Genomic DNA, 230686 nt, shown 5'->3' on the forward strand with positions numbered 1-230686 from the left:
TCTATCCCGCAGGCTCCCACCACGCTGGAAGCTTCGTTGGAGGCACTCGCTGAGGATAATGAATTCCTGACTGAAGGCGACGTGTTTACCGAAGACCTCATTGACACTTATGTGCAGCTGAAGTGGGATAACGAAATCATGCCGAATCGCTTGCGCCCCACCCCGCAGGAATTCGAAATGTACTTCGACTGCTAAGCCTTCCGCCTAGACCCGCTTGACCCCACCTTCTCTCCTCAGCTCAGAGGCTAAGGTGGGGTTAATTGTTATCCCTAAAAGATTGTGTAGAAGCATGGACATCCCAGAACAGTGGTCCCCTCTTATCAGCCCAGATGATGTAGCCTCACTCATCGGTCACCCTCGGCTGGTGATTTTAGATGCCAGCGTGGGAGATTATCGTCATTCCCCGGAAAGAATTCCAGGCGCCCTTGCCATGGATATTGATGGAGAATTTTCAGATAACTCTTCAGACATCCCACACACCATGGTCTCAGCGGAGAAGTTTCAGCAAGCAGCGAGGAATCTCGGCATCAATAATGACTCACTTATTGTCATTTATGACGCGCAGGGAATATTCTCCTCCGCCCGTGGTTGGTGGATGTTTAGGTCCATGGGATTAGACACCGTAGCTGTTCTTGATGGCGGTTTGCCTGGGTGGAAAGCAGCCGGATTGAGCACCGAGATCTCGTCTCAAAAACCAGAAGATAACCACGTCGAACCCCAACCTCGGGGCAATTTTCAAGCACACTACCACCCGGAGTTTTTCGTCGACGCCGCTACAGTTGCCCAGGCGCTTCGAGAAGAAAAAATAACTGTTACCGATGCTCGATCAACAGATCGATTTTTAGGAAGGATTCCCGAACCCCGGCCTGGACTGCGCCGCGGGCATATGCCGGGGGCTGTCAATATCCCCTTCCTTGATCTTCAAGATGACAACGCCATGCGACCGTCAACGGAACTAGCCAAAATTCTTGCCCCCTATATGGAAGGTCAAGACCAACTCATCGCTAGTTGCGGGTCCGGAGTCACCGCGTGTGTCATCGCCTTGGGAGCTACTCTCGCCGAGTGTGACAATATTGCGGTTTATGACGGTTCCTGGAGTGAGTGGGGCCGACCAGGGGATCTCCCTGTAAGCACCGAGGAAAGCCACTAGCCCGACGGCGCCTAGGTGGGCGTGTTCTTAGCGCAACATGCCCGGTAAACCACTATCTTGTCCTGTTGGCCTTAGCCATTATGACGAGCCGAGACAACCTGGACGTTAGCGTTTGGTTCGTTGAAAGAGAGCAAGACTTATGAACAGGAAAATGAGTGTTTCCATGAAACCTACAGCAAAGGCATGCACTAGTACGGAAGCTAGGGACATCTCCATTGAAGAGATGGCTGAAGAGTTAAACGTCAATAGAGAAAAGACTAGGGCCTGAGGGAAAAGACCTGCGATAGCCCCGATGATGCCGGATTTCAGGGATGCCAAGGCTGAAAAGCACAGCACGAGGCATATTCCGACTGGGATACTAAAGGAACGAAACCACATGGAGAGAAAACCCTGAAATAGAACGAGGGAAAATGATAGCGGGATAACTAGAAAGTTGACTCCTAGAAAGGCTAGGACCTGGGTGGGTTCTAGGCCTAGCACCAGATGGGCTGATAGGTAGGCTGAGACAACGAAGACTAGCTGCATGAAGGCAACGACGCTGGTGGCGGCTAGAGCTTTAGCCAGGAACAGCCGGAGTGGTGAATCGCTAAGCGCCTGAAGATGATGGAAATTGGATCCTTGGTGTTCATAGCGCCAGGATGTGGCGACAATCAGCGCTACACCCAGGCCAAAGAAGAATATGCCATAGAATAAGTTCATCTGCGAAATTGCCGAAGCCCAGGCATGGTCAAGTATCTGTTGGTTGGCATAGAAATTAACGCTTCCGGTGATTACCGCTAAAACTGGTAAGGGGATCGCTATTATCCAGGTAGCTGAACGTCGTAATTTGAGGAACTCAGCAAGAAACATCTTATTTGGCTTTCTCTTGAGAAGTGAGATAACTGCCCCAATAAAATAAAGCGATACTAGCTACGAAGTAGCCGAATATCCAGAGGTAGGGCGGATAAAGATAGACAGCGTCGAATGTATTTCCTTGCTCGGTGAAGATCACATGACTGGACACTGCAAAATATCCCCAGGGAATGAAACGGGCTAGTACATCCGGCAAGAGGAAGCCATAAATCCCCAGTAGTCCACCTAGCACTCCGATAGCCATGGAAATCAATTGATTTTCCCACCGAGACGCGCAAAGTATATGGAATCCAATAAAGGTCGTAGATACGAGGCAAATACAGACAATATTAGATAGCCAGAAAATGAGATTGAAGGACGACGTTACCCCTAATAACCTTCCCAGGAATAAAGCTGATAGATAATTAAAGATAACGAAACAACATATCACTATGGAATCGACCAGGAATTTAGACCACAGCAACCTCACGGTGCTTACTCCTGAGGTGACATTAAAAATCCAGCCATGACCTCGATGTTCCATGTCGATGGAGAGATTAGAGACAACCGCCGCGGTGATGGGTACGAGGAGAGCCAACACAAAATTAACGCTTTGAAGAAGCATAGCGTATTGGCCTTTTCCTGATGATCCGGAGAAATTAGCGCCGATCATGAGCCCCGTTAGTAGCGACATACCGAGCAGAATATAGGGGATTTTTAGCCGCTTTAGTTTTCTAAATTCTCTGACCATATTCACTGTAGAACCGCCTCCCCCGTCAAAGAAATAAATACGTCTTCTAGACTCTGAGTGGCCCGACGGAGCTCATAAACATCAACGCACTCTGATAGTCGACGGTTAATGACCGCAGCGTTTTCTAGGCTCACTCCCGATAACCGCAAGACGTCCTGATGGATTTCCCCGCCTACTATTGCTTGTGCCGTGGCTGGATCTGAACAACTGATGAGGAGATCGGGAGTAGAAGCTCCAAAAAGTTGTTTCTTGGTTCCTTCGAAAAGGAGTTTCCCGCCAGCAATGATCCCTAGATGAGTAGCCATTTTATTGATTTCATCAAGGAGGTGACTCGAAACCATAATGGAGATTCCTTGAGTACTGAGCTCAATAAGCAATTGGCGGATTTCTTCAATACCCGCTGGATCAAGGCCGTTTGTTGGTTCATCAAGAATAAGCACTTCAGGGTTTCGGGCCAACGCATACGCTATTCCCAACCGTTGTTTCATCCCCAAGGAATATTCTTTAACAAGTTTATCTCTCTGATTATTCAGTCGCACTAAACTGAGAGCTCGTTGAATATCTTTCTCTTTAAGATCTAACATATGCTGCAGAATTTTCAGATTTTCCCATCCCGTCAGATGGGCATATCCAGGAGGGGACTCAATCATCGACCCAATTGCCCGGTAATTACAACCCAGAAAAACTTTTCCTGAGGTTGGTCGGGTTAAACCCAAAATCATTTTCATCGTTGTTGACTTGCCGGAACCATTAGGCCCGATAAAGCCATAGATTGAACCTCGAGGAATATGCAAAGATAATGAATCCACTACCTTTGTTTTTCCGTACACCTTAGAAAGGTCTTCAGTGTAAATAACGTCTTCCATACCCCCTATTCTGTCCACACATAGGAGAAATAACCTCAGCCCTAGGGTTGATATTTCAATAAGTCATCAAGACTTATTCTTCCGCTTTTATACGCATATAACACCGCATGGACTCGATCCCGTGACTGTGTTTTCATAAGAATATGCCGAACATGAGTTTTGACCGTCGCTAAAGAAACACATTCATGGTCTGCGATTTCTTGATTATTAAAGCCTAAAGCTATGAGTCTTAAGATCTCTTCTTCGCGAGGCGTTAACTCCTCCGCCTGTGGGATGTCATGATAAACCTCCGGGGCAGTGGAATCCTTAATTTTGCGTAACAGCTTTGCGGTGATTTTGGGCGATAACACCGCGTGCCCGTCATGGACCGTGCGAATAGCAGTGAGCAGCTCCTCAGGTGGCGCGTCTTTTAAGAGATAACCGCTAGCTCCAGCTTCAATGGAACCCAGAATATAGTGCTGGTCAGCAAATGTCGTCAGCATAATTACCCGACACGTGGTAGGCAGAAACGAGATAGCTCGAATCCCATCGATATGCGGCATCTGAACGTCCATCAACACCACGTCAGCATGACGACAATGACAGGCTTGGTCCCCGTCGGCAGCTTGGAACACCACCTTCATATCTGGTTGGGAATCAATAAGGAGAGATATCCCGGCTCGTACTAGAGGTTGATCTTCAAAAAGAGCGACCCTAATCACCGAGTTCAACCTCCACGCGAAAAATTCCCTGAGTACTATCGATGTTCATCGTTCCACCTATTGCAGTTATGCGTTCAGATATTCCTTGAAGACCTAATCCCGGAGAGCTGTGGGCGTCGGATAGATAAGGATTAGAGGCGATGATTGTTATATTTTCCGCGCCGACGAATTCTAACGTTCCGCGCGGAGGGTTGCTATATCTCAGCATGTTAGTGATGAGTTCTTGAGTGACTCGATAGGCGGTAAAGCTTTTGACTGAGCTCAAGGAGCGCTCCTGCGATAAGCCAGTGACTATTATCTCAAGTCCCTGTTTTTCCGCCTCGCTAATCAGTTCTGGGATCTGCTCAAAACCAGGCGGGGCAGAAATCTCGCGAGGTGTATCCTCTCTGAGCGTATGTAACACCCCTCTCATATCGGCCAATGATTCGCGGGAAGTTTCCGAAATGGTTTCCAAGGCTTTCACAGCGACTTGCGAATCATGTTCAGCTGCGTACCTGGCACCATCTGCCAAGGCAATAACTCCAGTGAGATTGTGAGCGATAATATCGTGAAGCTCCCTGGCAATTCGCGTCCTCTCTTGAAGGGCGGCAGTAGCTAGTTGGGCTTCAAGAAGCTCAATGCGTTGATCTTGGCGCCAACGGATGACCCCTAGGAGATAAAAGAATCCGAGAATGATCATTGTTATCCCACAGAGAACAAGATCAACAATCCAATCCGTTCTTTCAATGGGACTATGCCCGCTGAGAATAGCGAAACTAACCCCAACCACTGACCAGATCAAAAAGAATATCCTCCGCTGCGAGGATGCAGCGGCAAGATAAATGGCATAGCAAGGAATAGGAGCAATAATGATTGTTTGATAATACGTAGGATCACATAAACCAGCGGTGATACTCAGTGCTATTAGCCCCAGGGCCCAATCTCGATAACGAGAATTTATCCACGGAAATGCCAGAAATAGTAATGCGGCTGAAAGAATCAGGAATCGGGTCAGGAGGGAATTGAGGGTCAAGAGATAGGTAATAGTAAACCAGAGGAGAATCCCTACTCGGACTACTTCTTTTACCCACATGGTTTCGAGGCTAACAAGAACGCTGCGGGTTATCCTCATCCCTGGGGATGATTGAAACCACGTTCTTCCGATCACCTCTTAGAGGTTTCTTTTGTGATAGCCCATCCGTGGCCGAAAACCCTGGGGGTGTTTCATCTGCGCGACGGCGTCAGCAATGACTAGACGAAAACGAGGCTTCATTGGAGGAAGTTGTGAGATCTTAAACCACCCAACATCAATGTTTTCGTCATCATGCACGCAAGGTTGTTCTTCCCCAACTTGGCTAAGACGAATCGCCGTATCAAGAAATAACGCCTGATCCCCGTTGGGATAGGTCACCGGCCCAACCTCTCCTACTCCTAAGAGGGCCTCGACCTGAGCTTCAATACCTGTTTCTTCCCATACCTCTCGTCGCGCTGTGTCGTCGGGTTCATGACCCGGTTCAATAATGCCAGTAATAGGCGTCCATTCCTCGGTGTCTTTTCGCTTCACCAGAAGCACCTCGGGTACTTCCCACACTGGGGAGCCAGGGGCGACGTCGCGAATCACTAGAGCAGTCACCCCACCCATATAGAGGAGATCGTGCCCTACTTTTTCCCGAAGCTCCACAACAAAATCTGGGGTCGGCATAATCCTTTATTTTCCCTTCTCACGCCTGCAATCAGATTCAGTTGGCGTTTCTTCTCCGCGCCTGGATTTTTGCTCCTCCGCCTCCCTGCGAATCTGCGCAGCAAATTCAGCCGGATCAAATTCGCTGGAATATTGAAACGGAGCAAATCTTTCCTGAGCCACGTATTATCTCCTCATCTCTACTGCTTACCTAGACCGCAGTGGTGTTATCGAACATCAGTTGCGGCAATGGAATCGCGGATAAACTTCTTGACCACTTCTGCATCATTCGGTAACTCCGTGACGTGACGAGGCCCGTCTAAAATCCCGGTAAATCGTTCCGGAACCACAGGTTCTTGAGAGGTAGCTTCAATAATCGTGTCCGCAAATTTCACCGGCAACGCGGTTTCTAAGCAAACTACCGGAGTATCAATGTCATCTATCCAGTCACGGGCGGCTTTAATCCCGTCAGCGGTATGAGGATCAACCACCACGTTATATCGTTTCACTACATCAGCGATGGTGGAGAGTCGATCAGCATGGGTGGACCGTGCAGATAGAAAACCGAATTTCTCGGTGATCTGCGGAAAAACCGGGTCATCGGCCAGTGAAAAACCTTGGTCTTTTAGCTGGGTTCCAAAAAGATCGGCGGTTCGATGTGCGTCGCGCGAAAGGACGTCGAAAATGAATCTTTCGAAATTCGAGGCCCGGGATATGTCCATCGATGGACTCGAGGTGGCCTGGGTTTCCGCACTGGACCTGGGGCGATAATGTCCAGTTTTGAAGAACTCATCTAAAACGTCATTTTCGTTGGTGGCGACGATGAGTCGGTCAATGGGCAAACCCATGCAACGAGCAATATGCCCTGCACAAATGTCACCGAAATTGCCTGTTGGAACTGAGAAACTGACTTGTTGTTCATTATTCTCAGTCACCTTTAACCAACAGACGATGTAATAAACAACCTGAGCCAGGAGACGCGCCCAGTTAATGGAATTAACTGCTCCGATCCGGTAGGTAGCTTTAAATTCGGCGTCAGAAGATACGGCTTTCACCACGTCTTGGCAGTCGTCAAAAACACCGTCAAGAGCGATATTAAAAATATTGGGATCATCAAGGCCGAACATTTGGGCTTGCTGGAAGGGTGTCATCCGGCCAGCAGGGGTAAGCATAAAAACCCTAATTCCGGTGCGTCCCCTCATGGCATATTCGGCCGACGACCCCGTATCACCGCTCGTGGCACCTAAAATATTCATAGTTGTTTGGCGACGGTTTAATTCATATTCGAATAATTCGCCCAGTAATTGCATAGCCATATCTTTGAAAGCCGCCGTGGGGCCTTCTGAAAGATGACCGATATAAATACCTTCGCCTAATTCCGTCACCGGAACAATTTCAGAATTGGCGAATTTGGGGCTGTGATATGCCCGGGCAGTCATCGCTTTAAGGTCAGATGCCGGAATATCATCAATAAAAAGACTAAGAACCTCTGCGGCCAAAGCGGCATAACCCTCCTGGCGGAGTAGATTACGCCAAGAGCTTAAGGTGGCATCGTCTAATTGAGGGTAGGTTTCAGGGAGGAAAAGTCCGCCGTCGGGGGCTAAACCGCCTAGCAAAATATCGCTAAATGTGTAAGGGGTCCGGGAGCTGTCACGAGTTGAAAAATAACGCACGCACCTAGCCTACAAGTGGGACGGGGTGTGGGGGTAAGTGCGTGCTTTTAGTGAGGACGTTGTGAAGCTCGATCCCCAGCGGCACGGCGGAAGAAAACCATCATCGTTATAATGACGAGGTAATAAAAATTTGAGAATAATTGAAGAAAGCTATTATAGTTCGGCTTTGTGTCCGCGGCATCTTCCCATTCCTCTTCAGAAAACAGCAATCATCTATCCCAGCCCTCCCCGCAAACAGCAGTGACCGGAAAAGCACTCATGGTGTGGGCTGCAGCCGTATTGCTCTACGTCATCGCCATTACTGGCCGAACCTCGTTCGGCGTGGCAGGAGTAGAAGCTATTCAGCGTTTTCATGTCGATGCCTCGCGGACTGCTGTGTTTACTGCTGTGCAAGTAGGGGTCTACGCCCTAGCGCAAATCCCCACTGGAATACTCATTGACCGTTTCGGGCCCCGCCGATTGCTCCTCTTTGGTGCTCTTTGCATGGGATTTGGCCAAATCGTGCTAGGTTTCAGCTCGTCCTATGGAGTAGCGCTTATCGCGCGAGTCCTCATCGGAGCCGGAGACGCCACCGCGTTTCTTTCAGTTATGCGCCTCTTACCGCTGTGGTTCCCCCTGAGAAAGACACCCATTTTTTCACAACTGTCGGCATCTATCGGCCAGCTAGGGCAATTTATTTCAGCCGTTCCTTTTCTTGCTCTTTTGCATACAGCTGGATGGACATGGTCTTTTCTTAGTCTCGGCGCAGTCGGAATTCTGGTAGCCATGGCAGCTGCGATTTTGGTTGATGATGCTCCGGATTCCGCCGACAACCGCGGAAAAAGACCGCTTCTCCAGCACACCTCTTCTCAAGCTCACTCCACTACGTCGCACCCAACGAAAAAACTGAGGGTCAAGGTGGGCCTGAGAAGCCAAATGAAGAAGGTGACCTCCCAAGCTGTCTGTTGGCAAGCTTTTTTCACCCACTACACCGGTATTTTGCCGCAGCTTATTTTCACGATGCTCTGGGGTATGCCGCTGATGACCATGGGTATGGGATTAAGTTCCGCCCAAGCCGGATTAATCCTCACCATTAACACTATCGGCTCCATTATTTTCGGACCTGTTATGGGTTTTGTCTCTGCACGCCTTGGTCAACACCGAGACATTGCCGGAATCATTGCCGCCTCTGGAATGACTGTAGCGTGGTTGTTTTTCTTTTACCCCACAACTCCTCGAGGTTTCTTCGGCGTCTTTCTCATCAGCATCGTGACCGCCGCCTGCACCCCCGTATCTAATTTCGGCTTTGACTATGTTCGAGAAGAGTTATCACCGACGATCGTCGCCACCGGCACCGGCCTGGGGAATATGGGCGGCTTTCTTGCCGGCATGATCACCACTCAACTCTTCGGTTTCCTTCTTGATGCCGCCGCCACACACACCACCTACACCTGGCATGATTTTCGCTTCGCCTGGCTATCTGTCACTGGGATGTGGTTCATCGGAATGATGGGATTAATAATTGCCCGACGTCGGCGTCGTGCCTCTGCTCCCTGTGCTGTCCGCTATATCGAGCGCTCTGAGGGCTGACCTCTTCTCTTACCCCAGGTAACACCATCACTTCTACCTCAGTAACTCGCCGAGTGTTTCTTCTGGGGTAGCCATAAAATCCCTCATTGCTTGCACGTTTTCGCTCTCATTCCAGGTTATTTCTCGCCACCCTTGGTCATGGAATTCAATAATTTGAGCACCAGGGATAGCCATCATGATCGGAGAATGAGTAATTAGGAAAAATTGGTTTCCAGCAGCGATTGAGTGATAGACCTCTGCGAGGAACACCATTTGCCGAATGGTCGATAAACCTGATTCCGGCTCGTCGCACAGAATTAATCCACGCCCAGCGGTGAAATCTTGGATGAGAGACAGTACCGATTCTCCATGAGACAAAGCACGGACACTGTTAGACAGTGAGTGTAGCTGTGGCTCCGTCTTGTCAAGCATTACCTCATATGACTCAGCTCGGAGATAGAAGCCATTTTGTGGTTGTTGGTTCCTAAGGATAAGAAGATGCGGTGCTAAATCATTACCCGCATAGACTTGTTGCGGATAGTCTGCATCCCGCGCCCCACCGTGGTGATCAAAGCGATAGCGCTCAGCTAAAGCTGACAAGAGGGTTGACTTTCCAGTCCCGTTTTCCCCCGTGAGAATGACCACCGGCGATGTGATTTCAATAGGGTGAGCTCTCAGCGCCTTAATTGCGGGAATAGCAGTGACATAGGGTGCCGGTGGCGGGCGATGAGAATCTTCCAGGAACCCAATGCGGTGAATAAATGGAGGAATCACGGTGGGCCTTTAATGCCTCTGAGGATCATTGACGAAATGAACCATAGCCACCCTCTGGGGGTTTACGGTGTCCGGTCAAGAAATCAATGACACCATTAACTACCTGTTCTCCTACGTCTTTAGGAATGGGCCATTCGCCTTGTGGCGGACGAGGTGAGGGCGTCGGATCCTTGGCTATATCTGTCTCATCTTGGGTACCGAGGTTATCGCTTTCCAGGCTGAGGGTGTGATGGTCTGGGTCATAAGAGATGATGGTGTCCGGGTCCGCTCCGTTGCGGTAGGCAGCCTCTGAAAAAGCACTGAGCTCAGCTAGAGTGAGGTCGTTGAGGCTTAGGGTCATGGAGATTTTCATAGTTCCAAGTCTAAGAAGAAAAACCGGGTTTCACTAGCAAAGCTAAGAAAGATCAGGGAGAAAATCAGGGTTCCATACTTGGTTCTCCCCAAAACACTTCGTCAACAACTCGGCGAGCTCGACGAGTCAACCGGAGATAGTTTTCTAAAAAGTCCTGGTAATCGAGCGGTTTCCAGCCTGCCGCGGCAGCAACTTGCATGAGGTACAGCCCTGCTCCGGGGAGTTGATCAGTTCTTCTCCCACGTACCAAGACGAGGGCATTGCGCGCTTGAGTTGCAGCTAACCACGCGTCCTTTAAAGTCTTGACTTTTTCTGTTTCCAGGATCTCTAACTCAGCAAAGATATCAAGTAACTCCAGTGTCGAGGTATTCTTCAACTCCGGATATTTATGAACATTCTCAAGAGTCAGTAATTGCACGGTCCACTCGATGTCAGTCAAGGCTCCACGCCCCAACTTGGTGTGGGTGTTACGGTCGGCACCCCTCGGGAGCCGTTCATTATCCACCCGTGCTTTCATTCTCCGAACATCCCGGATAGTAGCTGGGCCAACTCCTTCTTCAGGGTATCGCCACGGATCAACCGCGTGCAGGAATTTTTCACCAACGTTATGATCTCCAGCAATAACAGTCGCCCTTAGTAGAGCTTGCTTTTCCCAGGTTTCACCCCACCGCTGATAATAGTTCTGATACGAGCCGACGGTTCGGACGCTAGCTCCACTTCTTCCCTCCGGGCGCAACCCCAGGTCAACTTCCAAAGGTGGATCTCCTGAGGGCTTATTGAGGCGTTGACGCATGTCATCGCAGATTTTTATGGCCCATTTCAGAGCATCATTTTCCGCTACCCCATCGCTAGGCTCGGCCACTAACATAACATCCGCATCTGATCCATAGCCTAGCTCAGCTCCGCCTAATCGCCCCATCCCGATCACCGCGATGCGAGCCGGCGGTTGCTCAAAGCCATCATTGTTCAAGCTATAGCGAATCTCTGCTCTGAGTGCGGCCTCTAAAACAGCATCCCATACTGTTGACAGCGCCAAGCATACTTCCGGCACGCTGAGCATTCCCAATAAATCAGCCGAGGCGATCCGGGCTAATTCCGTCCTCCTTAAGGAACGCGCCACAGCAATCGCCTTATTTGGGTCTTCATGGCGCCCCGCTGCCGCAACCAATGACGTACTCACCGTTTCCGGGCCCGTGGACAACAGCTTTGGTCCGGTTGCTCCATCCCCGAATTGCCGCACAATATCTGGAGCGGAAATGATGAGATCCGAGGTGTAGGGGGATGTCCCTAGGATATGCATGAGACGTTGACCGACTATGCCTTCATCCCGGAGCATCCTTAAAAACCAGGTTCTATCATGCGCGGCTTCGGATAGTTTCCGATAATTCAATAATCCAGCATCGGGATCTGCGGTGGCCGATAACCAGTCCATTAAACTGGGCAGCAGCATCGCCTGGATTTTAGCTTTCCGCGATACTCCCGAAGCTAATGCACTTAAGTGCTCAAAAGCACGCTCCGGGAATTTATAGCCTAAGGCGCTCAATTGTAATTTCGCAGCCTCGGGAGTGAGCTTTAAGGTATCAACACTCTTATTCACTACAGAGTGCAACAGCGGACGATAAAACAGCCTCCGATGCAAAGTAGAAACTTGTAATCTAATCCTTTTCAACTCTGCATTCAAAAGTTCCGTCGCTGACTTCTTCCCCACCCCAGTAAAACCAGCAGTCCTAGCAAGCCATTGATAATTGTGCTCCTCTTTTTCTGCCGGCAACGCATGAGTCCGACGTAATCTTTGCAGTTGTAAGCGATGTTCCAAAAGCCTCAAGAAAGCATAGGCATCAATGAGTCCATGTCCATCTTCACGGCCTACATACCCGCCCTCCACGAGGGCGTGAAGAGCGTCGACGGTGGCTAATTGCCTTAAACTCTCGTCTGAGCGCCCGTGAACAAGTTGTAAAAGTTGCACCGCAAATTCAACATCTCGAAGCCCACCTTCTCCGAGTTTTAATTCTCGCTCCCGTAATTCTTGAGGAACATTCTCTATAACTCGGCGTCGCATTGCTTGGACATCGTCAACGAAAGAATCTCGCTGGCTCGCAGTCCACACCATAGGCCTTAAGCGCGCAATATAGTCCTCCCCCAAAGCAATATTCCCCGTCATCGGCCGTGCTTTTAATAACGCCTGAAACTCCCATGTTTCTGCCCACCGTTGGTAATAAGCCACATGGCTATCCAAGGTGCGCACTAGTGCGCCATTTTTCCCTTCGGGTCTTAAAGCTGCGTCGACTTCGAAGAAACAACGGGAACCGATCCGGTTTAATTCACCGGCTAGCCGAGTTGCTTTGGTATTTGCCGGTTCGGCGACAAAAATAACGTCAACGTCGGAGATATAGTTTAATTCTCGAGCTCCGCACTTCCCCATCGCCAATACGGCTAGCGTGGTATCAACCGGTTTATCCCCATACACTTCTTTAACCGCTACAGCTAGCGCAGCAGTTAGTGCCGCATCTGCTAAATCAGTCAGTAAACCGGTAACAACGCTAAATTCCACCCGTGGTTGCTCGGGTCTACGCTTGTTCCCCGGATAGGTGCCGGCGAAATCATGCGCAGCGATACGCAAGACAAAAGTACGGTAGGTCTCCCGAAGATTTTTCGCTGCCTCCTGCCCCCCAATACCGGCACAATAGGTGCCAGGGCTCGTTAAATCTGGTTTCGCACCATCGGGGTAGCTGTGCGTATTCCCATCCTCGGGATCAGCTATCTGTGCTGGTTGCGCAGCAACTGCATCCAGCAAAGTACTCATCACTTCTTCAGTGGTAGGAAGCGGTTTTTGCAGTTCCCGCCACAACTCCGGATGTGCCACCAGATGATCTCCAAGCGCGGTAGAACCGCCAAGGAGAGCAAAAAGCCGAACTCTGAGAGCTGGATCGGAGATTAGTTGTTCGGTCAGTTCAGCACGCCCGGAAGGGCCGAAGTGTTCGTCGAGAGCAGCAACCAGACGATGAACAGTGTTCAGCGCTAAATCTGGATCCCCAGCTCCAGATAAGGCCCACAAAATGTCGATAGTTTCCGGGGTATTCCACCCCAACCATTCCACGTCTTCGGCTGACCTAGCGCCTTTGAGGCCGAGCACCGCTGGAGAAGGAATTTTTGCCGGAGTGTTCACGATGTTTTCTGCTCCTTAGTAATCCAAAATGGTGCGCAGTTCCCAGGGGGTAATTTGTTGCTGATATTTATGCCACTCTTCCCATTTACTTTGAAGGAAGAATTCAAAAACGTGCTCTCCTAGAATTTCGGCCATTAATTCAGAGCGTTCTAATTCCCTCACGGCCTGATCTAAGCTATGCGGAAGGTCAACATATCCCATAGCTCGTCGCTCTCGACGAGATAGCAACGATACATCGTCTTCTGCTGGATCATCTAATTCATAGCCTTCTCGAATACCTTTAAGACCAGCACCCAAGAGTACTGAGAAAGCTAAATATGGATTACAGGCGGAATCAATACTTCGAACCTCTACTCGACGAGATTCCTCTTTTCCTAATCGGTAAGTAGGTACCCGAATGAGAGCCGAACGATTGGATACTCCCCACGTCACCGCAGTTGGGGCCTCATTTCCAAACATTATTCTTTTGTATGAGTTCACCCATTGATTGGTCACAGCAGATAGCTCCGAAGCGTGGTGCAACACTCCGGCGATGAATTGGCGAGCGGTTTTAGACAGACTGAACTCATCATCTGAATCATGAAAAGCATTAGATTCCCCTTCAAATAAGGAGAAATGCGTGTGCATGGCAGAGCCAGCATAATTCTGAAATGGTTTTGGCATGAAAGAGGCGGTGATCCCATTGCGTTGAGCAACTTGTTTAATCACATAGCGGAACGTCATGATGGAGTCTGCCATGGTTAAAACATCGGCATGTCGGAGATCAATTTCTTGTTGGCCCGGCGCAGTTTCATGATGAGAAAACTCAACCGGTATTCCCATGGCCTCCAGGGCTAACATTGCCTCCCGACGGAAAGATGCCGCCTCATTATGCGTTGCCTGGTCAAAATAACCACCATTATCGGTCGGAATTGGACGTCGCCCCTCAGTGAGAACAGATTGAAGTAAATAGAACTCAATCTCGGGAGACACCATGCATTCGAAACCATCGGCGGCGGCCGATTGCACCTGACGTCGCAAGACTTGGCGGGGATCCGACCACGATGGTTGCCCGTCGGGCATGGAAATATCGCAGAACATCCGAGCAGCTTGGAGCGGAGAATCCTCCCCATCAAAAGGAACGATCTGGAAAGTGGAGGGGTCAGGTAGCGCTATGGTGTCTGCCTCTGAGACTCGGGAAAAACCTTCAATAGCTGATCCGTCAAAACCTACCCCCTCTTCAAAGGCGGATTCCAGCTCGCTTGGCGCCATAACCACAGACTTGAGATAGCCGAGAATGTCGGTAAACCAGAGTCGGATAAACCGGATATCTCGTTCTTCTACAGTTCTGAGCACAAATTCCTGCTGACTATCCATGCACCCATGCTAGCGAACGGGGGTAAAAAGATCAGAGGAAAAACGCAGGTTGATCTGATGTTGACAATTGATGGGGGTGGCTATGTCCATAGGCGATGATGAACTAAGGGCAGACATTCGAAAACATATTCGCATTAGGGGGTTGAGATGTCGAATAAGAATAATCAAAACACCACGAATAACACTTCGGGTGAGGGACTCATTATAGAAGCTATCTACCGGACTGGATCTCTGGGATGGACCCCCACTGACCTGCTCCATATTTTCGGCTATGAGATTGCGTATTACCTGAACAGAATCGATGGCAAGCGTGTCCCTTCACCGATGGCACAACACTGGAACCACCAATTACGCCAGCTCCTCTTGACACCGCATAGCTGGAATCCGAGCAAAAACGTAGCTCAATTATGCAGTCAGATTCTCCGCCTTCCTGAGATCCCCGGGGCTGAACTTCTTTATGATCCCACCCTGTACCCCGAGACAGATCCACAGTCCTTGTCCGGAAATACCGAATCTCAACGGCAACGCAGCAAAGTATCAAAGCTGCTGGCCAAAGCGGAATCAACCACTTTTCCTGCAGAAGCCGAGTCACTCATCCTAAAGGCTCAACACTTACAACAGCTTTACCGGATGTGCACCCTAGAGCTCCGTTGCTCTGTAACCAACCCTCAGCCTGACATAGTTATTCAGCGGGTTTACCTGAAACCGCCCTGGGTCAAACACCAACATCTTCTCTTAAATTCCGTCGCTAGGCATAACTCTTGCCGATCATTACTCATTCATCCCAAAGGTATCGCGTGTCTCTTTGGTTCTAGTGAGGATATAGCCCAGGTGGTTGACCTATTCAGTTGCTTGAATAACCTCCGTGACTATTTCATGAGAAACTCTCACGAAGCCCGACGCAGACACACCCCCGGAGAAACTAACTCCTTTCGCAGAAGCTTTTCTATCGCTTTCGCTTATCGAATCCATGAACTACTCACGCAGGCATCTCAACAGGCCATAGACGACGGTCCTTGGCGAAAAGATTCACTGATACTGCTACGCAAACAGGACCAACAAGTAGTCGATAAAGTCAGCGAAATCTTTCCTCACACCCGCCAGATCCAGTTATCAGGACATAATTTCAAGGGCTATCAGGCCGGAAGAGAGGCAGCCGACATTTCCTATCGACGACGCTTTCTTAACCAGATTGATCATGCAGCTTGACGCTCTCCTGCCCCACCGTCGGGAACTCGGTAGGGTTAAGACCAGGGAGCATCAGCAGCTAATCACAACATGCGCACAGAGGAGCACGCGGTGAGCACTCGTCCTTTTCTTGAAGTCGAATCAAAGTTTGCAGTCGAGGAAACTATCGACATACCGGATCTAACCAGCATCCAACACGTCGATCATCTCAAAGAGACTGTTTCACACAGCTTATCCGCTATCTATTATGACACTGCAGATCTGCGCTTAACTCGAGCAAAGATTACTCTTCGCCGGCGTAGCGGGGGTAAAGACGACGGCTGGCATATCAAGTTTCCTTCAGCCGAAGGACGCCTAGAAATTCACGCTGAACTAGGTGAGCCAGTAGACGGGGTGTACCAGGTGCCTCAAGAAATTAAAGAACAAGTGCTTTCCCTTATTCGGCGCGAACCTCTCACACCAATCGCTCAAGTAGATAATGAAAGAACTGAATACCTCCTCGCTGATTCAGCAGACCACGCTATCGCTGAATTCTGTGACGATAAAGTGACTGCTTTTTCTTTTCTTCCTGGGGGAAAGCAACGCTCCTGGCGTGAATGGGAAATCGAACTCAGCGATGCCCAAGCTAGCGATATTGATAATCAAGCTCTCTTGCGCTCAGCTACCGCTCTATTTATTGGTGCTGGGGCAAAGGCTTCACATAGCCCCTCTAAATTGCTCTTCGCACTTGGCGAAAGCATCAATAATGTGCAACCAGCACACGCATCGCGTCAGCTTGATCAGTCCTCCCCAGCAGCCGGAGTTATTCAGGCCTTGAGCGCAAATCGTGACAAGCTCATTTCCTATGATCCCAAGGTCCGTAGAGACGAATGGGATTCCATTCACCAGATGAGAGTTGCTACCAGAGAGCTGCGAAGTCACCTTCAAACATTTGAAGGAATTTTGGTGGGAGAACGCATCCACTATTTAGAAGAAGAACTCAAGCTTCTCGCTAGTTTATTGGGCGTAGCACGAGATGCCGAGGTAGTAGAGAAACGTTTCCATACCCTGTTAGAGCAGGAGGACTCTGATGCTATCGACGACAATGTTAGACGCCATGTTCGCGAAGATATGTCCCGAGAGTATCGACGCGCCCATCGCCGAGTGGTCGCCGTTCTCAATTCTGATCGCTATCTAGACATGCTAGATGCCTTAGATGAGCTCGTGCACTGTCCTCCTTTAGCGGAGGACTCTCCGGCCTCATCAGCAGAAGAATCACCAGGTGATTCCTCTGAAAACTCGGAAGAAGTAGGCGATCACCAAGAGGACACTCTCACCGCGGAAGAGACTCTACTGCTTCACCTCGATAAGGCCTATCGCAAGCTCCGTCGCCGGCATGAGTTGGTGACCGCAACCCGAAACGACCATTCAATTCCGCTCAAGGAAAGAGAAGTTCATCTTCATGACATGCGGAAAGCGGCGAAACGGCTGCGTTACTCTGCTGAGGCTGTCGGCGCGGCCACTGGCCTAAAAACCAAGAAATTAAGCCAAGCGTGCAAGCGTATGCAGTCTCTTCTCGGCGATTTCCAAGATGCAGTTACTGCGCGGGAAATTCTGCTGAAGAAAGCACATCGCGCTCGAAAGAAAGGGGAAGACACCTTTGGATATGGTCTGTTATATCAGCGGGAAAGATATAACGGCCTTGAGGCGCTGAAAGACTATGACAAGGTGGCTGAGGATATTCGCCAGGCGCATCAAAAGTTGTCTAGGAACACGAAGAAGAAGAGGAAGAAGCAAACAAGAAAAGGCGGGAAAAAGTAGCGGAGAAAGCGCCTCACACGGGTTAAAGTGGGGCGCAAAAACTAAATGTAAGTACTGTTTTAGTTTTCCCAGGATGGGGGTTGTCCCCAATTGTCATCTGAATCAGCGTCGGCGGCTTTGTTTCGCTCAGCCGCTATGCTGAGCGCCTGGCGAGCTTCTGCTTCAGATGAATAGGGGCCCATTCTATTGTCCCAACCCTTTTCTTTCCCCTGGGATACTTCTCCCGTGGAAGGGTCATAAAACCACTGAGTATCGTCATTGCACATGTGATCACGTCCTTGCAGCATTAATCATGAACTCGGGAAACGCACATTCCACCGCGTTTGCGTGGCTCTTTATAGTATGGCACCAGGCTACCGGGTTTGCTGTTAAGAACAGCTATTAAAGTAAAAACAGTTCAATACCAGCGTTTGCCCGCTGCCCCAATGATGAGGAGTCACCATGCCCCAGTGGAATAACACTGAATTCCAGGGTGAAGACCTACCCTGCAAGCTCGCGGCTACCCACCATGAGATTTTTCATCAACGACCTCAGCTCGTAGCCCAAGCTCCAGGGTCGTGGCCCCTTATTGGAGAACACACCGACTATTTCGGAGGAATCGCACTCTATGGTTTAGTCAACCGGAATCTCTATCTGGCGTTGACACCCAACAAGAAGTCAACGATCGATCTCCGAATTCTTGACTCAGAGAGTTTCGAGGCATGCCTAGAACGCTCGGGTTGTGTGGAACTGAATGATTTTTTGTCGAAGACCTCGTCAGAAGAAAAATCTCCACACACCTATGCACAGAATTCCAGCGATGTGGTGAGGCTACTGGCCGCCACCACATCTGCATTGATGCAACGTCAGCTCTTAAGTCGCCATCACCTTGGGTGGGACATCACCGTCGTCACTAATATCCCGAGGGATATTGGACTAGGTGAAGAAACCGCACTACAAGCAGCTTTTGCCCTGGCGTTGTTATCACATAATCATCAGGTTGATGTACCAACCCGAGCCCGGTTGAGCGAACTGGGGGCCCAAGCCTCTGAACTCATCCACCCAGGTTTAGCCACCAAATCCCGACTCACCGCCGTGCTTCGCGGCGCCGATTCCGGATTCTGCGCTGTCGATCATGCTGACGGTGCAGTGACCCGAAGCCCTGGCATCGATTCCTCCCGATATCACACCCTCGGTATCTATCCTCACGCGCATCACACCCAAGCATCTGTCGTGGAGAACCAGGTCGATGCTCAGCAAATTGCCCATGACCTTGAGCAACGTAAAGCCTTGTGCGAAAATGCTGCTCACGGATTCGGCGTCGGTTTGTTGCGATTATTACCTCAAGCAACCACCCGCGTCCCGGAGTGGTTGCGCGCCTATCACCAAGTTCACGATGATTCTTCTCAACCAGCAGTGAGCGACGCCGAGAAATGGCTGAACTTTTGGGAAGCAGAAATCCAGCGAGCCAAAGATATAACCAACGCCTTGCACTCACATCGCTACGCTGAAGTGTGGGCAGTGATAAACCAATCTCGGCACGATATAACCGCACACTATGGCCTCAATGGCCCCGAAGACGCCCTTTGTTCATTAGCACTTCAACAAGGAGCCCTATCTGCCCGCCCGCTTGTGGCCGGGATTCATTCTTCCGCAGTAGCGTTCGTGGAACGCAACCATAGCCAAGATTTTTGCACCCACCTGCACAATGTAGGCATTCACACTACCGATTTGCCAGAGGGAAATCCGGCCAGAGTTATCCCTGTCTAGGGGCAAATGAGCCAACCTATAAGCCGGATTCTGTACCCCGTGGGGTGGCGACCATCCATCTAGGGTAATCATTGCTGATTACCTCAAGCAGCTACCTCCGGATTAAGGCGAGCAGCCCTTCACCATCCGTGCGGCTGCACAGGCACTATCGCGTCGTGCAGCGTCTTGCCTTGCTCCCGGTGGGGTTTACCTAGCCGAGTTGGTCACCCAACTCGCTGGTGCGCTCTTACCGCACCCTTTCACCCTTACTCATGGTTACCCATCAGCGGTTTCTTTTCTGTGGCACTATCCCGCGGGTCGCCCCGGGTTGCCGTTAGCAACCACCGTGCTCTCTGGAGTCCGGACTTTCCTCGACTTCTGCCCACATCGATCTCGATGCAGTTCACAAGCCGCGACCGCCCAGTTGGCTCATTTGCGGACATCAGTGTAGCACCAGGCTAGTTCCCCTAGAAGCAACAGTGGAGGCGCTGAACAGTCCAAGCAGGACTAGCTTTTCTTCTTGTCGACTCAACCAGCTAAGCCGTGCCCATTTTTTAAAGCTGTGATTGTTCTAAGGCTGCTTGAGCTCGGTCCCGGTTATTCCGCAACGCATGAACTTCATTATGGGCTTCTTGAAGTTCGCTAGCTAAATCTGCGATTCGGCATTTTAGGAGATACCGCTGATCACGAGCTTCTTGACGTTGTGTGTCGCTGATATTCGGGGAGTTAAGTTGTTCCCGCAACTGACGCTCCTGGCGTCGATACTCTCTTTCCTCATCCTGAATCCGCACAATATCATCTTCAATATCGTGAAGCGCTTGTTCCGCCGCACGATAAGCCCGCTCCAGTCGTAAATATTCGGGGTTATCGCTATCATCCATCCTGGCCATTACGCTCCTTCCTGGTGTCCATTTTTTCGTGGATGCGCCGACAGCGTCCACGGGTCGGTCCGAAGAGAAATTATTTCGGTGGTTACATCTGCCTCGCGCGAAATTATCTCTTCGGCTTGGCTGGTCCACGGAAATTCGCTAGCCCAGTGTGCGGTATCAATAACCGCCGGCCCGCCAGCACGCAAATACTCATCTACCGGGTGGTGCCGTAAATCACTGGTTAGGTACACATCCACTCCCAGTCCTCGCACAACATCCAGGAAGCTATCCCCTGCGCCTGAAGAAACCGCTACCTTTTTGACAATTTGTTCTGGATCGCCGGCGCATCGGATCCCCCACGCGGTTTCCGGAAGCGCATCAGCAACTTGCTGGCAAAACTCCTTCAACGTCATCGGTTCTGGGAGCTCCCCAATCCGCCCCAGTCCCGGAGCCTCTCGGGGGTCTAAATCATCGGCGAGCGGCACAATATCGAAAGCGGGTTCCTCATAGGGGTGGGCATAGCGCAGAGCCGACAAAATAGCTGCTCGTTTTGCCTTTGGTGCCACAAATTCCACGCGTATTTCCTGATCCCGGTACAGCTTCCCTACTTCTCCGAGCGTCGGGTGTGCTCCCTCTTGTGGACGGAACTGACCGGTTCCTTCCAAATCAAAACTGCAGCAATCGTAGTCCCCTATTTCCCCCGCCCCGGCTGAAAAGAGCGCTGTTTTTAGGTTCGACGCATACTCGGCAGGAACATGCACCCCCCATCGGTCTTTCGCAGCTCCCGGTTTGGGCGCGATGGGTGCACCGGGGTGTATGCCTACCAACTCAGCTAAACGATCATTTACTCCTGGGCGGGCGGAATCAGCATTGGTGTGCGCAGCAAAGAGGGCTACCCCATGTCGAATCAGCAAGTGCAGTACTTTTCCCTTCGGGGTATCCGCAGCAACACTATGTACTCCGCGCAAGAGGAGCGGATGATGAACCACTAACATGTCCGCGCCAACTTCGATAGCTTGTTCTGCCACCTCAAGGGTGCAATCCAACGCAAAAGCTACTTTTTCTACCTTATCTTCCGGGTCGCCACACACTAACCCCACTTTGTCCCAGCTTTCAGCCAAACTCGGCGGGTAGGCCTTATCCAAAATCTCTCGGATTTCCCTAACAGTACTGCTCATTTACCCTTTATTCCTTCCACCCAGTTCCTCCAGCTCTACGGCGAGGCGTCGCCAACGTACTCAGCAGTTTTTCCTGACCCTAGCGAGGTTCTCCACCGTCACCACTGAGCCATATTTTTTCTGGGCCCCAAGTCTAGCGAGTAACCACCAACCCTCTCCAACTTTCTGTCATCATCCTCGGCCATTAATCTGGGTCCTATGCCTGATACTCATTCTTCGCATTCCGATCCTGCCGCTCAGCGCCCCTTACATATCGATGTAGTATGCACCGGCAATATTTGTCGGTCCCCCATGGGGGAAGTCATTATTCGACACTTCATTGAAGACGCTGGTCTCAGCAAGGCCGCTACGGTAACATCCTGCGGTCTCGGCGGATGGCATGTTGGTGATTCCGCTGATGAACGCGCACTTCGGGAACTATCTTTGCACGGCTATGACGGGTCTCAGCATCGTGCTAGCCAGTTTGGTCAGTTTGATGCCGACGCGGATCTTCTTATTGCTATGGACACTGGGCACGTGTCACGGTTAATAGCCAGCGGAGTTCCTGAATCGAAAATCCGTTTACTGCGTAGTTTTGATCCAGACAGTCCGGAACAGGCAAGCGTCGAGGATCCTTACTATGGCGGAGCCGAAGGATTTAGTATCACACGGCAACAAATTGAAGCAGCCGTTCCCGGGATTCTGGACTGGATCCGCACCCATCCAGCCTTCGTGGAGTAAACGATAAGGCTAGGTGACCACGCTTCGTTGTCTCATCCCGAGACATCCCCTGGTTTTCTTAGCCCTAGGGTTTATGCTGAGAAACTGTGAGCAGCATGGAGCAGAATTCTCGACAATCACCCACCTGGCGATCTTTCCTCACCCCTGGATGGATTATGTCGTTGATCGCCATTGTTGCTTTTTCTTATTTTGCGTTTACCGTCCTCGCCCCCTGGCAGCTCCATAAAAACACCGCCATCGGTCAGCGCAATGAGCAAATTGATCAGGCTTTTAAGAAAGACCCTGTTCCCTTTACCACGGTCTTTGCCCTACCTGAGGGAACAATCAACGCGGATCAAGAATGGACGCGAGTAAGCATGAGCGGCCAATTTTTGCCGGATCATGAAGTTCTGTTGCGCTTACGCTCGGTCAATGACAACCCGGCCTACCAAGTCCTTACTCCTTTCCGTACAGATAATGGCGAGGTTTTTCTCATCAATCGCGGCTATGTTCCCTCTGGAGAGGGAATCCCTCCTATTGATCCTGCCCCCACCAACCCCACCCACATCGAGGGCGTGGCTCGTCTGGATGAAGCTCTGCCTAACTCTCAGCCACTTGATGAAGGCGGGTATCACCAGGTCTATGGGATCAATACTGAACAGGTCTCCCAGATAACTCGCCTGCCCTTAGCCCATGACTATGTTCAGCTAACGTCTGGGTCGGTAGGAGAACTGACTGCTATTCCGGTACCTAAACTTGATCGCGGCTCCCATCTTTCTTATGGGTTGCAGTGGATTGGTTTTGGGATCATGGCCCCCGCCGGCTTAATTTATTTCGTGTATGCCGAGCTCAAGGAACGCCGTCGTGAACGAAAAGAAAGTGAAGAACTCGAGGCCGCCGAGGGGAAGAGCGACGACTCTCTGCCGACAACATCTATCGTGCCGGCAGAAGAAACTGAACTGGTTTCTCGACAAAGTGTCCAAGATCGCTACGGCGGGCAGCATCGCAATTACTGGCAGAAACGTCAAGCGAAAAAATCCCGCGAACGGTTTTAACTCAATGGTGAGCTTTGACCGTTAACGGGATTATAGTGGTGCGCTCCGACGGGCTCGAACCGCCGACCTGCTGGGTGTAAACCAGCTGCTCTTCCAGCTGAGCTAGGAGCGCTTGGCACGATCACATACCCTAGCATGAGTTGTGCCAAAACAATAATCCTAGCGTCGATTTCCGCGTTGTACCAGGCAGGAGCCCTGCCACTGGCCTAGACGCTCAGCGCTTGTCTGGACCAATCCTGCCAATTGTGCGGCTTCGTTGATCTCCCCTGGAGCAATAGTTCCAGGTTTGCCCGCGCCAGGGGTAAGTAACCAAATGGAGCCGTTGTCGGCAAGATTTCGGAGCACATCTACCAAACCGTCAACGAGGTCCCCGTCCTCGGAACGCCACCACATCAGCACAATATCGCAGATTTCATCGGTGTCTTCATCAAGAAGTTCTTCCCCAATGACATCTTCGATAGCCTCAGAAATGGAGCTGTCGCAATCCGTATCCCACCCTACTTCCTGGACAGTTTGTCCTGGTTTTAGGCCTAGAAGCTGCGCATATTCTTGCGCGTGCTCACTCACGGCCCCCAGAGCCTCGTCCACTGTGATGTTCCTCCTCGGAAGTCGATGTACCCGTTATGGGTCACAAATTTTTTCACTGTATGTCCGTAGGATACAAGGTCACTCCCCGAAGGTCTCGTTACCTACCACTTTTCTTTTCCATTCGGGGGGAGGAAAGTTTTAGTTCTCCTGGTGCTCACTTCATCCACTTTGGGACGTATTGTTGATGGAGTATGACCCACTGCAGTTTTTCAAGGAGGTTTTTTCATGGCTGACTCCCCGTCTGCCGGCCGGTCCCCTGAGGACAGCAACTTCCCACTCATTCGCGACGGCGTCGCTTCCTATCTCAATGACACAGATCCGGAAGAGACTCGCGAGTGGATGGATTCGCTGGATGGGTTATTAGAGGAATCCTCCAATGATCGTGCTCGTTATTTAATGCTGCGACTACTAGAGCGCGCATCAGCAAAACGGGTTTCCCTTCCCCCTCTCCTTTCCACTGACTATGTCAACACCATCCCCACCTCCATGGAGCCGGAGTTCCCAGGGGATGAAGAAATCGAGAAGCGCTACCGCCGGTGGATGCGCTGGAATGCAGCCATCATGGTGCACCGCGCCCAGCGCCCCGGCATCGGTGTGGGTGGCCATATCTCTACCTATGCGGGTGCCGCCCCTCTCTACGAAGTCGGTTTCAATCACTTCTTCCGCGGTAAAGACCACCCAGGTGGAGGGGATCAAATTTTCTTCCAGGGACATGCCTCCCCGGGTATCTACGCCCGCGCTTTTCTGGAGGGTCGCCTGACCGAGGATGACCTCGACGGGTTCCGTCAAGAAGTGTCCCGAAAACAGGGTGGTCTACCGTCTTATCCCCACCCGCATGGGATGCGAGATTTTTGGGAGTTCCCCACCGTCTCCATGGGTCTTGGCCCGATGGATGCCATCTACCAGGCACGTTTTAACCGCTATCTCCACAACCGAGGAATTAAAGACACCTCCCAACAACACGTGTGGGCCTTCCTTGGCGATGGCGAAATGGATGAGCCGGAATCTCGCGGTGTTATACACCAAGCAGCGCTCAACAACCTAGATAACTTAACTTTCGTCATCAACTGCAACCTTCAGCGTCTCGACGGCCCAGTCCGTGGTAACACCCAGATTATTCAGGAGTTAGAATCCTTCTTCCGGGGTGCCGGCTGGTCCGTTATCAAAGTGGTGTGGGGCCGCGAATGGGATGAGCTCCTGGAAAAGGATCAAGATGGCGCTCTGGTGCACATCATGAACACCACTCCGGACGGTGACTACCAAACTTTTAAAGCTAATGATGGCGCTTATGTGCGGGAGCACTTCTTCGGACGCGACGAACGCACCCTCAAACTGGTTGAGGACATGACTGATGAAGAAATTTGGCACCTGCGCCGTGGCGGTCATGATTATCGGAAGATTTATGCGGCCTACCAACGAGCCATGCAAACCAAAGACCGCCCGACAGTCATCTTGGCTCACACCATCAAAGGCTATGGCTTAGGGCATAATTTTGAGGGACGCAATGCCACTCACCAGATGAAGAAACTCACTCTGGATGATTTGAAGCTGTTCCGCGATAAGCAGGGTATCCCTATTTCTGATGAAGAACTAGAAAAGGACCCCAGCCTGCCGCCTTATTATCACCCTGGCGAGGATTCTGAAGAAATCAAATATCTTCAAGAACGTCGCAAGGAACTTGGTGGCTATCTGCCCGAGCGTCGGGAACAATACACCCCCTTGGATGTGCCCCCGATTGAGAAGTTAAAGACAATTCTTAAAGGCTCAGGCAAGCAAGAGGTTGCTACCACTATGGCGCTGGTGCGGACCTTCAAGGAATTGATGCGGGATAAGGAGCTCGGGAAACGAATTGTTCCTATCATTCCGGATGAGGCGAGAACCTTCGGTATGGATTCTTGGTTCCCGACCTTGAAGATTTACAACCCGCACGGACAAAACTACGTGCCGGTGGATCATGATCTCATGTTGTCCTACCGGGAAGCTACTGATGGCCAGATCCTGCACGAAGGAATCAGCGAAGCAGGTTCCATGGGGTCCTTTATTGCCGCAGGAACTAGCTACGCTACTCACGGCGAAGCTATGATTCCGTTGTACATCTTCTATTCGATGTTTGGTTTCCAGCGCACCGGCGATTCGGTATGGGCAGCCGGTGACCAGATGGCCCGAGGTTTCCTCATCGGTGCCACGGCAGGCAGAACTACCCTTACCGGTGAAGGTTTGCAGCATATGGACGGACATTCCCTTGCTTTGTCCGCCACCAATCCCGCTGTGATTTCTTATGACCCCGCTTTCGCCTACGAAGTAGCTCACCTGGTCCGCGAAGGCATTGATCGGATGTACGGCAAGGATCGTGGGGAAGATGTCATCTACTATCTGACTGTGTATAACCAGCCAACACACCAGCCCAAAGCCCCAGATAATTTGGATGTTGAGGGTCTTCACAAGGGAATCTATCTCTACGATGAAGGTTCCGAGGGCAGCCATGAGGCGTCGATCCTAGCCTCCGGCATCGGGATGCAAGCCGCACTGGAAGCTCAACAAATCCTGGCTGACGACTACGATGTCAAGGCACATATTTTCTCGGTCACTTCGTGGTCTGAGCTGGCTCGTGAAGGTGCAGCACGGAACTTAGCTCAGCTCCGGGATCCGGCGAAGAAACAGCCGGAATCTTTCGCTACCCAGCAGCTCAAGAAGGCCTCCGGCCCCTATGTTGCGGTATCTGATTTTGCGACGGAAATACCGGAGTCTATCCGTGGTCTTGTCCCTGGTGACTACACCACCTTAGGCGCAGATGGTTTCGGATTCTCCGATACCCGTAAGGCCGCCCGCCGTTTCTTCAATATTGATGGCGTGTCTGTGGTGGTTGCCGTGCTATCTGCATTGGCCCGAGCCGGAGAGATCGATATTGAGATTGCTGCCGAGGCTGCCAAGAAGTATCAGATCACTGATCCCACCGAGGCCTAGGCGCTTCTTACCCCCTACCCCGTGGTTCGCTTCCCTTAGCGACCACGGGGTTTTTCATCTTTCTGCCAAGGAATAAGGTCCACCAACTGATCAATAGCTTTGTTCAGCAGCTCCGGGGCTTCAAGATTCACCATGTGCCCTGCTCCCTTGGCTACCTGATACCACGCTTTAGGCCAGACCTCGCAAATTCGGTCAGCCTGTTCCTCGGGGGTCACGTCATCTTTATCCCCGACTAGAACAAATCCGGGTTTCGTTGCTAAGGCTTCGGCGGCAGCTAACTCGTCGTGATTTTGAAGGTCGCCAAAAAAGCCGACAAAAGATTCCAAGGGGGTTTCATTAATCATCGCGGCGTGGAATTCCACGAGCTCATAATCAGTAGGGCGTCTAAAAACTCCAACAGCTAGCGACGGAGCTAACAGTGACGCTGCCATTTCTCGTAATTTTCGAACTTCTTTGGGGGAAGCTTCCACTGCTTGATATACGTTATCGGCTGCTGGTAGTGCTAAAACCTGGGGTATTCCCTGATCAGATAAGGCCTCAATAGACGTAGAAACCAAAATGATTCCCTGGATTCGCTGATACAGTTGTGGCTCGTCTTCATAGCATCGACGCAACAAGTCCAACACACACAACCCACCCATAGAATGCCCTACCAGAATGAGAGGTCCAGTGGGGGCACAGTGGTGGATGACGGCCCGGACGTCGTCAGCTATTCCATCCATCACACAGCGATCCGGACTCACCTTGCCGGTTTTCCCATGTCCTCTCAAATCCAACAGCACGTTTCGGACTTCAGGATGAGTCGCTCGTAAATGCTTGACCTGAAGGAAGTAGGCCTCAGCTGCCAGGGTGAAACCATGAACATAGACAACGGTGGCGCGCGGTTCGACACCATCGTGATCCGGACCCGCCACATAATAGTGAACGTCAATGCCGTCGCTATTGACGGTTCCGGTTTCATCAAGGTCTGTTAACCCTGGTTCCCGAGATTGTGAGTGTAATGCCCCATGTTCGAGGGCTAATCGTCGACGGCCAGACGGCGTTAACCGCAGAAAGAGGGCGCGGGCTGCGTGTTTCATGTTTGTCGATGCTAGTCGAGGGCCCCGGCGCGCGGATAGATCGACCTAGACGTTTATGCTTTTGCTTATGACGAGCATTGATTCTCCCGACTCTGGTATTGAGCGTCGCACCGCTGATCTAAAGACTTTAGCGGGAATTCTGCAAGATACCACAGGTGTCGACGCTTCAGAGATCACTCCTGATACCAACCTCGTCGAGGACCTCCATATCTCATCTCTTTCTTTGATCGAAACCACCGTCCGCGCGGAAGAAGCTCTCGGCGTTCAACTTGAAGACGAACATGTTTTAAGTTTCAACACGGTGGGTGACTTTTTGGATTATGTTGATGGTCTTCGGGTTCTCAGCGCTCGAGAAAAGACTGGAGCACAATAGAAGCTATGACTGCTTCGATTTCCTACCTCACCGATATGGATGGGGTTTTAATCCGTGAGGGAGAGATGATCCCCGGGGCGGATCGTTTTCTCCATGCCTTAGCCGCCCATGACATTGAGTTCATGGTTTTGACGAATAATTCCATTCACACCCCGAGAGATTTATCTGCTCGACTGAAATCCCAGGGTTTGTTGATTCCGCCAGAAAGAATTTGGACCTCTGCTACCGCAACTGCACATTTTCTTTCCTCACAGCTCAAAGAGGGAACTGCCTATGTCGTTGGCGAGTCAGGATTAACTACCGGCTTGCATGAGGCTGGATGGGTGCTCAATGATAATGATCCGGATTTTGTGGTGTTGGGGGAAACTCGTACCTATTCTTTTGAGGCCATCACCCGGGCCATTAATTTAATTAATGCTGGGGCTCGTTTTATTGCGACGAATCCGGATGTCACCGGCCCGGCACCTCAGGGAATTTTGCCGGCTACCGGGGCAGTCGCCTCGCTTATCAGCGCCGCTACCGGTAAGAAACCCTATTACATCGGGAAACCTAATCCGGTGATGATGCGTTCTGCCTTAAATACAATTGGGGCGCATTCGGAGCGCACCGTCATGATTGGGGACCGGATGGATACCGACGTGAAATCGGGCCTGGAAGCAGGTATGCGCACTATTTTGGTCTCGACCGGGATCAGTGATGATGCTGAGGTTGCTAAGTATCCTTATCGCCCAACCCGGAAAGTCGACTCCATTGCCGATGTTGCCGACCGTATTCTCGACCCCTTTGATGATGGCTACTACGCCAACTAAAGCCTGACTAGTCCTCATTATTGAGGTCTACCTGGACGGTGAAACCGTGTTCCCTAGCCATCGCTCCCAAAACCTCGGCTAAGTCCTCCAATTGTTCGCCAGTACCATTAATAACCTCGCAGCATGATAGCCGTCCTTCGTGGTGGTGCCACCGGGTAAACCACCGGCAATCCCATAAAGGAGTGCCAGGCAAAGGCACCAACTTTGACGGTTCCGGCAAACAAAGGCATAGCGTGGACTCCACTGCTAAACGCAGCCGACGGGGTAGGTCCTCAATCGTGAGTACCGCCATATCGGTTCCGACAGTCCCTGCTCGGTGAGCACGCGAGGACGCTAAGGATCCCATGTGTGGCATACCAAAACCCTTCACTCTGCAACTAACCATCCTTCAGCGTGCGAAGCTCAAGAATGCAAGACGAGGCTCGTCTTCCCCTACGACCCACGTGCGAGTGAACCATGACATCACTTTGATCTCATCTGTCTCACATGATTGTCTTGTACCATCTCCCCCAGGAGCAACCCTCAACCCCTACTTCAACCCCCCGTTTATTCAGCCTGCAGTTGAACTTGAGAGTTCAGCCCAGATTGCGTCATTGATCTCAGACCACAGTGGCTTAGCCCAATCCCCAAATGGTTCATCGCTGAGCATTACCATGCCGCGCTGAGTTTCTGGATGAACCCACACATAGGTTCCTGCCATTCCGAAATGTCCGACGCACTGAGCAGGCATGGATTCTCCCATCCAGTGTGGATGCTTTTCTCCCTTGATCTCTGGCCCCAACCCCCACGGGCATGGCTTGTGCATACCGTAACCGGGGACCACCCCCACTAACTCCGGAAACTGAGGCGTGAAGGCCTCAAGGACAGTATCTGGATGGAGAAGTGTGGGAGATAACAGTTCGCGAATGAAAAGTCCTAAGTCCGCCACGGTGGAGCGCGCTTCATGTCCAGCTGATCCATAAAGCTGGGTGTCATTCATCTCTAGGGGGTCAAAAATCCCCTCTCTCAGATAATCAGGGAATTCAATGCCGGTGAGTAGAGTCAGTTCTTCTGCCAAGATTTCATATCCGGCAGAAGAATAGATTCGACGAGTACCAACCGGCTTGCTTAGGCGTCGGGAATCAAAACCTACACCAGACGCGTGAGCAAGAAGGTGACGAACAGTTGACCCGGGCGGCCCCATTGGTTGATCTAGTTCTAAGGCGCCTTCTTCGACCGCTAGGAGAACACCATAGGAGGTCAATAACTTTGTCACACTTGCAAGTTCGAAACTGCGGTTGATATCGCCGATCTGCCAATGCTGATCGGCATGGACGAGCGCAGCTGAAACATGCGCAGCTGGAAAATCTTTAACCCTATCCAAAGCTTTCATGCTGACCCATCCTACCGGGTATGACCTGCTGATTTGCGAAGTATTCACCTATCTCGATATAGTAACGTCTCGTTGCACCACAATCATGTGAGTGGTGAAAGTAGTCCCCTATAGCTCAGTTGGCAGAGCATTCGACTGTTAATCGAAGGGTCGCTGGTTCGAGCCCAGCTGGGGGAGCACCGATAGCCCGGAGGACAGTCCTCCGGGTTTTTGTTATACTCCGGTGAAGATTATCTAAAAGATTTTCTTTAATGCATAAGGATATCAGTGAATATCGATAATAGTTCGACTAGCGCCCCTTTGATTGCCGAGTTAACATATGGACACAATCAACCTTTAGGGAAATTTAAGAAAGAATTTCACATCGGAAAACTTTATAGTTTTCGGGGACCAAATGGCTGTGGGAAAACCACCCTGTTGGAGACATTATCGGGAAAGCGAGACCCCATCCACGGCCAGGCTCTTTTTAACAATGAAGACGTAAGACACTTATCCCAGGTTTCACATATAACAGAGATTAGTGAACCCGTCTTTTATCCCGATATGTCGGTAGGGGAACATTTCAAATTACTATCCCAGCATTCGGGCGTCGACTATGACAAAATCATCGCCGAATGGGAATGTGAGGATTTCCTCAATCTTCCACCATCATGGTTATCAAGTGGACAACGTCAGCGCCTCATATTAGCAGCTCATTTGGCATTCCCCTATCGCGTGTACCTGGCGGATGAACCAGAACGCCACCTAGATGAGTACTGGGTGAATTTCCTAATCCAGAAATTCCGGGAGGTTACCCAAGCAGACAGCATTGTCATTTGCGCCTCCCACTCTCCCAAAATTATCGCAGCCAGCGATGAGGTCATCGAATTATGCGATTGTTAAAATTCCTAGGTAGTTACGGTTTCTCACTTTACTTCATCATAGCTGCGGCAACAGCAATACCAATCTGGGGATATAATCGCTCACAAGAATCAATGCTGAGCCCACTCGACATTATTGCTGGACTAATCGCTGTTATTAGTACAGCAATAATAATGGAAAAAATTTTCCCGCTTCAATCTATAAACAGCGCTGATCTCATCTGGAAAATGCGACCACGCTTGACTATCCCTCGTTTTCGTAGCGACATTCTCATCCAGATTCTAATTTTTGGTGCTCTCGGCGCGGTTATTGGAGCTGGTCTCAGACATCCATTCTTCGGCTTCATAGGCGCCGCGCTCATACGTTGCTATCCGCTTTTGGTCCACCGCCGGACTCTATCAACACTATTTAGTTCCGACCACGCCCGAATTACTAATTCTTCGATCCTCGGCGCGCTCGACACCGCAGCTGTGCACTACGCTTTGGTCGCGACCACGCTCAGATGGAGGTTCCCCACCCCTACCAGCTCTAAATTCATCATCATCCTTCGGCGCTTAACGCGCTACCCCATCATCGCCTTGGGGTATCTCAGCCTTAGTACTCTGGCCATCGCCTGCCACACCCCCTACTCCATCGCCCTGTCGGTGCCCTTCTATCTGGCGTGGATACTTTTTGGCTCCACCGTAGCCAAAGCAGGAGACTTCCAACTCTTACACTCTTCGCCTCGCCCCCGACAGATCTTAGCCGCCCTTCACGCACTCCTCGGTGCCGCTCTCACCACCGCTTTATGGTCTAGTCCCCTAATTCTCACCGCTCTTCTCTTCCTCATCGGAGGTCTAGCACTAGAAAAGGCTCGACGAACACCCGTCTCTATTACTGGTCTCACCGATGTTGATGTCGGTTATGGAATAACAGCCCCGACGGAATTACTCCACCTCTATGGCCGTGGACTCACCATCCCGTTCATCCTCGCCTTCGGGCTGTATTTCTTAATTCGGCACGCCAGCTAGAAGAATAGCGATAGCCAACGCAACGGTGGGAGGGATTTCCGCTTTCCCCACCTGCTTAGGTGTCCAGGTCCGGCCTCGCAGCGCGGATCGGGGAATAGCCACAGCCCGGACCACACACACGGCCATGACTAGCACCATCACCGCACCGGGTATCGGGGGGATCCACCACCACACCACGATGATGCTTAAAATCAAGGCCAAAACTTGAAAAGCCACCGAGCCGATCCAGTAACGATGATTGCCTTTTTCTCGAATCATCGACTTCACATAAGGAACTGTTCCCGTGAAATATAGGGCGATGATGACTGCTGAGGCGATAGCCACCGAACTAGCATCAAAGGGTGCTCCTCCGCCGCGTCCGAGAGCATCGGTCACCGCTAACATGGTGCCAGATGCGCAGGTGGTAACTACTCCTGACAACGTAGAACGTGGATTTTCACGAATCATCTCCATCATGGCTACTCCCACCAGCGGCACGAAAATCACCGCCCACCATGCCACAGCTGGTTGGAGCAAAAGAGCAATAACGGCACAGACTCCGGAGACGACGCCATAGCACAGGGTGGGGTACAGATATTTTTCGCGGCGCTTCCGACGTCGCGCCTTATAAAGAAGACCACTCGCAAAGAAACAGAAATACCCGCTAAACCAGGACACTAGTACCAACAGCAACGTGAAGAGGGATCCAGTTGTCCTGGCCCCTGGACCTAGATAACCCAAGAAGCTTCCGGCCAAAGCTGGGATCATAACCATTGGCCACGCTCCGTGTTGGTTAGGAACCCAGGGATTAATGCCATGACGGCGGGCCATCATCCATCTCCTTAGCAATAAAAGTGAGGTCTTACTAAGCAAGAGTATAAAACTTTCGATGGATTTGGCCGTGAGTTTGACCACGTCGTTTTCATCGGCGGGGAACTCCGGTAGGGTTGACGTGAACCTACCAGCGTGGAAGGACGATTAATTAAGCTATGATCCAGTTCGTTATCGGTGCCGCCGCAGGTTATGTCTTTGGAACTAAGGCTGGCCGGCGTCGCTATGAACAGATCAAAAAGGGGTATCAGACGGCGGTCAATTCCCCCGTGACGCAAAAAGCTGTGAAAGCAACTCGGAAAGCGATCGCTGAAAAATTAGATCCACAACCTCGGATGAAGGAAGTTCGTAATCTCCGCACTCAAGACGGAGACCGGATCTACGAACCAGATCAGGACTAGGCTTTAGCGGCCAAAAGCTCGGTCATGGAGATTTCTCCGAGCCTGTTCTAAGGCAATGATGTCGCTGAAAGCTGAATTATAGGCGTCGGGGTCATCGCCCGGGCGCATTCTTTGCAATTGAAGCTTTAGCTCAGCTATCTGATTGCCCACCTGTACCTCCTGAAGTCGGCACAAGACAGAGTCAATATATCCCTCAAGAGAGGAATTACTGACATGGATGGGCTCAACCACCAGTTCACTAATTAATTCTTGAGCGGTAGGGTCTTGCACTTCTTTTGCCACTGCCACCGGAAAATTTACGCCCTGCTGTGCACCTTCACACCCTCCCACTGCTGCGATAGCCCGAGCAATAGCGCAATATGTGGGATGGCTAAAAGCATTCTCCGAAATACCATCAAAATAGGTCCCCGCAGATTCCGGATATTGCAATGCAGCTTTTAGGCTTTCTCGTTGCGGCCACAAATGAGGTTCTTTAGGGTCTGGCACAGGAAGATGCGCGGACGGTGATTGCTTCATCGATTCCGGGGCGGGCTGTCGACGGACAGCTTTCTTTAATTCTTGTTTCCCTTGGGGGTTGCGCAACTCTCGCTGGACTTGCTGTATAACTTCTCGAGGATCGGACCACCCCACCCATCCGGAAAGCATCCGCGCGTATTCATTGCGCAAAGCGCGGTCACGAATTCCGGCGACAACGGGAACAGTGCGACGAAGAGCTTGGAGGCGGCCTTCTACGGTATCGAGGGAAAAATCCTTCAGCATAGAGCGGATAACGAATTCGAACATCGGGTGGCGGTCAGCCACCAGATCACGAACTGCGGCGTTTCCTCTAGCCAAGCGAAGATCACACGGATCCATACCTTCCGGCGCCACTGCCACAAAGGACTGCCCGGTAAATTTCTGCTCACCAGCAAAAGCTCGCATTGCCGCCTTTTGACCGGCTTCATCCCCATCAAAAGTGTAAATAAGTTCCCCGCGGAAGAAATTGTCATCGAGCATGAGGCGTCGCAGAATTTGTAAGTGATCATCACCAAAAGCCGTGCCACAGGCCGCAACTGCGGTAGTTACTCCCGCAGCGTGCATTGCCATAACATCGGTATACCCCTCAACAACCACGGCTTGGTGCTGCTCAGCGATATTCTTCTTCGCAAGATCAATGCCAAAAAGAACGTGAGATTTCTTATATAGCAAGGTCTCTCGGGTATTAAGGTATTTCCCTAATTTGTCATCCTCATAGAGTTTTCGCGCCCCAAAACCTATAACGTCGCCGGCGAGATTTTTAATAGGCCACAAAAGACGCCGATGAAACTGGTCAATGGGACCACGTTTACCCATCCGCACTAATCCGGCTGCTTCGAGTTCTTTAGGCTCAAACCCTTTACGTACCAGGTGCTTTAATAAGGTATCCCAACCTTGAGGGGCATAGCCGCACTGAAATTGGTGCGCGTGATCTGAGGAAAACCCTCGCTCCATAAGAAATTCTCGCGCCAGGTGGGCTTCGGGGGTTTCCAATTGTTCTTGATAAAACTCATGAGCGGCACGGTTAGCTGCAATAAGGCGTTGCCGAGTTCCGGGTTCTTCTCGTCGCCCTGGACTCCCACCTTCGTAATTGATCTGATACCCAATTTTTTGGGCGCACATTTCTACCGCTTCCGGGAAAGAAACATGCTCCATCTTCATCAAGAAGTCAAAGACATCTCCCCCCTGGTTCGTCGAAAAGCACCGGTAGTAACCATGATTAGGGCGCACATGGAAAGACGGGGTTCGTTCCTCCTTGAATGGGGAAAGCCCCTTCAGCGAGTCTGCACCACCCGGTTTGAGCTGCACATATTCACCCACAATCTCCTCGATAAGAGTTCTTTCGCGAATTTCTTGAATATCGCTCTCGGGTATTCTTCCCTTGGCCATGGGCACTACTGTAACGCGCCAAGTACCTTCCGTGGGACAATCCCCCTATGACTCGACCCTCTTCTTCACGCCTGGGGCTGGCTTCAGCAGCTGCAGCAATCCTTACTCTTGCCGGCGGTTGGATTGGTTTTGATGTCTTGCACCAAGACTCTCCTGACCCCACAACCAACTCCTCGACCTGCCCTTTAGCTTCTTTACCTCGGGAAGCTCAGGACACGGTCAACAAGGTTCACAGCGGGGGTCCGTTTCCGCACCCGGATAATGATGGGGTACGCTTCGGCAATTACGAGGGTCATCTCCCGAAGCAAGCGAAGAACTATTACCGCGAGTACACGGTTTCTACCCCTGGGGTCAACCATCGTGGAGCTCGACGCATTGTTACGGGCGGTGACCCGGCCACTGCCCCTCAGCACTGGTATTACACTGATAATCACTATGAGTCTTTCTGCGAGATTCCCGATGCTAACCATTAATCCGATATTGATTACTTCTCCTGTTTGTACCCGTAGCGACTTTTATTCAGCGGTGGGCGACGCCCTCTGCCACGATCAGCGCCCGGCTCCCCGCAACCTCGACGGGCTTGCAGACCTGTTAAGAGAATTTCGGGTAGAGCAAATTATTTGTGCTCATTGGTGTTTAGAAGAATCCGAGGAAAAAGCTCTGCATAGAATTTTTGAGGACCTCAACATCACGCTTCATCGCTAACGTCTGAGGCTAAATAATATTGAGATATTTAGCGGCAATCCGATCAAGTCTTTCTAATCGGGACTCTGTCATGGAGGCAATGTTGTCAATGACTACTCGATGCGCAGCTGACTCCGATTCCGCTGCCCTCCACCATTGCGCGAACATGGGGTCTAAAGCGCCAGGGGCCCCGGCCATGAGGTAGTCAAAAACCCGGAAGATCCGGTCTCGTTGGCGATCTTGCTTTCCCAGATGAGAAGGTTCATCCATCACGTACAGCACCGCGATGGTTTTCAGGAGTTTAACCTCAGCTGCGGCTTGGTCGGGAATAATGAGATTCCCCCGGTGCCTTCCTAAATCCTCGGGATAGCGGTGCCGGGTAGCGGAGAGCGTCGCGCCGATAAATCGTCCCACCAATTCCGAAGTCATCTTTTTCAGAGCGACAAAACCACCTAAGCTGCCGTCGAACTGTGCCGCTGCACTGACCACCGGCAGCGCCCATAGATTAGCCGCTGCATCCACTAACTCCTCGGGCCTACCGCCAAAAATCCGAGCCCCTTTTTCTGCTAGTGCGGCAAGTTCAACTAGATCTTCAAGAACAGCAAGATGGACTCGCCCAGAAACAATCCCGTCCTCCACATCGTGCACCGAGTAGGCGATATCATCCGCCCAGTCCATCACCTGAGCTTCCATTGATCGACGCCCGCTGTCATTTCCTCCCAGTGGTTTTCGGATCCACTCTAGGATTGATCGATCCTCGTCATAACATCCGTATTTCTTGCGGAGCGAAAGATCAGGAGCAGTCCTAAGCACCGGATATTTACATGCTGCATCTAATGCGGCCCGTGAGAGGTTTAACCCCATAGATTCGCCATGCTGATCCACCACCTTTGGCTCCAGGCGAACAAGGATCCTCAACGTTTGGGCGTTGCCTTCAAAACCACCACAGTCTTCGGCTACCTCATTAAGCGCTGTTTCACCATTGTGACCATAGGGTGGATGCCCAATGTCATGGCATAGACCTGCTAATTCGCAGAGGTCTGGATCCATGCCTAGACCTGCACCTAAACTCCGGGCAATCTGAGCTACCTCAAGGGAATGGGTGAGGCGAGTCCGGGGATTATCTCCGTCGCGCGGCCCTACGACCTGGGTTTTATCAGCTAATCTCCGCAGTGCACCGGAATGCAGCACCCGAGCACGATCCCGCGCAAAAGTCCCCCGACGTTCAACATCCGCACCGGGCCAAGCACTGCCTTTCGCCCCTTCGGCGAAACGGCGTTCAACATCGCCGGGCTGATATGAGTACATAATCTTAGTATTTTAGCCTTGGCCTCGGCTATTCCCAGTAGCTTTTAATTGGGCGTGGCGGGTTTTGTGAGAGGGTCTCAGCCAACCATCGAGGCGTCGTAAAGCGTCCTCACATACCCGAGCAGTGGAGCGTCCAAACACTCTGGCGCAATCCACCACAACCATTCCCCCGATCTCATGAATTAACGTACGAAACCACGATTTATTGGGAAATGTACTTGGGCAGTATGGAGTAGGGTCGGCAACAACCTTAAGACCGCATTCGCGGGCCAGGAGACAAGCTCGCAAACTGTGGTGGGGATCAGTAATAACCGCCAGTTTTTGTTCTTTTAAGTCAGGATGCTCAGCTACCAGATGTTGATAGGACCCTAAGGTATTAAAACCATGCGGGCAGGGCCGCAGCCGCGTGAGCGGAACACCGCTGCGCCGAATATGCTCGACGCCTGCCTCAGCTTCACTAAACCGATCCCCCGGCAATTGTCCACCAATAACCCAAATTTCAAGTTGCGGGTTATCCAATCCCCGTTGGGCCGCGTGATCAAGTCTCGCCGCAAAATACCGCCCCGGAACTCCGTCATACTGAGCTGTGCCCGGAACAATGACCGCATCAACCTCTGGAGCATGGGAACGACAGCGCGAGTGCCATAGAACCCTGGCAGCATTCATCACGAAAACTGCCGGAATAAGACTCAGCACCCCGAGGCTAATAGGTAATCTTTTTGCGGCCACCTTGTCGAGTCTGCCACACTTGTCGTTCTGCGGTGTCTACTGCAGGCACTATCCTGGTTCCCATGACGGCTTTATTCTCCCGGTTTTCTTCAACTCTGCTGCCGCTGTGGGGTCTTAGTTTTAGTTTATGTGCGCTGAGTGCAGTGCTATTAGGCCCTACAACAGCGAGCGCCTTGGAAATCCAGGGCACTGGGCAACCTATCATCATGGCTGAAGCCCCCGCGCGCCTAACTTCACCGCTTACTGACAACGCGGGGGTACTCACTCCAGATCAAAAACAAGAACTTTCCCAGCGTCTCAGTGCCGTCGCTAAGGACACCCAGCGCCCCCTGTATGTGATTTTCCTGTCTTCTCTCGATGGGAAAAGCGCGCAGGAGTGGGTTGAGCAGGCCGGACAGATCAATCGCAGCTCAGACCTCGGAATTCTCGCCATCGCCCCGAAGGAACGCGATGGTGCGGTGTGGGTAGGGAGCAATTGGCCGCACGGTTCGGAGCAAAAAATCTGGGATGCTGCGTACCCGTACCTCGTTGATGAAAACTGGGCGGAGGCAGCCCAGGCGGCAGCTGAAGAAGCAACCCACTCTGGAGAATTATCAGGTGCTTCTCTTGCGTGGTTGGGTGCTGGTGGTGGAGCTGCGGTCGCTGCGGGTGCCGGACTGTGGGGATGGTCGCGCCGTCGACGTCGGACAGATGAGGCTCATTTACTCTCCGATGCCCGCGGTATAGATCCGGCTGATACGCGCACTATTAGCCAGCTCCCCCTGTCGACTTTGGAGCAGCGTGCTCAGGAAGAATTAGTGAGTACCGATGAATCGGTGCGCCGGGCTAAAGAAGAATTGCGCTTAGCGCAGGATGAGTTTGGCCCAGAACGCACCAGACCCTTTAATAGTGCGTTGAATCATTCCTCGTTAACCCTTCAAAAAGCGTTCCAGTTGAGGGAAAAAATCTATGATTCCATCCCGGAGACTGAGGAAGAACGACGTGCGATGCTCGTGGAGATCATTTCTTCTTGTGGGCAAGCTGATCAGGCTTTAGATAAAGAAGCTGATGCCTTCGCTCAGATGCGGACCATGTTGATTGAGGCTCCAAGCAAGGTGGAGAAGCTACGGCAACAAAGCGTCGATATTCGAGCTCGAATTCCCGCGGCTGAGTCCGCCGTAGCGCACCTGAAGACACGGTATCCGGAGTCGGTTATTCACTCGCTTATCGATAATCCCGAAGCAGCCGAAGCGGCACTCACCCAGGCTGAGAAGAAAATTGATGAGGCTAGTCAGTATGTGGATAAACCTGCCGGCCACCAAGAAGGCTTAGTTGATACGATCCGCGACGCCGAACATGCTTTAGAAGTTGCCGAACAACAACTTGCTGCGGTTGAAAATGCAGACCGCGATATTCAGGCCGCGCATAGTGGTTTGTCCAGCCTCTTTGCCGAAATAGAAGCGGAGATCGCCGAAGCCCAGCAGCTTGAAGCCGCCGGTAAACAACAGGGTGTGCCAGCCGATTGGGACAGCTTGGAAAGCCTCATCAGCGAAGCGGAAAACACTGTAGCGCGGATTCGCCCTAACGCTGAGCAAGACCCCCTAAGTTCATACACCGCGCTGACTGATTTAGATGCTCGCCTTGATGAGGCGCTAGATACTGTGCGAGAGCACAATGCTAGTCAGCAACGCCTCGTTGAGCTTTGTGACCGGACAATCGCTACCGCTCAATCGAATATCCGCGCCGCCGAGGACCTTATTTCGACCCGAGGGCGGATTGTTAGTTTAGAAGCGAGGACTGCACTCGCAGAAGCGCAGCGGCTTCTTGCTACCGCCCACACGATGCGGACGAAAGATACCCGTCAAAGCATTGAGTATGGGCGTCAAGCCGGAAATAAAGCGTCTCAAGCATATCGGGCAGCAAAAAATGATATTGATGATTACCGGCGCCACAATTCTGGTCAAGGTAGCTCGGGTGCTTTTGTGGCGGGGATGGTCCTCAATAGCTTGCTCAATGGCGGAGGCCGCGGCTTCGGCGGCGGATTTGGCGGTGGCTTCGGAGGCGGCGGTTTTGGCGGTAGCTTCGGGGGTGGAAGTTCAGCCGGTGGTCGCTTTTAAATCCGCGGACGGCGCACCGGTGAATCCACCAAGACGCAACCCCAGGTCAAAAACACCGCATCTTTTAAGGGCATAGTGTCGTATTCTGGAGCATCGCTGACTTCAACTTTTCCCGATACTCGGGGGCAGACGTGGGCGCAGAGTTGACCGGATTCGTTGATGATGCGCCGCTCTTTCCGCCAAGCACTGATTCGTTCTAGGCGATACTTTCGGCCAGCACAATCAGCGACCAACTGGGAAACCGTCAAACTCTTTTGAATCAGGGTAAAGACTTCACCATCCCCTGAGGTAGCCCGAGCCCGAAAATGCCACGGCCCGGGGCTCGATTCAATAAGTAGGCGCTCCTCGCCAAGGTAAATGACGTCGGAAATCACCGAAGCAACTACTCCGCCTTGCTGGTCTATTAGATCGTTTCCGACCCATATCCATTTACCTTCTCGTTCTTGCATTCTCTAAGCCCAATCGCTTCTTAGCCCAGACTCACAACAGCAATAGCATTGCTATGATGCCCACGATTGCGAAAATCAGGACTGTACCAATGATGGCTTTACTGGTCTTATCCAAACGATATTCCAAGATCAGGCGAACAAACCAACTCAGCGCGATACTGCGGTCAACATCGAGGTAGTCATCATAACCATGATCGAATTCCATAATGGCACGCCGCACACCATTATTTCCTCCAGAGAATTGGGCAAATTTCTCCCCATCAACGGTTTCAATAATCCAATCATTGCGCTGCTCATTAAGCAGTCGTACCTGAACGCCATCAAGATCTGCGCGCAGTTCCTGAGCGGTCTTCACGTTTCCCTGAAGTTGATAGTGCTGCCCACCAGGACGAGTAATTGATGCGCCTTCTTCTTCCTGTTGATGAAGGCGCCAAACCTCCTGGCCTACCTGAGCTTCACCGTCTGGCTCAGCTACCCCAAAGTGCGCCAATATGTCCGGACCGTTGTCTCGAAGCAAATCAGCGCCAGTCTCTGTCCGTCGAGTCCACGAGGTGTAATGCACTTTCTAACACCCAATCAATCGCTGAGCCAGGTAAGTGTTGAGCTCGGAAAGCGGCACGCGTTCTTGAGCCATGGTGTCGCGTTCGCGTACCGTGACTGCTTTATCCTCCAAGGAGTCGAAATCAACGGTCACGCAAAACGGAGTCCCGATTTCATCTTGGCGGCGATAACGCCGACCAATAGCGCCAGAGATGTCGTAGTCCACATTCCACAATCCGCGCAGTTCATTCGCTAGATTTTGGGCTACATCCATCAGTTCTGGCTTCTTAGATAGAGGTAGCACTGCCACCTTGACCGGGGATAGACGGTAGTCGAGCTTCAGAACCACCCGCTTATCTACTCCGCCTTTCGCATTCGGAGCTTCATCTTCATGGTAGGCGTCAACCAAAAACGCCATCATGGCACGGCCTAAGCCGGCAGCCGGTTCAATGACATAGGGAATCCAGCGCTCATTTTCAGTTTGGTCAAAATAACTGAGATCTTCGCCGGAGCCTTCGGCATGGACTCGAAGATCATAGTCCGTCCGGTTTGCCACGCCTTCCAGCTCTCCCCAGGTGGAGCCGGTGAAACCAAAAGCATATTCCACGTCTACGGTACGTTTTGAGTAGTGCGATAGTTTTTCCTTGGGGTGCTCATAGAGGCGAAGATTTTCCGGCTTAATTCCCAAGTCGATGTACCACTGGAGGCGGTTATCAATCCAGTACTGGTGCCATTGCTCATCTTCCCCTGGCTTCACGAAGAATTCCATCTCCATTTGTTCAAATTCGCGAGTGCGGAAAATGAAGTTTCCAGGGGTAATTTCGTTGCGGAAAGATTTACCGATATTTGCGATACCGAAAGGCGGTTTCATCCGAGAGGAAGTCAGGACATTCTTGAAGTTGACGAAGATACCCTGAGCAGTTTCCGGACGAAGATAGTGCAAACCTTCTTCATCATCCACCGGCCCTAGGAAGGTTTTGAGCAGGCCGGAAAAAGCCTTAGGCTCGGTCCACTTTCCGGGTTGTCCTGTTTCTGGATCAGGAATATCCGCTAAGCCGTTTGCCGGCGGATGACCGTGTTTTTCCTCATAGGCTTCAATGAGGTGATCGGCACGATAACGTTTGTGGGTATGGAGAGATTCCACTAAGGGGTCGGTGAAGACTTCTACGTGGCCGGATGATACCCACACTTGGCGCGGCAAAATTACCGACGTATCTACCCCCACCACATCAGGACGAGAAGTCACCATATGGCGCCACCACTGGCGCTTGATATTTTCTTTAAGCTCCACCCCCAAGGGGCCGTAATCCCAGGAGGAGCGGGTACCGCCGTAGATCTCACCACCGGGATACACCAAACCCCGGCGCTTACACAGATTAACTACGGTTTCGATGACGGATTTATTCGCCATAGTCTTTTTCGAACTCCTCATGAACTACTGGAATCGGACATCAAGCTTTCTCACACTCTTCGACGAATCAGCCGAAAAGCTCAACGATGCTTGGAAGCACACTTCATTCTAAACGACCGCCCGGGGGTCTTCGTGGTATAGCCTAGTTGAAGCCGCAGGTGTTAAAATTCGTTCCTTTTTAGTACCCTATAATGCAAAGTCTTCTTAACCCCCTGCGGATTGGATTGACCTAAATCATCTAGAATTTTGAACGGATTCTGCACAAGAGTGGAATGGTGTCTAATTCAGTGAGCAATAACTTTCAACACGCGCTAAGCCCAGAGGACCTTAAGCGCGTCGCATATATTATTGGTGCGCTTAACTCTCCCTTGCGCACCCAAATTATCCTAATGCTTTCCCAAGAGCCCCTATATGTTCACCAGATTGTGAAAGCTCTTGATCAAAGTCAACCCCTTGTGAGCCAACATCTGCGGGTGCTGAAAGAAGCTGGAATTGTTGCCCCGACCCGCCATGGAAAACAAGTGGTGTACCACTTAATTCGAACAGATATTCCGGATTTTCTTGCCTGGGTAGCACATAGTAGCGCACCGGTTAGTTCGACGACCGCAGAAGCGCCTCGCCATGGTGATGATGATCTTGCCTCGTTGAGGAAGAAAAAGATCGCGGCAGAAAAAGAGACGACACGCAGCGAAAAGGATACCGACGCTTCAGGTAGTGACCATGCGCTTGGAGCAGCGGCCATTGTTCGTCCAATGGCGGAAATCGACACTATCCCAGACCCTTCCCCGGCGCCGACTCCCGGCTTTTCGCCGATGGATCCCTGTTGATAATTTTCAATTAATTTCCAACAAGAGGTGTTCCAGCTAAACTGGCACTAAACCAACCATAGAGATTGTTGTGAGGTGTCAGTGACGGTGCCAGTTCTAGGACATAATGTTCCCAAACTAGGAACAAGGAATACGTGGCAACGAAGTGCCATTATTCACGTTCTGCAGGATTTAGAAAAGTTTAGTTCGGCAAAAGATATTTATTCAGAACTACTCAAGCGTGACAAGAAGGTCGGACTCACCACGGTTTATCGGACTTTGCAGTCCTTGGCTGAGGTTGATGCCGTTGATGTCCTTAATATTTCCGGCGGGGAGACGCTGTATCGACGCTGTGAGACGGACTCCCATCATCACCATTTGGTATGTACTAAGTGCGGAAAAGCTGAGGAGATAGCTGGTGGCCCGGTAGAAAAATGGGCTAAATCCATTGCTCGGGAATTTGGCTACACCCTTACCGGACATGATGCTGAAGTGTATGGGCTATGCCCTAGCTGTAGCTCACCCAGCGACTTGCCCAAAGACTAGTCCCAGACCCCAGGTGACCGCAGCTGCACCCAGACCAATGAAGAGTTGACGAAACGCCCTGCTGAGAGGAGGTTTTCCGGAGAGTATTCCGGTAATACCGCCGGTGCATAATAGTGCCAGGGCTACTAGAACCAACGCAATTATTCCGGCAGTTTCAAGTCTCAAACCGAAAAGGAAAGGCAGAACTGGGAGCAATGCGCCACTGGCGAAGCAGAAGAAGCTTGATATAGCTGCTTGCCAGGCGCCTCCCGTCCCAATGGCGTTGCCTTGACCGCGACCAAAAGTATCTGAATGCCGCTGATCTCCATCTTTAATCAGCGTTCGGAACACATTATGCGCTCGTTCCTCGGCTTCTTCCTGGCTCATTCCTCGGGCCCGGTACACCAACGCCAGCTCATTGGCGTCGACATCTAACTCTGGCAATACGGCGCTGGTGGCTTCATCCGGTTCTGAAGCTTCAAGGAGCTCTTCTTGGGACTTTACTGAGATATACTCCCCTGCAGCCATGGATAAGGCTCCGGATAGCAACCCAGAAATGCCAGTCAGCAAGACGATGTTGCTGCTCACGCCGGATCCCATGACACCCATTACGAGGGCCAGGTTAGAAACTAAACCATCATTGGCTCCAAAAACCGCAGCGCGGAAAGCCCCGGACATCTGTTCTCGGCCACGTGCAGCTAAGCCACGCACTACTTCAGCATGGATTCTTTCGTCTGCTGCTATTTGGTGTGACGCATCGGCGTCGTCCACATAGGCTGATCGCGACTCTGCATTTTGCATCATGGCGAGCACAAAGACTGAACCGAATCGGCGGGCGAGGAATCCCATGAACCGGGTCGATAAATCAGGCTGTCGCGGCATTCCCACATGGTCGCCTAGCTTGGTGCGCCAATAGTGCTCGTGACGAGATTCGGAGTGAGCCAGGGCTAACAAGATTTCTCGTTCTTCCCCAGTTTTGCGGTGAGCGAGTTCTCGGTACACCGCGGCTTCTGCCCGCTCATTGGCCAAATAACGTCTCCACCTGGCAATTTGCCGCCGCGACGGGATAGATGCATCATGCTGGTCGGTCATGTTGTCATTCATCGAGTGCCCCCAAAACGTCGATCACGTCGCGCATACTCCTCAACAGCGCTAAAGATATCCTCGGCCCGGACATCGGGGAAAAGTTTATCTTGATAAATCATCTCAGCATAAGCGGATTGCCACAGTAAGAAATTAGAAATCCGCTTTTCCCCGCTTGGCCGCAGAAAGAGATCAACATCAGGCATATCCGGTTCGTCGAGCCATTGAGAAAAGTTCTTCTCTGAGATCTGATCTGGCCTAAGCTCTCCCGCCGCAACTTGGCGAGCAATAGATTTTGCCGCGTCAACAATTTCCGCCCGACCGCCATAATTCACGCACATGGCTAAGGTCATTCGAGTATTATTCGCGGTTAGACGCTCCGCCTCCTCTAGCTCCCGAATCACGGATCGCCATAATCGGGGGCGACGTCCGGCCCACCGTATCCGAACCCCTTTGTCGTGCAATATATCGCGTTCTCGTCGCAAAACATCACGAGAAAATCCCATCAGGAATCGAACCTCGTCTGCAGAGCGGCGCCAGTTTTCGGTAGAAAAAGCATAGGCGGATAAGTAGGATACGCCGAGCGCCAGGCAGGCGTCGACGGCTTCCATTAACACTGCCTCGCCGCGCTTATGGCCCTCAGTTCGTGGCAAACCACGCTCTTGGGCCCAGCGTCCGTTGCCGTCCATCACTAGAGCAATATGGTTCGGGATGAACTCACGCGGGATATTCGGGGGAACCAAATCAGTCACGAAACTATTGTGCCATGTCTAAGCCTCATCGAAAATAGCCAGGCTAGGAAGACGTGTTTCAAGGTGCCAGCGCAGGTGGACAGCGCTGAGCTTATGGATGCTGAGCAGGTATTCTGGATGCTCTCGGACTGTCTCGAGGACCACATCGCGGTGGCCTTCTTGGAGCAACCACATCAGGTGCAAAACCTCCGGATCGATATTAAAGGATCCGGGAGGACGGCAGTACTGACACACTGCACCGCCGGAGAGCGGATGAAAGGATCGGTGCGGTCCCGGGGCATTGCACTGGGCACAATAAAACAAACTCGGTGACCAGCCTGAAATTTTCATCACGTGGAGGATAAAGATATCCAAATCCAACACCGGCTCTGGGCTGTGCTGAATGCTAGTCAAGGCACGGGTGACTGAGGAATAGAGTTCTGGATCAGGATCGGCATGGGCGAGACTTTCGGCGATTTCCAGCATCGCACAGGCCGCCGTATAACGTTGATAGTCCTCAATAATCCCTGACCCAAAGTATCGAACGGTATCTGCACCGCTTAGTGTTGCTAAATTCTTTCCCGGATAAAGGAGAACATCAAGTTCCACGAAGGGCTGAACCCGAGAGCCAAATCGAGATTTTGCCCGACGTACCCCTCGAGCCACTGACCGAACCACTCCATGGTGCTGAGTGAGCAGCACGACCACCCGGTCTGCTTCAGCGAAATCATAGCTGCGGATAACCACGGCTTGATCTCGGTAACTACCGCGGCGGGCCACCTTAAAAACCTAAGCGACCAAGGGATTTAGGGTCTGATTGCCAATTCTTGAGCACTTTGATCCGCAGATCTAGATAAACATTGCTCCCGAGAATGTCCATGATCTCTGGCCGGGCTTGGTACACGATTCGACGCAGGCGTCGATTATCCGGCCCAGCCAAAATCTTGCGTTGACCAGGGCGTTCCACGTAGATCACGGCATGAACGTTCTGGACTCCTTCCCGCTCTGGGTGAGGAAGAATTTCATCAATTTCCACTGCCACAGAATGAGGAAGCTCTTCTCTGAGCCCGGTGAGTGCTGCTTCACGGATAATTTCCGCTAGCCGCGTCATAGTATCTTCATCGGTGACGTGGTCTTCGGGGTAAAAGCGCGGGCCTTCAGGAAGCAAGGTAGTAATGACGTCCACGAGCACGTCAATTTGTTCCCCCGAGCTTGCCGACACCGGAACCACGTCAATGTCTCCCCCTAGAAACTCATGAACGTTCACGAGTTGTTCGGCTACGTGATCACGAGAAACCTTATCTATTTTGGTAACTATTCCCAACAACGGGGTGCGCGGGGCTACTCTTTTCACCGCATCAATAATCCAGCGATCCCCTGGCCCTATTTTTTCGTCTGCCGGAATACAGATCCCAATGACGTCAACATCAGCATAGGTGTCTTTCACCATGTCGTTGAGCCGTTCACCCAACAAAGTTCTGGGACGATGCAGCCCAGGCGTGTCTACCACAATGATCTGAGCATTCTCACGGTGAACCAGCCCCCGAATCGGGTGACGGGTGGTTTCCGGCTGGTTAGCGGTAATCGCAATTTTCTGCCCCACCAAGGCATTGGTGAGAGTTGATTTACCGGTGTTAGGGCGTCCAACGAAACTGATAAATCCAGAACGGAATCCGTCCGGGGTGTCGCTAAAAGTGCTGATCTTTTTCCTACTTCCCACAAAGGTGTTGCCAAAACAATAGAGGAATACTGTGAATCCCGCTCAATCGCGGGAAACACCTCCTCAACTGATCTTAGTCATGGCACAATAGCCGTTATGACTCACGCTCTTTCCCAGCATCGCACATTGGTTATTCATCGACCTAACGGTTTCAAGAAAAACGAAGTGTGCATTAGCTCTACTGATGGTGAAATTGTGGGACGTATCCGTTCTGGTGAAAGCAAAGCCAAGCAAATGATGATGGGGAATCGACACATCATTGTTTCCGAGGAAACCACACACACAGATGTTCTTCACGTTGTTGATCCCCCCGATTTTTTCCGCGACACCCTCGAGGTCAAAGATCCCTCCGGACGGCGTTTAGCGCTCCTCAAGAATGCACCGCGCCTGAGAAAGAAACAGCTGAATGTGCATACTGACTCCCAAGACTATGTGGTGCAGGGTAACCTCAGCGAGCGGGAATTTATTCTAAGCACTGACTTTTCCGATCCCCAGTGCACCATCATGACTATGTCGAAGCAGTGGACGGGTCTGAAGAAAGCCTTGTTCGGGAGTGCGGACTATATTTTGAGTTTCCGGGAAGGGTTGGATGATTCCACGCACCTCTTAGCGTTAGGGATCGGGCTAGCTGTTGATATGCAACAGCTCAAGAAAGAAAGTGTCCTTCTCACCACCGTGTTAGCAGCAACAGGCTAGAGGTTACGCCGAGGTTCTAGGCTTCTTCTTCCCTCGCCGGGGTTACAAGCTCCACGACAACAGTATGAATTCTGAGGCGTCCACGTCGATCAGTTGCCCCTTCCGCGGTGAGTTTTAATCCCTCTGTTTCCACTGTGGAGCCGGGAAGCGGCACCCGCCCCATGGAGTAGGCCAGTAAACCCGCAACTGTATCGACCTGGTCTAAGGTATCTTCGCTAAATTCAATCTCGTCACCGGCGTCTTCACTGATGGCTTCTTGAAGATCATCCAAGCTCAATCGGGCCACACAACGCCACGACCGCTGGCCTATCTTCTCCACTGGAGCTAGTTCACGAGTGTCATACTCATCCGAGATTTCACCAACAATCTCTTCTAAGATGTCCTCCATTGTTACCAACCCAGATATCGCGCCATATTCATCAACCAAAACAGCAATATGATTTCGCGCTTTTTGCATCTCATGCAATAACGCATCGAGCGGTTTAGAATCCGGCACAAACACCGGGCTACGCATCACCTCGGCAACAATAACTGACCGTCCCCCATCGCTAAGATGATAGGTGCGTTGCACCAAATCCTTGAGATACACCACGCCCACGACGTCATCGGTGTTATCACCTATCACCGGAATCCGAGAATGCCCCGAGCGAACACATAAAGAAGTGGCTTGGCCAGCGGTTTTATCTGCTTCAATCCAGATCATCTCCGGGCGCGGCACCATCACCATCCGGGCGGTGGTCGAGGCAAGGTCAAACACGTTTTGGATCATGCGTCGTTCCTCTACTTCGACGACGCCATGTTCTTGGGCGATGTCTACCATTTCCCGCAATTCCACTTCCGTGGCATAGGGCCCATCCCGAAAACCTGGCCCCGGGGCAAGAATATTGCCCACCCGAATCAGGAGTCTGGCAATAGGCCCAAAGATCCTCGCCATCACCTGCAACACCAGTGCCGAAGCTAAACAAATGGTGTAGGGATTTTTTCGGCCGAGCGTTCGAGCAAAAACGCCAATAACGGCGAAGGAGACCAAGCCGACGAGGACAATAGCGGCAACGATAGACCACCCGGAATTTCCCCATATTTTGGTAGCTACTGCGGCGGCGAAAATGGCGGCGGTGGCATCAAACAGGGTTCGGATGAGAACCAGGAGGTTAATATGAACAGCGCGATCATCAATCACTCTCAATAACGTTGCTGCACCGCGGCGCTCATCTTTAAAGAGTTGTTCTACTCGAGCTCGGGAGATAGACGACACCGCGGATTCCAAGGTTCCCACCAACCCGGCGAGGGCCAGGGCCGATAAGGTCACCAAAATGAGTACCGCTATGGGATAACTCACTGTTGCTATTCACTCTCCATCGAAGAATCATCACGCTGGGCTGCACTAGGAAACGCCGCAGCACCGGAAGGTTTTGGCTGATACTCCACTCCACGTTCCGCTAAGTCTTCATACCAATCAGCCAAAATCTCATTCTGAAGAGCAAACATTTCTCGTTCTTCGGTTGGGGTGGCGTGGTCATAACCCAATAGGTGAAGGCATCCGTGAACTGTTAAGAGGGCAAGCTCATGCCCCAGGTCATGGCCAGCGGCTTTCGCCTGATTCAGCGCAAAAGCCGGGCAAAGCACAATATCACCCAGCATCGCAGGACCAAGATCCGGAGAATCAGGCCGACCACCCGAGCTAAACCCGGGGCTGAGCTCATCCATCGGGAAGCTCATCACATCGGTCGGCCCTTCGAGGTCTAACCACCGCAGGTGTAAATCAGCGATGGTTTCCAGGTCAACGATATGGATGCTAGCTTCAGCATCAGGATGGACGTCGAGCCGATGAAGAGCATAACTCAACACATCCACCAGCATTTCCTCGTTGACGCTGGCTTCACCGGATTCATTAAAAACCTCAATACTCATCTTCAGGCGTGCTCTCTTCCTGCAGCTAGCTCGCGCTCTGCTTCGTGACGGTCATGCTGGTCATAGGCATCAATAATGCGGCTTACCAGGTTGTGACGGACTACGTCTTCACTGCCTAATTCAGCAAAGTAAATCCCTTCAACTGAGCCCAAGATGCGACGTGCCACTCGCAGTCCAGATAACTGACCACGCGGAAGATCTACCTGAGTGATGTCGCCGGTGACCACCATTGTGGAGCCAAAACCCAAACGCGTTAAAAACATCTTCATCTGCGCGGGAGTAGTATTTTGGGCTTCATCAAGAATCACAAAAGCATCATTCAGGGTGCGCCCGCGCATATACGCTAAGGGTGCTACCTCGATAATCCCTGACTCCATGAGCCGAGGGATAACTTCTGGTTCCACCATGTCCCGCAAAGCGTCATGGAGCGGACGCAGATAGGGGTCAATCTTCTCATTAAGACTCCCCGGTAAAAACCCCAGTTTCTCACCGGCTTCTACAGCAGGGCGAGTCAGAATAATCCGAGACACTTCCTTCGCTTTTAAGGCCTGCACAGCCTTTGCCATAGCCAAATAGGTTTTCCCGGTGCCAGCGGGGCCCACCCCAAACACGATGGTGTAGTCATCAATCGCCGATACATAGTCTTTTTGGCCAGCGCTTTTAGGGCGAATGATTTTGCCTCTCCGGGCAATAATCTCTTCTCCCAAGGTTTCTTGCACTGATTTCGGTTTTTCGCTGGCCACCAAATTCAAGGTGCTCCGCACGGTATCTGGGCTCAAAACGTGCCGGCGCTGAGCAAGACCAGCCAATTCTTTCAGTGCCCGAACAGCATGAGCCACCTGGGCGCTTGGCCCACGCACAACTACTTGATTACCTCGGGCTCGACAATCGACTCCGGTGAACTCAGCGATGATCTTCAGGTGAGCATCATGGACGCCAGCTACCTCGGGTGCGGTGTCCTCCCCGACATCCACCATCCGGGTCACCACATCCATCCGCCGTCGCGGGGAACGCTGCTGTTTAGTGTCAGTCACGAAGCTAACGCGCCTGCTTTCCAACTCGGTAGTACTTGTTGCGGGTCACTTTACCAGCGCTGACTGCGAGATCCGATGGCAGCAAGAGCAACCATTCCTGCGCTGGCAGTTCTTAAGACCTCCGGGCCTAGTCGGACCGTCTTTGCCCCGGCGTCCTGAAGTTGTTCCTGTTCTCGTGGGCTGATTCCACCTTCCGGCCCGATAATGATGATCACCTCATCGAGATCAAAATCTTCATCAATGAGTCGGGAGTCAGCCTCTCCATCCAGCAAAAAGGCTTGACCACCTTGATCTTGTATCTGCCGAATCAGCTGCACCAAATCCGATGTGTCACATGGCTCGGTTACGGTGGGGATGATCCGGCGTCGAGCCTGCTTTGCCGCCGCTTTTGCTGCTTGCTGCCATTTTTCAAGGGAACGCTCGATTTTTTTCGCTCCCACCCATTTCGCCACACAGTGCTCGGCTTGCCACGGAATAATCACATCTGCACCGGCTTGGGTAGATAAATCTACTGCTAGTTCTGCTCGCTCCGATTTAGGGATGGCGTGCACCACCCTAACCTGTGGCCGTGGTGGGCGTACCTCGCCTTGGCGCTGAACCTGGAGCAACGCTTGATCCTTAGCAAGGATACGTTCGACGCATACTTCTGCCCAGATTCCTTGTCCAGAAATAACCAGCAGTTCCTCACCAGGCTGAACGCGTTTGACAGTCACCGCGTGGCGCCCCTCTGCCCCGCGCAGAGTCAGGGAGTGAGGTTGGCTCAGCTGCTCAGCTAGATCCTCAATCACGTAGGTCGCACGGGTCATCGCCGGAATTTATTCCTCAACCGCGAAAAGAGGGACTCTTCCCCATCATCAAGGCTATTAACTCCGGTTGCTTCCCGTCGGTGCTCCCTCACCTGTGTCAACAGCTCCCGAGATTTTTGATCCAAATCTCTCGGAACAACAACATCGATGGTGGCGATCATGTCCCCTCGCTCCCCGGTCCGAACATGCGGCATACCGGCTTCAGGCAAGCGAATATGCTCTGCGGGTTGGGTACCCGGATCAATGGTTAAGGTAATACTTTCTCCCCCTAACCCATCGAGTTCAACATCGGTGCCTAATGCAGCATCCACCATCGGAACGCGAACCGTCATGTGCAGATCATCACCATCGCGGCTAAACACCGGATGCTGTTGAATAGCAACCTCCACATAGAGATCTCCGGCAGGGCCTCCACCTTGGCCCACCTCGCCTTGTCCAGCCATTCGAATCCGCATTCCATCACGGATCCCGGCTGGAATATTGCAGACCAGATTTCGACGTCGCTTCACCCTGCCAGCACCTCCGCAATGGGTGCACGGGTCCGGGATAATTTCCCCGTAACCTTGGCATTTAGGACACGGGCGGGTGGTCATCACGTTGCCGAGGAAGGAGCGCTGCATTTCCCGAATTTCGCCGGTGCCGCCGCACTGGTCACAGGTAACTGGTTTCGAGCGGGACTCAGAACCGGTGCCGGCGCAATGCTCACATAACACTGCGGTGTCTACGATGATGTCTTTGCGCACGCCTCGAAAAGCGTCTTCCAGCGTGATGCTTTCGCGCAGCAAGGCGTCGTTTCCGGGCTGCACGCGCGAACGCGGACCACGAGAACCTCCGGTTTGCTCCCCGAAGAAGGCTTCGAATATATCGCCTAAACCGCCGCCGAAGCCTCCGAAGCCGCCGGCGCCACCTGGCGCTCCGCGACCGCCGTGGTCCAGGGGGTCTCCCCCCATATCGACGATTCTCCGTTTTTCCGGGTCAGTTAACACCTCATGTGCCTCGGTGGCTTCCCGGAACTTTGCTGCTGCCTCTTCGGAGGGGTTGACGTCTGGATGGTATTTACGCGCCAACCTCCGGTAGGCCTTCTTAATCTCTTGGTCGGTAGCAGATTTTTCTACCCCAAGAATCCCGTAATAGTCACGCGCCACGGTGTGCCTAAACTTCCTTCCTCGCATTCACAACAATGATGCGCCTTAAGACAATCGTCGAGACAGTTTACCGGCCAGCGTGGTGCCAGTGGTAACTACTCCCCAGCAAGTACTTGGCTTACATATCTGGCAACAGCAGACACCTTGGCAATTGTTCCCGTGTAGTCCATAAAAGTGGGGCCTACTACCCCCATTCCGCCTAATGCGGCATCGCCTGCACCATAGGCAGTGGTCACCACCGACGCCCCATGAAGACGCTCAGTTTTGTTTTCCTCCCCGATAAGGACGGTAACATCTCCTGGATCACGAACATTAGCGAGCAGTTTCAAGACCACGACTTGTTCCTCTAGAGCCTGAATCACCATGGGCAATCCGGAGGGCAAATTTCGTGCGCCGCGAGTGAGATTAGAAGCGCCCGCCAAAATGATCCGATCACTAGGCTGTTCCACCAGGGTCTCAATGAGCACTGTGCAGGCGGAAATAAGCGCAGTCCGTAATTCTTCCGGAGCGTTGTTTACCACATCCGCCAAGGAACTTGAAGCATCATTGAGAGATTTACCCACCAAGGCTGAATTCAACATATCGCGGACTCGATGCACCTCTTCGGTGTCAAGCGGTGCATCAAGCTCGACGTTGCGCTGATCCACCCGACCAGTGTCGGTAATCAGCACTAGTAATAATCGCACCGGGGAGAGAGAAACCACCTCACAGTGTTTCACCCGAGACACAGTGAGCGTAGGTAGCTGCACAATAGCTGCCTGACGAGTTAGTTGACTCAGCAATTGCACGCTTCGTCGTAGGACGTCTTCTAAATCCACCCCGTCGTTGAGGAATGTCATGATGGCATGACGTTCGGCTCTACTCAGCGGCTTAATATCGTGCAGGTCATCAACAAAGCGTCGATACCCTTTCTCGGTGGGAACCCGCCCCGAGGAAGCATGTTCCTGAACAATGTAGCCCTCAGATTCCAGGACCGTCATGTCATTGCGGATAGTAGCCGAGGACACCGGTAAGTGGTGCCTTTCTAGGAGGGCTTTAGAACCCACAGGTTCCTGAGAAGCAATATAGTCAGCAACGATTGCTCGCAAGACTTCCTGACGCCGGCGGGCAGTTTCTCCAGCCATAGTCTCAGAGCACCTCCTGAACGCTTACTGCTTCTACCATTATCTAGTCTAAGCCACCTTATAGATCAAACTTGTTCTTCCTCAGCTAAAAGTAAATCCCTTATTATTCCATCTGCTAAAAGTCTGCCGGCTTCGCTTACCCTTATTCGCCGCTCAGATACCTCAATGAGGCCTTGTTGAGACAACTCCTCCACAAGTGGCGATGCCGCTGGGGAGAGCGCGTCTCGAGGTATTCCGCGACGCAACCGCAACCCCAACATAATTTTTTCCATATGCTGTTCTTCCGCAGTTAACGTCTCATTCATGGCAATGGGTAAACAACCGGCGCTCAGTTCTCTGGCATAGCGCGCGGGGTGCTTGACATTGGCAAAACGACGCTTTCCGAGATGAGAATGCGCACCAGGTCCTGCACCCCACCAGTGACCGTCAGTCCAGTAAATGAGATTATGGCGGCATTCTCCCCCGGGAAGCGCCCAGTTCGACACCTCATACCATTCCAAACCTGCCGAGCTCAGTAGTGTGTCAATTATCTGATAGCGCTCTGCTAAGACATCAGGATCCGGTTCCGGCAGTTCCCCGGAACGGATTTTCCGGGCCATAGCCGTACCATCTTCAATAATGAGTGAGTACGCAGAAATATGGTCCACTCCTGTGCCCAGGGCGTAAGAAAGAGTGCGTTCAAGATCCTGATCAGTTTCTCCTGGGGTGCCATAAATGACATCCAAATTAAGGTGAGAAAATCCGGCGGCTTTTGCTTCTCGGGCGGCGGCTAAGGCCCGGCCCGGGGTGTGCTGACGCTGGAGCACACGCAAGACGTGAGGTGCAGTCGATTGCATTCCGAGGGAGAGCCGGGTAAAGCCGGCGGCGAGGAGTTTCTCAAAAAATTCCGGTGACGTTGACTCCGGGTTGGATTCGGTGGTGATTTCCGCGCCGGGGGTAATGCCGAAGGTCCGCTCGATAACGCAAATAATTCTTGCTAAAGCCTCCGCACCAAGCAGAGAAGGTGTTCCTCCGCCGATGAAAATAGTGTCGGCGGGTTGTGTTTCAGGCATCGCCGCAGCCAACTCAAGTTCTTGTTCCAAGGCCTCCAAGTAGCTGTGTGGGCTGGCAGAGCTGCCGAGTTCACCGGGGGTGTAGGTGTTGAAGTCACAATAACCACAGCGGCTGGCGCAAAAAGGAACATGAATGTAGACGCCGAATCCGGGGTCAGTAGGTTGGGGCGTCACCATATTTTAAGAAGCATAGTTGCCGCCAGAAACTTTGGCGCCTTGTTGCCGTCGGGCATTAATCTTATCCACCACCGCGGCTATTCGAGCCCGCTCATGAAGAAACTCCGGGGGATGATGTCCCCTCATTGTCCGAGTGTATCCGGGGTGAGCTTCAGCCACCGTGGTTAACCAGGCACACGCTACCGCACGAACCTCTCGCTCTATGCGACGGTACAACCGGGGCAAATCAACCGCTCCCAGATCCTCAATTCCATAGGCGGTTTGATCCAAGCAAAACTCAACGTACTGCTGCACTGTGGACACAGCCGTGGAGGTGCGAGCCTCTAAAGTGGAAGCCAAATCATGGACACTCAACGGGGAGCTGCGCAAAGGGAAACGATCTTCCAGCTCAGCCGCGTGGAAAAATTCGGGAGCAGAAACGTGAGGGCGATAATCACGAACTGACAGCACGCCGCGTTTTCGTCCGGAAGTAAGCGCTCGACGCAACCCCGCCAATTCAACAGAATATAACCGGGAATCTCGAATAGCGTCAGAGCTGATTTCTTCTAGCTCAGCTAAACAATCTGCCACTAACTCGGCGTCCCAATCATGGAGCGCCTCGCTGAGGTTTTCCAGGTAACCAGCTACTTCATCGCCAATATCGTAGAGTTCTTGGGTGAGTTCCCGGTGTCGGAGCTCAGCAGCGATGGTCGGCATCTAAGGCTACTCCTTCCGATTCTCCCGGGAAACCCATACTAGGTAACCTCAACCAATGATTGAGACTTTTCGGTGACAACTGGTGACACTACGCGAAAACCGGCGCCATACCGCACTATGACGCCGGAGTGTCGTTAAAAAGAAACTCACCTATTTCTCAGCCTGGTCTTTTAGCGACCATAAATGTGGTCAATAGCGTCTTTATAGCGACGCACCACCACGTTTCGTTTGATCTTCATCGTGGGAGTAATCTCATTTTCCTCTTCGGTGAGATCGCGATCCAAGATATAGAATTTCTTAATCGCCTCCGCGTGTGAAACTGTCTGGTTAGCGCTATTGATAGCGTCTTGAATCTCAGCCCGCAATGTTGGATCAGTAGCCAAGTCCTTGATTCCACGATTCGTCGGGATATGGCGGTCCAGTTTCCACCTCGTTAGGGCATCTTCTTCGAGGGTGACAAGCACCCCGATGAAGGGTTTACCGTCTCCGACAACCATGGCCTGGCTAATCAGCGGATGTGCACGCAGAATATCTTCCAACGGTCCAGGAGAAACATTCTTCCCCCCAGCAGTAACGATGAGGTCTTTTTTACGCCCCGTAATCACCAGGTGCCCGGAGTCCAACAATTCACCCAGATCACCGGTGTTATACCATCCGTCGGCGTCAAAAGCAGCTTCACTTTCTTCCTGATTGCGCCAGTATCCGCGGAACATGGCATCACCGCGAAGAAGTATTTCCCCTTCATCGTTAATCCGCACCGAATAACCGGGGGTGGGAGTGCCGACCGAACCGATAACTTGGTTTTCGAAATCCACACATGCCGCAGCGCAGGATTCCGTTAAGCCATAGCCTTCATAGATGGGGATACCCAGTCCGCGGAAGAAGTGCATAATCTCATGGCTCATTGAGGATCCACCGGTGATGCAATACCGCACCGCACCCCCAGTGACTTCGCGGATCTTGCCATAGACAATCTTGTCATACAGGGCGTGGCGAGCCTTAAGAAGGCGAGACGGACCTTCGTCAGTATCTAATGCCATGGAATACTCGATAGCCGTTTTTTCTGCTCGCTGGAACGCCACCGCGTTCACCGGCCCCCCTTCCATAGCCTTCGCTGCCGCCCCATTGCGAACCTTTTCAAAGACGCGCGGAACTCCTAAGATCAGGTGCGGTCGGAAACGCTGGAACTGTTCCACCAACATGGACGTATCTGACCAGTGGGATTGAGTGCACCCCCCGATTGTGGTGGCAAGAGAAACTGCGCGCGCTAAAACGTGAGCAAGCGGCAAGAAGGTCAGCACCCGCGTGCCGGGGACAGCTATGGCCCCAATAGGGTGAGTAAGCAGAGCCCGAATTTGACTCAGCCAATTTCGATGGGTTAGCTCACACCCTTTGGGTCGTCCCGTGGTGCCGGAGGTGTACACCAAACTGGCCAGATCATCGGTTTTCGTCGCTGTGATTCGAGCCTCTACTTCACTATCGGCAATAGGCCGGCCTTCAAATTTTAAGGTGTGAAGAGCGGAAGAATTGATTTCTACAATCCGGCGAAGCTGTGAATCAGAACCTTGTAAAGCCGGCTTGCCGTTCTCCTCTAATACCAGATGCCGCATTAGTGCCGTGTGTTCCTGGGTTTCAGTCACGGCAAAAACAGCCTGGGAGTTCTCGATAATCCACTCCATCTGACTCATCGAGGACGATGGGTATATAGGTACTACCACTCCACCTGCAGCCCAAATAGCAAAATCAAGGACCGACCACTCGTAACGGGTAGCGGAGCACAGCGCGACCCGATCTCCTTGTTGAATCCCAGCGGCAATAAAGCCCTTCGCAACGTCATATACCTCTCGGACAAATTCATCCGCGGTGACATTAACCCACTCATAATTTTTAGGACGAGTGAATAAAATGCCATAAGGCCTGGCCCTGGCCGAATCTAACATGGCAGTCAGCGGGGTTTCACCTTCGCGGATTTCAAAGGTGGCGGGAGTGCTATTTTCCTGCACGGTAGGGATCTCCTGGACTATAACGAAAAGGTTTCGCCTGCCTACGGTACACGTCTTAGTGTATATTTCACTACAAAATATTTTGACGTCCGTGGATTTTCTTCCTTAAAAGGTGGAGGCAGCTGCACATCATCTCAGCTGCAATGGCACAATTGGTGACCGTGACGCACCAGGAACTTCTTCAGGAACTGTCCTCTGCTTACGGTATTGCCACGGAATACTGGTCCAATACCGGTGACAAGGTTCACGCTCCGGCAGAGACCCTAGGCCTATTACTTCAGGCCATGGGGGTCAATGTGGGTGACCTCTCCGAACCTGCCCTCCGCCAAGCCCTTCAAGATCAGCGCAATCACCAGGCCTCTCGCCCACTCCCCCCGTGTGTGGTGAGCATAGAAGGCCACACCCCTGAAATCATTGTCCATGTTCCCGACGGTGCCCCAGCCGAGGTGGAAATCCGTCTCGAAGACGGGTCTACTCGTCATGCTCATCAGGGTGAAAATTGGAACCCTCCAGTCCAAGTCGGTGACATCACCTGGGGAGAAGCTAGTTTTTATCTTCCCGATGACCTGCCGCTAGGCTGGCATGAATTAATCCTTCACTCGGAAGCACCGGCAGACGGAGCACGATGCAGTCTCATCATCACTCCAGAGTCACTAGAGGTGTCAAAGGAGCGACGCACCGGGGTCATGGCCCAACTTTACTCAACGCGTTCACGCACCTCCTGGGGAATAGGGGACTTCCATGATCTTGGCCTACTAGCGGAAACCGTGGCGGATTTTGCTGACTTTATCCTGATTAACCCGATGCATGCCGGAGAGCCTTTCCCTCCGATAGAGGATTCTCCCTATCTGCCCACGACGCGCCGTTTCATCAACCCCATTTATCTTCATGTCGAAGATCTTCCGGAATACCAGGCTGCTGATGACGAGCTGAAAGCTGAAATTCAGCAGTTAGCTCAACCCTTAAAAGACACCAACACCTCAGCGGAGGTTATTCACCGCAACCCTATTTTTGAAATCAAACTCCAGGTGTTAAGGGAACTCTATGCCCAACCACGAAGCGATGATCGCCAACGCGCCTATGCGGAGTTCTGTCAACACGAAGGCCAAGGTTTAGTTGACTTCGCTCACTGGTGTGCACAAGAAGAACTCACGCGCCTTGATTATTCAGGCCAACACGCAAGAACACCCGATAGCTCAGACGTCGCGGATTTTTATATGTGGCTGCAATTCCTCTGCGATGAACAATGGGAGGCTGCCCAACAACGCGCACTAGCAGCAGGAATGAGCATTGGCATCATGGCAGATTTAGCCGTGGGAGTTCATCCCGGCGGAGCCGATGCCCATAATTTAGCGGATGTTCTCGCCCCACAGGCTTCCGTGGGTGCTCCCCCAGACCCGTATAACACCCGTGGGCAGGATTGGTCCCAACCACCGTGGAATCCAATTCGTTTGGCAGAAGATGGCTATCGACCCTGGCGAGATCTCCTACGCTCCGCTTTGCACCATGCTGGAGGCTTGAGAATTGACCATATTTTAGGGCTTTTCCGGTTGTTCTGGATGCCGCGGATGCAACCCCCGGCGCGAGGCACCTATGTTCACTATGACTATGAGGCTTTGGTGGGCATTTTAGCGCTGGAGGCGCACCGAGCCCAGGCGGTAGTGGTGGGTGAAGATCTGGGCACTTTTGAACCATGGGTTCAAGATGTTCTGTCTGCCCGGGGGATTTTAGGAACCTCCGTGTTGTGGTTTGAGTCTGAAGGAGACCAACCCAAACCGGCTGAGCATTATCGACAATTATGTCTAGCATCGGTGACCACCCATGATATGCCGCCTTGCGCTGGACAATTGAATGGAAGCCATATTGCCCTTCGAGAGCGCCTAGGGTTATTGGATGACGATGCTGCCACTGAGGATGCCGCTGAATGCGCCTGGCAAAATAAGATCCTGGATACCGCGGCAGCCGCCGGTTGTTTCCACGACACCGCCTTAGAGGGAGTTACTTTTCAGGGGCAGGCCCGCGATGACCGTGGAAGCATTGAGGATCAGCTTATTGGGTTGCACCGTTTCATCTCTCAGAGCCCAGCACTGCTTACCTGCACCTCGTTGGTGGACTTAGTAGGCGATGTGCGCTCTCAAAATCAGCCTGGCACAACCCGCGAGGACTATCCCAACTGGTGTGTTCCCTTATGTGATGGCTCTGGCACTCCAGTTCTTATTGAGGAACTCCTTAAGCTCCCCATGGTTTCGCACGTTGCCGAAGCAGCACGCCGATAAAAGAAGGTGGCAGTCTTAGATAAGAGAAATCAACCAGGCCACGACCACCACAATTAATAGGATCATCAGCACCTGGGTTACCCGTGATTGCGGGTAGCGCCGTTTGCCTTTGGGAAGCTGGCGGTCTTGTTTACGAAGCTGCTCCGGATTAGCCATGGGGACTATGCTACCCCTCCCCTCGCGGAGGAAATTTAGTGTTTCCGGCGGACGAAGAAGAAATCAATTATGCGCAGCAGCCCGACGCCGACTCCTGCACATACCGCCAAAGCGCTGAGCACGACTAGGGGGGCTTGAAGCCACAGCGGTAAATCAACCAAGAATTGCCCAATGCTATCCATCGTGTTTTAGCTTTCTGACCTGGTCGAAGTTCCCACGAGCCCTCGGCGTCGGAGCAAGGGGTTTAAGTCGCGTTCCCTGCCCCGCAGCTGGATAAAGGATTCGCTAAAGTCCCGGGTGGCTCCTCTCGACAACACAAGATCCCGGAATTTTTCTCCAGCTTTCCGGGCAGCATCATCCTGAGCATCCGCCCCCGCAGCGGAGACCTCCTTAAACCAGTCAAAGCCATCGGCGTCGAGCACTTCTGCCCACAGATAAGAGTAATAGCCAGCTGAATAACCACCAGCAAAAATATGGGTGAAATAGGGGGAACGATAGCGCGGTAATACCTCGCTTAACCCGGCTTGAGCTAGCACGTTTGCTTCAAACTCGGCCACGCCTTCAGCGGTGGGGTCTATAGCGGCTGCTTGCTCTGGAGACAAAGAATGCCAGGCGAAGTCTAGAAGCGCTGCACCTAGATATTCTGATGTCGCGAAACCTTGGCCCCACTCCTGGGCGTTCTTTACCGCCTGAACTAGGTGTTCGGGAATCACGTCCCCCGTGCGATAGTGCTTGGCATAATGCGGCAGGATCGACGGATCAAAAGCCCAATTCTCATTAATCTGGGAAGGGAATTCCACGTAGTCGCGAGGCACACTGGTTCCGGAGAAGCTGGGGTAGCGAACTTTGGATAACAGACCGTGGAGGGCATGACCAAATTCGTGGAATAGTGTTGTGACTTCGTCCACGCTGAGGAGGGGATTATTGTCTTCGGTTTGGTTGAGCCCCATCACGTTGACGATCACGGGTTTAGTTCCCAGTAACTCAGACTGTTCTACGAAACTGCTCATCCACGCCCCGCCTCGTTTGGAAGGGCGGGCGAAGTAGTCACCCAAGAAAAGACCAATCCCGGTGCCGTCGGCGTCGAGAACTTCCCACACCTCTACCCCTTCGGCGTAGCCGGGAAGATCTGGGCGAGGTTTGAGTTCTATTCCATATAGCCGATGAGCGGCGCGGAAAACCCCATCATAAAGCACTTGCTGAAGAGGAAAGTATTCACGTAATTCTGCGGTATCGAGTTGATAGTCACGCTGCTTGACTACGTTCGAAAAATACGGACGATCCGCGGCTGAGATTTTCTCTACTCCGGCTGCTTCGGCAATCAGCTTATCTTCTGCCGCTGCATTAGCCGCGGCGGTGGGAGCGAGGTCATAGAGTAAATCCCGCACCTTGTCTACCGTTGCGGTTTCTTCCTCAATAACATATTCAGCATGGCTGCTATAGCCTAAAAGTCGAGCTCGCTCAGCTCGTAGCTGAACCATCTCCACCGCTAAAGCAGGATTTTGTTCCGCTCCCCGCCGTGCCGCAGCCTGGTGCACGATCTGCCGCATATCAGCATCATCTAGCTGCGCTAGAGAAGACTGCACAGTAGGCAGTTCCAGCGGAATAACCCATCCGTCTTTCCCGCTTTTCTGGGCATAGTCACGGGCAGCTTCCTTATCTGCCGCACTAAATCCAGCTAACTTCTCTTCCTCCGTTACCTGCACAGCAAATTTTTGTGTGTCAGCCAGCACATTACGACCAAAGTTTTCGCTCAGGGTAGAGAGTCGTTGGTTAATTCTGCGCAAGCGCTCTTGAGCGTTCTCGTCCAGATCTGCCCCAGCCCGTCGGAATTGGCGAAGATAGAAATCATAGAGCCGCTGGGATTCTTCATCTTTGGGGGCCTGGCATTGCTTTACCCGCTGATATAACTGGCTATTTTGATAAATCTCGTCCACATGTGCCGCGAGCTTAGGGCTTATGTCTTCAGCAATAGCGTCGGTATTCTCATCCGAATCTGTTCCTTGGAGGTTGAAAAACACCGCACTTACTCGGTGCAGATCACGGCCGCTACGCTCTAGCGCCTCCACGGTATTTTCCCAGGTTGGTTCGGGTTGGGCCAGGATGTCAGCAATTTCTTCACGATGGCGACGGAAAGCTTCCGCAAATGCACTGCGAAAATGATCCGTACAGATGCAACGGAAATCAGGAAACTGATAGTCCATGCCGGAAGGCTTTAATAAGGGGTTGTTCTCCACGTTTGCTGTCATGATTGTTGATCGTAGCGTTAGGCTGGTTGCCATGAAGCAGGTCACGGTCTCTTGCCCCCAAGGCCACATTCAAGGAATCGAATATGACGAGGGTATCCGGGTTTTCCACTCTATTCCCTACCTCGATATCCCGGGCCCCTTTTATGACTCCCAGTTACGCCTTCACACCCAACGGCTTTCTCAACCCGTTTTTGATTGCACCTCAGCTCACCCCGAACAGCCTGCACTAAGTATTGTCACCCCAGCCCATCTTCGCCCAGGAAGCGACGCCCCCGTCATCGCCTATATCCACGGTGGTGCTTATATCCACGGCTCTCATGCTGATCCTGAATCCGATGCTGTTCGCTTAGCTCAACAAGGCTATGTCTGCGTCAACCTCGGGTATCGTCTCGGCGCCGCAGGCTTTAGCCAATTCCATGATGACTTTTTCTCCCACTACCGCGGAATCAACGATTGTCTCCTCGGCCTGGAGTGGATTCAACGCTGCATCGAATCTTTCGGTGGCGATCCCACCTCCGTCACCCTCATGGGGCAGTCTGCGGGAGGAGGAATTGTCCTATGGCTCATGCGCCGTGATCAATTTCGGGGCGGATTTCGACAGGCTATCGCATTATCTCCCTCCTTCCCACGAGTTCCCGGCTGGAAACGTCGAACTTCCTTAAGAAGTGCGCTTTTCTGTCCCTTGACTCGCTCCCATCTCAATGATTTAGCTACGCGCAAACCTCGGGCCTTCACCCGTGGCCAGCAACGTTATGCTCGTCTTCACCCCACTGATGTACCTTTTGGACCTTTTCCTTGTGATTCCCAGGAGTGGGATCCTTCCATCCCAGTACTCCTCAGCTGTACCGATGCCGAGTTCTGGGATTATCCCTTTGCCCAGCGAGTAGACCCGTCACCGTGGTCTAGCCCCATAGCAACAATGATGCTTCGCCATTTTGGGGTCCCCGCATCCCAACGTCAACCCTATTTTTCCCAGCTACCCGCCGAACACCGGGTAGGAACAGTCATTAGCGACGCCATCATTCGCCGCTGGGTCGCCGAATGCGCGGCCTCATCCCCCTCCCCCACCTGGGTAATGCAGCACCGCAGCCAACCAGACATCGGCAAAGTTGCGACCCACTGCGCAGATTTAGATTGGATTTTTCACGCTACGTCCCCGAACTGGATCAGACGCACCCTGGACTATTTTATCCACCATCATGAGTTGAACTGGCCGCGTTATGAGCACCAGGGTTCTCGCACGGTAGTAGAGATCTTTGGGTCTGGAACTGACTCGGCTGAAAAGATGCTCACTCATGATCCCTTAGCCCACATCCGGGAGGCCTTCCCACCCACCCGGTAAAGTCGGTCCCATGACCCAAAGCGCTTATCTTGGAGACAACAACCAACCTAAGCCTGCCAAGGCTGCCCCGAGGCCCGATGTTGATGAGGAAGGCTACCTCGTCGAACATGAATCGGAAGATTATGCCACCCCGGCCCCAGCACCAGGAGATAATCCCTGGGAGCGTAAAGATCCCGAGTGGTATAAGGATGCAGTTTTTTATGAGGTCTTGGTGCGAGCCTTTTATGACCCGGAGAATTCCGGTTCCGGCTCTATAAAAGGTCTCACCGAAAAACTTGACTACCTGCAATGGCTAGGAGTGGACTGCATTTGGCTTCCACCCTTTTATGATTCCCCGCTGCGCGATGGTGGCTATGATATTCGCAATTTCCGCGAGATTTTGCCGGAATTTGGTACCGTCGATGATTTTGTTGAGTTAGTTGACCATGCTCACCGCCGAGGGCTGCGGGTTATTACTGACCTGGTGATGAACCACACCAGTGACCAGCACCCCTGGTTCCAAGAATCCCGGCGGGATCCGGATTCTCCTTATGGTGATTTCTATGTTTGGTCTGATGACCCGGAGCTGTATTCCGAAGCCAGGATCATCTTTATCGACACGGAAGAGTCTAACTGGACGTGGGATCCGGTTCGGAAACAATACTTCTGGCATCGTTTCTTCTCTCACCAGCCAGACTTAAACTATGACAATCCGGCAGTCCAAGAGGCCATGCTCGACGTCATGCGCTTTTGGCTGGACTTAGGGCTCGACGGATTCCGCCTGGACGCTGTTCCTTATCTTTATGAACGCGAAGGTACCAATGGCGAAAATCTTCCTGAAACCCACGCTTTCTTAAAGCGAGTGCGCAGTGTTATTGAAGAGGAGTATCCAGGCCGGGTGCTCCTGGCTGAAGCTAATCAGTGGCCGCAAGATGTGGTGGAGTACTTCGGCGAACCGGAAGTTGGAGATGAATGCCACATGGCTTTCCATTTTCCTTTGATGCCCCGGATTTTCATGGCAGCCCGTCAGCATTCTCGCCTACCTATCTCCGATATTTTGGCTAATACTCCGGATATTCCTTCTTCCGCCCAGTGGGGGATTTTCCTGCGCAATCACGATGAGTTGACGTTGGAGATGGTCACTGAGGATGAGCGCTCCTACATGTATGGTCAATATGCCAAAGACCCGAGGATGCGCGCCAATGTAGGGATTCGACGCCGCTTGGCCCCTCTTCTTGGCGGGGATAGAAACCAACTTGAACTGTTCACCGGTTTATTGTTGTCCCTGCCTGGCTCCCCTGTGCTGTACTACGGCGATGAGATTGGGATGGGAGACAATATCTGGCTTCCTGACCGTGACGGAGTACGCACTCCTATGCAATGGTCCTCTGACCGAAACGGTGGCTTCTCTAAGGCTGATCCCGAACGCCTTTATCTGCCAGCTATTCAAAATGACCAGTACGGGTATGGGCGGGTAAACGTCGAAAACCAAATGCAGCTCGGGAACTCTCTTTTACAGTGGACCCGCTCCTTTATCCATGTTCGCAAGCAATACCGAGCCTTCGGGTTAGGAACGTACCGCGAGGTCGAATCCGCTAACGAGGCGGTGTTGAGTTTCTTGAGAGAATACCGGGGAGAAACTCTCCTGTGCGTCAATAATCTTTCTGACCGCCCTCAATCAGTTTCTCTCGACCTCAGCGCCTTCGCCGGTTCCACCCCCAGGGAATTATCTGGCGGTGAGCCTTTCCCCGTCGTCGAATATGACCGAGAGTGGACTGTCACCCTCGCACCCTACGGCTTCTTCTGGTTCATCCTGTCTGAGGAGGAATAAGTTTTCATGTCTACTGAGCAGAATCTTGCCCATACTCTGGCCCAGGCTCGTTTCTATGGGGCAAAGTCAGAACCCATTGATGAGGTTCAAATCCACCAAGAGGAGGTGGCTACTGCTCAGGGGGATCGGCTCTGTATTCTCGCCGTACGTCATGGTCAGCAGGTCGATACCTATCAGGTGCTCTTAGACGCTGATGACCAAGACGTCCTTGGTGATCGAGCTACAGAATTAGGCGAAGCACTTAGCCTGGGGCGCCCAGCCGGATCCGGCACCTGGCATGAACTCCGCCCTTTCCCTACCGGACTAACTGGCCGGCAGCTTTCAGGTGAACAATCCAACACCACATTGATCTTTTCCGATGGCGCTCACGATACCGCCGTCGTGAAGTATTTTCGGAAATTGCAGCCGGGCATCAATCCTGAGGTAGAACTCCTCTCCGGGATAGCCGATACTCCCCATGTTGCTCGTCTTTATGGCTGGGTGAGTAACACCATCGATGAGCAGGACTACATCACTGCTGTTGCCCAGGAGTTTATTGCCGACTCCCAGGATGGCTGGAAACGTGCGCTTGATTTTGGCTCCCGGGGTCAATCCTTCGCCGAGGATGCCCATCTCCTTGGCCAAGCCACCGCATCAGTACATCAGGCCCTTGCATCTGGTTTTGGCTCTTCAACTATCGACGCAGCAGAAGTAGCGCAACGACTAACCGCTAGGTTTGAAGATCTTCGTCGCCGTGTCCCGGCGTTGGAACAGTACCGACTCGGGGTTCTTCAACACTATGAAGATTTGACGGGCAACACCCCCTGCCACCGAGTTCATGGGGATTTGCATCTGGGGCAGGTTTTAAGAACCCCGGATCGTTATGTCCTCATCGATTTTGAAGGTGAACCAGCCCGCCCGATTGCTGAACGACGTCGCCCCGATGCCGCATTAAGAGACGTGGCTGGTTTGGTTCGCTCTATCGACTACGCCACCCATTCCATCTCAGCCCCAGAAGGCTGGGCCGAGGAGGCAACCACGGCCTTATTAGCGGGCTATGGCGTCTCGGCCGATGATCCCTTCCTGGCTGCCTATGTGTTGGATAAGGCACTGTACGAAGTAGCCTATGAGGTTGATAACCGTCCGGATTGGGTGTCTATTCCCCAAGCCGCCGTCCTGCGACTTCTTCATCAGCAGCCTTAGGCTGCCTTAGGCAGCTGAGTTTTTCCTTACACCCACGCTTTTCTTGCTTTGCCGCTGGATGATCGCTATTACAGCTCCAAGGACACCGAGGAGAAGGAGAACCACTCCTGACCATAGGGAAATACTTCCCAAGGCCCAGAAAGCATAAGCGGTGAGGAGAGTGGCGCGAACGGTTTGACCTTCAAAAACTTTTGCTTTTAGTTCGGGTTCGTCCTCACCGATTTCACTGTAGGTTCTGCCTCCAGCCATCTGTTGGAGGTGGACAGCCACATAGTGATCGGCGAATGCTTTGGCTTGGGGGCCGGTGGTGAGTTGTTGGCCTGCCCATGACCCTAAAGCCTCGCGTTGCTCTTGGGTGGGCAGTTGGGATTCTTCTGGCATTGTGATGCGTTGCTCTTGAAGCTGAGAAGACACCTGGTTATGGGCGTATAGTCCACCGCCGCTCAGTCCCAGTCCAAGAATTAAAACTATCGCACTCATCCACCGAATAATGCCAAACATAAAACAAGAACCTCCTTTTTATGACATGTCAACATACTGACTAGTTCGATATTTTAAGAAGGATCTGTCCATAACTCAAGACAACGTGCGCTACGCCTCACTTTTCCTCCCCGACGCCTCTGCTACGGCACCGCTAGCAGACCTATGTCTTAGCTTCCCCCGACCATGTTCTACGATGACATTCCCGCCCCTAAATAAACAGTATTGGCTCGCTGCCGCAGTCGACGGGATGCTGCACCACCAAATTTGAGGAGAGTTCACCCATGCACTCAATTGCGCGTATCCTTCGCAGTGTTTCTGCTCTCTGGCCACTCTATGTCGGAGTTATCCTCAGCTCGTTAATCACCGCAGCGCTCACCCTAGTCTCCCCCTTCTTAGTACGAGAAGCCACCGACCTCATCGTCGCTAGCCTCAACGGCCATACTCCCGCAAATACCGCAGTTCGAAGCATTTTTCTTCTCTCCCTCGGGCTACTTGCCGCAGACTTCGCTCGCACCTCCATGAACAACGTCGGCGGATGGATCGGCGACGTCATGGCCGCACGCATGCGCCAAATACTTTCCACCCGCTATTACGCCACCCTTTTGGCGTTACCACAAAAATACTACGACAACCAGGTAACAGGAACCATAATTGCTCGCCTCAACCGTTCTATCAGCGAAGTAACGCAATTTCTGCGTTCCTTTTCCAATAATTTCTTCCCCATGATCATTAACCTCGTTGCGGTTTTGGTCATTACCGGCTTTTATTACTGGCCACTAACGCTTCTTCTTACTCTTCTGTTCCCGATTTATTTTTGGGTCACAACCCTTACTTCAAAGCGCTGGATTTCCTGGGAACAAGATAAAAACCATCAGGTAGACGTCGCTGGCGGTCGTTTCGCAGAAGTAGTCGGCCAGGTGAAAGTAGTGAAATCTTTCCTCGCTGAAATTCGAGAGCTTTCTCAATTTAGTGAGCGCTTCCAATCCACCGTTGCCACCACTAAGGTCCAATCCCGGTGGTGGCATTCAATGGATATGATTCGTGGCGGCGCCATGAATTTAATTTTCTTCGGAATTTACTTCGTTCTTTTTTATCGCACCATTTATGGTTATTTCTCATTAGGCGATATGATTATGCTTATTCAATTAGTGGGAATGGTTAAACAACCCATTAATATGTTGAGCTGGATCGTAGATGCCGCACAGCGCGCCGTCGCCGGATCTCGGGACTATTTCACCGTCATGGCTGAACCGTTGGAGCCTAGCGCTGACCCTCAACTTGTCGCGGCCACCTCCGCCTCTGAGGCCCCACTTCTAGAAGAGCGAGCCCCGTCTCCTTTGCCTCCTCATGCTCCCGTGGTGAAGTTCACGAATGTCACTTTTAGCTATAGCCGCGATGAGCAACCCGTCATTCAGCACGTAAGTTTTGAGGTTCATCGAGGAGAAAAGATTGCCTTGGTAGGTGAATCCGGCGGAGGTAAGACCACGTTAGTCAATTTGCTTTTGGGGCTTTACCAACCGCAGGAGGGCCAACTGGAGGTATGCGCTCAAGATGTTCGCACAGTGCCTGCTGCTCAGCTCCGTGCCTCGGTGGGCGTGGTGTTCCAGGATGCCAGTTTATTTTCTGGGACTGTCCGAGAAAACATCGCTTATGGTCGTCCTAACGCCACCCAAGAAGAAATTGAGGCAGTCGCAAAGCGAGCTAACGCCCATGAATTCATCACCACCTTCCCAGAGGGCTATGACACCTTAATCGGGGAACGAGGTTTACGTTTGTCAGGTGGTCAGCAACAGCGCATCGCTATTGCCCGCGCCATGCTTAAAGACGCCCCTATTTTGGTACTCGACGAAGCCACCTCAGCGCTGGATAATCGTTCAGAAAGAACAGTTCAAGCAGGCTTAGAGGAGCTGATGGCTAACCGCACCACGGTCATTATTGCCCATCGGCTCTCGACTATTGCCTCGGTTGACCGGATTGTGACTTTGGATCATGGACGGATCGATGAGATCGGGTCCCCGGCGGATTTGGCGCAGTCGGGTGGGATTTATTCGCAACTTTTGAAGTTAACCGCTAGTAATTCTGCCGCCGACCAGCAACGCCTTAAGGCATTCGGATTTTCAACCCACCACACCGACGACGTCCCTTCGGCTAATCGCTAAAATCCGGGGCATGGATTTCCCTTCTCTAGAACAATTACGGCAGCGGCAAACACGCAAGTGGACGGTCTATCCAGAAGATGTGCTGCCGCTGTGGATCGCGGAATCAGATTTCCCCACCTCGCCGAAGGTTCTAGAGTGCATCAAACAACGCGTAGCCGCTGAATCTTTTGGCTATTCGCCTGCTTCCCACGACCTGGAGCATGCCCTTTCTGGTTTCTGTCAGCGCCATTTTGATTGGACACCAGATCCGGAAAATATTGTCCTTACTCCTGACGTGGTCCGGGCGTTAATGTTAGCGATTAACCATTTCACTACCCCTGGTTCGGCAGTGATTGTTCCCACCCCTGCGTATCCTCCTTTCTTAGCCTTGGCTCCGGCCACTGGTCGCAGAATGATCGAAATCTCAGCGGAAGGAGGCATCGATTTAGCTGAGGTCGAACAGGCTTTTATCCAAGGGGCCGGATCAATTCTGCTATGTAATCCACATAACCCGCTGGGATATCAATTCTCGCGGGAATTCCTCCGGGACCTCGCTGATCTGGCTGAGCGCTATGGGGCACGAATTATTTCGGATGAAATCCATGCTCCTTTGGTTTATGAGGAAAAACATATCCCTGCAGCGTCGGTTTCAGAGGTAGCAGCTCGGGTCGTTATTACTGCGCTGGCCACATCGAAGGCTTGGAATATTGCCGGCCTTAAATGCGCCCAAATGATTTTCTCCAACCCAGAGGACAAGAAGATCTGGGATCAATTGCCTCCTCCTCTTACTGATGGGGTATCGACTCTCGGGATCTTCGCTGCTGCGGCGTGCTACCGAGACACTTCTTCACATCTTGACGAGCAACGAGCGTGCTTACGTCATAATCGTGATTGGCTGGTTCGGGAGCTGCCCCAGCGCATCCCCGGCCTGAAAGTATCCAACCCCCAAGCCACCTATTTGATGTGGCTGGATTTCCGGGAAACTTCCTTACCCGAACACGCCAGGGATCATACTGCCGCCTGGCTAATAGACCATGCAAAAGTAGCACTGAATGAAGGGTTAAGTTTCGGCACCCCAGGCCGAGCCCACGCCCGATTAAATTTCGCTACTTCCCCGGAGATTCTTGACGAGGCAGTAGACCGTTTAGCTCACGCTCTTACCCCATAGCATTACGTTCCATAGAGTGAGAGTAATGTGTCAAGCGTTCTCATTTATTAAGAAAGGCTTGACCATGACCTCAGAAAACCGGCATCCTCAAGCCGGTTTCACGATCATCCTTTTTACCTCCTTCACTCTTTTCTCCATGTTCTTTGGTGCGGGGAACCTCATCTTCCCACCAATGTTAGGAGCCGAAGCGGGTAGGAACTTCACCCCCGCAATTCTAGGTTTCCTGGGAACATCGGTCCTGCTACCAGTACTCGCCATCGTGGCGATCGCCCAATCTGGTAGCAGCGTCCGGGATCTCGCTCGAAGAGCAGGACCTATTTTCGGACTCATCTTCCCTATTCTGGCCTATCTATCCATCGGTGCATTCTATGCTCTCCCCCGCACCGGCGCGGTAAGTTTCTCCACCGCCATCCAACCACTCACCGGCTGGGATTCCCTATTTTCTTCAGCGGTCTTTAATTTCATTTTCTTCGCCATCGCCCTATTCCTGGCCTACAACCCCAATAGTTTGGTTGACCACTTGGGTAAAATCCTCACACCGGCTCTGCTGCTATTACTAGTGGTGTTGGTTGCCTGCGCAGTAGGAATGTTCGACGGAACCCCCGGCGAGCCATCACAACGGTTCGCCTCCGCCCCGGCCGCCGTCGGACTTGTTGATGGCTACCTCACCATGGATGCCCTCGCCGCCCTTGCTTTCGGCATTGTCGTTATCTCTTCACTTCGTTACCGGGGGATTAACGAAGGACAAGCCCTAATAAACAGCACCATCAAGGCCGGTGCTATCGCCGGGGCAATCCTAGCAGTCATCTACGTCGGTCTTGGATTCATCGGCCAAGTCATCCCGAACCCCAACCAATACCCCGACGGTGCGGCGTTGCTCTCCGATGCCGCAAAACTAGCTATGAGCACTCCCGGCCAGATTGTTTTTGGGCTCATCGTTCTTCTGGCCTGCATGACCACAGCCGTCGGACTCATTGCCGCCACCTCGGAGTTCTTTGAATCCTTAGTGCCTGGTATCCGCTACCACACCTGGGCAGTCATCTTTTCGGTGATGTCATTCGCTATGGCTACCCTAGGGCTCCAGACGGTGCTCGCCATCGCCGCTCCAGTCATCGGGTTTCTCTATCCCCCGGCAGTCACCCTCATCATAGTTATCCTCATCGAATCCTTATCCCACGGAAGAATCCGTTTCCGCTGGGCCATTTACGCCCCGGTATGGGTAGCTGTGGTGTGGTCAGCCATGACTACCTTTCACAACCTCGGTTGGGGTTCCTTTTGGCACGTCCTCATTGGCTGGTCTCCACTCACCGCGCAATCCCTGGGCTGGCTCCTCCCCGTAGCAGTGGTCTTCCTCATCAGCGCCCTATGCGACTATGCCCGTCGCACGACGCGCCCCAACTCCGTCGCGGTAGCCTCAAACCATGAGCACCCCTCCACTATCACTCCTTGATTTTTGCACCGTGTACCGCCAGGAATCCATTGCTGACTCCCTGGCTCGTTCAGTGCTTTTAGCCCAAACCGCCGAGAGTTTGGGCTTTCGGCGTATTTGGTTCGCCGAACATCACAACATGCCCACTATCGCGTCCTCTCACCCAGCTCTCCTTATTTCTCACATTGCCGCCCGCACACAGAGCATTCGTCTCGGCGCCGGCGGGGTGATGCTCAGTAACCACGCCCCACTCCTCATAGCAGAGCAATTTGGTTTTCTATCCGAGGCCTATCCTGACCGCATTGATCTTGGCGTGGGCCGAGCTCCGGGAACTGATCCAGAAACCATGCGAGCGTTGCGTCGAGCCCCTGATGCGGCAGAGAAATTCCCCGAGGATGTCCAGGAATTACAGCGTTTTCTTTCCGCAGAGGGGAAGAATGATCCCGTCCGCGCCATTCCAGGTACCGGCACCGACGTGCCGATCTTCATTCTCGGATCATCCCTTTTTGGCGCAAGCCTGGCCGCCGCCTTAGGGCTACCCTATGCTTTTGCCTCCCATTTCGCCCCCGACCACCTTGACGCTGCTCTAGCCTATTATCGGAATAATTATCAGCCTTCTAGCCGTTATCCAGAACCCTATGCCATCGCGGCACTCAACGTCATCGGCTCAGACAGCGCCGAGGCCGCGGAAGCAGAGTTTCAGCGCGTGGTGGAACAACGTGTGCGGCGGCAGATGAACCGCTCTGGGGCGCAGCAGCTTAGTGACAAAGAATTGACGTTGGTTGTCAATTCCCCTGCTGGGTATCAAGCTCGACGTATGTTGCGCTACACCGTGATGGGAACACCCACCGACATCGCTCAAGGGCTTCAGGATTTTCAGCACCGGACCGGCGCTGCGGAACTCATGATTTCCCTGCAGGCTTCTAGCCCGGAGCAGATGATGAAATCCCTCACCGTGCTGGGAGAGGCGATGTGAGTTATGTATCCCATTCCTCACGAGTTTGAGGACGGATGTGTTCTACTACTTTAAAGCGACGCTGCATGTCCTCGGCTTCCTCGGCATCATCGGTCATATCACCTTTAACTCCTAAGTCACCACCGATAACCACATTGCCAGGAATGACAATGTTGCCATCTTCGTCGTGCTCTAAGACTGGGGTGGGAAGGGGGTTCCCCTCCTCGTCATAGCCCGGTGCAGGACGGGATTCATGAGCTTCTAGTTTCTCTGCAGAATCTGTTTTCTCCCACTTCCGGGTGCGGATTTGTCGCTCTGCGGCAGAATCGTCACTCATCCCTTTAATGAGGGAGTACATCATCACAAACTGCACAAGAAAGAAGGGGAAAGCAACGATGATGACCACTTCTTGGAGGGTTGCTATTCCGGATTCTGGGGAGATGATGAGGAGTGCTCCAGCGACGGCACCAATGACAACTGCCCAGAGCACGCGGTATGAGGTCGGGGTTTGATTCTCTTCGCCGGTGGCGAACATGTCATTAACCAGCGCAGCTGAGTCGATGGAGGTGATGAAGAAAATCACCACCACGATGAGGGAAAAAGCGGATACGAAGCCAGTCCATGGGTAGGCGGCAAGGAGGTTGAAGAGAGCTGCGGGGACATCACCATTTACAACCACAGGTTCAGTGAGGATGCCGGGGTTGCTTAATTCCAGTTCAATTCCGGCTCGACCCATAATGGCGAACCACACCACGCTGAAGAAGGTGGGTAGAGCTAGGACACCGGCGATGTATTCGCGAACACTACGGCCCTTGGAAATGCGGGCGACAAACATCCCGACATACGGCGACCAACAAATTGTCCAAGCCCAGTAAAACACTGTCCACTTTCCTTGCCAGCCTGGGTTGTCATTGAAGGAATCAGACCAAAACATATTTTTTGGCAGGAAGTCCGCATAGATTCCAAAAGACTCCACGGTGTGCCGCAATAACGTAAGAGTAGGCCCGGTCACCAGAATAAAGACCAGCAAAGCCAAAGCCATGGCGATATTGATATTTGATAATAACTTAATGCCTTTATCTAGACCCGAGGCAACAGAAAGACACGACACCGCAGTTATGAGCACAATAATCAATAACTGCACCCAGTTGACCTCAGGTACACCCCATAGTTTGTGCATTCCGGCGTTGATTTGAAGAACACCTAAACCAACAGATACCGCGATACCAAAAGTAGTGCCGATTATTGACAGAATATCGATTAGCTTTCCCGGGGTGGAATAGATACGTCCGCCCAACACCGGAGCGAAGACACTTGATAGGCGAGGCGGGAGTTTCCTCTTGTAGATGAAATACCCCAGGGCCAAACCAGGAAGCGCAAGGATTGTCCACATGTGGATACAAAAGTGATAAAAGGTGAAGCCGAAGGCTTCGTTGATGGCGGCTTCAGATAATGGTTCGACGTCTGCTCGCGGAACGTTGTAGACATGGTTGATAGGTTCAGCGACGCCCCAGAACATTAGGACAGCTCCTACCCCGCCGGCAAACAACATGGCGAACCATACCGGGAGGGAATGCTCGGGCTCATCTTCATCATCTCCAAGTTTGACTCGGCCGTAGCGGGAGGCAAAAACCGCGATTAAGAAAATCAGCATGACGCTTACACCGCCGATATACATCCACCCGAGATTGGTGAGTAGCGTTTGAGCGATATCGGTAAAAGCGACGCGCGCTCGCTCCCCTAGAAGAATCGTGGCGATGACAAAAACCACAATGAATAAGGACGCCCCGAGGAAGATAACAGGATCAGATTTTATTCCCAGGAAGGGCTTATTTCTTTTATTTCCCCCGGGAGTATTGTCCACCTTGCTCTTTATCTGGTTCCCGCCCCCACTGCTGGAAACTTTTTCAGGTTCAGAAGTGATAATCCGAGACGGTCGGAATTTATCCATCATTCACTCTCGTGTTCGATAACAAACGGACCGATTGATGGTATCAAAATAGTGGAGCGGAGATGAGGCTTACCCTCATTTATGCTGGTTGGCGCTCAGGGAAAGAAAGTCGCACCATAAAAGGAATTTCCGATAATTCACGTGCTTGCGTAAGTATTTCGGGTGTTTCTATAGCATGGGCACCCCACCATCTCTCACTAAATGCACATTCAATAGTGATTCCCATGGTGAGGAATTATCTGACAACTCTGTGCGGATGCCTATGCATTAGCGGCAGACCATGGAAATCAGCAAAATGACAGGAACCGACATCATAGTCGTCACTACTCCGGCATCACGAGCCTGTTGTTCTCCTACCCTAAATTGCAAGGCATAGGTATACACATTCTGCGCTGTGGGAAGAGCCCCCAACATAATAACTGCGTGGAGCATATCTCCAGTCATCCCAAAGACCCATAATCCAAGAGCAGCACTCACCAGAGGTTGGATGAGGTTTTTCCCCAGCGCCGCAAGGAATACATCTATTCGGTGACTTCCCTTTTCCAAAACATGAGCTCTGTGCAAAGACATTCCGAACACTAAGAGCGCCATGGGCACCGATGCCCCAGCTAGAAGATGAACCGGTTGGCTAATAATAGCTGGTACCTGCCGCTGAAGTAGCTTCAACGTGATTCCTGCTAGAGACGCCAGAAGCATGGGGTTTTTCAAGGCAACCAAGAGATTATCGAGACGTCGAGCACGATTCCGAGATAATAAAATGTCCAAAGATGTCAACGCAGCAGGAGCATAGATCGCAATTTGAAAGAGCATGAGCGGGATCACAACTGTAGCGTCGCCCAGAATATATGCAGCCAGCGGGATACCGAGGTTGCCGCCATTAGCATAGGAGGAAGAAAGCATCCCGATGATGCTTTCGGGGGCCGATCTTCTCAGTAGGAAACGGCTAATCAGGAAGAATAGGCAACCAACTACGAGCGCAGATAGCGCCACCACGCCGAGCACTCCAGAAAAGAGCACTCTAGGATCTGCGCTCAACAATTTGTCGAAGAGTAAACATGGGGTAGCCACCAAATACACCACGCTCGACAGCGCGCGTTGACCACCTGGGCCAAGGGCCTCCTGTTTGGCTAGCAGATATCCCACCACGATAACGATGAAAATCACGATAAAACCACTCAGAACATGCACCATGATGGGAAAATCATACCTCCGTCCCGACGTACCTTCTTGTCTAGACACCTTTAGTAGCTAGACGCAGCGGCTTTTTTACCGTGACCTTTGCCACCCAGTGATCTTAGGAAGAAGGTTCCACTATGGCGTCTAAGAGCTCGACGATGTGCTGCGCGCGCTCCCCAGTGCCCTGTTCCACCTGCGTTCGACAAGAAAACCCATCAGCAATAACAGCTACCTCGGTTTCTTGTTGTGCAGCTTGCGTCCGAGCTGCCTTCACCCGTGGGAATAACTCACGCTCCCCTAATTGTTGAGACATCTCCGCATGACCTGCCTCAAAGCCCCAATTACCCGCCAGTCCACAACATCCAGTTTCAATGCACGATTCTTCTATTCCCAACGCCTCAAGCAAGCCACGAGCAGGTCCCGGATTGCCGAGTGCCCGTTCATGACAATGGATTTGCGTCAATGCTTGAATATTTCGCTCTGCAATCCGAAGCTGACCGCTATCCACAGCGTTCTTGATCAGTGGCGCGACAAACTCCACAAAAGAAACTGTGCGCTCGGCAAGTTCGGCGACACGTAGATCTGGGCTTAGTCCGGTAGCTTCCTTGCGCAACATCACTGTGCATGAAGGCTCTAAGGCCAGTACAGGCGTATGTGACTGATCACAATACTTATGAATCACCTTGGCACTGTGTTCTAGGATCCGACGCGCAGTTTTTAGCTGTCCAGTGGAATGCCATGTTAAACCGCAGCACAGGAATTCATGAGGCACAACCACAGCGATCCCGAGCTTATGAAGAAGCGATACCGCTGCTTGAGCCGGCCTCGGGTCTAAGTTGTTATTGAAGGAATCGGGCCATAACACCACCGTTGTGGCAGCTGTTACCTCAGAGTCCGGCTGAGAGTACTTCTTCCACCAACGACGGAACTGCACTGGAGATATTCGGATAAGAGGTCGGGATTGGTCTAACCCGCCCAGGCGCGCCAGGATTTTCGCTATCGCCGGGGTGCGCATGGCGGCGTCGAGCACTAAGGCAAAGCCGGGAATTTTATGCGCTATTGCCATAGTCAGCGGCAGGAAACCCATCACATAGTGAGCCATGGGACGAAGTTTTCGACGATAGTGATGATAGAGGAACTCCGCTTTTAGAGTAGCCATATCTACGTTTACCGGGCATTCCTGAGCACAGGCGCGGCAGCTTAGACAGAGATCCAACGCTTCTTCTGCTTCAGTAGAAGAGAATCCCGCTAGGGTTTCTCCTCGCAGGAGCTCAGAAAGGATACGCGCACGTCCACGGGTGGAATGTACTTCATCTCCGGTGACTTGGAATGACGGACACATGGCACCACTGGAGGATCGACAAGCCCCCACCCCAACACAGCGGTTGACTGCATTGCGGTAACTGCCTTGGTCTTTGGGGAAAAGATGACGTGGCTGGGGATCATGGCGGATTTGGCCGGGATCCATCCTTAATCCATCATCTACAGGATCCGCCCAGACTAGAACCCCCGGATTGAAAACCCGGTCTGGGTCAAAGATCAACGAAAACTCCTCGAACAACTTCCGCATAGCAGGGCTATACATTTCGCTGAGCAGTGCTGATCGTGCTCGACCATCCCCGTGCTCTCCAGATAAAGAGCCACCATGACGGCTGACAAGTTGGGCTGCTTCTTTCATAAAGGAGGTGAATTGGGATATCCCCGCCTGTGAAGAGAAGTCGAAACTGATACGCACGTGTACGCAGCCTTCACCAAAGTGCCCGAACGGAATCCCCTGATATTTATGCTTTGCCATCAGGTCATAGAGGTCTCGAAGATAATCAGCTAGGTTTTCCGGAGGTACCGCGGAATCCTCCCAATTAGGCCAAGCCTCGCCGCCATCAGGCAACCGAGTAACGATCCCGGCTGCAGACTCTCGGATATGCCACAAACCGCGCATATCCGTCTGATCGTGGACTACCACCGCATCCAAAACTGGAGTTACCCCCACCACCTGATGTGCTAGCTCACAGGCTTCTTCTAAGGTTTCTCCGCCGGTTTCGCAGAACAGCCAACCCCCCGCTCGGGCCCCGTTTTCATCGACTCCTGGAAGATTTTCTCCGGCCCGTTCCTGACCATTTTTAGATCGTAACGCTGCTAATAAGTCCCCACCCATCCCCTCAATAGTGTTCACGCCACGAAGCCTCAAGTAGGGCGCGGCCGCAGCGGCGTCGAACACTGTCTGATAAGCCAGAACCGCCAAAGCTGTGTGCTTCGGGAGCGGCACCAACGCCACCTTCAGCCTGGTGATAATGCCGATGGTCCCTTCACTTCCAGCAATGGCTCGGGCTGGATGCTTCAAAATATGGTGCAACCCATACCCCGACACCTGGCGTGGAAAACGTCCAAGCTCAGCTTCAATAAGAGCCGCATGATCCTGAGCTAATTTCTTCATCGCTGCGTCGATGTTGGGATCATCACACCCCGTGTCATCCACGGTAACTTCCCGCCCATCGGCCAGCATGATAGTAACTTCCAGAAGATTGTCCGCTGCGGTTCCCCAGGCTACGGAATGTGATCCACAGGCATTATTAGCTACCATTCCCCCAACAGTGCAGCGACTATGGGTAGAAGGATCCGGACCATAGGTTAACCCATAGGGGGCTGCGGCTTGACGTAGTTGATCACATACCACCCCTGGTTCCACGGTGGCAGTCCGGTTGATTGGATCAATCTCGATAATGCGATTGAAGTAACGGGAAGTATCAATGATTAGGCCTTCCCCTATTGCATTTCCGGCAACCGACGTACCACCACCTCGGCCAACAATCGGCCAGTTCTTTGCTTTGGCAATAGCTAAGCCGTCGCGGATATCGGAGATCGAGCGGGGCTCCAGAATGGCGGCGGGGACGCGGCGAAAAATTGACGCGTCAGAGGTGTAGGCAGCCCGAGTTGTCATGTCTGTTCTAAGGCCAGTGCGTACGTGACGGCTGGCGGCATCGTGATCTCCGCAACACATGAGTAACATGTTAGTGCATGGGAGGAGTATCTACGAACTCTTTTTCGTGGCAAGATCGACACTATGGTAAAACCACCGGCCTTTGGTGACGGAACAAATCTCAGCATGACGGAAGAAGTCATGATTTATGTGCGCGACGCCGTTCACAGTGGGAAAATGCCCGCCGATACGTGGTTTAGCGTCTATCAACTTAGTGCCGAATTAGGAGTATCTCGATCCCCGGTCCGTGATGCTCTGTTGCGCCTAGAAGAAGCTGGCCTGGTTCGCTTCACCCGAAACCGGGGGTTTCAGATAGTGAAGACTCAACCGCAGGACGTCGCTGAGATCTTTGCTCTCCGACTAGAAATAGAACCTGCAGCGGCGTTCCGAGCTGCCCGGCGCTACCTCGCTGAACCAGATTTTGCTCAGGGTTTTCAGCACCATTGCCAACAACTCGTCGACTCGATGGTGAAGGCTGCGAAAGCCCAGGATGCGGAGGCTTTCTTCGATATTGATATGGAGCTTCATCAGTGGATTATGGAGGCTGGTTTAGCCCGACGCGGCTCTCGCTTTGTGCAGCAGCTTCGCAGTCATACTCGCATTCTTGGGCCTTCGACGGCAGGCACTTCGCGATCCTTCCAGACTATTTTGGATGAACACCTTCCGGTGATCGCAGCCATTGAACACGGTGAAGCACAAACCGCGAAAAGCGCCATGTATCGGCACATCGCCAACACCGGACAGCTGTTATTAACTCAGGCGCTGAAAAGAAGCAAAGCCGAGGACCCGGAGCAAGAAGCGGCGATTATTTGGCGCCGCTATACCGAAGGGTGCGGTGATCAAACCTGAGCTGCCTGATCGGTGGCCGCGGTAGTCTCTGGGTTAACCTTCCTGGTGATAACGCAGAAGAAGAGCGGTCACCGCGCAGCACGTCGCGGCGCTAAATACCCACGGAGCTAGGGTTTTTGTTACTCCGCTAACGATGTCGCCCTGAAGCAAAATAAGACCTACGGCTTGAGTGACCACAATAACTACTCCGCCGAGCAGGAACAGAGCCAAGAAGATCAAGAACAAAATTCTGCATATCTGAAAAAATATGGTCATGGTTTTTTCCTTTAGGAAGTAGGTACATACACCGGTAGCCAACCCATCCCCACTAACCAGGAAAGAGCAATCATCGGCAATACGAAGTACACAATGAGGGGGATAAACATCTTCTTCGGATCGGCTTTAGCCATCCCACTCGCCAAATAAATGGGAGCCCCAACCGGTGGCGACGCCCCTTCAGTGGAGGTACACAGCAGCACTGCGATAATCGCCAGAGTTGGGTCTAGTCCTACCGCTGTTAAAGCAGCAACAGCTGGAGCGCCCACGGCGGCAGCGGTGGCCGTCGAGCTTAATGGGGTAGCTACGATCACCGCCATGATTCCCACTAAGAGCAGCATCACTGCTTTAGGCAGATTCAGGGAGGCTAAAAATTCAGAAAGCTGTGGTCCTACCCCTAGTTCTTCCATGATGGTGGCGGCCCCCAGGGCAGAAAAGAGCGAAATGCCCACAGTGGCAAATTGCGGTAGATCTCGTTGCAGCTGAACCCTGAAATGAGCGTTGTTTTGCCGGATTCGAGAATACCCTTCTACCAAAGCAATGAGAGTAATAAGAATAGGAACCCAGACAATAATTGAGATGGCCTTAATGCCATCGGCGCCCACTCTAGAGTCATCCTGAAGCCAGGTGGCCAGCGGACCGATGGTGATTAACACAGGGATGATGATCCCAATGAAAATGGAGGGAGAACGCCATCCCTGGGATAATGATTCTGACAGCGGTAGACGATCTTCTTCTGGTGTCGCCGGAATGTGGTCTCGACGCACCCACCACCACACCACGATGAGCCGGTACAGTACTGCCCACCCGCCAGCACAGGCTAAGGCTACGTAGACGCTTGAGGCAGAAGCGGCAGCAGCTACCGGCATGGCGAGAATAATGAACATGGTGGAGTTAGGGGGCAATGCCACCCCGAGACCGGAATTCCCAGCTACTAGGGTAGCGGCTCGTTCGGGTTTCCAGCCGGTACGTCTCATCCACGGAATAGTGACTGAGCCAACAGTAGCGGTGTTCCCGGCAGTGGAGCCTGCGATCAGCCCGATGAGAGCGGAACCCAGGGTAGAAACGAAGGCTGGCCCACCGCGTAGGCGCCCGAAAATAGAGTTGAGGATGCTGATGAGTCGATCAATTAAACCTGTGGCTTGGACCACTACCCCCATAAAGACAAAAGCCATGCCGGCAAAAGTGACCTCTGATTGTGCCCCTTTGACGACGGCGGTTGCTAAAAGTTCTGGCGCCCGAGAACCGCCGACTAACGCAGTAGCTACCAGACCTAATAACAAAGCTTCGGCAATATCGCGGCGGAGTCCAACGTTGACTATCACAGTCACCGCAATAAATACTAGAAGTGCGATGATGCCCACGTTCGTGATTCCCTTCACTTCAAAGTTAAAAGATGACCTGCACAACAGTAACATGTCACCGCGCTAATTCTGAAGCCCAGTAGAATATATCCTCGTGTCAGCCATTCACGAAGAGATTTCTGCATATCTGCGCAGCTTAATTGTGAACTTATCTCCTGGAGCTCCGTTGCCTACGGAGGCGGAAATTACCCGGCAATTCCGGTGTTCGCGGTGGTCTGCCCGAAAAGCCTTGGATACCTTAAAAAAGGAAGGGCTCGTTTACTCCGGACAGGGCCGACGTACCCGCGTCCTGGACACCGTCCCACATGAATCTTTTGAGAGTGTTATTTCTGCCGGGGCAGCTTTCCGAAGACTAGGGATCAAGTTAGGGCAAGAGACTATCTTCGCTGGCCCCATCCCCAGTAATGCGGAGCTTTCAGCAAAACTGAATATCCCCGAGGGTGAATCCATCATTAAGATCAGTCGACTCCGCAGTGCACACCGCCGGCCGATCATCGTCGAGCATTTACACTTTCCGTGGCACATTGGCCGCCCGCTTCTTGACACCGCTCTAAAAACCGCGGAAATTCATGCTCGGCTCCTCACCGATGGGGTGGATTATCAAACGGTACACCGAGAGCTGGGAGCCACCTCATGCCCATCCGATGAAGCTACGCTGCTAAATATTTCACCAAATGCGCCGATTTTTGAGGTGAAAGTGCACGCACTGGATCGACGACGCCACACAGTGGAATACTCCATCTATCATTATTGCGCCAGCAAGGTTTCGATAGCTTTAGAAACTCTGCGACACTCCCCCTCTCCCTTGAAAATGCAATTCCATCCACACTGAACACCGGTATCAACCCCGACGTTTACTTGTCCGGACATTCTCAGGATTGAGGATTCGATTCCCCTCTTCCCCCTTCATAAGCTAAGTCAACATGAGGGCTCACTCGACCTGGATACGTCCCTGGCCAGCACTTCTGGCCTGCATCATGTTCGTCATTTCTAGTTGCTCAGCCGGGCACACAGCAGTACCCATGGCAACCTCCCACCAAGGCAATAGCCTTAATGTGGGCACCACTACAGCCATGATGTCGATGGATTTCACTAAGGAATCCGGTGCCGCCATTCCTCAAGCTCTGATGGGGAATGTCTATGAAACCTTGGTCACCGTCGACGACTCCGGAAACATCCAACCGCTTTTAGCCACGTCCTGGACACTCAGCCCAGACCACAAAACCTACACTTTTCACCTTCGCGACGATGTACATTTCTCCGACGGCTCAGACTTCACCTCCCACACTGCCGCTTTTTCTATCCAGCAGGTCAAAGATTCCTGGATCAACGCCTCCGCCCGGCAGATGGATGTAGTAGACCAGGTAGCAACTCCTGATCTTCACACCTTGGTGGTGACATTACAACGGCCCTCAGCAGAATGGCTGTGGCGGATGTCGACGTTCCTCGGTGCAATGATGAGCCCCGCCAGTATTGACCGTCTCAACACCAACCCCTTAGGAACCGGCCCCTACCAGGTGTCTTTCTTTGCGCCAGGAAAATCCATCCACTTCCAAACCCAAGATCATTACTGGAGGGACAATCCTCCCTTTAGTTCCGCCTCTATCCAATTTTTTAGCGACGCAGTCGCTGCAACCAATGCTTTAAGTACCGGGGACCTCGACGTAATTTGGGCATTATCCAATCCGGAGCTATTGGGGAACCTTGACCAGAGCATTGCGGTCGACGTCGGGACAAGTAACGGGGAATTTCTGCTAAGCATGAATAATCAGCGCGCTCCGTTTAATGATATTCGGGTCCGCCAAGCTGTTATGTACGCCGTCAACCGACAAGATATTATCGATACCGCCTGGGAGGGGTACGGTACTGATACTGGCGGAATTCCCGTAGCCCCTATTGATCCGTGGTATGAATTCCGAGATCATTATTCTTATGACCCCGAAAAATCGCGAGAATTATTGCAGCAGGCTGGGTTTGGCGGCAAAGATAACACCGGCCCAGAGATAACTATTTCAGTTCCCTCATTACCCTACGCTCAGGCCGCCAGCGAAGTGATTTACTCGCAGCTAACAGATGTGGGTTTTCGGGTAAAGATGGAAAAAACCGAGTTCCCGGCGGTATGGCTCGCCAAGGTATATCAGCAGCATGACTACGATATGTCCCTTATCGCTCATACTGAACCTCGAGATATGGTGCGTATATTTGGCGACCCAAAGTACTACGTAGGGGTTCACGATCCGGAGCTAGAAAATATTTTCCAGCAGGCAGATTCCGGCACAGCAGACCAAGAAATTCCGCTCATGAAAGACGGGGTGGAAAGAATAATGTCCCATGCTTATGCCCTGACACTCATGAATATTCCCACAATTGTTTTGCGTCAACCCAGAATTGCCCCCATTAACCCGACAGTAACTACTGATTCTCTCGGGTTATGGAAAATAACTCCGGCTAACGATGAAGAACGTCGCGGAAAGGACAACCATGCTTAAGGCCCTTTCTCAGTTAACATTAAGACTCGTCCTCAGTCTTTTTACTGCCGCTGTGCTCATCTTTATTCTCCTCCGCGCTATCCCAGGTGACCCGGCCAGTATTGCGCTGGGAGTCAACGCCACGGACGACGCCGTCGCCGCCCTTTCACACAAATTAGGAACTGACCGCCCACTGATCATGCAGTTCTTCCTGTGGATTGGTGGTCTTCTCCACGGTGACTTCGGCACGTCTCTCCATAGTTCTCAAAATATTTCTCCCATCCTCATTGATAGAGCCCAAGTAAGCCTCATCCTCTGCTTCAGCGCAATGGTGCTTTCCCTCTGCATCGCTATCCCGCTGGGAATGTGGGCGGCTCGACGCGCCAACCACCTAGACGGCTTGGCTCTATCAATAACCACCCAAATAGGCATAGCAATCCCTAATTTCCTTGCCGCCTTACTCTTAGTAACCATCGTCGCTGTTCACTGGCGACTACTACCAGCCCAAGGATGGGTCGTCCCCTCGGACAATGTCTGGGCCTTCCTCCAACGCCTCATACTCCCCGTCCTAGCTTTGACGTTGGTGCAAGCCGCCATCCTCGCCCGCTACGTTCGCAACGCCGTCCTCGAAATCCTCACCCAGGACTACATCCGCACAGCACGCATGAAAGGTTTTTCGCTTCATGGTGCCCTCATGCACCACGGCATCCGCAACGCCGCTCTTCCGGTCCTTACCGTAGCCGGGGTGCAACTAACCAGCCTCATAGTTGGCGCAGTAGTTATTGAACACGTCTTTATGATTCCCGGTTTAGGCTCTCTTCTTCTTGACGCGGTATCCACTCGCGATCTCCCGCTAGTCCAAGCGGTTGTCATGTTCCTGGTGTTCTTCACCCTGGTGGTGAATTTTCTCATCGACGTCGGAACCACCCTCATTGATCCCCGCATAAGAAAGTAACCTCATGCTCTATCATGCTCGACGCTTCCCCCTCAGCGGCTGGATCGGGGCCATCATCATCGTCCTGTTACTCAGTACAGCCATTCTATCCTTCTTCTGGACCCCTGCTGATCCAGTCCACGCCGAACCCAGCCAGCGCCTACTCACCAGCTCCACCGAGCATTGGATGGGAACTGATCGCTTTGGCCGAGATGTCTTTTCCCGCGTCTTGGTAGGCGCCCGAATGAGCATTTTCGTCGGTCTTATCGCCGTGGGAATCTCCTTCCTCCTTGGCACTCCCCTCGGCATGTGGGCGGGAATGAAGGGCGGCTTCATCGAATCACTCATCATGCGCGGCGCTGACCTTCTCCTCGCTTTCCCCGCTCTACTCATGGCCATTATCGCTACCGCTATCGCCGGCCCCTCGACAACCAGCACAATGACAGCTATCGGCATAGCGGGGATACCTTCCTTTGCCCGGGTCGCTCGCTCAGGAACCCTACAGGTCATGACCCAGGACTATATTTTGGCAGCACGTCAAGCTCGACGACCCTCCCTAGAAATCGCTTACCAACATGTATTCCCCAACATTCTTGGACTGGTCATGGTCCAAATCTCGGTAGCTTTTTCGCTCGCTATTTTGGCTGAAGCCGCCTTGAGTTTCCTCGGTCTTGGCACTCCACCACCTGACCCCTCCTGGGGGCGAATGCTTCACGACGCCCAAGCCTCCATGGGATCTTCCCCTCATCTCGTATTCTGGCCAGGGCTCGCCATCGCTCTGAGTGTCTGTGGTTTTTCGCTCCTCGGAGACGGTCTACGTGACCTGTTTGATCCCCGTGCTCGACGTATCCGGAGGTCTATCCAATCATGAGTACTACCCCACCGCTATTAGACGTCGCCAACTTAAGGCTGACCGGAATCCTCGACAGTATTTCCTTTTCCATCAATCCCGGTGATCGAGTGGGGTTAATCGGTGAATCAGGTTCTGGAAAATCCCTCAGCGCCTTATCCATAGTTGGACTAACACCGCCACCACTTCAACCGGACGGCGATCTCTTCTTCCAAGGAAAACCGCTACCTCGCAATGAACGTTCACTACGGAAACTCCGAGGCAAGAAAATAGGCATGGTTTTCCAGGAGCCCATGGCAGCTTTGGACCCGCTCATGAAAGCCGGAAAGCAAGTAACAGAGGCGCTCCACCTTCATGGGGTCGACGCTAAAACAGCGCAAGAAAGAACAGATGCACTGTTTGTGGAAGTTGGCCTAGATCCAGACAAACAGAATTCTTATCCTCATGAATTATCAGGCGGCCAACGTCAGCGAGTACTTATTGCTATAGCTTTAGCAAATGACCCTGATCTTTTAATCTGCGATGAGCCGACTACGGCCTTAGACGTCACGGTTCAAAAACAAATTGTGGATTTAATCCTCAAAGTCGTACGAGAAAGAAATACTGGTCTTCTCTTTATCACCCATGATTTGGGATTAGTGCAGCAAGTATGTGAACGAGTTGTGGTTTTGCGCCAGGGAAAGGTGGTGGAATCCGGGACTACAGCGGAAGTTTTCCATCATCCGCGCGAGGACTACACCAAATCTCTCATTGCATCTTCTCTGTCGCGTCCTCGCCCTCACGTTCCACATCACAATGCACCGGTAGTGTTAACGGCGCGAGGGATCACAAAAATTCATCCGCGTCCTGCACGAAAAGGAGGACCAGTACAAGCTTTAGCCGGAGTGGATGTGTGTCTTAAAAAAGGTGCTCGGCTAGGTATTGTCGGTGAGTCAGGATCTGGTAAATCCACCCTGCTCAGGATTCTAGCTGGGCTTGATGCACCCACGGAGGGGGAAGTTAACCAGCACGGAAACTCAGTGCAAATGGTGTTCCAGGATCCGATGAGCTCCTTAGATCCCCGATGGCCAGTGTGGAAAATAGTATCCGAGCCACTACGTGCGGAGAAATTATCTAAGGCACAACGGCTAGACCGTGTACGTGAGGTGCTTTCAGCAGTTGGTCTGAATGATTCAGCCTTGGATCGTTTCCCTCATGAGTTCTCGGGGGGCCAGCGCCAAAGAATCTCCTTGGCCCGGGCATTATCTATTCGTCCGGATATCCTCCTGGCCGATGAACCGGTTTCCGCCTTAGATGTTTCCGTCCGCAATCAGGTTCTTGACCTTCTCGAACAGCTATGCACTGACTACGATGTGTCCTTGATCTTTGTCTCCCATGATCTCCCTATCACTCGGGATTTATGTGAAGAGCTGATTATCATGCAGCGCGGAAACGTGGTGGAATCCGGTCCTAGCGCCCAGCTCTGGCAGAACCCACAACACCGCTATACCCAGGAATTATTAGAGGCGGTCCCCCAGTTGAGGCTATAACGCGGAGGAAATGGGGCAACGTAAACGTTCGCGATAAAGAGGACCACCTCTACGTCCCTGCCCCAGGAAAGATTCATAGAGTATTACTTCATGTACTAGGAAGTCTGGGCCACGATAGATTGACAACGCACGGCTGATATCTGACAAGAAGGGGTCCCATTCAGTGGCACGTTGGTGTGGTTGCTGACGAAGCCGAGCCACGGTGAGGTGGGGGCGTCGTTTCCCTGACGTTCGCGGCTGATCTTGGTCTTTAGTTTCCCCTGCGGTTGGTAACTCTGCATCGAGGGCTAGTTCGGAAAAACTTGAGGTATCTCCACCGGCTCCTATCCACAATGTTCGATGAGAAAACACTCCTGCTCCGCGGAGATGAAGGTTAAGCGGTTTGGGTTGCAAGGCAGCCGCCCGGGATAGGTGATCGGCGATGTCATCGAAGTAGCCGTCCGGTTGTTCGCCATAAAAAGCTACAGTGAGGTGCCAGTTTTCTGGGTCAGTCCAACGTAAATCTACGGGAAATTCCCGACGGATGGGGGCGAGGGCGGTCTTCACATGGTCTAAGGCTTTTTCCTCGGGTTTTAAAGCCGCAAAAAGTCTCATGCCTTTTACGGTAGCGCAGGAAGAAGAAAGCCAGGTAAAAATGGGTTTTATGAGTGACGTTGTGGTAGTTGGTTCAATTAACGCAGATCTTACGGTGCGAGTGTCTCGCCACCCGCACCCAGGAGAAACACTGCTAGGAACAAGTGAGGGTGTTACCCCCGGTGGCAAGGGAGCTAATCAGGCGCTCGCTGCTGCCTTGCAGGGGGCAAAGGTATCCATGATCGGAGCAATTGGACGCGACGCTAACGCTCCGGCTGCAATTCAACTTTTGCAATCAGCCGGGGTGGACCTATCTGGAGTAGCAGAAACCTCCGAGGGAACTGGACTGGCAGTCATCACTGTTTCTGACGACGGCGAAAACACCATCATCGTGGTCCCCGGCGCGAATGCCACCGTGGATGAGGCCTATGTGTCGAACCATCAGTCTGCTATTGCAGAAGCTCAGGTTGTGATTCTGCAGGGAGAAATACCGGCCGATGGCTTTAAGAAAGCTGTTGACCTTGCCTCCGATGCCCACACCAGAGTGCTAGTTAATCTTGCCCCCGTCATTGCGGTCGATGAGCACGCACTTTTGCAGGCTAATCCCCTCATGTCCAATGAACATGAAGCTGGGCTGATCCTTCAGCAGCTAGGTCAAGGGGTAGATTCCGATGATCCCGAGCTCTTAGCCGGCAGTTTGCTTCAGGCGGGATTTGCGTCTGTTGTTTTAACCTTAGGTTCTCAAGGTTCTTTGGTGGCGGAGTCTGATGCTTCGGGACAACCAGTATTCCACCGCATTCCGGCAACCCCGGTAGAGGCTGTTGATACCACGGGGGCTGGTGACGCTTTTGCTGGTGCTTTCGCTGCTCGCCTGGTAGAAGGTGATGACCTTGTGGCAGCAGCGCGCTATGCCTCTAGGGTAGGGGCATTCGCGGTAACGGGGACAGGCGCTCAGCCTTCTTACCCAAGTCTCAAGGACTCACTCCCCCCGGAAGTGTAAATGGGTAGGCCCGTGGAAGTACTTAGGAAGAATAAGCGTGCGGTCTTTGGCGGGGATTAATGAGGTGCTCTTCATTAATCTCCACGAGGTCATCAACATAATCAGCCAGCTCGAGCCAATCCACTGAAAATTCCATGCTTGTGATCTTACCTGGCTAGAAATTACGCGTCAGGTTAATCAAGCGTCGGACTATAGCCGCACCATCCTGGGCAATGCCATTGTGGTGGTACTGATTACTGATCCAAGGACGTAAATCACGGAAATACGCGGCAGTGCGTTGAGAAAGCTCAAGGGGCACAAAAATGTCATCAAGATAGATGGCGGCTGCACATATGGCCGGGTTTTCGGCAAGGGCCTCGGCGTCATAAAGCTGTGGCCAATCCCGTTTTCGGGCGAGTTCTTCAGCAACAGAGGCGAAGGGTTGAAGTGCGGCGTCCTCCTGGAACTGCCAAGGGAAGATGTGCTCCCCGTAAAGGTAGAACGGTTCGCTGCTGTCTGTGGGGTCAGCGTTCTCGCTAAATCCCGGAAGTGATTCCGCTACCCGAGCGGCAGCCCACGCGGTGGCCCCAGAAACCACTCCGCCATAAATTGATTCATGCATAACTGCATAGAGGGGCGCTGTGTGGAAAGAAGTACGACGCCCCACTTCCTCAAGAAAATCTCCTCTTAGACACTTTTTCCCAGCCCGAGAGTGGAAGGGTTCTTCCAACAAGTAGGCGAGATTCTCCAACCCCGTCCCGCGGCCTAGCTCGATCCCCACGGTTCGGAACCGCCGAGAACTCAAACGCTCTCCGGTGGGGAGAATTTCCTCCTCGTTATTGAGGTGGTGGCTAATTTCCCGGATCTGTTTCTCCGCCCAGGGGTAGCGCCGAAAAAATTCGCGGTGACGGCGAGTAAGTGCAGAATAGGTGTGTCGGTAAACCTCATCGGCATCGTTGTTAATGCCGGGCAGACCACCAGTGAGATAAGCGTAATCGACGCTGCCTGGGTACGTGGATAAATAGTGAGTGATGCAGAAACCGCCGAAACTTTGACCGAAAAGGCTCCAGGTTTGTAGGCCTAGGTGCTGGCGAAGCAGCTCTGCGTCAGCACAAATACTGTCTTGGCGATAATGGGTTAAAATCTCTGCGCTTGGAACTCCGCCTTGGACGTCGATTCTGCCTGACCGTCCAGTGCCACGTTGATCTAGTAACACGACCCGGTGATCGCTAAGTAACTCCGCTAGCCATCCTCCAAGCTCTGTTGGGCGCGGGGAAGGAAATCCCGGTCCTCCTTGAAGATAAAGCACAACTGGGGTATCCGGGGTGAGGTTTTTCGGCTGTAGTTCCCGAGCAAAAAGCGGGATCGTACCTCGACGTGGATCATCATGCACCAGGGGAACGTCAATGCGATGCTCGATGACACGGTGACCATACAGCAAGGTGGAATTCATAACGATCACCTTAGCGGGGGACTATGCCGGTAAAACTTTGTAGGGGGAATGATACCGTCGAAAACTTATGCTTTAATCATTATTTATGTCTTCTGACTCTCAATATCCCCATAACCTCCACCCTGGACTGGTTCCAGGAATCGGGATAGATGAACAAAGAAACCGCTTCGAGGTAGACAAAATAGTTTTCGCCTTCACCGCCATAGTAATTTTGGCTTTCATTTTCTGGGGTGTCAGTAATCCCAGCGCTGTCGGTGAAGTCTCCGGAGTAGCCTTCGCCTGGGCTATGCGCAACACAAGCTGGCTCCTCAATATCATCATGATCCTTTGTTTGGGGCTCATGCTTGTGGTGGCGTTCTCCCGCTACGGAAGAATACGGCTAGGCAGAGATGACGAAGACCCAGAGTTTTCGCGTTTTTCCTGGATAGCTATGATGTTCGCCGCGGGAATAGGAGTGGGAATTTTCTTCTTCGGCCCCTCCGAACCGCTAGCCTACTACCTCTCTCCTCCCCCAGACACCGTCCCCACCCAGAGCCACGCCGCTATTCACCAAGCGGTAGCCCAAGCTAATTTTCACTGGGGCTTGATGCCGTGGTCGCTTTATGCGATGGTGGGCGGAGCCCTAGCCTATTCCTCCTACCGTCGAGGTCGCGTAGCTTTATTAAGCTCCATTTTCCAACCCCTCTTTGGTAAACATGCTGAGGGTATCCCCGGAAAAATCATCGATATTCTATCCATTGTGGCCACCCTCTTCGGAACCGCTGCGTCGCTAGGTATTTCTAGTCTCCAAATCAGCGAAGGTATATCCACCGTCACTGGTCACGGCCCCCTCAGCAACACCGGGTTAATAGCTATTATCGGGGTACTCACGCTGGCCTTCATTATCTCTGCCGTCACCGGCGTAGCCAAGGGAGTTCGTTATCTCTCTAACGCGAATATCACCTTCACTATGGCCTTCTTAGTTTTTGTTTTTCTCAGTGGCCCGACGCTTTTCCTTCTCAACCTTATCCCCTCCGGCGCACTGACCTACCTTGATCAACTGCTAACCATGGCTAGCAAATCGCTCTCTTGGGGTGAGGAGACCCTAGAATTCCAATCCTCGTGGACTGCCTTTTACTGGGCGTGGTGGATCGCCTGGACGCCTTTCGTCGGGACGTTTATCGCTAAGATCTCCCGAGGACGCACCCTACGGGAATTTATCCTGGTCACCATCATTGTTCCCACTACGATTTTAATTGTCGCGTTCACTATTTTCGGCGGCACAGCAATAGATTTTGCCCGCCAAGGCCTACCCGGTTTTGATGGCCAATCCGGAACCGAACAAGTGCTGTTTTCGCTCTTCGCTCATCTACCCTTCAGCGGGCTCACTCCCGGTCTTATCCTCATAGTGCTAGCAATTTTCTTCATCACCTCCGCCGATTCCGCCTCGATTGTGATGGGCACTTTTTCCTCGCAAGGAGATCCGGCACCCAAGAAAACCGTGGTCGTGTTCTGGGGACTTTGCATGATGGGAATTGCTATAGTCATGCTCTTTTCCGGTGGTCAAAATAGTCTCACCGGCCTCCAAAACCTCACGGTGCTTTCCGCTATCCCCTTCTCCGTGGTGCTCCTGGTTATGGCTGCTGCTTTCCTCAAAGATTTATCCACCGACCCGGAATCAATACGTCGGGTCTATGCCCGCAAAGCAGTGTCTAACGCGGTACTTCGTGGACTAGAAGAACATGGCGACGACTTTGAACTTGCCGTGGAACATGCCGAGGAAGGACGAGGAGCTGGGTCTGATTATGACTCTGCGGCTCCGCACGTTACCGCGTGGTATCAGCGAACTGACGAAGACGGTAATCCCGTTGATTATGACTATGAAACCGGTGAGTGGTCAGATGGTTACCAGGGTGAGAAAAACGAGGAATAGCTAGTACGTTTCCCGACAGCGGTGGATAGAAGTAGCACATCGAGCTAAATCTCGGTACAGTGGGCGCCGCAAATATAAAAATCGACGAAAGGATTAAACATGGGACTGGTTGATAAGGCCAAGGAGTTCTTGAACTCTGATAAGGGACATCAGGCAACTGACCAGGCTTTAGACCACGCAGAACAAGCTGCCACCCAGAAATTTGGTGAGGACAAGGCAGATCAAATCCACAAGGTTCGGGATCAAATTGATCAGCGCCTCGGTGGCGGAGACGACGCCCCCGCTGAGTCTCAGCAATAAACCCAACGGAAACCACACCTAGGTAACTTCTCCTATCTAGGTGTGGTTTTGCTCTTACTTGGCGCTATTAGCCAAGGCCTGAAGCAATGGCGGATAATCAAGTCGACCAGTGACGGCTTCAAGGAACACCAATTTGTCCTGAGTCTCAGTAGCTATCTTTAGTGCCTCTTCTAATTCACGCCGGGTAGTTGCTTTCAAAGAAACACAGTTTTCAGGTGTTCCACCAAAGGTTTCAAGAACTTTCTGCCAGTTGTAGGGCTGGATATCATTATATTTCTTCTCCGGCCCACGAATAGCACGTTCAACGGTGTAGCCATCATTGTTGACCAACACAATGAAAGGGGTTAGCCCTTCTCTAAGAATGGTACCTAGCTCCTGGAGAGTGAGCTGCGCTGATCCGTCTCCAATCAGTAAGACGGCACGGTGGTCTGGTCGTGCCAAAGCAGCACCGAGAGTAGCGGGAAGTGTGTATCCAATTGATCCCCATTGCGGTTGTCCGATAAATAACGAGTTGGTGGGGAGGGAATGCGGCGCTATTCCATAAAAGCTGGTCCCCTGGTCAGCAATAACGGTTTGCCCTCGAGTGCATCCTTCCGCGAGCAATGCCCAGAGTTGCTCCTGGGTAAGTGGGGCGTCTGGGTCTACTTCAGGTGTTTTTTGGTTTGGAATCGGGGCCAAAGGTTGCGGTTTCCACTCACTTTCTTGAGCTAACTCCACAAGGGTTTGGATAGAGTCTCGCATCGCAATGGGGGCAAACATGACTTCGCCAACGCTGGCAACCCCAGAATCAACAGAGATAACTCGATTCGGGTCAATCTCGTGGGTAAAACCGGCGGTGATGGAGTCATTAAAAATGACCCCCAGTTTCAGGAGCACCTCAGCATCTTCAACAGCGGCCCGCGCACGTTCATCGGATGCCGCACCCGCATAGATCCCCGCAAAGCGAGGTGAGGATTCATCAACCAGCGACTTCCCCCATGCGCAGGTACTGTACGGAATGGTGGTGTGTTCTAGCAGGCTATGGAGTTCTTCCGTAGCATCTAGCCGGTCTACAATCAGGTCTGCCAGTACTGCAACAGTCTTGCCCTGAAGATGATCACGCGCGGCTTCTTTAAAGGCCTGAACTGCATCCGGCGATGATGTTTTCTCAATTCCTTGCAACGGACCAGCGGGGCGGTAGATTTCGGCTTCAGCAACATCAGCCGGCAACATGATATAACCAGGTCGAGACTCTAAGACTACTTCTCGGATCACCCGATCAATTTCCGCTGCCGCATTTTGGGCAGTGAGTTTCGCTTGCGCTATGGTCACATGTCGCGCCATATTCAAGAAGTGGTCAAATTGACCATCTCCTAAAGAGTGATGCAGAACTTTTTGTTCCTTCTGCAACCAGGTCCGTGGCGCACCCACAATATGAAGCACCGGAGCGTATTCTGCGTAACTTCCAGCCGTACCATTAATGGCTGATAATTCCCCTACGCCGTAGGTGGTAACCATAACGGAAAGGCCTCGCGCTCGGGCATATGCGTCTGCCGCATAGGAGGCGTTGAGCTCATTTGCCGTCCCAATCCAATTGACCTTTGGATTTTCATCGATGATCTCCATGAACGCCAGGTTGTAGTCGCCTGGAACCCCAAAAACATCAGTGACGCCAAATTCCGCAATCCGGTCTAACAAATAGTCGCCAACGCGATACCCTTCGGACACAGGTGGATCCTCCTTGTTATGGGAATAAAACTAGCGGTGGGTGTTCCGCCTAAGCCGAATGTTAATCCCGTCACATTATCCTTGTCAGCCTCTGAGGACACACCTACGCACTGAGAGACAAAATTCCTGCATCTTTCCACTGATCTCGGATTTCAGGATCGACGCCTGCCAGCATTGCCCACAATTATTGACTCCAATTCCCATTTATATGGGTCCGCATGCCTGGTGACGTCGAACCTCCTCACGCTCTGAGCTGGATGGGGACTGGTCCAGGACGTCGTTATTTATTGCCGGATCCGAGTCCCCTAGTCACGAAACCATAGGCCGCAAACTTGTCCGAACCGATGTGCCACACATGATCAAACCACTGGGTGAAGGGTTCCTGCTGGCGACGTTGAGCTAGCTCTTCCGGAGTCACCAACACAATCTCAGCAACCTCATCCGGATCCGGGGCTAGGGAATTTGCATCTACGCGCCCAGCAAACACATGATTGAATTCATGCTCTGAAAGACCACTACGGTCATCATCAACTTGGTAAATCACTATTCCCAATTCCGACAAGTCCGAAACCTCGGCCCCTAACTCCTCTAACGCCCGACGACGCACAGCATCGGCGACGGGTTCACCAGGAGCAGGATGGGAGCACGTGGCATTGGTGAGGAGCAGTGGTGAATGATACTTAGCGCCGGCTCGGCGCTGCAGGATCATGCGACCATCGGTATGAAAAAGGAAAAGCGAAAATGCCCGGTGGAGGATGCCTGGGGGGATATGGGCTTCGAGTTTCCCCATAGTTCCAAGCGGATTTCCCTCCTTATCGACCACTTCGACCTGAATATCCGCCTCACCCTGAGCAAAACGATGCTGAAATTCTTCCGACACCTGAGGAGTGAACCTTCCTTTCTGGGCTGCGGCGAAAAACTTTCCTGTCTTAGGCCGACAAGACTTTTACCTAATGAAAATCTATCAGGACCGTGGCTGAAGAATACTCCCGGCATGAGGGATGGATTCTGGCGCACACATAATGTGCAAAATTGTCGCCCTCATTTCGTTGCGACACTATGGATAGTTTCGCAAGATTAATCAAAACAATGAGATTTCCGTCACATCCCCAAAGACCTAAGGAGCTCCAGTGAGTGTAAATACATCGACCCGACGCCAATTAAGGCGTGTGGTTGCTGCGTCGATGGCTGGAACCATCGTGGAATGGTATGAGTTTTTCCTTTACGCAACAGCAGCCACATTAGTTTTCAATCACTTATTCTTCCCGCCGAATGATGATCCATACGTCGCGATTATCGCAGCTTTTACTACCTATGCAATCGGGTTCATCGCTCGACCACTGGGGGGAATTATCTTTGCCCACTACGGGGATAAGTATGGTCGAAAACATTTGCTCCAAGTAGCAATTGTGATGGTCGGTGCCACAACCTTCCTCATGGGATGCCTTCCCGGATTCGCTAGCACCGGCTACTGGGCCCCTGCCCTGCTCGTGAGTTTGCGCTTCATCCAGGGCATTGCCGTAGGAGGCGAATGGGGTGGAGCCGTACTCCTCGTAGCAGAACACGCCCCGCCTAAAGAGCGCGGCTTCTGGGCTAGCTGGCCTCAAGCAGCTCTGCCACTAGGAAATTTACTCGCAACAGTGGTACTCATGATCCTTTCCTGGCTTCTCAGCGAAGAGCAATTCATTTCATGGGGTTGGCGAATAGGATTCTGGTTATCTGTTGTTATTGTTGCGTTGGGCTACTACATCCGCACTAAGATTTCCGACGCCCCCATCTTTGAAGAAACGAAAGAAGCCATGGAGCAGTCTGCGGATAAAATCGCTCACGGAGTCTTCGAAGTTCTTCGCCGATATCCACGCGGGGTATTAACTGCAATGGGAATGCGATTCGGTGAAAACGTCTTATATTACATGGTCGTTACCTTCTCGATTACCTACCTATCAGTTTGGGTGGGGCTCAAGGCCAGCAATATTCTAGGCCTAATCCTCATAGCTCACGCGCTCCAATTTTTTATGGTCCCCATGGTCGGAAAGCTTGCCGACGCCATCGGCCGTAAACCGGTGAGTTTCATAGGCGCTATGTTAACCATGTGTTGGCCATTCATCGCCTTCCCCCTGTTGAATACGGGACAACGCCTGTGGGTGCTCCTAGCAATCGTCAGTGGTCTTCTTGCTCACAGCTTCATGTACTCGGCGCAACCCGCCATCATGGCCGAGGCATTTCCTACTCGAATGCGCTATTCCGGCGTATCCATGGGGTATCAAGTTACTTCTATCGTAGCCGGCTCTCTTGCTCCAATTATTGCTACTGAACTATTAAGAACAACAGATTCTTGGGTCCCAGTTGCGCTATATATCGTTTTCGCTGCAGCGATTACATTCGTGGCAACAATCGTTCTAAAAGAGACGAAAGGAGTTCACTTAGAAGATGTTGACGCGAACGACCATCATTTCGAAGAAGCCAAAAACTGAATTTGCTTCTGTAACGCCCTCACACATGCACGTACGCGGGGATTTCGGGTGTTTTCCTGGCGTACAACCATCCAGTAACTTACTTGATGGCTAAACTCTTTAGTTAACACGCGACGTAACGGATATTGCACGGCGACATAATCAGGCAATAGTCCTATTCCAGCGTTATTTATCGTAGCCGAGACGTGACCAAAAACGCTGGTGCATTTTATACCGCGAGCCCCATGAGTTTGCACTGGTAAGGCCTGCCTGCCAGAGTCTAAATCATCGACTTGCAAGCCGGCCTCCACATAGTAATTTAAGGGATAGTTTTCGAGATCCTTTAAATTCTGTGGTTCGCCCCACGTATCAATAAAGCTTTCTGTAGCATAAAGGCATAGTTCATAATCCATAAGTTTTTGATTTATTGCTCTATTAACTTGTGGTTTCCCCACAACTATTTCGATATCCATTCCGGATCGTCGCTGACGGGCTCGCTGCGTAGCGGTGATCATTTCGATTTCTAGATTAGGTTCATTTCTTTGTAAATCTGCTAAAGCTGGGGTAGCGATATGCACTGAAAAAGCATCAGGGGCAGCAATTCTCAACAGCCCACTTAAAATCGGGGAGCTCATCCCTACCTCAAGGCTTCCAAGTTCCCGGAGAACTTTCTCCGCCTCCTCGGCAACGACAATCGTTTTCTCCCCTAGCGCGGACAGCTCCCAACCATTCTTATTACGTAAAAGAAGAGGCCCTCCCAGGGCTTTTTCTAATTCATTAATTCTTCGAGAAACCGTAGTGTGATTAACTCCCAAGTATTGACCTGCGGCGATATATCTCCCTAATCGCGCCACCGCTAAAAAAGTGACCAAACATTCTAAATGCGATGTGTCTATGCGACGTTTCATATCCATCAATCCTCAGTTACACCTTCATGGGAATCAATAGCACCTCGGTAACGGTGTGCGTTGGCGCACACTATTGGTGCAAAATACTGTCTAGACTGCAGTTTCTTCCACATATACCATGTTACCCAGATCACATTTTCAATTCTGAGGACGGAGGAAAAGATGACAACAATTGCATGGATCGGCCTGGGGAACATGGGGTCTCACATGAGTTCCCACCTAGCTGCAGCAGGTCACTCGGTAATCGGATTTGACATCAATCCCGCCGCAATGGAGACGGCGAGATCTCGCGGGGTTAAGACAGCGTCGAGCGTAAGCGAAGCTGTTAGCGAAGCAGAAGTGGTATTCACCATGCTCCCTAAAGGGACACACGTTCGCAGTGTTGTGGAAGAAGTATGGGAAGCCGCAAACCCTGGTACTTTGATCATCGACAGCTCCACGATCGACCAAGCTACTTCCATTGAACTGCATCGTGAATCTTCCCAACGCGGATTCCAATTCGTTGATGCTCCGGTCAGCGGTGGTGTCAGCGGTGCCGAAAATGCGACGTTAGCAATAATGACGGGCGGTGCAGAAGAAGCCGTTGAAGCTGCTGAGCCTTATTTGCAACCGCTCTCGTCTCGACTCTTCCGAGCAGGTGGACCAGGGATGGGTCTCGCAGCAAAAATAGCCAATAACATGATGCTCATGATCAGCATGATGGCTAGTGCTGAGGGATCGCAGCTGGCAGATTCTTTGGGATTAGACCCACAAGTTTTCTGGGATATCGTCAGTGCGTCATCGGGAAATTCCTGGTCCCATCAAACCTGGTATCCGGTCCCAGGAATTGTTGATTCTGCGGCTGCTAATCGAAATTTCGAGCCGGGGTTCACTGCTTTACTTGCACTGAAAGACGTTAGTTTGGCGGTAGAGGCAGGCAAAGCAAAGAATTTAAACTTACCCGCCGCTAATTTAGCCTCAAAACAGTTAAAAGAATTGGTGGATTCTGGTCTGGCCGAAAAGGATTGTACTTTAATTGCTAAGTTCGTTAATCCTGACGGAAGCCTCAAGGGGTGGACAGAATAATATGATCCAAGAAATCCAACACTTCGTTAACGGCCAAAATAAACCCTCTCATTCTGGACAGCAGCCAGTAGACAATCCCGCTACTGGAGATGTCATTGCTCAAGTTCATCTTGCGGATGCTGACTTTGTAGATGAAGCAATCAAGATAGCAAAGCAAGCTCAAAAAGAGTGGCGAAACACCGGTCTAGGGAAACGATCACAAGTCTTTTTCCGATTAGCGCATATTCTACGATCAGAAAATGACTCCCTGGCTGAAATTATCAGTGAGGAAAATGGAAAAACTATTCCTGATGCTCATGGCGAAATAGCACGTGGACTCGAAAATGTAGAATTTTGCGCTGGTTTAGGGCATCATCTTAAGGGCGAAGCAGCCCAGCAAGTAGCGACCGGGATTGATGTTGAACAGTTGAAACAGCCGCTCGGTGTAGTAGCCTGTATCACTCCGTTCAATTTCCCGGCTATGGTTCCTCTCTGGATGACTACTGCGGCTATCGCCGCTGGCAATAGCGTGATCGTCAAGCCCTCAGAACAAGTTCCGGCATCTGTGATGTGGCTTGCTGATGCTTTTCAACGAGCAGGTTTGCCTAATGGTGTGTTTAACGTAATCAACGGCAAGAAAGACACCGTCGAGGCTCTCATTAATCACCCGGATATTAAGGCAGTATCCTTCGTGGGCTCTACTCCGGTAGCAAAGAGCATTTATAGCCAAGCCTCGGCAAAGGGAAAGCGAGTCCAAGCGTTAGGCGGCGCCAAAAATCACATGGTGGTCATGCCTGATGCTGATCTCGATGCGGCAGCCGATGCCGCTGTTTCAGCAGGATTTGGTGCAGCTGGGCAACGCTGCATGGCAGTGTCGGTCATAGTTGCAGTAGGAGAAATCGCTGAGACAGTCACCGCAAAGATTGCTGAGCGGGCTAAAAAACTGAGGGTAGGACCGGGAAATAAAGACGGTGTTGATCTTGGTCCCGTTATTAACAATGAAGCCAAGTCTAGAATCCTCAATTACATTGACTCAGCCGAAAAACAGGGTGGGACGATCGTTCTTGACGGACGTAAGTGTAGTTTGCCAGAACAAGGATATTTCGTTGGACCAACCTTGGTAGATAATGTAACACCTGGTATGGATGTTTATGATAATGAAATATTCGGGCCGGTGTTGTCAGTTGTGCGCGTAGAAAATTTCGACGAGGCAGTGGCGCTGATTAATTCAAGTTCCTATGCCAATGGCGTCGCTATTTTTACTCGTGATGGCAAAACTGCACGCGAATTCCGGATGGAAATTGAGGTTGGAATGGTCGGCATTAATGTGCCTATTCCAGTACCCGTGGGAACCTTCTCCTTTGGTGGGTGGAAAGATTCTCTCTTCGGCGATACCCATATCTACGGTGCGGAAGCTTTCCATTTTTATACTCGTCGCAAAGTAGTATCCACTCGCTGGCCAGATCCTGATGAATCACAGATCAGTCTAGGATTCCCTACTCATTAGCCCGGAGGTCTGCATACCTACCAATTGGTGCCTATTGTGGAATTCAGCAGAAAATTTTCACTGAAGGAGCCCACAATGACCGAATCGGAAAACACTTGGCTACTCGATACCGCCGTTGATGGCCCAGCTGAGGCACCAACTATAGTGCTGGGCCACTCCCTCGGCTCCTCTTTGACCATGTGGGATGAGGTCGTTCCTCTTCTGAGCTCGGATTTTCAGGTAGTCCGCTATAACTTGCCTGGCCATGGCGGTGCTGCCGTTGCCCCCTTAGACCGGCCCTGTACCATGGCCGATATTCTTGCCGCGTTAGCGCGAACCCTGCAGCACCTTGGCGTCGTCGATTTTCACCTTGCCGGCCTGTCTTTTGGTGGCGCGACAGCATTGGCTGCCGGTATTGCCCACGCTGCAGGTGATCCCGACTACCACAACCTGAAGTCCATTTCTGTGATGAGTTCTGGGCCGGTTAACGCACCCTTGGATCAGTGGTCACAAAAAATAGCAACGGTGCGTTCCTCCGGCACCGAGTCACTAGTCGACGCCACGTTCGAACGTTGGTTTTCTGATAACGCCGCCATCACTCATCCAGAAATGGTGAGAAAAATTCGAGAGGCTTTTCTTGAGTGCGACGACGCTGGCTATGCGCAAATCTGTGAAGTCCTTGGAAGCACCGACCTTAGTAATGAGGTTTCCTCCATTAGTGTCCCAACATTGTTGATTTCCGCGGAGCATGATGGTGGTCTTCCGTGGGACAAAGCAGATGAATTGGCACTTAAAATTGCCGAGAATTCTACCCCGGTTCGAATCACGAAACTTGCAGGTGTCAAGCACATGAGCGCTGTTGAGCGACCGAGTGAGGTGGCCGAGGCACTTCGTGGACAGGTAACTGCAGCTATGGCATAGCGCCTCTACTAAGGATGATCGTTTCAGTGGTCTACGCTAGAACGGTCATCTTTTATACCCAAACGGCATAGTGAGGAAGTCTAAGAAGTATTGGAACCCTAGATCCTTAACGCTTAGGGTCAAAGAATGAGTTCCACATCACAATTATCCTCTTCGCCACCTTCCGCTGAGAAGACAAAACAACAGCGTAAAGCAACTTTGGGTGCTTTTGTAGGAACCTCAATAGAGTGGTATGACTTCTATATTTTCGGAACAGCCGCTGCCCTAGTTTTTGGAAAACTGTTTTATCCAGACTTAGCAGCCGGCGCAGGCCTTATTGCTTCCTTCGCCACTTTCTGGGTGGGATTCATTGCCCGACCAATCGGAGGATTGATTTTCTCCCATTTTGGTGACCGCTTTGGCCGCAAGAACACACTGGTAGTCACATTGCTACTCATGGGCGCGGGAACCTTCGCTATTGGCTGTCTGCCCACTTATAGCAGTATCGGCATCGCCGCACCCATTTTGCTCTTACTCCTCCGAGCAATCCAAGGCATCGCAGTAGGAGGAGAATGGGGCGGCGCAGTAGTCTTAGCCACCGAGGGCTCAGAACACTCAAAGCGCGGTATGGCAGGTGCATGGGTCCAACAAGGCGCACCCATGGGTTCCATTGCCGCAACAGCAATGTTTCTCCTCGTAGGTTTTCTTCCCGATCATCAATTTCTCAACTGGGGCTGGAGAATACCCTTCTTATTCTCAGCAGTGATGGTGTTTGTGGCCTTCTACATCCGCAGACAAGTTGAAGAAACTCCCGAATTCCAGGAAGTACAAAAACAAAACAAAGTGTCGGCTTTGCCTTTAAAGGTAGTGCTAAAGAATCATTGGAAAGCGGTGCTAGCTGCTCTCTTTGCCCCGATTATGGGCATCGGTATGGCTTTTTTCTTCAACACGTTCTTGCTTTCCTGGACTACCGGATCACTTGGCATGAACCGCCAATCCATCCTCAATCTGCTACTAGTTGCCAGTATTGTGCAATTCCTGTGGCAGCCAGTAGCAGCCAGAATTGCCGAGCGCTATTCAATAAAGATGGTCATGATCAGTGCGCTCTGCGCCACTATTCTCTTAGCACCTTTACTGTTCTGGGCGCTTCAGTCCGGCAACTTCTTAGCATTGTGTATCGCCACGCTCATTAATTACGTCACCGGCACCGCTTATTATGCTCTTCTACCCGCAGCTCTGGCCGCCGCGTTCCCGCCAGAGGTCAGATACACCGGAATTTCCACTGGCTACCAGCTTTCCGCCATGATTTTCTCTGGTTCTATTCCCATGATGGGCCAGTGGATTCTCCGCATAACTGAGGAAAATGCGTGGATGGTCATGGTGTATTACATCATTTTGCTAGCCATGAGTATCGCCGGTGTGGTTGCGCTTCTCCGTCAAGCTCATCAGGTGCGGGTAGTTCACCAAGCTGATCCCAACTAATCCTTGTTCTTGAGCGTGGATAGAGAAGAATATCCCTATGAACCTTCTACGAATTAGTTATTTCCTGGCCGTGGTTGACCAGGGAACGGTGACGGCTGCGGCTCAAGCCCTCCATATTGCTCAACCTGCGTTGTCTCGGCAGATTAAAACGCTGGAGCGAGAACTAAAACTGACGCTTTTTGAATCCACCGGCAACCGCCTAAAACTCACCGAGCAAGGCGAGGGATTTGTCAGTATCGCCCGACATTTTATGCATCAGAAGCAGGCTGCCGAAAAAGCTATTGCGAGTTTAAGGGCCGGGAAGATTCCGTGTATTCACGTCGCTGCTACTCAGGTGACAATCCGAGGTCTACTGAGTCCTTTTATTGCGAAAACACATCCTGATGATCCAGTCATTATCCCCAAGGCAACGAATCATTTTGCTATTGAGGATGCACTACACGCTGGGTCTGATTTAGGAATACTGCCCACCGTCCCCTCTCCCCATGTGGCTAGTTATCCGCTAGGTGACGCCCCAATTTATGCTGTCGTGCCGGAAGATCATCCCTGGGCTGAGTACGACGCTGTCTCTATCAAGCAACTGGCGAAGTCAACGCTCATCGTTTCTTCTCGTCGAGCAGTTAGCAGAATCATCATGGACAATGCCTTGAGCGAAGCTCTTATTCAGCCCGCCAGGCTGATCGAATGCGATGAAGATTCAGCAATCATTGCCCTGGCATCTGCCGGGCATGGAATAGGTATTACTTCACTGGGGACTATCCCCGCTGGAGCGGTCGCTCTTCCTATTCACCACGCTGGAACCCTGAAAATAACCTTGCACGCGGTATGGTCCCCTCACCATTTCGCCCAACAAGCTCTACGAGATCTCAGCAAAGACCTCGCTGACTATAACAATGCGGCATAAGGAACCCGCGATTTTGGTATTGGCAATTGCCTTCATCAACCGACAGACTAAAGCATTAAGGAGGTTAGGTTATGGCTTTAGACACCCTATTTGTTAATGGAAATATCTATACTCTTGACCCTTCTCGACCTAAGGCACATGCAATCGGGGTCCATCAAGGTCGCATAATTAGCCTCGATGATGAGCTCCCGCCATCGGTCTTTTCAGAGGTCAAAGACCTAGCAGGGGCAACAGTTCTCCCTGGTTTTCAAGACGCTCATTGTCACCTGACTCATATTGGCCAAGAATCTATGCAAGTTGATATCCGGCCTTCAGCAGCACCGGATAAAAGCGCCCTTTTCAACGCTATTGCGCAGGCATGTCAGAACGCCAAACCAGGCGAATGGGTCATCGGATCTGGCTACAATCAAAACTACTTGGATGGTCACCACCCAACCGCTGTGGAGCTTGATGAGGTTAGTTTCGGCCATCCGGTGTATTTGATTCATAACTCCCGGCATATGGGGGTGGCAAACACTAAGGCCTTTGAATTATCTGGTTTCCCTGAGCGACGCGGAGTTCCCATCCCCGAAGGTGGGGATGTCCCGTGTGAAAACGGCCAGGCGGTGGGGCTACTGCTGGAAACTGCCCGTGCCCTCATCATGGACCATATCCCTCCCACTACCCCTGAAACGGTAGCCACAATGGTAGAAGAAGGATCTCGAGCCTTAGCTGCCCTGGGGGTGACCACAGCTACTGATCCTGGAATCGGTGCACCGGATCACATCGGGATGTGTCCACAAGACCTCACTGGTTATCAAATAGCTCGAGATAGCGGAAGAATGTCGATGCGGGCTATTGTCATGCCGTATCTCACCACGCTTCATCCCCTCGCGGGACTTGAATATCAAGGCCATCCTCTCTACACCTTGGATTTAGGTCTACGCACGGGGCTCGGTGACTCGTGGCTTCGGATCGGTCCTACCAAAGTGCTATCAGATGGATCGCTTATTGGTCGCAGTGCAGCCATGCGCGAGCCTTATGCCCATAGTGATTCCACCGGGCTCATGCAATTTAGCGAAGAATTTCTGCGAGAAAGAATTATCGGCGCGCATCTAGCCGGCTGGGATATCGCCGTCCATGCCATCGGGGACGCTGCACTAGATAGCATCATGGATATTTTCGAAGAAGCACAATCCATTTTGCCGCGCCCAGCCCGTCACCGAATAGAGCACGTTTCGGTGGCAGATGATAAGCAAATAGCTCGTCTTAAGCAGCTCGGGATCACCCCCGTTCCGCAAGGAACATTTATCCCTGATCTCGGTGAGGGAGCTAGCGAAGCCATCGGCGAGGATAGAGCGTCGCTGGTGTACCGCATTGGCGGTTTCCTGCGCCAAGATCTTCAATTCGCGGCTTCCACGGATGCCCCGGTAGTGTCTGCCTGCCCGATTCGAAATATCGATGCCATGGTCAACCGTCGAACCCACCTGGGCCGTGAGTTCAATTCGGAAGAAAAAATCATGGTTGAACAAGCTATCCGGGCTTATACCCTCGGTAGTGCCTGGGCTAACCATGTGTCTGATCGTGGAGTTATCAACAACGGTCAGCTAGCTGACTTTGTCCTCCTGAGCGAGGATATTTATCAAGTTCCCGCTGCGCACATCACTGATATCGCAGTAACCAGTACCTTTGTCGATGGTAAAGAGGTGTGGAATGCACGCTGGTAAAGCACTAGTCGAATCCCTGAAGCTCCATGGAGTCTCCCGCGTCTTCAGCGTTCCTGGAGAAAGCTACCTCGCGGTGTTAGACGGGTTGTACCAATCAGGGATTGAAAACATAGTCTGCCGACACGAAGGCGGCGCATGCTATATGGCTGATGCCTCGGCTAAATTCACCTCCAAGCCAGGCGTCGCCTTTGTCACCAGGGGACCCGGTGCCGCTAATGCTTTCGTAGGTATTCACACCGCATGGCAAGACGGAGATCCGGTTGTCCTTTTCGTTGGGCTCATCCCCATCGCCGACCGGCATCGCGAATCTTTCCAAGAGTTTTCACCTGAAGCATGGTTTGGAACCCAAGCCAAAGCTGTTTTCATTCTGGATGAGCCGGATCGGGCATCAGAAATCGTGGCAGATGCTTTCTTCTGTGCCCAAAGTGGCCGCCCTGGACCGGTGATCGTCGGTCTTCCAGAAGATATTATCCGTCAACCTTTCGACTCCGAGCTGTCCCCACCCCGCTCTATTTCTGAGTCACCGGTTTGCCTCGATGCGGTGCTTGAGGAATTGGAAAAAGCGGAAAATCCGGCGTTGTTTGTGGGGGGCGAACGATGGACTCCGGACGCCTGTGAGCAATTAACGCAATGGGCAGAGTCAGTACCGATTCCGGTGCTTCAGGATTGGCATGCAGATGATCGCCTACCCGACGCGTCCCCAGCGAATGCCGGAAGTTTGGGCTATGGACGGCATCAGGGGGCAGCTGATCTCTTGGATAATGCTGACCTTGTGGTGTGTCTGGGAACCGTCCCCGGCGACGTTGCCACTGATGGCTTCCAGCTGCGGCAATCCCCGCGACAGCGGACCATCGCTATCACCCCTGATCCGGAGCTTCGCGGCGCAGGTGTGAGGGTGGAAAGCCACATTGTCGCGAGCCCGGTCGAAGCAGTATCTGCTCTTAAGCCCCTTAAGCGGGGTTGGCCGGAATGGACTGCTGAGAAACACCAGGAATTTCTTGACGCCACGCGTATTCCTTCCGTGGAACCCAGCTCAGAGTATGCCCACATGAACTTGGTTTTCGCTGAGCTACAGCACTACCTCAAGGATCCGGTTTATACGGTAGGAGCCGGGAACCACACTGCATGGGCGCAATCTTTTATTCCGGCAACCAGCTATCCCAGCCAGCTGTCTACTCGAAACGGCTCCATGGGTTACTCCATTCCAGCAGCAGTGGCCGCCACACTAGAAACCAGTCGGCTTGTAGTAGCCGTGTGTGGGGATGGAGAGTTCTTGATGAATGCCCAAGAGCTTGCCACTGCGGTGGAGCATAAGTGCGCATTCTTAGCCATCGTGATGGATAACTCCCAATTCGGAACCATCAGGCAGCACCAAGAAAACCACTACCCTGGTCGAGTATCTGGGACCGCAATTCGCAATCCTGATTTTGCCTGCTATGCCCAAGCCTTTGGCGCCTATGGTGAAAAAGTAACCCGGGACTCAGAAATTGCGGATACTGTGCGCCGCTGCATTGAGGCTGTCCACTCCGGAGTTCCCGCCGTTCTCCACGTTAAGGTCGATCCGGAGATCCTGCAGCCCTAGCACCAGCACTAGGCCAGGGAGAGGAAAAGTTTTTCCAAGGCTTTTTCGTCGAGGTTGTCTCCGTCGCTAGTGGACAAACATTTCCTCATCCCCGTGCTCATCAGCGTAAAGGCTGCCCGGTCAATAGCTTTAGTTGAGGCGGCTAACTGAGTTACCACGTCTCGGCAGTCAGCCCCCTCCTCCAGCATCCTAATAACCGCATCCAATTGTCCCCGTGCCCGACGCAGACGCAGGACAGTGGGTTGCGCTTCTTCTTCGCTAAACCGCATCCTTTTTCCTTACTGATAGCACGTACCCTGGCTCCAGGTTAGATACCCGCCGTCAAGGTTAACCACATCAGTGAAACCGAGGTTCTGCAACAGTGTGGCTGCAATATGCCCGCGCAATCCAACCTGGCAATGCACCAGAACCTTGTGCCCCGCTAGTTCTTGGTACCTCTCACGAATATCATCGAGTGGCAGATTCATAGACCCGGGTATAGCGCCATGCTCGTATTCTGCAGGTGTGCGTACATCAACTAGCGTCCACCCCTGTTCGAGATAGTCAGAAACCTCATACCACTGAGCATTTCTTTCTCCCTTAACCAGGTTTTCTGCAATAAAGCCCGCCATATTGATGGGATCTTTCGCAGATCCGAATTGCGGAGCATAGGCTAACTCCAGATCAGCTAGCCTTGAAGCTGATATCCCGGCACTCATCGCGGTGGAAATGACATCAATCCGTTTGTCTACACCGTCTCTCCCCACAGCTTGAGCACCTAAAATAGCGTCATTGTTGGCATCAACAACCAGCTTTAAATGAATAGGAGAAGCCCCCGGGTAGTATCCAGCGTGCTGAACAGGATGCAGATGAATAATTCTGATATCACGACCTTGGCTCCGCGCCCGCTTCTCATTCCACCCCACTACCCCGGTAGCCAGACCAAAAGCACCGACAATTGCTGTGCCAAGAACGGGACGTCGGGCTACATCCTCCCCGGCAATAACATCGGCAATCAAGCGCCCCTGGCGGTTCGCCGACTGCGCTAGAGGAGCCAGGGAAGGTTGACCATTAATCGCATCTGGTTTTTCGGTGACATCCCCCACCGCGAAAATCTTCGGATCACTGGTTCGCTGTTGATCATCGACCGCAATTCCCCCCAAGGGGCCAAGATCTAAACCGGCGGTTTCCGCCAATTCTGTGGCAGGCCGCACCCCAATCGCAGTAATCACGGCATCCGCCAAAACAGTGCGTCCGTCACTTAACTCAATGTTCTTCTCCCCAATGGCAGTAATCGAAGCGTTGGTCAGAACCGTGACGCCATTGTCCGCAATATGACGACGCACAATTGCCGACATCTCCGGATCCAAGGGACTTAGAATCTGTTGAGTCTTCTCCAGAATCGTGACTTTCTTCCCCAATTTTTGGAGATTTTCCGCAACTTCGATTCCAATAAAACCTCCCCCGATCAGAGCAACAGATTGCGCATCTTTGATGCCATCAATAATGCGATCAAGGTCTTCCACTGACCTCAAAGTCAAAGATCGTTCAATCCCAGGAAGGTCTGGGAGGAATGGTTCTGCGCCGGGAGAAAGCACTAGTGTGTCATAGTTCAACAGATAGGTATCCCCCTGGTCATCGCGCACTGTGACTTCTTGCCGCTGCCGATCAATAGCTATGGCCCGCTGATTTACCCGAACGTCAATATTGAAGCGAGCTGCTAGGGACTCCGGAGTTTGCAGCAGTAACGAGGATCTCTCAGCAATAGTCCCGGAGATGTGATAGGGCAAACCACAATTTGCGAAAGACACGTAGCCGCTAGACTCAATCACGATAATGCGGCGTTGCTCGTCTTTGCGTCGAAGCCGCGTAGCGGTGGACATTCCGCCGGCAACGCCGCCGATAATTACCGTCGTGGGAATACTCACCGTTAAGACCTCCCGAATAACCGCAGCACACTGGCCATTAATCCAGCGGGTTTACGTTCCCGATCAGAGCAGGTGCACCATTGCCCACGCGGAACACTGGCTTTTACCTGCCGAATATGGTTCCCGCATCCTGCCCACGTTGTTTTTCCACAATTAAGGCAGGTCACTGGCCGACACATAACTGTTCTCCCATCCTTAGAGTTCATCAACAGCAAAACTCATAGACCACTATACCCCATGGGGTATGTTGGATCTAATTTTTATACCCCTTGCAAAATTAGCTATAGCAACATTTAAAGGTCTATAATAAATATCCCTATAGGAATAGCTGATGTTATGCACATCATTTAAATAATGAGCTGATGTTATGGAGTGGTTAACATTAAAGATCCATTGAAATCCGCGGAACTCTTTCGCTATTTGATCTTGGCATTGCAACGCCAGGGAAGCCGTGAGCTCAATCAAAAGCTAGCGAGATTAAACCTTACTGCCTCCCAAGCAGAGGCTATTGAAATCGTAGGCACCCAAGGGCCCTTGACTACCCGCGAAGTCGGAGCACAATTGGTATGCGAAACAGGAAGTCCAAGTCGGCTGCTCTCAACACTGGCCCAAAAAGGTTTTATAGTTCGTTCTACTCCCGAACAAGACCGACGAGCCACCCTTCATTCTTTAACGAAATTTGGCCGCCAAACCCTTGGCAATATTCAGCAGCTTAACCAGGAGTTTTACCAACACCTGGCAGAGGATCTAGCAAAGGTTCATAGTAACGAGCAGATGGATATCGTCACCCAGATTGCTAGATTAATCCAGTCTCCAACCATGCGGGAAACACTTCATCAACGATTTCCCGAATACTTTAAAAGTGAGGACTTCGCTAATATTCCCACCCTAGGCGTAAAGAAAACGTAAATAGCGCCTTACAGACCTCCACGGCAGCCCTAGTATCCCTGGCAGACCGATAGGGATGTCACTTTCCCCTTTCGGATGTGCTTTGAAGGATTAGGAGGTTTGGGATGTCTGCCCTACTTGCCGTCGCACTTCTTCTTCTGGCTGTGGGTCTTATTGTCTACCTTTTGGTAGCGCTGATTGATCCAGAGAGGTTTTAGTCGTGCAACTTTCACCACTTGTCGCAGTTCTGGGACAAATTGCCCTGCTTGTCATTTTGCTGGGCTTGGCCTATGTCCCCCTGGGAGACTGGATGGCGCGAGTATATTCTTCTGCTCACCACACACGCGCTGAGCGCTTGTGCTACCGGTTCTTAAGGATTGATCCCGATACAGACCAAACCTGGAAAGGGTATTTCCGTGCAGTACTGGGGTTTTCTATTGCCTCTGTCATCGTGCTGTACGCCATTCAACGCTTACAAGCAATTCTGCCTAGTTGGGGTAACCCTCAGCCAGCGGTTTCCCCAGCCATGGCCTTTAATACCGCAGCTAGCTTCGTTAGTAACACAAATTGGCAGTCCTATTCCGGCGAGGACACCCTCACTAATTTCACCCAAGCAGCAGGACTTGGAGTGCAGAACTTTGTGTCTGCAGCAGTAGGCATGGCGGTTGCCATTGCGCTTGTCCGGGGCATAGCTTTTCACCGCCAGGTAGGAAACTTTTGGGTAGACCTAGTTCGCGGCATTAGCCGAATATTATTACCCGGCGCCAGCATCATCGCCATTCTCTTAGTGTTCGGCGGGGTCATCCAAACCTTCGGTTCAAACCTCACCAGCTCTTTCGGAGTGACCATCCCCCGTGCATTAGTAGCCTCTCAAGAAGCTATTAAAGAGCTAGGAACTAATGGTGGCGGAATCTTCGGCGCAAACTCCTCTCACCCCTTTGAAAATCCCAACGCCTGGACAAATCTATTGGAGATTTTTTCGCTCCTTGTCATTCCCCTGTGTCTAATCCGCACCTATGGCAGTATTACCCGACGCCCTAAGGATTCGTTGACCTTACTCTCCGTAGTCATCGTACTCTGGGGCACCATTTTAGGTTTGATGACCTGGGCTCAGTGGTCCTCCGGTAGCTGGGAAGGTATCGAGCAAAGATTTGGACTAGGCGCGTCGACATTATTTGCAACATCGACTACTGCCACCTCAACCGGGGCCGTTAACTCTATGCATGACAGTCTTGATCCTGCCGCCGGTGGTCTAGCGCTATTAAATATGCTCTTAGGAGAAGTCTCTCCAGGCGGTGTAGGCGCTGGGCTCTATGGCTTACTCATCGTCGCTATTCTCGCAGTTTTTGTCGGCGGACTTTTGGTGGGGCGCACCCCGGAATTTGCTGGTAAGCGAATTACCCAAAAAGAGATCACAGCGGCATGTCTTTATATTCTGGTGATGCCGGGCCTGGTTCTGGCGGGTACCGCGATAACGGTGTTGCTTCCCGACACCATTGCGGCGCTGACTAACAATGGTCCCGCTGGAAGTGCTGCTAACGCTCACGGATTAACTGAAATTCTCTACGCCTTCACCTCAGCGGCAAATAATAATGGCTCTGCGTTCGCTGGACTTGATGTCACCGGAACCTGGTTCCAGCTTGCTTTAGGGGTGACCATGCTGGTGGGGCGTTTTCTCCCGATATATTGCGTGCTCATGTTGGCTGGTTCTCTCGCCCAACAGCAGCGTCGCGATAGCTCCGCCGGAACGCTTCCTACCTACGGAATAAGTTTCGCGGCGCTGGTGATTGGAATTGTGGTCTTAGTATCAGCTCTCACTTTCTTCCCGGTGTTATGTCTGGGACCTATCTCAGAAGCTTTGGCTTAAAAGGAGTAGACGATGAACACCCAAACTTTGATCTCTTCTCTGCCCTTGGCCCTAAAAAAACTGGATCCTCGCATTCAGGCTCGCAATCCGGTGATGTTAGTGGTGTGGGTGGGGGCCTCAGTATCTACCTTGTGGTCAGTTTTCCACCCTTCGCTCTTTTCCGGGTCAGTGACGGTGTGGCTGTGGCTAACCATTTTCTTCGCTTCCCTGGCTGAGGCAGTCGCCGAAGGCAGAGGAAAAGCTCAAGCTGATGCCTTAAGGTCTGTCCGTACTGATACCCAGGCCTGTCGACTATCCCCCCAGGGAGAAGTCGAGGTAGTCGCGGCTACCGAACTGCATCGCGGTGACCAGGTCATAGTTCGTGCCGGAGATACTATCCCTGCTGATGGTGATGTTATTAAGGGAGCTGCCACAGTAGATGAATCTGCTATTACTGGGGAATCTGCCCCGGTAATTCGTGAAGCCGGTGGGGATCGGAGCGCAGTAACGGGCGGCACGGTGGTGCTCTCTGATGAGATCGTTATCCAAGTAAGCTCTGAACCTGGGCAGAGCTTCGTTGACCGGATGATTAGCTTGGTGGAGGGGTCAGAGCGACGCAAAACCCCCAACGAGATCGCACTATCTATCCTGTTGGCCGCGCTAACCATTATCTTTCTTATTGCTGTTGTCTCTTTGGCACCCTTGGGATTGTGGGTCGGCGCTGATTTTGACCCTCTAAGCCTTACTGCTCTGCTGGTGTGCCTCATCCCTACCACTATTGCGGCGTTGCTATCGGCCATCGGAATTGCGGGTATGGACCGACTTGTCAAACGCAATGTTTTAGCTACTTCCGGACGCGCCGTTGAAGCCGCAGGCGACGTCGATGTGCTGTTGCTCGATAAAACCGGAACCATTACCTTTGGGGCGCGTCAAGCCACCGGGTTGGCTGCCGTCAGCGAGTCTTCTGATCTCCAGTTAGCTATTGCCGCCAGGCTGGCTTCTCTGGCAGATGAAACACCAGAGGGCCGTTCCATTATTGATTATCTGCATCTTCATTTTGACCTTCCCACTCAGGCGTCTCCTGAAGAAGCCAGCGCTGAATCCGTAGCTTTTAGTGCTAGTACCAGGATGTCGGGCCTTAATATTGATGGGTATTGCTATCGAAAAGGGGCCGGTGATGCGGTACGAACGTGGGTCGCTGAAACAGACGGGATATGGCCGGCAGGTATTGATAGCGAAATTGAAAGAATTTCGGTGGCTGGTGGTACTCCCCTTGCAGTCGCCGCCGAAAACCCCCACCATCAGCGGGAAGTTTTAGGAGTGATTGAACTTTCTGACGTTGTGAAACCCGGAATGCGGGAGCGCTTTGAGGAGTTGCGACGAATGGGTATTAGAACGGTGATGGTGACCGGTGATAATCCCCTGACTGCCCGAGCTATCGCGCAAGAAGCCGGGGTTGATGACGTGTTGGCGCAAGCTACTCCAGAAGAAAAACTTGCCCGGATTAGGCAGGAGCAAGCCGCTGGCCGGATGGTAGCGATGACCGGTGATGGAACGAATGATGCCCCGGCATTAGCTCAAGCAGACGTCGGGGTGGCCATGAACACGGGAACCTCGGCTGCGAAGGAAGCCGGCAATATGGTGGATTTGGATTCAGACCCCACCAAGCTCATTGACATTGTGGCGGTAGGAAAACAATTGTTGATTACCCGAGGAGCACTGACCACCTTCTCGCTGGCTAATGATTTGGCAAAGTACTTTGCTATCCTTCCGGCGATGTTCGCTGTGGCGGTACCCCGTCTAGGGTCGCTCAATGTGATGGGACTGCATTCACCTCAATCCGCCGTGTTGTCTGCCATCATTTTCAACGCCTTGATCATTATTGCTTTAGTCCCCTTAGCGCTTAAAGGAGTGAAATATCGCGCCGCGGCAGCGACCTCTTTGCTCACCCGAAACCTAGCCGTATGGGGCTTGGGTGGAGTCATTACCCCATTCATTGGGATTTGGCTGATTGACCTGGTAGTTCGCTGCTTACCTGGGATGTAATAACACGAAAGAAACAGTGGGAGAAGAAGTAAAATGTCTCTACTCAGAGCAACCGGTCGCGGGTTTCTTGCCATGCTGATAGCTACGTTGTGCTTAGGATGTGTTTATCCAGCAGGTGTCTGGGCGATATCAAGGATCACTCCAGCCAGCGCGAATGGACATATCCTAACTGATGATTCTTGTATTATTGCCGCACGCGGGCTCGCTGATGGACGCACCGGAGAGCAATGGTTTCACTCCCGCCCTGAGGGAATGAGCAACCTATCCCCTAAGAATCCGGAATTGTTGACTGAACAAGAGCAACGGCGCATGGACATAGCTCACCGCGAGCAGGTAAATCCCGAGCAAGTTCCGGAAGACGCCATCAGCGGATCTGCCTCCGGTGTTGACGACGGAATCAGCCCCGCATACGCGGAACTCCAGGTTCCCAGGGTGGCTCGCGAAAATGGTTTAAGTGAACAAGAAGTAAGAGAGATTGTGTCTCGACACACCACTCAACGCGGTTTAGGGATACTGGGCAATCCGGTGGTCCATGTCACTGATGTGAATATGGATCTTCCTGGCGGACACCAGTGCGCCGAGGAGGGCGTTGAGCCTCAAAAGGTGGGATGATAGACAACCATGGAGACACACGGACGCGGAACACTTAAGGTTTATCTCGGTGCGGCTCCCGGCGTGGGAAAAACGTGTGCCATGCTCCAGGAAGCTCACCGGTTGTCCGCGTCCGGTGTCAAGGTGGTGGTGGGAATTGTTGAAGACCATGGAAGAGAAGGCACTCGGCATCTGGTCACGGGATTAACGCTGATTCCCCGTGATGACTACGGGGAATTAAATATCCCGGCAATTCTGGAAAGCTCTGCTTCTCTTGTCCTGGTCGATGAGTTGGCACATAGTAATAATCGCCCCTCGGGCGGCAAACGCTGGGAAGATGTTCAACTTCTTTTAGACCACGGCATTGACGTGATATCTACTGTCAATATCCAACATCTCGAATCCTTAGGGGATGTAGTTGCCAATATCACCGGCGTAGTTCAGCACGAAACTATCCCTGACCGGGTGGTTCGTGAAGCAGACACGGTGGAGCTCGTTGATCTTTCCCCAGAATTCCTGCGCACCCGAATCGCTGATGGTTTGGTCTATGCGCCCGAAAGAATCGGACCGGCACTTAATAACTATTTCCGTCCGGGGAACCTCATTGCCCTTAGAGAACTTGCGCTGCTGTGGCTCGCTGACAAAGTTGATGATGCTTTGGCCCAGTACCGTAGTGAATTCGCTATTACGGATACGTGGGAAACGAGAGAACGGGTGGTAGTAGCTATAGCTGCGGAAAGTGATGCTGCGCCGTTGATTCGACGAGGACGACGGATTGCGCAGAAATCCTCAGCGGAATTACTCGTTGTTCATGTGATTGGCGGAGATGCCTTTGTGTCTGGTGCGGTCACGTTGATGCCGAAGATTAGGGATCTGGCGAAAAACGTTGACGCTCAGGTGCATCAGATTACGGGTGACTCAATTCCGGAGGCGTTGCTTCACTTTGCCCGAGGGGTCAATGCCACCCAGTTGGTCCTGGGGGTTAGGAAGAAACCCCGGTGGCGAAGGGTGTTGCATGAAGATACCGCGCAAGCGGTGGCTCGCGGATCGGGTCGGATCGACGTCCACTTGGTGACGCTGGATTCGGCGTCCGAGGAACAATCCCCTTCGGCGAAGAAAAACTCAACAGCACTCCACACTGCTTTGTTGCACTGGGGGGTGGCTATAGTTGCGCCAATTCTTGCCACTATTCTGGGGCGATCTTTCAACCTGGGGCCAAATCTCTCACTTATGGCGGCACTCTTTTTCGCCGTCATCTTGGTTGTCAGCCTTCTTGGCGGCATCATCCCCGCCTTGTTGAGCGCTCTTCTCGCCGGGCTTTTATTGAACTGGTTCTTCACCGCCCCGCTTCACACCTTCACCATTAGTTCCCCCGCTCACGCTTTTACGTTGATCGTCATGCTAGCTATGGCCTTAGCTGTTGCCTTGCTAGTTGACAAGGCGAAGGATGCCCGGCGAGAAGCTAAGTCCGCATCCGCTGAGGCAGATCTCCTTGCGACTTTCGCCCGGGCGGCTCTTCGAGGGGCCCAACCCACCGACGTGATGCATAAAATCATCCATGTCTTCGGTTGTCTCAAAGCCGAGGCCGTCGATGAACACGGCACTGTTTTTGCGGTGGCGAATAGTGGCGAGGACGCCTTTTACTTGGCAGAAAAAGAACCCAGCATTATTAATTCCCATAATCATTCCGTCCAGCTCAGACTGTATGGAAATCAACAACTGAGCGCAGATCACCATGGTGTTTTGAGTATTGTTGCTGACCAGTTAGCCGGACTTAAGCGACAAGAAGAATTAGGGGCGGAAGCTGCGCAAACCAAAGCCGTGGCGGCAGCAGACGAGTTGCGTCGAGCTTTATTATCCGCAGTGAGCCATGATCTGCGTTCACCCTTGGCTGCTGCAAAAATTGCGGTGTCTTCTCTTCGCGCCACTGATCTAACACTCACTGAGGAAGATAGGTCAGAGCTTTTGGAAACTATCGAAGATAGCGTAGATGAATTAAGTGATTTAGTGGGCAATCTTCTCGATTCTTCTCGACTCGCCGCCGGTGCAGTCAGCGCCCAGCTAAGAAGCGTCCCTCTGGAAGAAACAATTTATCGGGCAATAGGAAAACGAGGGATGGAGTCCGGACGGGTTCGAGTAAGCCCCCAGTGCGCTGGTGTGTGGGTGTATGCCGACGCCTCTCTACTCGAAAGAGTTATCGCCAATCTCGTAGATAATGCTCTCCACCATGCACCAGGCTCAGAAGTTCTGGTGGGGACGCGCACCTTAACGGTGGGAGAATTAACTACTGCCGGTCTTGACATAGATTTCCCTGACGGCGCCATTGAAATCAGCGTCAAGGATTCAGGGCCAGGAATTTCTCCCGAGGCTGATGAGAAAATCTGGCAGCCTTTCCAACGTTTAGGAGATCAACAACCTGATTCTGGTGTTGGACTTGGACTAGATATTGCCCGCGGTTTCACCACTGCTATGGGCGGTACTATTAATCTGCGGAACCGACTTGATGGTCCCGGTGCCTGCGCTACTGTTGTCTTGCCAGTGCCGAAACCCCAGGTCACCATCCCACCGGGGCAGGAGGATAGACAGTGACAAGGATCCTTGTTGTTGATGATGACCCGCGGCTGTTAAAAGCCCTGAAAATAAACCTGGTGGCTCGTGGGTACCAGGTGATTTCTGCCGCCACGGGAAGCGAAGGCGTCCGTGCCGCAGCAGATCAGCATCCCGACTTGGTGGTTTTAGATCTCGGCCTTCCTGACTTGGACGGAAAAGATGTCCTATCCGGTATTAGAGGGTGGAGTTCCGTTCCCATCATCGTGCTCACTGCCCGTGACTCCCCCATCGATAAAGTAGCCGTGCTTGATTCCGGGGCTGATGATTACATCACCAAGCCTTTTGCCATGGAAGAGCTTCTTGCCCGGGTGCGACTGGCATTGCGACATGCGGCCAATCAACAGCATCATTCCGATGCTCCCAGCGTCCAGGTGGGATCACTTCACATTGACCTGGCTAATACCCGCATCACCCGAGACCATAAGGATGTTCATTTAACTCCTACGGAATGGCGGATCCTGGAGATTTTAGTGCGCGCCCAAGGCCGGTTAGTGCGTCAAGATGAGCTTCTTAGAGAAGTCTGGGGCCCGGAGTATCTCAACCAAGGCCACTATTTACGCGTGTATATGGCTCAGATCCGACGCAAACTGGAACCGGATCCAGCGCATCCACGCTACCTACTAACCGAATCTGGGTTGGGTTACCGTTTTGATCCGCCTTCTCCGAGGATCAAGTAAGAGAGGTGACCGTGACGTGTCCTGACGTACCTTCAGAAATTGATAAGCTCATTCAGCTCTGACAGGAGGGATGAGTGACTGGTAATCAATCTGAAGAATTCAAAACCACGGTGCTGAGGTTAAAGACGAGAGCTCCATCAGCAGTTAGGCATTGCTCCGTGGGCGTGAAGCATGCCATGCTTTGACCTCATCGACATTCCATAGAGCGCAATTGCGATTTAAGTGGCCTTGCAGGGCCGGGGCCTGACCTCGTGATACGTAGGAACTCCAGGTGGAAGCCCCGATACCGCAATAGTGGGCACAATCCTCTGAAAGCCAGAACTCAACCCCATCGTCATCGTAGATAGGGAAACTCATAGCGTGACCCACCTCACTATTGCAGAGCAGATAGCAAGCGCGGGAACAACCATAGCCCACGAGGGAGCACTGATCCGCCGGAACATGGCGATAAGGCTGAGGTATAGCAATATGGACCGTGCAGGGGTAGGGTGTGACATTTTCTTTGCCCTTTCAGTTTTTCGCTAAAGTTTAGGGGATTCCCCCGGCTATGGTCCCTATAGCCGGGGGTTTCCTCATTTGCGGCTAGTCAGAGTTGTGGTTAGAGACCTCCAGGCACCAAGGCCTCTGGGGCCGCACTCTTTTTAGGCTCTCACTCCTTCATACCTTTTCTCATTGCCTTAAACGACACTGATTTTTAGCTGCATCTAGCCATTCCCTGCGGGTAGCGACGGCGGGAACGTTGATGATCTCAGGACCGGTATCAGCTCCCCGACTGCGATGATAGATGCGTGCTCGTTGCGTCGAACCTAGTTCCTGGTTTGGGCGATAGACCGGCAAGAGGGTCAATATATCCATACTGCTGTTTCCCAGGTAGAAGGGGAAACTTGGAGTGAAGGCTTTTCGCCCCAGATAGGTGCTGAATTGTGGGTTTCTCAGCGCAGTGGCTACTTTATCTGGATGATTCGGAGAGGTGACCTGGATCAGGAATTCTGCATCACTAAGGTAGGTTCGCTGGGAGATACTCGTAGAACCCTGCCCATCAGGAGTCAGTTTCAACATCTTGTCCGCAGGACGTTTACCCATTGCACCTAGAAGCCGTGATTTGAAAGCCATCTCGTCTTCATGGGGTGCGATGGTGTGAAAATCATCGATGAGAGTTCCGGGGCGATCTACCCGTACTGAGAAGGTAAGTTGCTGGACCCAGTCTTCCCACTGTCCCCGCTTAAACCCACAGGCTCCGGCTACTAGCCCCTGGAGGGCAGTATAGGTAGGAACCGGCTCAGTTCGCACGAAATTACCTGTGATGGACGGTCCAGCCCATGATTGCACAGGACCCGCTAGCCGAATAAAAGTTGACTGTATCGTCATAAAACTTTCACCCTCTAGTTTTTCACCCAGAAAACTACCTGCTCAATGAGGTCATTCTTTGTACCGTGAGTAGCCCCTGGGAACAGGTCCGCTAAGTCCGGATAGGTTCCAGCAACAACTTGGACAGCACCGAAATTATCCGGATCAAAGTCCCGAGCCGCCCGGTATTGGCGGTCAAGCTCAACCATGGTGGGTTTCAGGTATCCGCCTTGGTCTTTGTCGGCTTGCACGGGAGCTTCAAAATCATAGGCGCACCGATAAGTTTGTTCCTCAGCTAGGATAAGCGCAGGTTGGACAAAGGGGGCTGTGGAACGCTGTTTACCACGAGGAAGACCATAGATAATGGCGTTGATTAAAGCTCGAATATTATCCGTACTGGCGTCATCATCAAATCCAGTCCAGCTTTCTTTTAACTGTTCTTTGTCGATGGTGACGGTTCGATAAAAAACTCCGGTGGTGTATTGCGCAACACCAAGGAACGTCGCCCCTGTGTCATGATTCTTCTCTCGAATATCATCCACCGTAGAGAAGTAATCTGTCGCAATAACTACCCCGTGAGTAGTCACAGCTGGCGACACACTCAAAGCTGCCTCGGTCCCTTTTTGCGGCGCCGCAGCGAACATCCGCCCAAATGACGCAATCGCTAAAGACCCGGTTTTCCCTTCGGCAATAAACTCACCCTGAGAGCTGTCTCCTGCAACCTGTGCTGCAGCAACCTCTAATTCCTCAGCGCTAAGCCAAATAGAGCGATCTGACTCACGATCCCCTTCTTTAACTTTGTCTTTCTTGGTCAGCGTTCCCACTAACTTTTTCGCAGCTTTAGCCAGATCTTTTTCATTGCTATCAGGAGCTATTTCTCTAGCCCTTTCAATTATCGCTTCGCTCAGTTTCCCCGACCGCACTGAGATGTCCTGGCTCGCCTCTTCATACTTAGTCCGGATTCCCTTTTTAATAGATTGAGAACTAAGCAAGGCACACGTTGCTCCACCACGGCGAACATTCTTCGGAGTTCCGGCATCATCTCGGTTGAGGTTGGAATACGGGACAGAAGCAACGATGTGCAGAGTTAAGTGACGGGACATGAAATTCTCCTTCTAGATATTGTTTTCGTGATCAGTTTCAGCACTATTGTCAAAATCAAAACTGTAGAAATCGCGCAAAATACTCAGCCGATGTCGAGTTGAGGAATCACTATAGCCATTCCCCCAGTACCAAAAAACGCTAGTAAATCGATAGGGGTCAAGGGGAACAAAAATCCGCTTGGACTGCGCAAAAACTATGATGCGACGAATATTCGCTATAGCTTCCTCAACGTCTTGAGTGTGGAGGTATTTCAAACGCGAAGGAATCATGTCATTTGGTTCGCGTTGATTAACCTCAGGATGATGCGCTAATCGTTGACACCATTTCCCCAAAGATAGCCCTCGGCCAGAATCTTCCCCCTGAGCGTCCTCGTCCTCAGATTGGGTTGCCGCCGAGAATTCTGTTTTTCCTCGCGCAAACACATTCGGATATTCAGCAATAATCGCCGCACATCGCAGGAGCGCTACGCGTTGATTCTCCGAGCACTTCTCCGGCAAGTAAGGCAAAACATAAGAATAGGCTCGGTATTCAGTTTGAAGAGTATTGCCGGCTCGAATAGCTGAGCGTTGTGCGCGATAGTGATCCGACGCCGCGTTTCGCGACAACTCATTAATCAGCCCTGCCCAGGAGGGTCGTCGTGTATCGGCCATTATCTAGGTTCGCTTTCTTGATTGGGAACATGCTGGCATTGAAGTAAGTAGTGAATGCGCTGTTGAACTTCGAAGTTTCGGCTCGGGTTCTGGGTCAAATATGGTCCGATCACCGAATCAAATGCTCGTTGCGCTGCCTTGATAGCATCACCTCGTAGGCTAAGGAGATCTTTCCGCGCACGCCTACTACGTTGTCGTCCAGTTTCACTTTCTCCTTCCGCAGAATTAAGAGAAGATGCGAAGTAATCAATGAAATCCTCATACACTGGGGTGATCATTCTCCAGAAAACCTGATTCATCCGTGATTCTGCAGAAAACAAATGGGGGTATCCAGGTTTATCCGATCCCTTATTAAACTGATCGTGTTTTTTAGCTTTATCGTATTTACGTCTTGGCCGGAATGGGCCCATAACAATGCTATAGAGAGTCAAAATGAAGTCGGCTTGGAGCCTGATCCTTTCCTGCAATCTCGCATCCACATCAAAGACCCACCGTTGTGTGTCCGGTTGAGTAATTACCGATTCCCGAATAATCGGGGAATGAGAAGTGCCGGCAATTTGATGGCGAATGAACAACAATGAGTCTTTCGAAAAATCCGGAGAGAGGACGGTGTCTCCGAAGGTATTTCGAAGAGAGTTGCTTAAATCCTCATGCGCCCATTCAACAGCTAACTCGGTGAGATCTCGGCTGAGGTCTAAGCGTCGTGCTTTTAAGGACCCGTGCGAATCCGGCAGGTAGAAGTAGAAAGGATCACGGGCGTTTCGAGTGTCCCACCATTGCTTACGCTCTTCAGAGGTCGTACCCATTTCAGGCAAAAACCAGTTCTCCGGGATCCCACCGATTCTTACCCCCACAAGAGTATTGCCCTCCCAGGCACACGCCGCTGTGTTCGAGCTCCACGTTGCCGACCAGAGAGGATGAATTTCTCCTCCGCTAAGACGAGACTTCTCTCCTGTCCTATCCGCCCAGGCCGGCAACCCTGACTGACGTACCCAGTCTCGGGGAATAGATTTCAGCAGTGATTCCAAGGGTGACCGGGAGTGAATAAGAAATTCCGTAGCCGTATTACCGTCACCTAAATACCGGAAACCAGGAGATCCATTAAGGCATTTAGAACCATCATATCTAGAGTTACCACTAGGAAAGTAGGTGGCAAAAACCATCAAGGCTAGGGCACCATCCACACCATCTAAAGTCTCGGGTTTGAGCCTCTGCAAATCCCAATACGTCTGAGAGTATTCACCCGGAACGGTCGGAGATAATTTCCATGCTGGGTTTTTCCCCGGCCCGACGTGACGGGTTGTATCCTTAGGTCCCAGCGGAGGAAGAACCGGGCGTTGGAAGAACGGATAATCCCCTTCCTGAAGGTCTAATCCCGGAGCAAGACGATTTAATACCTCTGCGATCACATCCTGAGAAATAGGTTGCGCATCACCATCGGCTACACGATGTGGAATTTTCGGGTCTATTTGGATCGCCACAGCTACGGTTGCAGCCAGAAGTCGCCATGTTGCACCGAATTCATAACCAGGCATTATGAGATCCAACATCAGGTTCGGATCAGCGGCACGCGCCAAGAAAGCTTCGACGCTCAACTGTCCCTGATTCGTTCTCACAAGAGAGAGATCCTGAAAGACATTGATACTCATTGCACTATCCTCAAGCTCATACTTTGTTAGAATAGCAAAAGCTAGCCAGGATGCAACTGTAACTACTACAGTAGAAATTATTAAACTGAAACGTAAGGAGGGCTCCTCCCGCAGTCGCGGGAAAATCCACAACTTTAACTCCTACAGGAACTACCTCCACAGCACAGTGGAGAACAGTTGCCTTAGTGCCCTCGTGATTGATGATAAGGAGGAACAAAACCCATGCCAACTTCACCAAGGTTTTGGACTAGATTTCCCGCCCATTTAGCCGTCAACAAAAAGGTCATCTTATCTGAGCAGCAGAACAAGAACCTCGCTCAAAAGACTAGATGGAGTATTGATGACCCAAAATTCCGCCATCGCGCTGTCATGGGGTTATTTGGAGATATTGATTCTCAATCACCTCGCTCGGAATTAAGTATCCTCTACCGCTTTGAAACACTGCCCGGGCAAGCACCGTATTTCCTCGTTCAATCCACCCAAGCACCGGTACATCACCTCAATCTTGACGGGGTGCAAGTACGGAAAGTGGACATCACTGCCCCTGCCGAGGGCACGGAAGTAGAGTTCCGGATCACAGTAAACGCAGTAGCAAGGCGAAGTGTTGAGATCCCGGACGGTTCAAAAGAGAACACTAAGCGTAAAGAAGTCATCCGCCCGCTGTCTATGGATCCGCTACCTGATGGAAGTGGGGATTCTGAAGTAAGTGCCTGGCTCAAAGCTAAACTCTCACCAGCGCTAGATAACATGACCATTAATCGGCACGGACGCCAAGTATTGGGAGCTAATCGCCGAGGAGCACACAAGAATACCCGAGTTGTCCAGGTTGATATGTTCGACGGCGTCGCTACCGTTAAGGATTCAGATGCTCTCCACACTCTTCTCCTGAATGGTCTTGGCCGGGCAAAATCCTATGGTTGCGGCCTTTTAACTATAAGACCCCTCGGCTAGGGCTGAACGGAGCTTGTGATGAACACCCCTCATCTCCACCGGTATCTTTGGGCCAAGTTTGATGGAGCTTCACAACCCTATCTGCTGCTCGCCCATCTTTTAGATACCGCTACCGTTATATCTTTGCTGTACCAACATTGGCTAAGAAAGGGTTTGCGGGATTTACTTGCTAAAGAATTAGGCTCTCGCGCCCCCAGTATTTTATCCTTCCTCGGAGGGATCCATGACCTGGGAAAAGCTAATCCGTATTTTCAAGCCCAGCCTCGTCAACATAGTGCACAGTGGAAAGCTTTCCGCACAGAACTTAGCGGGCACGGCTTGGACATTTCTGCTGATCTCACTGAGATATATATCGATCATCAAGAACTACGCCGCCATGAAAACATCTCGGTGTGTGGACTTAACTGGAGTGTTCACCAAGAAGACAAAATCACAACATCGTGGGCACCTATGGCAGTTATCGCCCACCACGGAAAATTCTCTATCCCAAAGATTTTCGATGGCCTCATTAGCGAAGATCTAGAAGACAGCCTCGCAGAAACATGGCCGTTATTGCACGAACGCATAATCGATGAAGTTTTAAAAGCCACCAAATTAGATTCCTCAGACGATATTCCTCCGGTATCTCCTGAAGTTGGAATTTTAATCAGTGGATTATTAGTTTTGGCAGACCGGATAGCCTCGCAGGCGGAATTAGTTGAATCAGGTCTGGAACAGCTCCAAACAGAAGCATTAGATCTGAATGCCCCTGAGAAATGGGCTGCGGTTAGGAAAGATGAATGTTTGGCGCTAATTGAAAAAACTGTCGGGATTTACCACCCTTGGCCAGAGGAAGAGTTAGCCGATAGCGCAATTCTTGGGGGATATCCTCCGCGTTTTACGCAGGAAAAAGCAGTGGGGGTTGGTGACGGGTTGTGGAACGTTATGGCGCCTACTGGATCAGGGAAAACCGAAGCTGCGTTGCTGCGGCACTCTCGACGAAATGAGCGCTTGATCTTTTTACTTCCTACCCAGGCTACAACCAACGCGATTATGCGTCGGATCCAAAAGGCTTTCCAGGGGACTCACAACGTTGCGGCGCTTGCTCATAGTCTTGCCGTTACTGAGGACTTTTATCAACAGCCTGCCACTGTCAGCGAGGGAACACGGGAGTATAACGACCACGATGACCACTATCAAGACACCGGAGGTCTGTATCCCACCGAATTTATCCGGAGCGGAGCGTCTCGACTCTTAGCCCCGGTATGCGTTGGCACGGTTGATCAAGCATTGATGGGGTCTTTGCCTTCAAAATTCAATCACTTGCGATTATTAGCACTCGCAAATGCTCACATTGTCATTGATGAGGTCCACACCTTGGATCAGTATCAAGCGGAGCTGATGGAGATCTTGGTGAAGTGGTGGTCAGCTACGAACACACCGGTGACGTTTTTGACTGCTACTATGCCGGCCTGGCAGCGGGACAAGTTTTCCCGAGCATATACCGGTTTTAGTAGCACCAGCCCAGCGCAATTCCCTACGGTCGAAGAATGGTCGGCTTGTGGCAACTCTGCTATTGATATAGCGGATATACCTACGGAGTGTTATGCCATCCCCTTTCACTTGGATAGAGGAGAAGAGAAGAATTTAGTGCGACGTCATGCGGAGTGGGTGAGAGCGCAAAGGAAAAAATTCCCTGATGCCCGGATCGGGGTTATTTGTAATACCGTCGACCGAGCTCAGCAGCTTGCTGTGGAGCTTGAGGGTTTTCACCCCGTGGTGCTGCATTCTCGGATGACAGCTGAACATCGCAACCAATCAGCATTAACTCTAGAGAAAACAATTGGGAAAGGTGGCCGAACTAGAAATTGCTTGGTTATTGGAACTCAAGCAATCGAAGCCAGTTTAGACATTGATCTTGATTTATTAAGAACAGAGTTATGCCCGGCACCGTCATTGATTCAACGCGCCGGACGGTTGTGGCGGAGGCAAGACCCCGAGCGAAACCTCCGCGTCCCCGGCATGATGAACAAAGAACTTAATATCTCGGTCATCAAACATCCGACGCCTGGCGCCACGCTTCCCTACCTTCGTTCTTTGCTGCAGCGAGTGGAAAACTGGCTTGAAAGACGAAAAGAAATAAAGTTTCCGACGATATTCAGGATTTCATTGATCAGACCACACCAAGCCTCGAAGCTCTCATAGCAGAGATCGATGATGACGCTGTTGCGTCTGAGTTGAATTCGGATCTCCAGGACAAAATAGCGGAGTCTTCACAAACCATCACCAGCCGTTCTCAAGCAAGGAATGTCCGTATCAAGCTTGACGCCGTGCTTCAGGACGATGCGAAAGTTGAAAGCCTTGTTGGTTTAACATCACAAGACTCTGTGGAAGAAAGCTCCACTCGTCTCATTGATCGGCCAAGTATTCGGGTGATTCTGTGTGACTCTAGCGGGGAAATTCCAGGAGCATGGGAGGCCGATCCCACAACGCTCATAGCAATCCGTGGTAGAGATACCACCCAGTTACGTCGGGCATTACAAGGATCTATGTCCATACCTGACACCTCTAGATTCTCTGGTTTGAAAGACCGAACTATTTCTTTGGGTGATGCGAAAAGCCTGTTGCGCGGATACTATGCCCTGCCGATGAATCCCGGAGAATATGACCGAGTAGTAGGACTGTTGGGTGAAGGCTAATGGCTTATTCCGAAGAAGCACTGGCGTTTTCTACGATCTCCCCTTCCGAACAAATTCGTCTAGAAGATCGAGTTTCTTATTTGTATGTGGAGTATTGCTTGATTCGTCAAGACCGAACCGGGGTGATTGCTATTAGCCGTGGAGATGAACGCGCCCCTGAACCGGTGAATGAACTACCTACAAAAACCCGGATTCAATTGCCCGTGGGTGGGTTGGCGACACTTATTTTAGGGCCCGGAACCAGCATTAGTCAGCCGGCGGCGACGTCTTGTGCTCGCTCAGGTGTATCGGTTCTGTTTAGCGGAAGCGGAGGAATACAGTCTTATTGTTTAGCTACCCCGCTGACCTCATCGGCTCGGTGGGCAATAGCCCAGGCTCGGCTAGTTGCTAATGAGGCGCGTCAACGAGACGCGGCGAGAATATTGTACCGAAAACAATTAGGTATTGACGATGTTCCGATGTCCTCTATTGCCGCTATGAGAGGAATCGAGGGCAGAATGATGCGAGATTTGTACAAAAAATTAGCGACAAAGCATCATATAAAAGGGTTTCGACGCGATACTAATAGCCCCGATTATGTTAATTCCAATTTAAATCTTGCTAATTACATTTTATATGGATGTGCGGCTTCTGTGTGCTCTGTTTTAGGGATAAATCCCGCGCTCGGAATAATACATCGTGGAAACTCGCGATCTTTGCTGTTTGATTTAGCGGATCTCTATAAGAGAGAAATTACGATTCCGTTGGCTTTTAGAATGGACAAAGAACACGGAGGTGCTAGTGAGCTCCGAAAAGAACTGAGGCGATGTATTCAGCGACGCAAAATTCTAGAAGAGATGATGAAAATTATGATGTCAATACTTGAACCACACCTGCCGAAGCGAGATGATGACCGACTTATTGGTGGAATGAATCACGAGGTTCCTGGGCACACCCAATACGGCAGCGGATAATCCCATGTTTGCGGTACTACAGGCTCATTCCCTACCTGAGCATCTCCACGGATACCTCAGCCGGTTCTTTTCAGAAGCTGACACCGGGCTTTATGTGGGAGTGATTTCTCGGGCGGTACTTGAGCAACTCTGGGAACGATGCCTTAGCGCCGAGCTAGAAGGGTCTATTACCTTGATTCATAGTCAGTTTGACAGTGAGCAAGGCTTCTCAATAAGAACCACAGGACCGCAGCGGCGCCCGGTCTTAGATTTTGATGGCCTAACCTTAACGACTCGCGGCCGGGTAGAAAATGGCCGCGTATGGGAACCACGAAACGAAGAAGAAATGAGGGATTTACCCACGACACAGAAGGATTTTAATTCTTAATCTAAGTTTTCATTTCTTAATTCTAGACTTTCTATGAGCGAGCAAATCTGATACGTAGACAGAACCTGATACTGACCAATAGCAGCCGGCTACCGGCCTACTCAAGAGAGTTAACTTTTCCAGATAACTGAATATGCGATATGAAGCATCTCCGCAAGGGTGTGGTTGCGATAATTATATTTTTTCTTAAACAAAAAATACGGTTCTTTTTCATGATGAACTTCGATAAAAAAGTGTTACCCTACCATTCCGGCGTTTGGATTTTTCTGTTTGTTTTTCCGCCGCGGTTTTATTTGCTTCCTCGATTTCTCGGTACTTCGCAGCCAATGGGCGTAGCTCGTTACGCTGAGTCCGGTATTTCGCTGCTTCCTGACGGGCTTTTGTTAGAGCATTTTTATAATCCTCCAACGTCATCTCCCCATCACCAGCCTTAGCCTCTTTGCGGTCCTAGCTGGCTTCTTGGCCACCAGGATCAGCAGGGTTAGTGGCTGTGCTTTCAGCATCATTATGTGTAGGGGTGTCCATAGTTATCCTCCCGGGATATTTAAGGTTCGGTAGAAAAGATCTGGCCTCCTGTGCCATACTTAAGACCTGTCAGCTATCCCCTGACATTGACCCTCGCCGCCCTCCTGGCAGAGTCTTTCCTCGTTATAAGGGCATAAGAAAACCCCGCTGCCTTAACGGCACGGGGTGAAACAAGGATTTTTTAACCCCAGAAATATTCTGGCTGTTTAGCGTCTTTGTATTGTTCTTTACGATCAGTCGCCTCAAGAAAAGCCAATCCGCACATGATGTCGGTATAATCTTCTGCTTCTTCGCGACTCATATCCCATTGTTCCATGAATAGACGCACATGCTCATCAAACGGGAGACTACCTTTACCAGTGTGCATCTTCATGGTTTAAGGATAGATCTTGGAGAACAGTTCATCAAGAGCTGGAACAATATTGTCCGCAAAATCCTTCTCATCCCATTGGATATAGGCCCACATTCCGTCTCCCTCCTTTTGCAGAGCAATCACCTGGTTAATCCGTTTCTCACCGGTTTTCACCCCCACCCACTGCGCATAAGAACGAGCAAAAAGCTCTTTATCGGATAGCAAATACCGGTGATTTTGGATTTCCTCTACCGTATCGGGTTTATACGCTTCCAAGGCTTTCACCGTCTTGGACTGTCGTACTTTATGAAAATAAGCATCAAACACCTTTGGATGCTGAGGAATTTTTATCACAATAAAAATGAAATTAGCTCAACTACATGCGTAAAAGTTTTGAATACAAATAATAGCGCATTATGGGAGAAAAAATATTGCGGTCTAATATGTTTTGCGTAATACCCTTCGTTCACTTGCGCCTGGTTAGCTAGAAAACTTACGATGTCAATAACAGAAAATTATTCAATTTTCTTTATAAAAATCTAACTGGTAAATTTGGCGTTAAGACAGTATCTTTTGGTTGAACTATTGTCCTGGTTAACCGTCGCGCACCTAATAAGGAGGTGTTTAAAGTCCATGTCAAACGTTGGTCAGTGGAAAGATACACAAATTGTTGTGGATCGAATTAAAAATCAAATCGCAGAGGAAAGGGACTGGGTTCACCTAGAGTTTGCGATAGATTATTTCGGTGTTGAGGACAGTAGGAGGCTGGATATCAGGGAGTGGGAGGAAGCTATACGACGACTTCTTTCCACTGGGGAGTTGTTCTTGCGGTTCGTACATCCCACAAATTCGCCTGATCCGATTGAAAAGAACCCGGTCGAGCCGGGAGTAACTCCGCGTCAGCTTGCTGTGAGAATTGCTACTGATCCTGATCTGTATCTTCTGTGTCTAATGCTAGACGCGCATAAGATCGAGTCTTGATCTTAGCTATGGCCTTTATTCCCCCTGTGCTGATCTTGCGCAGGGGGTTGAGGTTTATTGGTAGTTATTTGCCGAAATGGTCGGTGGCTTTCCAGTCCACCTTGCCATCAGGCTACTTCTCGACGGATGTACCTTCCGCATCTTCGTGTGATTCCTCAGCCTGGTCGGTGGCAGTGTTTGCACCACCCTCGACGCCTTCGATGAAACGTAGCCAGTGTGGTTGTGTGAACGAGTGTTTCTCCTTTTACAGGGGTTTCCGCCCGTTTCGGGCATGACAAAACCGCCGGCAAGAACACTGTGGTTCTTAACAGGGGGTTTAGTGCGCCGCCGGGACTCGAACCCGGAGAAGGCCAACCAAAAAACTTGGCGGCGCGTTACACAAAAACCGCCACCACAAGGTGACGTTTCAACTGCTATGTCAACGAATGGAAGATCAACTAAGAATCGATATAGCCTTCATCTTCCAACTCATCAAGTAAAGGGAGAAGAGGCTCATTCTCCTTCAGCCACTCCGCAACAGCCTTCTTCTTCACGCTCAACGGCTCACCAATTACATCTAACTCCTCCAGCAGGATAGGCAGACAATTCGGCCGCCCTTGTCTATCCATTGGGGTTAGATCATCAGAGAACCTATCCAGACTGGACGGTTTTGTCGCTTCCATTGCTGACCTCCACATCAATGATCGGCAACTCACCACGCTGAACACGGTAGTTTTTATATTAGTACCTGGAGAGACTAGAAATTCTTCCCGAAAAGCCTTACTCTTATCCCCATTCGTCGGCATCCAAATACCAGGCGCATCTTTCGTACCGTAACCCCGGAGTATCATCCCAGTCTTACACTCTCCCTCAGCTACTACCTGAGAAGCACTAACCTTATAGGCTCTGAAGGTGGCTATATCTCCGCATCCGCGAGCAGCCATATCCGAGTCCCTAGTTGTCAGCTTCATTGCCTAGCCTGAGAAGCGATGGGAAGGGCTATGGTCAGAGTAATACTCGCCGCCCCTATAGACCACAACCAGGCGGGCCAACTGAAACCAATGATCGCGGAGAGCGCTAGCACCCTAAACAATGGCATCGTCATGAGGGAAAAGATTCATAGCAAACCAGTTTCTGACACTGTGTGCAGTGGATCTTGACAGAACCCCGCCCCTCGTTTCAGAAAACCTCCGCTGTTTACCGCAAACGCGGAATAGCATTTTTTGACAAGGGCATTTGTCGTTTCCGCAGGTCACAGCGTTACACTAATCCCATTAATTCCCCAAAATGCACGGGTTTACAACTTTTTTGCGGGACCGATGCGGGACCGACAGGCCCTAGCCCCGGTTCTCATCCCGCCCAAAACCGGGGGTAAGCACACGCGGATCAAGTACACACCCCCGTCGCTCACGCCACCCCCGATAGTTGCACGACTCCACATTTTCGGTAAAGTAAATCACTGGATGGACGCGCAACCTGCACCGCTACGCGCCCAGCCAAAACATTAACCCAAAGCCCTGAGAGCTTCATCCAACAAACAAACAAGCTCACCAGCCAGGGCTTTAATAACAACAGCCCGGCCAGACGAAGAGTCGCTAAACCCAACGTCAGGCCGGGTTTAGCTTTGCTCCGGCCTGAAATGAAAGAAAACCCCCTTTCAAGAGGAAAGGGGGGTTGATACCTCCGCTTAGCGCGGAGAAAGTAGCGTGGGGATTAGTACGGTACAAGAAATACCTCCGCCTAGCGCGGAGAAGATAAGTCCGGGATTAACCCGATGCTGGAAATACCTCCACGCAAACGCGGAGAAATAAAATCGGGTAGCTAACCCCTACAAGAACTACCTCCGCTTAGCGCGGAGAAGTGTCTCACGGCTACCCATTACCTTAGCACCCATGAAGCTCGATATCTACGATTCTCGCGCATTTTTTTCTGGCACCCCCTCTGAGCTGCTAAAAGAAGCGCTAACTCTCCTTGGCGAAAAGGATCCCACGCCCCGGCTTCTTGCGGGCCTTTATGCGACCATTTTCGACTGCGATCCGCTTGATATAAGGGTGGAAAACTAGCCCTAAATTACCCCCGATCTTTTGTAAACCGCCAGGTTAAAGCATATCGACTACCCCCGTTTGAGTTACTGTATTCCATTTTTCGAGGGTGTCGTATATAGTCATAAGTGTCAGCAAGAAAGAAAGGAAAAGAAAATGACCACCGCAACCACCGCCCAGATCAATTACATCAACTCCTTACGAGCAAGCCGCACCTTGCCAGACATGGACATCGCGGCCAAGAACATCGAGCTCTGCCTCGACAGCGTTGCCAGAAACGCGGTCGCTTCACAAGCAACCGCCATCCGCGCACAGCTCAAAGAAGAAGGCCTTCGCCCCCTTTGTGATAGAGAGCGCTACGACGCACGCTTCGAAGAGCTGTACGCCCCGGTTTTCGATGCCGCAAAAGACACCATGCGCGCTCGGCTGGAGAGCCTGGCTGCTGAGGAAGCTAAGAAAATCACTTTCGCTATGACCGTAGACCTTGGCACCATTACCAAGGCTGAGGCTTCCAAGATCATTGGTATGCTCAAGGCGCCGGTAATGATCTTCGCCGTCAATGGTGAACAGCTTGGAGTGCGGGGCATCCTTTTTGGCATTGACCCTCAGCTCTTTACCCTTGATTAACCCTCATTGGCTACCCCCGCTCATTTATAACAATGCAGTTCAGGGGGTATACGCTACCCCCGTTTGAGTCAATATATTCCACTAATCCTCACCCTGTGTTATATTAAAAGTGTCAGCAAGAAAGAAACAAACTGAAAAGGAAAAGAAAATGGCACTCGCAAAACTCTCCCAGATCCGCAAGACCGAGCAAGGCTACATCTTCACCGCGACCTTCACCGATGAATTCGCTTCCAATGAAGAGTACACCGTGACCTACCACACCGATGAGGATGGTGCCGGGCTGTGGGTAGAGTACCAAGAGCACGTCAGCAATGACCCCGAAACCGGGTTGGCGCAGTATGCGACCGGTCTTCGCCAAATCCTTGGTGCCACCCAGTTCGATCTTACCGTTTCGGATAAGCGCGGCACCGTGTTGGCTTACCTGCTTGCCGATGACCTCGGTTTTGAATCTTTCCTTACCTCCGAGGGCCGATCCGCTTCCAAGGCCGCTGCTAAGGAATATGCCAAGCATCAAGGGATCTGAACCTTTCCCCGGCTATATATAGGGCCGGGGTTCATAATAAGGGGAATTTATGGAAATAATTACGAAGCCGGAAAAGGACCCGGAAACCGGGTGGTGGCAATGGAAAGTCGGAGAAACCACATACCGGACTGACACTCGAGGACAAGGGTTATGGGAATGGATCGCGGATCCTGAAATTGTTGAAGTGTATTCCGGCCCTACCCCTATGATCTGGCGGCAAATTCGCGGAACCGGCCAATTCGCCCTCCCCAACCGGGACAAGCACCAATCGGTGGTCATGAGATGGCTAGGCGATACCCGAGGATGGAGAGAATACGCTGCGAGGAAGCACCTACGCCCCGATGATGTTATAGGCTGCTACCAGTACTATTTGGAATGGTTTGAAGCCCAAAAGGTTAAATTTTCAGAAGATTTGGCTTCTATTCGCTCCATTACGCGGGAGATTGAAGAGCTTGAGGGCCGCTTAGCCATGCTGAAAGCGAATCGCGAGGCCTATATGATGAGCGCCCATCGGGGCCATATCCCTTATGCGGAAATAGGCCGCCATGCGGGGATGAGCGGGCAAAAGGTGAGGTACACCATAAATCGGATGAAGGATGAGGGGGCGTGGGCTTGAATTGCCCCCGCCGGGGGTTAATCCAGCGGGGGCTATCAATCCAGGCTACCGGCAGCGGGCGGCTCGCGCGGGTAGGCATCACGTCGAGGGGTAAAGCGCTGCTCCCACTCATAAAAGGATTCCCAGCGGGGCGGGGGTAGCTCTAGGCCGCGTGATTTTGCCCACACCCCGATCCGGTGCGCCCACTCGGTCGCATATTGAATATAGGTGGTGGCACGGTCTAGACGTTGCTCTAGGTGGCTGATCTTTTGATCGCGGGTTTCATCCCTTTCCCTTAGCTCTTCCCGAAGATCATCGATCCGGCCTTGGAGGTAATCCTTTTCCTCCAGGGCGTTCTTTTGAATGCTCTCCACGCGGGCTTGGAGTGCTGCTATCGCTGCTGCTTCACGGGCGGTATCTTCCTCCAAGGCTTCGCGCTTCCACCGGGCACGCAGCCCCGGCAATGCTTTCAGGCCGCTAAATTTTGTGGTGAGTGTTTGCATGGAAAGGATCGCGGGCCCGCCAAAAATTAGCACAATCAGCAAAGCCACGATGGTCCATGCCCCGCCTTGTGGTATGAGATTAATCACATCATGCACGTGTGCCCCGCTCCCTATACTCACGATCTAAACGCCGTCGCCACGTGGTACCCACCGCGATGAGTGCCCATACTCCGGCCATCATGAGGAAGTGGACCGGGGTTCTCCACCCGCTCCACGGCTCCCCGCGCTCTAGGAATTTGAGGAAAAGTCCCCATGATAGGGCGGCATAAATCCCAGCGGCCCATAAGCTACCCAGCACAATCCCTACGTGCTGTTTTGTGAGAATTCCCACAATCACGGTGATTCCAGCTATCAAGCATAAGGCCCCCCAAGCGGGCAAAGGCATAGCTTCCTCCACGATGGTGAGGGAGTTAGTTACGCCGGGGGGATCGCCAAGGGCGTAATCTACACCCCGGTCCAGGATTTCTAAGGCTAAAAGCCATATCACGAGCCTAGAAACCGGGGCGGGGAGGCCGGGTCGCCAATCGCCGCGTAAGCTCATAGCGAATGCCTACCCGCCGTATTTTCGCCGGTAGGGAGCATGGCAGCGGTGTCACGATCACCAATCCCGGCGCTACCAATCGAGGTGAGGATAGAAAGCACCGCTGCTGTGGCCGCTACGCCGATACCGCTTTGCCAATCAATGGCGAAGATCGGGGTGCCTACCGCAATAGTGGCAATGAGTGCTTGAGCGAAAGTTTTTATAGCCCTTTCCGCTAAATCAATCCCGAATTGCTTGGTAAACACTACGCCCCCTTTAACGCTTGCACTTCTGCGCGTAGCGCTTTGATTTCTTGCAGACACACGGCCACCATCTCAACCATTGTGGCACGCCCGCCACGCTTATTTGCGGCTTCTACCAGCTGCTTTACATCCCAGCCCTCAAGACCAGGGCCACGGAATTGCACTTGATTATCACGGGTAATAGCTAGATCACTTGCCGCAATCTCCACCATCGTGCCTCGGTCACCATTGCGCTGCGACATGGCGTTGACCAGGGAATTGACCTCCCAGCCGGACAACTCCGGGCCGCGCAATTGGACCTGATTATCGCGCATAATTGATTCACTCATACTATTAATCTCCATTCCTTTCGATGGGGCATTAGAAAATGCATAGCCCTTTCCGGCTATGAGGGAGGCGGTTTGCTCAAGTGTGACCCAGCACCCATAAGGGGCAAAGCCGGAGTCAGCCCACCAGATGTGACGCCCGCCACGCGAGTCCACCGCATAGCCCATCAAAGCTATGTAGTGGTAAACGGTGCCACCCCCATAATTAAGGGCCTGGCTAGCCACATATGAGGGCCGAGGATAATTCGAGGGCGGGGCAATAATATTCGCCGCGACCCCGTGACCAGCATCAATGGAGCCGATCAGGTTCTCCCACAGAGCATTAACCTGTTCACGTGAGGGTGGATCATTCGGGATCGTCACCACCCGATAATCACCCCCTGGCACATGCTGATTCAGGGCATTAGCCAATAATCCAATGTGATCTGTGCCATTAGCCGTGGTGCCCATTTCCCTAGCAAGCTGAGCTTCCCCGATCAGCTCCCCGGTCGCGGCACGAATGATAGTTTGGGTGCTTGCCGGGCCACAATTATAAAAAGTATCCTGCGTCACTTGGTCCCGTGGGTAATCCAGCACCCGCTCAATAGGGGCCATACTCTCAACCTCCGACTGTGTGTTCGAATAGCCTAAAAGTTTCTTGAAATCATCGACGCTGCCCCGGAATGCGTTCACATCGACAGCGCGCCCCGCTAAAAGGCCATTGGAGCCGTATTGCAGCACGTCAGGGCGTTTATTACCAAGTGGGTAATCCCACCTGGAGCTACTATCACCGGGGTAAAGCTCCCGATACGGCGCGATCTTATTCGAACCATAGTTCGATACCCACAACGCACCCAAGCCGTCCATGCCCGGCTCACCTCCGGGCATATTCTCCCAATACCACGCGCCCGAATACACACCAGCCACCCTGAGACCGCGTGATTCCAGCTCCCTTTTCGCGGTGTGAACATGCTCGCCTGTGAGCAATTTCACACCCGCGCGGTCCACGCTTTCCACATCAATCCAGATGGGAATATCTTTCCGGCCTTGCAGCTGCTCACACACGGTATTGACCTGCTCGGGAATGGTGGTCCCCTCGGAGGGGGCGCGCAAATACCAATAAGCGCTCACGATAAGCCCGGCTTCTTCTGCATCCTCCAAATGTGAGCTAAATAACTTGTCTTTGTAGGTTCCGTCACATAAGCGGATGATCGCAAAATCTACGCCCTCATCACGTGCTGCTTTAAGCGAGTAATCGAATTGATGTTCGGACACATCCACGCCAAAAATTGTCACTGCTTCACCTCACTTCCCACGCTCATTATCCCCCATGCTTACCCGGTAGGTGGTGGTTGTAGCCACCCCCTACTAGCTAGGCAATCGGATACCGAATATGGCCTTTTATGCTAGATAATTCTTGGTCCAGCGTGTACCCAGGATTAGCCGGGATACCCGACCCGGTGCCATAGCGGCCATCCCATATCCGCATTTCAGCCTGGGTATCATCACCACCCGACTTATGCACGAGAAACCGCATTTCTTTCGACCCTGCACGCACAAAAGGATTAATCACCATAGCGAAGCCACCACCCTGGCTCCAGTACGAGCCGACCCCGACAGCTTCGATACCATTCGGGGCATAAGGGACCGTGATCCTTAAGGAGCCTCCACGGCTGGACGCTCCACGCCCCCAAGTAATATCGAACCAATATTCGAAAATGCCCCTATCGACCCGCCAGAAGTAATTTTGCTTACCCCCGGTGCCTAGATTGATCGCCCCATCATCTCTGAGGGGGCCTCCTCCTCGCTGCCAGGCTGGCACGGCGTAATCTTTACCCGCCGTGCCAGCGGGGCCGGGCGGGCCTTGTAGACTTCCTTTTTTAACCCACGCCATTAATCAACCTCCCCTATTGTAGCTGGTAGAACACGCCGGTTTGGTTATCTAGGTACCAATCCCCGGCCTGAGCGGTCTCTACAGCACCCGGGACCCCATCACCGCTGAACCATGCCGAGCCGCGCGGCCCAGCAGGGCCTTGAGGGCCTACTTCACCCCTGGCACCGGCGGGGCCTTGGGATCCCTGTGGGCCACGGTCACCGGCAGGCCCTACGGGGCCGGCGGGGCCTTGGGGGCCTACAAAATCAACACCACTCCCCTTCGGAGGGAATGACCGACCCGTCCATACATAAAGATCCCCATCAGCATTATTGATATAACCCTTGCCGGCGTCCTGCTCTCCTAGCCCTTTTGGCAAATCCTCATAAGTATTTACCTGACCAGCAACTTCAATACCTTTCCCATCAACACCGCGGGGGCCTTGCGGGCCGGTAGGGCCGGGTGGGCCTTGCTCTCCACGCTCACCACGCGGACCCTGCTCGCCCTGCACACCGGGGGGGCCTTGCACACCCTGAGCACCAGTATCCCCTTTAGGGCCTTTAAGACTGCCACGCTGTACCCATGCCATTATGCTTTTCCTTTCTATCTCAATTCGTATATGTCGCCGGTCACAGTATCTAGCCAGGAATCCCCCGGCTTCGCCCCTGGAATGAATTCCGGGGGTGACCCCGGCCCGCTCCACATCGCCGGGAAATTATTCGCGGGGCCTACGGGGCCGGGGTCGCCTTTAGGTCCCGGCGGCCCGGCGGGGCCAGCCACCGGGGTAAGGATCACATCCCCAGCGATTAATTGCCCAAGGCCGTGCCGATTAATCGAGGTCATTTGCTTCTTCTTTCACTACATGCCCCCGCGCGAGCACCTCCCAGCCAGCACCGGTATTCACCATCAGGACCGCGCTTGCACGATCCGGAATCACGGTGACCGCATCACTCGGAATAATAATTTCCGCCGAGTTTTTTGTGACCGCAGCGGGGTAGATTTTATCGCTTCCTATACGCGCTTCTAGGCCTAATAAATCGCCTGTGATCTGGAACGTTAGCCTAAAACGCTCCCCTTGCGTAAGGACCGGCTGCCACCTGTAAGGCCTAAAATTCTTAAGCATTTTTAGACATCCTCCACCGGGTAAGAAAGATGCATTGTATACACGCTTCCTACGGGGTAGCCGCTTGCCAGCTGCGGGATACCCTCATTACCGAATCCCATAATGTGCGGTTTTAAATTGTTATATGCGCCACTCACGGGAGTATAGAGAACTCCCCGCCGCCATGAACTCTTGATCAATACCTCAAGCATGAAATCAAGGTCCTGGTCAGCGCCATTTTGCGTCGAAATGAAGATATGTCCCTTGCTCCACGTGTCCGGCATCGAGTTAGCACACGGTAGTGGTAAGTCTACGCTTATTTGGCCTGTTCCAAAGTGGTTTCCCGGCCCCGTGGTGACTGACACAAAACCATCAAGCATACCGTCTACGACACGGTATTTTCCAATATATGTTCCAGCTGTGCCGAGCCGGACCTCTGTCCCCCCTTCCGTGCCTCCTTTGTACCAATCGTTCCCGTAGTATCGCATGGTTGGGGTCCAGGTTTTCCACGGATTTGACGCGGTTCCGACATCTCGCCATACGCCGTCATCATCCAGGCGTTTTGTGTTTGCGTTGCGGTCTGTGGTAATCATCGTGCCTTTACGGCAATCCAAGTGTGAGCAATTCGCTAAGCCATCAGGGGTGACTCTGAAGGGCCCGCCGTCACCGCCCCACATGCGCATATCGAAAATTTGGTCAATGCTGCTACGCCCCGCCGTGACCTTAACAATTGCTAGCAAAGCGTCGTATTTTGTGCCAGGAATCCGGTTGATGTTATTTGTCACACCTGCGCCGCTTGACACCACGCTAGGGATCGTGCTCGCATTGCCTTGGATCGCGATAATCTCGGCTTCTGGCTTCTGCCACTCCACCCTGACAACAATCGCATCCCACCGGCTCCCACTTGACGGGGCACTAATTACAACCTGCTCGGTGGCTGTGGAATTTACCCTTGCACCTGCAGCAAAGCCGCTCCCCTGCGCCACTGACACCCGCAACCCTGAGCCTTTTTCCGGCTTAAAATCGGCCGGGGAATCCACCTTAAACCGCGCCGTCAAGCACTGCACCATATCCGCATACTGCGACGGGCCAATAATGGTATTTGCGGTTCCTAGCGCGCTTATCGCCATGCTTTCCTCCTTAATTATTCCCCATTATGGGGGGTAGCGACTTTCGGGGTCACGGTTAAAGCCATCGGAGTATATTCCACCACAACCTCGGTGATGACCTGCTCAAATGCGCCAATAGGAAGCTCTAGAGTGACAATATCCCCCACCTGATATTGGTGCGTGTGTTTATTATCACTCCCGAACTCCCACACGCTCGATGGTGTGACCTCCACCTCAATCTCGCGGGTTCCTGCGTGCTCTGCAAGTAGCGCTTCTGCTACTTGCTTCGCTTCTTCTTCCGGGGGCTTATATTCCCCCTGTGCTAAGCGCCTAATCCACCTACCGGAATCCCCATCGGTAAAGCTGTGAATCTCCTGCTCAGGGTGCTTTTTATCATCATGCACGAAAATATGGGTGGCGGTAGGCCTAGTGGCTTTAATTTTCCAGGAAGTTATATCCTCCCCGGCTGTGGACCACACCAACCCGTCTACTCGTCTATATTTTCGAACATCAGCAACCACAACCGGCGTACTCGAACTCACCCCATCAAGCACCGGATCACCGGGTAACCACGGCTCTAAACTCACCCACAAATTCGTGTCAGCCAATGCCTTTTTAACCAGGTCAGAGACTTTATCCAGGCGTGCCGCGATACTCCGATTAGGGCCCTTTGGGTTATCAGGAAGGACCACGATAGGGTGTCCAAGAATCTCGACCCCTGCTCGAATGATCTTTCGAATAACTTCATCCGCGCTGCCTTTAGCGGTAAAGAATTCCGTGGTCTTTTGCTCCACACTATTAATCGGCCATTGCCTAGGTGCCGGGGGGATGATCTCACCATCAAGCAAGGACCACGGCGACGCTGTAACAATCCTTACGCGCACATCATTTGGGGCCTGATCCTCCGCATAGACCGTAGCCTCCACTGGGATCGACACATGCCGAAGCCCATTAAAACCCACCACCAGCAAGTATTTTCCGTCAATTGATGTTAATAGCCCCGTAGTTTGAGTTAGGGGAGCTTCAAGAACCGCCGTTCCTGATCCGGTCATCTCCCACGTGACTTCAAGCTTTTCCGGCTGCTCTACACGCCCTACCGGCCCATCACCATCGACAGGCCATACCTCGGCATAAATCGGGTCATAAGTCAAGCCGCGCGGCGTATTAAATACCGTATCCATCTAAAACGGCCTCCGATACTGTGGACGGCCTGTAACCTCAATCGCACTATCGGAAGTCATACCCTCAGCACTCACTACGAGCCTGATTTTCTCCCCTACCGGTACCGGGGCGTAAGCCCCTCCCACCTTGGAAAATCTCGAATCGCCCGTGTGTTCCTCGATCACAGTGCGCTCGCCGGGCCGGGTTGTGATTACCACTACTTCACCGGCTGCTATCTCCCCCTTATAAACCAACACCGAATCACCCACCCCTATATGGGGGTTCACCATCGGGCCAACCAGCCGCCACGTAACCCACATAGGGCCCTGACCGGAATTAGTCAAATAGGCATTACCTTTACCCGCCGTGACCTCCGGCTGAGAGATATACAGCGGCCATCCGTGCCCCTCGGGGCCGAAGAAAGGGATCGCGGCCTTTTTATCCCCCTGAGCAATATCAATCCCAAAAGTAGTGGATTGTGGCGCGCCCTCCCAATAGGGGGTGCTACCTGCAAGAATCCACGCCTCCACCCGGTCCTTACTCTCACAAAACGGGGCCCCCGGATCATAGGTCCAGGTGGTTTCCGGGGTTTTATTCAGGCGTGCTCTAAGCTCACGCACCATCCCATCAGGCCGGGTAAAGCGCAATATCCCCTCCTTTTCCGGGGAATTCGCCAAGCTCCACCACTCCTCAGCCAGGGAATAATACTCTTGGCCCGTGAGCGTACCACCAACCTCAATTTTTAGGGTGGGCTCAGCGCGTCTAATGCTTACCCCCGCCCATTGTGATTCTCCTCTCACGAAGGTGTGTTCGTGCTGGCTTGCTTCTAGGCCTTCTTGCCCCTCTGCAAGGATCACACCCTCAGCACCGCCGGTTAAATCCCATACTTTTCCGCGCGGATCGATCCACTCACATATTAGCTGTTCAGGCACTATTTTTCACCCTCTCTAATCCGCCGCTTCAGGTCCAGAAGTTCAAGCTCCCTAATTGGCCGCGTAGGATCCGCTGCCACAATCGTGCCAACCGTGATACCGCCTGAATTTTGCGCATCGAAACCATGCCCGCTACCCCTGCTTGCGATAGTGCTTACATCAGCTTGGTAGCCATCCAAATTGCCTTGCACCGCTTTCGCCATGCGGTAAGAAGCCTGCACCGCCTGGCCGGTCGTATCCTCAATGCCAGCCGCAAAGGCTGCACCAACTGACCGGCCCGAGTACAATACCCAGCCCCGGCCTGAGAAAGGGCCCTCCTTCGCCGGAGAGAAAGGGAAGAGATTACGCGCGGCCTGAACAACGCGCCCAACCGCGCTGATTACCGCGCCAATCATCGAGGTAATACCGCTAATAAAGCCTTGGATAAGCGCCCGGCCCGAAGCCACCAAAAGCCCGCCAAGATTCCCTAGCGCGCTCATCGCCATGCCCGGAAGCCTACCAACCCAGCTCACAGCCTGCGACACACCCGCGGAAAAGATCGCTACCGCGCGATTCCACATGCCAGTAAAGAAATTAATAACGCTATTAACCATTCCGCTAATCGCATTACTAACCCCACTTACAAAGCCCGTGATCGCGGCAATCACGCTTGCGACCATGTTCACAAAACCAGCAATCACACTAGCGACAAAGCTCACAATCGCCGCCAGCACGCTACCCACAAAGCCTAAGATCACGGCTACCAAGCTCAAGAATGCCGCCGCCACATTTGCCACCACTTGCAGCACCGGGGCAAGCGCCATCACAATCGATCCGATAATAGCTACTAGCGCGCTAATCGCCGGCATAAGCGCGGTAATAACCGGCATAAGAGCGCTAATAATCGTGGCTGCAAGCTGCAAAATCACCGTGATAATCGGCATAGCCGCCGCCACAATTTGCGCAATCACCTGAATGATCTGAATCACAACCGGAACTAGGGCGGTGATCGCTGGCATAAGAGCCGCCATAATCTGCGAAGCCACCTGCTGCAACACCGGGAATAGCGGCTGAATTGCCTGCACAACCCCCATAAACGCACCCATGATCCCATCCATAGCGCCCGGAATCTGGGTGAACGCCGCCATGAGCAAGCCAATTCCAGCCACCACCAAACCCACCGGGGAAGTGAGCAAACCAAGGGCGGTTCCTACCCCCTGCACAATGCCCACAACCGGCCTGAACAGCGCAAACGCGCCTGCCGCTGCTGCCACCACCGGAGCCATGCTAGAAAGCGCATTAGCGAAAGTCTCTAAGTAGGGTGCTACCGCTTGCATAGCGGAAGCCAAGGCGCCACCAATCACGCCCGCGATTTGCCCAATCGCCGGTAAAAGCGGGCTCACAGCGGAAAGAATCGCGCCAAAAGCGGCGCCCAAAGGCCCCATAACCGGGGCGATCTGCTGCAACCCAGACCCTAGCGCATCCACAAAGGTCGATAATCCAGGGCCGATAGCTTGAATAAAATCAGCAATCGCAGGGGCCAAGGTTTGGCCTATAATCCCAGCTAATTGGCCTACAATCGGAAGTACAGCACCCACCGCGCCACTCATAGCTTCAAAGAAGCTCACCAGGGTTTGCATCCCCTGAGCGGAATTCACCCACTGATTTGTGTGCTCGATCACTTGCCCAAGAGTGCCAAGAAAAGGCGCGCCAGCGGTGCTCATCGCGGACCATACCCCGGAGGTTATGCCGCCTAGCTGCTGCATAACCCCCCAAAATTCCTGCACCTTGGCAATCGAGGCATTAAGCGAAGCCTCTAGCTCACCGCTTTCAAATCCGGCCACGAGCTTATTGCTCCAGGCTTCGGCCATGCTGGAAATATGGCCGGTCATTCTTTCCAGGATCGGAGCACCAGCCGCGCCTAAAGCCACAATACCGGGCACGGATCCGGCGATAGCCTGTACCAAATTACCCGCCGCGCGGCTGGAATTTTCCAGTAGGCTAGTGGTCATTTTAAGCCCCTGACCATTGGAAACAAAAGCAACAACCCCGGCCGCGGCATTCCCCATATCCATAGCAAGGCCGGTAATCGCGCTACGCACCGGCTCCACCAAATTCTTCAAATCCCCAATATTTGAGAGATTCGCCCAGAAGCTTTGCTGCACCTCCTCGCCAAGGCCGCTAAAGGATTCTTTCAGCCCGCGCATAGCGGTAGCGGCTTCCTGAGCCGCCGGGGGCATCTTCGAAATTGCATTCGAGAAATCCTCAGCGGATTCCGCTTTCAGCGCTTCACCCATGCCCTTAAAAGCGGATTTAAGCACCCCTATAGCCATAGCCGCACCCGTAAAGAAGCCAGGGGCCATAGCCCCCGCTAAGCTCCCCAAAGCTGCCACAAAACCCCACGTAGCGGTGGCTGCAGCAGCAAAGGTAGGCGCCATACCAGCCAGCCCCACGGTAGCTACAGCAATAGTACCCATCATTTGAGGGATCATGCGAAGATTCGTGAGCAAATGCCCGCCAAAGAACCGGGAAGCGACTTTCGCCGTAGCAAGAGCCGCATAAAATGCCTTAGTATCGAGCTTTAATTGCGCATGAATATCAGGCCTACCAGCGGCTTTAACCGTAGCTTTCACCGCCATAAGGAAGCGATTATTATTCACATCAATATCAGCTTTAATGTGATCTAGGGCATTTTCCGCCTTATTTTTTGCCCGCCGCGCCTGCTCCACCATGTGAGCACTATTGACCTCGGCGCCTACTTTGAAATCTTTCACCGCTGCTTCGGCTGCTTTGACCGCCTTTTGAGCGCTCATAATAAGCTCGCGCTCTTTTACCTCAGCCCCAATATGCGCGGTAAGAGTATCCTCAATCCGATTAAGGTAAGCCTCTAACTTATGGCGAAATTCCTTTGTGTTAGGCATGATTTTAACATTCGCGGCGCCTACGGTTTTGCCCATGCCTGACATTCTTTTACTCCCATCCTCCGGCTGCTGCACGCGCCTTAGCTAAAATCGCGTTATTGCTTTTCTTTTTCTTTAATTTATTAAAAGCTTCATAGCCAGGATAATTTTCCCAATTATTAAACTCAATCGGCCTGGAACCTTTTTTACGCTTAGAATTAGCTTCTCCACACCGCCACGCCTCAACGATATTCCGCAAATCCATAAGCAACCAATCCGAGCGAGTGAAGCTCTGCCCGTCGGGTTCTCCCAGTAAACGGGCCATAAAGCGGGAATTTTCCGGCAATCCCTCCACGAGCAATAGCACCTCGGTAGCGGGCCACTCCTGAACAACCTCGACCAGCCGCAAATTATAAAATTGTTGAAAATCAGGGACCAACGCGCTGCCAAATTTATCTATATGCTCATAAAGGGTGATTATTTTCCCAAGCGCTCCGAAATCTCACTAAAAGCGGCGAATAGCGCGGTTTCCGGGTCTTTGTGATTAATAAGCCACTCCCGCATATCATTAGGGTTTTTAGCGATATTAATGACAAATTCCTCGATCTTTTCCACCGCATTGGTTAATTTTTCAAAATCTTCCGGGGTTAGGTTCTCGGCATTAATCTCGGATTCTTCACCGGTAAGGCTTTCAGGGAATGCCGCTTTAATAGCAACCAGGCTTTTTTGCACTTTCAGCCGCGCGCTTGGTAGCTCATGGGCAAATGATCGAATCTCCGGCATACCATCCAAAGTGGGATCAGCATTTTCCGGGGTGAATTCCGGCGCCACGCCCGCTAGCACGGGGCTAGAATCCTCCACAGGGGCAGGGGTATCAGGCTCAATCGGGGCCGGGGCGGGAAGATCAAATTCGGAAACATTTTCGACCATCGGACAAATCCTCTCCACAAAAGAAAACGGTGCTCGGGATCAAGTATCCCAGCACCGCCTCTCCGTGAAGTGATTCTAGCCACCAACACCAGGGGCTACAGCCTTTTTCAGTGCTGAATGGCCAATACGGCCGCGCGGCTCGCCTGCTTGATTCAGCACGGTATACACCACGGGAATGCCCAAGAATTTCTCGGGATCCATCTCGATCCCATCACCCGGAGCGGACGCCGCCTTGGGGTACTGGAAAGCAAGGAAGTTTGTGCCATCAATCACAATCACTAGCACAGCAATCTCGGTTGCGGTATAAGCCGGTGGAATATGAAAATACCCATCTTCCCCAATGCTGCCATTAGCCCCGAAGCGGTGCTTAAGCGGCACCTCAGAGAACTGCACCGGGGTGATAGTGACAGTATCCACGGTCTTAACGGCGGTGGTTCTAAAGCTCGGATTCTCCCATACTCCGACAACTTCGCCACCCTCAGTGTCACCCCCGATTTGGGGTAGCTCGTCCAGTGAGGTATATCCCACTGGCACATAGCTACCAATCGCGGCTGTAGTGTCCTTGCTCAGCCAGGTCTTGATCTCCTCCATAGTAGGGGGCTTGGTGCCTACAGGGGCGATCAGCACAGCACCCCGGCCCGGCATAAATACCGCTGAATCCTGATATGCGGTCTCGGCCATTTAGCTCACTCTCCTAAGAAATAATGTATAGCTCGACATACACGACTCCGCGCCTGAGGGTGTGTGCGGCGCCATAAGAGTAGGCTCACTCTCACAGACAACACTAGAGACTTTCACATCATTAACCCCGGTTAGCGCCAAAATAGCGGCATGGGCTTCATCATGCCCAGCTGCGACACTATCCCAATCAGGGCCACTAGTAAGTAGGGTTACTCTAATCCGGTAGGCCCATCTTTGCCCCGGCATGCCACCGACCGACTCCCATAATGGGACCTGCACCACGGTCACCAGATCCCCATCATAGGTCGCATCGCGGGCTAAGCACACCTCATGACCAACCCCTTTTAGGCCCTCTACCAGCACTAATAGTGGGTCAAAGCGCTTGTGCTCCGGCTGAATCATGCTCCCAGCCCCTTATGTAAATTGAATTGCCCTGGCACGAATCTTCCAGGGTTCCCATCCCGATTTTCGGCAAAATGCCCATACTCAATAGCCAGGGCCGCATGATGGTCATTGTAGACATAACGATCCACCACGCCCTTTTTCCCAGGCGCTTTACCGATCCTAAAATTACCGGAATAGCGGCTCGTTTTCTTATGCGTAGCCGCTGCTGCCTCAGCGCGGGCTTTAATCTTCGCAGCGGCTTCATCAAGCACCGCGGATTTTGACGCCAGCCGCGCCATATCGGTGCCACAGCTCTTATATACTTTAGCCATTTCTTACCCCTCTTTTTACTGCTGTTTGGGTGAGGTTCACGACGTCACGGGCGGTCCTTCTGGACCCCCGGTGCCTTTTAGGCTCTCCCACCACCCGGTAAGTGATCCCTTCCTCATCAATCACGAGGGAGAGGTCATCGCCTGGAAAATTACGGCAATAAAACCGCTTGAGATTCAAAACCCCCTTTTCACCAGCGCTAATGTAGGTTTGTATATCTTCGGTGGATCCTTGCTGCAAGCGCCCCAGCACGGTCACATGGCCGATTTCAGTGGGTATCATGCGCCCGTGCTCGCCCATGCGCATTTCCCGCAGGACCACGGTCACCATATCTTTTGCGGCAGTACTTCGTAGCATGATTTTTCTCACCCCTCCGCATACCAAGGGAAGCCGTAGCGGGTCCCATCGGGCACATAGCCGGTGGATAAGCCGTATCCATCGCCCCGGCGGGTATGGATAACCCCGAGGCCTTGTGGTCGCTTATGTGTTCGAAAGTCAGCGAGAGTTCGCATCTCAGCCGGGGTGAAAATATCAGCCTTGGTCACCGTAGCGTCAAGGCCATAGGAATAATCCCCCTCAGCTTCACGGGTGAACCGGTCCGGGTTCGTGTACAGCCTACGGGTCGCTAAACCTATCACTGCCAGGGCCGCAGGGGGAACATCATCCGGGTGAACCCAGTTTTGCCCGGTAATCTGCAAGGCTGTAGCGCTCACGGTCTCAATCGCCCATAATGCTAAGCCCTCATCAAGCGGCCCGTGATCTGAGGAAAGCGAGCGCTCCAAATCGGCGGTTTCTAGCAAACGTGTTCGCATAATCATTACCTCCCATAAATAATGCCCCACCCCGAAAATCCAGGGCGGGGCTTAAATCCGAACCACCTTTAGGCAGCACCAGCCGGAGTTGCGGTAGCCGGGGCTTCCTCAATGCCAGCCTTGCCGGTAAGCTTCACAATCCGCTGTGGGTCAAGCACACTGGCACCAGCGAAAATATCAATCACAGCCCGATCTTGGAGGTGATCCGGGTCGTAATCGTGCAGGTAGCGCAAGGTGAAGCCATCAGCGGAAGCCGTGGACGAGAAAGCTGCACCACGCGGCGCAACCGGAACACGAGTGGCGAGTGTCACAGCGTCACGCTGCAAAGCGTAAGCCGCATAGGGGTCAATCGCGTAATCTTCCACCACGGTAAAGCCGTATAGCCTACCAAGCGTTGCGTCACGGAGTAGGCCGTCAGTACCGGCTTCATTTACCTTGAAAAGATTCGGCTGCGAAAGTAGAGCACCGGCCCAGCCAGAACCCACTACCAGATAACGGCCTTGCATGGGCACACCACGCAACCCCAATAGGCGATGAGCTGCACGAATAGCGGACAACACCTCCCGTGGGTATTGGCGGTGAGGTGAGCGTCCTTAACCGCTGCCTGAGCACCGCTCAACCCAAGGCCGGTCGCAATCGGGAATTTTTTGGCGGCGCGAAGTGCTGCAATATCCGCATGCACCCCTCCCTCGGAATCCACAATCTTCCCTTTATCGGCCTTATCGGCTACGGAAAGACCAGCCTTCACGGTATCGAATGCGGCTCCGACGATCTCATTGAGCTTCTCAGCCACGGATTCAGCCATAGGCGCTACTACTTGCTGCTCCATGCTAAGCAAAGTAAAGGTGGCGAAATCGTCCGGGAGCTTTACCGCTTGGTACACCTGATCAGTGAGCTTGATCGAAGTGAAAGGCTCATAAAGGTCGCTGTAGGTAATAGCCTTTTCCGCGGCCCGATCCTCGGCGGTATAAACCCGCGCTTTATCGATCCGAACAGGGGATTTCACGGTGACGGTCGCGCCCCGGCCTGGGACGAATTCCTTGGAATAATCCTGATTGATGATCCGCGCCAAGGTGGAGCGATTACGCAGCGCTGCCAGAGTGGAAGTAGCGAGCTGCTCAGGGGTGTAAAGCATGTGATTCACAGCCATGTGATTTTCTCCTATCGCTTGTAAATTCTTTCACCGATCTTTGTGAGATCGGTCTCATCTTCGGGTCGGTTTCCGGCAGTGGCGCGCTTCACACCGTCATCTGGGTAGGATCCCGGCGCGCGGCGGCGCAAATGCACTAGCTCTAAAAGCGCTTCGGCGTCCTTTTCTAGCTCTTCTTTTGTGCCACCCACCAGGCGCTTCGCTAAATCCATTGGTAAGCCTTTTTCCACGGCTACCTGGAGCCGCGTAAGCTCACCTTCTGCTGCTAGGGCCCGCTCGCGCAGCCGCTTATTTTCGCTGCTCTTCTTGCGGAGCCTAGCCAGGATTCGGCGCGTAGATTCGGGCTGATCTTCTGATTCTTCCTCGGTATCAGAGTGATCTTCCTCTTCTACTTCTTCGACCTGGGTATGATTTTCGTCGTTTTCCTGCCCCATTTTTTCCTGCTTTTCCTCCACGTCAGCGGCGGGGGTTGCATTCTCGGGGGCTTCCTGCTCCACATCCTCAACAGGGCCGTGGTCAGCGGAAATGTTGCTTTCACTACCGGACAAATTCGGTTCCTTTCACTCATGGCGGTAGGATACTAACCCCGCATGGGGGTGTTACTTGTCCATTGTGTCAGCAAAATCCTGATAGGCCTTGATTCTAGCCACCAGCCTTTTTTGCTCTTCTTTCAAAGCCAGGACCGGAATCTCATCATTCTTCTTCCCCATCTTCCGGAATTCCGCTAATTCGCGCGCGACCTCATCCGCGCGGGTCTTGTACTGCTTCGCCCATTTTCGATAATCGGAGGCGGTAAAGTCTTTCTTTTTCTGCTCCCCGGCGCGCTCTCTCCGAGTGTGAGGGGTGAGGTCTTTTCCGCGGCGCGGGGGTTTAGGCCGGGGCCTTTTCTTTTCCCCCTCTAAAATCTCTCCATCAAAGTGGTCTGGGAGGGTGCCTGAATCCCACCAGCGGCGCCATGCTGCCAGGGGGTCCTTTTCTCCTGACGCTACCCGCGCCCAAGCGCGGGCCAGTTCATCGCCCCTGCCAGGGAGCTTAATCTTTCCTGCCACTTTATATACCGGCTCTAGGGTGCATTGGCACCCATCATGGACTTTGAACTTTCCGCCCCCGCTAAAGCGCGCATTGGACTCTATAAAGGAATCACTGCGGTAAAGGCCCTCTCCCTCGCCCATGAGCCCGGTATAGGACACCCCGCGTGAGGCAAGCATGGCGCAAAAGGCGCATGGATCCGCATCTACGACCCGCGCGTAGCCAATCGGGCCCTGACCTCGCTCTATATCGCCCTCTATGACTTTCCTCCCACCATCAGCCACTATCCGGGTGGCGCGCCCGGTGATAGCGCTTTCACCTGCCTTTTTAATCTCTTCCTGCGTATAGCCCTTTTTGCTAGCTTGCAGCATGGCAATTCGGGAGGTGTCGTGCAGATCTTCGAAAATATCTTCTACACCGTAATCATCTTCCACGATGTGAATTGGTTCACGCTTAGGTTCTGGCACCTCCGCATCCCGGAATGCTTCAAGGTATCCTATTGAGGTTTCACGGCTCATGCGCCGGAATTCATGCACGATGGGGGCCGCTTTGAGGGCGAAGCTTTGCGAAGACCGCCTAATCTCTTTCGGATCAGCTTCACTCCGATACAAACCTAGAATGAGTGCGAGCATGCGTTTTACCAGGCCAGCTTGCTTTTTTCTGTGCTCTTCGGTTAGTCTGCGTCCCGCGCTAGTTCTCGCCATTGTTACTCACATCACTAACCGTGTCCCAGGAATTTTTACGCAGCATGTGATTAAGCGGATCCGCTTCCGCTTCACTATCGGCTTGGCGCTCCCACTCTGCAAGCTCCGAGCGCTCCACCCCGGAATCCGGCCCCATAGACACCGCGCGGGGACCCCAAGCATAGTGGCAATCTTTCCGAGTGCATCCGCTGCTTGCGACATCGACCGAATCTCCATATCTTGCCAGGTCACGCGCAGGAATTCATCATCAGCAATCGTGTCATCACCGATAATTGCGCCCGCTGTACGGATAAGCCGCGAGTAGCTTGCGGCGGCGCTCATTTGCCGCTCATACACCTTTTGGGTCAAGGGCGAGCGGGCCGCCGCAAGGGCTTCGGCATTGAGATTCACGAGCTGGCCCGTGAGCGCATGGGCGGGGGTTTGTGATACTGCTGCGAGCGCTTCTATATCACTTCGCCACGCATTCACGAAAGGATCTAGCAAAGTGGCGTCAAGCACACCGAATTTCACTTCCGGATCTTCCGCCACGAGAATGTCATCTTGCGCGAGCTTGAGTTTTAGCTGCTCAGCGGCCATTTCATCAAGCTCATCAGTGCTCATGCCGTCCTCATCCAGCTTGTAGGAAGCTCTAACCCTGTGACAGTTTTCACTTTCCACGAATTGAAATGCTGTGCAAGCAAGCGGTCATACGCGGTTTTATTAATCCGCTGAGCCGTAGGGATAAAGGGGCAACCTCACCAACAACACGCCCATCAAGATCGCGCTGATTAGCGAATTGCACCACCGGAACCCAATCGACGGGGCTTTCTACCACGCTATCAATGACCAGACCACCCAAATCGCTATCCGCATAGGTGTCTCGCTCTATGAGACGATAAACCAAGCCGGGGGTATAGAAATGGTATGTGTTTTTGCCGATCTCCTCCAAAGCATAGGCGGGGTATAGGCCATCCAAATCATCGAATTCGACCGCCATGCGCTGGGGCGATGCGAACCGAACGCGGGGCTTATTTTCCCAGGTAGGCGACACAATCCCGTAAGAATGGCCGTAGGCAATCATCGCCCGATGATTAGCGACCTGCCTAGAATTAAGGCCATTATCAAGCCAGATCGACCACGCCGGACGGCATGGCCCATCCTCAGAATTAATGCTATCCACATACATAGCTTGGACAACATTATCCACTACCAGCTTTAACCAGGGGGTTCGACTCAAAGCCGCCAATCCCCGGTGCTCCATCGTAGCCTTACGCGGGAGCGAGAATCCAGCCACCAATTCCGGGCGAAGCCACGAATCAATGGTCTCACACTCCCCCTGCTGTGCGATCAGCTTGCTCTTTAACCGATCGAACGTTTGTTTTAATTCCTGAAAATCCATTAAATAACACGCCTCTCTCTTCTTTTTCGCGATAGGCTCCATACTCAACCCAGCCACCGCTAAAGTTATCGCCCTTAATGGCTCAACATCGACCTCACCGAACTTCTCCCAGGTCCACGCCGTTTTTGACGCGCCGACCAGCCTCCGCCGCGCCGTATAAGCCGCATCATCAAGCCTAGGGTGACTAGAGTGCAGCAATTGCGGATAGGGATCACCATTTTCGGTATAACTCAGCCTATCGAAAACCTCTTCGGTAGCGCGGGTAAGGTCCTTAGTCACCGCTAAAGAAACCGGGATACCGTGATTAGCAAGCTGCATACCGATACTCGCCGCGCCCGAAAGGGAATCCACAACCACCCCGGCATCAGGCCGGTTGCGTTTCACCATGCGAGAAACTTCATCCTGCACCCAAGCCACACCATCATGCGCGCCGATCAGGTCAACCACTACGCGACCATCTTTCAGCAAAGCCGCGCCCGCCAAGTATGCCCTGCTCCGATCCGCCGTGACCTCCAAAGCTAAAGATCTTCTTATGATCTTCGCCCCAAGCATAACCTCCGGGGTAGCGCGCGCCGCATTCCACAAATCCACCCCGATAGCGGCATCAATACTCGCTTCATGCCACACCCCAAGCGCTCACGCTTATAGGCTTCCTCCTCCATCGAGCGCAAATCGACCTCTTTAATCCACTCCCACGCCTGCACATACCCAAGCGATGGATTCGACTGGACCACAGCCTCCCTAGAATCCCAGGGAGTCGTACTTAAATCCGCGTGCCACTCAAAGAAAGCCAAATGCCGATTTTCTTCCGGCTCCTCTACCGCCCGATCACGCACTTTCCTTAAGGCGGTGGAATAATCGAAACCGGTTGAGCTTGTGTACCACACTTGCGGGGAAGGCCGCGCCGAAAGGGTCGGCAAAAGGTCACTGACCAGCGTTTCTGAGAGCTGAAAAGCCTCATCCAGAATCACCAAATCCCCGACAACCCACGACCACCACCACCCGCGCGCGCGAGAAAATCAATACGCCCGCCCCCCTTTTTAAGGGTAATCGCCGTATTACCACTCGAATGCGAGATAGACTGCACATTTTCCATCAAATCCGGCGATTTCTCAATTATGTTACGCAGATCACGAAACGCGCTTACGGCGGTCTTGAAAAGGTGCGCCGTATGGATGATCTGCTCTTCCCCAAAAAGGAAAAGGCCCGCCAACTCCCGCGCCATGACCACGACATTCTTACCATTCTGCCTAGGCACAATCAGCCCAACCTCGAAAGCTTCCCACCGCCCGGTCACGCTCTCCCCGAGAGAATTCCTCAATACCAGCTTCTGCCAGGGCAAAAGGCGCAGCCCCACCGCTTCCGCCAAATCAATAGCGTCATCCCCTGCCGTAGTATTCCACAAGGGTGCAACAAAATTCGTAGGAACCTGACAACCCAAAGGTGAACTTTGCACAGGGAAAGTCGTATCAGGGACTTCCAACCGGTAATCAGTGCTCACTTAGCCTCCTCCTTACTCTCTTGCGCCCCCGCAATCCTCGCTTTACGCCGCTCAGCCAGCTGATCCAGCACATTGACCCGCTGATCTTCCTTAGGCTTGATCTTCGGCAAGGCACCGATCTTCGCCAGGGTGGTAGCAAGCGCCGCCTGGCTAGCACGGGCTTCGCCGATCATGGAATTAACCACAATTTGAATTTCAACCCCGCCCGAATCCAAATCCGACGGCTCTCCAAGCTCGAACCACAGGGTTTTCTTCGAAGAAAGCGCCGCCGCCATACGCTCACACCGATCCGCCAGCCTGCACGCTTCCACCACTAGCTCACGGGACACTCCATCCACCTCATAGGCCTTATGGACTTCCTCCCACAGCACGCGCCCCCGCGCGCGCAAGAACTTCGGCTCCGTCGGATCATACCCAGCCGCCGGAGGCTTCTTTACGGACCTTCCTTGCTTTTCCACCGTAGGCTTAGCCGGCTCACCATGCGCTAAGGCTTCAATCTCAGCCCCCTAGCTTCATCCCTTTTCCTCTTCTCAGCCGCCGGAACGCGGGTCGGTTTCCCCTCGCGCCGCTTAGCCCGATACGCCCGAAAATACTCCGAGTGGGCTTTCTTGCACTCCTCGCACGGCTCTTCGCCAGCCTGCATGTGCGCCTGATAGCCGCCATTAGTGCCGCATTTTACCCGCTTTCGCGGGGGCTTCTTTTTAGCCGCCATAGATCAAATCACCACCTCATGCCCATAAAATTAGCCGACCAAAACCCCTTTTTGTGAAAATAGCCACAAACGGAAACACCCCCAAGAAAATCCCCAAAGGTAAAAGGACCCCGGCCCCACCACCCCGGACGGACGTCTCGCATCACCGGGAGGTGGGTGGGGTTGTGGGGGGGTGGGGGTGGTGCCCCCCTGGGGGTGTTTGGTTGTGGGTGGTTTGTGTGTTTGTTTGTGTTGTTTTGTGTTGTTTTGTAGTTGTTTGAAACGACTTTTCTTGTAGTTGTTTATTACTATTGTTTGTTGTGTGTTGTGGTTCACCATTGGATTAAGGTTTGTCCTGCTTGCTTCGCTTCGGCTTTGCTTCGGGCTGAGTTGCAGTCTCTATGTGCTGGTCGCGTTTCACCGTGAAGGCTTCCGCCGCGTGCGAGTGGTGTTACGTGGTCGAGGGTGAAAGCTCTTCCGTGTGTTGGAGGTAGGCTCATGTCGATTGGCTCGCCGCATAGCCAGCACACGGCTTTCTCTGGGTTATGTTCTAGATCTCTTCTAACCCTGGCAACATGCTTGCGCCATCGCCAGTCGATCTCCCGTTTTGGCATGTGATGTTCCTCTCATATTGTTGTTTAGCTTGTTGGTCTTTGAGGTGCTCCCAAGTTTGTGACTTGACCCACGTTGTGCCGCCGTTGAGTATGTTGCGGATTACATCTTTTGATAGTCCTATGCGTCGTGATAGGGCCCGGATGGATTCGCCGGGTTGTTGTAGGGTGGTGAGTATTTTCCGTGCTTCACCTGCGGGAATATCTTCGCCCCGGGTGTTGATGTCGCGGCCTATGGTGCCTGCCTTGAAAAGGTGGTTATGGTATGCGCATAGGCCTAGTCCGTAGGGGTCGGGGTTTTCTTTTTCGCGGTGGCAACCGCACCTAGCACATTGTGACATTTCTCACTCTACTTTAAGTATACTTGAGTTGACTATTTTAGTCCCCTTGGGTTATCATTATCACGTGGCAAAAAGAAATGACATCCTCAAGGAGATTAGGAAATATGCAAAGAAACATGGCCTACACCTCGAAATGCGGGAAGGAGCAAATCACACGCTGATCCGCCTGGGAAACCGACGTTCTGTTATCGGGCGTCACACCGAAATCAACGAAATCACCGCTAGAGAAATACGTAAGCAATTAGGAATAAGGAGAAAATGAAAACCGTAACCGCCTATGCCACCCGCTGTGAAGGGTGGTGGGCTGTCCGGGTTCCCGAAATTGATGGCCTCTTCACTCAGGCTCGAAGATTAGACCAAATCCCTAAAATGGTTCGCGACGCCGCAAATCTTCTTGATGGGATACCGCCCACTGAGCTTGAAGTTGATGTCGAGATAGACGGCGACCTGGAGCCCCAAATTCGAAAAGTGCAGGAAGCTAGGAGAGCTGCTGAGGTCTCCCAGCGGGCAGCTACCGATATTAGCCGAGCCACAGTAAAGGCCCTCGCTCATCAAGGCGTCTGCTATCGAGATATTGGCCAGCTCTTAGGGGTGAGCTATCAGTACACCCAAAAGTTAGCCAAGTCATAGTTTTGCCACTTCTTTTTCTGAGGATGCCTCCCACTCGATATAGAGCTTTATCGGGTGGGTTTTCTTTTTGCGGCGATAGTCGCATCTAGCAAATTGTGATATTTCTCACCCTATATAACGTTGCGCGTTATTAACGCGTACAGTAATATAATAATTGTGATTGAGAGTTTTAAAGGAAAGATCGCCCCTCAGATCTGGAACCGGGAAGCGCCTAAAAAGTTTGACTCCCGGCTTCATCGGCGGACCTACATTAAGCTCGTCTCAATCCACCAGGCACGATCCCTGCAAGATATTGCCCTTACCCCTGGCACCAATCTTGAAGCCTTAAAAGGGGATCGAAAAGGTCAGTACAGTATCCGCATTAATTCCCAGTGGAGGATCTGCTTCACGTGGGAAGATGGCAAAGCTAGGGAGGTTGAGGTAGTTGACTACCACTAAGATGCCCCCGGTTCATCCGGGGGAGGTTCTTGTCCAGGAATTTCTTGAGCCGCTGGGAATGACCCAGCATAAGCTCGCCGTGAGGATAGGTGTCCCTCCACGGCGCGTTAATGAAATCGTGCATGGCAAGCGTGGCATTTCCGCCGATACCGCTGTACGGCTGCAAAGATTTTTTGGAGTGTCGGCAGAGTATTGGATGGGGCTTCAATCCCAGTATGAGCTCATGTGCGCTGAGGATCGCATGGAGGAAGCCGTCGAAAAGATCGTCCCATTCTCTGATAGGGCCGCTTAGCCGCTCTTCACGCCGCATTATTCCATGCCCCGGTTGCCTTTTTGGGTATCCGGGGCTTCTTCTTGCCATTCTATATAGAGCTTGAGCTCGGCGGGTTTGCGGGGGGTGTGAATTATGGGCATTATCTTTTCCATGTATTCCGGCGTGTCGTCTTTTACTATCCCGTAATCCACTAATCCGTCACATAATGCTTTAAGGGTCGGCACTAAGTTATCCGCGTCTCTTCGGCGTTTATTTTGTGGGTAATAGTGGAGTTCTACCCGTATTTTCTTTAAGCATTTTGGTAATTGTTTTTCACGCGCTTTATACCGGGCCATATTACGGGTTTCTTTCACTATTTGTGCGCGCCGGGCCCAGTGGTGGCGTTGGTTGGCGGTGAGCGGCGGGGTGGCCCAGGGTAAGGGTATCCAGGCGTATAGAATCCGCCCGTTTTGGTGTCTAGCGTCCATTCTCCCGCCCTTTCATTGCCTGTCGGGTAGTCGTACCCATTGATGGTGTTTTCATGCCGTCTACGCCCACTTATTTTGCGTTTTATGGAATATCCCCAGCTCATTGAGCATGCGTACCCGCTCATCTCGGCACGATCGGGGCTGGAATTCCGCCGGTTTTGCCCCTATTCCCGCTGGTAGCTCCCGGTTTGGATGCAATCCCTGAGCGATCCTCCGGTCCCTCTCGGCCGCACGCTCAGCCCTCACCCGCTGCAATTCCCGGCGCTTTTCCGGATCACTTTCCCAGCGTGCGATCACAATTTTCACGCATTTCAGCAGGTCACCCGGCCCGCACATGCCGGTTGTGGTGGGGGCCACTTCGCCTAGCCATAGGTCCATTGCTTCTGGCCACATTTTCCCTGGCACACGGCGTTTTTTAAGCACTCTGTGCCAGGCTACGGCGGTTTCATGGCTCGGTTTCGGAAAGCGGTCAGGGAGTGCCGCTTTTCCTTGAGTGAGTAGCCATTTTACCTGGTCAAGGGTTATTTCGTAAATCATTACATATCCCTATGTTCGATAACTTGCACATTGTCGTGGCGGTTCCAATCAGGCAAGCTTCCGCTTCGATCCCACGCTTCACGCCCCGAAAGGGGTGTTTGTACTGCTTGTTGTGGGTTTTTACTAGGAAGTGGTTCGTCATCCCAGCCATCCCGATTAAGCCAGGTAGCCGGGTGCGGGATGTACTGCTTTTCCGGTAAATTTGGGTCGCTGGCCAGGCGTTTCGCCCCGGCAAAGATCGCTTCAGGCGTAGCACGCTTGCAAGCCGCCTGGTACTTCGCCCGGGCGGTCTTTTTGCCCACCTTGCGCGGGTAAGCCCCCCAGAATTCCTCGAACCCCGGCGCCTCCAGCTTCGACTTCGACTTCATGATGTGATCTGGGCCACCCTCAAATCGGGATTTGAGGGAGATCCCGTTAGGGATCGATATATCTATATGGTCGGGTCGGGTCGGGTCGGGGTAAGGCGAACGTTCCCGTAATGCATCTGAGCGAACTTCCCCCGAACGTTCGCCGTTTGTTCGCGCGAACTTTTCGGCGTTTTCCCTAGCCTTGGCTCTTTTGGCCCGCGCTTTAGCCATTCGGTCGCGGGCTTCTTGGCGCTTCGATAGCACTTCCGCGCGCGTTGGCTGGAAGTCCCGCCAATCGTCGAAGGCGTAGCGGCGGGCGTTCGGCGGCGCTTCGTCACGCGTCCAAAGCCCTATTTTCACGAGCTTTTCGGCTTGGTTAATGGTGCCACCAATTGCCCGAATTTGCGCACCTGTAATTATCCCGTCGGTTAAATGGCGGGCGCAATATGCCCCGGCTGAAACCCATAGCCCGCGCGCGGCCATGTCCAAGCCAAGCACTTTAGGGTGGTCATAGAATCCGTCATCGACCTTGAACCACATTTTTATTCTTCGCCTTTTCCGAGAATTTTTACCCTGAAGCGTTTATAGGATTCGAGAATTGCGGGTTCCTCCATATTGAATATGAACATCCCAAATAGAAAATCTTCACATTCGCTAAATGCGCTTAGACCATCGTAATTTTCGATAATCAATTTCCTGTAGGCATCGAGCGCTTCGCTCTGGTAGTCCCTAATATCCATTGTTTTCTCCTTTTGGTTGGTTTCGTTAAATTCTTGGGTTAATTCTTGTAATTCTTTTTTAATACTCATTTTTAAAGTGCTTTTATTAATGGGGGTTTCCACGGGGGGGCTAATCCCCTGTGGCTGGCTGTTTAGAATGGGCAATCGCCGGGGTTGGTGTTTTGTGCCACACCACCCCACGGGTCACCGTTGCCCTGTGGTTGCGGCCCGGCCTGTGGTGTGCTACCGCTTCCTTGGCCGGTCTTGGGGATCGCCGCGAGGGTGTCAGCCTGGATTACCGCTTGCGCGCCGGGGGTGCCGTCTTTGGTGGTGTAGGTTTGGAGCTCCGCGCGCCCGCTTACGATCACGAATTGCCCTTTGGTGAATTGTTCTTGCAGGTCGTATGGGTTTTTCTCCCACATCGTGCAGGCCCAAAAGGTCGTATTAATCGTCTCCCACTCCCCGGTGGCGTCGTTTTTCCGGTTTCGGTTGTGAGCCACGGTGAAGTGCAGGCCCGTGGTCCCGTTGCGGGTGGAAAAGACTTCCGGTTGGCCTGTGAGGTTCCCAGTAACAGTGATATGGTTCACATTTTTCACTGGTTGTCACCCCCGTTTTGGGCTAGTTGCTCCCATCGCGTATTAGCTACGGCCCGGATTTTTTCGCGGTGCTCTTCTTCCATGTCGGGGAGATTTTGCATAATCTCGCTGATTATTTCCTGGCTCTCAGCGGCTTCAATCCGCTCTAGAATAGAGTCGTATTCGCCCTGGCCATCAGCGGTTTTGGTCGCTTCGAGTTGGCGGGCTAGGCGTTGTGTTGGCGATTCGGTATCCCGTACCACGCGGCGCGCGGTTGCTCTTACCGGGGCGGGTTCGAGTTCTAGCTCTTCAGCCGAGTAGGTCACCCCGAGTAGCACATCGGGGGCAAGCTTCCTACATACCTCGCTCGCGGCCTTGGCGTAGAGCATAGCCTGGGGGTCGGTCTGGTACTTTTCATTGCTCTTTGTGTAGCCAGCCCGTTTTGCCCGTTCCAAGGTCCAGCGGGCCTCTTCGGTCTCTCCGCTCGGGCTGGTACCCCTTACGGTCACGGCCTCTGGAGTGTCCTCCACTGTGCTAAAGGTGTAGCCTTTCGCTTTAAGTAGAGCCACCATCGTGCGGGCGTAGATGGCGGGCTTGCCGCGCACTACGAAAATTTGCTGCAAGGCTTGCAAGGGTTTTAGTCCCAGCTCAGCGCCATAAAGTATTGCAGCCGCCCCGTCATCCGGCTTATCTCTGTAGGTGCTTGGCACCATTTGAGTTGCGCATAGGCCTGTGGCTAGCTGGTGGGCGGATTGCATAGCTTCCGCCTGCATTTTGAGCAATTCCAACCCGTTGTCGGTTACATCCGGGGTGCTCATAATTTCCCCCTCCACGGGGGTAAGGTCATTACTCATTGTCTTCCTCCTATTTCGTGGTCATGCGTAGCTGTATGCCGCGCTTGGTCATGGACCTTTTAGCAATTACCCCCATTGAGGGGGTGCTGATTGTTTCCGTGTTTTTTGCTAGATCCAGCACTTTCGCCGCTAAAGCATTGGCTTTTCCATCTGCTTCACGCTTGGCTCGCCCGGCTTCGGCGGCTTCTTTTTTCGCCTCTAGGAATGATTCCGCCAGTTCATCCGGTATTTCCGTGTCGGTATTTGGTTCTAGCTCCGGGTATGCTTTCCTGGCTATCGCCGCATCAGCCGGTGAGCTAGGCTCTGGTGCTTCACCACTCAGACTGTGTTCAAACTCACATACTCGCCGTTCTAGGCCTTCTGCAAATTCCGCGTCGTATGAGATTTCAATAATTTTCCAGTCGTAGTAGGGGCCTGCCACCATGATTTGTGTCGGGTGGTGGATTAGGCCGCTTATGTGCATTTCCCAGGTGACCTGCACCACCCATTCTGGGGGCAAGGTGTCCAGGTCGAGGTCTTTATATTGCTCCCAGTCGGAGACCGTTTTGAACTGCACATTCCACGAGTTTTTTGGCCCTCTAGCTTTGCCTTTAGGGGTAGCGATCCGGTCCAGGCTTGCCGCATACTTGCCCCCCATATCGGGGTGGAAGCACTGAACCTCACCCCTAGAAAGGGTGATCTCGGGGTTTTTGATCTTGTAGTAGGTGGCTAAGGCTTCTTCCATCGCATGGCCGGTGGCCCAGCGGTCTTCTAGCTGCTCGGAGGGCTCCGGGGGCTCCAGGCCATTCATTTCGTGCCAGATCCTATAGGGGGTGGTGTAGTGGCTCATGCCCGCGATCCCAGGTACCTTTGAGGCGGTGATCATTTCCCGCCATTCTTTACTACCCGGTTTTGCCGGGCGTTTATTTATATAAAGCCTTTCGGGTGGCTGTGTCATTTTCTTCTTTTCCTTTCTTGAAATTCTTCCCAGTCTTGCTGCAAAATATTCGACCCCCACCTGGTGATTTCGAGCATGGTTTGATTGAGGGTGACCCGCTTTTTATTTAAAGCCACAAGCCCCAAATTTATTAACCGGTCCACGTCTTTATCCCACTCGATAGGCTCTTCATTCATAATCGAATTCAAGCGCATAAGCTGCGTCGCTGTGAGTGATCGGTGGATTCTTACCCTTTCAGCCCTGCTCAGGGCTGCTCCCTGCCTTGCCAATGCTCCTCCATGAGTGCTCTAATTAGCTCTTCGCTAATGCCGGTATCTTCAACCAATTGCCGGAAAATATCCTTTTCTTCACCCCCTAAATAAATTAGTGTTTGATACTCTTCGATTATGTATTCATAATCGCCTTGTAATTTCGCTATAAACCGCCCTATGGTGGCGGGTTTACACTGAGCACCATTTTCAATGAGATCTATAGTACGATTACTCATTCTCGCTATTTTGCCTATTTGCCGCTTTGAATGTGTGGCTTTATATTTAGCGAGCAATTCCCGGGCCCTGATCGCGGGATCATCCACCTCGCCCTACTCCACTTTGAGGTATGCGGCGTATTCTTTGGAGCAAAATTCTAGGTAGGGGGCAAGTAGGTAGAGCGCCTTTTCACGGGTGGGATTCTCCGGCAATATTCGCCCTTTTTCACCGCTTTTCGCTGCCTCGAGTAAATCTTCAAGGGTGCCGGCACAGACCCCATCTGCGTGGATGACATACCCCTCTCCTGTGTGGTACATCACTACCTCCTGGGGCCCGATCTCCACCTTTACAGCATTAAAATTGGCCAGCGTCAAGCGCACGCTATCGAAATTGGTGCCAGTAAGATTTGCGTCACACAGATTGGTGTCTTTAAGCCGGGAGCCTGAAAAGTCTGCGCCCGCTAAATTAGCGCCCTGAAAAGATGCTCTCCAAGCGAAAGTCTCATTTAATGAAGCTCCTGAAAGATCACTATGGCGAAAGTCACACCGCACGATCTCGGAGCCTTGAAAATTCGCCCCTTGCAGCTTCGCCCCCGCGAAGTCAAGGTCCTGTAAATCAAGCCATGAAAGATCCTCTCTCTCAAGATGGATTACTCTTTCATTGGCCTTGCACTCTTCCAGGTAATCGGATACCTTTTCGCGCGTCCATTTAGTCATTTTTGCTCCATGCTTCTTGTATCGCCGTAAGAAAATGATGATATTTTTTAGAGAAAAGCTCTAGGTAGGGTGCGAGGGCAAGTAGCTCTTCCATTTGGGCCTCTCTCCCCGGTATTGGCCGATTTTCCATCTCGCCCTTTGCTATCTCGAGTAGTATTTCAAGGGTGGTAGCCAATTCCCCATCGGCGTAAATCATCCACCCATCAAGCGTGGGATACATCACTAATTTAAACCGATCCTGAATGGCGATTTTCAGGGCATTCAGCTTCGCAAGTTCCAAAGATGTTTTATCAAGGAACGCCCACGTGAGATTCGCGAGATAAAAATCAGCACCCTTGAAATTTGCCCATGTTAGATCGGCGTGATCTAAATTCGCGTGAGTAAAGTGTGCGGATATTGCATTTACTTTCGATAGATCCGCGCCGGAAAGATCGCAATTAATAAAGCTACACTCATTTAGTATTGACCTGCTTAGATTGGCTCCCCGCAGATTCGCACCAAAGAAATTTATTCCTGTCAAGTAGAGATCGGAAAGATCCTCCCCGCGCAAATCTGGCTGGGCCACTTTTGTGTTGCAAAGCGTCAAGTATTCTTTGATTTTCTCGCGTGTCCATGTCATAGGATTCTGAGCTCCTTTTTTGCTAGGTGTACAAGGTATTTACCCAGGTCAAGGGCGTTATCGGGGGTGAGGCTGAGCGATGCGGTTGCGCCTCTCCCTTCGGCCTGTATCATGATGAGCCGGTTTCCGCCACGTGGGTTCGGCCACACCCCGACCGTGAGGTTCAGGTCATCTTGGGGGGCTTCTTCTTTTGCTTTGATCATTTATTTTCCTTCTAGGTAGTGGTGCATTTCCGCTGGTGATGGGGCATTACTGATAATTGCGGCCATGCGCATATCAGCGGTTATCCACCACACCGCAATGACTGCGATAAGGATCCCGATAGCGGCGAATAGTATGATTATTTTCACCATTTCCTGTTTGCCGCGTTCATACCCTTCACGGTAGGGGTCATGGGTTTTTCGAGGTGGTGCCTTATACACCCCGGTGATTTTCGCGATTTTTGTCAATTCGTCATCCAAGTGTGTGTTTTTTGTCACTTTTAGTCTCCTGCTATCCAATCCAGGTAGATTTCTTGCACAGTGCCGTGGCGGTCGAGGTAATCTGCGCGGCATTCTTGCAGCTCTTCTCGGAGCTTTTCCGCTTTCTCTGGATCTTCGGCTTCTTCGATTTCCGCCTTGAGCCGCCGTATAGCTTTTAGGTGGCGTGCTGCTTGCATGGTGATTCCTTTTCGTCAATTGACGCTATTCCAGCCTGGTTCAGGTATAGGGTCATGCCACCCGCATTATTTTTTGCTTCATAAGGCTTACTTCTTTTTTGCACCATTCCTCCACCTCATCCGGGTCAAATGTGTAGCGCGCCCCTAGCCGATACGCTGGCAAAGGCCGCTTTTTACGATTCGCTAGCTTGTAGATCAGATTCCGGCTCACTCCGAGCCTTTTAGCGAGCTCCTTGGCATCCACCCGCTCTACGTTCGTGTCCATTAGAACTCCTTTTCGAATTTCAGGTTATTTAAGGGCCTGTGTACACAGCTTTCCTCTCACCACGGGAAGGCTTGGGGTCATGGAGGCGCTTTGCCACCAATCCAAATGGCTTTCATGCACACGGCCCGGTGGTCACATGAGGAATCGAACCCCATTAAAAACCGTTGTGACCTGGTATTTATATTCGCGCCCTGGGTTCCCTCCTGCCGGCACCACCCGGTAAGGTTCCAACGCCCGCGCGGGATCATGGAGGCACATTAAGGCTGCTATCCTCTACCCGCCGGTAAGTATCTTCAGGCGCTATGCACTATGAAATTTTCAAATATCACAAAACCAAACATGTGTTCGGTTTTTCGTGTCTAGTGGTGCGGTTGAAACACCATCCCCGGCCCGGCCCGGTCTAGACCCCGCCGCCCACGTAGGCGGCGATCCCATGCAAGGCTTCTAGATCTGGCTCCACACCCACTCCCATGAGGGCGTGAATTGTGTCACTAATTTCTTCCGGTGTCATTGTTCCTCCCGGTCAGCGGTGACCACGCTTGCCAAGGCTTCTAGCAGCTTTTCGCTAGGCTCCACGCCCGCCGCCCGGTAAGCGGCTTCCCACTGCTCCACCAACCCACAATCTGTCATGTGATAAAACTCACTCCCTGAAAAGGTCAGCCATTGAATCAATCACACCATGACGGATGAGCACCGCTGCCGCTTCCTTGATTTCCTGCGCTGGCAAGATTTTCGCAGTATCACCGCAAGGCCATTGGACCGGCGCACTTTCCTGGATTACCGCTTCATATCCGGCATCTCTCAAGATTTTCAGCCTTACATGTGCAGATGAGCGTGATTTGAACCACTTATTCGGATTTGGTCTAAGCCATTTTGTGGTTCCGAATCGTTTGCAATAATCTTCGCTCGGGGTCCATCCGATCGGCCTAAGGGCTTCCACTTCTTCGGCGCGGTCCCCTTTCATGACTATGGCGGTGTACTCCACAAATTCCGGCTCCGAGATCACATGAACCCGGTACATAGGCTGGCTTTCCATTTTTCTTTCCTTTCTATGCTGCTTCGATCCCTGGCTTCGGCTCGTGTGCCCATTTCTTCACGGCTTTGACCACTGCTTCCGCCCCGCGCGGCGTGAGCTTGAGGGTTTGTTGTACTTCCCCGCTAATCCGGGGTGCCTCATGGCACGGGATCAGCCGGAAAAGGTGCTTTTTATTCGCATAGGCCCGATATTGACAAACGCTAATAATCCGATTTTTCTTGTTTGACCAGCGATTTCCCTCAATCCTGTAGATCCATTTATGATCTATCAAGATTTGCCGTAATTCCGCTTCCTTGACCTGCAACTGATTAGCGAGAGTACGGAATTGAATCAAATCCTCATCGGCCACGAATTCATCAAAATAATCCGCCTTGGGTCGCAATTCAGCATTCACTGCTTCTAGCTGCTCATGGACATTGGCCAACTCCCTCAGCGCCTCGGGTAAAGATTGAGGGAGCCTGAAGGCGGGGGTAGCTAGCCGCCTTTCCATCACGACAAAAGCTTTAATGAGATTCTTTTTGAAGCTCCGCACTACCGGAGTATTTCTCATATAGGTCATCAGAAGCATCGCATGCTCACGATTCAACACCGCGTACTCGGTTGCTTTGGCGAATCCGCCCTGTGGAAGTGGTTTACCCTTTCGGATTTCAAATCCGACTGGGCCGAACTCCTCAAAATCCTTGAGATTGTTGCGTACTAGCTTCAGTACGCTTCCGTGCTGATTCTCCGTACCCTCTGCGATGATGAGGGATGTTGTTGTGGGTACCCCTGTAGAGGAAGCCTGAACTAAATTCATTTCCATCGCTTAAAACTCCTTTTTCCACCCGTCGATAGCGACTTTTTCCATGACCCCATTGAGGCCGGGTTTGTCAATAATGTTGTACAGAATGCCGGCAATTCCCCTGAACGCGTGCGCAAATAAAATCCCAGCTAGTTCAGGTGATTTAGTCGCTGACATGACAGCGTCCAGCCATTCATCGACGTCCTCATCGGTGCGAATATGCGCTAAGAACTCATAGCCGAATTTCATTGCTACGATGGAAAGTTCATCCATATCGGGAAGAGTTAGGAAGCCTGCTGGCAGACCGTCTTCCCCGTATCCAAGGACAGCATTCCTTTTCGGGTCAAATGGGTGCTCTGCAAGATATTTTTCACGAGCTTCGACAATTTCAGGATTCATGTGCTACAATCTCCTTACTCATTGGTGTTATCCCCCCGCCCTAGTGGCGGGGTTTTCTCATGCCGCGATAGTCTTGACCATTCGAGCGCGTCGAACCTGAACCTTTTCCTCGGTGACGTCAAACGCCTCCTGAAAAGAGACCGGGTAATGCGCCAGCACTGCTCCAATAAACCGGGGGCTAGCTTCCGCCTGCCGCCTCGCATGTCGACTCACGGTGGACTTAGTGACGCCGACTTTGCTAGCGAAGCGCTCTAAGGTGCCCTCTCGCTTGATTGCACTATCGAGCCAATCGCGGTTCACGCGGACTGTATTCACCGTCTGCATTGGAACCTCCATTGTTTTAGAACTTCTTACTGTTGTTTTGTTACAACCTGAAGCTAACACACAATGGTGCTCCTGCGCAACTTTTAATTGGAATGGGCCAACACCTTGCACCGTTGCGCGTGTGCAACTATAATTAATGGCATGACAAACACGCGTTGGTGGAACTACGTAACCGAGGTAATCGGTGGCTCCACATACAGAGAAGCTGCAGACCGAGCTGGATTCGACAAATCCGCATTTACCCGGTGGAAGAAAGGTGCCCGTGCTGACCCTGACTTTGTGGTCAAGCTCGCCCGAGCCTATAACACCAACGTTATAGAAGCCCTGGTAGAAGCTGAATTTATCACTAAGGAAGAGGCTAAGAATACCCCATATGGCAGCGGGTGGTCATACATAGCGCCTCAACAAGTCAGCGCGCTAGATGAGACAATGCGGCGCATCTTTGATGCGCAAAATGAAATCACTAGGCAATGGGATGGGTTTAATGCTTCCCTCAAGAGAGTTAAAGAGGCTTTGAGGAAAATTGAGGAAGAGAATCCATATTCAAGTAAAGAGATTGCCCATATAGTTAAAGCCTTTAATAGGGGTGACTTAAGCGAGGATGCTACAGAAGAGCAAATCGATGAATGGCTGGCTAACAACCCGCCGGTAGATGAACTTGCCGAGCGGCGCGAGCGGCGCGAGGGTGGATTTAATTTTGATGAGGCGGTGGCTAATAGCGCCCCTGATGAGCCAGGCCCCGGCGATGAGGGATACCATGATGGCCCCTAGCCGGGGGAGGATGGGGGTAATGATTGATTCCGGCTACTACAACATTTGGCGGGCGGTAAGTTACGCGCTATGCTCCAAGCATCAGCCCGAGCCGTTGACCCTCCGCGATAAGGAGAGTGCCGATGACTCGGGCCATAACACGGGGGTGGTCGGGGGTGGTCGTGTCCATCCCGCCGACTATAAATTTTGCCATGAGTACTGACGATCTTTTCGCCCTTGCTGAGAGCATGGGGCTAAAAATTGAGTGGCACTCAGGCCGCGCAAGCGGCTACTACCACCACCACGAAGGCGTAATATCCCTCAGAGAGGGCTTGACTGATCCCATGCTTCGCTGCACCTTAGCACATGAAATTGCTCACGCTATCAGGGGCGATAACCCTTGCGATACCGAATGGGCAAATCGGCGCATGGAGCGGGCCGCTGATCTTTTGGCCGCTTCGCTCCTGATCAGCGTGGAAGATTACGCCCAGGCTGAGATCCTGCACGGCCCTACCCCCGCCGCTATCGCCCAAGAACTCGGCGTGACCAGGCACATCCTCGAAACATGGCAAACATCACACCGGAATTTTCAGGTGCAAAATTACTAATCTCCCTAGAGCAAGATAGCCTGAAACTCAGGCCCTAAAAGGAAGGAAAATATGGATACGATCAAAAATACTTTTATCTACTTAAAGAATCGCCCCCGGCTTCTCGCCTATATCTCAATAGGCTTCGGAATCATGGGGGCCATATCCAGCTTTACGCTTCTAACCATTGGCTTTATAAGCTTTCTTGGCTATTTTATGGCTTCCATTGCGCTCGGAATCCCCGGCGCGTGGTGGCTACACTGCGATAGGAAGGACCGCGCGATAGTGGCGAAGGAAGCCGAAGTCAAAGGCTATTATCAGTACCTCACGGAGGAAGAAAAGGATCTTTTGGGAGGACCCGCCCCGATCAAAAAGACCCCCCGCAGGTGGAAGAGTGTGTTAATTATCACATTTATCGTGTTCTTCGTCGGGGCTGCACTCATGCCACAAGATCTCGCAAAATTACCCACTTACGGTGTGCAGTACCAGCCAAAATAAGCTATTTTTAGGCTAAATATTTTTCTATTTTAAGGAAGGAAAATCCGTATGCGTACCCAGCGCCTATTAGCCGGCATCGCCGCTACCATAATGCTCCCCACTCTCTTAGCGGGCTGCTCAGGTGATAGCGACACCACCAGCACATCTACTACTACCAGCACAAAGGCATCTAGTAGCACGACATCTTCCACTTCGAGCGCTGCCAGCTCCACTACTTCCCCGGCTGATCCGGCCCCGGTAGAGCCGAATCAGGTCCAGCAAAATAGCGGGGGTGGCCAGCATGGATTTGTGGCACCACCACCTGCCCCGGCCCCTGCACCAGCACCGGCGGGCGGTAATGACGCGCCCGCACCTGCCCCGGCACCTGCTCCTGAGAATCCCCCGGTAGCCGAGAATCCTCCCGCACCGGCACCCGCACCTGATCCAGGCCCGGCCCCAGCGGATGTCTACTACGCAAATTGCGATGAAGTACGAGCCGCTGGCAAGGCCCCACTACGGGTGGGTGACCCAGGCTATCGGCCTAAGCTAGACCGCAATAACAACGGCTTGGCCTGCGAAGATGACTAAATATTAAAAGACCCCCTAGCCAGGCTAGAGGGGTCAGTGTCAGCAAGTGGAAACAAAGATCACACTCGCAAGAAAGAGGATAGCACATGGCTGTGCAAAAGAGAATTCGGGGTGGCAAAGCGCGGTGGGTTGCCCGCTACCGCTCGCCTTCAGGAAAAGAGCACTCTAAGACCTTCGATACCAGGCGGGAAGCAACCGCGTGGCTTGCAGAGCGTGAAAGAGAGCTACGCCGAGGTGAATGGATAGACCCAAATGAGAGAAATATCACTCTCCTAGAGCTTGTGGAGGAAATCGGTAGCACTTTCACCCGTGAGAGCACCCGCAATAGCTATGACTTTTTGGCCCGGAATCTTGGCCCCTTAGCTGATATGCCTTTGCGCGCTATTAGGCGCTCTGATCTGGAGAAATGGCAGGCGCAGTTGCTCTCGGGCAGGCCGTGGCAAGGGGGTAAGCCTTTGTACCAAAGTACCGTGAATGGCATGCGAGGAAGGCTAAATAACTCGCTCAAAATTGCGATTAATGACGGACTCCTTACCCATAACCCCTTGGCCAAGGTGAGCCGGATTGAGCCTGAGCGCCGTACTATCGCGCCCCGTGATATACCTGACGAAAACTGGATTGAGATATTTATCACAAATATTAAGAATCCAGCATTACTGCTCATGGTGAAAATCGCGGTAGCTACCGGCATGCGAGCCAGCGAAATAGCCGGGCTATCCACCACAGATATTGACCCGGCCGGGTGCTCTATTCATGTGAGCTATCAGGCCCATCGGCGTAAAGGGCATTTGCTGCCACTGAAGACCCCATCCTCCTACCGTGTGATCCTTATTACTCCGGATCTTATGGGCGAAATTAGGGAATGGATTGCTGAGCACCCTCACCCGAGCGGCAGGCTTTTTGTGACCCGCACCGGTCGGCCTATGAGCTATGACGCAATGCAAAAGGCGTGGGAGACGGCGGTGGAAAGATCCGGGCTTCAGGGTGGCTTCACGTGGCACTCACTACGGCATTATCACGCTACAAAGCTGATTAGGGCGGGGGTACCGATTAAGACCGTGCAGGCCCGATTAGGGCATGCCAGCGCTGCTATGACCCTGGATATTTATCTTCATGCGATCCCTGGGGATGATGAGCTTGCTGCGCGAGTGGCGGGTGATCTTCTTCCGCATGCGGGACCAGCGCGGGACGGGGATAAACGATTAAAGGCTATATAACACCTCTGAACTGCCATTATTCCCCCGTATTTTTTGCCATTCCGCTGTTTTACCGCGTGCGCGGAGGTATTTCTGCGCAAGCCGGGGATTGGTACTTGGACTCCCACAATTCTCCGCACACGCGGAAGTATTTCTTCCACTATAATATATACTGAAGGTATTTAATGTTGTGGAGTGGAGCTATTAAACCAACGGAAGGCAGCAACATGAAAAAGGTCAAAAAACCTTGCAGCTCTCCTCATAGCGACTATTGGAAACACAACCCCAGCTCACGCAGCCGCGGTTGCCTAAGTACTCACGTACGCTATTGCATAAGCAGGAGAAAATGGCACCAGATCTACTAAAACTCCAACGGCAGGTTGACAAGCTCGATACTCAGCTAACACGACTCATCCAGATTCTGGACCCAGAGCGGACCCCATACTCATATTATCGTGAAGCCGCGTTATTCTGCAGTCTGACCTTTGAAGAAGAAATACTGACACGGAATCTCCTTGCGAGTATCGACCAGATAAACAACGAGGGTATGGGAGATTTGCTTGAAGGAATAATCCCTATGCCTGAAGAAACTAAAAAACTGTTTGCCGAATATAGCAAGAAAGGATCTATCACTGAGGAAGAAGAAAAGGCCTTAACGGAGACAATAGTCACAAACGGAGGTATTATTCAGAAAAAGTTAAGAGCAGCTGTTAATAAAACGCACGAAGTTATACGACAACGAAACGAAAAGAATCCGAAAAGCTATTCTCCGTAGGTGCGGAAGTCGATTAGCTTTTGAGCAACGATTGATTGAGTAACGTTTTCTTCTTCAACCTTCCTAATCAGAGATAACAGTCTCTCACTGAGAATAGGACGAGCTTCCATAGCGGACCTAACTTCGCACCCACGGAGAATAGGCCGGGGAGGTTACTGCATACCCGGTATAAATGAAATACCTCCGCGCACGCGGAGAATTGTGGGTGAGAACCATACCATAAACCCTGTTGGGGCTGGTCTTACTATTCCGGGTGTCCATTCTGGAAGGCTGTCTGCGGAATAGGTAGCAAGCCTGGTCATATCACGAGACACCCACCATAGCCCGCTTTTCTTCAGGCTTTTAATGTGCTGGCTGATAATAGGATCTTGAACCTGGGTAGTGGCGCGGCGTTCAGCGCGTATGATAGTGCGCCGAACCTCAGGGACCATGATCGCGGGAATGGTCAGGGTCATTTCTTCTTCTTTCCTAAGATAATTTCATTAACCCTCGCGCGGGATATTCCCAGGGCTCGGCTGACTTCTGATTGGCTGATACCCATATCAACTGCTTTTTTAATCAGCTCGATCCGCTGGGCTTGCAGTACTTCTAGCTCTTTTTGTGTTTCTTTGAGCCGGGCTCCGCATTCTTTGATAGCAAGGAGTGTTGTGATGGCTTCGGGGGAATATTTACTCATGATCAAAAATGTAGCCCCCTCTTACCGCTTCGGTGAAAGGGAGCAGATTACAAGGCGGGGGGTGTTAGTCTTCCCAGGTTCGCTCCGCAATAATAAGTACTTCTTCTTCACCAGTATTTACCTCCCCGGTTAAGGTGAGTGCCACTTGCTGCTTTGTGACTGTGATGTTTGTGACCTCGAAAGGGATAACTAGGCCGGTCTCCTGCACGCTGTGCTCATTGAGGAAATGAAGCACATCGGTAAGAAGCTCGTAGAGTGATTCCGGGTTATTCGTGCCGATGACGCTTTCTTGTCCTACATAATAAGCGCGAAAGTCATAGGCATCTGCGGTAATCGTGGTGAGGTCAATCGTGGAGGTTTTACCAAAGCCCCTTCGGTGAAGTTGCGGGCGAAGGTATTGAGGGAAATACCTCCGCACACGCGGAGAATTGGCTTCACCTGCGGGAATGTCCTCCCCCTTGGTGGAAATACCTCCGCACACGCGGAGAATTGAATCCACCAATCCATCACATAATGCTTTGAGAGGAAATACCTCCGCACACACGGAGAATTGGGTGACGGCGTTGCTGTTCTCGCTCAGCTTTCAGAAATACCTCCGCACACACGGAGAATTGGCGGATATGCCCCGGGAGAATACTAATGACAAGGAAATACCTCCGCGTGCGCGGAGAATTGTTGGTGAAAAAGGCGCTAGTTGGCACAGACCTGGAAATACCTCCGCGTGCGCGGAGAATTGAGCTACTAATGCCTGATCGTCGTGCGGCTTCTGGAAATACCTCCGCGTGCGCGGAGAATTGGGTGCTCAGTGTAAACCCGCCACCATAGGGCGGGAAATACCTCCGCGTGCGCGGAGAATTGTCGGTAAAGTTTAGGGGGGAACCCCCGGCTATGGAAATACCTCCGCGTGCGCGGAGAATTGTCGGCACGGTCGCCGGATCAGACATTAGAGAAGGAAATACCTCCGCGTGCGCGGAGAATTGGTACAAAGGCGACTACACGGGGCTGCCGTTTGGGAAATACCTCCGCGTGCGCGGAGAATTGGCAATCGGTAAATGCGCGGCCACTAAGCTACCGGAAATACCTCCGCGTGCGCGGAGAATTGTGGGTATGTGGGGTGGAGAATTCCTTTATGATGGAAATACCTCCGCGTGCGCGGAGAATTGGGAGTGGGGTTGGTGCGGTAGTCGGGTGATGGGGAAATACCTCCGCGTGCGCGGAGAATTGAGAAACGCGTCTCGCACGGCCACACAATCCGGGGAAATACCTCCGCGTGCGCGGAGAATTGATTAAGCCAGGTCGCCGGGTGAGGAATAAATTGGAAATACCTCCGCGTGCGCGGAGAATTGAGACCGTCCATGCTGGGTTCGCCGCCCGGCATGGAAATACCTCCGCGTGCGCGGAGAATTGCGTCCCAGGTACATTCCAGCCGGTTAATATCGGGAAATACCTCCGCGTGCGCGGAGAATTGAAATATATTGTAAGTGGTGACTTGACATACATGGAAATACCTCCGCGTGCGCGGAGAATTGAGAATCAACACTAATAGCACACCAATAATCGAGGAAATACCTCCGCGTGCGCGGAGAATTGTATGCTCTTCGGTCAGCCTACGGCCCGCGCTAGGAAATACCTCCGCGTGCGCGGAGAATTGCCACGGGGGATTAGCCCCCCGTGGAAACCCCCAGAAATACCTCCGCGTGCGCGGAGAATTGATCCACCACCACCCCGGCATCAGGCCGGTTGCGGAAATACCTCCGCGTGCGCGGAGAATTGTTGAGGTAGGGGGTACGCTCACCGGCCAAGAGTAGAAATACCTCCGCGTGCGCGGAGAATTGTGCTTCTGGCCACATTTTCCCTGGCACGCGGCGGAAATACCTCCGCGTGCGCGGAGAATTGTGCAGCGTGACGCTGTGACCCTCGCCACGCGGGGAAATACCTCCGCGTGCGCGGAGAATTGTGGGGGTGTTATTTGTCCATTGTGTCAGCAAAAGAAATACCTCCGCGTGCGCGGAGAATTGCTGTTAACCCCCACCCAGCTAACGCACCTGTGAGAAATACCTCCGCGTGCGCGGAGAATTGCATACTGCGACGGCCCGATGATGGTATTTGCGGGAAATACCTCCGCGTGCGCGGAGAATTGCCAGGCCGGCTTGCTTTTTTCTGTGCTCTTCGGGAAATACCTCCGCGTGCGCGGAGAATTGCCTATCTGTTCGGCTCACGGCCACCAGTAATGGGAAATACCTCCGCGTGCGCGGAGAATTGGCGGTGTCGGAGTTTCTACCTGGAGCGCGTATGGAAATACCTCCGCGTGCGCGGAGAATTGTTCTAGTGTGCGGATGTATCCCTTGAACTTAAGGAAATACCTCCGCGTGCGCGGAGAATTGTGGGGCAGGAAAACGACGAAAATCATACCCAGGGAAATACCTCCGCGTGCGCGGAGAATTGCGGGGTTGAGTTGGTCAGCGCATTCGCTTACTGGAAATACCTCCGCGTGCGCGGAGAATTGTGGGGGCTGTACGCACTCGATGTAGAAAGGATGTGAAATACCTCCGCGTGCGCGGAGAATTGAATTTCACTTCTGGATCTTCCGCCACGAGAATGGAAATACCTCCGCGTGCGCGGAGAATTGTGGATCCCGAGAAATTCTTGGGCATTCCCGTGGGAAATACCTCCGCGTGCGCGGAGAATTGACGTGGAGTCAGCGATGAAGTTACCAACCTTTGGAAATACCTCCGCGTGCGCGGAGAATTGAGGGAACCCCGGTTGTTGTTTTCCGGTTTGTTGGAAATACCTCCGCGTGCGCGGAGAATTGCGCAAAAATCAAGCTCACTCACAACCTGAGCAGGAAATACCTCCGCGTGCGCGGAGAATTGTGGATCCCGAGAAATTCTTGGGCATTCCCGTGGGAAATACCTCCGCGTGCGCGGAGAATTGACGTGGAGTCAGCGATGAAGTTACCAACCTTTGGAAATACCTCCGCGTGCGCGGAGAATTGCTATCTTGATCGAGTCCAAATAGGTGGACAACGGAAATACCTCCGCGTGCGCGGAGAATTGCTGTGACACTTCAGGCGCGGAAATAACTCCCGGGAAATACCTCCGCGTGCGCGGAGAATTGACGTCGGAAGCGACCCAGCGGGCTTCGCCGTCGGAAATACCTCCGCGTGCGCGGAGAATTGCGGGGTGGTGTTTGGTTGTGGGGGGTTTGTGTGGAAATACCTCCGCGTGCGCGGAGAATTGACTTATTCGGATTTGGTCTAAGCCATTTTGTGGGAAATACCTCCGCGTGCGCGGAGAATTGGGTGAATTCCATGATTAGTGAAGCCCGTGCTAGGAAATACCTCCGCGTGCGCGGAGAATTGGAAGCCCCCGGCTATCTCGAACATAGCCGGGGGGAAATACCTCCGCGTGCGCGGAGAATTGCTGATCACCTCCAAGATCGGGCTGTGATTGATAGAAATACCTCCGCGTGCGCGGAGAATTGCTCGGGAATAGGTCAAAACTTTCTCAGTAGCCAGAAATACCTCCGCGTGCGCGGAGAATTGCAGCAGAGTTTACGTGGGAGCCCGCCCAGGCGGGAAATACCTCCGCGTGCGCGGAGAATTGCCAACAAAACGATAATAACCGTGGCCTTTGTTGGAAATACCTCCGCGTGCGCGGAGAATTGCGTTCACCGGGGCTTGCCTGCACGCCGTGCGTGGAAATACCTCCGCGTGCGCGGAGAATTGACCACTTTACCTGCGAGATTAACCACCGGATGCTTCGTAAAAGACCATTTCAGGGTCTGGAATCATTGGCTTTCACCTCTCAATGGTGCTGTGGGCACAATCCTTATTAAATCATCTTTGTTGATGCTTTGTTCAAGTCTCCACCCCATAGGATGATCGGTGGTGGGTCTGTTCGTATTCGGTGTGTCTTTGTATCAGAGAGCACTTAATGCGCCTTTATACGTCGGGCATCTCCTTTCGGAGGGGTGTTTTGTTCTCATTGGCCCGCAGTATCCCGCTTATGCCTCGTTGTTCATTTCTACTGGCTCCAAGGCTAGGAGCTAAGTTGTTCAAAGGGTGCACTAAAGAAAAGGCACTAGAAGGGTGCGCTAAAGACTGTGTTGTGTGGTATTTCGCACGAGCTCTTACTGGGACTCTGAGTTGGAAGCGTTGTCTGCACGCAGGCAAACCCTCATTAGTAGTTAGGTTTCTTAGACCAGTTTTGAAGCTGCTGCTATGCTCTCGCTACAGCCAGGAATGATTGCTACCACAGCTTCTTTGATAGTTCTTAATTGGTATTCCCAGTCCTCTTAGCGCCAGAACAAACATGCTTTTTCTTAGAGGGGTCGGCGAACCACTAGTCGCGCTGAGTTGAGGATAAATATGCTTTCGCTGCTGACATGGATCAATGCTGCTACTACTGGGCCAATAAGACCGGTCGCTGCAAGAAGCATCCCTATCGCATCAACCACGATGGTTCCGACGAAATTCGCCGTGATGATGTTTCGTGCTCGGCGCGCTACTCGGATAGTGGCTAGGAGATCGTTGAGATCGGAACTCACTAACACCACGTCAGCAGTATCTTGAGCTACATCAGTCGCACTCCCCATAGCCACCCCTACATCTGCTCTCGCCAGCGACGGCGCGTCATTGACACCATCGCCAACCATCACCAGCGTCGCGGAATGAGACTCGCTATGGAGGTTGTCTCTAAATTTGTCGATCTCCAGGAGTTTGTCTTCTGGCAGCAATCCGGCCCTTACGTCATCAAGACCTATTTCTTTTGCTAATTCTTCTGCCGCTTCCCGTTGGTCTCCAGTAATCATCGCCACCGGGATATAGTCTCGGTGGAGGCCCTCTAAAAATTCGCTGGCTGAGGGTCGTACTGTATCAGCAAGAACAAGTGTCCCTAATATTGACTCGCCCTCACTGACTTGGATTTCTCCTCGTCGCGCTCCCTTAGATATCCGAATGAGGCGGCCACCTACCTGGGCTTCTACTCCTTTCCCATGAATCGCTCGGAAAGAATCCGGCGGTGCCACTGAAATGTTTTCTTGCTGTGCCACAAGAACCACAGCTTTACCCAAAGGATGTTCAGAGTAATACTCCGCGCTTGCCGCCAAACCCAAAAGCTCTTTCTCACTTATCCCTGGAGCGGGATTGATTTCTTGTACTTCAAGAGCACCCGTAGTCAAGGTTCCTGTTTTATCTAGTGCCACCATCCCGACGTGCGACAACGCCTCCATGTGGGCCCCATCCTTAACAAAGGCACCATTGCGCGCAGCTTGGCCAATAGCTCCAAGCAAGGCCAAAGGAGTACCTGCAGCGATCCCGCACGCACCTGCAACGATAATCACCGAAATAGTGGCACGCATATCACGGGTAATAAGGAATGTAAGCAGAGCAGCACCTAACGCCATTGTTACTAGCCATGCAGCATAGCGGTCCGCTAAACGTTGCACCGGCGCCTGGGAGTCACGAGCTTCCTTCAAGACGGCAAGGATCCGCCCATAGGAAGACTCCTCCCCCACCTTCGTGGCTTGGATCTCTAACCCTCCCGACTGGTTCACGGAACCGGCATGTACTTCGGTTCCTGGTTGCACCTCTACGGGAAGAGACTCTCCTGTTAATCGCGACGTATCTAGCGTGGAATGCCCTCGCACGACGACGCCGTCAACTGGGACTTTCCCACCTGGACCGATGATCACCACATCACCGGCTTCGATCTCTGCTAGAGGTAGCTCCTGTTCTTGGCTCCGCCTAACTCGAACAGTCGTGGGGAGGAAGGACATCAAATCTTCCAAAGCGTCATGACCTCGGTTAAGACACAGATCTTCTAGGATTTCAGCGATCAAAGCAAAGGTGGTGATAACCAACGCAGTCACCAGCTCTTCTACCGCAGCAGCAGCAACTACAGCAAGGAGCATAGACATTTCCATGCTCATTTTGCGGCGGCGCATATCCTGCCAGGATTGTTGGGCCAACGGCCAACAGCAGTAGATGAGGGCTAAAGACCCCGCTACAGTGCAAAGCCACACCAACCCGGAACTATCGGCTTTGAGGCGAGATAATCCGACAACGATCATGGCCAGAACGGCCACGATGACTCGGTAAACACTGTGACGATTCATTTTCGACAAGGTGCTAATCATGAGCGGTGTCAATTCTCCCAATGAGGATGGAGAGGGTTATCCTCTACTGCATGTTGGGCCTGGTAGACCGCCTGCATAACAAGCGTGCGGGCATGTTCATTCACCAAGCTATAGAACATTTTTCGGCCCTCTTGACGGGCTTGAACAATTCTGCCTAAGCGCATCTTCGCTAGGTGCTGAGAAACCACCGTGGGTGTCTTTCCGACGATCTCGGCAAGTTCTCCTACCGGACGTTCGCAGTCACGAAGAGCCAAAATAATCCGCACTCTCGTGGCATCGGCTAACAGGGAAAACACTTCGACCGCGAGGTCAATATAGGGGCTTTCTTCCGCAAAGCCATATTCTTCGTTATCTTCACACATGTACATATATTAACTCGACGGAAGAACTTTGTCTATTTTTCTTCCACTCAAGATCCAACTCTTTTACCCCCCACCCTTTCCTCCCCGAAGAAACCCCTTACTGCTGGTCATAGTCTTTATTTTGTAGCCCAAAAACACTTAATCCCTATTACTCCACTACAGTGACAGGGATTAGGAAAAATCGAAGAACTTTCGTGGTCTACTGTCTTCACCGCCGGGGAGCCAGCGGATGAGCGGTTACCTACCTGGGGTCCGGAAACACCGCAACCAAGCTATTCTCCATCAGTGCTTAGAGCAGCCACAAAAGCTTCCTGCGGAACAGAAACAGATCCGATGCTCTTCATCCGTTTCTTTCCAGCCTTTTGCTTTTCTAGCAACTTCCGCTTACGAGAAATATCGCCACCATAGCACTTCGAAAGCACGTCTTTGCGCAAGGCACGGATATTTTCCCGGGCGATAATCTTTGAACCGATAGCAGCCTGGACGGGCACCTCAAACTGTTGGCGTGGAATCAGCTGCTTTAGCTTCACCGTCATCTTATTGCCATAATGCTGGGCGTGGTCACGATGCACAATCGCGCTGAAAGCATCCACCGGGTCACCTTGCAAAAGAATGTCGACCTTTACCAGGTCTGCCAACTGCTCCCCGGCTTCTTCATAGTTCAAGGAAGCATAACCCTTGGTGCGTGACTTCAGCATGTCAAAGAAATCAAAAATGATCTCACCTAGTGGCATGGTGTAGCGCAGTTCCACGCGGTCTTCCGACAGGTAATCCATGCCGCCCATTTGGCCACGTTTAGATTGGCACAGTTCCATCGTAGGTCCGACGAAGTCAGCTGGAACAATCACTGTCATTTTCACAATCGGTTCATAAACTTCCCGCAGTTTCCCACCCGGCCAATCGGAGGGATTATGCACCACGGTTTCCGATCCGTCTTCGGCAATAACTCGGTAGTTCACCGAAGGAGCAGTAGAAATGAGATCTAAGTCAAACTCGCGCTGCAACCTGTCACGCGTGATCTCCATGTGAAGCAAACCCAAAAATCCACAGCGGAAGCCAAAACCTAGCGCCACTGACGTTTCCGGCTCATAGGTTAGCGAAGCATCATTGAGCTGTAGCTTTTCTAAGGCGTCACGCAGATCAGGGAAATCTGCCTGGGAGATGGGGAACAGTCCCGAATACACCATAGGTTTCGGTTCTTCATACCCTTTAAGCGGACTCTCGGCTCCGCCCTTTGCCCAGGTTACTGTGTCTCCTACCTTGGTTTCACGGACGTCCTTCACGCCGGTAATAAGGTAACCTACCTCGCCCGGCCCTAATCCATCACAAGGTTTTGGCGTCGGAGAAACCACCCCTATTTCGAGGATTTCATAATCGACACCAGTAGCCATCATCTTCACCCGCTGCCGCGGTTTGAGCGTGCCGTCCATGACTCTGATATAGGTAACAACACCCCGGTAGGTGTCATAGACAGAATCGAAAATCATCGCCCGGGCTGGGGCGTCGCTCCCATAATCAGACCGCGGTGGTGGAACTAGCTCACACACCTTATCGAGAAGCTCAGGAACCCCCTCGCCTGTCTTACCTGACACCCGCAAGACTTCTTCAGGCTCGCAACCAATAATATTGGCTATCTCTAAAGCGTATTTCTCTGGATCGGCCGCGGGCAGATCAATTTTATTGAGAACCGGAATAATTTCCAGATCATTTTCCATGGCCAAGTAGAGGTTAGCGAGAGTTTGAGCCTCAATACCCTGGGCGGCATCCACCAATAAAATCGCGCCCTCGCACGCCTCCAAAGCCCGCGAAACCTCATAGGTAAAATCCACGTGGCCAGGGGTATCAATAAGATGCATCACGATCTTGTCGCCAGCGGCAGAACCCGTGCGCGGCACCCACGGCAACCGCACATTCTGTGCCTTAATGGTAATTCCGCGCTCGCGTTCAATATCCATGTTGTCCAGATATTGATCCCGCATATCGCGCTCATCTACCACCTGAGATAGCTGCAATATACGATCCGCCAAGGTGGATTTACCATGGTCAATATGAGCGATGATGCAGAAATTCCGGATCCGTGATGGATCCGTAAAAGTTTTCTCCGCGTAATTCTCCGGCATGGGAATGAAGAGGGCCCTTTCTTACTCCAGTACGATCCACTACCCTACCTGATAGGACACCAGAACCAGCCACCCCATAAGGACAGACACCACGATGGAAACCGCAGAGTCCACCCGGCGCGGCGATCATCCTCGCCTTCAGCGCTGGAAAGATAAACTGAACCGGCTGCTGGGGACCCCACCGGCGAATCCGCTAGAGGCCGGGCTGCACGAACTTAATGAACGCTTAGGGCTCCATGCCGACAGCGAGGAAGAAGAAGGCACTCACGCCGAATCAGCGGTAGTGGTGGAACACACTGATCGACTGTCTCGAAGTATCTATTATGCCCCGGACATGGACGGCCAGGCAGAGCCAGGAGAAATAGTGTGGATATGGGTGCTCTGCGACGGGCCAGACAATCCAGCTCGAGAACGCGCGATACTTGTTGTAGGTCGCACCCGGCACACCATTTTGGGACTACTGATTTCCCCCAACCCTGACCATGACACTGAAGAGGAATGGCTAGATATTGGCAGTGGTCAGTGGGACAGCTCAGGCCGGCAGTGCTGGCTGCGCCTAGACCGAGTCATTGAGGTCAACGAATTAGATATCCGACGCCAAGGGGCGGTTCTACCCCGGCGCAGATTTGAGCGGGTGGCGAACCGCCTGCGTAAAGACTTTCAATGGGTTTAAAGCCTGTGCTACAGTAGCTGCCGTTGTTCATCTACCTTTCCTCTGATCTGATTTTCCTCATGGAAATTAGTCAGCAGCCAGGACCTTGGGGTTGCTGGGGAAGGTGAGGACACACCAGGTTTTCAGGTTAATTCACTAACCATCTTGGGGCCTGGCGTCGACCACGAAAGTCTAAGAGGTTATCCATGGCAAATATCAAGCAACAAAAAAAGCGCGTTCTGACTAACGAGAAGCGTCGGATTCGCAATAAGTCCATCCGTTCTGAGGTTCGGACCGAGATCCGCAAATTCCGTGAGGCTGTTGACGCTGGCGACAAGTCAGCTGCTGAGTCTCAGCTTCGGGTCGCTTCCCGCAAATTGGACAAGGCTGTGACCAAAGGCGTCTTCCACCGCAATAATGCGGCTAATAAGAAGTCCAAGATGGCTCACGCTTTGCACAAGTTGGAAAGCTAAAGCTCATGGTGAAAATCGGCTGCCGTCGCCCACAAGACGAAAGCAGCCGATTTTTTAGTATCCCCCGACGTTAATTTTTTAAAGCAACATTGTCATTCCGTGGAAGACCAGTTCTATTCCGACAACCAGGAAGAATAATCCAGCGACCGCATCAATCCAGCCACTGCCGGCCAGGAACTTATCTCTGATTGCCCGCGTGGAAATTGCCGCTGAAAGCAGGATGAATACCAGAACCGCGGAGCTGACCATACATACAATGACCAGGAGTACCGTTGACCACGACGGATTGGGCGGCATGAGCGGAGCAATGAGCGCAGCAAAAAACAAGATTGCTTTGGGGTTGGACAGATTGGTCATCAACCCTTGGACGTAGCAGCGGCCAGCTGATCCTACTACCGTGTCGATGTCGGGAATCCCGCCCTGAGGTGAACGGATTTGGGAGATACCGGCGCGCAACATTTGTTGACCTAGCCATACCAACCATCCTCCACCGAGGAGTTGGATAAAACCCATCATGCCGTCATGAGCATTTAAGATCGCGGCTGCGCCCACCACCGTCAACCCGACCCACACGATTAAGCCGGTAGCTATACCTGCAGTTGCTGCTAGTGCCCGGTGCCGGGAGCGGGTGGCTATTCTGATGATCAAGAAAACGTCAGGACCGGGAGTGGCTGCACCGGCAACGTTTAGCAGCATCAAGACACCTAGTTGACCTACTGTCACTCAGTTTCTCCTAGTTGTTCTAGCAAATCGTGTCGCCCAAACATTGTGGCACACTCCACAGCATTTGGTTGTCCGGCTGTCGGGCTGGCGCCTGCAGCTAAGAGCCGAGAAACCACTGCATCATCTTTCTTAAAGATCGCTCCGGCGAGGGGAGACTGCTGCCGATCATTGAGCGCATTGACATCTGCCCCATGCTCAATGAGCACATCAAGAATATCTAGCTGACCGTTGTAGGCCGCCAGCATAAGAAAGGTATTGCCATCTTGGTTAGCTAAATCTACTGGAAGACCAATGTTGAGATAGTTATGAAAAGTCTCTGCAGCGTTTTCTCCGCCGTGTCGGCAGAGATCAAAAAGTTCCGTCGCAAATTCCCGAACATCATCGGGGATATCCTGGTGATCCGGATTTGTAGAGAACTGAGTCATAAGGTCTCAGTTTACTTTTATCGTGAAGCTAGCTGTGACAGCCGTCGAACCGCATCCTCAATTGTGAACTCAGGGTCGCCGCCTTGCCCTTTCACCGCAGCATCAACCTCGGCGACCAAAATTACTGCTTTGCTAATGGCGTCACCATTCCACAACCGAGCCGCCTTCATGGTTTTTTCGACGACAAAGGGGTGCATCCCCAGCTCTCTGGCTAACTGTTGGCTACTTCCGCCTCCTCGGGTGGAATACACTCTGGCAAGCGCCCCCACCTTAGCGGCCAGGGCTGCGGCAAGCGAAACTGGATTAATTCCTAACTGCAAAGCGCGTCGCGTGGAAGCTAAGGCGCGGGCTGTGTCACCTGCACACGCTAAATCCGCAATGTCATAGCCGGATACCTCCGCAACCCCGGCATAGTATTCCCGAACCTTTTGGGTAGTGACGTCACCATTGGTATCAGCCACCAGCTGGCTAATAGCACTTGCAAGCTCTCTCAGATCAGACCCAACACCCTCAGCGACAGCCCGGCTAATGTCTGGGGTAACCCGGACCTTGTGCCGCCGAAACTCCTGAGTTACCCAATTGATAATCTCATGCCTTTTGACCGGAGCAACCTCATGCACCTGAGCAATCTTCTTCAATTTAGGGACCATCGCTTTTGTTCGCCCCCCACCGCTGTGCATAATGATTAGCCAGATTCCGGGGGCGGGATCCACAGCGGCGCGCAACAAAAGATCCGCGGGTTCTTTGCCTGCCTCCTGAGTGTGAGTAATCACGATAATGCGATCTTCGCCAAACAGTGAGGGGCTAAAAAGATCAATGAGTTCAGCGTTGGTGAGTTCTCCGGCGCGCAGACTAGAAATGGGAGTATTACTTCCCTCGGGGCTCTGCTCTCGGATGGCAGTGATTATCTCATGCCGGGCACGTTCAGCGAGAAATTCTTCATCTCCGAGGATGAGATGAAGCGAGGCGAGACTACGACTCATAGCCACTATGGTGCCATAGCTTTTCCCGCTCGACGCCGCCAGGACTGTGGTATCCAGTTCATCAACGCATAAAGAATCCACCCGTACCCGACGATGACCCAGGCTGGACCAAGAATGCCATCCGGAACCGCGACGGTGGCGTAAGGAAATGATTGACACCATGAAGCAACGTGGTGGATCCACCATGCGCACGGTTCAATGATTTTGAGGAGCGGATACTCTAGCGAACCGGGGAGCTGGGCTAGAAGGGCCGCCGCTAAACCCAGGACCGTAATAATCGGAACAACCGCCGTGACAAGCAGATTAGCTAGGACTGAAACCAAAGAAACCTTGCCGGCCATCAGAGCAATGATAGGCATCGTGACCACATCTGCGGCTAGTGCTACGGCCACAGCGTTGGTGAGGATGTGTGGCAGCCTGAGAAAACTCAGCTTGTGCACCAAGAGCGGCGAAAGCATGACGATTCCAGCAGTAGCAGCTACCGAAAGCGCGAAACCATAGGATAACGATAGATCTGGATCCCACAGCACCAAGCCAAGGACAGAAAGAGACAACGCGTGCATTGGTTCCATGTATGCGGACCTCACCACAGCTAGTAATCCCACTAATCCAGTTACAGTTGCCCGAAGGACGCTAGGTTCCGTTCCTACCAGTGCTAGGAACACTACTAGCCCCATGAAGGCGGCTATGGACTGAAGAACGGGACCTTGTCCCACCGCTCGGAGCAAAAGCACCATTGCTGTAGTGACGATAGCAACATTCGCCCCGCTGACTGCACTGAGATGGGATAACCCCGTGGTTATATAGAGCTGAGTTTCAGCCGCATCTTGGAGAGAGGTATCTCCTACCACCATCCCTGGGATGAGTCCTTGAGCATCTGGTCCAACAGTCATCAGTACGGCCTGCCGAAACTCCTCGCGCGCTAAAGCTGCCCACCGTTGTATCCCCTGTACGGGAGCAGTGACATCACAATGTGGTGCGGTGAGAAGCACCTCGGCAATTCCCGGCCGATGAGAGGGTCCGAGACTAACTGGTGCGGAAATATAAGATCCAGGAAGGGCTTCAGGAGATAAGTTCTGGTTGCGGCAGATTAGTGTGACCTCTGCTGGATAACGAGGAACACTGACACGCAGGAGCCAACCGCCGTGGTCCAGGGCTTGAGGAGGGTGAGTTAATTGAGCAAGGAGCTGTCCTGGAAAAGAATAGTTGTGGGCTAGATGGATTTTGAGTTCTGCGAGGGCCCAGGCGACACAACCTAATCCGGTGTCGAAAATGAGGTGGCCTGGTGAGCGGAAAAAGATTGCTAGAGCTGAGACCGTGACAACTAACGCAAAGATGATCCAACGAGGGGTATCGAGCAGCGTCATGGCAGTTAACATCCATACCAACAAGGCTGCTGGGATGAGACGAAACTCCCGCATGGTGTTATAACCGAATATGCGGGGAGATCGTGGCAAATTTCGCTGGGCCTATCCCTTTGACATTGAGCAGTTCCTCCACACTGCGGAATCCACCTGATGCTTCTCGGTGAGCAATTATTGCCTCAGCAGTCTTCTTCCCCACCCCCGGTAAGCTTTCCAATTCAGCGAGAGTGGCGGAGTTTAGCGACACTGTCCCGTCGGAAGTAGTTGATCCTCCGGCAGCGGCAACACCGGGTTCCTGAGCACCTTCTTCCCCCTGACGTGGAACTTTAATCTGTTCCCCATCATTGAGCTTTTGCGCCAAATTGAGCGCCTCAATATTCGCATCCCCCACGGGGTGTGCCTTCTCTAGGGCATCGACGACTCTGGCCGTGGGACTAAGTGTATGAACACCAGGTTGTTCCACCGCACCCACCACGCTCACCACAATAGAGTTTTCAGCCGGTGAGGGTGAAGAATGACCTGATGAGATAGAACCGCTCCTCAGCTCAGAGGACATTCCAGAGGACGAGGGTGAGGACGAGTCCCAAAATAGCGAGAGAATTAGCCCGCTGACTACTACGCCTACCACCACCAACGCGGCAACAGCCTGCTTGAGAGTGATGTCGAACCGAGGCTTTGGATAAGCAATAGTAAGGAGATCTTCTTCTCCCGTGGGTCGACATAGCTCCTGCAACCGCTCTTTTACTTTCCCATCCCTCATAACCTGGAAAGCTAATAGAAAAGTAGAGAAAGAAAAGACGTCGAACCTGGGTATGTGGATAAGGGCAAAGTTTTAGTGACGCGTCATCTTAAAGATGTGGAAAAGTCGGAATCGACAACCGACACCCCGATAGCACCAGAGCCGCAGTGAGCTAGCAAAACATCTGGCAAGGGCACGATCATGATGCTGGTGCCCGGAGCCAATACCTGAGAAAACAAGTCGTAGAGCCGCTCAGCATTCTCGAGGGCATCGGCGTGCTGGATACCAACAAACACCGGACGACCTTCGGCCTGCTCTTGGATAAGTTCCGCAAGTTTAGAAAAGGCCTTCGTGGGAGTACGAGTTTTGGCTGCGAGCTCAATACGTCCATCCCGGATATGCATGATGGGCCGACTAGCAAGAGTCGAAGAAATCACAGCCGTAGCTGTAGAAATCCGACCTGATCTGCGGATAGCGTCCACGTGATCAAGATAGAGCCATGTTCGAGAACGAGCTAAGGTACTCTCCGCAATCTCCTGACAATCATCCACGCTGGCTCCATCACGAGCCAGACGAGCGGCAGCCATGGCCGCTGCACCTACCGCCATGCCCACTGTTCCGGTTTCAACGACCCGCACTTTGTTATCAAAGATCGCTGCTGCCGTGAGCGCTGCACTCATGGTGGAGCTCAAGTTACGGCCCAGATGCAAGGCCACGACGCCATCATCTCCACCGCGCTCTAACTGACGGGCATAAGCAGCAGTTAGTTCCAAAGCATTCAGGCCGGCAGTGCCAGTAGGTACCTGCTCATCCTCAGACAATAAATGCAGATCTATGACCGTAATGCCCAGCTCATCTACGATATTTTCAGGGAGCCCCGAGGAAGAATCCGTGACAATTCGGACAGTCAAGCTCGCTTACCCTCCTGGCCATGCAATCAAGCCGTCAACATAAACAAGAATTTCAACGAATCCGAGCCTACCGTGTCTCCTGCGAAGTTTGTAACAAAAATACGTGAAACGATGCGTGGAAACTAAATACACCCCGACCATCTTGATCAGGGCTCACATACACGTCTAGGATTCTTCCAAGCCATCTTCACTGAGCCGAGAATGTAAACCGAACAACGCTACCGCAGCTACGAGAACAGCAGCCGAAACAAGGCTATAAAGCCAGAATGGAGTCCAGCCGGCGTCCAGTAATCTACCTACTAGCATTGGGGCGAGGATAGCTCCTATCCGACCGACTCCAATCCCCCAACCTACACCGGATGATCTGAGCATTGCTGGATAAGAACCAGGAGTCACTGTGTACATTCCGGCGACGCATCCGTTGATTAACATCCCCACCAATACACCCAACAAGAAGGCGAGGGGTGGTAGGGATACGGAACTTATGAAGCAAAATAGAGCCACACCAGAAAACACAATAAAGATCTGGAGTAATATACGCTCATCAAATCTTATGGTCAGTGATCCGTAAACTAAAGAACCAAAGGTCCCTCCTAAAGTTAAAGCAAGACCGCCGATGATCCCCTGCCCTTCAGATAGTCCTTCTTCCACCAACAACTTAGGGGTCCAACTGTTAGCGAAATAAAAACCAAACATCACGAAGAAGAAAGCAATCCAGAGTTTCAGAGTTGATCGGCTATTGCCTCCAGAAAATAAATCTAATATACTTTTCCTTTTATCTGAGAATTGACCAGAAGTATCTCTATCAAAATCGACGTCCTCCAGGTCAAGCGAAATCTTTGAGGCTATAGTACTAATCTGTTGACGGGCAGCAGAACCGCGGAGACTCATTAAATAATCCAGAGATTCGGGAATATAAATCCAGGTCAAAACAAGAGCGATAATAGTTAGTATAAAACCAAGGAAGAAAACAGATTGCCAGCCGAATACGGGGATCATCTTAGCGGCTCCAGCACCACCCAGAGTAGCTCCGACACCATAGCCGGCAGTATAGATACTGATCGCCATCCCACGTGACCTATGATTAGTAAACTCACTAATTATAACGGTAATTGTAGCCAATATTCCGCCAACGCCTATGCCGGTCAAAAACCTCCAAACACCTAATTGTAAAGAATTTTGAGCGGTAGCACTTAAAATAAGTCCGGCCCCGTTGATGATTAGTGATAAAAGCAGAAGCCTTCTTCTCCCGTACTTATCCGCTAGAGGACCTAATATGAGAGATCCAGCAGCCATTCCAACTAGCCCAGCACTCAAGAGCAGGCCAAGTTGCGATCCATTAAGGCTAAAATCGTGTGATACTGGATTTGCGGTGAACGCCATAGCAAGAACGTCAAAACCGTCGAGCGCATTAAGAAACGTCGCCACAAGAACAATTAACCACTGACGGAGAACCATTGGCGAGTGATCGATTTTAGATCTTAGATTCATAGTAAAACCCGCTATTCTATTAGCATGATCCTCAACTGACATCCAAGACAATTCTAGCCTTGGAAATAGAATCGCTTTTTACCGCTCTAGAAACACAGGAACACATTTTCTTATTAATTTTTTTCTGCGATTCTGATAAAAAAACGTCTCTATGGTCAATCTCTCCATCAACTTCCAGAATATCAACCTGACATAGCCCACATTCTCCACGCTGGCAGTCATATACCATGTCGATTCCTTCACGCTGAAGAGCATCCAAGAGGGTCTCGTTTTCACCGACGCTTATAGACTTATTTAGCCGAGGTATATGAGCGTAAAACTGTTGAGCTTCAAACCAACCTGAATTTCCAAAAGTCTCATACCTTAAATTGGTCGGGTCATTACCATTTTCTAACCACGATCTTTTAATTGCTTCCATCAATCTAATAGGACCGCACATGTAAAGTTCAGTACCTGTAGCTAAGTCACTCGTTAGATTATTTAGATCTATGTATTGGTCATAGGAGTCAAAATAGAATTTTACTCGTTCGCCATGCCCTTCCTTTAAATCTTCATAAAAAGCCATTGCCTTTGGGCTTCTTGCGCAATAATGTATTTCATAATTCGCTTCTAAATTACGGAGTACGTTAGCCATATTGACAATCGGCGTAATACCTATACCTCCAGCAACAAGCAGATATTTTGGCGCTCCGATCCGAAGTGGGAAGTCTTGCAAAGGCTCTGTGATTTTCATAGTTTGACCAGGTTCAAGTGAGTGCATAAATAATGAACCACCTCTTGAATTACGCGTTTTTAGCACAGCGATGTCAAGTTCAGTACCTTTTTTATTGGTCTCAGCTATTGAATAAGATCGAATATCTGCAGTGTTATTACTTCCCGTCGCAACTTTAATATGACTCCCTGCCGGTGCACTAATCACATGTGAAACCTGCAACCTTATTCGCTTAATATCCTCTGCTATCAGCGATGTATCAACGATTTCAGCTTGAATCCATTTTTCATTTCTATTAGCTACCATTGACCTCATCCTTATTTAGGAAATGTTGTTTCAATATCAATTCGCCCCTCTGCTTCCAAAGCTTTTTCCAATATGTGCCTGACCCACATTCCGCCGGCATCAATGTTGAGACTGTAAAACTCATGGCTAGGATTGGCATCAATCGCTTCTTGCTGTGCTTTAAGCATCATTTCGTCTTCACCGAATACCCCATGCACTCCGTTCCTGAGCCTGGTGGTTATCGACTGTTCGTCTAGATTCCAGTTTCTTGTGAAGGCCCAGAAGTAATGTGATGATCTGTCCGTTTCTGGACTAATAGTGTTCATTACGTATCCATTTACCCCATAATCTCGGCATCCTTCTGGCGCTCCGGTGCCTGCTTTGGCGACCCCTACGTCGATACAAATTGTGGACGGATAGTAATAATGGATTATCTGCCATCTATCAACATTCCCCTGGAAATCGGGATATTTATCGGCCATGTTCTTCTGCCAAAATGGCGGAGCCTCCGTATCCAATATCCACCGGCTTAGAGTTACCGAGTTTTCGGTATGGGTTACTTCAAAGTCCGATTCACTCAACTCCGCCTGTCCTATCGATGAACTATGCACAAATTCCTCGTGGGTCAGGTCCATGAGGTTATCCAGTATTAATTGGTAATTACACTTGGCATATATTGTCTCCCCATCCCCAGCCCAGTACTTATCCTTCATCTGCTTCATGTCCGGGATTTTTCCTGGATCTGCTAATGCGGCTTCTCCGAGCCATACCCACACAAATCGATGTCGTTCTACTACTGGATATGACGAGACAGAAGCGGACGGATTTAGAGTCTCTTGGGCGGGCATCTTCATGCAACGACCTGCCGAGTTATATTCCAATCCGTGGTAGGGACATTGAATACCGTCTTTCCCAACCAATTTTCCTTTGGATAGTGGGGCTAGTCTGTGCCAGCATGCGTCTGCAAGTGCAACTGGCCTTCCCTCTTTTGTCCTATAGAGAGCGAGAGGAGTGTTAGCGATAGTTCTTGCCAAAGGTTCAGTGTTGGTGACTTCATAATCCCACGCAGCCACATACCACCCATTAAGTGGATGAGGCAGGATCTTCGCAGCTTTAGAGCGTTGAGAACGGGTATGTTGAGGCATAGAATTTGATCCTCCATATTGGGTCGTACACTATCTCACTTCATAGTTATTTGAAGTGATGTACGACACAATACAGAACTCCTCTCCCTTTTGAAAGTTTTTGATAGAAAATATTTTCCGGCACCAGAAAGGAAAGCGATGAGCCTCAGAAATTCCCTGCTAGCTCTTTTAGCTTCCGGCCCCTTGACAGGTTATGACGCCTCCAAGCATTTCAGTGATTCGGTAGTCAACGTTTGGCATGCTTCAGATTCTCAGATTTACCCAGAACTACGTCGAATGGAAGCAGAAGGGCTGGTTGAGGCCCAGGAAGTCCCTTGGGGCCCTAATGGTGCCACAAAAAACGAATATAACTTAACTCATAGTGGTTTTGCTGAGCTTGAGAACTGGCAGAGTGAACCTACGGAATACCCCACTACAAGAGATCCGATGAGGCTGAAAGCAGCTTATTTCGAATGGGGAGATGCTATTGCAAATATCGCCCGTTTGAGAGAGCACATTGATCATCACCAGAAAATTATTAATAGCGCGACCTTGATGATCGAGAAAATTAGCAAAGATCTTCATCCAACACTTGTCCGCAGGGTCAAGGGCTTGCAGGATCCAAGAATGGTTGAACATGTCGTGTGGACAAAAATCTATGCCTATGAGGGAATTATTTCCTCATCAGAAGCTGAGATCTCCTGGGCACAACGAGGAATTCGGCATCTAGAGCGCTACCGACACGTGGAACAAAAATTTAGAAATCCGCCAATAAACGAAACAAATCGTTTCTGATCCGGATCTCCTCATTCCGCCCCATTCGCCTAAGAGAATTTACCCACACCCAGCGCACCTATCCCTCCAGCACGCCGGCATTCCAGGCATCCAAATACCAACTAGCGTCCGGCATTGCGCCAGTTTCTCTAGCCACCTCCGCAAAAGCAACTGCTCCGGTGGGATGTGCTGGATCAAAAACCGGACGTGCAGATAGCTGAGACCAACACGTATTTTTTAATCCGGACAGGAGTGGGTAGTGATCCACCGGAACTCCGAGGAGTTTTGAGGTCAACGCGGAAATTGTCCCCCCATGCGCCACCACCAATACGGCATGAAAATCCCAAGCTGTAAATTCAGCCATAAGCTCAGTAATCACCGGCTGTGCGCGTCGGGCCACATCTACGCGGGATTCTCCGCCGGGCGGAGTCCAAGTAGCGTCGTGGCGCCATATCGCCCTAGCTCCTGGACTATGACGATCCACTTCGTCACTGCTTTGCTCCTGCCAGTCTCCCAAATGGGTTTCTCGAAGCCTCGAATCAGTCGTTACCGGAAGCTGGAGTTCTTCAGCAATGATCTCTGCGGTTTCTCGGGCTCTGGACAGATCAGAAGCAATTATTCGCCGAATCGGAAATTCTGCCGCCTGTCCTGCCTGCTGTTGCCGAGCAAAATACTGCCCCACCTTCGCGGCTTGTTCTCTGCCCAACGCAGATAACTCGGTATCTAGCTGGCCTTGCATCCGGCCGCTAGCGTTGTAGGTCGTTTGGCCGTGACGAAGCAGAATCAGTCGGCGTGTCATCTACAGTTCTCCTGTATCCGGAGCGTCCTCTGCTAAGGGCAGATCATCCAGGGATTCCGCGGTACGGGGATCAATCTCATCTCCCCAGTCCCCAGGACGGTCCGGGGTAGGTATCCCGTCAAGATCAACCAGTGGACAGTCTCGGTACAGTCGGTCTAAGCCATAAAACTCTCGTTCTGCTTCACGCTGAACGTGAATTACCAGTCCGCTATAGTCCAACAACACCCACCGATTTTCCCGGTTACCTTCGCGCCGAAGTGGTTCTTTTCCTGCCTCAGTGAGGGCATCTTCAATCTCTTCCACAATGGCGCGAACCTGGCGTTCATTATCTGCTGAGCAGATCAGGAACACATCACTGATGGACATGACATCAGACACGTCGATAGCGGCAATATTTCCAGCGTGTTTCTCATCCGCAGCGCGCGCAGCTATGCCCGCTAAACGAATAGACTCCTGGGATGCAGTCACTCGATTCCTTCTGTAGTTAGATCATGGTGCGATTACTCAATAAGTACTAGTCACTACGATACCGTCCCCGTCCGATACAATCCGCGTTTGGCAATGTATTGCACCACACCATCGGGCACCAAGTACCATACTGGGCGGCCAGTGGCGGCACGTCGCCGACAATCAGTAGAGGAAATAGCCATCGCCGGGATATCTACTAGTTTCACCCTTTCCCGGTGCACTTCAGGGATGATATCCGCATGAAGCTCATAGCCTGGTCTTGTTACCCCGACGAAGTGGGCTAATTGAAACATTTTCTCCCAATCTCGCCAGGTAACGATGTTGCGAAGCGCATCTGCCCCGGTAATAAAATAGAGCTCTGCCTGAGGATATTTTTTTCGTAAATCATGCAGAGTATCAATGGTGTAGGTAGCGCCAGGGCGGTCAATATCCACCCTTGATACCGAAAACCGCGGGTTGGATGCCGTTGCAATCACCGTCATCAGGTAGCGGTCTTCTGCCGGAGTTACCTCGCGTCCAGATTTTTGCCAGGGCTGTCCGGTAGGCACAAAAATAACGTCATCAAGTTGGAACCGTGAGGCAACTTCGCTTGCCGCCACCAAGTGCCCGTGATGAATCGGATCAAAGGTTCCTCCCATCACGCCAATTCTTTGCGGTGCTGACTGTTGCGGCTGGCTGTTCATGCGCCAAGATTTTACCCTGGCCTTGGTTGCAGTCCAGCTCAGAGGGCACGACAATGGAAAGGTATGACAACACCAACCCGCCCGTTGCATCGTGACTCTTTAGACCGTATTGCTGCCACTGTGGGAGATCCCAGCCGAATCAGAACCCGTCTTATTGACCGTGTCGCTTATGCCTCGGATGCTTCCCACTATTTCAACACCCCGGACGCAGTGGTCATTGCCCAGGACGCTGCTGAAGTTGGTCGGCTCCTCCGCGCTGCTCGAGACAGCAACACACCGGTGACCTTGCGTTCTGGGGGAACTAGTTTATCCGGGCAAGCTTCTGGCGAAGGCCTAATGATAGATGTTCGGCGAAATTTCCGACGCATAGAGGTGCTCGACGCCGGTCAGCGGGTCCGCGTACAACCCGGCGCTACGGTTCGCCAAGTCAATATTCAACTTATGCCCTATGGCACAAAATTAGGTCCAGATCCCGCCAGCGAAAGCGCCTGCACCATCGGCGGTGTTATCGCCAACAATTCTTCTGGCATGGCCTGCGGCACGGAGCTTAATACCTACCGCACACTAGAATCCATGGTTTTTGTGCTTCCTTCCGGCACCGTCATTGATACCTCTTCTCCTACCGCAGATCAGGACCTGGCGCACCAAGAACCAGAGTTAGTGGACACCTTACTTCGCCTCCAACGGCGGGTACGTGATAACCAGGAATCCGTCGCCATCATCGAACGCCATTTCGCGCTCAAGAACACGATGGGCTACGGGCTCAATTCTTTCCTAGACTTTGACACCCCCGTCAAACTGCTAGAACATCTCATCATCGGGTCCGAAGGAACTCTCGCCTTTGTCGCTGAAGCAGTGTTCCGCACTGTCCCTATTTCTCCCCTGACCGCAACCACCGTCGCGGTATTTAACAACCTCGATGCCGCCACAACTGCTCTTCCAAGTTTGGTGCAGTCTGGCGCCGCGACCCTGGAACTCATGGATTCTACCTCTATTAGAGTGGGCCAGGCCCTAGGAAATGTTCCCCAAGCCATCACTGGTTTTGAGGTTGATCGCCAAGCCGCGCTGCTCATCGAATACTACGCTGACCAGGAAGAAGAATTGCGCACCACCATGAAAACGGGGGATGCCTTATTAGGTGATCTGCCGCTTTTCTCCTCGGCGCAGTTATCCACTGATCCTGCGGCGCGCACTCAAGCCTGGAATTTCCGCAAAGGACTATACGCATCCGTAGCAGAAGCTCGCCCCGCGGGCACCACGGCACTCTTGGAAGACGTGGTAGTACCCGTGGAGTCTCTCGCCCCTACCTGCGAAAGCCTCCAAGAGCTTTTTCAGCGCTACGGATATTCCGATTCCGTGATTTTCGGCCATGCGAAAGACGGCAATATTCACTTCATGCTCACTGATCGCTTTGAAGGGGCTGAAGCCCTGGGCCGCTATGACAAATTCAATGATCAGATGGTAGACATCATTCTCGGCGCCCATGGCAATCTGAAAGCTGAACACGGCACCGGCCGGGCTATGGCACCCTATGTTCGACGCCAATATGGCGATGAACTGTATGAGGTCATGGTGCAGTTGAAATCTGCGTGTGACCCGACCTGGATGCTTAACCCAGGGGTGATCCTAGAAGAAACTCCCGGCGCGCACATGCGCAACATCAAGCTCATTGAACCAGTCGATGAGGAAACAAACCGCTGCGTGGAATGTGGTTATTGTGAGCCGGTATGCCCTAGCAAGAATCTGACGTTAACCCCGCGCCAAAGAATTGTGGTGCGACGTGCCTATGCCCGAGCTACCGAAGCCGGGGATCTTGATACGGCGAAGAAGTTAGCTCAGGACTATAACTATGACGGTATTGATACCTGCGCCGTTGATGGCATGTGCCTGACCGCGTGCCCGGTAGGAATCAATACTGGAGATTTAATTCGTCGATTACGCAAAGAAGAACACGACAGCACTCCCGTGCTTTCTGCGGCGTGGACTGCCGCGGCGAAGAATTGGGGCCCTGCTAGCCGGGTGGGTTCAGTAGCTCTAAGCTCTGCCCATATCTTGCCTTCGAGTTTGGTGAGCAAGGTAACCGATGTCGCCAGGAAACTTGTCGACCAAGACACCATGCCCCGTTACAGCCGAGATTTGCCTGCTGGTGGGCATAATCGTCGGCAATTCTCCGGGGTGGTGGGTGCCCCGCTGGGGCGCATCATGGGTGTTTATCTCCCCGCTTGCGTTAACTCCATGTTTGGTGCCGCTGGTGACGGCCCGGGGGTGACCAACAGCTTCATTACCTTGTTGGAACATGCTGGAGTGGCCCTACGTGTCCCAGATAATATTGAGTGGTTATGCTGTGCCACCCCGTGGTCTTCTAAGGGATTTACCCGGGGCCGGGAGGCCATGGCTACCAGAGTCCACGAGGCCGTCCGGGAGTTGAGCAATAACGGTGAACTTCCCATTATCAGCGATGCCGTCAGCTGTACCGAAGGGTTCCATAAGATTCTGGAACCACTTGGTCTGAGGGTAGTTGATTCGGTCAGCTTCACCGCCCAGCACCTACTCGACAAGCTGCAGATCACGCCGAAAATCAGTGACGTGGTTATACACCCCACCTGTTCATCTACCCATCTTGGGGTCACCCCAGACATGGAGAAAATCGCCTGGGCAGTCGTCGGGCCAGATGGGCACGTTTTTGTTCCCACAACCTGGGGATGCTGCGCCTTTGCTGGCGACCGCGGGATGCTGCACCCAGAGTTAACGGCCTCAGCTACTCAAGCTGAAGCCGATGAGATTAAAGATCTTGAACGCCGCCTAGGCAAGCAACTGCACTATGCGTCCTTGAATCGCACTTGTGAGTTAGGGATGTCTCGAGCCACCGGACAGGAATACCACCATATCCTGGAGTATCTAGCCGAGGCGTGCCAGGCCTAGCTTTGCGCGCCGGTGGCCCCCACCTAGTTCTTAAGCCAACGCTCTAACCTTTTCTGACTGGGTTTCTTCCGTATCCTGGGCAAGCCGAGCTAGTTGGATGGAGCGGGCGTAAATAGAAATCCCGAGGAAGCAGAGGGTAAACATCCCAAGAACAATGATGCCTCGGTAGTAGACGCTATCGATATTGGCATCAACCGCACGGATATAGGCGTCGCGAGCATAGCTCATGGGGTGGAAGGCGTGGAGCGCACGTAGCGGTCCGGGGGTGAGCTGGCTGGGCCAGACTCCACCAAAGCAGAACACCCCGTAAGCGAAGAATCCGAGGGAGAAAGCGGCACCCACTAATTGTCCAAAGACAACTCGGAGCATCTGGAAACAGGCGGTGCCATTAGTGGCGATCATGAAGATCGCTAGCGCGTAGGCCCAAGGGCGCGACGGGTGAAAGTCCAAGGACATGCCAGTCCAGGTCAAGAGACCCATGATGATGAGATTGACCAATCCCACCAAAGCGAAGCCGGCGAGCACTGGTTTGGCTGCACCCTTATGGCGATAAATACCAAGAATGTGCGGGGCAAGCATACTGACCAAGGCCATAGCTAGATAACCGAATACCAAGATCAGAATGAGGGTGACACCCTGGGAAAGCACCTTAGAGGTGGGGTTATGCACGTCGCTGAGGGTTTGAACCGGGTGACGATAATCCTCGGAATAGTTAACTGGCACCGCAATCTGCTGCGAGGAAGACTCAATATTGCGGATCTGCGGGGCCTTAGCAGCACCGTCAGCTAAACCAGAATTCAATAAACTGGTGCCTTCTTTGAGGCGTCGGGCGCCATCATCGAGTTGATGGGCACCATCTTTCATTTGCCCCATGCCATCATCAAGTCGCACTGCGCCATCCCGTAGCTGCGCGGTACCATCTTTGAGCTGCAACACTCCGGAAAGATACGGGGCAGACGGGTCATTTAAGTTGTATCGCATCAAGGCAGTCCCGTCCTTGAGCTGCTGCAACTTATTCACCATAGCTTCCGGGTTACCAGAGTCCAGTACGGAAATCTGCTGGCGAATATTTTCTGCCTGCTCATGCAAACCAGCCCGTTCCAAAGAATCAACCACTGGGCGCAGTTGAGCGGCCACGCCCCCGGCTTGTTGCAATAACGGAATCAACTTACCGGTCAACTGCCCCACGCCGTCATCAATTTTTGCCGAGCCCTCCCCAAGCTGCCCGGTGCCGGAAACCAACTGGGACATGCCATCGTCTAGTCGCGCGGACCCATCGCGCATCTGCTCGGTACCATCTTTAAGCTGGGCGGTACCATCCACAGCTTTCGAGGTTCCATCCTTGAGCTGGGTCATACCGTCATCCAGCTGCTTGGCCCCACCTGCTGCTTTGTTCAGACCTGCCCCCAGCTGATTAATACCACCGAGGATTTTCGCGGCATACCCTTCAGAAATCCCTTTTTGGACACCTTGTTCGATCCCTGGAACAAGACCCGATGTCAGCAAGGGCGTGTTGGTTCCGTAGTGGTCATTGTAGGAGATGACGACCTCAGCTTGATGAGGTTGCGGATCCACGACTGTGGCTACTTCCTGGGAGAAATTCCGAGGAATGGACAACACCACCATGTAGTCTTCATCTCGCAACCCTGTATCGGCTTCCTCTGCAGATACTTGTTCAAAATTGAGGTAGTCGGTGTTCATCAAACCATTGACGACATCATCGCCAAAGTTGACGTGCTTTCCGTCTTGATCGGCCCCAGTATCTTCATTAACCACTGCGAGTTTGACATCTTTGAGATAGTGCGATGGATCCCATAATGACCACATGAACGCGGCAGCCACGAGCAGGGGCGCAACTAAAACCAAGATGAGGACGACCCGGAAGAAAATCCGGCGGGGATTCCGTGGGGCCGGGGCAGCTGAAGCAAATAGAGACATAGGGGTTCTCCGATGGAAACCTGGGGCCAATAGGGTCAAGAATCATCTTTCTGTGGGGACACAGAAGTGCAGCTAGAGATGATATTGCAGGCAATAGTTCAAACTGAAAATATCTCAATCAAGGCTCTGTGAACAAACCTGAATCGACAAATTCAGAATGTATAGCTTTGCCACAGGGAGAATATAGCAAAGAGTTCATTTGGATTGGAATATAACTGACCCACTTTCTTAAGACTATCCGGACCCACCAGCTTTGACCAGGCCTTTTCATGAACATATAAAAATTCTTGCGGGCAATGTATAAACCTTAAATTCTCGTTCAGAATTTAGTATTTAGCACAAATGATTAATGCTTTCATTATTCTTTTAACTACCTAAATATGAGAGTGCAAACTATCATTTTCGTGGTGATGGTTTAGACCTCTTAACTTCCTCTATTTCTAACCCAAAAGTAGATATATTTCCCCAGATAAGCACTATATTTTGTGCTAATAACCACGCCGTAAACACGCTACTTTCTATGATGGACCCATGCGCGATCACGTTCTCTTCCTTGCTACTGGAGGCACTATTTCTTGTTGCCGCGACTCTGGCGGCGCTTTGGTGCCCACAAAAAACAGCTCCGAGTTACTGGAACTTAGTCGGCAATGTAGGGAATTTCGCTGCGATCTCGAGGTTCAGACCTGTGACTTGGCGCAGCTTGACTCCTCATCCTTAGACCTCGCACAGTTAGACAAAATTCTGGACACCATTGACCACGCCTGGGAAAATCCACAAACCCGCGGGATTGTCCTCTCTCACGGAACAGACTCGCTAGAAGAAACAGCCCTGGCTCTCGAACTCTTTCACCATGACCCGCGGCCGCTCGTTATTACCGGGGCGATGCGTCCGGCGGATGATCCCCTAGCCGATGGGCCACGAAACCTTGCCTCTGCTCTGACCTATGCTGCCGACCCACGCAATCTCAGACAAACAGTAAAAGTCTGCTTTCACTCTCGATTTCTTGCCGCTCGCGGAGTGTGGAAAAAACACACCACAGACCTCGACGCTTTTTATGGTGATGAGGCGGCAACCACCCCCATCAATTACCACGAGATTTTGGGGCAGAGACCCAAGCTCAGCGGCATAGATGTCCGAATTATTCATTGCTATCCCGGCGCGCCAGGACGAATCATTAATGAGGCGATAGCAGCCGGAGTAGATGGAATTGTCGTTGAAGCTATGGGAGCAGGAAACGTCGGGCAACCCATGGCTGAGGGAATTATTCGGGCCCGTGAACAACACATTCCCGTGGTATTAGGGACCAGGGTGCCGTCGGGCCCAATCGAAACGATCTATGGGGGAGCCGGCGGTGGAGCAACCCTCGGCGAAGCCGGCGTCATCAGTGCCGGGAGACTTCACCCCAGCCAAGCGAGGATAGCGCTCATTGCTGCCTTGGCAGCAAACGTCGACCCTCGCCTTCTGCTGACTCAGGACTCCTAAGCACTAGGGTCGGGTTTGCCCCTCCCCCTCCAGGATCCATTTCGTACTCGTTAGTTCCGGAAGAGCCAACGGCCCCCGCGCATGAAGCTTTTGGGTGGAAATACCAATTTCCGCACCCATGCCATACTCTTCACCATCCGTAAACGCGGTAGAAGCATTAATCATCACTGCGGCGGAATCCACCGCAGCGCTAAAACGCTGCGCAATCCTGGTATCAAGCGTGGCAATCCCCTCAGTATGGCCAGTGGAGTAACGGCTAATGTGGCTAATAGCTTCCTCCACTCCAGATACTAAGCGAAAACTAATATCTAAGGACAAATACTCCGTCCCCCAATCCTCTTCAGTAGCCGGAATAATATTGTCTGCGCCTAGCTCCCTAAGTTCATCTTCCCCGTGAATCTTCACCCCCGCCTCTTGGAGTGCAGCAATGATCTTTAACTGATTCTCCGGAGAAATCGCCCGGTCAACAAGAACCGTTTCGGTGGCGTTGCAGACGCTCGGGCGTCGAGTTTTTCCATTAATAACCAGCGCTATGGCCTGATCAATATCCGCAGTCGCATCAATATAAAAGTGACAATTCCCGGCTCCGGTTTCAATACTCGGCACAGTCGCCTCACTAACCACGGCGTCAATAAGTCGAGCTGAACCACGCGGAATGACCACGTCAACTAAGCCCCGGGCAGTAATGAGGTCGCGAACAGAGTCGTGGGAGTCACACGGCAAAAGCTGCACAATTTCGCGCGCAATTCCGTGCTGTTCCGCAACATCCTGAAGAATGGTCACCAACGCACTATTGCTGTGCCGAGCAGACTGCGAACCGCGCAGCAAAGCAACGTTGCCGGACTTTAGAGCCAAACCAAACGCGTCAACGGTGACGTTGGGGCGCGCCTCATAAACAATCCCCAACACTCCTAAGGGAACTCGCACTTTTCGCATCCGAATACCATTGGGCATCACCGAACCTGTGACCACATCCCCCACCGGATCTTTAAGCGCTGCTACTTGGCGTAAGCCGGCCGCCATCCCGCTCAACCGAGCACTGTCTAAACTCAGGCGATCAAGTAACGCCTCACTGAGCCCAGCCTCTTGCCCAGCTGCGACGTCCTGGCGATTGGCAGCTAAAACTTCCTCCTGTCGAGGCCCCTCCAGTGCTTGAGCAGCATCGCGAAGAATCTGATTTTTTTCATCTGAGTGTAAAGCCGCAACAATCGGCGCTAATTCTTTAGCCCGACGTGCTTTCCTTAAAACTTCTTCACGTTGTCTATTTGTGTGCTCTACTGACGTCATAGTTTGGGAGTCTAATCTCTACGTCAGCAGCTACACCCTTTTTTACACCCGTCTTTTCTATTACCCAGTTCACTGATAATTTTATTTCTACTCATTGACAGGAAACTGTAAAGAAGGTTTAATCCATGGCTTCTACCAACCAAAAACCAGGCCGGGAGGTGTTCTCCAGCCGGGCTGCGTTCCTCTTTGCCGCTATCGGCTCTGCCGTGGGTCTCGGCAATATTTGGCGCTTCCCCTACGTGGCCTATGATTCCGGCGGCGGAGCGTTCCTTATCCCTTATATCGTGGCTCTCCTTACCGCCGGCATCCCGCTTCTGTTCTTTGACTACGCCATCGGTCACCGCTTCCGCGGGTCCGCACCCAAGTCCTTCCACCGCCTGCGCTCCTGGGCAGAACCGGTGGGCTGGATCCAAACCGGAGTGTCGTTTTTTATCACTCTCTACTATTCCGTGATTGTGGGCTGGGCGTTAATTTACGCCTTCAAGTCACTCACCCAACCGTGGGGCGGAGATGCTGACTCCTATTTCTTTAAAGATTTCCTCAGAATGGAGACCAGCCATCTGTTAACCTTTGATTTTGTCTGGCCCATTGCCATTGCCCTTCTTGCCGTCTGGATCATGGTGATCCTAGTTCTCGCGGCTGGGGTGGACCGGGGTATCGGCATTGTCTCTAAGATTTTTATCCCGTTGCTCGCCATTCTCTTCATCATCGTGGTGCTGTTCTCTCTCACCCTCGAAGGGGCAGCTACCGGATTAAATGCGCTATTTACCCCCAACTGGTCAGCATTAAAGAACCCGACGGTATGGCTTGCCGCCTACGGGCAGATTTTCTTCTCCCTCTCGGTGGCTTTCGGCATCATGCTCACCTACGCTTCCTACCTCAAACCCCGCTCTAATTTGACGGGAACCGGCCTTGTCACTGCCTTCGCGAACTCCTCTTTCGAGGTTCTCGCCGGGGTGGGTGTGTTCTCAACTCTTGGTTTCATGGCTGTCAAGAGCGGTGTACCGGTGGAAGATGTTGCCACCTCCGGCATCGGTTTGGCCTTCGTCGCGTTCCCCACTGTCATTTCCCAAATGGGAGGGCTTTTAGGCGGGATTTTCGGATTCCTCTTCTTCCTCTCCCTCTTCATCGCCGGCATCACCTCCCTGATGTCGCTTTTTGAAGTAGTTGTCGGCGCTGCTCAAGACAAATTCAACCTAGAACGGAAAACAGCGGTCATCGGCATCGGCGCGGTGATGACTGTGTTATCCCTCCTACTTTTCCCCACCACATCAGGGCTTGTCGCCCTCGATATTATGGATAAATTCACCAACTCCATCGGCATTGTGTCGGTCGCTATTATCGCCATCGTCGTGGTGGATTGGTTATTACACCGTTCTGATGAATTAGCTCTCCACCTCAACGCGGTGTCTTCCTTCCGAGTCGGAACAATCTGGCGAATTTGCGTCTCCAACCTCACCCCGGTGGTGTTGTTTGTCATGCTCTTCCAGGAGATCATTTCTCTCATCAAAGAGCCCTATGGGGGTTACCAAAGTGGCCAAGTCGCACTTTTTGGATGGGCAGTGTTAGCCATCATCTTCATCGGCGCCATGGTCATGACTATTGTCCCCTGGCGCGGTGAACAATTCCTGGCCGGCCCACCCGGCTCCGATTTTGGGGTCCGCACCGCCCGACAACTTGAAGCCCGCACTCCCCGGCAAGCAGTCAGCATCGAGACTCCGACGCAGCAGGAGGAACAATCATGACCGGTGCAGCAATTGTAATGATGACCCTATTTATGTTGGTGATCTGGGGCGGTCTGGCGCTAAGCATTATTCATCTCCAAAAGCACCCAGATGAAACATCCGGGCACCTTGGAGATCATCCAGACCTGAGCAACGAGGCACTCCAAAAAATGGAGCGACACTAGTAGCCCTGAGCCACGTCCACCTCATTGGGCATGGCTGCGCCTTGTTCAAAAGCTGCGGCGTTTCTTACCGCTAGGTCACCCACTAAAACCTTGGTGCGTTCTTTGGTGTTAGCAGTGTGCGGAGTGATAAGGACGTTGTCCATCTTCCAGAGCGGGTGACCATCTGGAAGAGGTTCTGGATCCGTCACATCAAGCGCCGCACCCCCAATCTCTCCTTCCTCTAACGCCCTCACCAGGTCCTCAGTATTCACCAATCCCCCACGCCCCACGTTGACTAACAGGGCGTCTTTTTTCATTCTCCGGAAAACATCGACGTTGACCATCCCCCGTGTGCGATCACTTAAGGGAACTAAGAGCACCACGATATCGGCTCTATCCCACACCTGCGAAGCCTTATCCATCGCAATGCTTTCATCTGCACCGGGAACCTCGCGACCAGAGTTAGTGACCGCGATGATGTGTGGCTGGAAGGGGCGAAGCAGTTTGATAAGTTCTTCACCAATACCCCCGGCTCCAATAATAGCGACGGTTTTGTGGTCATAAAGCCACTGGGTAGAAGCATCTATCTCAGCTTGCACGGACCACGTGGCAGCCATCGCTATGGATTTGTGTTTGTGATAGCTAGCCAGGATGAGTCCGAGCGCAGATTCCGCCACAGTGCTGGCAAAAAGCCCCTTGGCGTTGGCCCATCGCACCTTATCAGTGAGTTTATTTTCCTTGAGCAGATCATCTAACCCGGCATAGGTTGTTTGTACGTAGCGCACAGATTCCGGTAACTCCGGGAATTGTTTTCCGCCGCCGTTATAAACCAAAAAATCAATGTTGTCGGGAATAATCCCCTCTTCCGCCGGAAGGTACTGGTGTCCAGCACTTTCGATCTCCGCTACGGTAGTCTCCCAGACCTGGGGGTACATCGAAAATCTCACGTAATAACTCCTTCGCGGTTCATCGGTGTTTTCTTCTTCTCCACAGTCTAGGGGCTCACCCTCACTTCCGGGATATACCCAAAACCTATTTTTCAATAATCAATCAGTATTCGGTATTGTTTTTTCTGCACACTTTTCAACTTCCACAGGTAATGGAAAGAACCTTTTATGGAAAACTTAGAACAAAAAAGTATAGAGAAATTAAGCGCCAGTGCTTTTACTATGAAAGTGCTAAATGGTATCTCCGTTGCCGTGGTTGTTACCTTGGTACCCCAGGCTCTTTTGGGAGAATTACTGAAAGCTCTCTTGCCTATATTCCCTGCGGGCCAAAACATTATTAATTTAGTAGGCCTTACCTCCTCTCTTCTCCCTGTCATTATCGGAATGATGGTGGCTGTCGAATTTAAACTCACCCCCATCCAAACCGCCGTAGTAGCTATTTCCTCAGTTCTTGGATCCGGGGTTGCCACCGCCCAAGGCGATGGAAGTTTCCTCCTCAAAGGTACTGGTCTAGTTATCAATAGCGGCGTAACGGCGGCGCTGGCCGTAGGGCTCGTTCTCTTTATTGGCACAAAACTCCGCAGCTACACTATTTTATTGCTCGCCACGCTCACTATTTTGACGGTTGGCAGTATCGGTGCTTTCGTCACCTATCCAGCGGTTAAGGTATTTACTATTTGGCTCGGAAAACTGATAAACGGCACAACAGAACTACAACCTATTTTCATGGGAATTATTTTGGCCGCCCTTTTCTCGGTGCTTATTGTCTCGCCTGTATCTACCGTTGGAATTGCCACCGCGATTTTTATGGAAGGCGTTTCCTCCGGCACCGCTAATCTGGGGTGCGTCGCCGCCGGAATGACATTAATGGTTGCCGGGTGGAAAGCAAATGGTTTTGCCAATAGCATTATCCACATTGTGGGTTCCCCCAAGGTGCAAATGGCAAATATGTTTGCCCATCCACGTTGCCTAATCCCCATCGTCCTTCACGCTGCAATCCTCGGCGGAATCGGCGGGGCCTTCCAAGTCACCGGTTCCGCCATCTCTGCAGGCTTCGGCCTTTCCGGATTAGCGGGCCCGCTAGCTGCACTCAATCACGAGGGCTGGGGCTGGAGCGCCGGAAATATCGCCATCGTGCTGCTGTGCTGGGTCATTCTCCCCTTCATCCTTGCCGTCATCTTCACCCGGATTTTTGAAAAAATTGGCTGGACTCAACCCGAATACTATGCGTTGAGGTTCACCTAGAAGTTGGTGTATCAGCGCCAAAAGCCGCCTAGGGTTTCAGGTCTTCTCAAACCTTAGGCGGCTTCTTCTTATCCTTAGATGGCGCGTCCAGGGCTGAGAATCCCCTTGGGGTCCAACGCCTTCTTAATAGCATGTTGTGCCGCTAAGGTAGCTTCATCGAATTGCATGGGTAGTTCGTGGTGTTTGAAGATACCAATGCCATGCTCCCCGGAGATAACTCCGTCAAGTTCAATAGCAGCTGCAGTGATGCGGTCAGTTACCCGGTTCGCTGTGTCCCAATCATTGTCAACTACTTCAATCATGGGGTGCAGGTTGCCGTCACCCACGTGAGCGACTATCCGCACCTGGTGTTGTTCTTCCTCAGCGATATCTTCAATTTTCGCGATGAGTTCCGGCAGTCGAGGAACCGGAACACCGGTATCACCTTGTACCCATACTCCTCGTTTCTGCAACGCCGGTAAAGAAAGCTTCCGCACCGCCATAAGCCCGTCGCCAGGTTGACGTCGAACCTCAGAAGCCCCAGCGTGTTCGGCGCATTCGCACGCAATATCAACGCTACGTGCGGCGTTCTCCCCCACCGCCATACCAATTATCAACGCCGCCTGAGGGATAGCTAAACCAGCGTGGTTATCTTCTTCCACCCACTGAGTCACAGTGGCATCAAGCATCTCAAGGACTTCAAGCTCCGCAGCAGATTTCACCATGCTGACCACAGCTCGGCCGGCGTCGTCAATGGAGTCAAAACTAGCCAGGAACGTTTCCGGGGTGCCCTGGGGAATAGGGGTGAGCCACACAGTTGCTTTGGTGATAATCCCCAACGTTCCTTCCGAACCCACAAAGAGTTGGGTGAGGTTTAAACCAGTGGCGTTCTTTATGGTTCGCGACCCGGTGCTAATAACTGAACCATCCGCTAAAACAACGGTTAAGGCCGCTACGTGATCAGCCGTAGTGCCGTAGGCAATACATCGCAACCCACCGGCATTAGTGGCAATAGTTCCCCCAATAGTTGCCCTTGCTGAGCTAGCTGGATCCGGGGCATAGAATAGTCCGTACTTTCGCACGGCGGAATCTAGGTCTTGGACAATAACCCCGGCTTGAACAGTGGCTAAGCGAGCATCAGCGTCAACCTCAAGGATGCTATTCATCTGATGCATCGCAATAACTAATCCGCCTTCATAGGGTAAGGCTCCGCCAGCTAAACCGGTACCTGCGGCCCAAATAGACACCGGTAACTCATGGTCATAGGCAAATTTCACGCTTGTCGCAACATGCTCTGTGGTGCGGGGAATAACAACCGCAGCTGGCTTAGGTGGATCAGCATCTTCCGGAACCTGGGCTGAATCGCGAAGAAAAGGCCCCATCGTAGCGGGATCCGTAATAAGGTCAACCTCGTCAGGAAGAAGGGTGCGTAACTCATCAAGGTTTAAGGTGGTCATGGAATCATGATAAACCCTGGGGGTTGGACCTCACCTAACTTAAAGCCGGCTGGCGTAGTGAGAGAGATAATCAGCATGGACTACTGAGCGCCGTTTTCCCTCTGGTAACTCCTCGGAGCGTTTCCCAATTAAAGAACGAAGTTCGACGGCGTCAAAGCGTACCTCACCTCGACCTAAAAGCTGACCCTCTGGCCCGGTGATATCCACAATGTCACCCACCCGGAATTCGCCTTCGACCCCGGTGATTCCTACCGCAAGAAGAGAATGCCCGCCGGAGATCACTGCCTCCATGGCTCCTTGATCTACCCGCAGCACTCCTGTTGAATCTGCGGCGTGCAGGGCCCAAAATTTCCAGGCGGAAATACGGTTGTCCCGGGGATAAAACACCGTCCCCACCGAAGCGTCGTCTAAAGCAGGGCCAACATTGTCCGCCGCAGCTAAAAGAACCGGAACACCACCACGGGCAGCTAGCCGAGCCGCAGCGACTTTAGAAGCCATTCCACCGGTTCCCACTTTCCCACCGTCTCCGGCTACCACCCCTTGCAGGTCATGGCCGGAACGGACTTCCGGGATAAAACGCGCCCCTGGCTCTTGCGGGTTACGGTCATAGAGACCATCCACATCAGACAACAACACTAGAGCATCTGCTTGAACTAAATGAGCTACCAAGGCGGCAAGACGGTCATTGTCACCGAAGTGAAACTCCGCGGTCGCCACGGTGTCATTCTCATTGACTATCGGAACCACTCGCATCCGACGGAGCCGATCCAGCGTCCGTTGAGCATTACGAGCCCGGGAGCGAATTCCTGCATCAGAGGCGGTGAGCAGCACCTGCGCTACGGTTCGGCCGTAGCGGGCAAAAGAACGCGCCCAGTGGTGGGCTAAGTGCACCTGCCCGACGGCCGCAGCAGCTTGCTTCGTTGCAAGGTCAGCGGGCCGAGACTGCAACCCCAGTGGAGCCATCCCAGCGGCAACCGCACCAGAGGACACCACAATGATGTCAGTGCCTCGGAGCATCCGCGCTTGGAAGGCATCAACAAAACGGTCAATGCGGGCTGGATCAACCAGGTGATTATCCCCAGTCAACGAAGAAGATCCGATTTTGACGACGATCCGACGAGCTTGAGCAATATCTTGCCTTAAGCTAGCCAGATGGGCGTCGGCCGAAATAATGCTTGGGTTAGGAAGCCCAGCCGATGGAAAATCTGGGGCAGCAGATTGCCCCGCATAGGGCTGGTGCGGTAAGGAATCCGAGGTCGACACGGAGAACTATCCCTCCCAACGATCCCGACGGGCTTCTTCCCCATCGCCATAGTCATATTCATCAATAAGACCACGACGGGCTTGGGAGGCACGCTTGCGTTCTGCGGCACTTCGCCGAGAGGTGCGTTCTAGACGAATATCAGTACCACGACCAGATAGTGGGCTATCTGCCCCAGCCGTGGTCATGGGCTCCCATTCGAAGGTGATATCACCAATACTGACACTGCATCCTTCCGCAGCTCCGGCTTTAAAGAGGGCGTCTTCTACCCCCAGCTTATTGAGCCGATCAGCGAGATACCCCACCGCCTCATCGTTCTCAAAATCAGTTTGACGAATCCACCGCTCGGGTTTATCCCCGCGCACCACGAATCCACCAGGAATCTCCGAATCAGGTTCGATGATAAACCCAGCATCCTTTGTCCGAGCATCCACCGCACGAGGACGAATGATGGTGTGGGCGGAATCAGCCTTGTGGATGGGCCGCTTCGTGCGAGCCTGCTTTACAATTTCCATCAGCTGATAAACCAGAGGATCTAACCCCCGCCGCGCCACTGCTGAGATAATAAAAACCGGCCACCCAAATTTTTCGGCTAAATCCTCCCGCACAAACTCCGCTAGTTCTTCCGCCTCGGGGACGTCGGCCTTATTCAACACAATTACTCGTGGACGCTGCCTCACATCACCCAACCCAATATCGTTTTCTAAGGCGTCTTGGTAGGCGGCAAGTTCTTCTTCTAAGGCTTCGATGTCACTTACCGGGTCGCGGCCGGACTCTAACGTGGCGCAATCGACCACATGGGCAAGGACCGCGGTTCTTTCAATGTGCCTTAAGAAATCGAGGCCCAATCCCTTGCCTTGGCTGGCGCCTGGGATCAATCCAGGCACATCAGCGATGGTGAAACTATCATGCCCGACGTTCACCACACCGAGGTTGGGTTGCAGGGTCGTGAAAGGATAGTCACCGATTTTTGGTTTGGCCGCCGACAGGACCGAAATCAAAGAGGATTTTCCAGCCGAGGGGAAACCCACCAAACCTACATCGGCCATGGATTTTAATTCCAGCACCAGGTCTTTTTGTTCACCTGGCTCCCCTTTGAGAGCAAAACCAGGGGCTTTGCGGTGTTGAGATGCCAACGCGGCATTACCTAAGCCACCAAATCCGCCTTCAGCAGCAATAAACCGAGTTCCCGGGGTAGTGAGATCCGCCAAGGTGTCGCCATCCTCGCTCAACACCACCGTTCCCACAGGAACCTGAAGAATCAGATCCTCTCCCCGCTTTCCGTTGCGGTGATCTCCTGCCCCGTTGCCACCGCGTTGGGCTTTAAGATGCGGGCGGAAGTGAAAATCCAACAAAGTATGGATTTGCGGGGACACTTCCAGAATAATGTCCCCGCCGTGACCACCGTTTCCGCCATCGGGCCCACCGAGGGGCTTGAATTTTTCTCGATGCACAGAGGCGCACCCATGCCCGCCGTCACCGGCGGTGAGATGTAGAACCACGCGATCAATAAAACGAGCCATGGCAGAAAGGAGCTCCTGAGGTTGAGGTAGGTGTAGATAAGGTAGAGCGGAATTTATGAAAAAAGCACAACCCTTGATGAATGTTAGGGCTGTGCTTTCACACTATATTGTCGGACAGTCATCCAAAGCTACAGTTTTCTTTAAATGAGGCTGAGTCCGAACCGGGTTTGCGTCGGATTTTTTAGGCCTCTACTGGCTCGTTTTCCACGACGTTAACCATGCGGCGGGTCCGCTTGATCGAGAACTTCACAGCGCCCGGCTTCAGTGCGAACAGCGTGTCATCTCCACCACGTCCAACATTCTCACCAGGGTGGAACTTGGTGCCGCGCTGACGGACCAGGATTTCACCGGCCTTGACCTGCTGGCCACCGAAGCGCTTAACACCCAGGCGCTTGGCCTCGGAATCACGACCGTTGCTGGAGCTCGATGCACCCTTTTTGTGTGCCATTGTGGTTTCCCTCCCTTAAAGGTAACTACGGCTTATTTAATGCCGGTGATTTTCACGACGGTCAGCGGCTGACGGTGACCCCAGCGACGCTTATAACCAGTCTTGTTCTTGTAGTGCATACCGCGGATCTTCGGCCCCTTGACGTGCTCGACGATCTCAGCATCAACGCTGACGCCAGAAAGCTGGTCCGCGGTGGATTTAACATCGGCGCCATCGACGAGCAGAACCGGGGTGAGAGCCACGGACGATCCCGGCTCACCCTCGATCTTCTCGACCTTGACGAGGTCACCTTCGGCAACCTTGTACTGCTTGCCGCCGGTCTTGACGATCGCGTACATAGGAGGGTTACCCCTTATCTAAAACTCGACTCAGGCTGCCGGCACCCCAGCGGCCTGAAAGGACAGGTACTGATTTTTCTTGAGCCAAGGGTCCACACCCACCGTGGGCACACCAAGGCTGCGACTGTCAAAGACTACACCCCCAAGTGCTGAAGAATCAACTTCCCAGCTCTTGGGGGTGCCCCCGGACTATCTCATCCGCGTCAGTGCTGACTTTTCCTTATCCTCGCCGGCTCATTTTCCGAACCGCGCGACGACGCCCCCGGCCAGAACTCCGCTTCTGGGTGGCAGGTTTTTCGCCCGACTTGGTGTCAGAGCTAGACACCCGCTTAGTCTTCTGCTCGCTCCTGCGCTCCCGCTGAGCTTGTACCCGGGCCCGGCGCACTGCTCGACGTCGGCCCCGTCGAGACTCTTGAACCTCAATGGTAACGGTGCGAGAACTCAGTGAGGCTGAATCATCGTGTTCCATATCATCGCTATCAGCTTCCACGCCGGCAGGTTCAAAATCCTCAGGACGTGGTTCATAGTCAGAACGGGAATTACCGCGGGTTCGTAATTTCCGCCGTGGGGATCGATCAAAGGCTTCCTTGGCTTCCTCATAGGTGCCGTTCGGCTGGGAGTCTGCCGAATCACTGTGATCATCAGCCGGCGTCTGTTCACCAAGCTGATCCTCAGACTCTTGCTGCTTACCGCGGCCACGTCCCCGGCCACGTCCACCGCGACGGGTGGAGCGACGCCGCCGAGGCCTATACTCCTCCTGCTCCTCCGCCTCATCGACGATGACGGCAGCCGCAAGATCTTCAATACTGCTGCTACCCTGCGTGGATTCTTCCTCCGGGGTCACCACATCATCAAGCTCATCTTCTCGGTGCCGCTGAATGGCCTCGGCTACCGGATGCGGCTGCAGTGGCTTGCGCTGACGTCGAGCCTTTGAGGCAGCTTTTTCTGCGCGCTGTTCGCTGCGATCCACCGGATCCTTATGAATAATGATCCCGCGACCATCACACGCCTCACAAGGGGTAGTAAAGGTCTCTAGCAACCCAGTACCCATGCGCTTTCGTGTCATCTGGACTAAGCCCAGAGACGTGACTTCGCTAACCTGGTGCCGACTCCGATCCCGTTCCAGGGCCTCACTGAGTTTGCGCAAGACCAGTTCTTGGTTTTCTGGCAGCACCATATCAATGAAGTCAATAACAATCATCCCACCAATATCACGCAGCCGGAGTTGCCGAACAATTTCTTCGGCAGCTTCAATGTTATTGGTTGTCACCGATTCTTCTAGGTTTCCCCCAGTACCCGTGAAACTTCCCGTGTTGACATCAATCACCGTCATCGCTTCGGTTCGATCAATGATAAGGCTGCCACCGGAAGGCAAATACACCTTGCGAGCAAGACCTTGATCAATTTGACCATCAACATCATGCTTGGCAAAGGCGTCTTTATCCCCAGATTCCCGGGAATTAAAACGCACGAGTCGATCCTTAAGATCCGATGCCACCGAGTCAACGTAGCTTGAGACGATATTCCAGGACCGATCCCCATCCACAATGAGTTCTTTGAAATCCTCATTAAACAGGTCCCGCACTACTTTAATAAGGACATCTGGCTCCTCATAGAGGGTAACTGGCTTCGCACCCTTGGACTCCTTTTCGGCAGTAGCACGTTTATTCATCTGCTCCCACGTGCGATGCAGGCGGTTAACATCTTCAGCGATATGTTTTTCCGCAACGCCTTCCGCAGCGGTCCGAATAATGATGCCACCCTCCTCAGGGGCAACCCGATTCAGGATCTCCTTGAGACGCTTACGCTCAGGCCCAGGCAACTTACGAGAAATACCAGCATTTCGACCCTGAGGTACATACACCAAATAGCGACCTGCCAAGGAAATATGCGTGCTGAGCCGAGCTCCTTTTTGGCCAATCGGGTCCTTAGTTACCTGCACCATTACCTGATCACCAACATGCAGAGCCTGCTCAATACGGCGTTGTTTACCGCTGAGGCTAGCTTCCCGCCAATCTACCTCTCCGGCGTAGAGAACACCGTTTCGATCAGCACCAATATCAATAAACGCGGCTTCCATATTCGGCAGCACATTTTGCACGCGCCCCAAATAGACATTGCCAATCATCGAGGCTTGTTCTTCTGAGGTAACAAAATGCTCCACCAGTTTTCCGTCTTCCAGCAGACCCACCTGTGTTACCCGTCCCGGGCGACCATCAAACCGCTGCCTTTCGCGCACCACCATGCAGCGTTCCACCGCTTCCCGGCGCGCCAAGAATTCTTTCTCGCTGAGCACATGCCGACGTTGAGCATCGCGAATCTCCGAACGCCGCCGCCGTTGGGCCTCTAAACGAGTAGAGCCGCGCAGAGCCACCGGCTCCTCCACGTGTTCTACCTCAACCTGACGAGACGAGGATTTGGTGCTGCTTCGCTTTGCCCGACGCCGCCCTCGACGCATCGCCCCCGACTCCTCCTGACGGGACTTCTCTTGTTTTTCTTCCCCCACTACAGAACCCTCAGGACCACTATCTTCTTCATCATCAGGCGAGCTAGGTGCCATAAATAGCGGATAGGATGATTCTTCCGGTTGGCTTTCCTGAGCCTCTGATAGAGAACGCTCCACCTTTTCTTCAATTTGGTGGATCTCATTAGCCACATTCTTTTCCACCCGATGACGGATCTGCTTGAGGGGCTCCTTATCGGCTGTGTCCTCCTGCGCCGGAGTGGCTAGGTGGTTCAGAATCTTATTAGCTTCTTCGACTGACAGCGTGGACATGGCTACCTTGACCATCCCCAAGTTATTCAGTTTCAGCACCAACTCTTTAGAGGTCAGCTGAAGCTGTTTCGCCAGGGCATGGACGCGGGTCTTAGCTGGCAGACTAGAGCGGTCAAACTTCGCCGCTAGCTCCACATAGTCCGGAAAATCTGATTTTTTTGACGTGCTTCGACCACGCCGGGAACGCGACTTTTCAGCCACCAATAGCTCCTTTATTTTCTCGTCGGGGGCGCTGTCCCGGGCGCTGGCACAATATCGACATATCGAGGCCGCCGCCGCACAGTTCAGCTCCCGCACCGACTTCATCTTCAATAATTCAAGTCTTTATGACGCTAGGCGTCGAGTTCCATTGTTCCACACAACGCCACAACCGCAGAATGTAGCGCCACGAAAAGACCGCTGGAGGGGAGGTGGGTGCAGGGGAGCTAAGAATAAAACGGCAGCATAGTTGGGAGAAAATTCCCAGCTATGCTGCTGTTGTTCGGTACGGCGGATATTCCACCCTAGTATTTAATGGCGATCCGACCGTCTACTTTCCCATCTACCAGGTGCCGGAAAACATCATTAATATCTTCCAGTTGGCATTCGCTGACAATGGGTTTGACTAAGCCGCGCGCATAAAAGTCGAGGGCTTCGTCCATGTCTTGGCGGGTCCCGACCAAGGAACCGCGAATGGTGAGTTGTTTGAACACAATGTCAAAAATGGGGGCTGGGAAATCTCCTGGGGGAAGACCGTTAAAAACGATGACCGCTCCACGTCGCGCCATATCAATGGCCTGCCCGAAGGCTGCATTATGAACGGCAGTGACTAGCACCCCATGGGCGCCACCCCCGGTGATTTGTGCTACCGCTTCGCCGACGTTTAGACCTTCTTCAGAGGCATCAACTACTGCTTCCGCCCCGAGACTTTTCGCTAGTTGAAGGGCCTCCTGGCGAATATCGAGGGCAATGACTCGCATCCCCATCGCCACGGCATATTGAACCGCCACGTGGCCAAGCCCACCGATTCCAGAGATCACCACCCATTGCCCCGGTTTGACCTCGGTATTCTTCAAACCTTTGTACACAGTCACTCCGGCGCACAGAATAGGTGCTACCTCAACTGGTTGAGCCCCCGCTGGGATCTTTGGCGCATAGCGGGTATCAACCAGCATGTACTCCCCAAAAGATCCATTGACGGTATATCCACCGTATTCTGCACTCTCACACATGGTTTCTCTTCCGGTGCGGCAATATTCACAAGTTCCGCACGCCGACCACAGCCAGGCATTCCCCACCATGTCTCCAAGCTTGACGTCATGCTCACCCGGACCCAGCTTGACCACGGTTCCTACCCCTTCATGTCCAGGAACAAAGGGCGGTTGTGGTTTTACTGGCCAATCACCATCAGCAGCGTGGACATCAGTGTGGCAGACTCCTGAGGCGATGAGCTTGACGAGTGCTTGGTGGCGTCCTGGCTCTGGCAGCGAGGTTTCTTGAATGTCGAGCGCTGCACCAAAGTCTGTCACGGTGGCAGCTTTCATGACATCATTGTGCGCCGACCTACTCTGAGTTGTCGTCATGATAGGACTCCTTAGGTTCAACTGGGACAATCACCTACGAAGCCTAACAGTGATCTAGATCATATAATTAGGCGCAGCGTAATAGTTTTTTAAATTTTTCTAACTGATAATAGTTGTCGTTTTTAATAGCGCTGGGGCGGCTTCGAGCTGCACATAAAAAAGCAGGACCAAGGTGATAGACACCCTGTCCTGCAGTGACGAAGATTGCTGATGAAACTCTAGAGGTTAGGGAACCAGATAGCGATTTCCCGCTCAGCTGATTCGGGAGAATCAGAACCGTGAACCACATTTTCTCCGACGCTGAGAGCGAAGTCTCCACGAATGGTGCCAGGGGTTGCTTTGCTTACTGGATCAGTGCCACCAGCAAGCTGGCGCCAAGCATCGATAGCACGCTCCCCTTCAACGATGCCGGCAACAAGCGGAGCGGAGGTGATGAACTCCACCAGTTCTCCAAAAAACGGCTTGTCCTTATGCTCCGCATAGTGCTTTTCCGCCGTGTCCCGGTCAGCAACCCGCAGATCCATCGCAACGAGCTTGAGCCCCTTTTTCTCGATGCGGCTAATAATTTCACCGATGTGTCCGTTCTTCACACCGTCGGGCTTAATAAGAATCAGAGTGCGTTCTGTCATGGCGGCTAGTCTAACAGGCGGTTTCTTAGCCATCCCGGTTAGAGGTGTTGAGTGGTTAACAGACCCCGCTTCATTCTTTCCATGAGGTTGCGGCGCAGATAGAGCAAATACCACCATACCAGGACGAAAATAACACCCACGATTCCCATAGATAGGTGAACGAGGAAACCTCCAGCAAGGACAAACACCTGTAAGATGACGGCGGCGATGAGTGCCCAGGAATAGCGCTGTAAAAAGGATAGTGCCACGTGGGCTGCACCTACTAGACAGACGTAGACCTGGTTGAAAGATGTCCAGTAGCTCCCTTCGTCAATTCGGAGGATCACGGTCAGCACGAGGAAAACTGTGATGGCCTCCATAATTAGGGTGCCGGATTGAACCCCCCGAACCCCTTTAAGAGGATCTTTTTCGGGAGCATGTCCTGGACCTAGCGGACCGTATTCAACGTTGTCGTTATTCTTCCCGCGCCTCATGCAGGCTCCTTTCCAAACAGGGTGCGAGCTTCCCCTGCCGTCACCACGGATCCGGTGATAATGACGCCGGATCCAGATTGGATATCGGTGTCTTCGGCCAACGCTACAGCTAGTTCTATGGCACCCGGAAGCTGAGCTGCTTCATGGACTCGTTCTTCACCAAAAATCAGCCGAGCTTCTTCTGCCAAATCAGCAGCGCTGGAGGCTCGCGGAGAGGAATTCTGAGTGCAGACAACCTCGCTGAGGTAGGGTTCAAGCTCTTTCAAAATACCGATGTGGTCCTTATCCCCTAGCGTCGCAACTACACCAATAAGCCTGCTGAATTCAAAATCTCGATCCAGCGCTTGGGCTAGAGCTCGGGCGCCGTGAGGATTATGAGCTGCATCAATAAAAGTGGTGGGAGTAGCCCGCACCCGTTCTAACCGCCCGGGGGATGCTACTGAGGAAAAACCTTCTTGCACCGTATTAAGATCCAGCGCCTTCCCCGGTGCAGCCCCAAAGAAAGCTTCTACCGCCGCTAAAGCTAGGGCCGCGTTCCGGGCTTGGTGTTCGCCGGACAGGGGTAACACAATATCCGGATAATCTCCAGCTAATCCCCGTAACTCCAGCTGCTGTCCGCCCACCGCAAGGGTGGACTTAAGTACCCCCCACTCACTGCCTTCTCGGGCAACTGCGGCATCAACAGCAACCGCCTGCTCTAGGAGAACCTTCATTGCTTCGGGTTCCTGCTGCGCGATAATCGCGATATTTTCTGGCGGTGTCAATAAATCACTGACATCCCAGCGCGAATGAATAATCCCCGCCTTTTCTTCAGCAATGTCAGTGAGGGTATCCCCTAAATAGTCGGTGTGATCCAAACCAATAGGCGTAATCACCGCGACGTCTGCGCTAATCACATTGGTCGCATCCCAACGCCCACCCATCCCGGTTTCAACGATCGCAACATCGACCGGAGCATCAGCGAAAGCAGCATAAGCCATGGCTGTGAGGACCTCAAACTTCGACATTTTCATGCCGCATTGTTCATCGACCATCTCCACATAAGGTCGAATCTCTCGCCACATTCGTACGTAGTCCCGTGGATGAAGGGGAATCCCGTCGATAGCTATTCGCTCAGTGACTAACTGCAAATGAGGACTCGTAGTCCGGCCAGTACGGCGATGAAAAGCTCGCAGCAGAGCATCTATCATCCGAACAACTGAGGTTTTCCCATTAGTACCGGCGACATGGATGGCCGGATAAGCCCGCTGCGGTGACCCCAAAATATCCATGAGCATCTCCATGCGCTCAAGGCTGGGATCAATCTTCGTTTCCGGCCAGCGAGTATCCAGTTCAGCCTCCACTGCAGCTAATTCCGCTAGATCAGCCTCGCTGATTTCTCGTGATGCTGGAGCATTACGTTGAGCGTCTAAATCACCCAAGCTCAAGCTCAACCCGTGATCGGTGAGCTCTACTTTATCGTGCACTAGCTCAAAGCCTCCAAACGTTGGCTAATTCGCTCACATTCTTCCTGAGCTACCTGCTGCCGTTCCCGAATCTTTTCCACCACGTGAGCTGGAGCTTTATTCAAGAAATTATCATTACCCAATTTCTTCGCTGTAGTCTCCAACTCCTTGCGAGCCTTGGCAAGATCCTTTTCCAGACGGGTCCGCTCTGCAGCGACATCGACGGTGCCAGAAGTATCCAGGGCCACGTCCAACGTTCCCTGACTTAGGCGAACTTCCACCGTTGCGGAGGCGGTGAAATTTTCTTCTTCCTTCTCCACCCGAGCCAAGGATCTGATCACATCTTCTTGATCAGCTAAATCCACCGCCGCTAAATCCATCAAGGCGGGAACTTTCTGCGAGGGTTTCACTCCTTGATCCGAACGGAAACGACGCAATTCAGTAACGAGTTTCTCGAGATCTTTCATTCGTCGAGCAGCCCGCTCATCTGGTGCCACTCCACCATTGGTGTCCTCGGAGGTAGGCCAGGCTGAAATAGTAATGGATTCTTCCTCCGTTAACGCCATCCACAACACCTCAGTCACAAAAGGCATAACGGGGTGTAGGAGCTTCAACAGCACATTGAGCACACGCCCCAACACCACTTGGGTGTTGCGACCGCGCTCATCCTCACCCTCACGAGGAATCTGTACCTTGGCAATTTCTAGATACCAATCGCAGAATGTTCCCCAGGTAAATTGATAAAGTTCCTCGCTAGCCTTAGCAAATTGGTAGTTATCCAAATAGGAATCGACCGAGCTTCGGACAGCTTCTAATTCATCAAGCACCCAACGGTCAGCGTCTGTCAGCGCGGAACGATCCGGCAGTTCACCCACGGTTGCACCATTCATCAGGGCAAATCGGGTGGCGTTAAAGAGCTTGGTGGCAAAGTTACGGGAAGAATGAGCGGCATCTTCACCGAGTGGCAAATCAATACCTGGGTTGGCCCCTCTCGCCAAAGCAAAGCGAAGAGCATCAGCACCAAACCGTTCCACCCAATCCAAGGGATCAATGCCGTTACCTAAAGACTTAGACATCTTCCGACCGTGCTCGTCGCGCACCAACCCGTGGAGGTAGAGATCTTTGAAGGGGACCTGGGGACGACCACTGTCGGCTGTGCCTAATAGCTCCGGGGTGGTCTTTCCGGAAAATGTACCGAACATCATCATCCGGGCTACCCAGAAGAAGAGGATGTCATAGGCGGTTACTAGCACCGAGGTGGGGTAGAAACGCTGGAGGTCGTCGGTGCTATCCGGCCACCCTAGAGTGGAAAAGGGCCATAGCGCAGAAGAGAACCAGGTATCAAGGACATCGGGATCTTGCTCCCAACCTTCACCACTCGGCGGTTCTTCATCTGGGCCAACGCACACAACTTCTCCATTGGGCCCATACCAAATAGGAATGCGGTGTCCCCACCACAGCTGCCGGGAGATACACCAATCATGCATATCATCGACCCAGTCAAAATATCGCGGCTCCAGGCTCGTCGGGTGAATAACTGTATCTCCTTGACGGACTGCGTCTCCGGACATTTTCGCCAGCTCAGCAACCTTGACATACCACTGCAAGCTCAGACGAGGTTCAATAGCTTCTCCAGACCGCTCGGAATGCCCCACTGAGTGAACATAGGGGCGGATTTCTTTCACAATCCGGCCTTGTTCGCGTAATGCTTCGCAAATCTCGGTTCGGGCTTCTTCTCTGCTTAGCCCATCAAAACGAGTCCCCGTATCAGCTATCCGCCCCTTCTTATCCATGATGTTCGGCATATCCAGGTTATGCCGAAGCCCCATGGCATAGTCATTGGGATCGTGAGCTGGGGTGATCTTCACAGCCCCCGTGCCAAATTCAGGATCCACATAGTCATCGGCAATGATCTTGAGACTGAGATCATCCCGGAAAGGGTGAGGTAATTCCTGGCCCACTAAATGGTGATAACGTTCGTCATCGGGGTGGACGGCAATGGCTACGTCCCCCAGCATGGTTTCTATCCGGGTAGTTGCTACCACCACATGAGGCTCATTATCATTCATTGAGCCGTAGCGGAAACTAACAAGTTCACCTTCCACGTCCTGATAAACAACTTCAATATCGCTGACTGCTGTTTCTAAGACGGGAGACCAATTCACCAGCCGATGAGCACGATAAATTAATCCGTGGTCATATAGCTGCTTGAAGATAGTTAATACCGCATTGCTGAGACCTTCATCAAGGGTGAAACGTTCCCGGGACCAATCCAAGGAATCACCCAAGGCGCGCATCTGACTGGTAATGGTTCCGCCGTATTGACGTTTCCACTCCCATACTTTGTCTATGAAGGCTTCCCGATCATAGTCCCATCGGGATTTCCCCTCCTTCTTCTGGAGCATGGCTTCTACTTTGGTTTGGGTAGCAATGCCGGCGTGGTCCATTCCCGGCAGCCATAGCACTTCATAGCCTTGCATCCGCTTGCGGCGAACAATAGCGTCCGCCAAGGTGTGGTCAAAGGCGTGTCCGATATGGAGTTGCCCGGTCACATTAGGGGGCGGCAACACAATGGAAAATGGCGGTTTGGAGCTAGACACGTCTGCGGTGAAGTAGCCGCGATCTACCCACCGCTGGTACACCTCGGTCTCATAAACCTGGGGTTCCCAGGACTTTGGCAGAGCGTCTGCCCGATTCTTCGCCATTGTTTATTCCTTCCACGTGTAGTACTGCACTTATCCTAATCAGCCGCTTAGACACTACTAGAATAGGGGATGACCTGGTGTTTTAATGGGCACTCAGGTCCATTGACCAATTTTCTTCAGGAAGCACAATTTTGATTTGAGCAATCCCGTCATTATCTATTGAGAGGGTTTCTTCGACCAACGGTCCCGGACCCGTCCGGGTGACGGGAATGTCTCGAAGCTGTTCCTGGCTGAGGTGAACGTCGGATCTTCTTAAGGCGGGATCAAAGGGCACCAGCACCTCGGTGAGGAGAGCTAAATCTCCCGGCGCATAGGATTCATCAATATTGACATACTCTACGTACCGGAACCATCCAATATTATGTGCCGCCCGGTACCGTCGGGTAATGTGCGTCCCTCCCTGAGCTGAACCAGGTGCCAGCAGCGGATCAAAACTGACCGCCTGGCCAGCATCCATTTCACGGAAAACCCCGATACCTCGGGAGCGCCGATCAGAAAGAAGGTATTCAGAACTGGGGTCCGCCGCAATGGCTAGACCCACAGCGGTCGAAGCGGTAGGAAGGGGTGATCGGTGTACCCGACGTCCGTATCTTTCGCGCAGCATTCTCGGCACTAGAGGCAAAGCGGTAGCCCCACCTACTAAATAAATTCCAGCGATATCAGTGTCCACGAGGGAAGATTCTGCCCCCACAAGTGGTTGGGTGGCCTCAAGTGACTGTTCAATCAGCGGAGTGATGGCGTGATAAAAAGTGTCTACTGGAATGATGATATCTTCATCGTTTAGTTCCATGACTAGCCGCTTAGACTGCGGTTTTAATGCTTCCTTGGCACTGCGAACCTCATCGAGAAGCCGTCGACGTGCACCACGCCCAAACGCGTCTTCATCCCGATGCGCCGCTTTGAGCGTGAGTTCAGCTAAGACCTCATCAAAGTCGTCTCCCCCGAGGCGAGAAATCCCGCGGGAAGCTACAACCTCATGATGGTGTCCATGAATTCGGAGCAAGGAGACATCGAAAGTACCGCCACCGAGATCATAGACAATAATGCTTCGACGCTTAGAGTTTAAGGTCCCAGCGTGTCGGTGCGTATATTCAAAAGCCGCTGCACTTGGCTCGTTGACGAGCCCAATCACCTCTACCCCAGCGCTTCGGAATGCATCAACAGTCAACAGCCGCTGAGCGCTAGGCGCATTGGCGGGCACACCCAATACAACTTCCGGAGTGGAGTAGTCTGCCTGCTGGTGTTGGAAAGCTAGAAGACAGCGCACCACAGCGTGGGCATAGGCCTGAAGAATATCGCCCAAACTACGGGTCTCGTCACCACAATCCACCGGAGTTTGGGAATTTACCTGACCACCTGACAGCAGGCGCTTAAAACTGCGGATCAGGGTAGGGGAATCAGCATAGAGCGCCTCCCACCCCACCCGTATTTTTCCGGCAGAATCTAAGGCGACCACGGTGGGGATGTACTCCTCCGGGTCGCCATAATGGTCTGCCACGTTGACGACCGGATAATTTCCTCGATCAACAGCAGCAATTACCGTGCGGGTGGTACCAAAATCAATGCCGAAACGCATGAATCTGACTTTAGACCACCATGAGATTCTTAGCCCAGCAGGTCCTTAACCGCTTCCTTTTCTTCCCGTAGTTCCTGCACATTGGCGTCAATGCGGGCCCGCTGGAAATCATTAATCTCCAGGTCCGGAATGATTTCCCAGCGACCGTTCACAGCTCGGGTCGGAAGCCCAGCCACTAGGCCTTCCTCCACTCCGTAGGAACCGTCAGACACCACGGCAGCAGTTACCCAACCGCGAGTGCCGTTGATCCAATCATGCATGTGGTCTACGGCGGCAGACGCAGCAGACGCAGCAGATGATTTCCCTCGAACCTCAATGATCTCGGCACCGCGCTTGGCAACGCGGGGAATGAACTCGTCGGTATACCAGGTGTGATCAACCAACTCAGTCAACGGTTTACCTTGCACCGTGGCGTAGGTGATATCGGGGAACTGGGTGGCCGAATGGTTGCCCCATACCACCACATTTTCGATATCGGAGGTGGTTACGTTGAGTTTTTCAGCTAGCTGAGACAGAGAACGGTTGTGGTCCAGACGCATCATTGCGGTGAAGCGATCTGCTGGAACATCGGGGGCAGCATGCTGCGCAATCAAGCAATTCGTGTTGGCTGGGTTACCCACCACCAGCACTCGAACATCATCTGCCGCATGGTCATTGATGGCTTTACCCTGCGGGCCAAAGATCTTGCCGTTTGCTCCGAGGAGAGCGGATCGTTCCTCACCCTTGCCACGTGGTTTCGCACCAACCAGGAATGCAGCTGAAACACCATCAAAAGCTTCGTCTGCCTTATCGGTGATAGTGATATTACGCAGCAGCGAGAATGCGGAGTCATGCAACTCCATAGCCACGCCTTCGACCGCTCCCATAGCGTCGGGAATTTCCAAAAGAGAAAGCTCAATAGGGGTGTCCTGGCCGTAAACATCGCCATTGGCTACACGCCACAGTAGGGAATAAGCAATCTGGCCGGCAGCACCGGTTACCGCGATCTTCTTGGGAGCCATACTCATACACAATCCTTCCATTGATGGAGGTCCAGACCACTCGAGGTGGCCTACTTTCCGTTACTAGCCTAGTCCCCATTACTCCGCTCATTTAAGGGAGATTTGTCACCTTTTAGGAAAAATGTAACCCTCCCCCATTACCCCCAAATGTGCCGGGATGACCTGCAGTTTTCTGGGAGTTCTCTGGGAAACTCACAATTCCTTAGCTCTAGGTGACACTTTAAGGCACCATAGGGGCAGCGGCGCCGTTATTTTCTGATCAGATCTGCGTTGCTGTGCAGGAAGGATTAGCGAATATGAATATTGATGAAGCCATCGACGGCGGCACCGAAGGCGCAGTGTCTCCTAGTGATGTCGTTGATGTCGCTTTAGAGCTATTCGCAAAAAAGGGATATTCCGATGCAAAATTAGAGGCTATTGCCACGAAATCTGGCATGTCGAAGCGCATGATCCATTACCATTTCGGAAATAAACGTGGATTATATTTGCGTTCTCTCACTGAAGCAGTTCATCGCGCTTATCCAGATCCTAAAGAATTAGAATTAGATAGCTCTGTGCCGGTTGAGGGAGTCCGGAAAATGGTCGACGCTATCTGGACGCACATGGTTTCTCATCCCAAGGAACTCACCCTATTAGTGGGTGAAAGCCTGCACAATAACGCTAAATTAAAAAACTCAGCGCCCTTGGCTGACGCCTCAGAATTGACTCTTCACCTTGACAAATTACTGATGCTAGGCCAAGACGCTGGAGCTTTCCGTCCCGGAATCTCGGCCGAGGATGTTTTCACGCTTATTACTTCTTTCGCTTATTACCGGGTGTCTTTGGACTCCGTGATGAAGAATCTTTTAGATATTGACATGGATCGTCCCGAAAATCTCTCCGGTATGCACCGGTTAGTGATGGACACCGTGCTAGCTTTCTTGACGTCCAATATCCCGGCGACCGGACAATCAAGTTACCTCACTCCGGAGGTTAGCGATGAACCACAGTCAGCTGCAGAAATCTATTTTTCTGACGGCGAATTTAACTAAACCTCTCCGCCCCTATCCGGCGCAGCCGCAGATACTTTGGGCCCCCTTGTGTTCTTTGGCTACGTAGCTGAGGAGTAGGATCACGCGCCATGATCGGATCTAAACCGAGGCTGTCTCCCCAGACCCGAGTGTGTTGGGGTTTCGCCGGATTAGTGTGCCTAGGCACGCTGTTTTTGTCGACGCCGTGGGCCAGTGCCGGACCCGAACCCGTGCCCGTGCCCGATGCTCTTTTTACCGCGACGTCCGCCGTCAGCCTCACCGGGCTAGTAACTGTCGATACTGGGACTGTTTGGTCCACTGCTGGCCGCGTGACCATTGCCCTGTTAATCCAATTCGGTGGTTTAGGGTTCATGACTATGGCCTCCCTGTTGACGCTTGCGATCTCTGGGCGGCTAGGGCTTAGTCAAAATGAAGATGCCCAAGCCGAAGGCCGCGGAGTTGATCACGGTGAGGTGGTCTGGGTGGTGCGATCCACCATCCTCTTCACCCTCGGAGTAGAACTGTTTATCGCCGCGGTTCTGGCCTTAAGGTTTTCTCTCGCCTATCCGCATTCAGGGATTCTGGAGCCACTATGGTTTGGTATCTTCCACGCTATTTCCAGTTTCAACAACGCCGGTTTTGCACTGCAAAGCGATAATATGATCAGTTTTAATACTGATCCCTTTATCTTGCTGCCTCTAGCATTGTCCCTCATTATCGGCGGTATAGGCTTTCCAGTCTTATTAGAATTAGCACGCCGTTTCCGCTGGTATTTCTTCAACCACGGCCAGCGTCGTCGTTGGAGTTTAACGGCACGCTTTACTTTTATCGGAACGCTTAGCCTCATTGTCGCCGGAACGCTATTAGTATTACTGGCAGAATGGCGCGGCGCTCTGAGTACGTTCGGCAATCAATATCACCTAAAGTTTCTCAACGCATTTTTTGCCGGAGTCAGCCCGCGTACCGCCGGATTCAATGCTCTCGACTATGCCAATTTCCACCCTTCCACCCTGCTAGGAACCGATATCCTCATGGTCATCGGTGGAGGTACCGGAGGTACCGCCGGTGGCGTCAAAGTCACCACTGCGGCAGTCCTAGGAGCCGCCGTCCTAGCTGAAATTCGTGGTTTTAATTCCACCACTCTCGGAGCCCGTCGAGTTCCTTCAGAAACTATTCGCCGAGCTTTAGCTCTCCTAACTCTCTCCTTGCTCTTAATTGTCGGCGCAGTAACCACGCTACTTTTCCTTGCGCCACAATTTACGACGGACCAAATTGTGTTTGAGGTGTGTAGCGCCTTTGCTACCGTCGGACTTTCTACCGGAATAACTCCGGATCTACCTTTTAGTGCCCAAGCGGTTATTATCTGTCTTATGTTCGCTGGTCGCGTGGGACCTTTGGTGCTGGCAACAGCCTTCGCCTCACGCAATAAACCCCGCTATTACGACTATCCCGAGGAGCGTCCTTCTCTTGGCTGAATACAGTACCCCGCGACGTCGCCGGAAAATATTCCTTCCCGGTAGTGGTTCAGAATCCAATCCGGTCATCATTCTAGGGATGGGCCGCTTTGGCCAAGCCCTAGGTGAGGAATTACAGGCTCGGCGAGTAGAAGTGTTGGCGGTAGATGCCGACCAGCGTCGGGTGCAAGAACTTGCCGATGATTTCGACCATATTGTCTGCGCTGACACCACCCAACCATCTACTCTCAGGCAACTCGGAGTAGCAGATGCAAAACGCGTAGTTATTGCTATTGGATCAGATCTGGAAGCCTCTATTCTGACCGCGTCTGCTGTTATCGACCTTGGCGTGCCCTCGGTGTGGGCAAAGGCAGATAGTCCAGCGCATGAAAAAATTCTGCGGCAAATTGGAGTCCACCATATTGTGATGCCGGAGGCTGATACTGGACGTCGCGTAGCCCATTTGATGGACGGTCAAGTAGCAGACTTTATTGAATTTGATCCGGGATTTGCGCTAGCCAAAATGGTTGTTCCAAAACACGCGGCTGGAAAGACCTCCCGGGAAATTAGAGCCCAAGGTGCAGGTGTCGCTGTGGTGGCGGTGCGTCGAGATGGTGGCGCATATACGTTGCCATCACCCCAAGAACCACTCCTCAGTGGCGATCTCGTGGTGATGGCTGGAGCTGCCGATGACCTTGAGGAATTTGCCGCTGGCTAGGTCAATCTCCTAGTAACGGTGGTGCAACCTGTGATACACGGAGTTCCAACGAAGTGATTCCTCGAAATTCCTAACCGTCGTATCCTCATCGATGACCGCCAGTTCAACTCCCGCTATGCGCGCAAAGTCTTCCCAATGATCCAGAGTAATTGCAGTCGACATAGCAGTGTGGTGGGCTGCTCCGGCAGCGAGCCAACAGCATGTGGAAGTATCAAAGTCTGGTCTCGGTTCCCAAAGGGCGCGCGCTACAGGCAGGGTCGGTAGAGCGTGGTCTGGCTCAATTACATCAATAACATTAGCGGTTAACCGGAAACGGTCACGGAGATGCGCTATAGCGACCACTACGGCTTCTCCCGGATCAGCATTAAACACCAACCGCACCGGATCTTCTCGGTCGCCGATACCTAGTGGATGGATTTCCATTCGGGGCTTAGCAGTAGTCAGGCTCGGACAGATTTCCAGCATATGTGCGCCAAGAATCTTCTTCCTGCCTGCACCAAAGTTGTAGCAATAGTCCTCCATGAGCGATGCTCCACCTGTTAGACCATAACCCATTGCCTTCGCAACACGGATAAGAATTGCGGTTTTCCAATCCCCTTCAGCACCAAACCCGTAGCCTTCCGCCATCAGTCTCTGAACGGGTAAACCTGGTAGTTGCTTCAAAGCACCCAGATCCTGGAAGTTGTCCGTAAAAGCTGAAGCATTCAGCCCAGTCAAGAAAGTACGCATTCCCAATTCTTGCTTGGCTGCATACTCTAAGGATTCCTTGCGCTCGTTCAGAAGAATGGGATCAATATCATAGGTATGCTGATACTCCTGAATTAAGTCATCAACATCACTCTGTGAAACTTGGGAAATGATCTCGGATAATTCATTGACCGACCAAGTGTTAATCTCGGCGCCGAACTGAATAGTTGCTTCTGTCTTATCACCTTCGGTTACGGCGACGTCGCGCATATTATCACCGAAGCGAACGACGCGCATATTTTGTGCTTCCCACCAGCCCGTGGCAGCGCGTGCCCAGACACCAATACGCTCAGTCACTGCTTTGTCTGAGGCATGCCCTACAACAGTAACTCGTGGAATATCCATTCGAGTGAGGATATAACCGAATTCTCGGTCACCATGAGCCGATTGATTGAGATTCATGAAATCCATATCAATCGTATTCCAAGGAATATTTTCATGGAACTGGGTATGGAAATGTAGCAATGGCTTAGTAAGGGCGTTCAAACCCCGGATCCACATCCGAGCTGGAGAAAAAGTGTGCATCCATGCAATGACACCAATTACTTCTGGCTGCTTGCCAGCTTCCGTGAGTGCTGCGAAAATGCTCTCGGAATCTTGAAGTACCGGTTTCCACACCACGGGCACTGGGATGGAATCGGATTCATTGAGTAAAGCCACGACTTTTTGAGATTGATCAGCAACTTGATCCAAAGTTTCCTGTCCATATAGGTCCTGACTTCCAGTCAGGAACCAGATCTCTTTGTCATGAAATGGGTTCTGCATTGTACGCCTTCCTTAACTACTGTCCATAAACGTTCTGGTAGCGGTCATAGAGCTGATCTATGGCCTCCTGAGGTATAGGACTAATTTGCCCCAATTCCTTTGCAAGATGCATTGCCTTTGCAACTTCCTCCACCATGACCGCCGATTTCACTGCTTTAGTTGCGTTTGTACCGATAGTGAAAGGCCCATGGTTTTTCATCAAAACTGCAGTGGAGCGAGAATTACGCAAGGTTTCCACAATTCCTTTGCCGATGGAATCGTCCCCAATAATTGCGAAGGGGCCCACCGGAATTGGGCCACCATATTCATCACCGATCATGGTGAGACCACAGGGAATCTCCTCGCCTCGGGCCGCCCACGCACAGGCGTAGGTTGAATGAGTATGTACTACCCCTCCTATCTCTGGCATGTGTCGATAAACATATGCATGAGCAGCGGTGTCTGAAGAAGGTTTGTATTCACCTTCAACAAGGTCTCCGTCTAAATTACAAACCACCATCTTCTCTGGAGACAGCTCCTCATAGCGTACTCCCGATGGTTTGATCACAAATAAGTCTTCTTCGCTGGGAGCTCCTGAGACCAACACCCTTTCGGAGATATTTCCTGCAGTCCACACAACTAATCCCCATCTGGGTAATTCTGCATGCAGATCGGAAACTCGCTTTTTAGTTTCCTCTATTCTCTTTTGGATGTCACCATTCAAGGAATTCATCTTTTTAATCTTCTCCTTACATATTTCCGGTAGCAGTGGTATCAGACATAGCTCTAATTATTTCTGGCTGAATCTCAAGAGCGGCAACAAAGCGAGCCAGAAAATCCTCAAAACCTTCTTTGTCTTCTTGCCGAGGTTGACTTACGTTCTGTTTCTCTTGGTTAAAAATCTCTGTTGCGAGATATTCCGAAAGGGAACCTTCGGTGTGGAGACTCCGCGCCAATAATGCAGCTCCCCACGCACCGCCTTCCCCTGCTGATTCAGCAATGGAAATGGGAGTATCTAACGCTGCCGCCAGTAGCCGTTGACCGACTTCTGCCGTCCTGAAAAAACCACCATGCGCAGCAAGAGAATCAATTTTGACGCCTTCTTCATGGAGGATCTTCATCCCTAAGGCTAGCGTTGCGAATACGGTAAAAACCTGGGACCTGAGGAAATTCCCCAGATTGAGACGTGAATCTACCTCTCGAATTATCAGAGGATGGCCTTTACTTAGTCGTACAATTGGCTCACCACTGAGATAATTACAGGTTGTGAGTCCCCCACCATCAGTGTCGGCTTTGAGAGTCTCTTGGAAGAGCACGCTATAGAGAGTGTCAGTGCTAACTTTCGGCTTTCCCGAGACGAGATTAACAGCCTCAGCAAAAACTCCCATCCATGCGTTGAGTTCATTGGTGCCATTGTTGCAATGAACCATGGCGACCGGGTGCCCATCTGGGGTAGCTACTGGATCCAACTCCGGGTGTGAACTCGTCAGTGACTTTTCCAGGACTACCATTGCAAAAATAGAAGTACCTACAGATACATTTCCCGTCCTTGGGTTAATTGAATTAGTCGCCACCATCCCCGTACCGGCATCTCCTTCTGGAGGACAGAGTGGTATTCCAGGTTGCAAGTGGCCAGTGGGATCAAGAAGTTTGGCCCCTTCTCGACTAAGAGTTCCAGCTTCTTCTCCAGCCACCAGCACCCGAGGAAGATGTTTGCGCATATCAATACCTGTTAAGTTCTGGTATTGATTCAACTTCTGACTGTCATAGTCAAGAGAGTCGGAATCGATCGGAAACATTCCGACCGCGTCACCGATCCCCAACACTTTAGAACCGGTTAATTGCCAATGTACGTAACCAGCCAACGTCGTGAGAAAATCTAAGTTCCGAACATGATTCTCTTGGTCAAGGATTGCTTGGTAATGGTGAGCAATCGACCATCTCAGGGGCACATTTACCCCAAAAAGCTGACTCAACTTTCGGGCTGCAGATCCAGTGGTGGTGTCCCGCCAAGTTCGGAAAGGAGTAAGCAAAACTCCGTCCCTATTGAAGGCCAAGTAACCATGCATCATGGCTGATAATCCAATTGCGGCCCAGGTTTCCGGATATTCCCCCAGGTTGCGGCACAAATCGCTGTAGCTATGCTGAACTCCCTCCCAGATTTGCTCCAGAGAGTAGCTCCAATGGCCATTCACCAGCTGATTTTCCCATTCATGCACGCCTGTAGCCACAATTTCACCTTCGCTATTAATGGCACAGGATTTGATACGGGTTGATCCTAGCTCAAGTCCTAAATATCGCATGAGCACGTCCTTTATCAGCAGAATGTTAACGTTATCATTCCTGAGTGTGCATGGTAATAGGTCACCTTGTCAACCATAATGTGAGTTAGACCATTGACTTAAGATAAATTTCATGAATTCAGGCCATCGCACCCCAACTATGAATGAGGTTGCCCGCAAAGCAGCAGTTTCGGTTCAAACTGTATCCCGGGTGGTCAACGGCTTTCCGGGCGTCAAGGAATCCACCCGGAAGCGGGTCAACGCCGCCATTCAAGAGCTCGGCTACCGCCCTAACCTAACAGCACGTGCTTTAGTCACTCGACGATCAGGGCTCATCGGTGTCGTCTCTGTCGGATCATTTCTTCATGGCCCTACTAACACTCTCGCCGCAATAGAAAAAGCAGCCCGTAAAAATGGCCGACTTACGCTCCTAGCAGCCATCGAAAATTCGGATGAAATCGAATTCCTGAAGACTATTGAAGAATTTCAAGAGCGCAACGTTGAGGGTCTTGTCATTATCGCTTCGAGAGAAGCTGTTGTTCGGTACTGCACCCATCTAAAGCTGACCACACCGCTCATCATTGTAGGCCCCCGCCCAGCAGACCTAGGTTCACTCCCCTGTCTAAGTGTCGATCAATTTGCCGGAGCTAAGCTCGCGATTGACCATCTACTAGATCTAGGACACAGGGATATTGCTCTGGTTACTGGTCCCCGCCAGTGGGTTGACGCCCAACAACGCCTGGAAGGCGCCTTGGCCACTTGTGAATCACAGGGAGTACATCCACGGATTTTTAGTGGAGATTGGTCACCACAATCTGGCTTCCTAGCGGGTGAATGGTTAAACTCCTTACCCGAACCTTCACGTCCTACAGCTGTATTTGCAGCTAATGATTCCATGGCAATGGGAATCATGAGGGCATTGAGTTCGTCCACTACACATATGGCAGTAGTAGGATTCGACAACATTCCAGAAAGCGAATTTCTTACCATCCCACTTACAACCATCCACCAGGATTTTGCCACCCTTGGGAGACGCGTCCTAGAGGCGCTCCTGGCATTGATTGCTGGCGAAGAAGCAGATTTTAGCCCTATAGCTCCCCATCTCATTATCAGGGAGTCCAGCCTCTAAAGTGCTATTTATCACAAATGTTAACGTTGACATTTTTGCTCACTTCTCATAGCTTCGAAGACAGGCGAAGTGTGAGGGCTAACAAAAATTCCACTTTTATGGCCCTTACCACATTTTGAGCAAGGAGTCACTCTATGTCTTCTATGGCAGAAGTCAACACTAGAGATTCAGTGCCCCGTAGCTTCATCTACTTTTTCGGAGCTTTTGGGGGAATCCTCTTCGGCTACGACATCGGTGTTATGACCGGTGCTCTACCTTTTCTCCAAACCGACTGGAATCTACAAAACAATGCTGTGGCAGTGGGATGGATAACTTCCTCCCTCATGCTTGGAGCCATTCTTGGAGGCGCCTTAGCCGGACAATTATCGGATCGCTTTGGGCGCAGAAAGATGATTCTTGCTGCGGCAATCATCTTTGCCATCGGTTCAGTTCTATGCGGTATATCCCCCGATCAAGGGACCATTTATCTCATTATTATCCGGGTATTTTTAGGTTTAGCAGTAGGAGCAGCATCAGCTTTAGTTCCAGCATATATGTCAGAGATGGCTCCGGCATCGCTGCGCGGCCGCCTCTCGGGACTAAACCAAACGATGATCGTAAGCGGAATGTTGGCTTCATATATCGTGGCATGGTTCTTGAGGTCCTTAGATCACACAATTGCATGGCGTCTCATGCTCGCTCTAGCGGCGGTCCCAGCTATCGTTCTCTTCCTGGGAGTATGGCGCTTACCTGAGTCGCCGCGTTTCTTGGTGAAAAATGGTGAACTTGAGCTGGCTAAAACTGTTTTAGGACAGATCCGGGAGCCTAACCTTATAGAGAAAGAGCTTCAAGAGATCCAGACCACAGCTCAGCAAGAGCAGAATGCTTATAGGGTTTCTTCATGGTCCTCTCTACTAAGTTCTCGGTACCGCTATCTCATAGTCGCAGGAGTAGGTGTCGCGGCGTTTCAACAATTCCAAGGTGCCAACGCGATCTTTTACTATATTCCGCTGATTGTTGAAGATGCTACTGGCACTGCAGCGTCCGATGCTCTCTTATGGCCCATTGTGCAGGGCGTCATTCTGGTAATTGGCTCACTTTTCTTCATGTTGATCGCTGACAAAATTAACCGAAAGTTCCTATTAGTCCTTGGTGGATCAGTCATGGCACTATCTTTTCTTGCCCCGGCTATCATCAACTCACTAAGTGATAACACTCCCCCAATGATGATCGTTGCTTTCCTTAGCCTCTATGTCGCCTTTTATTCCTTTACCTGGGCTCCCCTCACCTGGGTGCTAGTAGGCGAAATCTTCCCCCTCATGATCCGAGGACGCGCATCCGGTTTGGCGTCCTCCTTCAACTGGATTGGTTCTTTCGCTGTAGGCTTAGCTTTCCCAATCATGAGCGCATCCATGTCTCAAGAAATCGTCTTTGCCATCTTCGGTGGCATCTGCGCGCTTGGAGTGCTCTTCGTTCTCACCCGTGTGCCAGAAACCCGCGGACGTTCTTTGGAAGACATCGAGGCCTCAAATAAGGAATCCACTCCCTCCACTTAACACGCCACTATGCGGATTCCCGCCCCTCAGCCCTTATGAGCTGAGGGTTTTTTCCACCGGCGACTACGTCCGCAGTAATACGAACGCTCTCCACATCATCATGATCCGGAAGATCAAACATCACCGGAACTAGGATTTCTTCCATTATGGCGCGAAGACCTCGCGCCCCGGTTCCCCGTTCCAAGGCAAGATCAGCGATTTTTTCCAAAGCTTCATCGCTCATCCGCAACTCCACCCCATCCATCCGGAACAGTTCTTGGTATTGCTTAACGAGGGAATTACGTGGTTCAGTCAACACCTTCACCAGACTGGACCGGTCTAAATTAGCCACCGTCGCGATCACGGGCAGGCGTCCAATGAACTCAGGGATCAAGCCAAATTTCACGAGATCTTCGGGGCGCACCTGGGAGAAAATATCCATGTTTTCCCGGTCTTTCGCGCTATCAATATCGACGCCAAAACCTAAACCACGACGTCCTACTCGTTCCTGAATGACCTTTTCTAGCCCAGCAAACGCCCCAGCGACAATGAACAAAATATTAGTTGTATCTAGCTGGATATATTCCTGGTTAGGATGTTTGCGACCACCTTGGGGTGGGATCGCGGCTACTGTTCCT

General features: G+C 52.2%; 234 protein-coding genes, 2 tRNA genes, 1 other RNA gene and 1 CRISPR repeat array (2 of these 238 running past the window's edge). Of the genes, 86 read left to right on the forward strand and 151 right to left on the reverse strand.

Annotated elements, in window-relative coordinates; genetic code table 11:
- Both glnA (GP475_RS08070) and GP475_RS08075 read left to right on the forward strand, forming a co-directional pair.
- A protein-coding gene (gene glnA, locus GP475_RS08070; protein WP_187973911.1) for a type I glutamate--ammonia ligase crosses the window boundary here: on the forward strand, nt 1–195 show its final stretch. The gene continues 1242 nt to the left of window position 1, outside the view; the window shows 195 of its 1437 coding nt (coding positions 1243–1437); its start codon lies off the left edge, out of view; its stop codon occupies nt 193–195.
- Nucleotides 196–289: 94 nt separating this feature from the next.
- Nucleotides 290–1150, forward strand: a complete 861-nt coding sequence (locus GP475_RS08075; protein ID WP_187973912.1) for a sulfurtransferase — start codon at nt 290–292, stop codon at nt 1148–1150.
- Between the two features lie 105 nt (nt 1151–1255).
- On the opposite strand, the gene GP475_RS08080 is transcribed toward GP475_RS08075, so the two are convergent.
- The 8 genes from GP475_RS08080 to thrC form a co-directional block, all read right to left on the reverse strand.
- Entirely contained in the window at nt 1256–1999 is a 744-nt protein-coding gene (locus tag GP475_RS08080; protein ID WP_187973913.1) for an ABC transporter permease, read from the reverse strand.
- Between the two features lies 1 nt (nt 2000).
- Nucleotides 2001–2732: an ABC transporter permease gene (locus tag GP475_RS08085; protein ID WP_394367432.1), complete on the reverse strand. Its 732-nt coding sequence runs from the start codon at nt 2730–2732 to the stop codon at nt 2001–2003.
- 2 nt (nt 2733–2734) lie between these two features.
- The gene (locus GP475_RS08090) at nt 2735–3598 is read right to left on the reverse strand and encodes an ATP-binding cassette domain-containing protein (protein WP_187973915.1); all 864 of its coding nucleotides are present in this window, start codon (nt 3596–3598) and stop codon (nt 2735–2737) included.
- A 41-nt stretch (nt 3599–3639) separates the two neighbouring features.
- Nucleotides 3640–4299, reverse strand: coding sequence for a response regulator (locus tag GP475_RS08095; RefSeq protein WP_187973916.1), 660 nt, complete (start codon nt 4297–4299; stop codon nt 3640–3642).
- Nucleotides 4292–5371 (reverse strand): sensor histidine kinase, encoded by a 1080-nt coding sequence (locus GP475_RS08100; protein WP_187973917.1) that lies wholly within the window; start codon nt 5369–5371, stop codon nt 4292–4294. The genes GP475_RS08095 and GP475_RS08100 overlap by 8 nt, the downstream gene beginning before the upstream one ends.
- Before the next feature lie 78 nt (nt 5372–5449).
- Nucleotides 5450–5980, reverse strand: coding sequence for an NUDIX hydrolase (locus GP475_RS08105; protein WP_187973918.1), 531 nt, complete (start codon nt 5978–5980; stop codon nt 5450–5452).
- Nucleotides 5981–5986: 6 nt separating this feature from the next.
- On the reverse strand, nt 5987–6142 hold the full coding sequence (locus GP475_RS08110) for a hypothetical protein (RefSeq protein ID WP_187973919.1): 156 nt from the start codon (nt 6140–6142) through the stop codon (nt 5987–5989).
- A gap of 44 nt (nt 6143–6186) precedes the next feature.
- Nucleotides 6187–7632 carry a threonine synthase gene (gene thrC / locus GP475_RS08115; RefSeq protein WP_187973920.1) on the reverse strand — a complete coding sequence of 482 codons (1446 nt, stop codon included), beginning with the start codon at nt 7630–7632 and terminating at the stop codon, nt 6187–6189.
- 168 nt (nt 7633–7800) lie between these two features.
- Here thrC and GP475_RS08120 point away from each other — a divergent pair, with 168 nt between their 5' ends.
- A complete protein-coding gene (locus GP475_RS08120; RefSeq protein WP_262485154.1) occupies nt 7801–9201 on the forward strand; it encodes an MFS transporter in 1401 nt (466 codons plus the stop codon).
- Nucleotides 9202–9234: 33 nt separating this feature from the next.
- On the opposite strand, the gene GP475_RS08125 is transcribed toward GP475_RS08120, so the two are convergent.
- The 4 genes from GP475_RS08125 to glnA (GP475_RS08140) form a co-directional block, all read right to left on the reverse strand.
- The gene (locus GP475_RS08125) at nt 9235–9954 is read right to left on the reverse strand and encodes an ATP-binding cassette domain-containing protein (RefSeq protein WP_187973921.1); all 720 of its coding nucleotides are present in this window, start codon (nt 9952–9954) and stop codon (nt 9235–9237) included.
- A gap of 25 nt (nt 9955–9979) precedes the next feature.
- A complete protein-coding gene (locus GP475_RS08130; RefSeq protein WP_187973922.1) occupies nt 9980–10306 on the reverse strand; it encodes a hypothetical protein in 327 nt (108 codons plus the stop codon).
- Nucleotides 10307–10370: 64 nt separating this feature from the next.
- A complete protein-coding gene (locus tag GP475_RS08135) occupies nt 10371–13472 on the reverse strand; it encodes a bifunctional [glutamine synthetase] adenylyltransferase/[glutamine synthetase]-adenylyl-L-tyrosine phosphorylase (protein ID WP_394367377.1) in 3102 nt (1033 codons plus the stop codon).
- Nucleotides 13473–13487: 15 nt separating this feature from the next.
- Nucleotides 13488–14828 (reverse strand): type I glutamate--ammonia ligase, encoded by a 1341-nt coding sequence (glnA, locus tag GP475_RS08140; protein ID WP_187973923.1) that lies wholly within the window; start codon nt 14826–14828, stop codon nt 13488–13490.
- Between the two features lie 147 nt (nt 14829–14975).
- On the opposite strand from glnA (GP475_RS08140), the gene GP475_RS08145 reads away from it, so the two are divergent.
- Nucleotides 14976–16037: a DUF2786 domain-containing protein gene (locus tag GP475_RS08145; protein ID WP_187973924.1), complete on the forward strand. Its 1062-nt coding sequence runs from the start codon at nt 14976–14978 to the stop codon at nt 16035–16037.
- 90 nt (nt 16038–16127) lie between these two features.
- A complete protein-coding gene (locus GP475_RS08150; RefSeq protein ID WP_187973925.1) occupies nt 16128–17816 on the forward strand; it encodes a CYTH and CHAD domain-containing protein in 1689 nt (562 codons plus the stop codon).
- A gap of 59 nt (nt 17817–17875) precedes the next feature.
- Here GP475_RS08150 and GP475_RS08155 read toward each other — a convergent pair whose 3' ends face one another.
- Nucleotides 17876–18082 (reverse strand): hypothetical protein, encoded by a 207-nt coding sequence (locus GP475_RS08155; protein ID WP_187973926.1) that lies wholly within the window; start codon nt 18080–18082, stop codon nt 17876–17878.
- Between the two features lie 175 nt (nt 18083–18257).
- Between GP475_RS08155 and GP475_RS08160 the strand changes: the two genes are divergently transcribed.
- Nucleotides 18258–19565 (forward strand): galactokinase family protein, encoded by a 1308-nt coding sequence (locus GP475_RS08160; RefSeq protein ID WP_187973927.1) that lies wholly within the window; start codon nt 18258–18260, stop codon nt 19563–19565.
- Between the two features lie 3 nt (nt 19566–19568).
- Here GP475_RS08160 and rnpB read toward each other — a convergent pair.
- The 3 genes from rnpB to GP475_RS08175 all read right to left on the reverse strand — a co-directional run bounded on the left by rnpB (nt 19569) and on the right by GP475_RS08175 (nt 21591).
- Nucleotides 19569–19976: RNase P RNA component class A (gene rnpB, locus GP475_RS08165), an RNA gene on the reverse strand.
- 122 nt (nt 19977–20098) lie between these two features.
- The gene (locus tag GP475_RS08170) at nt 20099–20434 is read right to left on the reverse strand and encodes a hypothetical protein (RefSeq protein ID WP_187973928.1); all 336 of its coding nucleotides are present in this window, start codon (nt 20432–20434) and stop codon (nt 20099–20101) included.
- On the reverse strand, nt 20434–21591 hold the full coding sequence (locus GP475_RS08175) for a Nif3-like dinuclear metal center hexameric protein (RefSeq protein WP_187973929.1): 1158 nt from the start codon (nt 21589–21591) through the stop codon (nt 20434–20436). Before GP475_RS08175 ends, GP475_RS08170 begins: the two co-directional genes overlap by 1 nt.
- Before the next feature lie 198 nt (nt 21592–21789).
- Between GP475_RS08175 and GP475_RS08180 the strand changes: the two genes are divergently transcribed.
- Together GP475_RS08180 and GP475_RS08185 are read left to right on the forward strand one after the other, a co-directional pair.
- A complete protein-coding gene (locus GP475_RS08180) occupies nt 21790–22311 on the forward strand; it encodes a low molecular weight protein-tyrosine-phosphatase (RefSeq protein WP_187973930.1) in 522 nt (173 codons plus the stop codon).
- 95 nt (nt 22312–22406) lie between these two features.
- Nucleotides 22407–23345: an SURF1 family cytochrome oxidase biogenesis protein gene (locus GP475_RS08185; RefSeq protein ID WP_187975864.1), complete on the forward strand. Its 939-nt coding sequence runs from the start codon at nt 22407–22409 to the stop codon at nt 23343–23345.
- A 36-nt stretch (nt 23346–23381) separates the two neighbouring features.
- Here GP475_RS08185 and GP475_RS08190 read toward each other — a convergent pair.
- Together GP475_RS08190 and GP475_RS08195 are read right to left on the reverse strand one after the other, a co-directional pair.
- Nucleotides 23382–23457, reverse strand: a tRNA-Val gene (locus GP475_RS08190).
- A gap of 47 nt (nt 23458–23504) precedes the next feature.
- Complete coding sequence (locus tag GP475_RS08195; protein WP_262485155.1) at nt 23505–23912, reverse strand: DUF3052 domain-containing protein; 408 nt, start codon at nt 23910–23912, stop codon at nt 23505–23507.
- A gap of 246 nt (nt 23913–24158) precedes the next feature.
- On the opposite strand from GP475_RS08195, the gene aceE reads away from it, so the two are divergent.
- Entirely contained in the window at nt 24159–26897 is a 2739-nt protein-coding gene (gene aceE, locus GP475_RS08200; protein WP_187973932.1) for a pyruvate dehydrogenase (acetyl-transferring), homodimeric type, read from the forward strand.
- Between the two features lie 35 nt (nt 26898–26932).
- Here the strand turns inward: aceE and GP475_RS08205 are convergent, their stop codons facing one another.
- A complete protein-coding gene (locus GP475_RS08205; RefSeq protein WP_187973933.1) occupies nt 26933–27976 on the reverse strand; it encodes an alpha/beta fold hydrolase in 1044 nt (347 codons plus the stop codon).
- 67 nt (nt 27977–28043) lie between these two features.
- Between GP475_RS08205 and GP475_RS08210 the strand changes: the two genes are divergently transcribed.
- Together GP475_RS08210 and GP475_RS08215 are read left to right on the forward strand one after the other, a co-directional pair.
- Nucleotides 28044–28349 (forward strand): acyl carrier protein, encoded by a 306-nt coding sequence (locus GP475_RS08210; RefSeq protein ID WP_187973934.1) that lies wholly within the window; start codon nt 28044–28046, stop codon nt 28347–28349.
- Between the two features lie 5 nt (nt 28350–28354).
- Nucleotides 28355–29158: an HAD-IIA family hydrolase gene (locus tag GP475_RS08215; RefSeq protein ID WP_187973935.1), complete on the forward strand. Its 804-nt coding sequence runs from the start codon at nt 28355–28357 to the stop codon at nt 29156–29158.
- Nucleotides 29159–29165: 7 nt separating this feature from the next.
- Here the strand turns inward: GP475_RS08215 and GP475_RS08220 are convergent, their stop codons facing one another.
- Nucleotides 29166–29513, reverse strand: coding sequence for a hypothetical protein (locus tag GP475_RS08220; RefSeq protein ID WP_187973936.1), 348 nt, complete (start codon nt 29511–29513; stop codon nt 29166–29168).
- A gap of 195 nt (nt 29514–29708) precedes the next feature.
- A complete protein-coding gene (locus tag GP475_RS08225; RefSeq protein WP_187973937.1) occupies nt 29709–30530 on the reverse strand; it encodes a serine hydrolase domain-containing protein in 822 nt (273 codons plus the stop codon).
- Nucleotides 30531–30634: 104 nt separating this feature from the next.
- On the opposite strand from GP475_RS08225, the gene GP475_RS08230 reads away from it, so the two are divergent.
- The 3 genes from GP475_RS08230 to GP475_RS08240 all read left to right on the forward strand — a co-directional run bounded on the left by GP475_RS08230 (nt 30635) and on the right by GP475_RS08240 (nt 32401).
- A tRNA-Asn gene (locus GP475_RS08230) sits at nt 30635–30707 on the forward strand.
- A gap of 90 nt (nt 30708–30797) precedes the next feature.
- A complete protein-coding gene (locus tag GP475_RS08235) occupies nt 30798–31412 on the forward strand; it encodes an ABC transporter ATP-binding protein (RefSeq protein WP_187973938.1) in 615 nt (204 codons plus the stop codon).
- 92 nt (nt 31413–31504) lie between these two features.
- Nucleotides 31505–32401, forward strand: coding sequence for a hypothetical protein (locus tag GP475_RS08240; RefSeq protein ID WP_187973939.1), 897 nt, complete (start codon nt 31505–31507; stop codon nt 32399–32401).
- Here the strand turns inward: GP475_RS08240 and GP475_RS08245 are convergent.
- Nucleotides 32381–33214 (reverse strand): YwiC-like family protein, encoded by an 834-nt coding sequence (locus GP475_RS08245; RefSeq protein WP_187973940.1) that lies wholly within the window; start codon nt 33212–33214, stop codon nt 32381–32383. The two genes, GP475_RS08240 and GP475_RS08245, sit on opposite strands and share 21 nt — an antisense overlap.
- A gap of 155 nt (nt 33215–33369) precedes the next feature.
- Between GP475_RS08245 and GP475_RS08250 the strand changes: the two genes are divergently transcribed.
- A complete protein-coding gene (locus GP475_RS08250) occupies nt 33370–33612 on the forward strand; it encodes a hypothetical protein (protein WP_187973941.1) in 243 nt (80 codons plus the stop codon).
- Nucleotides 33613–33615: 3 nt separating this feature from the next.
- Here the strand turns inward: GP475_RS08250 and dnaG are convergent, their stop codons facing one another.
- A complete protein-coding gene (gene dnaG, locus GP475_RS08255; RefSeq protein ID WP_187973942.1) occupies nt 33616–35517 on the reverse strand; it encodes a DNA primase in 1902 nt (633 codons plus the stop codon).
- A 47-nt stretch (nt 35518–35564) separates the two neighbouring features.
- Here dnaG and GP475_RS08260 point away from each other — a divergent pair, with 47 nt between their 5' ends.
- Together GP475_RS08260 and GP475_RS08265 are read left to right on the forward strand one after the other, a co-directional pair.
- Nucleotides 35565–35990 carry a ribonuclease domain-containing protein gene (locus GP475_RS08260; protein WP_187973943.1) on the forward strand — a complete coding sequence of 142 codons (426 nt, stop codon included), beginning with the start codon at nt 35565–35567 and terminating at the stop codon, nt 35988–35990.
- Nucleotides 35953–36222: a hypothetical protein gene (locus GP475_RS08265; protein ID WP_262485156.1), complete on the forward strand. Its 270-nt coding sequence runs from the start codon at nt 35953–35955 to the stop codon at nt 36220–36222. Before GP475_RS08260 ends, GP475_RS08265 begins: the two co-directional genes overlap by 38 nt.
- Nucleotides 36223–36231: 9 nt before the next feature.
- Here GP475_RS08265 and GP475_RS08270 read toward each other — a convergent pair whose 3' ends face one another.
- Together GP475_RS08270 and GP475_RS08275 are read right to left on the reverse strand one after the other, a co-directional pair.
- Entirely contained in the window at nt 36232–37509 is a 1278-nt protein-coding gene (locus tag GP475_RS08270) for a deoxyguanosinetriphosphate triphosphohydrolase (protein WP_187973944.1), read from the reverse strand.
- A 12-nt stretch (nt 37510–37521) separates the two neighbouring features.
- Entirely contained in the window at nt 37522–38238 is a 717-nt protein-coding gene (locus GP475_RS08275) for a YdcF family protein (RefSeq protein WP_187973945.1), read from the reverse strand.
- A 62-nt stretch (nt 38239–38300) separates the two neighbouring features.
- Between GP475_RS08275 and GP475_RS08280 the strand changes: the two genes are divergently transcribed.
- A complete protein-coding gene (locus tag GP475_RS08280; RefSeq protein ID WP_187973946.1) occupies nt 38301–40334 on the forward strand; it encodes a TPM domain-containing protein in 2034 nt (677 codons plus the stop codon).
- Here GP475_RS08280 and GP475_RS08285 read toward each other — a convergent pair.
- From GP475_RS08285 to GP475_RS08295, 3 genes are read right to left on the reverse strand one after another with little or no spacing between them, the layout of a single operon-like run.
- The gene (locus tag GP475_RS08285) at nt 40331–40783 is read right to left on the reverse strand and encodes a hypothetical protein (protein ID WP_187973947.1); all 453 of its coding nucleotides are present in this window, start codon (nt 40781–40783) and stop codon (nt 40331–40333) included. The two genes, GP475_RS08280 and GP475_RS08285, sit on opposite strands and share 4 nt — an antisense overlap.
- Nucleotides 40784–40814: 31 nt before the next feature.
- A complete protein-coding gene (locus tag GP475_RS08290; RefSeq protein ID WP_187973948.1) occupies nt 40815–41345 on the reverse strand; it encodes a hypothetical protein in 531 nt (176 codons plus the stop codon).
- A gap of 3 nt (nt 41346–41348) precedes the next feature.
- On the reverse strand, nt 41349–42734 hold the full coding sequence (locus tag GP475_RS08295) for a glycine--tRNA ligase (protein ID WP_187973949.1): 1386 nt from the start codon (nt 42732–42734) through the stop codon (nt 41349–41351).
- A gap of 287 nt (nt 42735–43021) precedes the next feature.
- Between GP475_RS08295 and GP475_RS08300 the strand changes: the two genes are divergently transcribed.
- Both GP475_RS08300 and GP475_RS08305 read left to right on the forward strand, forming a co-directional pair.
- On the forward strand, nt 43022–43561 hold the full coding sequence (locus tag GP475_RS08300) for an ArsR/SmtB family transcription factor (protein WP_224400732.1): 540 nt from the start codon (nt 43022–43024) through the stop codon (nt 43559–43561).
- Between the two features lie 87 nt (nt 43562–43648).
- Nucleotides 43649–44086, forward strand: a complete 438-nt coding sequence (locus GP475_RS08305) for a Fur family transcriptional regulator (RefSeq protein WP_187975867.1) — start codon at nt 43649–43651, stop codon at nt 44084–44086.
- On the opposite strand, the gene GP475_RS08310 is transcribed toward GP475_RS08305, so the two are convergent.
- The 4 genes from GP475_RS08310 to era are packed head-to-tail and all read right to left on the reverse strand — an operon-like array spanning nt 44060 to nt 47599.
- Complete coding sequence (locus GP475_RS08310; protein WP_394367378.1) at nt 44060–45169, reverse strand: VIT1/CCC1 transporter family protein; 1110 nt, start codon at nt 45167–45169, stop codon at nt 44060–44062. The genes GP475_RS08305 and GP475_RS08310 overlap by 27 nt on opposite strands.
- Complete coding sequence (locus GP475_RS08315) at nt 45166–45900, reverse strand: isoprenyl transferase (RefSeq protein WP_187973951.1); 735 nt, start codon at nt 45898–45900, stop codon at nt 45166–45168. The genes GP475_RS08310 and GP475_RS08315 overlap by 4 nt, the downstream gene beginning before the upstream one ends.
- An 18-nt stretch (nt 45901–45918) precedes the next feature.
- The gene (gene recO, locus GP475_RS08320; protein WP_187973952.1) at nt 45919–46659 is read right to left on the reverse strand and encodes a DNA repair protein RecO; all 741 of its coding nucleotides are present in this window, start codon (nt 46657–46659) and stop codon (nt 45919–45921) included.
- A gap of 1 nt (nt 46660) precedes the next feature.
- Nucleotides 46661–47599 (reverse strand): GTPase Era, encoded by a 939-nt coding sequence (gene era, locus GP475_RS08325; protein WP_224400731.1) that lies wholly within the window; start codon nt 47597–47599, stop codon nt 46661–46663.
- A 96-nt stretch (nt 47600–47695) separates the two neighbouring features.
- Here era and GP475_RS08330 point away from each other — a divergent pair, with 96 nt between their 5' ends.
- Nucleotides 47696–48295, forward strand: coding sequence for a hypothetical protein (locus tag GP475_RS08330; protein ID WP_187973953.1), 600 nt, complete (start codon nt 47696–47698; stop codon nt 48293–48295).
- A gap of 16 nt (nt 48296–48311) precedes the next feature.
- Here GP475_RS08330 and GP475_RS08335 read toward each other — a convergent pair whose 3' ends face one another.
- From GP475_RS08335 to GP475_RS08375, 9 genes are all read right to left on the reverse strand, one after another.
- Nucleotides 48312–49634, reverse strand: a complete 1323-nt coding sequence (locus GP475_RS08335) for a hemolysin family protein (RefSeq protein WP_262485157.1) — start codon at nt 49632–49634, stop codon at nt 48312–48314.
- A gap of 5 nt (nt 49635–49639) precedes the next feature.
- On the reverse strand, nt 49640–50206 hold the full coding sequence (gene ybeY / locus GP475_RS08340; protein WP_187973954.1) for an rRNA maturation RNase YbeY: 567 nt from the start codon (nt 50204–50206) through the stop codon (nt 49640–49642).
- Between the two features lie 2 nt (nt 50207–50208).
- Nucleotides 50209–51201, reverse strand: a complete 993-nt coding sequence (locus tag GP475_RS08345) for a PhoH family protein (RefSeq protein ID WP_187975870.1) — start codon at nt 51199–51201, stop codon at nt 50209–50211.
- A gap of 89 nt (nt 51202–51290) precedes the next feature.
- Nucleotides 51291–52046: a 16S rRNA (uracil(1498)-N(3))-methyltransferase gene (locus tag GP475_RS08350; protein ID WP_187973955.1), complete on the reverse strand. Its 756-nt coding sequence runs from the start codon at nt 52044–52046 to the stop codon at nt 51291–51293.
- Nucleotides 52043–53191 carry a molecular chaperone DnaJ gene (dnaJ, locus tag GP475_RS08355; RefSeq protein ID WP_187973956.1) on the reverse strand — a complete coding sequence of 383 codons (1149 nt, stop codon included), beginning with the start codon at nt 53189–53191 and terminating at the stop codon, nt 52043–52045. Before dnaJ ends, GP475_RS08350 begins: the two co-directional genes overlap by 4 nt.
- A 95-nt stretch (nt 53192–53286) precedes the next feature.
- On the reverse strand, nt 53287–54315 hold the full coding sequence (hrcA, locus tag GP475_RS08360; RefSeq protein WP_187973957.1) for a heat-inducible transcriptional repressor HrcA: 1029 nt from the start codon (nt 54313–54315) through the stop codon (nt 53287–53289).
- Nucleotides 54316–54380: 65 nt separating this feature from the next.
- Nucleotides 54381–55544 carry a radical SAM family heme chaperone HemW gene (hemW, locus tag GP475_RS08365; protein ID WP_187973958.1) on the reverse strand — a complete coding sequence of 388 codons (1164 nt, stop codon included), beginning with the start codon at nt 55542–55544 and terminating at the stop codon, nt 54381–54383.
- A 3-nt stretch (nt 55545–55547) separates the two neighbouring features.
- A complete protein-coding gene (locus GP475_RS08370; RefSeq protein ID WP_187973959.1) occupies nt 55548–56240 on the reverse strand; it encodes a hypothetical protein in 693 nt (230 codons plus the stop codon).
- 170 nt (nt 56241–56410) lie between these two features.
- On the reverse strand, nt 56411–58180 hold the full coding sequence (locus GP475_RS08375; protein ID WP_187975871.1) for an AMP-dependent synthetase/ligase: 1770 nt from the start codon (nt 58178–58180) through the stop codon (nt 56411–56413).
- Between the two features lie 224 nt (nt 58181–58404).
- Here GP475_RS08375 and malQ point away from each other — a divergent pair, with 224 nt between their 5' ends.
- Nucleotides 58405–60519: a 4-alpha-glucanotransferase gene (gene malQ / locus GP475_RS08380; protein ID WP_187973960.1), complete on the forward strand. Its 2115-nt coding sequence runs from the start codon at nt 58405–58407 to the stop codon at nt 60517–60519.
- 15 nt (nt 60520–60534) lie between these two features.
- Here the strand turns inward: malQ and GP475_RS08385 are convergent, their stop codons facing one another.
- The 3 genes from GP475_RS08385 to GP475_RS08395 are packed head-to-tail and all read right to left on the reverse strand — an operon-like array spanning nt 60535 to nt 62924.
- The gene (locus tag GP475_RS08385) at nt 60535–60675 is read right to left on the reverse strand and encodes a hypothetical protein (RefSeq protein ID WP_187973961.1); all 141 of its coding nucleotides are present in this window, start codon (nt 60673–60675) and stop codon (nt 60535–60537) included.
- Nucleotides 60676–60710: 35 nt separating this feature from the next.
- A complete protein-coding gene (locus GP475_RS08390; RefSeq protein ID WP_187973962.1) occupies nt 60711–60857 on the reverse strand; it encodes a hypothetical protein in 147 nt (48 codons plus the stop codon).
- A 6-nt stretch (nt 60858–60863) separates the two neighbouring features.
- Nucleotides 60864–62924: a M3 family metallopeptidase gene (locus GP475_RS08395; protein ID WP_187973963.1), complete on the reverse strand. Its 2061-nt coding sequence runs from the start codon at nt 62922–62924 to the stop codon at nt 60864–60866.
- A gap of 31 nt (nt 62925–62955) precedes the next feature.
- Between GP475_RS08395 and GP475_RS08400 the strand changes: the two genes are divergently transcribed.
- The 3 genes from GP475_RS08400 to GP475_RS08410 are packed head-to-tail and all read left to right on the forward strand — an operon-like array spanning nt 62956 to nt 67258.
- Nucleotides 62956–64266, forward strand: coding sequence for a carboxylesterase family protein (locus GP475_RS08400; RefSeq protein ID WP_187973964.1), 1311 nt, complete (start codon nt 62956–62958; stop codon nt 64264–64266).
- 10 nt (nt 64267–64276) lie between these two features.
- On the forward strand, nt 64277–66076 hold the full coding sequence (gene treS / locus GP475_RS08405) for a maltose alpha-D-glucosyltransferase (protein ID WP_187973965.1): 1800 nt from the start codon (nt 64277–64279) through the stop codon (nt 66074–66076).
- A 6-nt stretch (nt 66077–66082) separates the two neighbouring features.
- Nucleotides 66083–67258: a hypothetical protein gene (locus GP475_RS08410; protein ID WP_187973966.1), complete on the forward strand. Its 1176-nt coding sequence runs from the start codon at nt 66083–66085 to the stop codon at nt 67256–67258.
- Nucleotides 67259–67264: 6 nt separating this feature from the next.
- On the opposite strand, the gene GP475_RS08415 is transcribed toward GP475_RS08410, so the two are convergent.
- Complete coding sequence (locus tag GP475_RS08415; protein ID WP_187973967.1) at nt 67265–67759, reverse strand: hypothetical protein; 495 nt, start codon at nt 67757–67759, stop codon at nt 67265–67267.
- 263 nt (nt 67760–68022) lie between these two features.
- On the opposite strand from GP475_RS08415, the gene GP475_RS08420 reads away from it, so the two are divergent.
- The 4 genes from GP475_RS08420 to GP475_RS08435 all read left to right on the forward strand — a co-directional run bounded on the left by GP475_RS08420 (nt 68023) and on the right by GP475_RS08435 (nt 73452).
- On the forward strand, nt 68023–69900 hold the full coding sequence (locus GP475_RS08420; protein WP_187973968.1) for an ABC transporter ATP-binding protein: 1878 nt from the start codon (nt 68023–68025) through the stop codon (nt 69898–69900).
- 10 nt (nt 69901–69910) lie between these two features.
- Nucleotides 69911–71047 carry a MalY/PatB family protein gene (locus tag GP475_RS08425; RefSeq protein WP_187973969.1) on the forward strand — a complete coding sequence of 379 codons (1137 nt, stop codon included), beginning with the start codon at nt 69911–69913 and terminating at the stop codon, nt 71045–71047.
- A 64-nt stretch (nt 71048–71111) separates the two neighbouring features.
- Complete coding sequence (gene brnQ, locus GP475_RS08430) at nt 71112–72497, forward strand: branched-chain amino acid transport system II carrier protein (RefSeq protein WP_187973970.1); 1386 nt, start codon at nt 71112–71114, stop codon at nt 72495–72497.
- The gene (locus GP475_RS08435; protein WP_187973971.1) at nt 72469–73452 is read left to right on the forward strand and encodes an LLM class flavin-dependent oxidoreductase; all 984 of its coding nucleotides are present in this window, start codon (nt 72469–72471) and stop codon (nt 73450–73452) included. Before brnQ ends, GP475_RS08435 begins: the two co-directional genes overlap by 29 nt.
- Before the next feature lies 1 nt (nt 73453).
- On the opposite strand, the gene GP475_RS08440 is transcribed toward GP475_RS08435, so the two are convergent.
- The 3 genes from GP475_RS08440 to GP475_RS08450 form a co-directional block, all read right to left on the reverse strand.
- Nucleotides 73454–75295, reverse strand: coding sequence for a BCCT family transporter (locus tag GP475_RS08440; RefSeq protein WP_224400721.1), 1842 nt, complete (start codon nt 75293–75295; stop codon nt 73454–73456).
- A 354-nt stretch (nt 75296–75649) separates the two neighbouring features.
- On the reverse strand, nt 75650–76573 hold the full coding sequence (locus GP475_RS08445; RefSeq protein WP_187973972.1) for an AEC family transporter: 924 nt from the start codon (nt 76571–76573) through the stop codon (nt 75650–75652).
- A 103-nt stretch (nt 76574–76676) separates the two neighbouring features.
- A complete protein-coding gene (locus GP475_RS08450) occupies nt 76677–79556 on the reverse strand; it encodes an FAD-binding and (Fe-S)-binding domain-containing protein (RefSeq protein WP_262485158.1) in 2880 nt (959 codons plus the stop codon).
- A gap of 63 nt (nt 79557–79619) precedes the next feature.
- On the opposite strand from GP475_RS08450, the gene GP475_RS08455 reads away from it, so the two are divergent.
- Nucleotides 79620–80384 (forward strand): GntR family transcriptional regulator, encoded by a 765-nt coding sequence (locus tag GP475_RS08455; RefSeq protein ID WP_187973973.1) that lies wholly within the window; start codon nt 79620–79622, stop codon nt 80382–80384.
- A 33-nt stretch (nt 80385–80417) separates the two neighbouring features.
- On the opposite strand, the gene GP475_RS08460 is transcribed toward GP475_RS08455, so the two are convergent.
- Both GP475_RS08460 and GP475_RS08465 read right to left on the reverse strand, forming a co-directional pair.
- The gene (locus GP475_RS08460) at nt 80418–80639 is read right to left on the reverse strand and encodes a hypothetical protein (protein WP_187973974.1); all 222 of its coding nucleotides are present in this window, start codon (nt 80637–80639) and stop codon (nt 80418–80420) included.
- An 11-nt stretch (nt 80640–80650) separates the two neighbouring features.
- Complete coding sequence (locus GP475_RS08465) at nt 80651–82003, reverse strand: TRAP transporter large permease subunit (RefSeq protein WP_187973975.1); 1353 nt, start codon at nt 82001–82003, stop codon at nt 80651–80653.
- A 94-nt stretch (nt 82004–82097) separates the two neighbouring features.
- Between GP475_RS08465 and GP475_RS08470 the strand changes: the two genes are divergently transcribed.
- The 5 genes from GP475_RS08470 (at nt 82098) to GP475_RS08490 (ending at nt 87784) form a co-directional block, all read left to right on the forward strand.
- On the forward strand, nt 82098–82835 hold the full coding sequence (locus GP475_RS08470) for a GntR family transcriptional regulator (protein ID WP_187973976.1): 738 nt from the start codon (nt 82098–82100) through the stop codon (nt 82833–82835).
- Between the two features lie 91 nt (nt 82836–82926).
- Nucleotides 82927–84492: an ABC transporter substrate-binding protein gene (locus tag GP475_RS08475; RefSeq protein WP_262485159.1), complete on the forward strand. Its 1566-nt coding sequence runs from the start codon at nt 82927–82929 to the stop codon at nt 84490–84492.
- Nucleotides 84485–85426, forward strand: a complete 942-nt coding sequence (locus tag GP475_RS08480; RefSeq protein ID WP_187973977.1) for an ABC transporter permease — start codon at nt 84485–84487, stop codon at nt 85424–85426. The genes GP475_RS08475 and GP475_RS08480 overlap by 8 nt, the downstream gene beginning before the upstream one ends.
- Before the next feature lie 4 nt (nt 85427–85430).
- Nucleotides 85431–86276: an ABC transporter permease gene (locus GP475_RS08485; RefSeq protein ID WP_187973978.1), complete on the forward strand. Its 846-nt coding sequence runs from the start codon at nt 85431–85433 to the stop codon at nt 86274–86276.
- On the forward strand, nt 86273–87784 hold the full coding sequence (locus GP475_RS08490) for a dipeptide ABC transporter ATP-binding protein (RefSeq protein WP_187973979.1): 1512 nt from the start codon (nt 86273–86275) through the stop codon (nt 87782–87784). The genes GP475_RS08485 and GP475_RS08490 overlap by 4 nt, the downstream gene beginning before the upstream one ends.
- Here GP475_RS08490 and thpR read toward each other — a convergent pair.
- On the reverse strand, nt 87779–88378 hold the full coding sequence (gene thpR, locus GP475_RS08495; RefSeq protein WP_187973980.1) for an RNA 2',3'-cyclic phosphodiesterase: 600 nt from the start codon (nt 88376–88378) through the stop codon (nt 87779–87781). The two genes, GP475_RS08490 and thpR, sit on opposite strands and share 6 nt — an antisense overlap.
- A 49-nt stretch (nt 88379–88427) precedes the next feature.
- On the opposite strand from thpR, the gene GP475_RS08500 reads away from it, so the two are divergent.
- Nucleotides 88428–89357: a ribokinase gene (locus tag GP475_RS08500; RefSeq protein WP_187973981.1), complete on the forward strand. Its 930-nt coding sequence runs from the start codon at nt 88428–88430 to the stop codon at nt 89355–89357.
- A 154-nt stretch (nt 89358–89511) separates the two neighbouring features.
- On the opposite strand, the gene GP475_RS08505 is transcribed toward GP475_RS08500, so the two are convergent.
- Complete coding sequence (locus tag GP475_RS08505; RefSeq protein ID WP_187973982.1) at nt 89512–90789, reverse strand: alpha/beta fold hydrolase; 1278 nt, start codon at nt 90787–90789, stop codon at nt 89512–89514.
- Nucleotides 90790–90874: 85 nt separating this feature from the next.
- Between GP475_RS08505 and GP475_RS08510 the strand changes: the two genes are divergently transcribed.
- Both GP475_RS08510 and GP475_RS08515 read left to right on the forward strand, forming a co-directional pair.
- Complete coding sequence (locus GP475_RS08510; RefSeq protein ID WP_187973983.1) at nt 90875–92701, forward strand: BCCT family transporter; 1827 nt, start codon at nt 90875–90877, stop codon at nt 92699–92701.
- Between the two features lie 99 nt (nt 92702–92800).
- Entirely contained in the window at nt 92801–93001 is a 201-nt protein-coding gene (locus GP475_RS08515) for an antitoxin (RefSeq protein WP_187973984.1), read from the forward strand.
- Nucleotides 93002–93055: 54 nt separating this feature from the next.
- Here the strand turns inward: GP475_RS08515 and GP475_RS08520 are convergent, their stop codons facing one another.
- Nucleotides 93056–94708 carry an alpha-keto acid decarboxylase family protein gene (locus tag GP475_RS08520; RefSeq protein WP_187973985.1) on the reverse strand — a complete coding sequence of 551 codons (1653 nt, stop codon included), beginning with the start codon at nt 94706–94708 and terminating at the stop codon, nt 93056–93058.
- Between the two features lie 280 nt (nt 94709–94988).
- Nucleotides 94989–95588 carry an isopentenyl-diphosphate Delta-isomerase gene (gene idi, locus GP475_RS08525; RefSeq protein WP_187973986.1) on the reverse strand — a complete coding sequence of 200 codons (600 nt, stop codon included), beginning with the start codon at nt 95586–95588 and terminating at the stop codon, nt 94989–94991.
- A gap of 304 nt (nt 95589–95892) precedes the next feature.
- Between idi and GP475_RS08530 the strand changes: the two genes are divergently transcribed.
- On the forward strand, nt 95893–97182 hold the full coding sequence (locus tag GP475_RS08530; RefSeq protein WP_187975875.1) for an MFS transporter: 1290 nt from the start codon (nt 95893–95895) through the stop codon (nt 97180–97182).
- Here GP475_RS08530 and GP475_RS08535 read toward each other — a convergent pair.
- Nucleotides 97158–98069: a LysR family transcriptional regulator gene (locus tag GP475_RS08535; protein ID WP_187973987.1), complete on the reverse strand. Its 912-nt coding sequence runs from the start codon at nt 98067–98069 to the stop codon at nt 97158–97160. The genes GP475_RS08530 and GP475_RS08535 overlap by 25 nt on opposite strands.
- 162 nt (nt 98070–98231) lie before the next feature.
- Here GP475_RS08535 and GP475_RS08540 point away from each other — a divergent pair, with 162 nt between their 5' ends.
- From GP475_RS08540 to GP475_RS08570, 7 genes are all read left to right on the forward strand, one after another.
- Complete coding sequence (locus GP475_RS08540; protein ID WP_187973988.1) at nt 98232–99134, forward strand: NAD(P)-dependent oxidoreductase; 903 nt, start codon at nt 98232–98234, stop codon at nt 99132–99134.
- A gap of 1 nt (nt 99135) precedes the next feature.
- Nucleotides 99136–100620 (forward strand): CoA-acylating methylmalonate-semialdehyde dehydrogenase, encoded by a 1485-nt coding sequence (locus tag GP475_RS08545; protein ID WP_187973989.1) that lies wholly within the window; start codon nt 99136–99138, stop codon nt 100618–100620.
- Between the two features lie 75 nt (nt 100621–100695).
- The gene (locus GP475_RS08550; protein ID WP_187973990.1) at nt 100696–101520 is read left to right on the forward strand and encodes an alpha/beta fold hydrolase; all 825 of its coding nucleotides are present in this window, start codon (nt 100696–100698) and stop codon (nt 101518–101520) included.
- Nucleotides 101521–101646: 126 nt separating this feature from the next.
- The gene (locus tag GP475_RS08555; RefSeq protein ID WP_187973991.1) at nt 101647–102981 is read left to right on the forward strand and encodes an MFS transporter; all 1335 of its coding nucleotides are present in this window, start codon (nt 101647–101649) and stop codon (nt 102979–102981) included.
- A gap of 37 nt (nt 102982–103018) precedes the next feature.
- The gene (locus GP475_RS08560) at nt 103019–103885 is read left to right on the forward strand and encodes a LysR family transcriptional regulator (protein WP_187973992.1); all 867 of its coding nucleotides are present in this window, start codon (nt 103019–103021) and stop codon (nt 103883–103885) included.
- 71 nt (nt 103886–103956) lie between these two features.
- On the forward strand, nt 103957–105591 hold the full coding sequence (locus tag GP475_RS08565) for an amidohydrolase (RefSeq protein ID WP_187973993.1): 1635 nt from the start codon (nt 103957–103959) through the stop codon (nt 105589–105591).
- Nucleotides 105578–107173: a thiamine pyrophosphate-dependent enzyme gene (locus GP475_RS08570; protein ID WP_224400709.1), complete on the forward strand. Its 1596-nt coding sequence runs from the start codon at nt 105578–105580 to the stop codon at nt 107171–107173. The genes GP475_RS08565 and GP475_RS08570 overlap by 14 nt, the downstream gene beginning before the upstream one ends.
- An 8-nt stretch (nt 107174–107181) precedes the next feature.
- On the opposite strand, the gene GP475_RS08575 is transcribed toward GP475_RS08570, so the two are convergent.
- Nucleotides 107182–107442 (reverse strand): metal-sensitive transcriptional regulator, encoded by a 261-nt coding sequence (locus GP475_RS08575; protein ID WP_187973995.1) that lies wholly within the window; start codon nt 107440–107442, stop codon nt 107182–107184.
- Nucleotides 107443–107451: 9 nt separating this feature from the next.
- Nucleotides 107452–109074, reverse strand: a complete 1623-nt coding sequence (locus GP475_RS08580) for an FAD-dependent oxidoreductase (RefSeq protein ID WP_187975876.1) — start codon at nt 109072–109074, stop codon at nt 107452–107454.
- Between the two features lie 378 nt (nt 109075–109452).
- Here GP475_RS08580 and GP475_RS08585 point away from each other — a divergent pair, with 378 nt between their 5' ends.
- From GP475_RS08585 to GP475_RS08615, 7 genes are all read left to right on the forward strand, one after another.
- A complete protein-coding gene (locus tag GP475_RS08585; RefSeq protein WP_224400708.1) occupies nt 109453–109989 on the forward strand; it encodes a MarR family winged helix-turn-helix transcriptional regulator in 537 nt (178 codons plus the stop codon).
- Nucleotides 109990–110093: 104 nt separating this feature from the next.
- Entirely contained in the window at nt 110094–110186 is a 93-nt protein-coding gene (gene kdpF / locus GP475_RS08590; RefSeq protein WP_187973996.1) for a K(+)-transporting ATPase subunit F, read from the forward strand.
- Nucleotides 110187–110188: 2 nt separating this feature from the next.
- A complete protein-coding gene (gene kdpA / locus GP475_RS08595; RefSeq protein WP_187973997.1) occupies nt 110189–111835 on the forward strand; it encodes a potassium-transporting ATPase subunit KdpA in 1647 nt (548 codons plus the stop codon).
- Between the two features lie 12 nt (nt 111836–111847).
- The gene (kdpB, locus tag GP475_RS08600) at nt 111848–113860 is read left to right on the forward strand and encodes a potassium-transporting ATPase subunit KdpB (RefSeq protein ID WP_187973998.1); all 2013 of its coding nucleotides are present in this window, start codon (nt 111848–111850) and stop codon (nt 113858–113860) included.
- A 33-nt stretch (nt 113861–113893) separates the two neighbouring features.
- The gene (locus tag GP475_RS08605) at nt 113894–114472 is read left to right on the forward strand and encodes a potassium-transporting ATPase subunit C (protein ID WP_187973999.1); all 579 of its coding nucleotides are present in this window, start codon (nt 113894–113896) and stop codon (nt 114470–114472) included.
- 9 nt (nt 114473–114481) lie between these two features.
- Nucleotides 114482–117040, forward strand: a complete 2559-nt coding sequence (locus tag GP475_RS08610; RefSeq protein ID WP_187974000.1) for a DUF4118 domain-containing protein — start codon at nt 114482–114484, stop codon at nt 117038–117040.
- Nucleotides 117037–117738: a response regulator gene (locus tag GP475_RS08615; protein ID WP_187974001.1), complete on the forward strand. Its 702-nt coding sequence runs from the start codon at nt 117037–117039 to the stop codon at nt 117736–117738. The genes GP475_RS08610 and GP475_RS08615 overlap by 4 nt, the downstream gene beginning before the upstream one ends.
- 144 nt (nt 117739–117882) lie before the next feature.
- Here the strand turns inward: GP475_RS08615 and GP475_RS08620 are convergent, their stop codons facing one another.
- From GP475_RS08620 to GP475_RS08640, 5 genes are all read right to left on the reverse strand, one after another.
- Entirely contained in the window at nt 117883–118095 is a 213-nt protein-coding gene (locus GP475_RS08620) for a helix-turn-helix transcriptional regulator (RefSeq protein ID WP_187974002.1), read from the reverse strand.
- Nucleotides 118096–118407: 312 nt separating this feature from the next.
- Entirely contained in the window at nt 118408–119106 is a 699-nt protein-coding gene (gene cas5e, locus GP475_RS08625; RefSeq protein WP_187974003.1) for a type I-E CRISPR-associated protein Cas5/CasD, read from the reverse strand.
- Nucleotides 119107–119120: 14 nt separating this feature from the next.
- A complete protein-coding gene (gene cas7e / locus GP475_RS08630) occupies nt 119121–120188 on the reverse strand; it encodes a type I-E CRISPR-associated protein Cas7/Cse4/CasC (protein ID WP_187974004.1) in 1068 nt (355 codons plus the stop codon).
- Nucleotides 120189–120200: 12 nt separating this feature from the next.
- Complete coding sequence (locus GP475_RS08635; RefSeq protein ID WP_187974005.1) at nt 120201–120839, reverse strand: type I-E CRISPR-associated protein Cse2/CasB; 639 nt, start codon at nt 120837–120839, stop codon at nt 120201–120203.
- Nucleotides 120839–122455 carry a type I-E CRISPR-associated protein Cse1/CasA gene (locus GP475_RS08640; RefSeq protein ID WP_262485160.1) on the reverse strand — a complete coding sequence of 539 codons (1617 nt, stop codon included), beginning with the start codon at nt 122453–122455 and terminating at the stop codon, nt 120839–120841. Before GP475_RS08640 ends, GP475_RS08635 begins: the two co-directional genes overlap by 1 nt.
- Before the next feature lie 255 nt (nt 122456–122710).
- Between GP475_RS08640 and cas6e the strand changes: the two genes are divergently transcribed.
- The 5 genes from cas6e (at nt 122711) to cas2e (ending at nt 127437) form a co-directional block, all read left to right on the forward strand.
- Complete coding sequence (gene cas6e / locus GP475_RS08645; protein WP_187974007.1) at nt 122711–123439, forward strand: type I-E CRISPR-associated protein Cas6/Cse3/CasE; 729 nt, start codon at nt 122711–122713, stop codon at nt 123437–123439.
- A gap of 18 nt (nt 123440–123457) precedes the next feature.
- Nucleotides 123458–125623: a CRISPR-associated helicase Cas3' gene (gene cas3, locus GP475_RS08650; RefSeq protein ID WP_262485161.1), complete on the forward strand. Its 2166-nt coding sequence runs from the start codon at nt 123458–123460 to the stop codon at nt 125621–125623.
- A gap of 125 nt (nt 125624–125748) precedes the next feature.
- Nucleotides 125749–126117, forward strand: coding sequence for a hypothetical protein (locus GP475_RS12515; protein ID WP_262485162.1), 369 nt, complete (start codon nt 125749–125751; stop codon nt 126115–126117).
- Entirely contained in the window at nt 126117–127070 is a 954-nt protein-coding gene (locus GP475_RS08655; protein ID WP_187974008.1) for a CRISPR-associated endonuclease Cas1, read from the forward strand. The genes GP475_RS12515 and GP475_RS08655 overlap by 1 nt, the downstream gene beginning before the upstream one ends.
- 4 nt (nt 127071–127074) lie before the next feature.
- On the forward strand, nt 127075–127437 hold the full coding sequence (gene cas2e / locus GP475_RS08660; RefSeq protein WP_187974009.1) for a type I-E CRISPR-associated endoribonuclease Cas2e: 363 nt from the start codon (nt 127075–127077) through the stop codon (nt 127435–127437).
- A gap of 210 nt (nt 127438–127647) precedes the next feature.
- On the opposite strand, the gene GP475_RS08665 is transcribed toward cas2e, so the two are convergent.
- The 3 genes from GP475_RS08665 to GP475_RS08675 all read right to left on the reverse strand — a co-directional run bounded on the left by GP475_RS08665 (nt 127648) and on the right by GP475_RS08675 (nt 128641).
- On the reverse strand, nt 127648–127851 hold the full coding sequence (locus GP475_RS08665) for a hypothetical protein (RefSeq protein ID WP_187974010.1): 204 nt from the start codon (nt 127849–127851) through the stop codon (nt 127648–127650).
- Nucleotides 127852–128143: 292 nt separating this feature from the next.
- Complete coding sequence (locus tag GP475_RS08670; RefSeq protein ID WP_187974011.1) at nt 128144–128335, reverse strand: hypothetical protein; 192 nt, start codon at nt 128333–128335, stop codon at nt 128144–128146.
- Nucleotides 128336–128338: 3 nt separating this feature from the next.
- Complete coding sequence (locus GP475_RS08675) at nt 128339–128641, reverse strand: hypothetical protein (RefSeq protein WP_187974012.1); 303 nt, start codon at nt 128639–128641, stop codon at nt 128339–128341.
- A gap of 306 nt (nt 128642–128947) precedes the next feature.
- On the opposite strand from GP475_RS08675, the gene GP475_RS08680 reads away from it, so the two are divergent.
- Nucleotides 128948–129295 carry a hypothetical protein gene (locus GP475_RS08680; RefSeq protein WP_187974013.1) on the forward strand — a complete coding sequence of 116 codons (348 nt, stop codon included), beginning with the start codon at nt 128948–128950 and terminating at the stop codon, nt 129293–129295.
- Nucleotides 129296–129732: 437 nt separating this feature from the next.
- On the opposite strand, the gene GP475_RS08685 is transcribed toward GP475_RS08680, so the two are convergent.
- A complete protein-coding gene (locus GP475_RS08685) occupies nt 129733–130218 on the reverse strand; it encodes a hypothetical protein (protein ID WP_187974014.1) in 486 nt (161 codons plus the stop codon).
- A gap of 948 nt (nt 130219–131166) precedes the next feature.
- Here GP475_RS08685 and GP475_RS08690 point away from each other — a divergent pair.
- The 4 genes from GP475_RS08690 (at nt 131167) to GP475_RS08705 (ending at nt 133082) form a co-directional block, all read left to right on the forward strand.
- Complete coding sequence (locus GP475_RS08690) at nt 131167–131337, forward strand: hypothetical protein (protein ID WP_187974015.1); 171 nt, start codon at nt 131167–131169, stop codon at nt 131335–131337.
- 135 nt (nt 131338–131472) lie between these two features.
- Nucleotides 131473–131943: a hypothetical protein gene (locus tag GP475_RS08695; RefSeq protein ID WP_187974016.1), complete on the forward strand. Its 471-nt coding sequence runs from the start codon at nt 131473–131475 to the stop codon at nt 131941–131943.
- 148 nt (nt 131944–132091) lie between these two features.
- Entirely contained in the window at nt 132092–132466 is a 375-nt protein-coding gene (locus GP475_RS08700) for a hypothetical protein (RefSeq protein ID WP_187974017.1), read from the forward strand.
- Nucleotides 132467–132515: 49 nt separating this feature from the next.
- Complete coding sequence (locus tag GP475_RS08705; RefSeq protein ID WP_187974018.1) at nt 132516–133082, forward strand: hypothetical protein; 567 nt, start codon at nt 132516–132518, stop codon at nt 133080–133082.
- A 35-nt stretch (nt 133083–133117) separates the two neighbouring features.
- Here GP475_RS08705 and GP475_RS08710 read toward each other — a convergent pair whose 3' ends face one another.
- The 27 genes from GP475_RS08710 to GP475_RS08845 form a co-directional block, all read right to left on the reverse strand.
- On the reverse strand, nt 133118–133660 hold the full coding sequence (locus GP475_RS08710) for a hypothetical protein (protein WP_187974019.1): 543 nt from the start codon (nt 133658–133660) through the stop codon (nt 133118–133120).
- Nucleotides 133653–134105, reverse strand: a complete 453-nt coding sequence (locus GP475_RS08715; RefSeq protein ID WP_187974020.1) for a hypothetical protein — start codon at nt 134103–134105, stop codon at nt 133653–133655. Before GP475_RS08715 ends, GP475_RS08710 begins: the two co-directional genes overlap by 8 nt.
- Entirely contained in the window at nt 134102–134350 is a 249-nt protein-coding gene (locus GP475_RS08720; RefSeq protein ID WP_187974021.1) for a holin, read from the reverse strand. Before GP475_RS08720 ends, GP475_RS08715 begins: the two co-directional genes overlap by 4 nt.
- On the reverse strand, nt 134350–135948 hold the full coding sequence (locus tag GP475_RS12520) for a GH25 family lysozyme (RefSeq protein ID WP_262485163.1): 1599 nt from the start codon (nt 135946–135948) through the stop codon (nt 134350–134352). Before GP475_RS12520 ends, GP475_RS08720 begins: the two co-directional genes overlap by 1 nt.
- Before the next feature lie 76 nt (nt 135949–136024).
- Nucleotides 136025–136546: a hypothetical protein gene (locus tag GP475_RS08735; RefSeq protein WP_187974022.1), complete on the reverse strand. Its 522-nt coding sequence runs from the start codon at nt 136544–136546 to the stop codon at nt 136025–136027.
- Nucleotides 136547–136559: 13 nt separating this feature from the next.
- Nucleotides 136560–137114, reverse strand: a complete 555-nt coding sequence (locus tag GP475_RS08740; protein WP_187974023.1) for a collagen-like domain-containing protein — start codon at nt 137112–137114, stop codon at nt 136560–136562.
- A gap of 14 nt (nt 137115–137128) precedes the next feature.
- Nucleotides 137129–137368 (reverse strand): hypothetical protein, encoded by a 240-nt coding sequence (locus GP475_RS08745; RefSeq protein ID WP_187974024.1) that lies wholly within the window; start codon nt 137366–137368, stop codon nt 137129–137131.
- Complete coding sequence (locus tag GP475_RS08750) at nt 137355–137648, reverse strand: hypothetical protein (RefSeq protein WP_187974025.1); 294 nt, start codon at nt 137646–137648, stop codon at nt 137355–137357. The genes GP475_RS08745 and GP475_RS08750 overlap by 14 nt, the downstream gene beginning before the upstream one ends.
- Nucleotides 137649–137650: 2 nt before the next feature.
- A complete protein-coding gene (locus GP475_RS08755; RefSeq protein WP_187974026.1) occupies nt 137651–138757 on the reverse strand; it encodes a hypothetical protein in 1107 nt (368 codons plus the stop codon).
- Nucleotides 138758–138771: 14 nt separating this feature from the next.
- On the reverse strand, nt 138772–139917 hold the full coding sequence (locus tag GP475_RS08760) for a Gp37-like protein (RefSeq protein WP_187974027.1): 1146 nt from the start codon (nt 139915–139917) through the stop codon (nt 138772–138774).
- Complete coding sequence (locus GP475_RS08765) at nt 139918–140829, reverse strand: hypothetical protein (protein ID WP_187974028.1); 912 nt, start codon at nt 140827–140829, stop codon at nt 139918–139920.
- Nucleotides 140829–143765, reverse strand: coding sequence for a phage tail protein (locus GP475_RS08770; RefSeq protein WP_187974029.1), 2937 nt, complete (start codon nt 143763–143765; stop codon nt 140829–140831). Before GP475_RS08770 ends, GP475_RS08765 begins: the two co-directional genes overlap by 1 nt.
- Nucleotides 143766–143778: 13 nt before the next feature.
- Nucleotides 143779–144063, reverse strand: coding sequence for a hypothetical protein (locus GP475_RS08775; RefSeq protein WP_223144646.1), 285 nt, complete (start codon nt 144061–144063; stop codon nt 143779–143781).
- A 122-nt stretch (nt 144064–144185) separates the two neighbouring features.
- On the reverse strand, nt 144186–144638 hold the full coding sequence (locus tag GP475_RS08780) for a hypothetical protein (RefSeq protein ID WP_187974031.1): 453 nt from the start codon (nt 144636–144638) through the stop codon (nt 144186–144188).
- A 75-nt stretch (nt 144639–144713) separates the two neighbouring features.
- The gene (locus GP475_RS08785) at nt 144714–145319 is read right to left on the reverse strand and encodes a phage tail tube protein (protein ID WP_187974032.1); all 606 of its coding nucleotides are present in this window, start codon (nt 145317–145319) and stop codon (nt 144714–144716) included.
- A complete protein-coding gene (locus GP475_RS08790; protein WP_187974033.1) occupies nt 145320–145721 on the reverse strand; it encodes a hypothetical protein in 402 nt (133 codons plus the stop codon).
- Complete coding sequence (locus GP475_RS08795) at nt 145718–146035, reverse strand: DUF5403 family protein (protein ID WP_187974034.1); 318 nt, start codon at nt 146033–146035, stop codon at nt 145718–145720. The genes GP475_RS08790 and GP475_RS08795 overlap by 4 nt, the downstream gene beginning before the upstream one ends.
- Nucleotides 146028–146390, reverse strand: a complete 363-nt coding sequence (locus GP475_RS08800; RefSeq protein WP_187974035.1) for a hypothetical protein — start codon at nt 146388–146390, stop codon at nt 146028–146030. Before GP475_RS08800 ends, GP475_RS08795 begins: the two co-directional genes overlap by 8 nt.
- An 8-nt stretch (nt 146391–146398) precedes the next feature.
- Complete coding sequence (locus tag GP475_RS08805; protein WP_187974036.1) at nt 146399–146845, reverse strand: hypothetical protein; 447 nt, start codon at nt 146843–146845, stop codon at nt 146399–146401.
- A gap of 68 nt (nt 146846–146913) precedes the next feature.
- Nucleotides 146914–147351 (reverse strand): hypothetical protein, encoded by a 438-nt coding sequence (locus GP475_RS08810; protein WP_187974037.1) that lies wholly within the window; start codon nt 147349–147351, stop codon nt 146914–146916.
- Nucleotides 147330–147995: a hypothetical protein gene (locus GP475_RS08815; protein ID WP_187974038.1), complete on the reverse strand. Its 666-nt coding sequence runs from the start codon at nt 147993–147995 to the stop codon at nt 147330–147332. The genes GP475_RS08810 and GP475_RS08815 overlap by 22 nt, the downstream gene beginning before the upstream one ends.
- 11 nt (nt 147996–148006) lie before the next feature.
- Entirely contained in the window at nt 148007–148543 is a 537-nt protein-coding gene (locus GP475_RS08820) for a hypothetical protein (protein ID WP_187974039.1), read from the reverse strand.
- Nucleotides 148544–148594: 51 nt separating this feature from the next.
- Nucleotides 148595–149728 (reverse strand): VG15 protein, encoded by a 1134-nt coding sequence (locus GP475_RS08825; protein ID WP_449506114.1) that lies wholly within the window; start codon nt 149726–149728, stop codon nt 148595–148597.
- Between the two features lie 6 nt (nt 149729–149734).
- Nucleotides 149735–150328: a phage portal protein gene (locus GP475_RS08830; RefSeq protein ID WP_187974041.1), complete on the reverse strand. Its 594-nt coding sequence runs from the start codon at nt 150326–150328 to the stop codon at nt 149735–149737.
- Between the two features lie 46 nt (nt 150329–150374).
- Nucleotides 150375–151733 (reverse strand): phage portal protein, encoded by a 1359-nt coding sequence (locus GP475_RS08835; RefSeq protein WP_187974042.1) that lies wholly within the window; start codon nt 151731–151733, stop codon nt 150375–150377.
- A gap of 340 nt (nt 151734–152073) precedes the next feature.
- A complete protein-coding gene (locus tag GP475_RS08840; protein WP_187974043.1) occupies nt 152074–152607 on the reverse strand; it encodes a hypothetical protein in 534 nt (177 codons plus the stop codon).
- Nucleotides 152604–152978 (reverse strand): hypothetical protein, encoded by a 375-nt coding sequence (locus GP475_RS08845; protein WP_187974044.1) that lies wholly within the window; start codon nt 152976–152978, stop codon nt 152604–152606. The genes GP475_RS08840 and GP475_RS08845 overlap by 4 nt, the downstream gene beginning before the upstream one ends.
- A 1336-nt stretch (nt 152979–154314) precedes the next feature.
- Here GP475_RS08845 and GP475_RS12375 point away from each other — a divergent pair.
- From GP475_RS12375 to GP475_RS08860, 4 genes are all read left to right on the forward strand, one after another.
- Entirely contained in the window at nt 154315–154512 is a 198-nt protein-coding gene (locus tag GP475_RS12375) for a toxin HicA (RefSeq protein WP_223144647.1), read from the forward strand.
- Entirely contained in the window at nt 154509–154880 is a 372-nt protein-coding gene (locus GP475_RS08850) for a transcriptional regulator (RefSeq protein WP_187974045.1), read from the forward strand. Before GP475_RS12375 ends, GP475_RS08850 begins: the two co-directional genes overlap by 4 nt.
- Nucleotides 154881–155036: 156 nt before the next feature.
- Nucleotides 155037–155318, forward strand: a complete 282-nt coding sequence (locus GP475_RS08855; protein ID WP_187974046.1) for a type II toxin-antitoxin system RelE/ParE family toxin — start codon at nt 155037–155039, stop codon at nt 155316–155318.
- Nucleotides 155305–155610, forward strand: coding sequence for a HigA family addiction module antitoxin (locus GP475_RS08860; RefSeq protein WP_187974047.1), 306 nt, complete (start codon nt 155305–155307; stop codon nt 155608–155610). The genes GP475_RS08855 and GP475_RS08860 overlap by 14 nt, the downstream gene beginning before the upstream one ends.
- Nucleotides 155611–155627: 17 nt before the next feature.
- Here GP475_RS08860 and GP475_RS08865 read toward each other — a convergent pair whose 3' ends face one another.
- From GP475_RS08865 to GP475_RS08955, 20 genes are all read right to left on the reverse strand, one after another.
- Nucleotides 155628–156059, reverse strand: a complete 432-nt coding sequence (locus GP475_RS08865) for a RusA family crossover junction endodeoxyribonuclease (protein WP_187974048.1) — start codon at nt 156057–156059, stop codon at nt 155628–155630.
- 60 nt (nt 156060–156119) lie between these two features.
- Nucleotides 156120–156482 carry a hypothetical protein gene (locus GP475_RS08870; protein ID WP_187974049.1) on the reverse strand — a complete coding sequence of 121 codons (363 nt, stop codon included), beginning with the start codon at nt 156480–156482 and terminating at the stop codon, nt 156120–156122.
- 113 nt (nt 156483–156595) lie between these two features.
- Nucleotides 156596–157483, reverse strand: a complete 888-nt coding sequence (locus GP475_RS08875; protein ID WP_187974050.1) for a hypothetical protein — start codon at nt 157481–157483, stop codon at nt 156596–156598.
- Nucleotides 157484–157485: 2 nt separating this feature from the next.
- Nucleotides 157486–157785: a hypothetical protein gene (locus GP475_RS08880; protein ID WP_187974051.1), complete on the reverse strand. Its 300-nt coding sequence runs from the start codon at nt 157783–157785 to the stop codon at nt 157486–157488.
- A 29-nt stretch (nt 157786–157814) separates the two neighbouring features.
- Complete coding sequence (locus GP475_RS08885) at nt 157815–158258, reverse strand: single-stranded DNA-binding protein (RefSeq protein ID WP_187974052.1); 444 nt, start codon at nt 158256–158258, stop codon at nt 157815–157817.
- Nucleotides 158255–159091, reverse strand: a complete 837-nt coding sequence (locus tag GP475_RS08890; protein ID WP_187974053.1) for a hypothetical protein — start codon at nt 159089–159091, stop codon at nt 158255–158257. Before GP475_RS08890 ends, GP475_RS08885 begins: the two co-directional genes overlap by 4 nt.
- 10 nt (nt 159092–159101) lie before the next feature.
- The gene (locus GP475_RS08895) at nt 159102–160028 is read right to left on the reverse strand and encodes a YqaJ viral recombinase family protein (RefSeq protein WP_187974054.1); all 927 of its coding nucleotides are present in this window, start codon (nt 160026–160028) and stop codon (nt 159102–159104) included.
- A complete protein-coding gene (locus tag GP475_RS08900) occupies nt 160025–160204 on the reverse strand; it encodes a hypothetical protein (RefSeq protein ID WP_187974055.1) in 180 nt (59 codons plus the stop codon). Before GP475_RS08900 ends, GP475_RS08895 begins: the two co-directional genes overlap by 4 nt.
- A gap of 68 nt (nt 160205–160272) precedes the next feature.
- Nucleotides 160273–160515, reverse strand: coding sequence for a hypothetical protein (locus tag GP475_RS08905; protein WP_187974056.1), 243 nt, complete (start codon nt 160513–160515; stop codon nt 160273–160275).
- Between the two features lie 93 nt (nt 160516–160608).
- On the reverse strand, nt 160609–161211 hold the full coding sequence (locus GP475_RS08910; RefSeq protein WP_187974057.1) for a pentapeptide repeat-containing protein: 603 nt from the start codon (nt 161209–161211) through the stop codon (nt 160609–160611).
- Nucleotides 161204–161830 carry a pentapeptide repeat-containing protein gene (locus GP475_RS08915; protein ID WP_187974058.1) on the reverse strand — a complete coding sequence of 209 codons (627 nt, stop codon included), beginning with the start codon at nt 161828–161830 and terminating at the stop codon, nt 161204–161206. The genes GP475_RS08910 and GP475_RS08915 overlap by 8 nt, the downstream gene beginning before the upstream one ends.
- A complete protein-coding gene (locus GP475_RS08920; protein ID WP_187974059.1) occupies nt 161827–162033 on the reverse strand; it encodes a hypothetical protein in 207 nt (68 codons plus the stop codon). The genes GP475_RS08915 and GP475_RS08920 overlap by 4 nt, the downstream gene beginning before the upstream one ends.
- The gene (locus GP475_RS08925; RefSeq protein WP_187974060.1) at nt 162034–162309 is read right to left on the reverse strand and encodes a hypothetical protein; all 276 of its coding nucleotides are present in this window, start codon (nt 162307–162309) and stop codon (nt 162034–162036) included. It lies immediately after the preceding gene.
- 2 nt (nt 162310–162311) lie between these two features.
- On the reverse strand, nt 162312–162488 hold the full coding sequence (locus GP475_RS08930; protein ID WP_187974061.1) for a hypothetical protein: 177 nt from the start codon (nt 162486–162488) through the stop codon (nt 162312–162314).
- A gap of 52 nt (nt 162489–162540) precedes the next feature.
- Nucleotides 162541–162753 (reverse strand): helix-turn-helix domain-containing protein, encoded by a 213-nt coding sequence (locus GP475_RS08935; protein ID WP_187974062.1) that lies wholly within the window; start codon nt 162751–162753, stop codon nt 162541–162543.
- 507 nt (nt 162754–163260) lie between these two features.
- A complete protein-coding gene (locus GP475_RS12525; protein ID WP_262485164.1) occupies nt 163261–163383 on the reverse strand; it encodes a hypothetical protein in 123 nt (40 codons plus the stop codon).
- Between the two features lie 10 nt (nt 163384–163393).
- Nucleotides 163394–163789: a hypothetical protein gene (locus GP475_RS08940; RefSeq protein WP_187974063.1), complete on the reverse strand. Its 396-nt coding sequence runs from the start codon at nt 163787–163789 to the stop codon at nt 163394–163396.
- A 13-nt stretch (nt 163790–163802) separates the two neighbouring features.
- Complete coding sequence (locus GP475_RS08945) at nt 163803–164591, reverse strand: Rha family transcriptional regulator (RefSeq protein ID WP_187974064.1); 789 nt, start codon at nt 164589–164591, stop codon at nt 163803–163805.
- A 3-nt stretch (nt 164592–164594) separates the two neighbouring features.
- Entirely contained in the window at nt 164595–164969 is a 375-nt protein-coding gene (locus tag GP475_RS08950) for a hypothetical protein (protein ID WP_187974065.1), read from the reverse strand.
- A gap of 57 nt (nt 164970–165026) precedes the next feature.
- Nucleotides 165027–165293 (reverse strand): hypothetical protein, encoded by a 267-nt coding sequence (locus GP475_RS08955; RefSeq protein ID WP_187974066.1) that lies wholly within the window; start codon nt 165291–165293, stop codon nt 165027–165029.
- A gap of 141 nt (nt 165294–165434) precedes the next feature.
- On the opposite strand from GP475_RS08955, the gene GP475_RS08960 reads away from it, so the two are divergent.
- Nucleotides 165435–166064 carry a helix-turn-helix domain-containing protein gene (locus tag GP475_RS08960; RefSeq protein WP_187974067.1) on the forward strand — a complete coding sequence of 210 codons (630 nt, stop codon included), beginning with the start codon at nt 165435–165437 and terminating at the stop codon, nt 166062–166064.
- Nucleotides 166065–166131: 67 nt separating this feature from the next.
- On the opposite strand, the gene GP475_RS12530 is transcribed toward GP475_RS08960, so the two are convergent.
- Nucleotides 166132–166257, reverse strand: coding sequence for a hypothetical protein (locus tag GP475_RS12530; protein WP_262485165.1), 126 nt, complete (start codon nt 166255–166257; stop codon nt 166132–166134).
- On the opposite strand from GP475_RS12530, the gene GP475_RS08965 reads away from it, so the two are divergent.
- From GP475_RS08965 to GP475_RS08985, 5 genes are all read left to right on the forward strand, one after another.
- Nucleotides 166256–166651, forward strand: a complete 396-nt coding sequence (locus GP475_RS08965) for an ImmA/IrrE family metallo-endopeptidase (RefSeq protein ID WP_187974068.1) — start codon at nt 166256–166258, stop codon at nt 166649–166651. The two genes, GP475_RS12530 and GP475_RS08965, sit on opposite strands and share 2 nt — an antisense overlap.
- A gap of 51 nt (nt 166652–166702) precedes the next feature.
- Nucleotides 166703–167128 (forward strand): hypothetical protein, encoded by a 426-nt coding sequence (locus GP475_RS08970; protein ID WP_187974069.1) that lies wholly within the window; start codon nt 166703–166705, stop codon nt 167126–167128.
- A gap of 48 nt (nt 167129–167176) precedes the next feature.
- The gene (locus GP475_RS08975) at nt 167177–167695 is read left to right on the forward strand and encodes an excalibur calcium-binding domain-containing protein (protein ID WP_262485166.1); all 519 of its coding nucleotides are present in this window, start codon (nt 167177–167179) and stop codon (nt 167693–167695) included.
- 86 nt (nt 167696–167781) lie between these two features.
- The gene (locus tag GP475_RS08980) at nt 167782–168912 is read left to right on the forward strand and encodes a tyrosine-type recombinase/integrase (protein ID WP_187974070.1); all 1131 of its coding nucleotides are present in this window, start codon (nt 167782–167784) and stop codon (nt 168910–168912) included.
- 325 nt (nt 168913–169237) lie between these two features.
- Entirely contained in the window at nt 169238–169666 is a 429-nt protein-coding gene (locus GP475_RS08985) for a hypothetical protein (RefSeq protein ID WP_187974071.1), read from the forward strand.
- A 451-nt stretch (nt 169667–170117) separates the two neighbouring features.
- Here GP475_RS08985 and GP475_RS08990 read toward each other — a convergent pair whose 3' ends face one another.
- The 5 genes from GP475_RS08990 to lepA form a co-directional block, all read right to left on the reverse strand.
- Nucleotides 170118–170342, reverse strand: coding sequence for a helix-turn-helix domain-containing protein (locus GP475_RS08990; protein WP_187974072.1), 225 nt, complete (start codon nt 170340–170342; stop codon nt 170118–170120).
- A 64-nt stretch (nt 170343–170406) separates the two neighbouring features.
- Nucleotides 170407–170550, reverse strand: coding sequence for a hypothetical protein (locus GP475_RS08995; RefSeq protein WP_187974073.1), 144 nt, complete (start codon nt 170548–170550; stop codon nt 170407–170409).
- 194 nt (nt 170551–170744) lie between these two features.
- A CRISPR array of direct repeats spans nt 170745–174069; the repeat unit is 29 nt; unit sequence GGAAATACCTCCGCGTGCGCGGAGAATTG.
- Between the two features lie 596 nt (nt 174070–174665).
- Nucleotides 174666–176459, reverse strand: a complete 1794-nt coding sequence (locus tag GP475_RS09000; RefSeq protein WP_187974074.1) for a heavy metal translocating P-type ATPase — start codon at nt 176457–176459, stop codon at nt 174666–174668.
- Nucleotides 176460–176488: 29 nt separating this feature from the next.
- Nucleotides 176489–176842 carry an ArsR/SmtB family transcription factor gene (locus tag GP475_RS09005; RefSeq protein ID WP_187974075.1) on the reverse strand — a complete coding sequence of 118 codons (354 nt, stop codon included), beginning with the start codon at nt 176840–176842 and terminating at the stop codon, nt 176489–176491.
- 272 nt (nt 176843–177114) lie between these two features.
- The gene (lepA, locus tag GP475_RS09010) at nt 177115–178962 is read right to left on the reverse strand and encodes a translation elongation factor 4 (protein WP_187974076.1); all 1848 of its coding nucleotides are present in this window, start codon (nt 178960–178962) and stop codon (nt 177115–177117) included.
- 94 nt (nt 178963–179056) lie between these two features.
- Between lepA and GP475_RS09015 the strand changes: the two genes are divergently transcribed.
- On the forward strand, nt 179057–179635 hold the full coding sequence (locus GP475_RS09015; RefSeq protein ID WP_187974077.1) for a type II toxin-antitoxin system PemK/MazF family toxin: 579 nt from the start codon (nt 179057–179059) through the stop codon (nt 179633–179635).
- A gap of 185 nt (nt 179636–179820) precedes the next feature.
- Complete coding sequence (rpsT, locus tag GP475_RS09020; RefSeq protein WP_187974078.1) at nt 179821–180087, forward strand: 30S ribosomal protein S20; 267 nt, start codon at nt 179821–179823, stop codon at nt 180085–180087.
- A 78-nt stretch (nt 180088–180165) separates the two neighbouring features.
- On the opposite strand, the gene GP475_RS09025 is transcribed toward rpsT, so the two are convergent.
- The 9 genes from GP475_RS09025 to GP475_RS09065 form a co-directional block, all read right to left on the reverse strand.
- Nucleotides 180166–180783: a LysE family translocator gene (locus GP475_RS09025; RefSeq protein WP_262485167.1), complete on the reverse strand. Its 618-nt coding sequence runs from the start codon at nt 180781–180783 to the stop codon at nt 180166–180168.
- A gap of 23 nt (nt 180784–180806) precedes the next feature.
- Complete coding sequence (locus GP475_RS09030) at nt 180807–181235, reverse strand: ankyrin repeat domain-containing protein (protein ID WP_187974080.1); 429 nt, start codon at nt 181233–181235, stop codon at nt 180807–180809.
- Between the two features lie 17 nt (nt 181236–181252).
- The gene (gene holA / locus GP475_RS09035) at nt 181253–182218 is read right to left on the reverse strand and encodes a DNA polymerase III subunit delta (protein WP_187974081.1); all 966 of its coding nucleotides are present in this window, start codon (nt 182216–182218) and stop codon (nt 181253–181255) included.
- Nucleotides 182219–182223: 5 nt separating this feature from the next.
- Nucleotides 182224–183675 (reverse strand): ComEC/Rec2 family competence protein, encoded by a 1452-nt coding sequence (locus tag GP475_RS09040; RefSeq protein WP_187974082.1) that lies wholly within the window; start codon nt 183673–183675, stop codon nt 182224–182226.
- The gene (locus GP475_RS09045) at nt 183644–184342 is read right to left on the reverse strand and encodes a helix-hairpin-helix domain-containing protein (protein ID WP_187974083.1); all 699 of its coding nucleotides are present in this window, start codon (nt 184340–184342) and stop codon (nt 183644–183646) included. The genes GP475_RS09040 and GP475_RS09045 overlap by 32 nt, the downstream gene beginning before the upstream one ends.
- An 83-nt stretch (nt 184343–184425) precedes the next feature.
- Entirely contained in the window at nt 184426–185232 is an 807-nt protein-coding gene (locus GP475_RS09050; protein WP_187974084.1) for a DegV family protein, read from the reverse strand.
- A 165-nt stretch (nt 185233–185397) separates the two neighbouring features.
- Entirely contained in the window at nt 185398–186723 is a 1326-nt protein-coding gene (locus GP475_RS09055; RefSeq protein ID WP_187975880.1) for an MFS transporter, read from the reverse strand.
- Between the two features lie 31 nt (nt 186724–186754).
- On the reverse strand, nt 186755–187741 hold the full coding sequence (locus tag GP475_RS09060; protein ID WP_187974085.1) for a PDR/VanB family oxidoreductase: 987 nt from the start codon (nt 187739–187741) through the stop codon (nt 186755–186757).
- Between the two features lie 11 nt (nt 187742–187752).
- Nucleotides 187753–188865: an aromatic ring-hydroxylating dioxygenase subunit alpha gene (locus tag GP475_RS09065; protein WP_187974086.1), complete on the reverse strand. Its 1113-nt coding sequence runs from the start codon at nt 188863–188865 to the stop codon at nt 187753–187755.
- A gap of 90 nt (nt 188866–188955) precedes the next feature.
- Between GP475_RS09065 and GP475_RS09070 the strand changes: the two genes are divergently transcribed.
- Nucleotides 188956–189639 (forward strand): PadR family transcriptional regulator, encoded by a 684-nt coding sequence (locus GP475_RS09070; RefSeq protein ID WP_224400690.1) that lies wholly within the window; start codon nt 188956–188958, stop codon nt 189637–189639.
- Between the two features lie 58 nt (nt 189640–189697).
- On the opposite strand, the gene GP475_RS09075 is transcribed toward GP475_RS09070, so the two are convergent.
- From GP475_RS09075 to nadD, 3 genes are read right to left on the reverse strand one after another with little or no spacing between them, the layout of a single operon-like run.
- Entirely contained in the window at nt 189698–190417 is a 720-nt protein-coding gene (locus GP475_RS09075; protein WP_187974087.1) for a histidine phosphatase family protein, read from the reverse strand.
- Entirely contained in the window at nt 190418–190885 is a 468-nt protein-coding gene (gene rsfS / locus GP475_RS09080) for a ribosome silencing factor (RefSeq protein WP_187974088.1), read from the reverse strand.
- A gap of 53 nt (nt 190886–190938) precedes the next feature.
- Nucleotides 190939–191568 carry a nicotinate-nucleotide adenylyltransferase gene (nadD, locus tag GP475_RS09085; RefSeq protein WP_187974089.1) on the reverse strand — a complete coding sequence of 210 codons (630 nt, stop codon included), beginning with the start codon at nt 191566–191568 and terminating at the stop codon, nt 190939–190941.
- Nucleotides 191569–191631: 63 nt separating this feature from the next.
- On the opposite strand from nadD, the gene GP475_RS09090 reads away from it, so the two are divergent.
- A complete protein-coding gene (locus tag GP475_RS09090; RefSeq protein ID WP_187974090.1) occupies nt 191632–194490 on the forward strand; it encodes an FAD-binding and (Fe-S)-binding domain-containing protein in 2859 nt (952 codons plus the stop codon).
- 30 nt (nt 194491–194520) lie between these two features.
- Here GP475_RS09090 and GP475_RS09095 read toward each other — a convergent pair whose 3' ends face one another.
- Entirely contained in the window at nt 194521–196428 is a 1908-nt protein-coding gene (locus GP475_RS09095) for a YhgE/Pip domain-containing protein (RefSeq protein ID WP_187974091.1), read from the reverse strand.
- Nucleotides 196429–196959: 531 nt separating this feature from the next.
- Between GP475_RS09095 and GP475_RS09100 the strand changes: the two genes are divergently transcribed.
- Entirely contained in the window at nt 196960–197910 is a 951-nt protein-coding gene (locus GP475_RS09100; RefSeq protein ID WP_187974092.1) for an asparaginase, read from the forward strand.
- A gap of 3 nt (nt 197911–197913) precedes the next feature.
- On the opposite strand, the gene GP475_RS09105 is transcribed toward GP475_RS09100, so the two are convergent.
- On the reverse strand, nt 197914–199197 hold the full coding sequence (locus GP475_RS09105) for a glutamate-5-semialdehyde dehydrogenase (protein ID WP_187974093.1): 1284 nt from the start codon (nt 199195–199197) through the stop codon (nt 197914–197916).
- Between the two features lie 125 nt (nt 199198–199322).
- Between GP475_RS09105 and GP475_RS09110 the strand changes: the two genes are divergently transcribed.
- Nucleotides 199323–200942, forward strand: coding sequence for a sodium-dependent transporter (locus GP475_RS09110; RefSeq protein WP_187974094.1), 1620 nt, complete (start codon nt 199323–199325; stop codon nt 200940–200942).
- Nucleotides 200939–201106 carry a methionine/alanine import NSS transporter subunit MetS gene (gene metS, locus GP475_RS09115; RefSeq protein WP_187974095.1) on the forward strand — a complete coding sequence of 56 codons (168 nt, stop codon included), beginning with the start codon at nt 200939–200941 and terminating at the stop codon, nt 201104–201106. The genes GP475_RS09110 and metS overlap by 4 nt, the downstream gene beginning before the upstream one ends.
- Here the strand turns inward: metS and GP475_RS09120 are convergent.
- The gene (locus GP475_RS09120; RefSeq protein ID WP_187974096.1) at nt 201103–202032 is read right to left on the reverse strand and encodes a D-isomer specific 2-hydroxyacid dehydrogenase family protein; all 930 of its coding nucleotides are present in this window, start codon (nt 202030–202032) and stop codon (nt 201103–201105) included. The two genes, metS and GP475_RS09120, sit on opposite strands and share 4 nt — an antisense overlap.
- 168 nt (nt 202033–202200) lie before the next feature.
- On the opposite strand from GP475_RS09120, the gene GP475_RS09125 reads away from it, so the two are divergent.
- On the forward strand, nt 202201–203277 hold the full coding sequence (locus tag GP475_RS09125; RefSeq protein ID WP_224400684.1) for a PTS sugar transporter subunit IIC: 1077 nt from the start codon (nt 202201–202203) through the stop codon (nt 203275–203277).
- A 74-nt stretch (nt 203278–203351) separates the two neighbouring features.
- On the opposite strand, the gene GP475_RS09130 is transcribed toward GP475_RS09125, so the two are convergent.
- From GP475_RS09130 to GP475_RS09190, 13 genes are all read right to left on the reverse strand, one after another.
- Complete coding sequence (locus tag GP475_RS09130; RefSeq protein ID WP_262485169.1) at nt 203352–204713, reverse strand: FAD-binding oxidoreductase; 1362 nt, start codon at nt 204711–204713, stop codon at nt 203352–203354.
- A gap of 39 nt (nt 204714–204752) precedes the next feature.
- Entirely contained in the window at nt 204753–205976 is a 1224-nt protein-coding gene (proB, locus tag GP475_RS09135; RefSeq protein WP_394367380.1) for a glutamate 5-kinase, read from the reverse strand.
- A 6-nt stretch (nt 205977–205982) separates the two neighbouring features.
- Nucleotides 205983–207497, reverse strand: coding sequence for a GTPase ObgE (obgE, locus tag GP475_RS09140; protein ID WP_187974098.1), 1515 nt, complete (start codon nt 207495–207497; stop codon nt 205983–205985).
- A gap of 181 nt (nt 207498–207678) precedes the next feature.
- Entirely contained in the window at nt 207679–207945 is a 267-nt protein-coding gene (rpmA, locus tag GP475_RS09145) for a 50S ribosomal protein L27 (protein ID WP_187974099.1), read from the reverse strand.
- A gap of 32 nt (nt 207946–207977) precedes the next feature.
- Nucleotides 207978–208283, reverse strand: coding sequence for a 50S ribosomal protein L21 (gene rplU / locus GP475_RS09150; RefSeq protein WP_187974100.1), 306 nt, complete (start codon nt 208281–208283; stop codon nt 207978–207980).
- 220 nt (nt 208284–208503) lie between these two features.
- Nucleotides 208504–211194, reverse strand: a complete 2691-nt coding sequence (locus GP475_RS09155; RefSeq protein ID WP_394367433.1) for a translation initiation factor IF-2 N-terminal domain-containing protein — start codon at nt 211192–211194, stop codon at nt 208504–208506.
- Nucleotides 211195–211562: 368 nt separating this feature from the next.
- Entirely contained in the window at nt 211563–212621 is a 1059-nt protein-coding gene (locus GP475_RS09160; RefSeq protein ID WP_187974102.1) for a zinc-dependent alcohol dehydrogenase, read from the reverse strand.
- Nucleotides 212622–212839: 218 nt separating this feature from the next.
- On the reverse strand, nt 212840–213250 hold the full coding sequence (ndk, locus tag GP475_RS09165; RefSeq protein WP_187974103.1) for a nucleoside-diphosphate kinase: 411 nt from the start codon (nt 213248–213250) through the stop codon (nt 212840–212842).
- A gap of 38 nt (nt 213251–213288) precedes the next feature.
- Nucleotides 213289–213723, reverse strand: a complete 435-nt coding sequence (locus GP475_RS09170) for a DUF4233 domain-containing protein (protein WP_187974104.1) — start codon at nt 213721–213723, stop codon at nt 213289–213291.
- The gene (gene folC, locus GP475_RS09175; RefSeq protein ID WP_262485171.1) at nt 213720–215189 is read right to left on the reverse strand and encodes a bifunctional tetrahydrofolate synthase/dihydrofolate synthase; all 1470 of its coding nucleotides are present in this window, start codon (nt 215187–215189) and stop codon (nt 213720–213722) included. The genes GP475_RS09170 and folC overlap by 4 nt, the downstream gene beginning before the upstream one ends.
- The gene (locus tag GP475_RS09180) at nt 215189–217873 is read right to left on the reverse strand and encodes a valine--tRNA ligase (protein ID WP_187974105.1); all 2685 of its coding nucleotides are present in this window, start codon (nt 217871–217873) and stop codon (nt 215189–215191) included. The genes folC and GP475_RS09180 overlap by 1 nt, the downstream gene beginning before the upstream one ends.
- A gap of 82 nt (nt 217874–217955) precedes the next feature.
- Complete coding sequence (locus GP475_RS09185) at nt 217956–219449, reverse strand: Hsp70 family protein (RefSeq protein ID WP_187974106.1); 1494 nt, start codon at nt 219447–219449, stop codon at nt 217956–217958.
- 29 nt (nt 219450–219478) lie between these two features.
- Nucleotides 219479–220456 carry a malate dehydrogenase gene (locus tag GP475_RS09190; protein WP_187974107.1) on the reverse strand — a complete coding sequence of 326 codons (978 nt, stop codon included), beginning with the start codon at nt 220454–220456 and terminating at the stop codon, nt 219479–219481.
- 290 nt (nt 220457–220746) lie between these two features.
- Here GP475_RS09190 and GP475_RS09195 point away from each other — a divergent pair, with 290 nt between their 5' ends.
- From GP475_RS09195 to GP475_RS09205, 3 genes are all read left to right on the forward strand, one after another.
- Entirely contained in the window at nt 220747–221481 is a 735-nt protein-coding gene (locus tag GP475_RS09195; protein ID WP_187974108.1) for a TetR/AcrR family transcriptional regulator, read from the forward strand.
- An 89-nt stretch (nt 221482–221570) separates the two neighbouring features.
- Nucleotides 221571–222935, forward strand: a complete 1365-nt coding sequence (locus GP475_RS09200) for a TrkH family potassium uptake protein (RefSeq protein WP_187974109.1) — start codon at nt 221571–221573, stop codon at nt 222933–222935.
- Between the two features lie 28 nt (nt 222936–222963).
- Nucleotides 222964–223632, forward strand: a complete 669-nt coding sequence (locus GP475_RS09205) for a potassium channel family protein (RefSeq protein WP_394367434.1) — start codon at nt 222964–222966, stop codon at nt 223630–223632.
- 9 nt (nt 223633–223641) lie between these two features.
- Here GP475_RS09205 and araA read toward each other — a convergent pair whose 3' ends face one another.
- Genes araA through GP475_RS09220 form a run of 3 tightly spaced genes read right to left on the reverse strand, consistent with a single transcriptional unit; the run spans nt 223642 to nt 227426 of the window.
- A complete protein-coding gene (araA, locus tag GP475_RS09210; protein ID WP_187974110.1) occupies nt 223642–225144 on the reverse strand; it encodes an L-arabinose isomerase in 1503 nt (500 codons plus the stop codon).
- A gap of 16 nt (nt 225145–225160) precedes the next feature.
- A complete protein-coding gene (locus GP475_RS09215; RefSeq protein ID WP_187974111.1) occupies nt 225161–225856 on the reverse strand; it encodes an L-ribulose-5-phosphate 4-epimerase in 696 nt (231 codons plus the stop codon).
- A gap of 16 nt (nt 225857–225872) precedes the next feature.
- Nucleotides 225873–227426 (reverse strand): xylulokinase, encoded by a 1554-nt coding sequence (locus GP475_RS09220; protein ID WP_187974112.1) that lies wholly within the window; start codon nt 227424–227426, stop codon nt 225873–225875.
- 112 nt (nt 227427–227538) lie between these two features.
- Here GP475_RS09220 and GP475_RS09225 point away from each other — a divergent pair, with 112 nt between their 5' ends.
- Nucleotides 227539–228534 carry a LacI family DNA-binding transcriptional regulator gene (locus GP475_RS09225; protein WP_187974113.1) on the forward strand — a complete coding sequence of 332 codons (996 nt, stop codon included), beginning with the start codon at nt 227539–227541 and terminating at the stop codon, nt 228532–228534.
- Nucleotides 228535–228668: 134 nt separating this feature from the next.
- Nucleotides 228669–230069, forward strand: a complete 1401-nt coding sequence (locus tag GP475_RS09230; protein WP_223144648.1) for a sugar porter family MFS transporter — start codon at nt 228669–228671, stop codon at nt 230067–230069.
- A 7-nt stretch (nt 230070–230076) separates the two neighbouring features.
- Here GP475_RS09230 and clpX read toward each other — a convergent pair whose 3' ends face one another.
- A protein-coding gene (gene clpX / locus GP475_RS09235; RefSeq protein WP_187974114.1) for an ATP-dependent Clp protease ATP-binding subunit ClpX crosses the window boundary here: on the reverse strand, nt 230077–230686 show its end. 698 nt of this gene lie beyond the right edge of the window; only the last 610 of its 1308 coding nucleotides appear in the window; its start codon lies beyond the right edge, outside the window — the gene reads right to left on this strand; its stop codon occupies nt 230077–230079.

Origin of the sequence: Corynebacterium poyangense (assembly GCF_014522205.1) — a bacterium.
Taxonomy (GTDB): domain Bacteria; phylum Actinomycetota; class Actinomycetes; order Mycobacteriales; family Mycobacteriaceae; genus Corynebacterium; species Corynebacterium poyangense.

Coding starts and splice junctions, on each gene's coding strand:
- GP475_RS08080 (WP_187973913.1), bottom strand. CDS start 1,999: ATGTTTCTTGCTGAGTTCCTCAAATTACGACGTTCAGCTACCTGGATA.
- GP475_RS08510 (WP_187973983.1), top strand. CDS start 90,875: ATGTCTTCTGACTCTCAATATCCCCATAACCTCCACCCTGGACTGGTT.
- GP475_RS08970 (WP_187974069.1), top strand. CDS start 166,703: ATGGATACGATCAAAAATACTTTTATCTACTTAAAGAATCGCCCCCGG.
- rpmA (WP_187974099.1), bottom strand. CDS start 207,945: ATGGCACACAAAAAGGGTGCATCGAGCTCCAGCAACGGTCGTGATTCC.
- GP475_RS09125 (WP_224400684.1), top strand. CDS start 202,201: ATGGAAAACTTAGAACAAAAAAGTATAGAGAAATTAAGCGCCAGTGCT.
- rpsT (WP_187974078.1), top strand. CDS start 179,821: ATGGCAAATATCAAGCAACAAAAAAAGCGCGTTCTGACTAACGAGAAG.
- GP475_RS08500 (WP_187973981.1), top strand. CDS start 88,428: ATGAGTGACGTTGTGGTAGTTGGTTCAATTAACGCAGATCTTACGGTG.
- GP475_RS09055 (WP_187975880.1), bottom strand. CDS start 186,723: ATGAATCTAAGATCTAAAATCGATCACTCGCCAATGGTTCTCCGTCAG.
- GP475_RS08805 (WP_187974036.1), bottom strand. CDS start 146,845: ATGCGAACACGTTTGCTAGAAACCGCCGATTTGGAGCGCTCGCTTTCC.
- GP475_RS08170 (WP_187973928.1), bottom strand. CDS start 20,434: ATGGCCAGGATGGATGATAGCGATAACCCCGAATATTTACGACTGGAG.
- GP475_RS08610 (WP_187974000.1), top strand. CDS start 114,482: ATGGAGACACACGGACGCGGAACACTTAAGGTTTATCTCGGTGCGGCT.
- GP475_RS08755 (WP_187974026.1), bottom strand. CDS start 138,757: ATGGCGATAAGCGCGCTAGGAACCGCAAATACCATTATTGGCCCGTCG.
- GP475_RS09005 (WP_187974075.1), bottom strand. CDS start 176,842: ATGTGTGAAGATAACGAAGAATATGGCTTTGCGGAAGAAAGCCCCTAT.
- GP475_RS08105 (WP_187973918.1), bottom strand. CDS start 5,980: ATGCCGACCCCAGATTTTGTTGTGGAGCTTCGGGAAAAAGTAGGGCAC.
- GP475_RS09025 (WP_262485167.1), bottom strand. CDS start 180,783: ATGCTGCTAAACGTTGCCGGTGCAGCCACTCCCGGTCCTGACGTTTTC.
- GP475_RS08215 (WP_187973935.1), top strand. CDS start 28,355: ATGACTGCTTCGATTTCCTACCTCACCGATATGGATGGGGTTTTAATC.
- GP475_RS08445 (WP_187973972.1), bottom strand. CDS start 76,573: ATGGTGCATGTTCTGAGTGGTTTTATCGTGATTTTCATCGTTATCGTG.
- GP475_RS08965 (WP_187974068.1), top strand. CDS start 166,256: ATGAGTACTGACGATCTTTTCGCCCTTGCTGAGAGCATGGGGCTAAAA.
- GP475_RS08635 (WP_187974005.1), bottom strand. CDS start 120,839: ATGGCCGATACACGACGACCCTCCTGGGCAGGGCTGATTAATGAGTTG.
- GP475_RS08915 (WP_187974058.1), bottom strand. CDS start 161,830: ATGACATGGACACGCGAGAAAATCAAAGAATACTTGACGCTTTGCAAC.
- GP475_RS09215 (WP_187974111.1), bottom strand. CDS start 225,856: ATGAATTCCTTGAATGGTGACATCCAAAAGAGAATAGAGGAAACTAAA.
- GP475_RS08370 (WP_187973959.1), bottom strand. CDS start 56,240: ATGCCGACCATCGCTGCTGAGCTCCGACACCGGGAACTCACCCAAGAA.
- GP475_RS08700 (WP_187974017.1), top strand. CDS start 132,092: ATGGCACTCGCAAAACTCTCCCAGATCCGCAAGACCGAGCAAGGCTAC.
- GP475_RS08575 (WP_187973995.1), bottom strand. CDS start 107,442: ATGCGGTTTAGCGAAGAAGAAGCGCAACCCACTGTCCTGCGTCTGCGT.
- GP475_RS08815 (WP_187974038.1), bottom strand. CDS start 147,995: ATGGCTGTGAATCACATGCTTTACACCCCTGAGCAGCTCGCTACTTCC.
- GP475_RS08385 (WP_187973961.1), bottom strand. CDS start 60,675: ATGGCTAATCCGGAGCAGCTTCGTAAACAAGACCGCCAGCTTCCCAAA.
- GP475_RS08530 (WP_187975875.1), top strand. CDS start 95,893: ATGGCTGGAACCATCGTGGAATGGTATGAGTTTTTCCTTTACGCAACA.
- GP475_RS08415 (WP_187973967.1), bottom strand. CDS start 67,759: ATGTTTGGCATTATTCGGTGGATGAGTGCGATAGTTTTAATTCTTGGA.
- GP475_RS08240 (WP_187973939.1), top strand. CDS start 31,505: ATGCTGAGCCCACTCGACATTATTGCTGGACTAATCGCTGTTATTAGT.
- GP475_RS08715 (WP_187974020.1), bottom strand. CDS start 134,105: ATGAGCTTACGCGGCGATTGGCGACCCGGCCTCCCCGCCCCGGTTTCT.
- GP475_RS08435 (WP_187973971.1), top strand. CDS start 72,469: ATGAGCACCCCTCCACTATCACTCCTTGATTTTTGCACCGTGTACCGC.
- GP475_RS08920 (WP_187974059.1), bottom strand. CDS start 162,033: ATGATCAAAGCAAAAGAAGAAGCCCCCCAAGATGACCTGAACCTCACG.
- GP475_RS08565 (WP_187973993.1), top strand. CDS start 103,957: ATGGCTTTAGACACCCTATTTGTTAATGGAAATATCTATACTCTTGAC.
- GP475_RS08890 (WP_187974053.1), bottom strand. CDS start 159,091: ATGAGTAATGACCTTACCCCCGTGGAGGGGGAAATTATGAGCACCCCG.
- aceE (WP_187973932.1), top strand. CDS start 24,159: ATGGCTGACTCCCCGTCTGCCGGCCGGTCCCCTGAGGACAGCAACTTC.
- metS (WP_187974095.1), top strand. CDS start 200,939: ATGACCGGTGCAGCAATTGTAATGATGACCCTATTTATGTTGGTGATC.
- GP475_RS08990 (WP_187974072.1), bottom strand. CDS start 170,342: ATGAGTAAATATTCCCCCGAAGCCATCACAACACTCCTTGCTATCAAA.
- GP475_RS08760 (WP_187974027.1), bottom strand. CDS start 139,917: ATGGATACGGTATTTAATACGCCGCGCGGCTTGACTTATGACCCGATT.
- cas7e (WP_187974004.1), bottom strand. CDS start 120,188: ATGTCCCGTCACTTAACTCTGCACATCGTTGCTTCTGTCCCGTATTCC.
- GP475_RS08745 (WP_187974024.1), bottom strand. CDS start 137,368: ATGACCTCGATTAATCGGCACGGCCTTGGGCAATTAATCGCTGGGGAT.
- GP475_RS08780 (WP_187974031.1), bottom strand. CDS start 144,638: ATGGTCGAAAATGTTTCCGAATTTGATCTTCCCGCCCCGGCCCCGATT.
- GP475_RS08175 (WP_187973929.1), bottom strand. CDS start 21,591: ATGAGCAGTACTGTTAGGGAAATCCGAGAGATTTTGGATAAGGCCTAC.
- GP475_RS08695 (WP_187974016.1), top strand. CDS start 131,473: ATGACCACCGCAACCACCGCCCAGATCAATTACATCAACTCCTTACGA.
- ndk (WP_187974103.1), bottom strand. CDS start 213,250: ATGACAGAACGCACTCTGATTCTTATTAAGCCCGACGGTGTGAAGAAC.
- GP475_RS08555 (WP_187973991.1), top strand. CDS start 101,647: ATGAGTTCCACATCACAATTATCCTCTTCGCCACCTTCCGCTGAGAAG.
- GP475_RS08085 (WP_394367432.1), bottom strand. CDS start 2,732: ATGGTCAGAGAATTTAGAAAACTAAAGCGGCTAAAAATCCCCTATATT.
- GP475_RS08955 (WP_187974066.1), bottom strand. CDS start 165,293: ATGCAGACGGTGAATACAGTCCGCGTGAACCGCGATTGGCTCGATAGT.
- GP475_RS09000 (WP_187974074.1), bottom strand. CDS start 176,459: ATGAATCGTCACAGTGTTTACCGAGTCATCGTGGCCGTTCTGGCCATG.
- GP475_RS08680 (WP_187974013.1), top strand. CDS start 128,948: ATGTCAAACGTTGGTCAGTGGAAAGATACACAAATTGTTGTGGATCGA.
- GP475_RS08285 (WP_187973947.1), bottom strand. CDS start 40,783: ATGCAAGAACGAGAAGGTAAATGGATATGGGTCGGAAACGATCTAATA.
- GP475_RS08260 (WP_187973943.1), top strand. CDS start 35,565: ATGACTCGACCCTCTTCTTCACGCCTGGGGCTGGCTTCAGCAGCTGCA.
- GP475_RS08425 (WP_187973969.1), top strand. CDS start 69,911: ATGGATTTCCCTTCTCTAGAACAATTACGGCAGCGGCAAACACGCAAG.
- lepA (WP_187974076.1), bottom strand. CDS start 178,962: ATGCCGGAGAATTACGCGGAGAAAACTTTTACGGATCCATCACGGATC.
- GP475_RS08950 (WP_187974065.1), bottom strand. CDS start 164,969: ATGAATCCTGAAATTGTCGAAGCTCGTGAAAAATATCTTGCAGAGCAC.
- GP475_RS08205 (WP_187973933.1), bottom strand. CDS start 27,976: ATGAAACACGCAGCCCGCGCCCTCTTTCTGCGGTTAACGCCGTCTGGC.
- rplU (WP_187974100.1), bottom strand. CDS start 208,283: ATGTACGCGATCGTCAAGACCGGCGGCAAGCAGTACAAGGTTGCCGAA.
- GP475_RS08220 (WP_187973936.1), bottom strand. CDS start 29,513: ATGCCACACATGGGATCCTTAGCGTCCTCGCGTGCTCACCGAGCAGGG.
- GP475_RS09060 (WP_187974085.1), bottom strand. CDS start 187,741: ATGGTAGCTAATAGAAATGAAAAATGGATTCAAGCTGAAATCGTTGAT.
- GP475_RS08295 (WP_187973949.1), bottom strand. CDS start 42,734: ATGGCGAATAAATCCGTCATCGAAACCGTAGTTAATCTGTGTAAGCGC.
- GP475_RS09090 (WP_187974090.1), top strand. CDS start 191,632: ATGACAACACCAACCCGCCCGTTGCATCGTGACTCTTTAGACCGTATT.
- GP475_RS08550 (WP_187973990.1), top strand. CDS start 100,696: ATGACCGAATCGGAAAACACTTGGCTACTCGATACCGCCGTTGATGGC.
- holA (WP_187974081.1), bottom strand. CDS start 182,218: ATGAGTCGTAGTCTCGCCTCGCTTCATCTCATCCTCGGAGATGAAGAA.
- GP475_RS08075 (WP_187973912.1), top strand. CDS start 290: ATGGACATCCCAGAACAGTGGTCCCCTCTTATCAGCCCAGATGATGTA.
- cas6e (WP_187974007.1), top strand. CDS start 122,711: ATGCCAACTTCACCAAGGTTTTGGACTAGATTTCCCGCCCATTTAGCC.
- GP475_RS12530 (WP_262485165.1), bottom strand. CDS start 166,257: ATGGCAAAATTTATAGTCGGCGGGATGGACACGACCACCCCCGACCAC.
- GP475_RS08130 (WP_187973922.1), bottom strand. CDS start 10,306: ATGAAAATCTCCATGACCCTAAGCCTCAACGACCTCACTCTAGCTGAG.
- GP475_RS08475 (WP_262485159.1), top strand. CDS start 82,927: ATGAGGGCTCACTCGACCTGGATACGTCCCTGGCCAGCACTTCTGGCC.
- GP475_RS08210 (WP_187973934.1), top strand. CDS start 28,044: ATGACGAGCATTGATTCTCCCGACTCTGGTATTGAGCGTCGCACCGCT.
- GP475_RS09075 (WP_187974087.1), bottom strand. CDS start 190,417: ATGACACGCCGACTGATTCTGCTTCGTCACGGCCAAACGACCTACAAC.
- GP475_RS08945 (WP_187974064.1), bottom strand. CDS start 164,591: ATGGAAATGAATTTAGTTCAGGCTTCCTCTACAGGGGTACCCACAACA.
- GP475_RS09095 (WP_187974091.1), bottom strand. CDS start 196,428: ATGTCTCTATTTGCTTCAGCTGCCCCGGCCCCACGGAATCCCCGCCGG.
- GP475_RS08735 (WP_187974022.1), bottom strand. CDS start 136,546: ATGGCGTGGGTTAAAAAAGGAAGTCTACAAGGCCCGCCCGGCCCCGCT.
- GP475_RS08795 (WP_187974034.1), bottom strand. CDS start 146,035: ATGGCTAAAGTATATAAGAGCTGTGGCACCGATATGGCGCGGCTGGCG.
- kdpF (WP_187973996.1), top strand. CDS start 110,094: ATGTCTGCCCTACTTGCCGTCGCACTTCTTCTTCTGGCTGTGGGTCTT.
- obgE (WP_187974098.1), bottom strand. CDS start 207,497: ATGGCTCGTTTTATTGATCGCGTGGTTCTACATCTCACCGCCGGTGAC.
- nadD (WP_187974089.1), bottom strand. CDS start 191,568: ATGAACAGCCAGCCGCAACAGTCAGCACCGCAAAGAATTGGCGTGATG.
- GP475_RS09110 (WP_187974094.1), top strand. CDS start 199,323: ATGGCTTCTACCAACCAAAAACCAGGCCGGGAGGTGTTCTCCAGCCGG.
- GP475_RS09230 (WP_223144648.1), top strand. CDS start 228,669: ATGTCTTCTATGGCAGAAGTCAACACTAGAGATTCAGTGCCCCGTAGC.
- GP475_RS08900 (WP_187974055.1), bottom strand. CDS start 160,204: ATGAATGAAGAGCCTATCGAGTGGGATAAAGACGTGGACCGGTTAATA.
- GP475_RS08350 (WP_187973955.1), bottom strand. CDS start 52,046: ATGACCCGTGCGACCTACGTGATTGAGGATCTAGCTGAGCAGCTGAGC.
- cas2e (WP_187974009.1), top strand. CDS start 127,075: ATGTTTGCGGTACTACAGGCTCATTCCCTACCTGAGCATCTCCACGGA.
- GP475_RS09190 (WP_187974107.1), bottom strand. CDS start 220,456: ATGAGTATGGCTCCCAAGAAGATCGCGGTAACCGGTGCTGCCGGCCAG.
- ybeY (WP_187973954.1), bottom strand. CDS start 50,206: ATGAGTATTGAGGTTTTTAATGAATCCGGTGAAGCCAGCGTCAACGAG.
- GP475_RS08145 (WP_187973924.1), top strand. CDS start 14,976: ATGTCGAATAAGAATAATCAAAACACCACGAATAACACTTCGGGTGAG.
- GP475_RS08930 (WP_187974061.1), bottom strand. CDS start 162,488: ATGCAAGCAGCACGCCACCTAAAAGCTATACGGCGGCTCAAGGCGGAA.
- GP475_RS08330 (WP_187973953.1), top strand. CDS start 47,696: ATGACTCACGCTCTTTCCCAGCATCGCACATTGGTTATTCATCGACCT.
- GP475_RS08940 (WP_187974063.1), bottom strand. CDS start 163,789: ATGGAAAGCCAGCCTATGTACCGGGTTCATGTGATCTCGGAGCCGGAA.
- GP475_RS08605 (WP_187973999.1), top strand. CDS start 113,894: ATGTCTCTACTCAGAGCAACCGGTCGCGGGTTTCTTGCCATGCTGATA.
- GP475_RS08570 (WP_224400709.1), top strand. CDS start 105,578: ATGCACGCTGGTAAAGCACTAGTCGAATCCCTGAAGCTCCATGGAGTC.
- GP475_RS08450 (WP_262485158.1), bottom strand. CDS start 79,556: ATGTGTTGCGGAGATCACGATGCCGCCAGCCGTCACGTACGCACTGGC.
- GP475_RS08455 (WP_187973973.1), top strand. CDS start 79,620: ATGGTAAAACCACCGGCCTTTGGTGACGGAACAAATCTCAGCATGACG.
- GP475_RS12525 (WP_262485164.1), bottom strand. CDS start 163,383: ATGACAGATTGTGGGTTGGTGGAGCAGTGGGAAGCCGCTTACCGGGCG.
- GP475_RS08280 (WP_187973946.1), top strand. CDS start 38,301: ATGACGGCTTTATTCTCCCGGTTTTCTTCAACTCTGCTGCCGCTGTGG.
- GP475_RS09225 (WP_187974113.1), top strand. CDS start 227,539: ATGAATTCAGGCCATCGCACCCCAACTATGAATGAGGTTGCCCGCAAA.
- thpR (WP_187973980.1), bottom strand. CDS start 88,378: ATGAGACTTTTTGCGGCTTTAAAACCCGAGGAAAAAGCCTTAGACCAT.
- GP475_RS08460 (WP_187973974.1), bottom strand. CDS start 80,639: ATGACCATATTTTTTCAGATATGCAGAATTTTGTTCTTGATCTTCTTG.
- GP475_RS08785 (WP_187974032.1), bottom strand. CDS start 145,319: ATGGCCGAGACCGCATATCAGGATTCAGCGGTATTTATGCCGGGCCGG.
- GP475_RS08225 (WP_187973937.1), bottom strand. CDS start 30,530: ATGAAAGCTTTGGATAGGGTTAAAGATTTTCCAGCTGCGCATGTTTCA.
- GP475_RS08545 (WP_187973989.1), top strand. CDS start 99,136: ATGATCCAAGAAATCCAACACTTCGTTAACGGCCAAAATAAACCCTCT.
- GP475_RS09015 (WP_187974077.1), top strand. CDS start 179,057: ATGGAAACCGCAGAGTCCACCCGGCGCGGCGATCATCCTCGCCTTCAG.
- GP475_RS08480 (WP_187973977.1), top strand. CDS start 84,485: ATGCTTAAGGCCCTTTCTCAGTTAACATTAAGACTCGTCCTCAGTCTT.
- GP475_RS08410 (WP_187973966.1), top strand. CDS start 66,083: ATGTCTACTGAGCAGAATCTTGCCCATACTCTGGCCCAGGCTCGTTTC.
- GP475_RS08390 (WP_187973962.1), bottom strand. CDS start 60,857: ATGGATAGCATTGGGCAATTCTTGGTTGATTTACCGCTGTGGCTTCAA.
- kdpB (WP_187973998.1), top strand. CDS start 111,848: ATGAACACCCAAACTTTGATCTCTTCTCTGCCCTTGGCCCTAAAAAAA.
- GP475_RS08790 (WP_187974033.1), bottom strand. CDS start 145,721: ATGATTCAGCCGGAGCACAAGCGCTTTGACCCACTATTAGTGCTGGTA.
- GP475_RS09065 (WP_187974086.1), bottom strand. CDS start 188,865: ATGCCTCAACATACCCGTTCTCAACGCTCTAAAGCTGCGAAGATCCTG.
- brnQ (WP_187973970.1), top strand. CDS start 71,112: ATGACCTCAGAAAACCGGCATCCTCAAGCCGGTTTCACGATCATCCTT.
- GP475_RS08810 (WP_187974037.1), bottom strand. CDS start 147,351: ATGCAAGGCCGTTATCTGGTAGTGGGTTCTGGCTGGGCCGGTGCTCTA.
- GP475_RS08825 (WP_449506114.1), bottom strand. CDS start 149,728: ATGGCGAGAACTAGCGCGGGACGCAGACTAACCGAAGAGCACAGAAAA.
- GP475_RS08535 (WP_187973987.1), bottom strand. CDS start 98,069: ATGAAACGTCGCATAGACACATCGCATTTAGAATGTTTGGTCACTTTT.
- GP475_RS08620 (WP_187974002.1), bottom strand. CDS start 118,095: ATGAGTTTCCCTATCTACGATGACGATGGGGTTGAGTTCTGGCTTTCA.
- GP475_RS09030 (WP_187974080.1), bottom strand. CDS start 181,235: ATGACTCAGTTCTCTACAAATCCGGATCACCAGGATATCCCCGATGAT.
- GP475_RS09130 (WP_262485169.1), bottom strand. CDS start 204,713: ATGACCACCTTAAACCTTGATGAGTTACGCACCCTTCTTCCTGACGAG.
- GP475_RS08310 (WP_394367378.1), bottom strand. CDS start 45,169: ATGAATGACAACATGACCGACCAGCATGATGCATCTATCCCGTCGCGG.
- GP475_RS08560 (WP_187973992.1), top strand. CDS start 103,019: ATGAACCTTCTACGAATTAGTTATTTCCTGGCCGTGGTTGACCAGGGA.
- GP475_RS08670 (WP_187974011.1), bottom strand. CDS start 128,335: ATGAAGATGCACACTGGTAAAGGTAGTCTCCCGTTTGATGAGCATGTG.
- GP475_RS08740 (WP_187974023.1), bottom strand. CDS start 137,114: ATGGCATGGGTACAGCGTGGCAGTCTTAAAGGCCCTAAAGGGGATACT.
- GP475_RS08155 (WP_187973926.1), bottom strand. CDS start 18,082: ATGTGCAATGACGATACTCAGTGGTTTTATGACCCTTCCACGGGAGAA.
- GP475_RS08160 (WP_187973927.1), top strand. CDS start 18,258: ATGCCCCAGTGGAATAACACTGAATTCCAGGGTGAAGACCTACCCTGC.
- GP475_RS08345 (WP_187975870.1), bottom strand. CDS start 51,201: ATGGATGTGGTGACCCGGATGGTGGATGTCGGGGAGGACACCGCACCC.
- araA (WP_187974110.1), bottom strand. CDS start 225,144: ATGCAGAACCCATTTCATGACAAAGAGATCTGGTTCCTGACTGGAAGT.
- GP475_RS08400 (WP_187973964.1), top strand. CDS start 62,956: ATGAAGCAGGTCACGGTCTCTTGCCCCCAAGGCCACATTCAAGGAATC.
- GP475_RS08490 (WP_187973979.1), top strand. CDS start 86,273: ATGAGTACTACCCCACCGCTATTAGACGTCGCCAACTTAAGGCTGACC.
- GP475_RS08515 (WP_187973984.1), top strand. CDS start 92,801: ATGGGACTGGTTGATAAGGCCAAGGAGTTCTTGAACTCTGATAAGGGA.
- GP475_RS08685 (WP_187974014.1), bottom strand. CDS start 130,218: ATGGCTGCTCGCGGATGCGGAGATATAGCCACCTTCAGAGCCTATAAG.
- GP475_RS08245 (WP_187973940.1), bottom strand. CDS start 33,214: ATGATGGCCCGCCGTCATGGCATTAATCCCTGGGTTCCTAACCAACAC.
- GP475_RS08850 (WP_187974045.1), top strand. CDS start 154,509: ATGAAAACCGTAACCGCCTATGCCACCCGCTGTGAAGGGTGGTGGGCT.
- GP475_RS08185 (WP_187975864.1), top strand. CDS start 22,407: ATGGAGCAGAATTCTCGACAATCACCCACCTGGCGATCTTTCCTCACC.
- glnA (WP_187973923.1), bottom strand. CDS start 14,828: ATGGATAGTCAGCAGGAATTTGTGCTCAGAACTGTAGAAGAACGAGAT.
- hrcA (WP_187973957.1), bottom strand. CDS start 54,315: ATGGCTGGAGAAACTGCCCGCCGGCGTCAGGAAGTCTTGCGAGCAATC.
- GP475_RS08705 (WP_187974018.1), top strand. CDS start 132,516: ATGGAAATAATTACGAAGCCGGAAAAGGACCCGGAAACCGGGTGGTGG.
- cas3 (WP_262485161.1), top strand. CDS start 123,458: ATGAACACCCCTCATCTCCACCGGTATCTTTGGGCCAAGTTTGATGGA.
- GP475_RS08960 (WP_187974067.1), top strand. CDS start 165,435: ATGACAAACACGCGTTGGTGGAACTACGTAACCGAGGTAATCGGTGGC.
- GP475_RS09195 (WP_187974108.1), top strand. CDS start 220,747: ATGAATATTGATGAAGCCATCGACGGCGGCACCGAAGGCGCAGTGTCT.
- GP475_RS08875 (WP_187974050.1), bottom strand. CDS start 157,483: ATGTGGTTCAAGGTCGATGACGGATTCTATGACCACCCTAAAGTGCTT.
- GP475_RS08655 (WP_187974008.1), top strand. CDS start 126,117: ATGGCTTATTCCGAAGAAGCACTGGCGTTTTCTACGATCTCCCCTTCC.
- GP475_RS08265 (WP_262485156.1), top strand. CDS start 35,953: ATGAGTCTTTCTGCGAGATTCCCGATGCTAACCATTAATCCGATATTG.
- GP475_RS08540 (WP_187973988.1), top strand. CDS start 98,232: ATGACAACAATTGCATGGATCGGCCTGGGGAACATGGGGTCTCACATG.
- GP475_RS08750 (WP_187974025.1), bottom strand. CDS start 137,648: ATGCTTAAGAATTTTAGGCCTTACAGGTGGCAGCCGGTCCTTACGCAA.
- GP475_RS08865 (WP_187974048.1), bottom strand. CDS start 156,059: ATGGACGCTAGACACCAAAACGGGCGGATTCTATACGCCTGGATACCC.
- hemW (WP_187973958.1), bottom strand. CDS start 55,544: ATGGTGACGCCCCAACCTACTGACCCCGGATTCGGCGTCTACATTCAT.
- GP475_RS09170 (WP_187974104.1), bottom strand. CDS start 213,723: ATGAGGCGCGGGAAGAATAACGACAACGTTGAATACGGTCCGCTAGGT.
- GP475_RS08505 (WP_187973982.1), bottom strand. CDS start 90,789: ATGAATTCCACCTTGCTGTATGGTCACCGTGTCATCGAGCATCGCATT.
- GP475_RS08910 (WP_187974057.1), bottom strand. CDS start 161,211: ATGACTAAATGGACGCGCGAAAAGGTATCCGATTACCTGGAAGAGTGC.
- GP475_RS08830 (WP_187974041.1), bottom strand. CDS start 150,328: ATGAGCACTGATGAGCTTGATGAAATGGCCGCTGAGCAGCTAAAACTC.
- GP475_RS08100 (WP_187973917.1), bottom strand. CDS start 5,371: ATGTGGGTAAAAGAAGTAGTCCGAGTAGGGATTCTCCTCTGGTTTACT.
- GP475_RS08180 (WP_187973930.1), top strand. CDS start 21,790: ATGCCTGATACTCATTCTTCGCATTCCGATCCTGCCGCTCAGCGCCCC.
- GP475_RS09105 (WP_187974093.1), bottom strand. CDS start 199,197: ATGACGTCAGTAGAGCACACAAATAGACAACGTGAAGAAGTTTTAAGG.
- GP475_RS09220 (WP_187974112.1), bottom strand. CDS start 227,426: ATGCGATATTTAGGACTTGAGCTAGGATCAACCCGTATCAAATCCTGT.
- GP475_RS09100 (WP_187974092.1), top strand. CDS start 196,960: ATGCGCGATCACGTTCTCTTCCTTGCTACTGGAGGCACTATTTCTTGT.
- GP475_RS08985 (WP_187974071.1), top strand. CDS start 169,238: ATGGCACCAGATCTACTAAAACTCCAACGGCAGGTTGACAAGCTCGAT.
- GP475_RS09200 (WP_187974109.1), top strand. CDS start 221,571: ATGATCGGATCTAAACCGAGGCTGTCTCCCCAGACCCGAGTGTGTTGG.
- GP475_RS08375 (WP_187975871.1), bottom strand. CDS start 58,180: ATGTTAGATTCGGCCAGGGCCAGGCCTTATGGCATTTTATTCACTCGT.
- GP475_RS08690 (WP_187974015.1), top strand. CDS start 131,167: ATGAAGCTCGATATCTACGATTCTCGCGCATTTTTTTCTGGCACCCCC.
- GP475_RS08090 (WP_187973915.1), bottom strand. CDS start 3,598: ATGGAAGACGTTATTTACACTGAAGACCTTTCTAAGGTGTACGGAAAA.
- GP475_RS09045 (WP_187974083.1), bottom strand. CDS start 184,342: ATGAGGGATGGGAAAGTAAAAGAGCGGTTGCAGGAGCTATGTCGACCC.
- GP475_RS09180 (WP_187974105.1), bottom strand. CDS start 217,873: ATGGCGAAGAATCGGGCAGACGCTCTGCCAAAGTCCTGGGAACCCCAG.
- GP475_RS09185 (WP_187974106.1), bottom strand. CDS start 219,449: ATGCGTTTCGGCATTGATTTTGGTACCACCCGCACGGTAATTGCTGCT.
- GP475_RS09160 (WP_187974102.1), bottom strand. CDS start 212,621: ATGACGACAACTCAGAGTAGGTCGGCGCACAATGATGTCATGAAAGCT.
- GP475_RS08485 (WP_187973978.1), top strand. CDS start 85,431: ATGCTCTATCATGCTCGACGCTTCCCCCTCAGCGGCTGGATCGGGGCC.
- GP475_RS08395 (WP_187973963.1), bottom strand. CDS start 62,924: ATGACAGCAAACGTGGAGAACAACCCCTTATTAAAGCCTTCCGGCATG.
- GP475_RS08800 (WP_187974035.1), bottom strand. CDS start 146,390: ATGCTACGAAGTACTGCCGCAAAAGATATGGTGACCGTGGTCCTGCGG.
- treS (WP_187973965.1), top strand. CDS start 64,277: ATGACCCAAAGCGCTTATCTTGGAGACAACAACCAACCTAAGCCTGCC.
- GP475_RS08770 (WP_187974029.1), bottom strand. CDS start 143,765: ATGGGCAAAACCGTAGGCGCCGCGAATGTTAAAATCATGCCTAACACA.
- GP475_RS08420 (WP_187973968.1), top strand. CDS start 68,023: ATGCACTCAATTGCGCGTATCCTTCGCAGTGTTTCTGCTCTCTGGCCA.
- GP475_RS08980 (WP_187974070.1), top strand. CDS start 167,782: ATGGCTGTGCAAAAGAGAATTCGGGGTGGCAAAGCGCGGTGGGTTGCC.
- GP475_RS08895 (WP_187974054.1), bottom strand. CDS start 160,028: ATGACACAGCCACCCGAAAGGCTTTATATAAATAAACGCCCGGCAAAA.
- GP475_RS08665 (WP_187974010.1), bottom strand. CDS start 127,851: ATGACGTTGGAGGATTATAAAAATGCTCTAACAAAAGCCCGTCAGGAA.
- GP475_RS08270 (WP_187973944.1), bottom strand. CDS start 37,509: ATGTACTCATATCAGCCCGGCGATGTTGAACGCCGTTTCGCCGAAGGG.
- dnaG (WP_187973942.1), bottom strand. CDS start 35,517: ATGGCCAAGGGAAGAATACCCGAGAGCGATATTCAAGAAATTCGCGAA.
- GP475_RS08250 (WP_187973941.1), top strand. CDS start 33,370: ATGATCCAGTTCGTTATCGGTGCCGCCGCAGGTTATGTCTTTGGAACT.
- GP475_RS08975 (WP_262485166.1), top strand. CDS start 167,177: ATGCGTACCCAGCGCCTATTAGCCGGCATCGCCGCTACCATAATGCTC.
- GP475_RS08935 (WP_187974062.1), bottom strand. CDS start 162,753: ATGGACACGAACGTAGAGCGGGTGGATGCCAAGGAGCTCGCTAAAAGG.
- GP475_RS08905 (WP_187974056.1), bottom strand. CDS start 160,515: ATGAGTAATCGTACTATAGATCTCATTGAAAATGGTGCTCAGTGTAAA.
- cas5e (WP_187974003.1), bottom strand. CDS start 119,106: ATGACGATACAGTCAACTTTTATTCGGCTAGCGGGTCCTGTGCAATCA.